This is a genomic window from Lactobacillus sp. X-49 (assembly GCF_057063645.1).
The window spans coordinates 1-230686 of the sequence record NZ_JBXSQM010000001.1 but is presented as its reverse complement, the minus strand read 5'-3'; the positions used below and the strand labels follow the sequence as shown (position 1 = coordinate 230686).

The 230686-nt window shown below is 34.4% G+C and carries 216 protein-coding genes, 2 tRNA genes, 1 other RNA gene, 1 pseudogene and 1 riboswitch (1 of these 221 cut by a window edge); of the genes and pseudogenes, 51 read left to right on the top strand and 169 right to left on the bottom strand.

All coding sequences use genetic code 11. From position 1 onward, the window contains the following. Positions 1–1326 carry the 3' portion of an RsmB/NOP family class I SAM-dependent RNA methyltransferase gene (locus ACYIAQ_RS01100; protein WP_483562241.1) on the top strand. It extends 51 nt beyond the left edge of the window, so 1326 of the gene's 1377 nt are visible here — the last part of the coding sequence; the start codon falls outside the window, past its left edge; it ends in the stop codon at positions 1324–1326. A 16-nt stretch (positions 1327–1342) separates the two neighbouring features. Next, positions 1343–2131, top strand: a complete 789-nt coding sequence (locus ACYIAQ_RS01095) for a Cof-type HAD-IIB family hydrolase (RefSeq protein WP_483562240.1) — start codon at positions 1343–1345, stop codon at positions 2129–2131. Positions 2132–2188: 57 nt separating this feature from the next. Here the strand turns inward: ACYIAQ_RS01095 and fni are convergent, their stop codons facing one another. From fni to mvk, 4 genes are read right to left on the bottom strand one after another with little or no spacing between them, the layout of a single operon-like run. Continuing rightward, entirely contained in the window at positions 2189–3202 is a 1014-nt protein-coding gene (gene fni, locus ACYIAQ_RS01090; RefSeq protein ID WP_483562239.1) for a type 2 isopentenyl-diphosphate Delta-isomerase, read from the bottom strand. Positions 3203–3231: 29 nt separating this feature from the next. Further along, the gene (locus ACYIAQ_RS01085; RefSeq protein ID WP_122018218.1) at positions 3232–4311 is read right to left on the bottom strand and encodes a phosphomevalonate kinase; all 1080 of its coding nucleotides are present in this window, start codon (positions 4309–4311) and stop codon (positions 3232–3234) included. A 44-nt stretch (positions 4312–4355) separates the two neighbouring features. Next, entirely contained in the window at positions 4356–5315 is a 960-nt protein-coding gene (gene mvaD / locus ACYIAQ_RS01080; protein ID WP_483562238.1) for a diphosphomevalonate decarboxylase, read from the bottom strand. Next, positions 5315–6223 carry a mevalonate kinase gene (gene mvk / locus ACYIAQ_RS01075; protein WP_483562237.1) on the bottom strand — a complete coding sequence of 303 codons (909 nt, stop codon included), beginning with the start codon at positions 6221–6223 and terminating at the stop codon, positions 5315–5317. Before mvk ends, mvaD begins: the two co-directional genes overlap by 1 nt. A 77-nt stretch (positions 6224–6300) precedes the next feature. On the opposite strand from mvk, the gene ACYIAQ_RS01070 reads away from it, so the two are divergent. The 7 genes from ACYIAQ_RS01070 (at position 6301) to nth (ending at position 19368) form a co-directional block, all read left to right on the top strand. Continuing rightward, positions 6301–9795 carry a PD-(D/E)XK nuclease family protein gene (locus ACYIAQ_RS01070; protein WP_483562236.1) on the top strand — a complete coding sequence of 1165 codons (3495 nt, stop codon included), beginning with the start codon at positions 6301–6303 and terminating at the stop codon, positions 9793–9795. Next, positions 9788–13381 carry a helicase-exonuclease AddAB subunit AddA gene (addA, locus tag ACYIAQ_RS01065; RefSeq protein ID WP_483562235.1) on the top strand — a complete coding sequence of 1198 codons (3594 nt, stop codon included), beginning with the start codon at positions 9788–9790 and terminating at the stop codon, positions 13379–13381. The genes ACYIAQ_RS01070 and addA overlap by 8 nt, the downstream gene beginning before the upstream one ends. A gap of 17 nt (positions 13382–13398) precedes the next feature. After that, positions 13399–16191 carry a helicase C-terminal domain-containing protein gene (locus tag ACYIAQ_RS01060; RefSeq protein ID WP_483562234.1) on the top strand — a complete coding sequence of 931 codons (2793 nt, stop codon included), beginning with the start codon at positions 13399–13401 and terminating at the stop codon, positions 16189–16191. Further along, the gene (locus ACYIAQ_RS01055) at positions 16178–16660 is read left to right on the top strand and encodes a hypothetical protein (protein WP_483562233.1); all 483 of its coding nucleotides are present in this window, start codon (positions 16178–16180) and stop codon (positions 16658–16660) included. Before ACYIAQ_RS01060 ends, ACYIAQ_RS01055 begins: the two co-directional genes overlap by 14 nt. A gap of 65 nt (positions 16661–16725) precedes the next feature. Further along, entirely contained in the window at positions 16726–18024 is a 1299-nt protein-coding gene (gene asnS / locus ACYIAQ_RS01050; protein WP_483562232.1) for an asparagine--tRNA ligase, read from the top strand. Between the two features lie 82 nt (positions 18025–18106). Then, a complete protein-coding gene (locus ACYIAQ_RS01045; RefSeq protein ID WP_483562231.1) occupies positions 18107–18742 on the top strand; it encodes a DnaD domain-containing protein in 636 nt (211 codons plus the stop codon). Beyond that, a complete protein-coding gene (gene nth / locus ACYIAQ_RS01040; protein ID WP_483562230.1) occupies positions 18742–19368 on the top strand; it encodes an endonuclease III in 627 nt (208 codons plus the stop codon). Before ACYIAQ_RS01045 ends, nth begins: the two co-directional genes overlap by 1 nt. A 54-nt stretch (positions 19369–19422) precedes the next feature. On the opposite strand, the gene ACYIAQ_RS01035 is transcribed toward nth, so the two are convergent. After that, complete coding sequence (locus tag ACYIAQ_RS01035) at positions 19423–21744, bottom strand: transglycosylase domain-containing protein (RefSeq protein ID WP_483562229.1); 2322 nt, start codon at positions 21742–21744, stop codon at positions 19423–19425. Beyond that, positions 21734–22366, bottom strand: a complete 633-nt coding sequence (gene recU / locus ACYIAQ_RS01030; protein WP_122018207.1) for a Holliday junction resolvase RecU — start codon at positions 22364–22366, stop codon at positions 21734–21736. Before recU ends, ACYIAQ_RS01035 begins: the two co-directional genes overlap by 11 nt. A 69-nt stretch (positions 22367–22435) precedes the next feature. Between recU and ACYIAQ_RS01025 the strand changes: the two genes are divergently transcribed. The 10 genes from ACYIAQ_RS01025 to ACYIAQ_RS00980 all read left to right on the top strand — a co-directional run bounded on the left by ACYIAQ_RS01025 (position 22436) and on the right by ACYIAQ_RS00980 (position 34120). Further along, entirely contained in the window at positions 22436–23005 is a 570-nt protein-coding gene (locus ACYIAQ_RS01025; protein ID WP_483562228.1) for an SLOG family protein, read from the top strand. Between the two features lie 92 nt (positions 23006–23097). Continuing rightward, a complete protein-coding gene (locus ACYIAQ_RS01020; protein WP_122022946.1) occupies positions 23098–23541 on the top strand; it encodes a DivIVA domain-containing protein in 444 nt (147 codons plus the stop codon). Between the two features lie 29 nt (positions 23542–23570). Next, an RNA gene (gene rnpB, locus ACYIAQ_RS01015) (RNase P RNA component class B) lies at positions 23571–23937 on the top strand. 66 nt (positions 23938–24003) lie between these two features. After that, entirely contained in the window at positions 24004–25137 is a 1134-nt protein-coding gene (locus ACYIAQ_RS01010; RefSeq protein ID WP_483562226.1) for a THUMP domain-containing class I SAM-dependent RNA methyltransferase, read from the top strand. Then, positions 25124–26344: a metallophosphoesterase family protein gene (locus ACYIAQ_RS01005; protein WP_483562280.1), complete on the top strand. Its 1221-nt coding sequence runs from the start codon at positions 25124–25126 to the stop codon at positions 26342–26344. Before ACYIAQ_RS01010 ends, ACYIAQ_RS01005 begins: the two co-directional genes overlap by 14 nt. Before the next feature lie 491 nt (positions 26345–26835). Next, positions 26836–28512: a formate--tetrahydrofolate ligase gene (locus ACYIAQ_RS01000; protein WP_483562225.1), complete on the top strand. Its 1677-nt coding sequence runs from the start codon at positions 26836–26838 to the stop codon at positions 28510–28512. Positions 28513–28518: 6 nt separating this feature from the next. Then, entirely contained in the window at positions 28519–28986 is a 468-nt protein-coding gene (lspA, locus tag ACYIAQ_RS00995) for a signal peptidase II (RefSeq protein WP_483562224.1), read from the top strand. Continuing rightward, a complete protein-coding gene (locus ACYIAQ_RS00990) occupies positions 28976–29884 on the top strand; it encodes an RluA family pseudouridine synthase (protein ID WP_483562223.1) in 909 nt (302 codons plus the stop codon). Before lspA ends, ACYIAQ_RS00990 begins: the two co-directional genes overlap by 11 nt. Positions 29885–29888: 4 nt before the next feature. Further along, the gene (locus ACYIAQ_RS00985; RefSeq protein ID WP_483562222.1) at positions 29889–30941 is read left to right on the top strand and encodes a carbamoyl phosphate synthase small subunit; all 1053 of its coding nucleotides are present in this window, start codon (positions 29889–29891) and stop codon (positions 30939–30941) included. Positions 30942–30943: 2 nt separating this feature from the next. Further along, a complete protein-coding gene (locus tag ACYIAQ_RS00980; RefSeq protein WP_483562221.1) occupies positions 30944–34120 on the top strand; it encodes a carbamoyl phosphate synthase large subunit in 3177 nt (1058 codons plus the stop codon). A 66-nt stretch (positions 34121–34186) separates the two neighbouring features. Here ACYIAQ_RS00980 and ACYIAQ_RS00975 read toward each other — a convergent pair whose 3' ends face one another. After that, positions 34187–35872 (bottom strand): Rqc2 family fibronectin-binding protein, encoded by a 1686-nt coding sequence (locus tag ACYIAQ_RS00975; RefSeq protein WP_483562220.1) that lies wholly within the window; start codon positions 35870–35872, stop codon positions 34187–34189. A gap of 318 nt (positions 35873–36190) precedes the next feature. On the opposite strand from ACYIAQ_RS00975, the gene ACYIAQ_RS00970 reads away from it, so the two are divergent. The 3 genes from ACYIAQ_RS00970 to ACYIAQ_RS00960 all read left to right on the top strand — a co-directional run bounded on the left by ACYIAQ_RS00970 (position 36191) and on the right by ACYIAQ_RS00960 (position 38230). Continuing rightward, positions 36191–36604: a MarR family winged helix-turn-helix transcriptional regulator gene (locus ACYIAQ_RS00970; RefSeq protein WP_483562219.1), complete on the top strand. Its 414-nt coding sequence runs from the start codon at positions 36191–36193 to the stop codon at positions 36602–36604. A gap of 72 nt (positions 36605–36676) precedes the next feature. Then, the gene (locus tag ACYIAQ_RS00965) at positions 36677–37555 is read left to right on the top strand and encodes a DegV family protein (RefSeq protein WP_483562218.1); all 879 of its coding nucleotides are present in this window, start codon (positions 36677–36679) and stop codon (positions 37553–37555) included. A 39-nt stretch (positions 37556–37594) separates the two neighbouring features. Beyond that, complete coding sequence (locus ACYIAQ_RS00960; protein ID WP_483562217.1) at positions 37595–38230, top strand: NUDIX hydrolase; 636 nt, start codon at positions 37595–37597, stop codon at positions 38228–38230. Positions 38231–38265: 35 nt separating this feature from the next. Here the strand turns inward: ACYIAQ_RS00960 and xerS are convergent, their stop codons facing one another. Continuing rightward, positions 38266–39345: a tyrosine recombinase XerS gene (xerS, locus tag ACYIAQ_RS00955; RefSeq protein ID WP_122018190.1), complete on the bottom strand. Its 1080-nt coding sequence runs from the start codon at positions 39343–39345 to the stop codon at positions 38266–38268. Positions 39346–40610: 1265 nt separating this feature from the next. On the opposite strand from xerS, the gene ACYIAQ_RS00950 reads away from it, so the two are divergent. Then, entirely contained in the window at positions 40611–40970 is a 360-nt protein-coding gene (locus tag ACYIAQ_RS00950) for a helix-turn-helix domain-containing protein (protein WP_122018189.1), read from the top strand. 156 nt (positions 40971–41126) lie between these two features. On the opposite strand, the gene ACYIAQ_RS00945 is transcribed toward ACYIAQ_RS00950, so the two are convergent. From ACYIAQ_RS00945 to parE, 4 genes are all read right to left on the bottom strand, one after another. Beyond that, positions 41127–42056, bottom strand: a complete 930-nt coding sequence (locus ACYIAQ_RS00945; RefSeq protein ID WP_483562216.1) for a manganese-dependent inorganic pyrophosphatase — start codon at positions 42054–42056, stop codon at positions 41127–41129. Positions 42057–42084: 28 nt separating this feature from the next. Beyond that, complete coding sequence (locus tag ACYIAQ_RS00940) at positions 42085–43020, bottom strand: LysR family transcriptional regulator (protein WP_483562215.1); 936 nt, start codon at positions 43018–43020, stop codon at positions 42085–42087. Positions 43021–43190: 170 nt separating this feature from the next. Beyond that, positions 43191–45638: a DNA topoisomerase IV subunit A gene (parC, locus tag ACYIAQ_RS00935; RefSeq protein ID WP_483562214.1), complete on the bottom strand. Its 2448-nt coding sequence runs from the start codon at positions 45636–45638 to the stop codon at positions 43191–43193. 15 nt (positions 45639–45653) lie between these two features. After that, positions 45654–47612, bottom strand: a complete 1959-nt coding sequence (parE, locus tag ACYIAQ_RS00930; protein WP_483562213.1) for a DNA topoisomerase IV subunit B — start codon at positions 47610–47612, stop codon at positions 45654–45656. A gap of 94 nt (positions 47613–47706) precedes the next feature. On the opposite strand from parE, the gene plsY reads away from it, so the two are divergent. Next, positions 47707–48342: a glycerol-3-phosphate 1-O-acyltransferase PlsY gene (plsY, locus tag ACYIAQ_RS00925; protein ID WP_483562212.1), complete on the top strand. Its 636-nt coding sequence runs from the start codon at positions 47707–47709 to the stop codon at positions 48340–48342. Positions 48343–48505: 163 nt separating this feature from the next. On the opposite strand, the gene ACYIAQ_RS00920 is transcribed toward plsY, so the two are convergent. The 11 genes from ACYIAQ_RS00920 to ACYIAQ_RS00870 form a co-directional block, all read right to left on the bottom strand. Beyond that, the gene (locus ACYIAQ_RS00920) at positions 48506–49393 is read right to left on the bottom strand and encodes an aldose 1-epimerase family protein (RefSeq protein ID WP_122018184.1); all 888 of its coding nucleotides are present in this window, start codon (positions 49391–49393) and stop codon (positions 48506–48508) included. Positions 49394–49411: 18 nt separating this feature from the next. After that, entirely contained in the window at positions 49412–50809 is a 1398-nt protein-coding gene (gene hslU, locus ACYIAQ_RS00915) for an ATP-dependent protease ATPase subunit HslU (protein WP_483562211.1), read from the bottom strand. 14 nt (positions 50810–50823) lie between these two features. After that, positions 50824–51348, bottom strand: coding sequence for an ATP-dependent protease subunit HslV (hslV, locus tag ACYIAQ_RS00910; protein WP_483562210.1), 525 nt, complete (start codon positions 51346–51348; stop codon positions 50824–50826). Next, on the bottom strand, positions 51345–52274 hold the full coding sequence (gene xerA, locus ACYIAQ_RS00905) for a site-specific tyrosine recombinase/integron integrase (protein WP_483562209.1): 930 nt from the start codon (positions 52272–52274) through the stop codon (positions 51345–51347). The genes hslV and xerA overlap by 4 nt, the downstream gene beginning before the upstream one ends. A 1-nt stretch (position 52275) precedes the next feature. Then, positions 52276–53592: a methylenetetrahydrofolate--tRNA-(uracil(54)-C(5))-methyltransferase (FADH(2)-oxidizing) TrmFO gene (trmFO, locus tag ACYIAQ_RS00900; RefSeq protein ID WP_483562208.1), complete on the bottom strand. Its 1317-nt coding sequence runs from the start codon at positions 53590–53592 to the stop codon at positions 52276–52278. 95 nt (positions 53593–53687) lie between these two features. Further along, positions 53688–55781 (bottom strand): type I DNA topoisomerase, encoded by a 2094-nt coding sequence (topA, locus tag ACYIAQ_RS00895; protein WP_483562207.1) that lies wholly within the window; start codon positions 55779–55781, stop codon positions 53688–53690. Positions 55782–55859: 78 nt separating this feature from the next. Further along, on the bottom strand, positions 55860–56711 hold the full coding sequence (gene dprA / locus ACYIAQ_RS00890; RefSeq protein WP_483562206.1) for a DNA-processing protein DprA: 852 nt from the start codon (positions 56709–56711) through the stop codon (positions 55860–55862). Between the two features lie 53 nt (positions 56712–56764). Further along, on the bottom strand, positions 56765–57520 hold the full coding sequence (locus tag ACYIAQ_RS00885; RefSeq protein ID WP_483562205.1) for a ribonuclease HII: 756 nt from the start codon (positions 57518–57520) through the stop codon (positions 56765–56767). Next, the gene (ylqF, locus tag ACYIAQ_RS00880) at positions 57517–58356 is read right to left on the bottom strand and encodes a ribosome biogenesis GTPase YlqF (protein ID WP_483562204.1); all 840 of its coding nucleotides are present in this window, start codon (positions 58354–58356) and stop codon (positions 57517–57519) included. Before ylqF ends, ACYIAQ_RS00885 begins: the two co-directional genes overlap by 4 nt. Before the next feature lie 45 nt (positions 58357–58401). Then, complete coding sequence (locus ACYIAQ_RS00875; protein ID WP_483562203.1) at positions 58402–58632, bottom strand: YozE family protein; 231 nt, start codon at positions 58630–58632, stop codon at positions 58402–58404. Positions 58633–58636: 4 nt separating this feature from the next. Beyond that, positions 58637–59497: a DegV family protein gene (locus tag ACYIAQ_RS00870; protein WP_483562202.1), complete on the bottom strand. Its 861-nt coding sequence runs from the start codon at positions 59495–59497 to the stop codon at positions 58637–58639. 120 nt (positions 59498–59617) lie between these two features. Here ACYIAQ_RS00870 and trhA point away from each other — a divergent pair, with 120 nt between their 5' ends. Next, a complete protein-coding gene (gene trhA / locus ACYIAQ_RS00865) occupies positions 59618–60283 on the top strand; it encodes a PAQR family membrane homeostasis protein TrhA (RefSeq protein WP_483562201.1) in 666 nt (221 codons plus the stop codon). On the opposite strand, the gene ACYIAQ_RS00860 is transcribed toward trhA, so the two are convergent. The 17 genes from ACYIAQ_RS00860 to ACYIAQ_RS00780 form a co-directional block, all read right to left on the bottom strand. Next, entirely contained in the window at positions 60280–61479 is a 1200-nt protein-coding gene (locus tag ACYIAQ_RS00860) for a CCA tRNA nucleotidyltransferase (protein WP_483562200.1), read from the bottom strand. The genes trhA and ACYIAQ_RS00860 overlap by 4 nt on opposite strands. Before the next feature lie 1258 nt (positions 61480–62737). Next, positions 62738–63994 carry a tetratricopeptide repeat protein gene (locus ACYIAQ_RS00855; RefSeq protein ID WP_483562199.1) on the bottom strand — a complete coding sequence of 419 codons (1257 nt, stop codon included), beginning with the start codon at positions 63992–63994 and terminating at the stop codon, positions 62738–62740. Between the two features lie 79 nt (positions 63995–64073). Beyond that, positions 64074–64349 carry an HU family DNA-binding protein gene (locus ACYIAQ_RS00850; protein WP_122022919.1) on the bottom strand — a complete coding sequence of 92 codons (276 nt, stop codon included), beginning with the start codon at positions 64347–64349 and terminating at the stop codon, positions 64074–64076. Between the two features lie 184 nt (positions 64350–64533). Then, on the bottom strand, positions 64534–65844 hold the full coding sequence (gene der, locus ACYIAQ_RS00845; RefSeq protein WP_483562198.1) for a ribosome biogenesis GTPase Der: 1311 nt from the start codon (positions 65842–65844) through the stop codon (positions 64534–64536). Between the two features lie 67 nt (positions 65845–65911). Continuing rightward, positions 65912–67117 carry a 30S ribosomal protein S1 gene (rpsA, locus tag ACYIAQ_RS00840; RefSeq protein WP_122018152.1) on the bottom strand — a complete coding sequence of 402 codons (1206 nt, stop codon included), beginning with the start codon at positions 67115–67117 and terminating at the stop codon, positions 65912–65914. Between the two features lie 52 nt (positions 67118–67169). Next, complete coding sequence (cmk, locus tag ACYIAQ_RS00835; RefSeq protein ID WP_483562197.1) at positions 67170–67853, bottom strand: (d)CMP kinase; 684 nt, start codon at positions 67851–67853, stop codon at positions 67170–67172. A gap of 44 nt (positions 67854–67897) precedes the next feature. Beyond that, positions 67898–68374 (bottom strand): LysM peptidoglycan-binding domain-containing protein, encoded by a 477-nt coding sequence (locus ACYIAQ_RS00830; protein ID WP_483562196.1) that lies wholly within the window; start codon positions 68372–68374, stop codon positions 67898–67900. Between the two features lie 99 nt (positions 68375–68473). Beyond that, a complete protein-coding gene (locus tag ACYIAQ_RS00825) occupies positions 68474–69160 on the bottom strand; it encodes an ECF transporter S component (protein WP_199688555.1) in 687 nt (228 codons plus the stop codon). Between the two features lie 92 nt (positions 69161–69252). Beyond that, positions 69253–69368, bottom strand: a riboswitch (FMN riboswitch). Positions 69369–69396: 28 nt separating this feature from the next. Further along, positions 69397–70116: a pseudouridine synthase gene (locus tag ACYIAQ_RS00820; RefSeq protein ID WP_483562195.1), complete on the bottom strand. Its 720-nt coding sequence runs from the start codon at positions 70114–70116 to the stop codon at positions 69397–69399. Beyond that, the gene (scpB, locus tag ACYIAQ_RS00815; RefSeq protein WP_483562194.1) at positions 70116–70727 is read right to left on the bottom strand and encodes an SMC-Scp complex subunit ScpB; all 612 of its coding nucleotides are present in this window, start codon (positions 70725–70727) and stop codon (positions 70116–70118) included. The genes ACYIAQ_RS00820 and scpB overlap by 1 nt, the downstream gene beginning before the upstream one ends. Position 70728: 1 nt before the next feature. Then, positions 70729–71454 carry a segregation and condensation protein A gene (locus ACYIAQ_RS00810; RefSeq protein WP_483562193.1) on the bottom strand — a complete coding sequence of 242 codons (726 nt, stop codon included), beginning with the start codon at positions 71452–71454 and terminating at the stop codon, positions 70729–70731. Positions 71455–71460: 6 nt separating this feature from the next. Continuing rightward, a complete protein-coding gene (locus tag ACYIAQ_RS00805; protein ID WP_483562192.1) occupies positions 71461–71808 on the bottom strand; it encodes a reductase in 348 nt (115 codons plus the stop codon). Between the two features lie 10 nt (positions 71809–71818). Next, positions 71819–72718 (bottom strand): site-specific tyrosine recombinase XerD, encoded by a 900-nt coding sequence (xerD, locus tag ACYIAQ_RS00800; protein WP_483562191.1) that lies wholly within the window; start codon positions 72716–72718, stop codon positions 71819–71821. After that, positions 72711–73598 (bottom strand): CvfB family protein, encoded by an 888-nt coding sequence (locus ACYIAQ_RS00795; RefSeq protein WP_122018144.1) that lies wholly within the window; start codon positions 73596–73598, stop codon positions 72711–72713. Before ACYIAQ_RS00795 ends, xerD begins: the two co-directional genes overlap by 8 nt. Before the next feature lie 169 nt (positions 73599–73767). Continuing rightward, complete coding sequence (pyk, locus tag ACYIAQ_RS00790; protein WP_483562190.1) at positions 73768–75537, bottom strand: pyruvate kinase; 1770 nt, start codon at positions 75535–75537, stop codon at positions 73768–73770. Between the two features lie 24 nt (positions 75538–75561). Further along, entirely contained in the window at positions 75562–76521 is a 960-nt protein-coding gene (pfkA, locus tag ACYIAQ_RS00785) for a 6-phosphofructokinase (RefSeq protein WP_483562189.1), read from the bottom strand. 145 nt (positions 76522–76666) lie between these two features. Beyond that, the gene (locus ACYIAQ_RS00780; RefSeq protein WP_483562188.1) at positions 76667–79792 is read right to left on the bottom strand and encodes a DNA polymerase III subunit alpha; all 3126 of its coding nucleotides are present in this window, start codon (positions 79790–79792) and stop codon (positions 76667–76669) included. Between the two features lie 104 nt (positions 79793–79896). On the opposite strand from ACYIAQ_RS00780, the gene ACYIAQ_RS00775 reads away from it, so the two are divergent. Continuing rightward, on the top strand, positions 79897–80103 hold the full coding sequence (locus ACYIAQ_RS00775; RefSeq protein WP_122018140.1) for a DUF2929 family protein: 207 nt from the start codon (positions 79897–79899) through the stop codon (positions 80101–80103). An 88-nt stretch (positions 80104–80191) separates the two neighbouring features. On the opposite strand, the gene ACYIAQ_RS00770 is transcribed toward ACYIAQ_RS00775, so the two are convergent. The 8 genes from ACYIAQ_RS00770 to uvrC form a co-directional block, all read right to left on the bottom strand. Next, positions 80192–81739: a bifunctional metallophosphatase/5'-nucleotidase gene (locus ACYIAQ_RS00770; protein ID WP_483562187.1), complete on the bottom strand. Its 1548-nt coding sequence runs from the start codon at positions 81737–81739 to the stop codon at positions 80192–80194. 61 nt (positions 81740–81800) lie between these two features. Further along, positions 81801–81992 carry a 50S ribosomal protein L32 gene (gene rpmF, locus ACYIAQ_RS00765; protein ID WP_483562186.1) on the bottom strand — a complete coding sequence of 64 codons (192 nt, stop codon included), beginning with the start codon at positions 81990–81992 and terminating at the stop codon, positions 81801–81803. A gap of 110 nt (positions 81993–82102) precedes the next feature. Then, entirely contained in the window at positions 82103–82324 is a 222-nt protein-coding gene (locus tag ACYIAQ_RS00760; RefSeq protein WP_122022909.1) for a lipopolysaccharide assembly protein LapA domain-containing protein, read from the bottom strand. Positions 82325–82333: 9 nt separating this feature from the next. After that, a complete protein-coding gene (locus tag ACYIAQ_RS00755; protein ID WP_122018136.1) occupies positions 82334–83128 on the bottom strand; it encodes an SDR family NAD(P)-dependent oxidoreductase in 795 nt (264 codons plus the stop codon). Continuing rightward, positions 83121–84062, bottom strand: coding sequence for a ribonuclease Z (rnz, locus tag ACYIAQ_RS00750; protein WP_122018135.1), 942 nt, complete (start codon positions 84060–84062; stop codon positions 83121–83123). The genes ACYIAQ_RS00755 and rnz overlap by 8 nt, the downstream gene beginning before the upstream one ends. Before the next feature lie 12 nt (positions 84063–84074). Further along, entirely contained in the window at positions 84075–85994 is a 1920-nt protein-coding gene (locus ACYIAQ_RS00745) for an acyltransferase family protein (protein ID WP_483562185.1), read from the bottom strand. Between the two features lie 24 nt (positions 85995–86018). After that, positions 86019–87326 carry a GTPase ObgE gene (gene obgE, locus ACYIAQ_RS00740; RefSeq protein ID WP_483562184.1) on the bottom strand — a complete coding sequence of 436 codons (1308 nt, stop codon included), beginning with the start codon at positions 87324–87326 and terminating at the stop codon, positions 86019–86021. A 78-nt stretch (positions 87327–87404) separates the two neighbouring features. Beyond that, positions 87405–89207, bottom strand: coding sequence for an excinuclease ABC subunit UvrC (gene uvrC / locus ACYIAQ_RS00735; protein ID WP_483562183.1), 1803 nt, complete (start codon positions 89205–89207; stop codon positions 87405–87407). Between the two features lie 175 nt (positions 89208–89382). Here uvrC and ACYIAQ_RS00730 point away from each other — a divergent pair, with 175 nt between their 5' ends. Beyond that, positions 89383–89502: an SPJ_0845 family protein gene (locus ACYIAQ_RS00730; RefSeq protein ID WP_483562182.1), complete on the top strand. Its 120-nt coding sequence runs from the start codon at positions 89383–89385 to the stop codon at positions 89500–89502. A gap of 95 nt (positions 89503–89597) precedes the next feature. On the opposite strand, the gene yihA is transcribed toward ACYIAQ_RS00730, so the two are convergent. From yihA to rpsO, 7 genes are all read right to left on the bottom strand, one after another. Beyond that, the gene (gene yihA / locus ACYIAQ_RS00725; protein WP_483562181.1) at positions 89598–90182 is read right to left on the bottom strand and encodes a ribosome biogenesis GTP-binding protein YihA/YsxC; all 585 of its coding nucleotides are present in this window, start codon (positions 90180–90182) and stop codon (positions 89598–89600) included. Further along, positions 90172–91452 carry an ATP-dependent Clp protease ATP-binding subunit ClpX gene (clpX, locus tag ACYIAQ_RS00720; protein ID WP_122018130.1) on the bottom strand — a complete coding sequence of 427 codons (1281 nt, stop codon included), beginning with the start codon at positions 91450–91452 and terminating at the stop codon, positions 90172–90174. The genes yihA and clpX overlap by 11 nt, the downstream gene beginning before the upstream one ends. A 125-nt stretch (positions 91453–91577) precedes the next feature. Further along, positions 91578–92897: a trigger factor gene (tig, locus tag ACYIAQ_RS00715; protein ID WP_483562180.1), complete on the bottom strand. Its 1320-nt coding sequence runs from the start codon at positions 92895–92897 to the stop codon at positions 91578–91580. Positions 92898–93042: 145 nt separating this feature from the next. Then, on the bottom strand, positions 93043–94233 hold the full coding sequence (gene tuf / locus ACYIAQ_RS00710) for an elongation factor Tu (RefSeq protein WP_122018128.1): 1191 nt from the start codon (positions 94231–94233) through the stop codon (positions 93043–93045). Between the two features lie 183 nt (positions 94234–94416). Then, entirely contained in the window at positions 94417–95250 is an 834-nt protein-coding gene (locus tag ACYIAQ_RS00705) for a tetratricopeptide repeat protein (protein ID WP_483562179.1), read from the bottom strand. A gap of 2 nt (positions 95251–95252) precedes the next feature. Beyond that, positions 95253–97034 (bottom strand): ribonuclease J, encoded by a 1782-nt coding sequence (locus ACYIAQ_RS00700; RefSeq protein ID WP_483562279.1) that lies wholly within the window; start codon positions 97032–97034, stop codon positions 95253–95255. 169 nt (positions 97035–97203) lie between these two features. Beyond that, positions 97204–97473 (bottom strand): 30S ribosomal protein S15, encoded by a 270-nt coding sequence (rpsO, locus tag ACYIAQ_RS00695; RefSeq protein ID WP_122018125.1) that lies wholly within the window; start codon positions 97471–97473, stop codon positions 97204–97206. Between the two features lie 201 nt (positions 97474–97674). Between rpsO and rpsT the strand changes: the two genes are divergently transcribed. After that, on the top strand, positions 97675–97926 hold the full coding sequence (rpsT, locus tag ACYIAQ_RS00690; RefSeq protein WP_122018124.1) for a 30S ribosomal protein S20: 252 nt from the start codon (positions 97675–97677) through the stop codon (positions 97924–97926). A gap of 52 nt (positions 97927–97978) precedes the next feature. Here the strand turns inward: rpsT and holA are convergent, their stop codons facing one another. The 9 genes from holA to typA all read right to left on the bottom strand — a co-directional run bounded on the left by holA (position 97979) and on the right by typA (position 107719). Beyond that, positions 97979–98965 (bottom strand): DNA polymerase III subunit delta, encoded by a 987-nt coding sequence (gene holA, locus ACYIAQ_RS00685; RefSeq protein WP_483562178.1) that lies wholly within the window; start codon positions 98963–98965, stop codon positions 97979–97981. Positions 98966–99173: 208 nt separating this feature from the next. After that, positions 99174–101465, bottom strand: a complete 2292-nt coding sequence (locus ACYIAQ_RS00680) for a DNA internalization-related competence protein ComEC/Rec2 (protein WP_483562177.1) — start codon at positions 101463–101465, stop codon at positions 99174–99176. Then, on the bottom strand, positions 101434–102129 hold the full coding sequence (locus ACYIAQ_RS00675; protein ID WP_483562176.1) for a helix-hairpin-helix domain-containing protein: 696 nt from the start codon (positions 102127–102129) through the stop codon (positions 101434–101436). Before ACYIAQ_RS00675 ends, ACYIAQ_RS00680 begins: the two co-directional genes overlap by 32 nt. Positions 102130–102189: 60 nt before the next feature. Then, on the bottom strand, positions 102190–103233 hold the full coding sequence (locus ACYIAQ_RS00670) for a SepM family pheromone-processing serine protease (protein ID WP_483562278.1): 1044 nt from the start codon (positions 103231–103233) through the stop codon (positions 102190–102192). Further along, on the bottom strand, positions 103223–103717 hold the full coding sequence (gene coaD / locus ACYIAQ_RS00665) for a pantetheine-phosphate adenylyltransferase (protein ID WP_483562175.1): 495 nt from the start codon (positions 103715–103717) through the stop codon (positions 103223–103225). Before coaD ends, ACYIAQ_RS00670 begins: the two co-directional genes overlap by 11 nt. Beyond that, positions 103717–104268 carry a 16S rRNA (guanine(966)-N(2))-methyltransferase RsmD gene (gene rsmD / locus ACYIAQ_RS00660; protein ID WP_483562174.1) on the bottom strand — a complete coding sequence of 184 codons (552 nt, stop codon included), beginning with the start codon at positions 104266–104268 and terminating at the stop codon, positions 103717–103719. Before rsmD ends, coaD begins: the two co-directional genes overlap by 1 nt. Beyond that, complete coding sequence (locus tag ACYIAQ_RS00655) at positions 104265–104609, bottom strand: DUF2129 domain-containing protein (protein ID WP_483562173.1); 345 nt, start codon at positions 104607–104609, stop codon at positions 104265–104267. Before ACYIAQ_RS00655 ends, rsmD begins: the two co-directional genes overlap by 4 nt. Next, entirely contained in the window at positions 104606–105784 is a 1179-nt protein-coding gene (locus ACYIAQ_RS00650) for an FtsW/RodA/SpoVE family cell cycle protein (RefSeq protein ID WP_483562172.1), read from the bottom strand. The genes ACYIAQ_RS00655 and ACYIAQ_RS00650 overlap by 4 nt, the downstream gene beginning before the upstream one ends. A 93-nt stretch (positions 105785–105877) precedes the next feature. Continuing rightward, positions 105878–107719: a translational GTPase TypA gene (typA, locus tag ACYIAQ_RS00645; RefSeq protein ID WP_122018116.1), complete on the bottom strand. Its 1842-nt coding sequence runs from the start codon at positions 107717–107719 to the stop codon at positions 105878–105880. A 255-nt stretch (positions 107720–107974) separates the two neighbouring features. Here typA and def point away from each other — a divergent pair, with 255 nt between their 5' ends. From def to ACYIAQ_RS00620, 5 genes are all read left to right on the top strand, one after another. Next, a complete protein-coding gene (def, locus tag ACYIAQ_RS00640) occupies positions 107975–108529 on the top strand; it encodes a peptide deformylase (RefSeq protein ID WP_122018115.1) in 555 nt (184 codons plus the stop codon). A 170-nt stretch (positions 108530–108699) separates the two neighbouring features. After that, a complete protein-coding gene (locus ACYIAQ_RS00635) occupies positions 108700–108924 on the top strand; it encodes a DNA-dependent RNA polymerase subunit epsilon (RefSeq protein WP_122018114.1) in 225 nt (74 codons plus the stop codon). A gap of 5 nt (positions 108925–108929) precedes the next feature. Further along, a complete protein-coding gene (gene rnjA / locus ACYIAQ_RS00630) occupies positions 108930–110609 on the top strand; it encodes a ribonuclease J1 (protein ID WP_483562171.1) in 1680 nt (559 codons plus the stop codon). Positions 110610–110648: 39 nt separating this feature from the next. Next, positions 110649–111596 (top strand): diacylglycerol/lipid kinase family protein, encoded by a 948-nt coding sequence (locus ACYIAQ_RS00625; protein ID WP_483562170.1) that lies wholly within the window; start codon positions 110649–110651, stop codon positions 111594–111596. 205 nt (positions 111597–111801) lie between these two features. Further along, entirely contained in the window at positions 111802–112719 is a 918-nt protein-coding gene (locus ACYIAQ_RS00620) for an MFS transporter (protein WP_483562169.1), read from the top strand. A 211-nt stretch (positions 112720–112930) separates the two neighbouring features. Here ACYIAQ_RS00620 and ACYIAQ_RS00615 read toward each other — a convergent pair whose 3' ends face one another. The 29 genes from ACYIAQ_RS00615 to ACYIAQ_RS00475 all read right to left on the bottom strand — a co-directional run bounded on the left by ACYIAQ_RS00615 (position 112931) and on the right by ACYIAQ_RS00475 (position 140969). Further along, positions 112931–113398 carry a GNAT family N-acetyltransferase gene (locus ACYIAQ_RS00615; RefSeq protein WP_483562168.1) on the bottom strand — a complete coding sequence of 156 codons (468 nt, stop codon included), beginning with the start codon at positions 113396–113398 and terminating at the stop codon, positions 112931–112933. A gap of 292 nt (positions 113399–113690) precedes the next feature. Next, positions 113691–114914, bottom strand: a complete 1224-nt coding sequence (locus ACYIAQ_RS00610; RefSeq protein WP_483562167.1) for an MFS transporter — start codon at positions 114912–114914, stop codon at positions 113691–113693. A 286-nt stretch (positions 114915–115200) separates the two neighbouring features. Beyond that, the gene (locus ACYIAQ_RS00605) at positions 115201–115590 is read right to left on the bottom strand and encodes a DUF1828 domain-containing protein (protein WP_483562166.1); all 390 of its coding nucleotides are present in this window, start codon (positions 115588–115590) and stop codon (positions 115201–115203) included. A 13-nt stretch (positions 115591–115603) separates the two neighbouring features. Next, positions 115604–117955 (bottom strand): SF1B family DNA helicase RecD2, encoded by a 2352-nt coding sequence (gene recD2 / locus ACYIAQ_RS00600; RefSeq protein WP_483562165.1) that lies wholly within the window; start codon positions 117953–117955, stop codon positions 115604–115606. Next, positions 117948–118598 carry a tetratricopeptide repeat protein gene (locus ACYIAQ_RS00595; protein ID WP_122018106.1) on the bottom strand — a complete coding sequence of 217 codons (651 nt, stop codon included), beginning with the start codon at positions 118596–118598 and terminating at the stop codon, positions 117948–117950. The genes recD2 and ACYIAQ_RS00595 overlap by 8 nt, the downstream gene beginning before the upstream one ends. After that, positions 118595–119254, bottom strand: a complete 660-nt coding sequence (locus tag ACYIAQ_RS00590; protein WP_483562164.1) for a histidine phosphatase family protein — start codon at positions 119252–119254, stop codon at positions 118595–118597. The genes ACYIAQ_RS00595 and ACYIAQ_RS00590 overlap by 4 nt, the downstream gene beginning before the upstream one ends. Before the next feature lie 171 nt (positions 119255–119425). Next, positions 119426–120553 (bottom strand): tRNA 2-thiouridine(34) synthase MnmA, encoded by a 1128-nt coding sequence (gene mnmA / locus ACYIAQ_RS00585; protein WP_483562163.1) that lies wholly within the window; start codon positions 120551–120553, stop codon positions 119426–119428. Next, positions 120554–120895 carry a DUF1831 domain-containing protein gene (locus ACYIAQ_RS00580; RefSeq protein WP_122018103.1) on the bottom strand — a complete coding sequence of 114 codons (342 nt, stop codon included), beginning with the start codon at positions 120893–120895 and terminating at the stop codon, positions 120554–120556. Positions 120896–120944: 49 nt separating this feature from the next. Continuing rightward, on the bottom strand, positions 120945–122102 hold the full coding sequence (locus ACYIAQ_RS00575) for a cysteine desulfurase family protein (protein WP_483562162.1): 1158 nt from the start codon (positions 122100–122102) through the stop codon (positions 120945–120947). Positions 122103–122105: 3 nt separating this feature from the next. After that, a complete protein-coding gene (locus tag ACYIAQ_RS00570; protein WP_483562161.1) occupies positions 122106–122801 on the bottom strand; it encodes a 5'-methylthioadenosine/adenosylhomocysteine nucleosidase in 696 nt (231 codons plus the stop codon). A 16-nt stretch (positions 122802–122817) separates the two neighbouring features. Further along, on the bottom strand, positions 122818–123129 hold the full coding sequence (locus ACYIAQ_RS00565; RefSeq protein ID WP_122018100.1) for a hypothetical protein: 312 nt from the start codon (positions 123127–123129) through the stop codon (positions 122818–122820). Between the two features lies 1 nt (position 123130). Continuing rightward, a complete protein-coding gene (locus ACYIAQ_RS00560; RefSeq protein WP_122018099.1) occupies positions 123131–123694 on the bottom strand; it encodes an NUDIX hydrolase in 564 nt (187 codons plus the stop codon). Between the two features lie 12 nt (positions 123695–123706). After that, positions 123707–123916 carry a cold-shock protein gene (locus ACYIAQ_RS00555; RefSeq protein ID WP_483562160.1) on the bottom strand — a complete coding sequence of 70 codons (210 nt, stop codon included), beginning with the start codon at positions 123914–123916 and terminating at the stop codon, positions 123707–123709. Continuing rightward, positions 123916–126705 (bottom strand): isoleucine--tRNA ligase, encoded by a 2790-nt coding sequence (gene ileS / locus ACYIAQ_RS00550; protein ID WP_483562159.1) that lies wholly within the window; start codon positions 126703–126705, stop codon positions 123916–123918. The genes ACYIAQ_RS00555 and ileS overlap by 1 nt, the downstream gene beginning before the upstream one ends. 216 nt (positions 126706–126921) lie before the next feature. Further along, positions 126922–127698 carry a DivIVA domain-containing protein gene (locus tag ACYIAQ_RS00545; protein ID WP_483562158.1) on the bottom strand — a complete coding sequence of 259 codons (777 nt, stop codon included), beginning with the start codon at positions 127696–127698 and terminating at the stop codon, positions 126922–126924. Then, on the bottom strand, positions 127668–128360 hold the full coding sequence (locus ACYIAQ_RS00540) for a YlmH/Sll1252 family protein (protein WP_483562157.1): 693 nt from the start codon (positions 128358–128360) through the stop codon (positions 127668–127670). The genes ACYIAQ_RS00545 and ACYIAQ_RS00540 overlap by 31 nt, the downstream gene beginning before the upstream one ends. 282 nt (positions 128361–128642) lie before the next feature. Next, positions 128643–128945 (bottom strand): YggT family protein, encoded by a 303-nt coding sequence (locus ACYIAQ_RS00535; protein WP_122018094.1) that lies wholly within the window; start codon positions 128943–128945, stop codon positions 128643–128645. Further along, complete coding sequence (locus ACYIAQ_RS00530; protein WP_483562156.1) at positions 128945–129382, bottom strand: cell division protein SepF; 438 nt, start codon at positions 129380–129382, stop codon at positions 128945–128947. Before ACYIAQ_RS00530 ends, ACYIAQ_RS00535 begins: the two co-directional genes overlap by 1 nt. A gap of 14 nt (positions 129383–129396) precedes the next feature. Further along, positions 129397–130713 carry a cell division protein FtsZ gene (gene ftsZ / locus ACYIAQ_RS00525; RefSeq protein ID WP_483562155.1) on the bottom strand — a complete coding sequence of 439 codons (1317 nt, stop codon included), beginning with the start codon at positions 130711–130713 and terminating at the stop codon, positions 129397–129399. A gap of 15 nt (positions 130714–130728) precedes the next feature. Beyond that, a complete protein-coding gene (gene ftsA / locus ACYIAQ_RS00520; protein WP_483562154.1) occupies positions 130729–132087 on the bottom strand; it encodes a cell division protein FtsA in 1359 nt (452 codons plus the stop codon). A gap of 62 nt (positions 132088–132149) precedes the next feature. Then, positions 132150–133001 carry a cell division protein FtsQ/DivIB gene (locus ACYIAQ_RS00515; RefSeq protein ID WP_483562153.1) on the bottom strand — a complete coding sequence of 284 codons (852 nt, stop codon included), beginning with the start codon at positions 132999–133001 and terminating at the stop codon, positions 132150–132152. Between the two features lie 22 nt (positions 133002–133023). Beyond that, positions 133024–134124: an undecaprenyldiphospho-muramoylpentapeptide beta-N-acetylglucosaminyltransferase gene (gene murG, locus ACYIAQ_RS00510; RefSeq protein WP_483562152.1), complete on the bottom strand. Its 1101-nt coding sequence runs from the start codon at positions 134122–134124 to the stop codon at positions 133024–133026. Position 134125: 1 nt separating this feature from the next. Beyond that, positions 134126–135505, bottom strand: coding sequence for a UDP-N-acetylmuramoyl-L-alanine--D-glutamate ligase (gene murD / locus ACYIAQ_RS00505; RefSeq protein WP_483562151.1), 1380 nt, complete (start codon positions 135503–135505; stop codon positions 134126–134128). Positions 135506–135510: 5 nt separating this feature from the next. Next, positions 135511–136470 (bottom strand): phospho-N-acetylmuramoyl-pentapeptide-transferase, encoded by a 960-nt coding sequence (gene mraY, locus ACYIAQ_RS00500; protein ID WP_122018087.1) that lies wholly within the window; start codon positions 136468–136470, stop codon positions 135511–135513. 6 nt (positions 136471–136476) lie between these two features. Continuing rightward, on the bottom strand, positions 136477–138642 hold the full coding sequence (locus ACYIAQ_RS00495) for a penicillin-binding transpeptidase domain-containing protein (RefSeq protein WP_483562150.1): 2166 nt from the start codon (positions 138640–138642) through the stop codon (positions 136477–136479). Then, positions 138642–139004 (bottom strand): cell division protein FtsL, encoded by a 363-nt coding sequence (gene ftsL / locus ACYIAQ_RS00490; protein WP_122018085.1) that lies wholly within the window; start codon positions 139002–139004, stop codon positions 138642–138644. The genes ACYIAQ_RS00495 and ftsL overlap by 1 nt, the downstream gene beginning before the upstream one ends. 13 nt (positions 139005–139017) lie before the next feature. Continuing rightward, positions 139018–139965, bottom strand: a complete 948-nt coding sequence (gene rsmH / locus ACYIAQ_RS00485; RefSeq protein WP_122018084.1) for a 16S rRNA (cytosine(1402)-N(4))-methyltransferase RsmH — start codon at positions 139963–139965, stop codon at positions 139018–139020. A gap of 3 nt (positions 139966–139968) precedes the next feature. Further along, positions 139969–140400 (bottom strand): division/cell wall cluster transcriptional repressor MraZ, encoded by a 432-nt coding sequence (gene mraZ / locus ACYIAQ_RS00480; RefSeq protein WP_122018083.1) that lies wholly within the window; start codon positions 140398–140400, stop codon positions 139969–139971. Between the two features lie 242 nt (positions 140401–140642). Further along, positions 140643–140969: a DUF3397 domain-containing protein gene (locus ACYIAQ_RS00475; protein WP_122018082.1), complete on the bottom strand. Its 327-nt coding sequence runs from the start codon at positions 140967–140969 to the stop codon at positions 140643–140645. Positions 140970–141068: 99 nt separating this feature from the next. Here ACYIAQ_RS00475 and ACYIAQ_RS00470 point away from each other — a divergent pair, with 99 nt between their 5' ends. Then, positions 141069–141209: a DUF4044 domain-containing protein gene (locus ACYIAQ_RS00470; RefSeq protein ID WP_122018081.1), complete on the top strand. Its 141-nt coding sequence runs from the start codon at positions 141069–141071 to the stop codon at positions 141207–141209. Positions 141210–141236: 27 nt separating this feature from the next. Here ACYIAQ_RS00470 and mreD read toward each other — a convergent pair whose 3' ends face one another. From mreD to ezrA, 10 genes are all read right to left on the bottom strand, one after another. Next, a complete protein-coding gene (gene mreD / locus ACYIAQ_RS00465; protein WP_483562149.1) occupies positions 141237–141770 on the bottom strand; it encodes a rod shape-determining protein MreD in 534 nt (177 codons plus the stop codon). Continuing rightward, on the bottom strand, positions 141770–142621 hold the full coding sequence (mreC, locus tag ACYIAQ_RS00460; protein ID WP_122018079.1) for a rod shape-determining protein MreC: 852 nt from the start codon (positions 142619–142621) through the stop codon (positions 141770–141772). The genes mreD and mreC overlap by 1 nt, the downstream gene beginning before the upstream one ends. Positions 142622–142671: 50 nt before the next feature. Beyond that, complete coding sequence (locus tag ACYIAQ_RS00455) at positions 142672–143676, bottom strand: rod shape-determining protein (RefSeq protein ID WP_122018078.1); 1005 nt, start codon at positions 143674–143676, stop codon at positions 142672–142674. A 97-nt stretch (positions 143677–143773) separates the two neighbouring features. Next, the gene (locus tag ACYIAQ_RS00450) at positions 143774–144397 is read right to left on the bottom strand and encodes a JAB domain-containing protein (RefSeq protein ID WP_483562148.1); all 624 of its coding nucleotides are present in this window, start codon (positions 144395–144397) and stop codon (positions 143774–143776) included. A gap of 38 nt (positions 144398–144435) precedes the next feature. Further along, the gene (locus tag ACYIAQ_RS00445; RefSeq protein WP_483562147.1) at positions 144436–145113 is read right to left on the bottom strand and encodes an HAD family hydrolase; all 678 of its coding nucleotides are present in this window, start codon (positions 145111–145113) and stop codon (positions 144436–144438) included. Continuing rightward, entirely contained in the window at positions 145094–146371 is a 1278-nt protein-coding gene (locus ACYIAQ_RS00440) for a bifunctional folylpolyglutamate synthase/dihydrofolate synthase (protein ID WP_483562146.1), read from the bottom strand. The genes ACYIAQ_RS00445 and ACYIAQ_RS00440 overlap by 20 nt, the downstream gene beginning before the upstream one ends. A 1-nt stretch (position 146372) precedes the next feature. Continuing rightward, the gene (locus tag ACYIAQ_RS00435) at positions 146373–149012 is read right to left on the bottom strand and encodes a valine--tRNA ligase (RefSeq protein WP_483562145.1); all 2640 of its coding nucleotides are present in this window, start codon (positions 149010–149012) and stop codon (positions 146373–146375) included. Positions 149013–149283: 271 nt separating this feature from the next. Continuing rightward, positions 149284–150501, bottom strand: a complete 1218-nt coding sequence (gene thiI, locus ACYIAQ_RS00430; protein ID WP_483562144.1) for a tRNA uracil 4-sulfurtransferase ThiI — start codon at positions 150499–150501, stop codon at positions 149284–149286. Positions 150502–150507: 6 nt separating this feature from the next. Next, on the bottom strand, positions 150508–151665 hold the full coding sequence (locus ACYIAQ_RS00425; protein WP_483562143.1) for a cysteine desulfurase family protein: 1158 nt from the start codon (positions 151663–151665) through the stop codon (positions 150508–150510). An 829-nt stretch (positions 151666–152494) separates the two neighbouring features. Beyond that, a complete protein-coding gene (gene ezrA / locus ACYIAQ_RS00420; RefSeq protein WP_483562142.1) occupies positions 152495–154210 on the bottom strand; it encodes a septation ring formation regulator EzrA in 1716 nt (571 codons plus the stop codon). Positions 154211–154633: 423 nt separating this feature from the next. Between ezrA and rpsD the strand changes: the two genes are divergently transcribed. From rpsD to ACYIAQ_RS00405, 3 genes are all read left to right on the top strand, one after another. Then, positions 154634–155245: a 30S ribosomal protein S4 gene (rpsD, locus tag ACYIAQ_RS00415; RefSeq protein WP_122018070.1), complete on the top strand. Its 612-nt coding sequence runs from the start codon at positions 154634–154636 to the stop codon at positions 155243–155245. Between the two features lie 64 nt (positions 155246–155309). Continuing rightward, entirely contained in the window at positions 155310–155780 is a 471-nt protein-coding gene (locus ACYIAQ_RS00410; protein ID WP_483562141.1) for a DUF1694 domain-containing protein, read from the top strand. Beyond that, on the top strand, positions 155777–157087 hold the full coding sequence (locus ACYIAQ_RS00405) for a replication-associated recombination protein A (RefSeq protein WP_483562140.1): 1311 nt from the start codon (positions 155777–155779) through the stop codon (positions 157085–157087). Before ACYIAQ_RS00410 ends, ACYIAQ_RS00405 begins: the two co-directional genes overlap by 4 nt. A 619-nt stretch (positions 157088–157706) precedes the next feature. On the opposite strand, the gene ACYIAQ_RS00400 is transcribed toward ACYIAQ_RS00405, so the two are convergent. The 4 genes from ACYIAQ_RS00400 to ACYIAQ_RS00385 form a co-directional block, all read right to left on the bottom strand. Further along, positions 157707–161654 (bottom strand): SLAP domain-containing protein, encoded by a 3948-nt coding sequence (locus tag ACYIAQ_RS00400; RefSeq protein ID WP_483564030.1) that lies wholly within the window; start codon positions 161652–161654, stop codon positions 157707–157709. Positions 161655–162235: 581 nt separating this feature from the next. Continuing rightward, complete coding sequence (gene scrK, locus ACYIAQ_RS00395) at positions 162236–163114, bottom strand: fructokinase ScrK (protein WP_483563080.1); 879 nt, start codon at positions 163112–163114, stop codon at positions 162236–162238. A 294-nt stretch (positions 163115–163408) separates the two neighbouring features. Continuing rightward, the gene (locus ACYIAQ_RS00390; protein WP_483563079.1) at positions 163409–164692 is read right to left on the bottom strand and encodes a glycosyltransferase family 2 protein; all 1284 of its coding nucleotides are present in this window, start codon (positions 164690–164692) and stop codon (positions 163409–163411) included. Between the two features lie 2 nt (positions 164693–164694). Next, positions 164695–165180: a cell division protein gene (locus tag ACYIAQ_RS00385; RefSeq protein ID WP_483563078.1), complete on the bottom strand. Its 486-nt coding sequence runs from the start codon at positions 165178–165180 to the stop codon at positions 164695–164697. 181 nt (positions 165181–165361) lie between these two features. Between ACYIAQ_RS00385 and ACYIAQ_RS00380 the strand changes: the two genes are divergently transcribed. Further along, a complete protein-coding gene (locus ACYIAQ_RS00380) occupies positions 165362–166435 on the top strand; it encodes a S66 family peptidase (RefSeq protein WP_483563077.1) in 1074 nt (357 codons plus the stop codon). Between the two features lie 52 nt (positions 166436–166487). On the opposite strand, the gene ACYIAQ_RS00375 is transcribed toward ACYIAQ_RS00380, so the two are convergent. Further along, positions 166488–166805 carry a PadR family transcriptional regulator gene (locus ACYIAQ_RS00375; protein WP_483563076.1) on the bottom strand — a complete coding sequence of 106 codons (318 nt, stop codon included), beginning with the start codon at positions 166803–166805 and terminating at the stop codon, positions 166488–166490. 271 nt (positions 166806–167076) lie between these two features. Here ACYIAQ_RS00375 and ACYIAQ_RS00370 point away from each other — a divergent pair, with 271 nt between their 5' ends. Next, positions 167077–167757: an ABC transporter ATP-binding protein gene (locus ACYIAQ_RS00370; RefSeq protein ID WP_483563075.1), complete on the top strand. Its 681-nt coding sequence runs from the start codon at positions 167077–167079 to the stop codon at positions 167755–167757. Beyond that, positions 167757–169025: an ABC transporter permease gene (locus tag ACYIAQ_RS00365; RefSeq protein WP_122018778.1), complete on the top strand. Its 1269-nt coding sequence runs from the start codon at positions 167757–167759 to the stop codon at positions 169023–169025. The genes ACYIAQ_RS00370 and ACYIAQ_RS00365 overlap by 1 nt, the downstream gene beginning before the upstream one ends. A gap of 44 nt (positions 169026–169069) precedes the next feature. On the opposite strand, the gene ACYIAQ_RS00360 is transcribed toward ACYIAQ_RS00365, so the two are convergent. From ACYIAQ_RS00360 to rpsL, 39 genes are all read right to left on the bottom strand, one after another. Next, the gene (locus tag ACYIAQ_RS00360) at positions 169070–169432 is read right to left on the bottom strand and encodes a DUF6176 family protein (protein ID WP_483563074.1); all 363 of its coding nucleotides are present in this window, start codon (positions 169430–169432) and stop codon (positions 169070–169072) included. Positions 169433–169812: 380 nt separating this feature from the next. Next, positions 169813–170208, bottom strand: a complete 396-nt coding sequence (rpsI, locus tag ACYIAQ_RS00355) for a 30S ribosomal protein S9 (RefSeq protein WP_122018782.1) — start codon at positions 170206–170208, stop codon at positions 169813–169815. A gap of 12 nt (positions 170209–170220) precedes the next feature. Continuing rightward, complete coding sequence (gene rplM / locus ACYIAQ_RS00350) at positions 170221–170664, bottom strand: 50S ribosomal protein L13 (RefSeq protein WP_122018784.1); 444 nt, start codon at positions 170662–170664, stop codon at positions 170221–170223. 100 nt (positions 170665–170764) lie between these two features. Then, complete coding sequence (gene truA / locus ACYIAQ_RS00345; protein WP_483563073.1) at positions 170765–171556, bottom strand: tRNA pseudouridine(38-40) synthase TruA; 792 nt, start codon at positions 171554–171556, stop codon at positions 170765–170767. Beyond that, positions 171556–172353: an energy-coupling factor transporter transmembrane component T family protein gene (locus ACYIAQ_RS00340; RefSeq protein WP_483563072.1), complete on the bottom strand. Its 798-nt coding sequence runs from the start codon at positions 172351–172353 to the stop codon at positions 171556–171558. Before ACYIAQ_RS00340 ends, truA begins: the two co-directional genes overlap by 1 nt. Positions 172354–172356: 3 nt before the next feature. Continuing rightward, positions 172357–173202: an energy-coupling factor transporter ATPase gene (locus ACYIAQ_RS00335; RefSeq protein WP_483563071.1), complete on the bottom strand. Its 846-nt coding sequence runs from the start codon at positions 173200–173202 to the stop codon at positions 172357–172359. Continuing rightward, positions 173178–174029, bottom strand: coding sequence for an energy-coupling factor ABC transporter ATP-binding protein (locus tag ACYIAQ_RS00330; RefSeq protein ID WP_483563070.1), 852 nt, complete (start codon positions 174027–174029; stop codon positions 173178–173180). The genes ACYIAQ_RS00335 and ACYIAQ_RS00330 overlap by 25 nt, the downstream gene beginning before the upstream one ends. 176 nt (positions 174030–174205) lie before the next feature. Beyond that, positions 174206–174589 carry a 50S ribosomal protein L17 gene (rplQ, locus tag ACYIAQ_RS00325; protein WP_483563069.1) on the bottom strand — a complete coding sequence of 128 codons (384 nt, stop codon included), beginning with the start codon at positions 174587–174589 and terminating at the stop codon, positions 174206–174208. A 25-nt stretch (positions 174590–174614) separates the two neighbouring features. Beyond that, complete coding sequence (locus tag ACYIAQ_RS00320) at positions 174615–175553, bottom strand: DNA-directed RNA polymerase subunit alpha (RefSeq protein ID WP_483563068.1); 939 nt, start codon at positions 175551–175553, stop codon at positions 174615–174617. Between the two features lie 45 nt (positions 175554–175598). Continuing rightward, a complete protein-coding gene (gene rpsK, locus ACYIAQ_RS00315) occupies positions 175599–175982 on the bottom strand; it encodes a 30S ribosomal protein S11 (protein ID WP_483563067.1) in 384 nt (127 codons plus the stop codon). A gap of 21 nt (positions 175983–176003) precedes the next feature. Beyond that, positions 176004–176354: a 30S ribosomal protein S13 gene (gene rpsM, locus ACYIAQ_RS00310; protein ID WP_090092288.1), complete on the bottom strand. Its 351-nt coding sequence runs from the start codon at positions 176352–176354 to the stop codon at positions 176004–176006. 22 nt (positions 176355–176376) lie between these two features. Then, positions 176377–176493, bottom strand: a complete 117-nt coding sequence (gene rpmJ / locus ACYIAQ_RS00305; protein WP_046307548.1) for a 50S ribosomal protein L36 — start codon at positions 176491–176493, stop codon at positions 176377–176379. A gap of 14 nt (positions 176494–176507) precedes the next feature. After that, complete coding sequence (gene infA, locus ACYIAQ_RS00300; RefSeq protein WP_090092290.1) at positions 176508–176729, bottom strand: translation initiation factor IF-1; 222 nt, start codon at positions 176727–176729, stop codon at positions 176508–176510. A 65-nt stretch (positions 176730–176794) separates the two neighbouring features. After that, positions 176795–177451: an adenylate kinase gene (locus ACYIAQ_RS00295; protein ID WP_483563066.1), complete on the bottom strand. Its 657-nt coding sequence runs from the start codon at positions 177449–177451 to the stop codon at positions 176795–176797. 10 nt (positions 177452–177461) lie between these two features. Then, the gene (gene secY, locus ACYIAQ_RS00290; RefSeq protein WP_483563065.1) at positions 177462–178757 is read right to left on the bottom strand and encodes a preprotein translocase subunit SecY; all 1296 of its coding nucleotides are present in this window, start codon (positions 178755–178757) and stop codon (positions 177462–177464) included. Then, the gene (gene rplO, locus ACYIAQ_RS00285; protein WP_483563064.1) at positions 178757–179197 is read right to left on the bottom strand and encodes a 50S ribosomal protein L15; all 441 of its coding nucleotides are present in this window, start codon (positions 179195–179197) and stop codon (positions 178757–178759) included. Before rplO ends, secY begins: the two co-directional genes overlap by 1 nt. A gap of 23 nt (positions 179198–179220) precedes the next feature. After that, a complete protein-coding gene (gene rpmD / locus ACYIAQ_RS00280) occupies positions 179221–179406 on the bottom strand; it encodes a 50S ribosomal protein L30 (protein ID WP_483563063.1) in 186 nt (61 codons plus the stop codon). A gap of 13 nt (positions 179407–179419) precedes the next feature. Continuing rightward, positions 179420–179926 (bottom strand): 30S ribosomal protein S5, encoded by a 507-nt coding sequence (gene rpsE / locus ACYIAQ_RS00275; protein ID WP_122018809.1) that lies wholly within the window; start codon positions 179924–179926, stop codon positions 179420–179422. Positions 179927–179942: 16 nt separating this feature from the next. Next, positions 179943–180302: a 50S ribosomal protein L18 gene (rplR, locus tag ACYIAQ_RS00270; protein ID WP_122018811.1), complete on the bottom strand. Its 360-nt coding sequence runs from the start codon at positions 180300–180302 to the stop codon at positions 179943–179945. A 23-nt stretch (positions 180303–180325) separates the two neighbouring features. Continuing rightward, positions 180326–180856: a 50S ribosomal protein L6 gene (rplF, locus tag ACYIAQ_RS00265; RefSeq protein ID WP_483563062.1), complete on the bottom strand. Its 531-nt coding sequence runs from the start codon at positions 180854–180856 to the stop codon at positions 180326–180328. 24 nt (positions 180857–180880) lie between these two features. Then, the gene (gene rpsH / locus ACYIAQ_RS00260) at positions 180881–181279 is read right to left on the bottom strand and encodes a 30S ribosomal protein S8 (RefSeq protein WP_122018815.1); all 399 of its coding nucleotides are present in this window, start codon (positions 181277–181279) and stop codon (positions 180881–180883) included. Positions 181280–181299: 20 nt separating this feature from the next. After that, entirely contained in the window at positions 181300–181485 is a 186-nt protein-coding gene (locus ACYIAQ_RS00255; protein ID WP_046307561.1) for a type Z 30S ribosomal protein S14, read from the bottom strand. A gap of 12 nt (positions 181486–181497) precedes the next feature. Next, positions 181498–182040: a 50S ribosomal protein L5 gene (gene rplE / locus ACYIAQ_RS00250; protein ID WP_122018817.1), complete on the bottom strand. Its 543-nt coding sequence runs from the start codon at positions 182038–182040 to the stop codon at positions 181498–181500. Positions 182041–182054: 14 nt separating this feature from the next. Continuing rightward, positions 182055–182306, bottom strand: coding sequence for a 50S ribosomal protein L24 (gene rplX / locus ACYIAQ_RS00245; protein ID WP_122018819.1), 252 nt, complete (start codon positions 182304–182306; stop codon positions 182055–182057). A 17-nt stretch (positions 182307–182323) separates the two neighbouring features. Beyond that, entirely contained in the window at positions 182324–182692 is a 369-nt protein-coding gene (gene rplN / locus ACYIAQ_RS00240) for a 50S ribosomal protein L14 (protein WP_090092306.1), read from the bottom strand. Between the two features lie 31 nt (positions 182693–182723). Continuing rightward, positions 182724–182990 (bottom strand): 30S ribosomal protein S17, encoded by a 267-nt coding sequence (gene rpsQ / locus ACYIAQ_RS00235; RefSeq protein WP_122018822.1) that lies wholly within the window; start codon positions 182988–182990, stop codon positions 182724–182726. Between the two features lie 18 nt (positions 182991–183008). Next, positions 183009–183206, bottom strand: a complete 198-nt coding sequence (gene rpmC / locus ACYIAQ_RS00230; protein WP_122018825.1) for a 50S ribosomal protein L29 — start codon at positions 183204–183206, stop codon at positions 183009–183011. Beyond that, positions 183196–183636 carry a 50S ribosomal protein L16 gene (gene rplP, locus ACYIAQ_RS00225; RefSeq protein WP_122018827.1) on the bottom strand — a complete coding sequence of 147 codons (441 nt, stop codon included), beginning with the start codon at positions 183634–183636 and terminating at the stop codon, positions 183196–183198. The genes rpmC and rplP overlap by 11 nt, the downstream gene beginning before the upstream one ends. Next, the gene (gene rpsC, locus ACYIAQ_RS00220; RefSeq protein ID WP_122018829.1) at positions 183636–184307 is read right to left on the bottom strand and encodes a 30S ribosomal protein S3; all 672 of its coding nucleotides are present in this window, start codon (positions 184305–184307) and stop codon (positions 183636–183638) included. The genes rplP and rpsC overlap by 1 nt, the downstream gene beginning before the upstream one ends. A gap of 13 nt (positions 184308–184320) precedes the next feature. Further along, entirely contained in the window at positions 184321–184674 is a 354-nt protein-coding gene (rplV, locus tag ACYIAQ_RS00215) for a 50S ribosomal protein L22 (RefSeq protein ID WP_122018831.1), read from the bottom strand. Positions 184675–184692: 18 nt separating this feature from the next. Then, on the bottom strand, positions 184693–184971 hold the full coding sequence (gene rpsS, locus ACYIAQ_RS00210; RefSeq protein WP_122018832.1) for a 30S ribosomal protein S19: 279 nt from the start codon (positions 184969–184971) through the stop codon (positions 184693–184695). 18 nt (positions 184972–184989) lie between these two features. Continuing rightward, positions 184990–185826 carry a 50S ribosomal protein L2 gene (rplB, locus tag ACYIAQ_RS00205; protein ID WP_122023269.1) on the bottom strand — a complete coding sequence of 279 codons (837 nt, stop codon included), beginning with the start codon at positions 185824–185826 and terminating at the stop codon, positions 184990–184992. A 15-nt stretch (positions 185827–185841) separates the two neighbouring features. Further along, positions 185842–186147: a 50S ribosomal protein L23 gene (gene rplW / locus ACYIAQ_RS00200; RefSeq protein WP_122018838.1), complete on the bottom strand. Its 306-nt coding sequence runs from the start codon at positions 186145–186147 to the stop codon at positions 185842–185844. After that, positions 186144–186776: a 50S ribosomal protein L4 gene (gene rplD / locus ACYIAQ_RS00195; protein ID WP_122023270.1), complete on the bottom strand. Its 633-nt coding sequence runs from the start codon at positions 186774–186776 to the stop codon at positions 186144–186146. Before rplD ends, rplW begins: the two co-directional genes overlap by 4 nt. A gap of 14 nt (positions 186777–186790) precedes the next feature. Beyond that, a complete protein-coding gene (gene rplC / locus ACYIAQ_RS00190; RefSeq protein ID WP_122018842.1) occupies positions 186791–187420 on the bottom strand; it encodes a 50S ribosomal protein L3 in 630 nt (209 codons plus the stop codon). A gap of 24 nt (positions 187421–187444) precedes the next feature. Continuing rightward, positions 187445–187753 (bottom strand): 30S ribosomal protein S10, encoded by a 309-nt coding sequence (gene rpsJ, locus ACYIAQ_RS00185; protein WP_046327486.1) that lies wholly within the window; start codon positions 187751–187753, stop codon positions 187445–187447. A gap of 339 nt (positions 187754–188092) precedes the next feature. Then, positions 188093–190186 carry an elongation factor G gene (gene fusA, locus ACYIAQ_RS00180; RefSeq protein ID WP_483563061.1) on the bottom strand — a complete coding sequence of 698 codons (2094 nt, stop codon included), beginning with the start codon at positions 190184–190186 and terminating at the stop codon, positions 188093–188095. A gap of 21 nt (positions 190187–190207) precedes the next feature. Next, complete coding sequence (gene rpsG, locus ACYIAQ_RS00175; protein ID WP_122018846.1) at positions 190208–190678, bottom strand: 30S ribosomal protein S7; 471 nt, start codon at positions 190676–190678, stop codon at positions 190208–190210. Between the two features lie 14 nt (positions 190679–190692). Next, entirely contained in the window at positions 190693–191100 is a 408-nt protein-coding gene (rpsL, locus tag ACYIAQ_RS00170) for a 30S ribosomal protein S12 (RefSeq protein ID WP_046325359.1), read from the bottom strand. A 175-nt stretch (positions 191101–191275) separates the two neighbouring features. On the opposite strand from rpsL, the gene ACYIAQ_RS00165 reads away from it, so the two are divergent. After that, positions 191276–191968 (top strand): prepilin peptidase, encoded by a 693-nt coding sequence (locus ACYIAQ_RS00165; protein ID WP_483563060.1) that lies wholly within the window; start codon positions 191276–191278, stop codon positions 191966–191968. Positions 191969–192019: 51 nt separating this feature from the next. Here ACYIAQ_RS00165 and rpoC read toward each other — a convergent pair whose 3' ends face one another. The 6 genes from rpoC to ACYIAQ_RS00135 all read right to left on the bottom strand — a co-directional run bounded on the left by rpoC (position 192020) and on the right by ACYIAQ_RS00135 (position 206575). Next, a complete protein-coding gene (rpoC, locus tag ACYIAQ_RS00160; RefSeq protein WP_483563059.1) occupies positions 192020–195685 on the bottom strand; it encodes a DNA-directed RNA polymerase subunit beta' in 3666 nt (1221 codons plus the stop codon). A 16-nt stretch (positions 195686–195701) separates the two neighbouring features. After that, positions 195702–199343, bottom strand: coding sequence for a DNA-directed RNA polymerase subunit beta (gene rpoB / locus ACYIAQ_RS00155; protein ID WP_122018852.1), 3642 nt, complete (start codon positions 199341–199343; stop codon positions 195702–195704). Between the two features lie 209 nt (positions 199344–199552). Continuing rightward, the gene (locus tag ACYIAQ_RS00150; RefSeq protein WP_483563083.1) at positions 199553–202048 is read right to left on the bottom strand and encodes an ATP-dependent Clp protease ATP-binding subunit; all 2496 of its coding nucleotides are present in this window, start codon (positions 202046–202048) and stop codon (positions 199553–199555) included. Between the two features lie 374 nt (positions 202049–202422). Continuing rightward, positions 202423–202701, bottom strand: a complete 279-nt coding sequence (locus tag ACYIAQ_RS00145; RefSeq protein WP_483563058.1) for a tyrosine-type recombinase/integrase — start codon at positions 202699–202701, stop codon at positions 202423–202425. Between the two features lie 1183 nt (positions 202702–203884). After that, positions 203885–205036 (bottom strand): tyrosine-type recombinase/integrase, encoded by a 1152-nt coding sequence (locus ACYIAQ_RS00140; protein ID WP_483563057.1) that lies wholly within the window; start codon positions 205034–205036, stop codon positions 203885–203887. A 474-nt stretch (positions 205037–205510) separates the two neighbouring features. Then, the gene (locus tag ACYIAQ_RS00135; protein WP_483563056.1) at positions 205511–206575 is read right to left on the bottom strand and encodes a helix-turn-helix domain-containing protein; all 1065 of its coding nucleotides are present in this window, start codon (positions 206573–206575) and stop codon (positions 205511–205513) included. Between the two features lie 135 nt (positions 206576–206710). Between ACYIAQ_RS00135 and ACYIAQ_RS00130 the strand changes: the two genes are divergently transcribed. The 8 genes from ACYIAQ_RS00130 to ACYIAQ_RS00095 all read left to right on the top strand — a co-directional run bounded on the left by ACYIAQ_RS00130 (position 206711) and on the right by ACYIAQ_RS00095 (position 211473). Continuing rightward, positions 206711–206914, top strand: coding sequence for a helix-turn-helix domain-containing protein (locus ACYIAQ_RS00130; RefSeq protein WP_483563055.1), 204 nt, complete (start codon positions 206711–206713; stop codon positions 206912–206914). 12 nt (positions 206915–206926) lie between these two features. Then, on the top strand, positions 206927–207628 hold the full coding sequence (locus ACYIAQ_RS00125; RefSeq protein ID WP_483563054.1) for a phage antirepressor KilAC domain-containing protein: 702 nt from the start codon (positions 206927–206929) through the stop codon (positions 207626–207628). Beyond that, entirely contained in the window at positions 207625–207846 is a 222-nt protein-coding gene (locus tag ACYIAQ_RS00120; protein WP_483563053.1) for a hypothetical protein, read from the top strand. Before ACYIAQ_RS00125 ends, ACYIAQ_RS00120 begins: the two co-directional genes overlap by 4 nt. After that, positions 207836–208105, top strand: a complete 270-nt coding sequence (locus tag ACYIAQ_RS00115; protein WP_483563082.1) for a DNA-binding protein — start codon at positions 207836–207838, stop codon at positions 208103–208105. The genes ACYIAQ_RS00120 and ACYIAQ_RS00115 overlap by 11 nt, the downstream gene beginning before the upstream one ends. A 160-nt stretch (positions 208106–208265) precedes the next feature. Next, positions 208266–209057 (top strand): bifunctional DNA primase/polymerase, encoded by a 792-nt coding sequence (locus ACYIAQ_RS00110; protein WP_483563052.1) that lies wholly within the window; start codon positions 208266–208268, stop codon positions 209055–209057. Then, positions 209050–210489 carry a DNA primase family protein gene (locus tag ACYIAQ_RS00105; RefSeq protein ID WP_483563051.1) on the top strand — a complete coding sequence of 480 codons (1440 nt, stop codon included), beginning with the start codon at positions 209050–209052 and terminating at the stop codon, positions 210487–210489. Before ACYIAQ_RS00110 ends, ACYIAQ_RS00105 begins: the two co-directional genes overlap by 8 nt. 467 nt (positions 210490–210956) lie before the next feature. Continuing rightward, entirely contained in the window at positions 210957–211097 is a 141-nt protein-coding gene (locus ACYIAQ_RS00100) for a hypothetical protein (RefSeq protein ID WP_483563050.1), read from the top strand. Between the two features lie 79 nt (positions 211098–211176). Then, positions 211177–211473, top strand: a complete 297-nt coding sequence (locus tag ACYIAQ_RS00095) for a hypothetical protein (RefSeq protein WP_483563049.1) — start codon at positions 211177–211179, stop codon at positions 211471–211473. An 857-nt stretch (positions 211474–212330) separates the two neighbouring features. Here the strand turns inward: ACYIAQ_RS00095 and ACYIAQ_RS00090 are convergent. The 16 genes and pseudogenes from ACYIAQ_RS00090 to pth form a co-directional block, all read right to left on the bottom strand. Beyond that, positions 212331–212720: a hypothetical protein gene (locus ACYIAQ_RS00090; RefSeq protein WP_483563048.1), complete on the bottom strand. Its 390-nt coding sequence runs from the start codon at positions 212718–212720 to the stop codon at positions 212331–212333. 421 nt (positions 212721–213141) lie between these two features. Further along, positions 213142–213215 (bottom strand) — tRNA-Pro (locus tag ACYIAQ_RS00085). A 41-nt stretch (positions 213216–213256) separates the two neighbouring features. Beyond that, positions 213257–213328 (bottom strand) — tRNA-Gly (locus ACYIAQ_RS00080). Positions 213329–214305: 977 nt separating this feature from the next. Next, positions 214306–214535, bottom strand: a pseudogene (locus tag ACYIAQ_RS00075) (IS3 family transposase); the annotation flags it as partial. Between the two features lie 258 nt (positions 214536–214793). Beyond that, complete coding sequence (locus ACYIAQ_RS00070; protein ID WP_483563047.1) at positions 214794–215930, bottom strand: SLAP domain-containing protein; 1137 nt, start codon at positions 215928–215930, stop codon at positions 214794–214796. Positions 215931–216077: 147 nt separating this feature from the next. Continuing rightward, complete coding sequence (gene lysS / locus ACYIAQ_RS00065) at positions 216078–217619, bottom strand: lysine--tRNA ligase (RefSeq protein WP_483563046.1); 1542 nt, start codon at positions 217617–217619, stop codon at positions 216078–216080. Continuing rightward, positions 217620–218651 carry a tRNA dihydrouridine synthase DusB gene (gene dusB, locus ACYIAQ_RS00060; protein WP_199713345.1) on the bottom strand — a complete coding sequence of 344 codons (1032 nt, stop codon included), beginning with the start codon at positions 218649–218651 and terminating at the stop codon, positions 217620–217622. Between the two features lie 101 nt (positions 218652–218752). Beyond that, positions 218753–219382, bottom strand: coding sequence for a histidine phosphatase family protein (locus ACYIAQ_RS00055; RefSeq protein WP_483563045.1), 630 nt, complete (start codon positions 219380–219382; stop codon positions 218753–218755). Positions 219383–219522: 140 nt separating this feature from the next. Further along, complete coding sequence (gene hslO / locus ACYIAQ_RS00050) at positions 219523–220398, bottom strand: Hsp33 family molecular chaperone HslO (RefSeq protein WP_483563044.1); 876 nt, start codon at positions 220396–220398, stop codon at positions 219523–219525. 42 nt (positions 220399–220440) lie between these two features. Next, complete coding sequence (gene ftsH / locus ACYIAQ_RS00045) at positions 220441–222618, bottom strand: ATP-dependent zinc metalloprotease FtsH (RefSeq protein ID WP_122023280.1); 2178 nt, start codon at positions 222616–222618, stop codon at positions 220441–220443. Positions 222619–222704: 86 nt separating this feature from the next. Then, entirely contained in the window at positions 222705–223961 is a 1257-nt protein-coding gene (gene tilS / locus ACYIAQ_RS00040; RefSeq protein WP_483563043.1) for a tRNA lysidine(34) synthetase TilS, read from the bottom strand. Further along, positions 223951–224316 (bottom strand): S1 RNA-binding domain-containing protein, encoded by a 366-nt coding sequence (locus ACYIAQ_RS00035; RefSeq protein ID WP_483563042.1) that lies wholly within the window; start codon positions 224314–224316, stop codon positions 223951–223953. Before ACYIAQ_RS00035 ends, tilS begins: the two co-directional genes overlap by 11 nt. After that, positions 224313–224693 carry an FtsB family cell division protein gene (locus ACYIAQ_RS00030; protein WP_122023281.1) on the bottom strand — a complete coding sequence of 127 codons (381 nt, stop codon included), beginning with the start codon at positions 224691–224693 and terminating at the stop codon, positions 224313–224315. The genes ACYIAQ_RS00035 and ACYIAQ_RS00030 overlap by 4 nt, the downstream gene beginning before the upstream one ends. Before the next feature lie 78 nt (positions 224694–224771). Then, the gene (locus tag ACYIAQ_RS00025) at positions 224772–225014 is read right to left on the bottom strand and encodes an RNA-binding S4 domain-containing protein (RefSeq protein ID WP_122018876.1); all 243 of its coding nucleotides are present in this window, start codon (positions 225012–225014) and stop codon (positions 224772–224774) included. 11 nt (positions 225015–225025) lie between these two features. After that, positions 225026–228517 carry a transcription-repair coupling factor gene (gene mfd, locus ACYIAQ_RS00020; protein ID WP_483563041.1) on the bottom strand — a complete coding sequence of 1164 codons (3492 nt, stop codon included), beginning with the start codon at positions 228515–228517 and terminating at the stop codon, positions 225026–225028. Between the two features lie 2 nt (positions 228518–228519). After that, a complete protein-coding gene (pth, locus tag ACYIAQ_RS00015; RefSeq protein ID WP_483563040.1) occupies positions 228520–229086 on the bottom strand; it encodes an aminoacyl-tRNA hydrolase in 567 nt (188 codons plus the stop codon). A gap of 224 nt (positions 229087–229310) precedes the next feature. Between pth and cbpA the strand changes: the two genes are divergently transcribed. Together cbpA and ACYIAQ_RS00005 are read left to right on the top strand one after the other, a co-directional pair. Next, entirely contained in the window at positions 229311–230015 is a 705-nt protein-coding gene (gene cbpA, locus ACYIAQ_RS00010) for a cyclic di-AMP binding protein CbpA (protein ID WP_122018881.1), read from the top strand. A gap of 217 nt (positions 230016–230232) precedes the next feature. Beyond that, the coding region (locus tag ACYIAQ_RS00005; protein WP_483562690.1) for a helix-turn-helix domain-containing protein at positions 230233–230686 on the top strand (454 nt) is incomplete at its 3' end.

Genomic DNA, 230686 nt, shown 5'->3' with positions numbered 1-230686 from the left:
AAAACCAAAGCTAATAAACTATTTGATGCGTTAGACAATGATCCAAAAAAGGCTTATCGTATTAATTCGCTTAACAAACAGTATAAATTTAATAATCACCAAGCTTCTTCTGTTCCAGACATTCCACAAGCTTATTACGGTCAATTTAATAGTCAAAGTCCTGAATGGGTAAGTGGTATTATTTATTCACAAGACCCGGCAGCTATGTTTCCAGCATTAATTACAAATGCTAAGCCTGGTCAACGTATATTAGATCTTTGTGCAGCTCCAGGTGGAAAAAGCACGGCTTTAGGGGAACAACTTCGAGGAAAAGGTCTTCTGGTAGCAAATGAAATATCCACTTCTCGCGCTAAAATTTTACGAGAAAATATTGAACGTTGGGGGATTACTAATGCACTTGTCACAAATGAAAGTCCGCAAAAATTAGCTCCGCAATTTCCTGCTTTTTTTGATAAAATTATTGTTGATGCCCCATGTAGTGGTGAGGGGATGTTTCGTAAAAATAAAGACGCGATTACGTATTGGTCACAAGATTACATACAACTTTGTCAAAATCGTCAAAAAGAAATTTTAACAGAAGCGGTTAAAATGCTGGCGCCAGGTGGAGAATTGATTTATTCTACCTGTACCTTTGCACCAGAAGAAGATGAGCAAATTGTTTCGTGGTTAGTAGAACAGTATAATTTTAAAATATCACCAATTAATCTTAAAGAAGCCAATGTAGATCATGGTCAACCAGAGTGGGGAAACGGCAACTCTAGTTTGAGAAATACACTCCGTTTTTGGCCTTTTGACAATTTGGGAGAGGGACAATTCATTGCAAAACTCCAAAGTTCTATTCACGAAAATAGTATTAATAAGCATAAAAAAAAGCATTCCAATAGAGATGCTACGAACAGATTAACCCAAGAAGAAAAGCTTTGGATTTCTAAAGTGATGGAACCGTTTAAACTACCGACATCTTTAATTAATTGGTCCAAAACCAGCCGTGTTAGCAACGGACATGTCTTTATCCCCGCTATTGAAGATAAATTATCACTGAAAATTCTTAATAATGGGGTAGAATTGGGGATAATAAAGAAAAATCGGTTTGAACCTGGTCACCAGTTAGCTATGGTGCTTGGACAAATACAACAAGATTGTGTAATCAATCTCTCCGAAAATGATTATATAAAGTTTCTTCATGGCGAAGCTTTGCCTACTACTAGTGAATTACGGGGCTTTGTTTTAGTTAGTTATCGCGAGGAGATTTTTAGCTTTGGAAAAATAACTGGTAATGCAGTCTTAAAAAACTTTTATCCTAAGGGACTTCGCACTAAACAATAAGGAGGAAATTAAATTAATGATTAAATTAGTTGCAACTGACATGGATGGTACTTGGTTAACTGATGCCAAAACCTATGATGAAGAATTATTTTTGCGTGAATTTGCAATTATGCAACAACGCAATATTAAATTTGTAATTGCAAGTGGAAATCAGTTTGAAAATTTATATTCACGCTTTCCTAACGTAGCTGATCAACTTTATTTCGTTGCAGAAAATGGTGCACTAGTAGCAAAAGGACGGCAAGTATTACATGTTAACAGTTTGTCAGATTCCGATTGGCAAACTGTTTTGGAAATAATTAACAAGTATAACGAGCGAGTTACAGTTTCTGGACTGGCCAGTGCTTATGTTTTAACTCAGGAGGGGAAAGCATATAGCAATGAACTAAGAAAATATTATGAAAAATTAACTCTGGTTAATAGTTTTGAAAATTTAGACGACCAAATTTTCAAAGCGACATTTGATGTCCCCAAAAATAAAATGCCTCAATTACTTGAGCAATTAGTGCAGAATTACCCACAACTTGATTTTGTCTCTGGGTCTTCAACCTCAATTGACATGTCGACCAAGGGAATGAATAAAGCACAGGGTCTAAAGTATCTTAGTACCAAATTTAACATAAATCCTCGTGAAATGGTGGCTTTTGGCGATAGTGGTAACGATGTAGGAATGCTGAAATATGTCGGTCGTAGTTTTGCCACTGCAACAGCCTTACCAATTGCCAAGAAAGCTGCCGGTCGCATTATTGGATCAAGCAATGATAGTGCTGTACAAAAAGAAATTTGGAATTTATTAAATGATTAAGTAATAAAAAACTTGTAACTCAATCCAGTAGAGGATTAACTTACAAGTTTTTTATTATTATAATTGTTGCAACCAATTTTGTAATTGCAAATCATAATATTTAGGAATTGAAGAAACAGTCTGTAAATCAGTTTGCCCGTATATAGCTAGCAATCCCGCTAATTCTTTTTGCCAATTCAAAATCATCTGTAACAAAATATCTGCATCATTTTTAATTAAAACCTGCAAAAATGTATTGGCAATTCCAACGTATTTTCCGCCTAAACACAAAGCTTTTAAAACATCAAGAGGATTGCGTATACCACCTGAAACGATAAAGTCAACTTTTTCTTTTTTAGCCATTATAGCTGAAATGACCGTTGGTAATCCAACAGTTTCTAAATAGGAAAGGTCACTTTGATTGCGCGCGTTTTCAATTTGAGCAAAGTTAGTGCCTCCGCTACCAGCTATGTCAAACAAGGAAAAACCTTCATTTTTCAATAAATGAATGGTAGCACGATCTAGCCCAAAGCCAACTTCTTTTATTACCAACGGAACCGTAATTTGCTGGCGCAACTTTCTTAAATTATCCAACCAATAAAACTTTCGTTCACCTTCAGGCATTGCAATTTCTTGAACAGCATTCAGATGTATTTGTAAGGCATCAGCTTTTAATTCTGAAACAATTTTTTGAGCATCGTTTGCAGAAGTTGCTGCGTTAACATTAGCAATTATAACGCCTTCGGGATTTTCTTCACGAGCAACAATAAAGCTATCAAGTTGATTATGCTCTTTGACAAGAATACTTGCAGAACCTAATGCAAGGGCAATTTGAGTTTTCGAAGCAATTTTACCTAAGGATTGGTTAATGGCGTAAGCCTTTTGTGAACCTCCAGTCATAGCATTAATAAAAAAAGGTGCTGCTAAATTTTTACCAAACATTTTAGTTCTAAGAATTGTTTTAGAAACACTAGCTTCTGGGAGAGCTGGCCGTATTATGTGCATCTCATCAAAACTGTTTATTTTTTTCTGAGAGTAAAATTTTTCTGCTAATTTAAGATGTTCATCTTTACGCTTAGATCTGATTGACATATCTTACCTCATTATTATTGGATTTTCATTTAAATAAAATTAACTTGATGAACGCGAAAATCTAATGGCATAATACCATTTTGCTGCCATTTTGTTTTTAATCCCGTAAAATCTGTCTTAGAATCAGTGATCACAATCCCACAATCTCCGTTTCCGGCTCCAGATGTTTTAGCAGCTCCACCGAATGATTCAGCAATATTGATTAACTTAGATAAGCGCGGAATTTCAATAGCAATTTGGTTAATTTTTGCAAAATGTTGTAATAATTTGCGATTTTCCCTAATTTTATGTTGAATTAACTGAATGTCGTTTTGTTCAAATCCTGCAATCATTTCTAAGACACATTTTCGTGAAGATTTTAAAAAGCACTTGTATTCTCCATTTAAAGCTGCTTTATTGGCATTGGTTTCGTCAACAAGTAGAGAAGTTGATGCCGGCTTATGGCTCCAACCAATTAATAATTGCATGCCTTGAGGAGGAGTCAACAACTGGATCTTCAATCCCGGCCATGCTTCATTTAAAATTGTCGTTAATGATTTATGAATTAGTTCTTTTTTTAACCAATTCTTATTAAAAGTTTGATAAGCAATCCATCCCCCATAGACGCTAGCGGCAATATCTCCAGCAGAACCATTGCCTTGGACAGAATAATGCGAAATTGCCGAAAGTTTATATACTAGTTCATTACTAAAAGGGACATCATAAAAACGCAAAATTGCTTTCACTGTTGCAACAGTAACTGCTGCACTTGACCCAAGTCCATATTTTTTACCATCAGCAGAATCAAGATCTGAATTAATGTGTAAATCATATACCTTCATTTTTATACCTTGCTCGATACAAAATCGCTCAGTATAAGAAATTGCGGATAAAATATATTCAAATGGATTATCACGGTTATCAATAACCATTCGTGCACCATGTCTAACCCAGTGAATTGAACTTTGAGAATACTGTTTCGAATGAATTAAACCGGTTGTTGAATTTGATTCCATAATTGAAACACGGATAAATTGATTTATAGCTACTAAAATTGCGGGACAATCCTGTTCTAGAACTGCATATTCACCAGCAATATATAACTTTCCGGGAGCTTGCTCTGTTATCAAGGGAATTTAATCTCCTAACTAATTAACTCATCTAAAATTAGAAATTAGTCCAAATATGAAAGGCCCGGACCAAAACCTGCATTTATTATCTTAACATTGTCAAATTCCGATACAAACCGATTAATAATATCTTTTACATTTTTTAACTGACTCAAAATTTTTATGTTAGGTCCTGCATCAATTGTGTAATAACATTCAATTCCTTTACTTCGTAAATCATGGACAACATCTATTGCCTTAATTGTTTCTGGCTCTAAATAGGAAAAACCTGGTTGTGCAGTAAAATTAATGGCATGCATTTCACTAGCATTTAACTCTGCTATTTGACCCAAAGTGGAGAAATCTTCCTCTTTAATTGCATTTATCATAGCGGCTAATTCCTGATCATTACGCTTTAGCCATGGTTGAAAGAATGGGGAAGACTGAGCATGTTTCATTCCAGCAGTTGAAGTTATTTTTTTGGGATGAGGATCTAATTCTATTACTAGTAGTTGCAAATCTATCTGTGGCACTTCATCTAAAGGATATGCATATGAAGAATTATCATCAGTCCCTTTTTTCCAGATTGCAAACCCCCCATAAACAGATCTGCTAGCAGAACCTGATCCATATCTTGCTAAACGCGATAATTCTTGTCGATCAAGTTGAAGATCATAGTAGGCAGCAAATGCGCCAGCTAAAGCCGCAAAAGCAGAACTAGAAGATGCTAATCCTGCCGCCGTTGGGACATGATTATAAGATTCTACTAACAAATTACCGGTAACATTAAACTTGTTTTGCAAAAATTTCAAATAAGAAAACACTCGTCGGTAGCTTTGACCTGTTTGCATAATACCGTTAAGTCGAAAACAATTGCTAGTGCTTGCACAAATTCGTGTATCCGTATAAAACTGATTCAAAGTCATTGATAAACTAGACATTAGTGGTAGACGCTTATGCTCATCAGCTTTTCCCCAATACTTTATGAGCGCAATGTTTGTATGTGCTCGAACAGTTTTATTCATTAAATCTCCTCAATCCAACTATTTTCAACTAATTTATTTGCCTTTTGAGCAATTTTTTCAGCTGTCTGATGATCAGAACACAGGACAATTACAATTCCTCCTAATCCACTACCAGAGAGTTTGCAACCAAGAGCGTTATTAGACAAAGCAAGATCTTGTAGTTGGTCTATTTTGGCTGTAGATAAATTAAAAGAATGCAGTAACGACTGTGCCTGATTAAAAATTTGACCTATTGTTATTTTATCATGATTAAGCCAAGCATCTTTTGTTTCATCAGCAAGCTTTCCCAATCTTTTCAAATTAGTTTCTGCTTGTCTAGAACGCTGTATTAACTCATGTACCTGGTTAACTGCTTGTTTTGTATTACCCAATTCACCTGTATCCATGATTAGCAGTGACGCATGTAACCTAGACTTTATTTCTTGTGGACCTTCTTGAGAATTAAAGAAAATCGGATAACTAGACTTTACAGTTGCAGCATCTAAACCAGATGCTTTACCATGATTAATCATTTCTGCATGATTAGTTATTGCCATAATATCATCATCAGAAAGGTTCAAATTAAAGTATGCATCTAACACCTTGGTTGTTGCTAAAGCCACAGTTGCACTTGAACCTAACCCACGTTCTGGTGGGATTTCTCCTGTATAAGTAATTTTAATTTGTTCAGTGCTTGCAGCTTTTGCTTGCATTGTTTTAAGTACATATTTAAGACCATTATATGAAGAAGGAGCCATAAAAAAAGGACCCTGATAGTGTGTAGTATTCATCAACAGTTCCGAGCTAGGCTCAACTGTGACTTTGATATGCAGAGCCATAATCGGTATTGATAACGCATTATAGCCATAAACTACCGAATGCTCACCAATTAGAATTACTTTTCCATGTGCGAGATAACTACATTTCATTTTATTTAAGTTCCTTTAATGTTTGTGAAAAAATTTATGCTCCTATGCTAAAATAATAGCAAAGGAGAAGAGAACAAATGATCAAAATTTTAGTCGGTAGGCAAACAGATTTTTTACAAGAAGAAATCTTGCAACAGGCAGTAGAGAACTACCAGCACTTTCCAGAGCATGAAACTTTTATCATTGTCCCTAACCATATTAAGTTTACCACAGAAGTTCGGGCAATAAATAAACTGGCAGTTTCACAAAATCAAGTAGAACAATCGGTTGAAAAGTTGCGTGTTTTATCATTTTCTCGTTTAGCTTGGTTCTTCTTAAAAAATGAAGAAAAGGGACTACCCGTTCAACTTGATGATGCTGCCGCAGCCATGCTATTAGCTAAAATAATCGAGCAAAATCGTGCTCATTTGCATCTTTTCCAAAAAGCCAATATTAATCCCGGATTAATTAAGCAGTTATATGATACTATTTTGCAAGTCCGTTCTGGAAACCTTGACTTAGATGACATTGATGAGAATCAATTAAATCTTGAAACAAAGGAAAAAATTTCTGATTTAAAGATTATCTATCATGCTTTTATTGAGGGAATTAGCGAGAAGTTTTCAACTGCTAATGAAATTCAACTTCAGTTAAATGAATATTTGGCAAGCAACTCAGACTTATCAAAGACTGACTTTTATTTTAGTGATTTTTCACATTTTTCATTACAAGAATGTATTACAATTAAATTATTAATGCAAAAGGCTCACAGTGTAACGCTTGCCTTTAAAACAAAAAATGGTACTATTATCCCCAATTGTGTTCCCGGAGAATATGATTATGTTATTCAAAAAACAATCAATCAATTAGTTGGGTATTTAAAACAGCAATGTCTTAAATATACTATTGAACAAACGCCTGTTGCAATTAATCCTACCAGTCGTGAAATGCTAAACGAATTTTGGACAGGAGTAGTAGATAACATTGGGGATCTTAAATCTCTTCAATTGATTAAAGCCGATAATCGCTATGCCGAAGCATATTTTGTGGCGCGCACCATTTATCAGCAAGTAGCTTTAAATAAATACCGTTACCGAGATTTTTTGGTTTTAGCACCAAATTTACACGAATATGAAACTTACTTAATTCCAATCTTGCGCCAAAATAATATTCCCTTTTTTGATGACTTGCAACAAGAAATGAAATTTCACCCGCTAGTCGTTTTAATTGAAAATATAGCTCAACTTTTTAATCGTCCACTATCAACAACTAACATGTTGGCAATCATGAAAACAAGACTTATAGTTCCTGAGTGGTATCAAGAAGACGCTAATTATCTACACGATGTAGACGAACTTGAAAATTTCGTTCTTGCTCATGGAATCAACCACAATTTATGGCAGCGTAATTTTACTGATTATGTTGCTGCTAGTGTTATTCGATTAGATCAAGTTCCAGATGAAGTAGCAAAGATAAATAAATTAAAGGATTTCTTTGTTAAAGAAATCTCTATTCTATTAGCTAGATTGCAAAAGGAAAAAGACACCCGTAAGGCGATTACCGTTTTTTTTGATTTTTTAACAAGAAATGGTGTTACAAAAGTTTTAGAAAATTGGCGAGCAACCGCTCAAGAAAGTGGTGATTTACAGCAAGCAAGGCAATCGGAACAAGTTTGGGACTTATTGAATACATTGCTCCAAGATTATTTACTGATTAATCCAGATGAATTTTCTGTAACTAGCTTTTTTAATGTCTTGGTAAATGGGTTTAAAGAGGCAAATTTTGCGCAAATTCCATCAACAATGGATGCTGTTAACCTTTCAGAAACAGGAATTGTCCAAGTTAGCGGTTATAAGCAGGTCTTTATTTTAGGTGCTACCAATAATAATTTGCCCAAGATCAATAAAACCCCTGGATTTTTAAGCAGTGAAAACTTAGAAAATATGAGTCAAACTTTTGGTGAAGATTCTTATCTAGAAGATCAACAAAAGTTAAGTAATTTAGACCAAAATTATCAATTCGGTCTCTGTTTGTCTTTAGCACAGGATCGAGTTTATTTATCATATCCTGTAACAAATACCGAGAACGAATCCATTGAGCCATCAATTTATTATCAGCGATTCAAACATGCCGGTATTTCTGAATTTTCACAACATAATTTACCAGCAAGCCAGCAAGAGATATTATCCTTTATAACTAATCCTAAGGCGAGCCTAGGTTATTTAACTTATCTTAAACAAACTCAATCTGAATTTGACGTCGATTATTTATTAAAGCTAACTCAGAAGAGATTACCTAATCAAACAAAATTGGTTCTTGAATCATGTCAATTTATTAATAAACCTGTCAATTTGGAACCCGAACTTGCTCAAAAGTTATATGGTGAAAATCTTAGCTCATCAGTTTCACAGTTAGAAACTTATTTTGAAAACTCTTATGAGTTTTTCTTACGGTATGGCCTGCGTTTGCATAAACGATTTGAAAATGAATTAGACGTCATTCAAGCTGGTAACTATTGTCATGAAACACTTGATCGACTAGTTAAGGAACTAAATAAGCATTCACTTGATTTAGCTGAAGTTGATGATGACGCTCTTAGTCAATTACTTGAATTGGTACATAATAAAATGAAGGATGAGGCCAAATATCAGCAATTATTCAATGATCCCTTTAATCAATTCTTATTTGATTGTCTTGATCAAACTACCACAAAAGTGGTCAACTACTGGCATCGTGCAGTCCAAAAGACCCCATTAAGGGCAAAATATTCGGAACTTAGTTTTGGATCAGGCGAGCCTGTCGCGGGTCTTAACTTGAAAATTCCTAATTTAAATGGTCAGCATTATGTCAATCTTCGTGGAAAAATTGACCGAGTGGATCTTGCAACAATTCCAGAAAAAAATGAAATATTAGCTCAAATAATTGATTATAAATCTTCTTCGAAAAGTTTTAATATGGGGTACTTTTATGAGGGAATTTCATTACAAATGATCTCTTATTTGGATGTCCTAGCGCACAATCAGCAGTTTTTTGCTGGTAAACAACCCTTGGCGCTTTTAGGTGCATTTTATGAAACATTTACTCGCCAGCTTGATAGATTAAATGGTAAAAATAGTTTTAAATCTGATTTGCAGCCAAAACAAGCTAGCTTTTATGGCAAAAAGAAGTTGAAATATAGTGGTTTGATTAACCTCGATCAAATGTCTTTATTTGTAGCAGACCCAGAACTTAGTATTCCTAGTACAGCTTCTAAATTGTATGATAATGCTAAAACTAAGGCGGATGGAACTCTATCTTCAAGAAATGATTCTCCAGTTTTTACTGAAGATGAACTTGAACAATTACTAAAATATGATGAGGAATTAATCAAAGAGGCTTCAAGCCAAATTTTATCTGGTCAAGTTAAACTTAACCCATATCGCTACGGGAAATCTGTTAATGCTCTAACTTATTCAGATTATCGTGACATCTTCTTCTTTGATGCTATGCTCAAAGAAAATAAATATCACCAAATTGATAATTTAACAAGACAAGAACTAATCACTAAAATTCAAAAAAAGTTAAGCATAGGAGACAAGGAGAAAAATGACTAATTTTACTAAACAGCAGCAAGAAGCTATTGATACTCAAGGCAAAGATATCCTTGTTTCTGCCTCGGCTGGTAGTGGTAAAACAACCGTTTTAGTGCAACGTTTGATGAAAGAAATTCTATCTGGTACTAGTGTAGATCAACTGTTAGTTGTTACCTTTACTAAAGCTGCTGCTCAGGAAATGAAGACTCGAATTAAGGCTGTTTTACAAAAAAGCAGTGAAGAAGATAACGCCAATCAAAATTATCTACGTAAGCAGCTTAATCTAGTTGATACTGCAAACATTTCTACTATTGACGCTTTTTGTTTGGATGTCATTCATCGATTTTATTATATAATTGATATTGATCCTAGTTTTAGTATCTTAACTGATGAAACTCAAGCAGAATTAATGCGAGAGCATGCTTTACACGATATTGAAGATAAGATGTTGTTAGAAAAAGATGCGGAGTTTCTTGCTTTTTATAATAATTTTGCAGGTGATCGGGATGCTGAAACAGCTCGAAATTTATTATTAGATCTATACGACTATGCAATGGCTAAACCTGATTATCAATCTTGGCTGAAACAACTAAATAATAAATATCAAATTGGTGAAAAAGTTGTTACTTCTGATTTATGGCAGCAGCAAATTAAGCCTTATCTTTTAAGTGCTTTTTCTCCTTTAGTGCAAAAACTTAACCAATTATCAGTGACAGATTTCAGTGAGACAAAATATATTAAATTCGGAAAAAACTTCACTTCATTTGCTAAACGTATAGCAAATTATTATAATGCTCTCAAAAATGATCAAAATTATGATCAGCAACGTGAACTTTTACAAAGTTGTGTGTTTGAAGGAAGAGTTCCTAGCAATAAAAAATTACAAGAAGTTGATTTAGAAGAACTTGGCGAAGTAAAAAAAGAAGCGGCTAATTTAGTATTTGATACTTTTACTTCATTTTATGCAACTGATGAAGCAAATCAACTTGATATAATGCAGCAAGGCAACCACATCATGACAGCAATCACTAAAGCGGAATTAGCCTTGATTAATCGCTTCAATCAGTTAAAACGAGAAGAAAATTTGATTGATTACAGTGATATGGAACAATTAGCTTATCAAATTCTTAGTCAAGATACATCCAGCTCTCAAATGGCACGTGAATTTTATCAAAATAAATTTAAGGAAATTTTGGTTGACGAGTATCAGGATATCAATGTCTTGCAGGAAAAAATTCTGCAATTAATAAAGAAAAAAAATCAGAATTATTTATTCATGGTAGGGGATGTCAAGCAATCAATTTATGGTTTTCGTCAGGCAGAACCTAGTCTATTTCTACATAAATACCATGCTGCCGCTCAAGAAAGCAATCATGATCAAAAAAGAATTTTGCTTTCTGATAATTTTCGTTCTACTGATCCTGTAGTTAAACTTGTTAATCATATTTTTAACAATATATTAACGCCTGATTTTGGTGGTATTGATTATGCTCAAGAAGGACAGTTGAAATTTGGTGCAAAATACTATCCTAAACTATTACCACAGGCAGCCGAATTTATTTATCCCCAAAAAAATGATAAAAACAGTGAAGATGAAAAAAGCTCAGCAGCAGGAACTGATACAATTGAAATTAAATTGGTAATTGAAAGAATCAAGCAATTTAGGAAGGAAAATTTACAAGTTTTTGATACTCATAGTGGAGAAAAACGACCTTTTAAATATAGCGATATTGTAATACTAACTAGGAGCCGCAGCGATAATTTGACAATTATGCAGGAGTTTTCCAAACAAAATTTGCCACTTTTAGTCACGGATGCCAAAAATTATTTTCAAACACTTGAACTGACAGTTATTATGAATTATTTGCGCATCATTGATAATCCAGATCAAGATATTCCGTTAGTAGCTGTTTTACGTTCACCACTATTTAATTTCAAAGAACCTGATTTAGCTAAGATTAGAGTTCATAGTAAAAAAACTGGTTTCTATGATGCATTGATCGCATATGTTTCAGTAAATGACAAATTAGGTAAACAAGTTAAAAATTTCTTAAACCAGTTAGATGAATTGAGATTGTTTGCTGTTAATCACCGAATTTCTGAGTTGATTTGGAGTATTTATGAAAAAACTAACTTATTAGAAATTATGACGGCGTTAAAGAATGGGAAACAGCGTAGAATAAACTTAGAATCACTATATGAACGAGCAACTTCTTATGAGAGTGCAGGATTCAAGGGACTCTATCAATTTATTAACTTCATTGAAAGAATGAGACGTAATCAAAAAGATCTAGCACAGCCGTTAGTTGCCAGAGAAGCAGATGATGCTGTCAGATTAATGACTGTTCATAGTTCAAAAGGACTTGAATTTCCAATTGTTTTTTATATTGGTATGCAACATAAATTTCAAAAGCGTGATTTAAGTGGAAATTATATTATTACTTCGAACAATGTGGGGCTAACAATTCGGCAACCGAAATATCGGATTGATTCGCTTGTTAAATCGATTGATAATGTCTTAAAACAGCGACAGTTATTGGAAGAAGAGGCTAGAATTTTATATGTTGGAATGACTAGGGCAAAACAAAAACTGATTTTAGTATCTAATTTTTTTAATTCATCTAACTACGAAAATGAGTTGAGTCAAACTTCTTTATATAATAAGTTACATGCACAAACGCCATTTGACTTAATTGCTAATGTCTTAAAGCTTGAACAACATTCAGAGCAAAAAATATGTGAAATTAGTTCAGCCCTTGACAATGATGAAAAACTAATAATTTCATATTATTGTGGTAATTTTAATGATACTGAATCGATCGTAAGTCATGAAACAACTTCTAAAAAATTTAATAATTTAGAGTTACTTAATAAAACAACCCAGCAGTTGTATGATTTTAATTATCCCTTTAAAGATGCTAGTCAAACAACAGCCTATCAATCGGTTTCTGAAATTAAAAAGGCATTTAATGATCCTTTAGATGAAGAATTAGAAAATGCCCAACTATTATCATCAGCTAATCGGTATCTGGAACCAATTGATACTAAGCCCAATTTTTTGTTTCAAACCAAATTTACGGGTAGTGAAATTGGTACTGCCATGCACCTTATTTTACAGTATTACGATTATGAAGGTAAGGGAGACATTGAACAACTCAATATGGAAATTCAGAACCTTATTAAACAAAATAAGTTACAAGCTGAAATTGTTCCCAGTTTGCATAAAGAACAAATTGATTGGTTTGTCCATAGTGGCTTTGCACAACAGTTTTGGCAAAAGCCAAAACAATTAAAACGAGAAGTTGATTTTTCTAGTTTGTTAGCAGCCAGAACCCTATTTCCAGATTTTAGTGATCCAAATGCTAAAATCTTAATTCATGGAACAATTGATGGCTATTTTATAGGAAATGACGGTATAATACTGTTTGATTATAAGACCGACCATATTGATATTAAGCATTGGGACAAGTCAATTGCCAATATTAAGAAGAAATATACAGGTCAATTGCGTTTGTATGAACAAGCCCTAAATTCCTTTTCTCAAGAAAAAGTGAGCCATAAATACTTAGTCTTACTCGATGTTAAGATAATTGTTGAAATTGACTAAAGGATAGGAGATAATACATGGCTTCATTTTTAAATAAAACCTTTGCGGTAGTTGATTTAGAAACAACTGGTACCCAACATGAAGATAATAATCATATTATTCAGTTTGGTTGCGCGATTATTAAAAATTTGAAAGTAGTTAAAACCTATTCATTCATGATTAATCCTCATTGTGATATTCCACTTGCTGTTCAAAATTTAACACATATACATAATGAAGATGTCAAAAAAGAAAAGGATTTTACCTATTATGCCCCTAAAATTATTAAAATTTTAAAGGGAACAATCTTCGTTGCTCATAACGTTAATTTCGATTTGCCTTTTTTAAATTATGAACTTGTGCAGCATGGGTTCGAAGCATTAACTAACAAAGCTATCGACACAGTTGAACTAGCGAAGATTGCATTTCCAACGCTTCCATCTTATAAATTAAGCGATCTAACTACCCAACTTGAAATAAAACACATAAATCCACATAAAGCTGATTCTGATGCTTATAGTACAGCTATTTTATTAATTAGAATCATTCATAAACTTGAAACTTTGCCTCAAGCAACTCTAAACACTCTTAGTTCATTAGCTCATGGTCTAATTCGTGAAACCTCATGGATTTTTAGTACAATTGCTGATGACTCAAGAAAAAACAAACGTCCTTTGGATAAGCAATATCAACAGGTGCGCAATATTATTTTGCAAAAGCAAACAATACTTGAAACAAACCGACCCCAAACATCTAATGAAACTTTTCCTTTAAGTAATAAGACTAAACGAGAAATGTTTAAAGGAAAAATTTTTTATCGGGCATCGCAAGTAAAGTTGATCAATAGACTTAACAAATTTATCCAAAACCCTCATGAACGAGCTTTACTTGTTGAAGCACCAAATGGTACAGGAAAAACATTTTCATATTTATTTGCATACGCTTACCGACTTTATTCAAATCGAAAATTAATCGTTGCCACACCAACAAAAATTTTACAAAATCAAATTATTAGTCAAGAAATTCCACAATTATTAAATGTTACTAAGCTAGATTTAAAGGCCGAAGTAGTTAAATCAAGTAGTCATTATCTTGATTTAGACGGATTTTATCAAAGCTTGTATCAAAATACACCTAATAAGTTAACATTAGTTATGCAAATGCGCATTCTTGTTTGGTTGACTGAAACGAAAACTGGTGACTTAGACGAATTGCAATTAACCAGCTACCAAGCACCTTTGTTTACACAAATAACTCATCCAGGGGATGCACGTGTTGGTAGTAATTTTGCTGATGTTGATTTTTGGAATTTAGCTCGTCATCGCCAAGAAGAAGCTGATATTTTGATTACTAACCATGCTTATTTAGCTAATCATTATAACGATTCTATTTGGGGGCAAAATCCATATTTGGTTATTGATGAGGCACATCGTTTTGTAGACAATGTTGTCAGTTCACGCAATGATTCATTTCAATTCGAATCATTGTGGGGAGAACTAAATCATTTACGTAATTTGTTATATTATGCTGACGATAGTGTTTTTAATCAGTATGGAAATGATGTACAGTTTAATTTCATACTAGAAAAATTGAATCCACAAATTTTAGAGCTTATTGAAATTATTAATCAGTTACAACGACTATTAACTGCAAAAAGTGAAAAAGCAGTCAATAAAAATATTCTTGCTAATGGAAACCTATTATTAAGTTTTCAAGTTCAAGATTTGTTCATGCAAAACAATAAGTTCAAAACAAAATTAGCTGAATTTCAACGTAAATTAGAAAGTATTCGTCAACAAACCAATCAAGTACTGTTTAAGCTTTATAGTGAAACTGATAATTCAGGAACAGAAAAAGATGCCCTATTAAGTGAATTAAATACCCAGATTGACCTATTGGATAACTATATTTCTCAAAGTTATCAATTATCAGATTTGTTACATAAAGAGAATATTTTACAGCAAGAAGGATTCATTGTAACTTTAACAAATCCCCAAGATCCTCTAAGCGCAAATTTGAGTTGGATTATGCTCGATGCTTCCAATGAATTAAAACAGATTTATAATCGTTTTTCACATATTTGTTTTGTAAGTGCAACTTTGACAAGTGAAAATAATTTTGACTTTTCAGTTAAGCGGTTGGCCTTAAGTGATTTAAGAATTCAAAAATATATTGGCCGTAGTACCTTTGATTTGAAAAAACATCTTGAAGTACTTGCCGTTACAGATATGCCAGAACTAACTAATCCCTTTTACGAAAAGACATTATCCCAAATACTAGAGAATGATTTAAGTAAAAAACAACATGTTTTGGTTTTAATGACAAATCTTGATAAAATCAGTGAAATATACAGTACTATTCTAAATTCACCAAGTTTACGTGATTTTGAAATTTTAGCTCAGGGAATTACTGGCTCAAATAATCGAATCATTAAACGGTTTACAATTGCTCAAAAAGCAATTATCTTAGGTGCAGATAGTTTCTGGGAGGGAATTGACTTTCATGAATGTAGTATTGATTTAGTTATAGTAGCTAAATTACCATTCGAATCTCCTGATCAGCCTAATGTCAAACTGCGACAGAAACTTTTGTATCAACAAGGTATTAACGTTTTTCAAAATGATACGATGCCACGTGCAATTATTCGTTTCAGACAGGGGATGGGACGTCTTATCAGAAATGAAAAAGATAACGGACAGTTTTTGATTCTCGATTCACGAATTTGGCAGAAAGATTATGGCAAAGATTTTTTAAAGACTATACCGGTAAACACTCAAAAAATCCGTTTATCAGAACTACAAAGTAAGTTGGACAACTATGATAAAAGATGACACAAGGCAAACAATTAAATTTATTGAATTATTAATCATTATCCTATTATTAGGATATTTTTCGATAATTGCAATTTTTTATAAGGCAGGAAATTCTGAACGGAGCGAAATGCATGAATTAAATAAAATTGCTTTGCAAAAAACACCAATTACTCACATTGAAAAAAGCTATCATATGAATCGAGGCGTTAATAGTTATGCTCTAGAAGGGGTTACTAAAAGTCGCAAGAGGTATTATTTTATTTACCTTCCAGGCAGGAAAAAGGGATATTTATTGCCTACAAGCAAGGGAATTAATGAAGCCGCAATTAGAAGCAAATTTACAAGTAATGAGTCGCAGGAACAAGTTTTAAAAGTTAACTTAGGATGGTATCATAAACATGCTGTATGGGAAATAACTTCAAAAAACAAAGTAGGAGATTATAATTATTACTTGTATGATTTTAAAAATGGAAATTTAATAGGTTAAGTCGCTAATTTTACAAATCTTTGGTATTATTAAGTTGATATGATACGGAAAGTGGAACAATATTTATGACAAAATTAATTTCAATTAGAGATTGTGCCAAGCATGTTGATGAAGAAGTCAAAATGCATGTTTGGCTGACAGATAAGCGGTCAAGCGGTAAAATTGTATTTTTACAATTACGTGATGGAACTGCATTTTTTCAAGGAGTTATACGAAAGAATGATGTTACTGCTGAAGTTTTTGAGATAGCTAAGTCTTTGCATCAAGAGGCAAGCTTTTATATTACTGGAACGGTATGCCAAGATGAACGCTCACATTTTGGTTATGAAATTCAAATATCTGATTTAGAGGTAGTTACGAATAACGAAGGTTACCCTATCGGAAACAAAGAACACGGGATAGACTTTTTACTAGATCACCGTCATCTTTGGTTGAGAAGTAGGCGTCCATTTGCCATTATGCGCATTAGAAACATAATTTACAAAGCAACAGTTGATTTCTTTGAGCAAGAAGGATTTATTAAATTTGATGCACCAATCTTTATGCACTCAGCTCCTGAAGGAACTACTGAATTATTCCACACTGAATATTTTGGTGGAGACGCATATTTATCACAATCTGGGCAATTATATGGTGAAGTAGGAGCTTCTGCATTTAGTAAAATTTTTACTTTTGGACCAACTTTTAGAGCCGAAGAATCTAAAACGCGTAGGCATTTAACTGAATTTTGGATGATGGAACCAGAAATGGCTTGGATGAATCAAGAAGAGTCACTTGATATTCAAGAACATTTTTTATCTTACGTTGTTAAGCAGGTATTAGAGAATTGTCAATATGAACTAGAATTACTAGATCGTGATCCACAAAAATTGGAGCCAGCAGCACAAGGAAACTATATCCGCTTGTCATATGATGATGCTGTTAAGATGCTTCAAGAAGATGGTCGTGATTTTAAATGGGGAGACGATTTTGGCGCACCAGACGAAGCTTTTATTTCCGAAAAATTTGATCGTCCATTTTTTATAGTTAATTATCCAACAGCAATTAAACCATTTTATATGAAAAAAAATCCTCAAAATCCTAAAGAATATCTATGTGCTGATGTTTTGGCCCCTGAAGGATATGGAGAAATCATGGGGGGGTCTGAACGTGAAAGCGACTATGATATTTTAAGACAACAGATTAAGGAAGCTGGCTTAAATGAAAAAGATTATAGTTGGTATTTAGACTTACGTAAATATGGTAGCGTACCTCATTCTGGTTTTGGGATGGGATTTGAACGGGTAATTGCTTGGATTTGCAAATTAGATCACGTTCGTGAAGCTATTCCATTTCCAAGAATGATTAACCGAATTGAACCGTAGGTTTGCTTTAGTAAAAATTATAGTAATAAAAAGTTGAACTAAGATTATCTTTAGTTCAACTTTTTTAAAAGGGAGAATCGTTTTGCAATATAATCAATATCGCACCGTTGGCTTTACAACTTTAACCAATGGATTACTTGCATATTATTCGCAGTTAAATATTAGCGATGCTGAAATGATTTTAATTATTCAGTTGGAAATGTTTAACCAACAAGGTGAAAAATTTCCATCTAATGAGCAAATTGCTGCCAATACTAATTTTTCAACAACAGATGTTGCTAATTTAATCCAAGCGTTGATCAATAATGAATGCTTAGCAATTGAGCAAATTACAGATGAACAGGGACGAATTGGGAATCAGTACAGTTTAAATTCACTTTATTCAAAATTGGACAAGATTTTAGCAAATGAATTATCTAATTCTACTAAAACTGATAAACCTACTATCAATAATCTTGATAACAGTCCTTTGAATCAATTAATGCGTCAATTTGAAATTGAATTTGGACGATATTTAAGTCCAATTGAACGAGAAGAAATTGCTGCATGGCTTAATGTTGATCACTATGATCCTGAAATAATAAAGATGGCTCTTAGAGAAGCCGTTTTATCGCAAGCGTATAGTCTTAAATATGTAGATCGGATTTTACTTAATTGGCAACGTCACAATTTAAAAACTAGTAGTGAAGTTCAGAAATTTCTTCAAAGGAATCGCTAATGTCAACTGAGAAATTATTAAATACTAAAGAAGCATTAAAAGTGCTTAATATAATTAATGCAATGTATCCTGATGCTAAAAGTGAATTGGTCTGGGATAATAAGTTTCATTTGTTATGCGCTGTTTTAATGAGTGCGCAAACAACTGACAAAATGGTTAATCGAATCATGCCTAAGTTTATAATGGATTATCCAACGCCAACTGATCTTGCACAAGCATCAATTAAACAAATTGAAGAACATATTTCTCAAATAGGTCTTTACCACTCTAAGGCAAAGCATTTACAAGCAATGGCTCAGATTTTGGTGGAGAGATATCATTCAGAAATACCTATAAATAAAAAAGACCTTATAACTTTACCAGGAGTTGGTGAAAAAACTGCAAATGTTGTTCTGGCTGATGGTTTTGGTGTACCTGCGATTGCAGTAGATACTCACGTAGCGCGCATTTCCAAAAGATTTCATATTGTAGCTCAAGATGCAAAACCTCTGCAAATAGAAAAGAGGCTAGAAGAAATATTACCTAAAGATGAATGGATCCATACACACCATGCAATGATTTTATTTGGGCGTTATGCAATGACTGCTCGAGACAAAAATGATCCATATTCATACTTAAAAAAATAATATTATTCCTAAAAAAAAAAACGGTGATTTTTTATAAAAATCACCGTTTTTAAATTAATGATCATGATTATCGTTCAATGTTGCTGTGTGATTATCTTTAGAACTTTTATTTTCAGTATTAATCTGGCCAGACTTTGCAGAACTATCATCGGGCTTTTGGTATTTTCGATCTTTTTCTCCTAATTTATGTTGAAAATTTCTATTTTGAGTAGTGGGTTCGTTTATATTCTTTTGTTCAGTTGCTGGGGGGTTGGACACAACAGTATTCGGAGTTGAATTGTTAGTATCTGTTTGTTCATCTTCGTCATCATACTCACTACTATCATCAATAATTCCAGCTGGAGCATGCCCACGAACAAATAGCTGCCAATCCCCAGTTGAAGAAACTTCTGGTGGATTAGAGTTATGCGCAATCTTTGCACGAATAACTGAATTCGGTTTCTGCCAATCTTCATTTTCTTTGTTTTGCATTAAATAGGACATCATACTTTTATAAAATAGTTGTGCCGATTGTTGCCCGATCCCTGCAATTGTTCCATCTCGTAAATTATCATAACCAGTCCAAACGCCAATTGAATATCTTTGAGTATATCCAACAAACCATGAATCCTTAGGTGTAGCAGCATAGTTTGGATAGCGCGCAAGATCTTCTTCAGAATACTTAACAGAACCAGTTTTTCCGGCATGGTGCAAGCCATCAATTCTAGCATTAGTGCCAGAGCCATGTGTGATTACACCTTTGAGCATATCCGTAATCATATATGCTGTCGATTTACTCATAACTCGTATACCTGCGGAGTCATAATTTCTCGTTAAACCATCTGGCGTTTCAATTTTAGAAACAAATTGAGGCTTATGATAAACACCCATTGATGCAAACGCGCTAAAAGCTCCTGCCATTTGTAAGCTAGATGCTTGTGCACCAATTGCAACAGATAAACCTGAACTTGATGGGACGTTAATCCCCATTTTATCAGCAAACTTTGATGCTCGTGGCACACCAACTTCTTTTAGGGTTTTAACTGCTGGTACATTTCGTGATTGTTCTAATGCATGTCGTATTGTCATCATACCGTCATATTTATTATCCCAATCGTATAATTGAACATTTGTACCTGGATAAATGTATTTGCTATCATCAATCATTTTTGCTGTTGACCAATTCAAGTATTCAATTGCTGGCGCATAGTCTAAAACTGGTTTAATTGAAGATCCGGTTGAACGACTTGTTTGTACTGCTCGGTCAAGTCCTAGTTGAACTGAAGGGGGCAATTTACGTCCACCGATAATTGCAACAACGTGTCCGTTACTTGGATCAATTACTGAAGCACCAATCTGCATCTTATCATCAGTAAATGGTATTTCACCGCTGTTGGCCAACTGATAGAGTTTATTTTGCGCTTTTTGATCAATGTTAACAGTAATCTTTAAATTGTCGCGGTAAGGGTCAAAGCCTTTAGATTTAACCTCTGCAATCGCTTCTTTAATATATGGATCATCGATTTTTCGTAGATTAGATTGATTTCTTTGATTATGATATATTAATCCCTTTTTTATATTTTCATGGCGTGCGTTATCATACTGCTCTTGTGAAATTTTTTTATTATCAAGCATCGCTTTTAACACAATATCACGTCGATACTTTGCATACTTTGGATATACATATGGATTATATGATGTTGGTCTGTTCGGTATACCCGCTAATAAAGCAGTCTGTGCTAAATCTAATTCGCCAATTTTTTTGCCATAATAGTAATTAGCTGCGGTACCAATACCATAATTACCATAATTCATGTAAACCTTATTAATATAAAATTCCAAGATTTGATCATGAGTATATTCACGTTGTATTCTCATGGCAAGCCATGCTTCTTGAGCTTTACGTTTAAATGTTCTTTGTGAGGCATCAGTCGAAAAAACTGTTAATTTAACTAATTGTTGCGTGATAGTGGATCCACCAGCTGAAATACTATTGCTTTTAGCATTAAGTAACATCGAACTAATAATTCTAATTGGATCAATACCAAGCTTATCTCGATAAAAACGTTTATCCTCAACTGAAACAATTGCGTCTTTTAAAAGTTGTAAATCAGAACTATCTTTTACATAAATTCTTTTTTCTGAACCTAAAGATAAGATAAATTTACCATTAGTCGAATATATCCCAGATGACCCGCCACTTTCTAACTGAGATTGACTAATATTTGGAGCATCTTTGGCGTAATAAGCAAATATTCCAACGCCTGAAAGTAGCAACAGAAATACGACTAGAAAGAACCATTTAATTGCTTTTTGCCAAAAAGGTTTAGGCAAATTTTGTCTGTATTTTTTTCGAGATTCACGTTCATTGTTTGAGCCATAATTTTTATCTGCCATTATTTGCTTTCCTATCTGCAATAAATTGATCGACAGCTTTCAAATAAGGTAGGGTAGGTTGAAAGCCACTTTCAATTTCGACTGACCAATCCTTTATTTCTTTTAAAGTTAATGAACTTCTATCTTTCTTCCACCAAGCCTTAACAATCCTATTTGCTGGAGTAGCAAAATAACGATTTAGACTCGTAAAACCAATAATTGTAAAGCAAATCCCTTTTTGCTTCAAGCATTCTGCTAGGTGAACGATTTGATGTTCATGAAAGTTTTTTAATGGGAAATTAGTTTTGTTTTTAGTTTCTTTAGCTTCAAAGTCTAAATAGTAACCATCGTATACCCCATTATAATCTGTTGTAGATTCCTGACGAAAATAGGCTTCTTTAATTACAGCCCTGGACCGCTTAGGGTAGTCAACTTTTACAATTTGAATTGGAGTTGGTTTTTTATGAACAACTGCTATTTCTTTTATCCGATAATATTTATTTGATTCGTTAATCATTTGTTCGAGGTTCATACCGCGATCGGAAAAATCAATATTTTTTCGATGATTATATTTTTTTCTGAGTTCAGATTCGTTTGCTGATTTAAAAAAAACAGCAGAACTACCATTTGGATATTTGACCATCTTTCTCACTCCTGTTAGCATTATAGCAATAAAGGGAAAATTTTTGAACAAGGAGCCATCTCTTTCACAATGCAACGTCTATGGGTTACGGGATATCGAAATTTTGAATTAAATACTTTTGGTGATAAAGATCCCAAAATAGAGGTAATTAAGTTTGCACTTAAAGAACGATTAATCACCTTGCTAGAAAATGATCGGCTTGATTGGCTGATCACAGGAGCAAATCTTGGGGTTGATCAATGGGCGTGTGAAGTAGCTCTTGAATTACGAGAGAAATATCCACTGCAAATTTCAATTATCGTTCCCTATGAAGAATTTGCACATCGATGGAATGAGAATCATCAAAAAGAATTTGAGGAATTACAAAGTAAAGTTGACTTTTTTGCTTCTACTTCAAATAAACCTTATCAAAGTTCGGTACAGTTACGAAATTATCAAAATTTCATGCTAATGCATACAGATGAAGCATTAATGGTATATGATCCTGATCATTTAGGTAAACCTAAATTTGATTATGAGTTAATCAAACAATACCAAGTAAACAAAGATTATCCTTTAGAATTAATAGATTTTTACGATTTACAAGATGCAGCAGAAGAATTTCAATCTAAGCAAAAAGATAATTATTTTGAAAAGTAATTTTAAAGCTTTTCCTAAAGTTGCTTTAGAGGTTTTAAGCAACTAAACTTTTTGCTAAAATAGAGAAGATTAACAAAGGAGTTGTCATGCTTATGGCAGATTTAAATGATATCCAGTTATCAACACAAGATATCTTAAAAAAGCAATTTAGAACTAAGGTTAAGGGTATTGATCCTGACGAAGTTGATGCGTTCCTGGATAAGGTAATTGCTGATTATGATACATTTGAACAAATTATTGAAGATTTATATGGTCAAATTGGTAAACTTCAAGGCGAGTTAATGAACGATCAACGTCAAAAAAAAGAAGAGGTACTTAAAGTTAAACCAGCTAATGATGCCACTCACAGTGACGTTAAGGATACTATACCAACTTATAGTTCACCAAAACAAAATTACTCAGGATTATATAGTCCTCTAATAAACGAAGCACCTCAAACTGAAAGCTCGACAAATATGGCAATAATTCAAAGAATTTCTGCATTGGAACGAAAGGTATATAACCTTGAGCAACGAGTATATGGGTTGCAAAAGTAGGTAGCTTTGGTATAATTTTCGTTGGTGTAAATTTTGAGCAGTCGCGGTTCAGTCTGTTAGATTGAGCTGAGGAAAGTCCACGCACGCACAAGCTGCGATGCTTGTAGTGATCGTATTTAGTCTAACAAACTAAAGGATTTTTATCACGGCGAAAAAAATGCTAAGTTTTTTAAAATATGCATGAATATTCTGAAAAGTGCCACAGTGACGAAGCGGTAATGGAAACGTTATCGGTGGAACGAGGTAAACCCTGCGAGCGTGCAACCCAAACTTGGTGGGGGCGTCTAAACCTAAGAAAATGAACTAAAGGTTAGATTGTTATTTTTAATAGCAAAGATAGATGGCTGCTAAAGGTGATTTTGCCAAAATCATTTGAACAGAACGTGGCTTATAAAAATTTACACTGGCAGCGTTGAGCTTTTAAAAAGGCTCAACGCTTTTTTAAAATGAAAGAGACAATTAATGGAAAAATATCAATTATACGCAACCATGGGCGCGGGCTTTGAGAGCGTGGTGGCCAAAGAATTACAGTCTTTAGGGTATGACACAAGAACTGAAAATGGGCGTGTGTTTTTTAAAGGTAGTCAGAGGGATATCGTTAAAACAAATCTATGGTTACGAACAGCAGACCGAGTTAAAATATTGTTAAAAGAATTTAAAGCAATAGATTTTGAAACACTGTATAACAACGTTTATGAAATTGATTGGGCAGAGTTACTGCCAGTTGATGCTAAATTCCCAGTTCAAGGACGATCCGTCCGTTCAAAGCTTCATTCTGAACCTGGGATTCAATCAATTGTCAAAAAGGCAATCGTCAATAAAATGTCTGATCAATATCATCGTCGTGGCTTTTTACCAGAAAGTGGAAATGTCTACCCACTTGACGTACACCTTTATAAAGATACAGCTCGTATCTCACTTGATACGAGTGGGGAAAGTTTATTTAAGCGCGGTTACCGAATTGAGCATGGCGGTGCACCATTAAAAGAAAACTTTGCTGCCGGATTACTTAAATTAACTCCCTATGATGGTAGCCACCCTCTAATTGATCCTATGACTGGTTCGGGTACCTTAGCAATTGAAGCAGCACTAATTGGAAAAAATATTGCCCCAGGTTCATGGCGACAATTTGCTTTTGATAATTTTGATTGGTTCGATCCTACTTTGCACAAAAATGCCTTAATTGAGGCCGAAGCACAAATCAAACCTTTACAACAACCTATTTGGGCAAGCGATATTGATCAATCAATTTTAGAAATTGCAAAACTAAATGCAAATAATGCTGGTGTTTTGCAAGATATTTACTTTAAACAAATTGCCATTAAGGATTTTACTACTGAAATGACTAATGGAATAATAATTACTAATCCACCATATGGTAAACGATTAAAAGACAAACAGTCTGCGGAAGCATTATTTACGCAAATGGGGGAAGCCTTGCTAAAGTATGATAGTTTTAGTCAATATTATTTGGTGGGCGACCCAGATTTTGAAAAGTTTTTTGGTAAACGTGCAACAAAGAAGCGTAAATTATTTAATGGAAATTTACGAGTTGATTTTTATCAATATTGGTCTAATAGAAATGATTTCAAATGATTTAAATACCGAGTTTTGGGTAATTACAGATACACATCTAATTGCTGATAGTCTTCACGATAATGGCAAAGCTTTCAAATTAATACAGGATACAAGCCAAGGAAAAGACCTAAATTACCAAGAAGTTGCGTTGACAGCTTTTTGCAAAATGGCTAATGAAAAAAAGCCTTCAGCAATTATAGTTACTGGTGATGTAACATTTAATGGCGAACTGTTATCAGCGCTACGCTTTCAAGAAATTTTTAGCAAATTAACTGATACAAAGATATTATTGCTTCCCGGAAACCACGATATTTTTGACGGTTGGGCAAGAAAATTTAAAGATAACCAACAACTTTACGCTAAGCAAATTAGTCCTGATAATTGGCAACAAATTTTTGCTTTGTCCTATGATTGTGCATTGGACAAAGATAATAATTCATTAGCTTACAGTGTGCAACTGAATCCGCAATATTTACTACTTTTGCTAGATTCCAATATCTATGGTTATAAGCCGGCCTCTGGAGCACCTAAAACTGCTGGCAAGATTGGTACTAAGCAACTTTCTTGGCTTAAAAAGCAACTAGAATACGCTCATAGTCACCATTTACGACCGTTGTTGTTCATGCACCATAACTTATATGTTCACAACCCTGCTGTTAACCAAGGATTCGTGCTTGACAATGCACCAGCAATCAGGCAATTGTGTCAGCAGTATAATGTGAAAGTGGTTTTTTCTGGCCATATCCATGCCCAGAATATTGTCGGTCCTCAGAAATTAACACCTACTACTGAAATTGTAACTTCTAGTTTTTGCTCATATGATCAGGCATTTGGTGTCGTGAAAGTTAGTCCAACCTCTGTGCGCTATGACAGAAAAAAATTTAATATGATTCCTTTTTTAACAAAAAAGCAACGTCAAAATTATGTATTAACACATTTTCATGAGTATCTGAAAAAAATTCAATTACGAAATTTGTCTAAAAATTCAGATCAAAAAGATCCATTAGCTGACAGAAAGTTTCAGCCAGTTAACAAGTTGCTGATTGAGATGAATTATAATTATTTCACGGGACATAATCATATTAGTAGAAGTGAACTTAATCACCTTTATTCATCAACTGCATTTCAAACACTTTTACAAGAACGTCCAAGATTCAGTGAGTATTTGAAAACTTTATATGACACAACAGAACACACAAATTTAGTTTCTGAAATAAAATATTAAATTTAGAGGCTGTTAATGAGAAAAAAACACTTTGTGATACTAGGCCGTGTTGGCCTTATATATTTTAGTTGGCTGTTAATCATATTTTTTTTAAGCTGGATTTTTGCTTTTGAAGGAACTAAAGTAATTTGCTACCCAGCAATTATTTGTATGGTAATATTTGTTTTATTAATTATTTATACTTATTTCAATTCGTATTGGAATGCTCAGAGTTTAAAATTGCCGTTTAAATCAAAAATAATTACTGCTAATAAACCTAAGTTGTACTTTCAACATTACTGGTTCAAAATATATAGAATAAGAGTAACTGATATAGAAAAATACTATTTACTACGCATTGAAAAAAAGTAACAATTTAACAAATCTTATTGGTAATAATCAAAATTTGTTATAATAAAGTTTGTCTAAATTAAAGGGGGTTTTTAAATTCTAATCATGAAAAGAGACTTTGAAAAATGATAATTTGATTTTTATAGAAAGAGGCATGCGCAATGAAAACAGATATTCAACTTGCACAAGAATCTCACGCATTACCTATTAATGAAATAGCCGCTAAAGTTGGTTTAAATGAAAACGATCTTGAATTTTATGGTAACGATAAAGCTAAAATAAAATGGCAAGCCATTAAACAAGTTTCTAGCAAGAAGCAATTAGGGAAGTTAATTTTAGTAACATCAATTTCTCCCACACCAGCAGGTGAGGGTAAATCAACGATGACCATTGGGCTAGGTGACGCAATTAATAATCAATTACATCAAAAGACAATGATTACTTTGCGTGAACCATCAATGGGACCAGTTTTTGGTTTAAAAGGTGGAGCAACAGGTGGTGGACATGCTCAAGTTATTCCGATGGAGGATATTAATCTCCATTTCACTGGAGATATGCATGCATTAACTTCAGCTATTGATACTTTGGCAGCCCTTGTTGACAATTACATTTATCAAGGTAACAAAATCGGTCTTGATCCTAACAAAATATTATTAAAACGGGGAATTGATGTCAATGATCGTAGTTTACGCTCAATTACTATTGGACAAGGGTCAAAATTCAATGGTGTTGAACATAAATCCAGCTTTGCAATTACTGTTGCCAATGAATTAATGGCGATTTTGTGTTTAGCAACTGATATTAATGATCTAAAAAAGCGGATTGGTTTAATGCTTATTGGCTACACAAAAGATGATTCTCCTGTATATGTAAAAGATCTAGGATTTGAAGGTGCAATTGCTGCTCTACTTTCTAATGCATTAAAGCCTAATTTAGTCCAAACTATGGAACACACACCAGCATTAGTTCATGGTGGTCCTTTTGCTAATATTGCTCATGGTGCAAACTCTGTTATAGCCACAAACCTGGCGCTTCACTTAAGTGATTATGTATTAACTGAAGCTGGATTTGGTAGTGATCTTGGTGGCCAGAAATTCATGGATTTTGTGAGCGATAATTTAGACAAAAAACCTGATGCATGTGTTGTTGTTGCAACAATTCGAGCACTAAAATACCAAGCTGAACATTCTACTGAACATCTTAATGAAGAAAATCTTACTTCTTTACGCACTGGATTCCAAAATCTTGAACGCCACATGAATAACATGCGTAACTATAATATTCCAGTCATTGTGCTTATTAATCACTTTGCTAGTGATAGTGCTAACGAATTAAAACTATTACAAGACCTAGTCAAAAAACACGGATTACAAGCTTTAGTTGTTAATTATCACGAACAAGGATCAAAAGGTGGAATTGAAGCAGCTAAAGCAGTAGTTGATCTTGCAAATTCAAATCAAGCTCATCTACAACCAACCTATCAAAAAACTGATCCGGTTAAAATCAAAATTCAAAAAGTGGCAGAGCAAATTTATCATGCTAAGAATGTTGAATACAGCGCACAAGCAGAAAAAGATATTTTAGCTTTAGAAAAGCTTGGAAAAGATAAATTGCCAATTATTATTGCTAAAACACAATATTCATTTACAGATGATCAAAAGTTATTAGGTGCGCCCACTAATTTCACCTTACATGTTAAAGGTGCTAGTCTAAAGAATGGAGCAGGGTTTATTGTAATCACTACTGGTCATGTTTTAGATATGCCGGGACTACCAAAACATCCAGCAGCTCTTGATATTGATGTTGATAATGACGGTAAAATTAGTGGGTTATTTTAAACAGCTATGCAATTTTTCTATTTAATCATCACATTCATTGTTGTGGTGGCAGACCAAATTCTTAAGAGTTATATAGCTGCTACTTACCATATTGGAGAAATTCATCAAATAATTCCTGCAATTCTCTCTTTTACATATGTTCAAAACAACGGAGCAGCTTGGAATATTTTAACTGGACAAATGGTCTTCTTTTACATAATTAGTTTTTTTGCAATTATTGTTTGCATTTATTTTCTCTTTAAAAATAAATATAACAGTAAAACTTTTAATTGGGGAATTGCTCTTGTATTAGGGGGAATAATTGGCAACTTAATTGATCGGATCCATCTAAAGTATGTGATTGATATGATTCAAGTAGATTTCATTCAATTTAATATTTTTAATATAGCTGATGCGGCAATTACTATTGGAATTATTCTTGTATTTCTTTATCTTCTATTTATTGATGAAGGTGAACAAAAAAATGTCGGATAAATATACCATCAAAGTTACTGCCTTAAATGGTAGACTTGATAAATATATTACAACTCAAATACCAACGCTTTCACGTTCTCGCGTCAAAGAATTGATTGATGGAAAACAAATTTTGGTAAACGGGAAAAATGAAAAAGCATCATATAAAGTCCGGATCAATGATTATATTTCTATTACTGTTCCCATGCTCAAACCATTAAATATTTCACCAGAGAATATTCCATTAGAAATCATTTATGAAGATGATGACGTGATTGTGGTCAATAAGCCTCAGGGTATGGTAGTTCATCCGTCAGCAGGACATCCCGATCATACTTTAGTTAATGCACTGTTATTTCATACCAAAAGTTTAGCCAAAAGTCCTGAAGGTTTCCGTCCTGGAATTGTTCACCGAATTGACAAAGATACATCAGGATTATTGATGGTAGCCAAAAATGCTGATGCTCGAATAAGTTTGGAATCGCAATTGGCACACAAAACTAATAAACGACAATACCTTGCTATTGTTCATGGTAATTTTAATGAAAAAGTAGGAGTAATCGATGCTCCTATCGGTAGAGATCGTGTTAATCGAAAAAAAATGGCCGTAATTGAAAATGGTAAAAAGGCACGTACCCATTTTGAAATATTAGAACAATTTAATGGGTATAGTTTAATCCGTTGCCAGTTAGAGACCGGACGAACACATCAAATTAGAGTTCACTTGGCATACATTGGGCATCCTGTAGCTGGTGATCCGTTATATGGACCTCACCACACATTAAAAGGTCATGGTCAATTTTTGCATGCTGCCCGTTTGGGTTTTAATCAACCACACACTAACCAGTGGCTTGAGTTCGAAGTAGAACCTCCACTAATTTTTAACAAAACCATATCTCAATTAAGAGAAACAAAGTGATGAAATGAAACGATATTTGATTCTTGAAGATGGTTGCTTTTTTCCTGGTGAAAGTTTAGGCTCTTCAATTATTTCTACAGGTGAATTAGCAATTCAAACCAGTAATTTTGGTTATCAGGAGGCTTTAACAGACCCTACAAACGCTGGAAAGATTTTAATCTTTACTGCGCCTATGATTGGTGGTAACGGAATCAACGCAATCGATTACGAAAGCATTAACCCATCAGTTAAGGGAATTATTGCAAACGATATTGCACTTAATATTTCTGATAGTGAAAATTTTCAAGATCTTGATTCTTTTTTAAAAGAAAAAAATATTCCTGTAATTTATAATGTTGATACGCGAGCATTAGTTCATCGATTAACTAAAGAAAAGACAATTAAAGCCTCGATTATGGATACAAATGACGAACACGCTTTTGACCAGATTAAAGCATTAGTTTTGCCAAAAAATAGATCGGCAACTGTTTCGACAAAAAATGCTTATGCTGTTCCAAATGTTGGTAAGACAGTAGCTATTATAGATTTAGGACTTAAACATTCAATGTTGCGTGAATTATCGCTAAGAAAAATCAATGCTACAGTTTTTCCTTATAATACATTAGTTCCGGACATCAAAAATTTACGTCCTGATGGAATTATAATTTCTGGTGGGCCGGGTAAAGTAGAGGAAGTTAGAGAAGATCTTAAGCCCATTTTTGATACTTTTTATACTAAAAAGCCAATTTGGGCAATCGGATTAGGTTTTTTAGCATTAAGCGATTATTTAAAACTTCAATTAGTTAAATTACCTGAGCCATATAATGGAACTAATTATCCCGTAATTGATCAAAATACTAATCATATCTTGCAAGTGGCAATGAATATCAATCAACTTGTTCTATCTAATAGCATTCAATTACCTATGGTACATGAATATTATGACCTTCATAGCGAATTACTGGCTGGATTCAGTACTAAGAACAAGGTAATTGCGACAGCTTTCAATGCAGAAGGAGCCCCAGGTAGTTTAGATGCAATTGAAATTTTTGATAATTTTGTAAAAATGATGGTGTAAACATGCCTTTAGAAAATGATTTAGACAAAGTTTTAATTATTGGTTCTGGACCAACATTGATTGGTAAAGTCTCAGAGACAGACGTTTTGATTTCAGATGCAATTACAGCACTCCTAGAAGAAGATATTCGCGTTATTCTTGTTAATCCTAATCCCGCGACGATATCAACCGATAAGAAAGCAGGAGTAACTGTTTATCTAGAACCAATGACTCTTGACTTTCTTAAAAGAATTATTCGTATGGAAGAACCTAGCGCTATTATTCCAGTTTACGGGTCAACAATTGGATTAAAAGTAACTCGCGAATTAATCAAAGATGGCATTTTAAAACAAATGGGTATTCGGTTATTAGGTGTAAATGATTCAACTCTCATGATTAATAGTCATCAAAAAATGACCACATTTCTTGAGCAAAACGATATATCTGTTAATCGATATTGGAATTTATCCGATTTCACTTATAATAATTTAGAGCAAGAATTAAATTCAAAGGTAACTTTTCCAGTTTTATTAATTAAAGAACAACAATACATTCAAAATAAACGGATTATTTTTTATAGTGCAAAAGAAGTTAGTGGTTATTTAAAAAAGGAACGTCAACGACATGATTTTTCAATTAAACATTATCGCCTAACAGAAGATCTATCTTCTTGGAATGAAGTTTTACTTAATGTGATCCGGGACAATGCTGGTAATATTATTTTCACCGGAATAGCCGATACTATTGAGCCTGTAGCAATTAATTCTGGAGATTCGACAGCAGTAATGCCCGCGTTAACTCTCAATAATGATCAAGTGCAAACAATTCGTCAAATTGCTAAAAAAATTGCGAACAGTTTAAAAATTGTTGGCGTATTAAATATGCATTTTGCAGTTAAGCACAAAGGGACTTCGTTTACAGTAAAAATTTTATCAATCAAACCAAGATTAACGCGCAGTGCAATTTGGTCGCAAAAAGCCTCTTTGTATGATATGGGATACATTGTTTGCAAAATTGCAATTGGCTATCATCTAAATGAAATAACTGACCCATTATCTGGCCTTAATGCTGCAATTGAACCTGCATTAGACAAAGTAGCAATTAGAATGCCTTTTTGGTCGCTAACACAGTCTGGAAGTAATCACTACAATTTGGGTCGAAAAATGAAAGCTAGTGGTGAAGCAATCGGTATTGGCCGAAATTTTGAAACAGCCTTTTTAAAAGGATTAGCTTCAACTGTCAATATTAAGATGGCTCTAGAAATTTACCAGAAAGAAAAAACCAAGCCACGTAATGAAATTATCCAAGATTTGCGACATCCAGATGAACACCATTTGATTAAGCTATTAGCAGCAATTTGCCAAGGCTTTACTTATCAAGAAGTGCAACCACTAACTCATATTCATCCTGTTTATTATCAAAAACTCGAATATTTAGTTCAAATTGGTCAACAGTTACGGACAGAAAAAATAGATGATCATTTACTTTTAAAGGCTAAAATACGTGGCTTTAACAATTCGTTAATTTCTGCTTTATCAAACGTCAATATCTCTGATTTAAATAAACGTCTTGAAAATTTACACCTTGAACCTTCTTATATTCAAATTGATGGCTCTTCTGGAATTTATCAACCTAATGCTCATCAATATTACAATGCCTTTGGGGTTCAAAATGAATCTAAACCACTGAAGGCCAATAAAAAGGTGCTTGTCATTGGAATGCTCCCATCACAAGTCTCAGTTACGAGTGAATTTGATTACATGATTACCCATGCTTTAATGACTTTACATAATAATGATTATGCCACAGTTCTGTTATCTAATAATGATGAATCAGTTGCCACAAATTATCAAAAGGCAGATAAAGTTTACTTTGAACCAATTACAATTGAAAATATTCTTCAAATTACTAAAAAAGAAAATATTAAGGATGTTTTATTGCAATTTTCTGGTAAGCAGATCAATGCATTAGCTAAAAAACTAATTAACAGAGGACTTAACATTTTTGGAAATCAAAATATTAATGTCAAAGACAGAATTGAACAAGTATTATCATCACCATTAAAATTTTTAAAAGAGAATCCGTTGATTACTACAACTGATCAAAAGAAAGCTAACGATTTTATTCATGAACATGGTTTTCCAATTTTAATTGGTGGTTTTAATAGTAAAGGTATTAAACAAAAATCTGCAGTTGTTTACGATCTGCCCGCTTTACAAGAATATTTGGAAGAAAATCAGTTGGCCAAAATTTCTTTATCTCACTTTATTGAGGGAAATAAATATGAAATTACGGCAATTTCAGACGGAAAAGATGTAACAATTCCCGGAATCATTGAACATTTAGAACAAACAGGCTCACATGCATCGGATTCAATTGCAATTTTTAAACCACGCAATCTTTCTAAAAATGGGGAAAAATTGCTAACAACATACACAACTAGGTTGGTTCAAAAGATAAAGATGAAAGGTATTTTTACCTTACACTTTTTAATTGTTGATAAAAATATTTACCTTTTGCAAATTAAGCCTTATGCGGGGCATAACATTGCTTTTCTATCCCAAGCATTGGGAAAAGATATTACCGAATGTGCAACTTCTGTTTTAGCGGGTTACAGCCTTGCCCGCTTAGGTTATAAAACTGGATTATGGCCTTCTACAAACTTTATCCATGTAAAAATGCCTGTATTTTCGTATATTAACTATACGAGCATTAATACTTTTGATTCAAAGATGAAATCTTCTGGTTCAGTCATGGGACGCGATACCGAACTAGCGAAAGCCTTATATAAAGGATATGAAGCTAGTGGACTTAAAATTCCAAGTTTTGGTACCATTTTTATCTCTGTTCGTGATGAAGATAAGAAACGTATGACGGACTTAGCACAACGCTTTTACCGCCTTGGCTTTAAAATAGTTGCAACAGAAGGAACTGCAAATAACTTAGCAGAAGCTGGAATTACTACTAGCGTACTTACCAAAATACATAATGGTTCTAATAGTCTCTTAGCAAAGATTCGCCAACATAAGATCGTAATGGTTATCAATATCACTAATTTATCAGATAGTGCAAGCGAAGATGCAATTATGATTAGAGATGCCGCACTTAATATTCATATACCAGTTTTTTCAAGTATCGAAACTACTGAACTAATCTTAACGGTGCTTGAATCTTTGTCGTTAACAACTCAACCGCTTTAACCATTCTTTTAAAGCAAAAGTAAATCCGAGAATGAAAATTCATTCTCGGATTTTTAATTTAATCTTTTATAACTTTTTACGTTGAACATTATCCTTGTTTGGTGTAACTTCGATTGAATTTTGGCCTGTATAAATTACAAAACCTGGTTTAGCACCATTAGGCTTTTTAACTCGTTTGTCTTCAACATAATCAACCTGAACATGCGCAGAATCTTTTGCCTTAGAATAATAGGCAGCAATCTCTGCCGTTTCAGCAATATCTCTATCACTAGGTTGATTGTCTTGCAAAATCACATGTGAACCTGGCATATTCTTTACATGGAACCAAATATCATGTTTATTTGCTTTTTTAAAAGTTAACCAATCATTTTGATAATTATTCTTGCCAACAAATACGGTTTTACCAGAAGATAAACGAAATCGATTTAAGTTGTGTTCAGTAATTTTTTTGACTTTTTTTTGTTTTTGTTGACGTTTAATGTATCCTTGAGCAGTTAGTTCATCTATAATTTGATCAACATCCTGCGGATCGGCATTATTAATCGCTGTTTGGACAGAATCAAAATATTCAAGTGTCTGTCGAGAAATTTTAACCTGCTCCTTAACATGCTTTATTGAATTACGAAGTTTCTTATATCGAGTAAAATATTTCTGAGCATTGCGAACAGGGGAGAGAGCTGTATTTAACTTGATCTCAATTGGTCGATTATTTTCATAATAATTAGGTAAACTAATTTTAGTCATTCCTGAGTGAACTTGTTTCAAATTTGCATTTAAAATTTCCCCACGGATTCGATATCCTTCAGAATTCTCAGCAAGATCCAATTGAGTCTGTAGCTTAGTAATCTTCTTTGTTAATTTTTTCTGTTCATTTTTAATAACTCGTTCAATTTGACTAGATCTTTGCTTAACCCAGTCACGGTTAGACTGATAAAGATAAAATTCATCTAAAGCCTGGTTGAGATCAGAATTAATGCTTTCCTTAGTTAAATCAAGATGGTAAGGAAGATAGGGAAAAATTTTTCGCTTATTATCAGACGTTTTAAGAGTAAAAGCACCTTTTTTATCAAACTGAGACATAAATGTCTTAAAAGAAGTGTATGAAAAATCATCTTCTAAATAGCCCGTTAATTCATTACGATCATCACGATCAAGACCATTAACTTTTTGAACAAAAGATTGGACAGTCGTTGTTCGGGTCATACTTTTAAACTCATCTTTAGTTATCTTAAACCCATTAATTCCAGGAATAAGCGGGGGAAGCTCATACTTTGCTTTAGGTAAAAGTAAACGAACACGATTTCCCTCTGGATTAATTCGTTTAAGTAAGTCAATAATACGATTACTCTTTTTATCATATAAAATCACATTACTATGACGTCCCATTAATTCAATTGATAAAACTAGTTGTATTTGGTCTCCTAACTCATTACGATTACTAAAATAAAAATTAACGATTCGATCAACACCAACTTGTTGAATATCTTGCAATACGGAGCCCTCAAGATACTTTCTAAGCACCATTACAAAAGTAGGTGCCTTATCTGGATTAACAATTGTTTGCTCGGTAATGTAAAATCTAGGATATTGTGCATTAACAGAAATTAAAACTTGCAAATTCTTTCGATTTTTTCTAAATGTTAAGATTAGATCTTGATCAAATGGCTGATAAATTTTGGAAAGCCGACTTCCAATCAGCGTGTGTTTAATATTATTTATTAGACTATGTATGAATAAGCCATCGAATGCCATAAATATCACCTCAAAATTACGTTTTCTATTATAGCAATTATTTGATAGAAAGTGTAACCCCAAGTCTAATTTCAATGTGAAAATAGGGTACTTTAAATTATATATGCACAGATTTAAGTTTTTTGAGCAAAATTTTACCAAAGCTGGTATACTATTATTATAAATTAATGTTTATTTAAACTTAAAATGTGTGTTATAAATAATTTCTTAGTATTTACAATGCTTTATATTATATATAAAGCAATGTTTCACAACATAATTTATAAAATAAACTTATAAAATAAACTTATTATTCAAAATGGATGGAAGGAGAATAAATTGGATATCTTAGCCTTTAGCATAGTTGCAGGGAATATTAAAAAGGAAATACGTAATAGGTGTGGGTTAAACTTTTCACAAACTCGCATTCTGCTTTATTTTGCTAAAAATAATAATCAGGCTTTAAAAATGGGAGATTTAGCTAATAATTTAAAAATCTCTCTTTCCACTTTAAGCCGTCAACTGCAACAAGTGAAAACAATGCAACTAATTACAATTACTCGTTCCGAAAATGACTCAAGCAAGACAGTTATTCTCAGTGAAAAAGGGTTGAATAAGTTGAAAGAATTAAAAAGATCCATGAATGATATTGAAGAAAGTCTATTACAAGATCTTTCACAGCAAGAAGTTAATTGTCTTAGTCAAACTTTTGATAAATTAATCAAAAAAGAAAGACTGATTTTAAGTAAGTAGTCGAATAGCTTGAACTTTTATGCTATAATTTCCTTTAGTCGTACATATAAAAGCGAAAGGTTAGTTAATTAGATGAAAATTGCATTAGTTACTGATAGTACCAGCGTTATAACTAAACAAGAAGCGGATATAAATAATATTATTGTTCTACCGATTCCAATTATTATTGGAAATAAAGAATATTTAGAAGATGTAGATATTACATCAGAACAACTTTTTGAAATGCAGAGACAGGGAGCTGATTTTCCCAAAACTTCACAACCAAGTATGGGGGATTTAATTCATCTTTTTAACAAATTGCATGGTGAAGGGTATGAAGCAATCATTGCAATTACATTATCAAGTGGAATCTCTGGCTTCTATCAGACCCTATGTAATATTGCAAAAACAAATCCAGAATATAATTTGCATCCAATCGACACAAAAATGACCGTAAGATTGCAAGGCAATCTTGTTTTAGCCGCTGCGCGTCTAATAAAAAATGGCGTAGATTTAGATACAATTTTAGAAAGGCTGGAGCAAATTAGGTCAACAATTGATGAAATTTTTGTTCCAAATGATTTACAAAACCTACGTCGTGGCGGTCGTTTAAGCAATGCAGAAGCATTTATTGGATCAATGCTTAATATCAAACCACTGTTAACTTTTAAAGATGGTAAAATTGTTGCTTTTGACAAAATTAGATCAATGAAACGAGCTTTTGCAAAAATCAAAAAGTTAACAGTTAGTGAGATAGATAAACTTCCCTATAAAGATAAAATAAAATTATTTATTATCGATTCAAATGATAGCAGCCAAGTAGAAGAGGCTAAAGTGTTTTTACGTGATACATTTCCTAATCAAAATATATCTGTAACTAAATTTAGTCCTGGAATTGCAACACACTTAGGAGAAAAGTCATTTGCTATTGGTTGGATGATTGATATTGATAAGATTGATCTAACCAAGTAAAATGTTTTTACACTATGCACTTCAAGGATAGATTTGATTATGGAAAAAAGAGATCAGTTTACAGATTGGGCGATAGAGTTACAAAGTATCGCCCAAAATGGTTTAGAATTTGGACGCGATCGGTTTGATTTAGAGCGTTATACTAGATTGAGAGAAATTGCAACCGAAATGATGACTTCCAAAACGGGACTACCTAAAAAGCAGATTAAATTTATGTTTAGCAGTGAGGATGGCTACCAAACCCCAAAATTAGCTACACGTGCTGCTGTTTTTAAAAACAACCAAATACTTTTAGTCAAGGAAACAACCGACAACCTTTGGTCTATGCCAGGTGGATGGTGTGAACCTAATCTTTCGGTTAGAGATAATTGTATTAAAGAAGTGAAAGAAGAAGCTGGACGAGATATTACGGTTAACAGGGTGATAGCAATTAAGAATAGTCAAACTAATATTCATGGTAAAAATCGTATTGAGAGAGCCATCAATGTATGCAATATTATTTTTTTATGTCACGAAATAGGTGGCCAGTTTATTCCAAATACCGAAACGAGTTCTTGCTCTTACTTTTCTCTTGATAAATTGCCACCACTATCGCTTAAACGCAATAACCAAGAGGAGATAGCAATGTTTTTTGCCGCTTTAAATGAAGCTGATTGGCAAACATGGTTCAATTAAAAAATCTAGTAGGTGATTTTTACCTACTAGATTTTTTAATTCCCTTGTTTTGGATCATCATTTGCTGAAATATCATTTAATGCTTGTCGTTGCTTTGTTTGATCAACATGAGTATATAAATCCGTTGCTGTCGTTCCTTTTTGACCAAGTTGTTGTGCAACTAAAACTTGATCTTTGGTAACACCATATAATTCAGAAGCAAGAGTATGCCTTAATTTATGTGGTGTTAAAGGATGACCAAATGCCGCCGAATATTTGTTAACCATCTTCTCAATTGCATTTGAAGTAATTCTCTTTGTTTGTTGATGCCAATTAGTTAAGAATAGGGCGGATTCTCTTTTGGTAACATTATACCGTTGCTTGCGAACTTTTTTATAATCTATCAGATAATCAAGCGTCCATTCAGCAATAGGAACACTATCTCGTTGACCACCTTTTCTCGTTACATCTAAAGTTGCTTTACGTAAATTTAAATCAGCAACATTAATTCCAGCACATTCAGAAACACGAATACCGGTGCCTAATATTAAAGCAATAATCGCTATATCACGTTGCTTATTAACTTTAAAGGAGGGAAGGGCTTGTTTATTACAACGCTGTTCATACTCGTTTTCAATAAAATCTAAAAACTGGTATTTCAAGTTACCGATATACATATGAGATTCAAGAACATGAGCTCGATAATTAAGAGTTTTTGTATCATTAAGTGAATCAATCTTAAGCATTACATTTCGTTCGAAATACGGTTGACCATCATTGTTATCTGCTGTTATCGTCAAAAACTTAAAAAGAGAGCGCAATGCATTAATTGAACGATTTATTGTAGTCGGTGAATTTAAATGGCCTTGCTGATTCTTTGTATGTCCTAAATAATTAATGTATAGCATAATATCATTTCGATGTAAGTTAGCTAGTGTTTCAACGGTAACTTGCTTATTATTGTTCACTCTTGATATTCCTTCAGTTCGCAACCAGTCAAAAAAACGTCTAATTTCAGTTAAATACTGATATGACGTTGCCAAAGAATGATTGGTTCCAAAGTTATATTCCTTAATATAATCGGGCATATTTTGTAATTCAGTTTGAATTAAATTTAAGTACTTATTTGTCTCCAAAAGTTAGTTCTCCTAGCATAATAATCTTTATTTAATTATAAAACAGGAATATATGTTTGTCTTTAAAAAAGTCAAAGCCCAGATAGCTTTTAAAGAGAAGATTAGTAGAATAGCAAGAAAAATTAATTGAGCAATATTTGTTATGTTTTATAGAGCATAAAATATTTTTTAAAAAATTATATTATTATAAATACCTGTTAATCAAAGCTTTTACCTATCATTAAAACTATAATTTTAATGATAGGTAAGCCGATTTAATAAGATACATTATGGCATCATTAATCAAACTTTCTTTACTAAAAACCAATTCAGTTATTAGAGCAATTTTGAATTGGTTTTATATATCACTGTTTAATAAATAAATTGACCAAATTTTTGATCTCAACAAATAGGAGATTATTTATCGATAAATATTATCAAATTTACATATGCTCATTTTAAACTCCAGGTTTAATTTACAGTGGTTTTAAATTTATTCAAACAGAATTTAAAGATATTCTATCTAACCAATTTTTGACTTTATTATAAATAAAGCGATAACGTCCCTCGATTTATATTAAAATCTCGTTTTAACTTTACATAATATATATTATACGAAGTTAATTATTGCTTGCCTGCTCTCCATTAATTTAAACTTTTTAAGCGGTATCAATAATTGTATTTAAATCTCAATGAACAACACCTATTTAAATTTAGAGTTTAAATAAGATTTTTTATAATGCTTATTTAAGCAAACAGTTTATAATTAAAGCGGTATCAAATTTGCTTGGTAATTTTGATATTTCTATCATGGATTTTAACAAGTATTTTTTCTAAATTTTGTTATTTCATATCAAAATTTAACTAGCTTTCGATCATAAAACAATTTTATTTTTGCTTATTAGAACAAAAATTGTAATAAAGCGCTTTTTATTTTAGAATTTATATATTATAAATAAATAATCTGGTAAGAAAGCCAGGTTATTTATTTTAGCTTAGATTATCAAGCAATTGGTAATTATACAAAAATATTTTTGATTTTTAGATTTTTGATTTTAAGTTTATTTTTTTAGTGCAATTTTATTTAAATTTTTACCAATTTGTCTTATAATACTTTTTAGAGTATGATTTAAAACTTTTTACTTCGATAAATTTGCTGTTATGTTTTAAGATTTTATTGAATTTGAATGTTTTAGTTATTATTTTTTGTTTTTTTGTTTATTTCTATAATTAATCTGTTATTATGGAATATGGAATTATATTTTTGAAAGGGTTGAATTTATTCCATGAGTATAAATTTAGGAAAAGAAATATGCCGTCGACGACGTGAACAGAAGTTGACACAAGAGGACCTTGCAGAGTTGAGTGATTTGTCCGTAAACTTTATTTCTCGTCTTGAAAGAACTAAGAATCAAAATATTAGTATTCAGAAGCTCGATTCTATTGCCCGAGCTTTAAATACTACAACACCTGATATTATTATGAATGCTTACCGTTTTAAAGAAGTTAAGGCAGAAAATCATCAAGATAATACTCCAGTGTTCATTAAAAAAGTTCTTAATGAATTAAGAAAAATGGCTCCTGAAAAAGCTGAAAGAGTTTGCAAGTCTTTCATTATCTTAGCAAAAGAAATCAATAAAGATTAGTTTTATTTAGAAAAAAAGAAATAGGAAATTTTCCTATTTCTTTTTTTCTTTTTATATATAATGCTTTAAATAAGAAAAATGTTTATAAGCTACTACCCTTTTTACCTTATCTATATAGTGCAAAATAGTGCAAACATCATAATTATAAATTAACTTCTAATTAAAGGCTTCTGTAAGTTGAGGTACTACTTGTTTTTTCCGCGAAACAATCCCTGGAAGACTAATTTGTGAATCATGAACTTCACCAAAAGCATGTTCAAAAACTTTTTTGGCCTCATTTGATCCACAAATCAAAGCAACTGAGTCAGAATCAAGAACATTTGTTATCAAAAGCATAAATAAATCATAATGATCAGTTGATGATGTTGTTTCCATTGCTTTCAATAAGGCTGATTTACGAGTTAATGCTTCTGACAAATCAACTACATTAATTTGGGCTACTCGAATAGTTTTACCATTTAAATCAAAACTCTTAGCATCAAGATTAATAAGATCTTCTTCTGACTTGCTTTTAATATTAGTACCCGCTTTTAATTCTTCTAAACCGTATTCAGCATAATCAACCCCTGCAATGCTTGCTAAAGCTTCTACTGCTTGTCTATCATCAGAAGTAGTTGTCGGAGACTTTAACAACAAGGTATCAGAAATTATTGCTGAAAGCATGATACCAGCAATATTCTGTGGAATTTGAACATTAAAATGTTTATATAATTTCCACAAAATTGTACTAGTACATCCAACAGGCTCAGCTATATAAAACAAAGGTGAACTAGTATCAAAATTCATGATTCGATGATGATCAATAACATGTGTTACAGAGACCTTTTCAATATCAGAAACACTTTGCTGTGGCTCATTATGATCAACTAGCATTACTTTATTTACTTCATTTGCTGCAGTCTTAATTACTCTAGGTGCTTTAAATCCAAATTTTTTTAAAGCAAATGCAGTTTCATCATTAGGATTTCCAAGAGCTACAGCCTCAGTGTTGTAGCCCAATTTGTTTTGTAGATATGAATATGCAATTGCCGTACCGATTGCATCAGTGTCAGGATTCTGGTGTCCAAAAATTAATTCTTTTTCCATTTCATTTATACCTATTGCCTTTCCGTGTTTAATCATCTATCGATTTTTTTAATTCAGTTAAAATATTTTTAATTCGCGGTATATCCTTTTTACCTTTACGATAAACAATTGAAACCAAGAATTTTTGATCATCTAATAAATGTACTGGCGTCAATCTAATTTCATTACGATGAGTTTGATAATATGTGTAACTGATGAATGTATCATAATTAGTTGCCTCAGCAATTTTTATCAACTGTCCAGTCGAAGAAAAACTCATTGGAACTTTCATCTGATTCTTCGTACTTATTGTACTATTAAATTTTTCTTTCATCAATTGCCTTAAATAGAAACTATCTGGATAAGCAACCCAATTTGTTTTAACAAATTCAGAAATTGGATATGATTTCCCCGCTTTCATTCCATCATTATGCGTTAAAATTGTTATGCTATCTTGGCTAATAGTCATACTTTCATATTGATTATGCAAATTTGCCTGACTCTTCTTAAGCTCACACGGAATATATATAATTGCCAAGTCAATCAAATTATTATCGAGATTGTACCACAAGTCTTTTCTATTAAAGCTAACAAAAGTAGTTATAATTTGGGGATTTTTTTTATTAAAATCAATCCAAAAACGCTGTAGTATATCCTGATCAATGCCTTCTAATATACCAACTGTTATTGTCCCTTTATCTGCCTGGTTAAATTCCTGAAGATCTCTAACAACTGAATTAACCGTTCCAAGTAATTTGATTGCACCAACTTGCAACTGTTTACCTGCTTCAGTTAAATAGAGCTTTTTCCCATTTTGACCAAAAAGCGGAGTTCCGATTGCATGTTCTATCTTTTTAATCTGTTGCGATAAAGCTGGCTGAGTGATTCCTAAAATCTGAGCTGCTTGAGTATAATTCATTGTATCAATCAATTGTAAGAAATAGTGTAAAGACTTTGGTGATAGTATTATATCTGTTTTAGGCATATAAATTATTCCTTCTAATAACAATCCATTTTCAATAATAATATGATTTTATTTATATAATATTATCAATCAAAAGCAGTTATATGTCAAAATATAATTTGATTATTATTTAATAATTTTTGAATAATTTTAATTATATATGAATAGTTATATTAGCTACAAGTAATAGTTCAGTTTCTAGGGCTATCAAGTTGAATACTTACAGGTATACCATCGCTTGTTGTATCAACAACAAATGAACCATTGGAATAACGGTCACTTAAAGGAAAGTCATTCGAACTCAACTTAATTATTCTCTTACTGCTTGTTGTGATTTTTAAGTTATGGTTTTGACCATAAGCAACTATAGCAGCAATTCTATGTGAATTCTTCTTGAGCTCACGCAAAGTTAAAACTCCTCTTTTAGCACGTGATACTTTGCCAATTAAGTTAACTTTAAGCTGTTTAAAAGCTCCACGTTGAGTAATGATTCCAACACACAGTAAATCAATATATTTTGGATTAAACAAAACATACGAAACAACGTAATCTTCATCTTTAAGATTGACTGATTTGACACCACTGGCCTTTGCACCCAGTTCAGGAATTTCACTAATATCATATCTGACCGCATAAGCTCTCTGCGTGAATAAAACTATCTCATCTTTAGTGTTCGGCTTAATAAGGTCAACCCTAACAACAAAACTGCTAGCTTTTTTCATCTTCATTGCTGTCATTGCACGTGAACGATATGTCCTCGTTGGCTTTAAGTTTGAAAGTTTTACTTGCTTTATATAACCGTCATTACTTGCTAAAAGGAAATTAACGTTTTCATCAAGATAATTTAGTGTAAAAACGCGAATAATTCTCTCTTCACTATTTAATCCGATTTCTTGAGATAAATGTTGTCCTGTCTCCTTCCATTTTGCTTCAACTAATTCATTTACAGGCCGAAAAATGACGTTCCCGCGATTAGTAAAAAGATATAAATTATCAAGTGTTGATACTGTCTTTTCGTAAACCACCTGATCACCATCTGGTAATCCATTGTCCGTATCATCACTTGATTGCCATGAACGTAATGAAGACCTCTTCAAGTAGCCATCCCTACTAATTAAGATCCTAACCTGTTCATCGGCTACTAATGCTTTCTCATCAATTTTAATTTGTGCAGTTTCTGTAGAAATTTCTGTTCGTCGCGGATTATCAAAATCTTTTTTAACTTTGGTGAGTTCTTTAACGATTTCTTTTTCCAAAATTTTATTATCAGATAATAGATCTCGATATTGCGCTATTTTTGTGCTTAAATCGGTCTTTTCTGCTACCAGAGCATCTACATCAGTATTAGTTAAACGATACAATTGTAATGAAACAATTGCTTCAGCTTGTCTTGGAGTAAAAGCAAATTCTCTAGATAAGTTTTTCTTTGCTGCGGACTTATTTCTAGAAGCACGAATGGTTTTAATTACTTGATCTAGAATATCCATAGCATGAATAAGACCCTGAATAATTTCTAATCTAGTTTCAGCTTTATTTAGGTCAAATTTGGTCCTTTTTGTAACAATATCTTTTTCATGCTCTAAGTAAGATGAAAGGATATGCTTCAAACCTACTTGTACTGGCGTCATGTTATCAATTGCAACCATGTTGAAGTTATACGAAACTTGTAATTCCGTATTTTTAAATAAGTAGTTTAGAATGTTTTTCGAATCAGCACCCTTTTTCAATTCGATCACAATTGATAAACCATGACGGTCCGTTTCATCACGAACTTCAGCAATACCATCAATTTCCTTATTTAAGCGAATTTCATCCATTTTCTTGACTAATAACGCTTTGTTGACAGCAAATGGAATCTCCGTAATTATGATTTCTTCACGATGTCCACGAATTTCTTGAATTACAGACTTGGCACGCACTTGAATACGACCTCGTCCAGTTCTGTAAGCTTCACGAAGACCATTTTGCCCCATAACTATTGCCCCAGTAGGGAAATCAGGACCTTTTACAAACTGCATTAGATCATCTAAGTCGGCATCGGGATGTTTTAGTAAATAAATCGTAGCATCAATGACTTCGCCTAAATTATGTGGCGGAATTTCTGTTGCATAACCAGAAGAAATTCCAGTTGAACCATTAACTAGTAGATTAGGAAATCTGACTGGTAAAACAGTTGGCTCATATTCAGTATCATCGAAATTAAGCACCATATTAACTGTTTCCTTGTCAATATCCTGCAAAAGCATATTAGAAATTTTACTTAAACGCGATTCTGTGTAACGCATGGCAGCCGGTCCATCCCCATCCATTGAACCATTATTACCATGCATTTCTACTAGCGTTTCACGCATTTTCCAATTTTGGGAGAGATGAACAAGAGCACCATATATAGAACTATCACCATGTGGATGGAAATTACCCATGATGTTACCAACAGCCTTTGCTGCCTTTTTAAACGGTTTATCATAGGTATTGTTATCCCGATACATTGCATAAAGAATTCTTCTCTGAACTGGTTTTAAGCCATCACGAATGTCTGGTAAAGCACGTTCTTGAATAATATATTTTGAATATCGTCCAAAACGTTCACCCATGACTTGCTCAAGCGGCATTTCACGAATTCGTTCTTTTGTAGCCATTAATTAAAACCCTCTTTACTCATTTTCTTCTTCTAAAATTGAAGCATTCTCACCCATTCGAAACTTAACGTTTTCTTCAATCCATTTACGTCTAGCATCGACTTTGTCACCCATTAAAGTTGTAACACGATGCTCAGCTAAAGCAGCATCATCAATTTTAACGCGAATTAGCATTCTGGATTCTGGATTCATTGTGGTCTGCCATAACTGTTCAGCATTCATTTCTCCTAAACCTTTAAAACGCTGGAGTGTATAACCTCGCCCCATTTTGTTTTCATCAATAGTTAACTCCTCGTCAGTCCAAGAGTATTTAACCTGAGACTTTTTACCATGTCCTTTTTGTAGACGATATAATGGTGGTAAAGCAATATAAACTTTGCCATGCTCAATCATTGGTCGCATATAACGATAAAAGAAAGTTAATAGCAAAATTTGAATATGCGCACCATCATCATCGGCATCGGTCATAATGATGACTTTATCATAATTAGAATCATCCACTTTAAACTCGGCACCAACACCAGCACCAATAGTATAAATCATAGTATTGATTTCTTCGTTTTTGAAAATATCTTGTAGCTTTGCTTTTTGTGTATTTAATACTTTACCACGCAACGGCAAGATAGCTTGAAAGCGGCGATCGCGTCCTTGCTTGGCTGATCCGCCAGCTGAATCACCCTCTACTAAAAACAATTCGTTTTTCTTGGGATTGCGTGACTGTGCCGGCGTTAATTTTCCAGATAAGACTTCTTTTCTTCGGCGCTTTTTTCCATTGCGGCTCTCATTCCGAGCCTTTTTAGCAGCTTCACGTGCATCCCTTGCGCGTTGAGCTTTCTTAACTAGTTCCTGTGCTAATTCACCATTCTCCAATAAGTAATATGACATTTTTTCATAAACGATTGCATCTACTACTGATCTTGCTTGAGGTGTCCCTAATTTTCCTTTAGTTTGACCTTCAAATTCTAACAGTTCTTCTGGAATTTTAACTGAAAGCACTGCGCTTAAACCTTCACGATAATCAGAACCATCAATATTTTTATCCTTTTTACCTAAAAGTCCTTGTTTTTTAGCATAATCATTGAAAGCACGAGTAAACCCACTTCGCGCACCAACTTCGTGTGTTCCTCCGTCTGCTGTACGGACATTATTAACAAAAGAAACAAGACTTTCAGAATAACTATCACTATACTGACCACTAAACTCAACTTCAATTTCATCTTGCTTACCATCAAAATAAAAAACATCACTTAAGGTATCTTTACCTTCGTTGAGATAAGCTACAAAAGATTCAATTCCGTTATCATATTTAAAATCATCATGATGTTCGGGAACACGCTCATCGGTTAAAACAAAACGAACACCTTTTAATAGGAAGGCAGATTCTCTAATTCGCTCCTGAATTGTTTCATATTTATACTTAGTCGTTGAAAAAATCGTTTCATCTGGTTTAAATGTAATAGTTGTTCCCGTTTTTTCTTTAGTCTTACCAATACGCTTTAATGTACCAATCGGATGGCCACCATTTTCAAATTCTTCTTCATAGATAACACCATCCCGAACGACTTTCACATCCATATAACTAGATAGAGCATTAACAACCGAAGAACCAACACCATGGAGTCCCCCAGAGGTTTTGTAATTTTGCTCTGTAAACTTACCACCAGCGTGCAAAACCGTTAAAATGACTTCAATCGTCGGTTTACCAGACTTATGCATTCCTGTTGGCATTCCGCGACCAAAATCACGAACCGTTACACTATTATCTTGATGAATTGTAACATCAATTTCTTGGCCAAAACCAGCCATTGCTTCGTCAACTGAATTATCAACGATTTCATAAACTAATTGATTTAAGCCATGTATATCAGTAGAGCCGATATACATTCCCGGACGTTTACGCACAGCTTCAAGTCCGTGCAGTATCTGGATAGATGCATCATCGTAAGAATTTGTTTTTTTATTTGTTTCAGCCAAATAAATTCCTCCAGTTTAAAATCATATATTTTAATTCTCACACTAACTAATCTTTGATAAAATAAGTTCTAGTAAGTAAGAGAGTAGGAAATAAATGATAAATTTTAAATTAACACTGGTTTTTATTCTAGCATACTTGATAGGATCCTTCCCCACTGGGATGGTGATTGGTAAAATATTTTTTTCTGAAGATATTCGACAATATGGTTCAGGAAATATTGGAACGACAAACTCTTTTCGCGTTTTTGGGCCGTTTGCAGGTAGCTTTGTTTTAATCGCTGATGTTTTGAAAGGAACATTAGCAACAAGCTTACCGCGTATTTTTCAAATATCGGGGCCTAAATACTTGCTCCTAATTTCTGGTGGTTTGGCTATTTTAGGACACACCTTCCCAATTTATCTTAAATTTAAAGGCGGAAAAGCCGTTGCTACCAGTGCAGGTCTTTTTTTGGGATATAATTTGAAGTTTTTTGGCATCTGCGCGTTGATTTTCTTGCCGCTTGTCTTTATTACTTCCTATGTCAGTTTGTCTAGTCTAATTGCCGTAGTATTAATTTTTATTACAACGTTTTTCTTTCATGATATTTTTCTTGAAATAATTGTCGGTTGTATTATGGTTGTCCTATTTGTTAGACACCGTAGTAATATTAGCCGCTTAGTTCATCATCAAGAAAATATCATTCCTTTCGGTTTATGGTATTGGTATAAAAAGGAGCATCATAAACTTTAATTATGCTAGTGAATAAGTCACTGGCTTTTATATTATAGCTTTCAGAACATTTGTTCGCAAGATGGACCGAAAGCCGACTTCCTTTTATAAATTAAGGGCTTAACATCAAGTGATATTAAGCCCTTAAAATTTAAAATATTAGATGTTTTTACACTTACTGATCTTAATCTTGATCATGAAAAGCCATACTAAATCCAGCAGTAAACGTTTCTCCATCTTCAAGATGATTCATGCCATATTTTTCTTCAAGTTTACCGTTAAAATCAAGTCGATCGGCAACTCCCCACCATGGCTCAATACATACATAATCACCAAAATTTGGATATTGTGACCAAACTCCTACAAAAGGTGCATCTCTTAGCCAAACATTTATATGATAATCACTAGTTTCGGTTCTAAGAGAAATGCGATTGTCGTGTCCCTTTAATTGAAAAACTAATGCATCGTTTTTAAACAAATGGTCACTAAGAGTTATCAAACTATTAGTCGAAGCAAGTGAACGGTTATCCCAGTCAAGTAATCCATCACTTATAGGTATTTGAATTCTTGCAAGTGAAGGTCTAGTACTAAAATAAAAATCTTCTTTAGAAACCAGATCACTCGTCGGTATATTGAAACCAGGATGACCACCTATACCAAAAATCATCTGTCCATTGGATTTGTTGATTACACTAAAATTTTCCTCAAGTAAATTATTAAGCAGATTATAATTTACTCGCAACTCAAAGCTAAAAGGATAAATTTTTCTAGTTTCATTTGTATCTGTTAGTAAAAAAGTAATACTCTCACTAGTTTGATGCTCAACAGCAAATTCCATATCACGGGCAAAACCGTGTTGTCCCATATGATAAGTCTTCCCTTGGTAAGTATACTGATCATTTTTTAATTTACCTACAAATGGAAATAAAATTGGTGCATGCCGACGCCAGACTTTGGGATCGGCTTGCCAAATATATTCGAATCCACTATGTTGACTTTTAATACTCTGAACTTCAGCCCCCATACTAGATATAATAACCTGTAGGATACTGTTTTTAATAGTGTAATCCATGCTTATTCATCGCCTCTATTAAAGAATAAACTTAGTTAAGTCCTTATTAGTTATTATATCACTAAGTTTTTCATTAACGTATGCTTCTGTGATTGTTATTTCACCCATTTCCATATCTGGGCCTTCATATAAAACATCCTCAAGCAATTTTTCAAGGATTGTTGCTAATCTTCTAGCACCAATATTGTCAGTACCTTGATTTACATCGTACGCAATCTTTGCAATTTGCTCCACTGCTTCTTGAGTAAAAACCAACTTTATACCATCAGCCTTCATTAAGGCAACATACTGCTCTAAAAGAGAATCTGCGGGATCTTTCAAAATTTTAACAAAATCTTCCTTAGTCAATGGATTAAGTTCAACTCTAATTGGAAAGCGACCTTGTAACTCAGGAATCAAATCGCTTGGTTTAGCTTCAGAAAAAGCACCCGCTGCGATAAACAAAATGTGATCTGTTTCAACCGGACCATACTTTGTTTGCACAGTTGAACCTTCAACAATTGGTAAAATATCTCTTTGGACTCCTTCACGCGAAACTTCACCTGACGTTTTCTTATTACCAGCAGCAATTTTATCAATTTCATCTATAAAAATAATGCCATTGTTTGCTGTTCGTTCAATCGCCTTTTGATAAATCGAATCATAATCAACCATTTTGTGTGATTGCTCCTGTATTAGAATTTCGCGTGCATCTCTAACAGGTAGCGTTCTTTTAACTTGCTTTTTAGGAGCCAACCCATTTAACATGGAACTAACGTCGAAACCAACTTGTCCCATCATATCGCTCATCGGATTAACTTTAGGAGTTTGTTGCACATTAATTGTAACATCTCGATCTTCTAACAGCCCTTTACTTAATTGTTCCGAAACAGACAAGCGTTCATTACGAATCTCATCTGTAACTTCTTCTTCAGAACTATTGCTGGGGTAATCGGAGTCAACTGAGGTCATCATATTTTGCCATTGTTGCAATATGTTTTGTTGTTTCTTATGTTTAATACCTGGTACAAGTAATCTTACTAATACCTTGTTAGCTTCTCTAGTTGCCTGGTCCCTAACTCGTTCAAACTGATCTTTTTCCTCCATTCTAACGGCTTCATTTACTAAATCACGAACCATTGATTCAACATCACGACCTACATATCCAACTTCAGTAAATTTAGTAGCTTCAACTTTTATAAATGGTGCTTGAACAATTGCGGCTAACCTTCTTGCAATTTCCGTTTTTCCAACACCAGTGGGACCTGCCATCAATAAATTTTTAGGAGTAATATCTTCTTGCATTTTATGTGAAAGCTGCATTCTTCGATATCGATTATATAGTGCAACAGCCACTGCTTTCTTGGCTTCATCCTGTCCTATAATATATTTATTTAATAAATTCACAATTTGCTTTGGAGTTTTAGGTTCCATCAAAATTACACCTACTTTTATAATTCATCCGTATTAATTTGATCATCCGTAAAAATATCAATTCCAGAAGCGATTTCAACCGCCTCACGTGCTATTTGGCTAGCAGTCATCCCTGATGAATGTTTAATCATGGCAATTGCTGCTGCTTGAGCAAAATTACCGCCAGAACCAATTGCTACAACGTTCTCATCAGGTTCAAGGACTTCACCATTTCCTGAAATAAGTAGTAAATCTTGATCATTAAATGCAATAATCATTGCTTCTAATTTTTGTAGTGTTGCGTCTTTACGCCAATCTTGGGCCATTTCTACGGCTGCCCGTTTTAGGTCCCCTCCAAAGGCTTCCAGTTTATTTTCTAGCATTTCTTGTAAACTAACTGCATCTGCAACTCCACCAGCAAATCCAATGACTACACGATCATGATAAATGCGTCTAATTTTTTTAGCAGTTGCTTTTGCAATCACTTTTTCTCCTAAGGTTACTTGTCCATCACCAGCAATAGCAGTTTTGCCATTATATTTTACAGAACATATTGTTGTCATTTTTTTGCCTCATCTTTCTCATTATTTCGTGGAAAATATTTTTGATAATTATTTTGTAAATGCTTCATCGTAACATGCGTATAAATTTGAGTTGTTGATAAATTTACATGTCCAAGAAGTTCTTGGACGCTACGCAAATCCGCCCCATTATTAAGCATTGCCGTTGCAAAAGAATGTCGCAATTCATGAGGATGAACTTTGCCGCTAATTCCAGCTCCATTAAAAACTCTTTGCATAATGTACTCAATACCGCGTGGAGTCAAGTTCTTTCCTTGCTTATTTAAAAAAACATAATTATGATCATCCTGATTTGCTAGCAACTTTTTTCGGGATTCATTTAAATATCCTGTCAATGCTACTTTGGTTTCATCATCAAAAGCCACATAACGATCGGTATTTCCTTTGCCATGTACTAAAATAATTTTTAAATTTAAATCGATTTGATCAATTTTTAATCCACTCACTTCACTAACACGCATTCCGGTTGTATAAAACAGTTCAAACATAGCAAGATTACGCCTTGTTAGTGGATCACTACCCTTAAGTGACGCAAATACTTGCTTAATTTCAGGAGCATAAAAGAATTGCGGCAACTTATGATTTTTTGTACGCAAAACTGTTGTTTGAGTTGGATTATAATTAACTAATTTTCTTTTAGTCAAAAAACGATAAAAAGATCTTAAACTAGACATTTTGCGAGCTTGAGTTGTCCGAGCTAATTTTTTTTGCGCAAGATTTTGTAAAAAAATCTCAACGTCTCGTCGATCAACATCTTGCCAACCTTTAAAGCCACCATTATCTTGCCAAAACCGTTTTGCTTCAAGTAAATCAGTTCTATACGACTTTAAGGTCATCTTGCTATAATGGCGTTCATTTTGCAAATATGCCATAAAACTTTGTAAAAGATCATCTTCATTGTTTACCATTTTATTTTAACACTGTCTGTTTAAATTCTGTTAGCGTTGTGAGACTACGTTCGCTTATTTTCTGATGCCGTTCACGCTTATTCCTAATTTTCTTATCCTCAAGTCCAGGAATTAATGCAAAACTAGCATTCATTGGTTGAAAGTGCTTGACACTTGCTGTCGTAACATATCTTGCCATTGACCCTAGTGCTGTTAATTTAGGAAAGGTTACGGTTTCTTTACCAATTGCTTTTCTTGCCGCATTAATTCCAGCAACCAAGCCACTTCCAGCACTTTCAACATAACCTTCAACACCTGTCATTTGTCCAGCAAAAAATAAACCTGGCTGTTTTTTTGATTCATAACTAGCAGTCAAAACTTCTGGTGAGGCCATGTAAGTGTTGCGATGCATTTTACCATAGCGGACAAAGCGTGCATTCTTCAAACCTGGAATCATTGAAAAAACTCGCTTTTGCTCACCATATTTAAGGTGTGTTTGAAAGCCAACAATGTTATACATTGAAGCAGCGGCATTATCTTGTCTTAATTGAACAACTGCATATGGAAGTTGCCCGGTATGTGGATTTTCAAGACCAACAGGTTTAAGTGGACCAAAGAGCATCGTTTTTTTACCTCGCCCAGCCATTACTTCAATAGGCATACATCCTTCAAAGACATCACTTTTTTCAAAACTATGCATTTCGGCTGTTTCCGCCTTTACTAATTCATGTGCAAAATTTTCATATTCTTCTTGAGTCATCGGACAGTTTAAATAAGCAGCTTCCCCTTTATCATAACGTGACTTTTTATAAACGATATCCATATCAATTGAATCTGCAGCGATAATTGGTGCTGCAGCATCAAAGAAATGTAGACTTTGCGTACCAGAAAACTTTTGAATTTGCGTTGCAAGAATATCACTAGTAAGTGGGCCTGTTGCAATAATTGTTAATCCAGTTTTTGGTATCTGTTTTACTTCTTCATCATGAAAAGTAACATTTGGCAAAGCTATCAATTTTTTGGTCACATAAGAACTAAATTCTTTGCGGTCAACTGCTAAGGCACCACCTGCGGGAACATGTGCTGCATCAGCAGCTGTCATAATAAGCGAATCCAATTGACGCATTTCTTCTTTTAACAAGCCAACTGCATTTGTTAACTGATTAGATCGCATTGAATTAGTGCATACTAATTCAGCTAATTGGCCAGTTTTATGAGCTGGCGTCAATTTTTTAGGACGCATCTCATATAAATCTACTTTAATACCACGTTGGGCTAATTGCCATGCAGCTTCGCTACCAGCTAGACCGCCTCCAACAACATTTACACTTTGAGGCATACAAAATATCCTTTACTAAAACAATGTCTTCTATATCGAAGAATATCATCAAATTAGTAAAATTTGATGATATTAACATAAAGTTAACTTAAATTTTATTCGGTTATGGTGTCTTCTTTGTAATCACCATTTGGACAAAGAACGACTAGTCCCTTTTTACTACGCTTTTCGACTAAAAAATGGCCGTCATTAGGACAATTGCGATTAAGTGGCTTATCCCATGAAACAAAATCACATTCAGGATATCTTGAACAACCATAAAACTTACGGTTTCGTTTTGATTTCTTTTCCACTACATCCCCTTTGCCACATTTAGGGCAAATCACACCAACTTTCTTAACAATTGGCTTAGTGTTACGGCAATTGGGGAAACGAGAACATGCATTAAATTTACCATATCGTCCCATCTTGATTACCATTGGAGCTCCACAAATGTCACAATTAAAGCCTGCTGGTTCATCTTTAATTTGGATTTTTTCAATCCCAGCATCTGCCTTATCCAATTCCTTTTTAAATGGGTGATAATACTCATCAATTACTCTAACCCAATTCTTCTTTCCTTCCTCAATACTATCAAGATCAGTTTCTAATTGAGCAGTAAAATCAATATTAACAATATCGGGGAAAAACTTTTCAATTAAATCATCAACGATTTCACCTAATTCTGTTGGAACAATTGACTTAGCTTCTAATTTGACATAGTAACGTCTTTGTAAGGTATCAATAGTAGGCGCATAAGTTGAGGGACGACCAACTCCATTTTCTTCAAGAGTATGAACCAGACTAGCTTCGGTATATCTGGCAGGTGGCAAAGTAAAATGCTGCTTATTATCAGATTTCGTCATTTTGACACTATCGCCATTATCTAGTTCAGGAAGCTCAACATTTTTCTCTTGTTGGCTATCATAAACCTTTGTGAAACCAGCAAACTTCATTTTAGAACCAGTAGTCCTAAAAATTATCCCATTTTGTTCAATATCAGCTCGAACAGTGTCATAAACAGCGGGAGTCATTTCACTTGCTAGAAATCGGGACCATATCAATTTATACAAGCGGTATTGTTCCGTCGTCAGAACCGATTTAAGTGACTCTGGAGTTCGATAAACACCAGTTGGTCGAATAGCTTCGTGAGCATCTTGCGCATCTTCTTGATTTTTAAAATGTCTGGTTTCTTTAGCAGCAAATTCCTGACCATATTTTTCTGTCAAAAATTTAGAAGCCTCTGCCTGAGCAATCGGGGATGTACGTTTAGAATCAGTTCTCATATATGTAATTAAACCCACTGTACCTTGCTTACCCAGACTGATTCCCTCATATAATTGTTGAGCAATACTCATCGTTCTCCGTGTACGATAATTTAAACGCTTATTCGCTTCCTGTTGCATTGTTGATGTAGTAAATGGTGCAGCAGCTTGCCTTCGACGTTCACGTTTAACCACATTATTAACTTCAAATGACTTCTTCTTATCAATTTGAGCTAAAACATCCTGTACAGCTTCATTATTATGTAATTCCCTTTTCTTACCATTAATCCCCCAAAATTGTGATTTAAACGACGATTTATTTTTTTGAAATTCCGCATCAATTGTCCAATACTCTTTGGGTTTAAAATCATTAATTTCTTTTTCACGATCAATAACAAGCTTAAGTGCAACAGATTGAACTCGACCTGCACTTAGGCCTTTTTTTACCTTACTCCACAAAATTGGAGATAGTGAATAACCAACAATTCGATCTAAAATCCTTCGAGCTTGCTGGGCATTAACAGTATCCATATCTATTGTTCGGGGATGCTTAAAACTATTTTTAACAGCATCTTTAGTTACTTCGTTAAAAGTTACGCGATTTTTAGCTGTATCATCAAGATTTAATACATGGGCCACATGCCAAGCAATAGCTTCACCTTCACGATCGGGGTCAGAGGCCAAATAGACCTCTTTTGCTTTCTTAGCTTCCGCCTTCAATTCTTTAATTGTGTCACCTTTACCACGAATTGAAATATATTTAGGTTGATAATTATTATCAAAATTAATTCCCATTTGCGACTTAGGTAAATCTCGAATATGCCCTTTAGAGGCAATTACGCGATAGTTGCGCCCTAAATATTTTTCTATCGTTTTAGCTTTTGCTGGTGACTCAACAATCACCAATGTTTTTTTTCTTTTTTTTGGCTTTGACTTAGTAGGCATCAAAAGCCTCCTCATTAAAATTCTATTTTTAAAATACTAAACTGAGAATAGAATATTTAACGGTCAATTGTCAAATCTTTAATTACTAAAATTGTCAAATTTTATTTGAAAATCAGTAATTGGAGTAGCTCCAGCCGCAATCAACTGGTTTGGTCCTACTGATAATTCACTATTAATTGGTCCTGGGACTGCATAAATATCCCGATTTTCCTGTAAAGCCAGATTTGCTGTAATTAATGAACCGGATTTTCTCTTGGCTTCAGTAACAATTACACTTTGAGCTAATCCTGCTAAAATTCGATTACGCTCAGGGAAACGAAAAGGTCGTGGTGGTGTATCAGGCAAATACTCACTCAATAATAAACCTTGTTCAATAATTTGATTTTGAACATGACAATTAGATACTGGATAAAAATGATTGAGGCCATTACCAACAACTGCAATTGTTTTACCCTTATTAGATAAAGTAGCTTTATGTGCCATAACATCAACCCCCTTAGCTAAACCGCTGGCAATTACCCATCTATTCTTTACTAAATTAGGAACAATATTATCCAGAACAAGTTGACTGTATGAAGTAGCATTGCGTGACCCAACAACAGTTATTATTTTCTGCTTTAATAATTCTAAATCTCCCTGAGCAAATAATATTAGTGGTGGACGATAGATTTGACGAAGATTTTCTGGATATTCCTTGTCAAAAAAGCTAATAATCTGACATTGCTTTTTTATCCGCTCAACAAATTTTCCTTTTTCATGATCATTGAAAGCTTGAAAACAGGCATGCATTAATTCATCAGATAAATTCATTCTTTTAAAAGAATTAATACTTACTTCAGAATCATCTAATTGTTCTGCAATTTGTAATAGCTTTACATAGCCAATTCCTTTTTGCAATTTCAGGCGTAATAGAAAATCTTTTATTTCCATAAAAAAATCCTCCTAATTATAAATACTCAAAAAAGAAGGAATTTTTTATCTTATTATTTAAAAAAGTTATTCACGGGGGCAAAAGTTTTACGATGGATTGGTGTCGGTCCATATTTTTTTAGAGCAGCTATATGTTCCTTGGTACCATACCCCACGTTAAGTTCAAAATGATATTCGGGATAAATTAAGGCATAATCAGCCATTATCCTATCCCGAAAAACCTTAGCAATGATTGAAGCTGCAGCAATGGAATTAGACTTTGCATCTCCTTTTATTAATCGCTTTTGTGGTATATCAATTGGTACCGTCATTGCATCAACAAGAAGAGCATCTGGTTTACAATTAAGACCAGCCACTGCATCAGCCATTGCTAATCGATCTGCCTCATAAATATTGATTTGATCAATTACTTGAGAATCTCTAATCCCAATTGCTACACTAATCGCCTTTTGTAAAATTTTAGGGTAAAGCAGTTCACGTTTTTGTACACTCAATTTTTTAGAGTCATTAACATCAATTAAATCAAAATTAGCATCAATTACTACTGCTGCAGTTACAACAGGACCAGCAAGTGGACCGCGACCAACTTCATCAACCCCTGCAACAGTTTGAGTTTTAGCCCAAAATTCTCGTTCATACATAAATCGATTGGCGAAAGCTGCTCGCTTTTCTGCTAATCGTCTTTGACGATTTTGGTAACTTACAACAAGTTTTTGGACGCCAACTCTAGGATCAGATACTAATTTTGCTAAAGTAGCATCACTAACTTTTTTAGAGGCTAGCAATTGTTTGATTTCATTAATGGTCATATTCGATCCAATGTTATCCTTCCTACTTTACCTTTTCGCAATCTTTGAAGAAGATAAAGAGAAAAGCGATCATAATCATCACGCATCCCATATTGGGTTGTAAGCGCTAATAGTAAATCGGTATCATTAATCTTTTCTACTTCTTCTTTAGATGATCGAGCAAACTTAACTAAGCAATTAAAATAATAATCACGTAAAGATCCTAGTAAAAAGAGAGCAACATCATCAGCATTAAAAATACTATCTTTAATTGCACCAAAAGCTGCTAGTTTGTAACCAACCTCTTGATCTTCAAATTTGGGCCATAAAATGCCTGGAGTATCTAAAATTTGAATATTTGCTTGCGCTTTAAGCCATGTCTGTCCCTTAGTTACTCCAGGCTTATCACCGACAACAGCAACATTATGACCAACCAAGCGATTAATAATTGTAGATTTACCGCAATTAGGAATCCCCGCTAACGCAATTCTAACTACAGGATTATACGCACCTTTTGCCTCAAGCTTAGTGATTTTTGATTGTGCTGCCTTTTTGATCATTCGAATTAATGCCTGCATATTATTGCTATGAAGTGCATCCATTGCCATAACAACTTTGCCTTTACCAGAAAGCTTTTTCTGCCATAATTTAGTCATTACTGGATCAGCCAAATCTGCTTTATTTAGAATAATTAGATGTGGTTTATTACCCACTAATTCCTCAATCATCGGATTTCTAGAAGACTGAGGAATCCGTGAATCCAAAACTTCTACTATGACATCAATTAAGTCCATCTTGTCTTCAAGCTGATTGCGCGCTTTATTCATATGACCCGGATACCATTGGATTTTAGTCATTTTTCCTCTTCTTTATACTATAAAAAGGCTCGAAAGAGCTCTTGATTAATACGACATTTTATTACGATACATCTGATAGGCATCATCAAAGATACTCATACTCGATAGATATCCCGCATTTAACTCAAGATAATTAGACAATTTTTCATAATCTTGCTCTTGTTTAGGAAAAGTTTGATCATTTTGGGCATTATTTGCAAACTGTGCAATCTCGCTACTTGAATTATTATTTCGTTGTGTCATCAAATAACGATAAAAACTTTCTCGATATACCACTTAGTTACTCCGTATAATATAAAATTGCATAAGCATCCATTCCTGCATGTGTAGCAATAATTGGACTGGTTTCCCGAACCAAGACATCAATCTGGGAATTAATATCTTTAATTTTTTGAGCAAAGTCAAGTAACTTTTGGGGCACACCATCAATTGAAACATAAGATATGCCAACCTCTTTGATTTTATCCTTGTTTGCCTCAATATCATCTAAAACTCGTTGATCAAATGCCATAGTAAATTTCTTACCACGCCCTTTTTTAGCGACCTTCAGTTGACCATTAGGCATTTGTAGCTCAATTCTAATATTAAGCAAATTAGCAATTTTACCAGAAATCGGTCCCAGACGTCCACCTTTAATAACATTTTCTAAATTAACAATCATCATTCGCAAACGTTGTGTCTTCTTTATTTTTTCAAGATGCTCTAAAATTTGGTCAACTGATTTTCCCGTTTCAGCATCACGTGCTGCTACCAATGCTTGAAAACCTTCTGCACGATCTGTTAATTCTGAATCCACAATATGAACCATCGCCGTTTTCTTAGCAATTTCAGCTGCTTGTCTGGCGACATCAACTGTCCCACTTAAGACTTTGGCTAAGAAAATACCAATAACCTCACTACCATCAGCCGTTAAGTCGTTAATTGCATCTACCAGTCGGCCAATGGATGGTTGACTGGTTTTAGGAAGTTCTTCAGCTTCATTCATCTTATCAACAAATTGTTGCCTTGTGATTTCAACTCCATCAAGATATGTTTTTCCCCCAACTGTCACTGACAACGGCACAATAGTAATATGATATTTTTCAATTTCTTCTGGTGTTAGCTGCGCAGAAGAATCCGTCAAAATTTTAATTTTCGACAACGTCCTCGCCCTCAATTCTGAATGCTGCTTACATTTATGATAAAATATTATCTGTATCAATTATAAGTTATTATAGCAAAAAAACTAGCAAAAAAAAGAAAGCGAACAAACTGATTCAAAATGAAATTAAAAGAAATTTGGCAAGAACCAAAAGAAAGAGCGAAACGTTACTACATTTTAGATAACATCCTTAGCGCAGTCACACACGGAATTGGTTTTTGTTTAGCGCTTGCTGGCTTTGATTTATTAATTATTAAAGCAGTCTCTACACATAGCACATTGAGAATTGTAACTTTTAGCATTTTTGGTATCTGCTTACTTTTGTTATATTTATTTTCTACTCTTTTCCATAGTTTGATTTTTACTAAAGCCCGTAACATTTTTCAAATCTTTGATCATTCTTCGATTTTTCTATTGATTGCTGGAACATATACACCTTATTCACTCGTTGCAATTGGTGGGCTTCGAGGTTGGTTAATGTTTAGTTTTGTTTGGTTATTAGCAATTTTTGGAATTCTTTACTATATTTTTAATCGTGGCAGACATGTAATTCTAGACACAATTGTATACGTAGGTATGGGATGGCTGGTCATTTCTGTTGCACATCCATTATATATACGCCTAAGTTCTACTGGATTTTGGTTGCTAGTTAGTGGGGGAATTGCTTATACCGTTGGGGCCTTATTTTACACAATGAAACAAATTCCATACATTCATGTTATTTGGCATCTTTTCGTTATTTTGGGTTCAACTCTAATGTATATTTCAATACTATTCTATGTCTAATTTAAACTCGTCAGATAAGTTCTAACCGCTTCTTCGGAATTTTCTAAATTACCGTCAATTACCTTATGTTTAATTTCATTTAATACTTCCCCTAGTCTAGGACCAGGCTTAAAACCTTCTTTAATTAAGAACCTACCATCGACTGCTAACTCAGATGAAGATTTAATAGGTAATGCCATATAGCGATCCACTAAGGCCTCAGAATTTATTGGCTGACCCAAAATGTGAGCAACATCAATTGTATTAAGTAAAACATCTTTTCCCGCTTCAAATAATTCAAAATCTGTGGGTGAGTGTTCAGAAATCAGGTCAAATAAAGAAACAATTTTTTCAACTTTAATTGTCATTGCATTAGAATTTTTCCAATTATGCATAAATTTAGATATTTGGTCATTTTGAATTTTTAGTAAAATGATAATAACTCCCCAAAAACTTGTTTCCAAAGTTGGATTAAACTTTAAATTAGGATAAATTGCTAATAAATTTCCTTTTTGCGTCAAGTCGGGAATCGCTTCGTTTAATTCCGTCTCAATAAAGCTTCGAAAAGCTTCTCGAGAATTTGGCCCTAGGCCCATTTTGACAAATTCATCTCGCACTCTTTCTATCGAAATTTTGCTTAAAAGATGATGCAAATCTTTTATTGCTTCTTCTGTACAACTTTCCAAATTGAAATTCAGTTGACTCATAAAACGAACTGCACGCATCATTCTTAAGGCATCTTCATGGAACCTTTCTAACGGATCGCCAACCGCTTTAATTATATGTTTTTGCAAATCGCCTAAGCCATCAAAAAGATCGATAATTTGACCATGAGAATCCATCGCTAATGCATTAATAGTAAAATCACGTCGTTTAAGATCTTCACTCAAATTTTTAACAAATGTTACATGGTCAGGTCTTCGAAAGTCTTGATACCCTGACTCTGTTCTAAAGGTGGTAATTTCATAACCAATGCCATGATAAAGAACAGTAACGGTTCCATGCTGAATACCAGTGTCAATTGTTTTGGAAAAAAGATTTTTTACTTCTTCTGGATAAGCACTGGTTGCAATATCAATATCATGAATGTGTCTTTTGAGTAATAAATCTCTAATTGCTCCTCCCACAAAATATGCTTCAAAACCAGCTGCTTCTAATTTTTCCAGTATTGGTAATGCAGCAATAAATATTGATGGTAAATTATCTATTTTTATCATTTTAATCAACTCATTTGTTTTATAATCACGTTATTTTTGTTATGTTTAAATTGTTAAATTTTTAAAGAAAGACCTAAAATTATGCCAAAAATATACTAAAACAACTATTCTTAAACTAGTTATTAATTCTAATAGGGTGCATATTTATGGCTTTAGTTTAGACATAATCTCCGATCCTAGTAAGTCTTGCTGTTAGCGTAAATTCGCTTTTGCTTAGACATTTTTGGGGAGCTAACTTGGTATTCTCTTTCTTATATTAAAATATTCCACTAATTATATTAGGCTGTTGGTATATGGATAAAATATCTTTTGCTTATACAGTCTAGGGAATTATGTGACTCCTTTTTTCTCTGATTTTAGCACTCAGTACCTATTATATCTCAATTAAACTTAGAACACGACCATTTTCTTAACGCCCTACTAGCCTGGAACGTTGTGGACTTAGACTTATTTTTCCGTAGACGTTATATACTGATCTTATTGCGCGCGTTTTTTAAATGAATTTTGACTTTTCTTTTGGAAAAGTATTGTTATTCTTTCTGTAATGTCATAATTATATTATGTTCGCTATCATATTTAGATATTAAATACATTATGTACATCATTTTTCTCACTTAAGTAATGGATACTGTCCAACAGGAAACCTATTTCGCTAGAGGAATGGTCATTATTTCTGAAAAACATCAGGAAATAGCTAATAAGATTGATTTAAAACTTGATCGTGATTTTACTTACCTAAATGTACGCAGCGACTATAGTTTAAAAAATACCTGTCAATTATTTCGTAAATAACAACTTAACAAAAATAACTGTGCACGTCAAAGACTAGCACAGCTTATTTTTTACTTCTATATTTTAGAGAACTATTCAAAGATAAATTGAAAACAATTAAGATTATCTATCAACAATCTTTTGCTCGATATCTGGTTATTCAATTAAAAAATCCCTAAGTAGAGTCCTTTATCAACCTAATTAAAGGAGATTTTTAGCATATTTATTCTTACTCAAAAATCATCATATAAATTTTAAATATATCCATGACATATAAGTAAGTAAATATGTTATATTACCCCAAGATTATACTATTAGCCGCAACACAATTTTTTGATATTTTTTTATTTATACTCAACGATAAAGCCAAATTAGATCTATAGTAGTAATAACTTTATTCGCTACGAATTAAACATTTCCATTAAAGCTATCACCATTATTTTGATTAGATACCTGCCCGAAAATTAGTTTCTTTTATTAATTATCTTCAATTTTGCAAGTTATCGTACATATCTTGCAGTTCGGAATCTTCTGGTTCTAATTTTAAATACTTTTCTAGTAACTGCTTAACTATGTCATCAGAATGAGCTTCTGTATTAAAAAATCGTATCATTTGCTTTAAGAAGATTGCATTATCTGAAAATTCTGGATACGCTAACCAAAATTCACTTTTCGCCTTTTGCTCTTGCTCTAACCTTTGATAAGATATTGCAAGATTCCAACGAATCTGAGGTTCAATTTCATCTTCATCGAATTTACTGAACAAAGCTAAATTATCCTGATCTTTATTTTCGCGAAGATATAAATTAGATAGTTGTAGCCGTAAATCAATATTATCTGGTAAAAAATTCACACCTTTTATCAATAAATCTTCTGCTGTTTTTAAATCATTGAGTCTAATTGCAGCTAGTGCACCTTTTTCATACAAAACGGCATCCAATTCATTATAAGCGATACCAGCTTGTGCCGAACGTAAAACTTGCTCCATATCATTTTTATGCTCATAAGCCGAGACTAACAAACGGTATGCATTAGCATAATCTGGACTTTGATCAAGAACTTCATCTAAGTATTTTATTGCCTGATCATCATTTTTAACAGCTAACATCACCAATGCAGCCTGATATCTACTATCAATATCTAAAATATCACCACCATTTTTTCTAATTACTGTAGCAGCTTCTTCATAACGTCCTAATTTTGCTAAAGTTTGGAATAAACGATCACTTAAATTAACTTCACTAAAATTTTTTTGTCGTTTTAATAAATCTTGATATAATTCAAGTGCTTCTTCATATTTTCCATTAAAATAATCGAGTTCTGCAAGACCAAATTTAACAACATCTTCATCAGGTGCCAATTTTAAGGCTTTTTTTAATTTCTGATATGCAGTTTCAAATAGACCATTAGTTTGATAATAGTCTGCCTGAACTAATAAACTATCCAGATATACAGATGAATCTTCAGAAATATTATATAAAAGCGTTAGACCATCATCATCTTTACCATCATTCAATAAAATTTCAGCTAAATAAATTTTAAATAAATCTTCCTTAGGGAAGCGAGCAATTAAACTACGATAAACTTCTTTAGCAGAATCAGTAAACCCTAATCCAGTTAAATTTTCCGCCAATGAAGCTAAAACCTCTGGATCATCATTATCTAATGCTTTTTTTAGTAAGATTTTTTCTTGAGAAAAATCCTGATTTTCAAGTGAATCAAGCATCTGTTTCGAATAAGTCATTTTAAACCTTCATTTAATAAAACAATAGTTTGGTCAAAAAAATGGTGGCCATTATTTTTTGCCACCATTTTTTATAAAACTACTTAACAGCGTCTTTAAGTGCTTTCCCCGGTCTAAACGCAGGAACTACACTAGCTGGGATCGCTATTTCATCACCAGTTTGTGGATTTCGACCCTTACGAGCTGCCCGTTTTCTTACTTCAAAAGTACCAAAACCAATTAATTGAACTTTTTCATTTTTAGCAAGATCCTTTTGGATTGAACTGAAAATTGCGTCTACAGTTGCAGCAACCTTTTTCTTAGTTAAACCAGTTTTTGAAGCAATTTCAGTAACTAATACCGCCTTGTTTGCCATCTGGAATTCACCTCCCAAAATAATTTCAAATAAAATATGAAATTATTAATTTATTTCTCAAATAAGAAACAAGGAATAAATGATTATGACCAACCAATATTCCTTGTTTCAAAATATCATAAAAAGCCTAGTACAACAAGCAATTTGACCAAAAAATTATTTTTTCACATTTGCTAAATACAAACTATTTTCTCTTACGCAGAATAATTTTAAGTGGTGTTCCTATAAAATTAAAATTTTCTCGTAATTGATTAATCAAAAAACGTTGATAAGAAAAATGTAACAATTCAGGGTCATTAACAAAAACAACAAATGTTGGTGGATTAACAGATACTTGTGTCATATAATACAAACGTAATCGCTTGCCCTTAATCATTGGAGTTGGGGCTAACTTACTTGCCTCAAGAAGAAGATCATTTAACACACTCGACTGAATACGCTGAGTTTGATTTTGATAAACTTCTTTAACAAGTTGTGGGATTTGCTCAAGATTTTGTCCTGTCTTTGCGGAAACAAATAAAATTGGAGCATAATCCAGGTACTGAAATTCTTCACGAATTGTTTGAATAAATTCCTTGCCGCTATTACTATCTTTTTTCGGTAGATCCCACTTATTGACAATAATGATAATGCCGCGTCCTGCTTCATGTGCGTATCCAGCTACATGCTTATCCTGTTCACGAATACCTGTACTTGCATCTAAAACCAGACAAACTACATTTGAATGCTCTATAGCACTTTCTGCACGCATTACCGAATATTTTTCGGTTTTTTCGTAAACTTTACCACGTTTTCTGATACCAGCAGTATCAACGATTCGAAATTTAGTTCCATCTTCACCAACAAAAGGAGTATCGACAGCATCACGTGTTGTCCCCTCTTCATTATTAACAATTACTCGCTTTTCTCCAAGTAATCGATTCACAATTGAGGATTTACCGACATTTGGACGTCCAATCACACTAAAGGAAATTTGTTCTTCATTTTTTTTATCTAAACTAGTCGGTAATTCACTAACAATACGATCCAGCAAATCGCCAATACCCGTGCCGTGAACACTAGAAACAGGTATTGGTGTACCTAATCCCAAGCTGTAAAAGTCGTAAATATCCATTCTTTGCTCAGGATTATCAGCCTTATTAACAGCCAAAATCACTGGCTTTTTAGTTTGATATAGCATATGTGCAATTCTTTCATCTAAATCAGTCAGGTGATTAGTTACACTGGTCAAAATTATAATTACATCAGCTTCTTCAATTGCAATTTCTGCTTGAGCCCGTATCTCATCCTCAATTCGTCCATCTTCCCAGGTGATGCCACCTGTATCAATCAAATCAAATTTATGTCCAAGCCATTCTGCCTGAGCATAATTTCGATCACGAGTAACCCCCGGTTTATCCTCAACAATTGCTAGACGTTCATTGATAATCCGGTTGAAAAGTGTTGATTTACCAACGTTCGGTTGTCCTACAATTGCAACTACAGGTAAAACCATAAATTTTCAGCCTCCCTAAAATATAAAAAAAGCTGACTTATTGGTCAAGCCAGCCTTTTTATTACAATTAATGACGATCTTTTAATTGGTCACCGATAATATCACCTAAAGCAAAGCCACTATCATCGTTGTTCATGTACTTATTGTTCATTGAACCTCTGTTATATGAACTATGCGATTGGGAACCTTCATTATCAGAGCTCTTAGGATCAGCCGCTTTCATTGAAAGTGAAATTCGACGCTCACCTGGATCAATACTCAAAACTTTAACTTTAACAGTTTGACCAACTTTCAATACATCACTTGGTTTGTCAACGTGTTTGTATGAAATTTCAGAAACATGAACTAGGCCTTGAATGCCATCCGCCACTTCAACAAAAGCTCCGAAGTTAGTTAAAGATTTAACTTCGCCCTCAAAGATGTCACCTTCATGAAGTTCTGCTGTTGCTTGTTCAAATGGGGAAGGTTCAGTTTGCTTAATTGAAAGGGAGATGCGATGTCTATCATCATCAATACCAATTACTTTTACCTTAACATCTTGACCAGATTTTAATACATCACTAGGTTTATCAACGTGCTTATATGAAATTTCAGAAATGTGAACCAAACCGTCAACACCACCTACATCAACAAAAGCACCAAAGTTAGTTAAACGAGAAACCTTACCTTCAACTACGTCACCAACAACTAATTGTGAAGCAACATTTTCAAAGGCTTCTTCGCGCTCTTCTTCGATTAAGTCCTTGTGTGATAAAATTAAGCGATTTTTACTTGGATCAATTTCAGTAATCTTAAGCTTCATTGTTTTACCAATATATGGCTTAAGATCTGAAACATATCGATTTGAAATAAGTGATGCAGGTAAGAAACCTCTCGTTCCTACATCAACTAATAATCCACCACGTACTGATGATGTAATAGTGCCTTCGATTGGAGTACCAGCTTCAAAGTCCTTTTGTAATTCATCGTAGGCTTCTCTTTCCTTTAAACGAGTTACAGAGAAGAAGAATTCACCATTTTCCTTATCGCCGCCAGCTTTTCTTAAAACTAAAGCCTTGAAATTATCACCAGGCTTAACAGCGTCACGAAGGTCGACGTTGCGATCTGAAGTAAATTCACGACGTGGAATAACTCCCTCGACACCAGCATTTACAACACCAACATCGATTTGACCTTCTTCAACGTCTAAAACTTCAACATCTACAATATCTCCGACCTCAACTCCTTGCATTTGCTTTAATGCATCTAAAAATTGATTACTATTTTCTGACATTATTTACCTCCCGATATCATAACCTCATTTTAAATGAAAGTTAGATATTTTTCTACTGTTTTAACACCTTTTTTTGACTTTTTTTAATTTCTGCCAAAATAGAATTAACAACTTGATTAATTGTCATCTTAGTTGTATCGATTTCGACGGCTTCAGAAGCCTTTTTCAAGGGTGACACTTCTCGGTGAGAATCTTTGTAATCTCGTGCGACTATATCAGACTCAATTTCTTTTAGTGTTTTTTCACTTTTTATTCCACGTTGTTTTAAATCGAGCATCCTTCTTTGTGCACGAGACCGAGCAGTTGCTACAAGAAATATCTTAACTTGTGCATTAGGAAGAACAGTAGTAGCAATATCCCTTCCATCCATTACAACATCCATTTTTCCGGCCATTTGGCGCTGTAAATCCACCATTTTACTTCGAACACCAGCTAAAGCAGACACTTGAGAAACATTTTTCGAAATTTCAGGAGTCCGAATTTTGCGCGAAACATCCTGACCGCCAACATAAACTTTTTGCTCACCACCAACAGATTTAAGTTCAATTCCACACCGATCAATTGCAACTAAAATTTGATGCTCATCAGCATAATCAATTCCCTCTTCTTGTGCGATCACAGTACAAGCACGATACATCGCACCTGTATCAATGTATATATATCCTAATTTCTGCGCAACAATTTTTGCTACAGTACTTTTACCAGCTGATGCTGGTCCATCAATTGCTATCTGCATTCCAATTAAAAAGGGGCAACATTGTCCCTATCCTTTCTATACCATTACTTTAATATCAAGGTTTGCCCTGCTTCAATTTGTCTATTTTCATCAAGATTATTAAGTGCGACTATATCGCTAACAGTCAAATTAAATTTTTTAGCAATACTAGTCAGCGAATCACCATTTGCTACAATATATTGCTTAGGAACCCTTTCTTGAAATTCATTCTTAGCTGGTTCTTTAGTTTTTGGTTTATTTTGCACCTTAGCGTGCAACTTTACCTTAGATTTAGACTTTGGGATAATCGGTGACTTTTTTACTCTTATTTGCTTTTTACTAGATTTCTTTACTTCAACTGCCTGGTTATCTGTCTTGTTTGCTGAAGCCAAATGATAAACAATAGGTACAAGAGCAACAAGTATGATCATTAAAAATGACATTATTGCTCTCCAGATTTTAGACACAGACTTGTGTGTATTAACTCTAGATTCTGCTGGACGTAAATAATGTCGATATGGTTCTACTGGTTTTTGGTTCATTTTAAAACCCCCTTGCTTAACTTGTATAATTTTAGCATATTTAATATGAAATTTGGATAAAAAAAACGACCGGATCTGGTCGTTTTATAAAATTAAATTTTATTGATTATTTTTTTTGAAGTATTTACGAACAAAAGGTTTAATAGTCTTCAAAATTGTTTCAAATAGTAAGAAAACAACTACACCATTAATTAATCCTTTTAGTAAGTTAAAAGGTACAATTATGCCAAAAATATAGGCACTCATAGATGGAATATGAAGCAACTGTCCCAAGTAAATCTTCTCGGTAAAATTTAACAAACCGCTGTAACCGTTTATTGCTGGCAATTTAGGTACAGCTGTCACTGCATAAAGTGGAGTCAAAACTAGTGCATTAAGTATTGATAAAACGACCGTCATTGCTAAAATTCCTAAAACAATTCCAAGAATCGGCTTAAAATGACGCTTAAAAATATTCGTTTCATCAGCATTAAGATTTTTTGTTGAATAATAAAATGGTAAAGCAAACGAAATAGTCGCTAATAAGGCAGCAATTTGACCGACAATGCTTGGGAGTGCAAATCCTTTATAAATTAGATTAATAATCATTCGAATACACGCAATGAAAATTCCTGGACCTGCACCAAATAGAAAAGTTCCAATTGTAATAATTACATCAGAAAAATCGAATTTCAAAAAACTAGCAACTGGCAATGGAAATGCAATTTCCATTACGACAAACGCTATTGCTCCTAGCAATGCATAGGCAATAATATTAGCTAAATTACTTGAATTTTTTCGTTTCAAAAAACTTACCTCCAAAAGTAATAATAAGTCTGTTGCTTCTAGCAACAGACTTATTTAAAAGTAAGCATAAGATTATCCAAGCTTTTAAGTTAGTCTGCCTTCTTTCATCTAGACTTTAACTATCGGTATTCTTAAAGAATTCCACCACTTACGTGGGTCGTGGACTCACACCACCGGTCGGGATTTACACCCTGCCATGAAGACAACAAACTGATATATTTGATTACAATTACATACTAGTCTAAGCGCTTTAATCTGTCAACCTCAGCATGTGTCAATTCACGATATTTTCCTGAAATAAGCGAGTCTAAGGTTAAAAAAGAGTATTTTTCACGCGCAAGTTTTTTAACTTGATGATTCACTGCTTTAAACATTTTTTTAACTTGATGATAGTGTCCCTCATGAATTGTTAATTGAACAAGTTGAAAATTTTTTTTCCTATCACTGCGAATAATTTTAACTTTTGCCGGTGCAGATTTTTTATGATCAAAAATGACACCGTGAGTTAGTCTGGCTATTTCTTCTGGTAACAATTGTCCGTTAATTTTTGCCAAATAGACTTTGGACACTTGGTTGCGGGGATGCATCAGTAAATTAGCTAGTTCTCCATCATTAGTCATAAGCAACAGACCAGAAGTATCATAATCCAGGCGCCCAACTGGATACAATCGATATGGTAGTTCAGAAAAATAGTCAGCTACGGTTTTTCTTCCCTTATCATCACTAACCGTAGAAACTACACCACGAGGTTTATAAAAAAGAAATGTATGCAAGCTTTCACGCTCAATAGGCTCACCATCAACAGAAATATTACTAAATGTTTCAACTTTTGTCCCCAATTTAGTAATTACTTTACCGTCAACTGTTACCCTACCCTCTTTAATCATTATTTCTGCTTTGCGACGAGAAGCAATCCCTGCCTCCGCAATTACTTTTTGTAAGCGTTGTAAAACCATTATTTTTCTCCTTCGCGTTGATATTTGAGTAAATTCTTATCTACCTGCCCTTTCGCTGATAACAGATCTATTTCCCCCTCAACATTAATGATGTCATCTTCAAAATCCTCAATTAAAGGCAAATCTGCCAAGCTTTGATAACCGAAATATTGTAAAAAATATTCACTAGTAATATATAAATTTGGATGTCCTGGGACATCTTTTTTACCTTCAATTTTTATCAAACCGCGCCAAATTAATGTCTGTAGTGCGCCAGAAGAGTTAACTCCTCTTATTGTATCAATCTCAACTCGCGTTATTGGCTGCTTATAAGCAATAATTGAAAGTATCTCCAAAGCTGATTGGCTCAGTGTTTTGGTAAGATTTTTTTGAAAAAAGCCGGTCACAATTTCACTAACTTCTGGACGAGTTGTTAATTTATAGCTATGATCAAGATGAACCACTTGCAAACCCGTATCTGCATTTTGCTTAAGTTTTTTCTTTAATTTTTTGCTAAGCTCCCTTAAGGCAGAAGAATCAATTTGTAATAATTCACACAAATTATTACTTTCTAATCCACTATCACCAGCAAGATACAGTAACGCTTCTAACTGCGCCATTTTACTCACCATTTTAACCAATTCTTTCTATTTCCAAATCTCCAAATGCACGTGATTGTCGAACCTTGATTTGTTGCTTTTTACATAGCTCTAATAAAGCCAAAAAAAGACCAATAACATCTGATAAACTGTTCAGTTGGTCACTACACGAAAAAAAGCTAATTGTTTTTTCAGTAGCAAGCTTACACTCTAAAAAATCAGTCATTTCAGTAATTGATGTTTCATTAGATGCAATAGAAACATTATCTAAATGGCTAATTTTTAAACGTTGTAAAACCACAATAAATGTATTGACCAATTGCGAAGAGGTAATTTTGCCCAGCGGCAATGGATCTATCTTTTTAGTTTGTGGCACACTTTCTTCTTTTGCCGCCGTAATTGGAACTTCTTCATTTCTCTTTTTAAAATACAACGAAACTTTTTTGAAAACAGAATATTGCACCAATTGTTGAACTAATTCATCACGTGGATCTTCTTCAAGTTCTTGATTATCAGTAAAATCATTCTTTGGTAATAGGGATTGTGACTTAATCCTTAGTAGCATTGAAGACATTACAAAATATTCACCAGCAACTTTTAAATTCAAGCGCTGCATCTCATGCAAATAAGCTAAGTATTGACTAGTGATTTGCGCAATAGGAATATCATAAATATCAATTTTCTGAGATTTAATTAAGTGAAGAAGTAAATCAAGTGGTCCTTCGAAATTAGGCAATTCTAAAGTTAAATTATTAGTCATATTCTTTCATTTTGTCAAATATTTAATTAAATAAATCCATTCAGGCACAGCTGTAATTTTTTTATTAGGATTACTACTAGCTAACTCTTGAATAGCCCGAGATTCATATTTAGATTGACGATAATCTGGCGCAAGTGAGATATAGCGAATTATAATAAAATGATCATCATTTTGAATACCGATTACGCCGATAAAATTAGCTTCTTTTTCTCGATATAAATATAGTTGAAACTCTGAGCTAGCCTTGTTCAGTTTAATTTCTTCTTTTAAGTTATCAAGATTTTTAAATTCAGGCAAATAGGATAATAATCCCATTGCAACTTTTTCTTGATCTTTTTTACATTCAATTAACAAAATAAATCACCTATGTTCGCGGATGCGTTCTAGTATAAACTTCTAAGATATGCTTTTGAGTTAAGTTTGTATATATTTGCGTCGTGCTAATATCCGTATGCCCAAGAATTTCTTGCACTACACGTAAATCTGCACCATTTTCAAGTAGATGAGTCGCAAATGTATGGCGCAGTGTATGAGGTGTAACATTTTTAGAAATGCCAGCCAATTGACAATAACGTTTGATAATTTGCCAAACCGCCTGTCTTGTTAGTTGTCCGCCACGATTATTAAGAAAAATATAATCACTATTTTTCCCAACTTTCAGAAGTAATGTATCTCGTACTTTTTGCTGATAGTTTTCAATCCATGAAATTGCTACCGAACTAATTGGAATGAGCCGCTCCTTATTTCCCTTTCCAAATACTTTTAATAATCTCAAATCAGCATGTAAATCATCAAATTTAAGATTAATCAATTCACTTACTCTAATTCCAGTTGCGTACAGTGTCTCAAGTAACGCTCGGTCACGTAATCCCAATTTTGTTTTAATATTGGGTTGAGCCAAAAGATCATTTACTTCTTTAACACTTAAAGCTACAGGTAAAACATGCCGTTTCTTAGGTGAATCAATTTCTTGCATCGGATTAAGTTTCTGAATATTCTGACGTACAAGCCATTGATAAAACTTTCGCAAACTTGAAATCATTCTACTAATTGAAGTGGTCGCTTTTTTTTGATCTTGTAATTCAGCCAAAAAAGCATCAATATCAACAGTTTTAGTTGGCCATGACGTAATATTTTCTTTTTTCAAAAAGGCTAAAAAACTAATTAAATCTTGTCGATATGCCACAATGGTGTTATCACTTAAACCACGTTCAATTTGACTATAACGTAAATAATCCTCAACTTCTTCTAGTAAATCATTCATTTTCTTTAACTTCAGGATCATTAATCAATGTAATTGACCCGGCATCCTTATCTTCAGTAATATATTTTGCCTTTAGCAAACGACCTATAGCTCGCTTAAACGAGGATTTAGAAATACCAAAATAATTTTTAATTTCTTGCGCATCGGATTTATCATAAAAGGGCAAAGTTTTTGTATTCTTACGGCGTAAACTCATTAAGATCATTTGAGCATCATCATCAATCTCTTCAAAAGCTCGTGGCAAACTACTTAAATTCAAGCGACCATACTGACTAATACCAATTACTCGACCCTTAAACTGCTCGCCTAAACGGAGTGGTCGTACCATTTGAGATGCATGGACAAAACCAAGATAATACTCACTAGTAATGACAAATGCTCCAATTTCACGACTAGCATAAACCGTACCAAAAATATCCTTATTTTTCATTTTATCAGGAAAATGGGCTGCCAATTGTTCAAAAATACTTTCATCTGCCAATTTTGCCCAGATACGATCTTTGCTGTCAGTTTCAAGATGAACCAAAAGTTGGTCATCAATTCTCGGCCAGCGCTCTTTATCAAATGGTAGATCATCAACTGAAACAACAACTTCTTTATCAGGTAGTCCAATATCCACAAAAACACCCAAATCATACTTAATATCAGTTACTTTGCTCCAACCATATTGATCAGCTTGAGCAAAAGGTAAAAATTGTGTCATTTCACGATGATGTTGCTTATCATCATATAAAAAACCTTGTACTTGGCTACCTAAACGTGGAGTTTCCTCCTGAGTAATCTCCTTACATTTCAATTCGTAAGTAACTCCATCTACTTGAACATAAAATGCATCATCATTTTGATCAATTATTTTCCCTGTTGCAATTGTGCCAAGCATAGTTTCAATCTCCTAAATCAAATAAATTTTCTTTTAACAAGTATAACATTTTAACTAATTAAATTAACATAAGTCAACTAAATTTCATCTTTGATGTACTTTTATGAATAAATACTGAGCAAAATAAATAGCCAGTTTGAAAACTGGCTATTTATTAATTTGCTAATTGTTATAAATTAGAAACTTCACCTTGGTAAATTGCACCACGCCGAGCATCAATCGTAATAGTCGATTCATTAGCAATTTTATCAGTTGCATCTGTAACACCAACTACAACTGGAATACCTAGTGATAATCCTACTACAGCTGCATGTGAAGTTAAACCTGAAGACTCAACAACTAAACCTGAAGCCTTTTTAATTGCAGGTAAGTAATCAGGATCGGTAGTTTTTGCAACTAAAATATCACCCTCTTGAACCTTACTGTTTGCTTCATCGGCGCTTCTAACAACCACAGTTTTACCAACAACAGAACCGTTACCAACGCCTAAGCCCTGAGCCAACTTGTTACCAATGATTTGTAACTTCATCAAGTTGGTTGTACCAGAGTCACCAACTGGTACTCCAGCAACAATAATTACTAAATCACCATCTTTGACATAGCCCTGTTCTTTAGCAACTTTAGCTGCTACTTCAAACATATCATCAGTTGATGCAGGCTTTTCAGTAATCATGGGTTGAACGCCCCAAGTAATTCCAAGTGAATGTTGAATATTTTCATCAAATGTTAAAGCCAAAATATTGGCATTTGGACGATACTTAGAAATCATTCTTGCAGTATAACCAGAGTTAGTAGCAGTAATGATAGTTTTTACACCTAATTCTTGAGCAGTACGAACAACTGATTCACCAATTGCTTCAGTAACATTTGAACCCTTGTATTCTTCAAATCTTTGAAGAGCCAAAGTATTACGTTTAAGCATTTCATCTTCGGTTCTTTCATCAATTTCTGCCATGGCTTTTACCGCATTAATTGGATAAAGACCATTAGCTGATTCTCCAGATAGCATTGTTGCATCAGTTCCATCCAATACAGCATTCGCAACATCAGATACTTCAGCACGAGTTGGGCGAGGATTTTCCTGCATTGAATCCAGCATTTGAGTAGCAGTGATTACTGGCTTACCTAGGGCATTAGCTTTCTTAATTAAATCCTTTTGAACAAATGGGACATCGATAAATGGAATTTCAACTCCCATGTCACCACGTGCAACCATTAATCCATCAGAAACTTGTAAAATTTCATCAGCGTTATCAATACCCTCTTGAGATTCTATTTTGGGATAAATCTTAACATAATCGCACCCAGCGTCTTCGCACAACTTACGAATATCTAAAATATCTTGGGCTTTGCGAGCAAATGAAGCAAAAATAAAGTTAATTCCATGTTCTAAACCAAATCTGATATCACTGGTATCCTTTTCAGTAATTCCTGGAAGACGAATTTCAACACCAGGTGCATTAACACCTTTCTTTGATCCAATAACACCTGTATTTTGAGCCTCACAAATTAACTCTTTGTGTTCGTCGTCTTTTTCTTTAATTAATAAATCAACTAAACCATCATCAATTAAAACGTGACCACCAACATGGGTATCATCATAAAGACCAGCATAGGTAACGTGAATTTTTTCCTTGTTACCAGTTTCAGAATCATCCATAGAAACTCTTATTACATCACCTGTATTAAGAGTGAATTTACCACCCTCCTGATCAGTAGTTCTAATTTCCGCACCCTTAGTATCAAGAGCTATTCCCAGAACCAAACCGGTCTCCTTTTCAACTTGACGAACCATATTCATCCGTGAAAGATGTTCTGCATGGTCGCCATGTGAAAAATTAAAACGAAATACATTTGCACCAGCTTTGGCTAAAGCCGTAATAGTTTCAATATCATTTGAAGCTGGTCCTAATGTACTAACAAGTTTAGTTTTCTTCATTTATAACAATCTCCTCAAAATTGACTATTTAGTCATTTCATCATTTATATCTACTAACGTTTCATCGCTGTGATGCTTTTCATCAAACAAATCCAGAATATCATGTGTTTCTAGTTGACCATTCTCCATACCGACAGCTAAACCGCCTTTACCATCAAGAAGCAACTTAACAGCATAATTTCCCATCTTTGTAGCATTGATTCTATCTAAAACAGTTGGTGATCCACCACGTTGCATATGTCCCAAGACATTAGCTCTAGCATCAAAATCACCATATTTCAGAAGCTCCGTTCTGAAATCTTCAGCATTCATTACACCTTCAGCTAATACTATAATTCCGTTATCCTTACCATTTGCAAAACCACGCTTCAAAGTTTCAGCAATCTCTTTAACGTCATATGACCGCTCAGGAACTACAATAGCATCCGCACCACTTGCTAAACCAACTCGCATAGCAATGTCGCCACAACCACGACCCATTACATTAACAATAAATACACGGTGATGACTACTAGCTGTATCGCGAATCTTATCAATTGCTTGTAATGCCGTATTGCAAGCAGTATCCAGTCCAATTGTATATTCAGTATACGGAATATCATTATCAATTGTACCTGGAAGACCGATAGAATTAATTCCCATCCGAGTTAAAGCAAGAGCACCATGATAAGAACCATCACCACCAATTACAATAACAGTATCAATATCGTGCTTCTTTAATTGCTCAACACCTTTTTCTTGCACCTCTTTTTGTGCAAATTCAGGGTATCGGGCACTATAAAGAAAAGTTCCACCTAGATTAACCATGTGATCAACATTTTCAGCAGTCAAAGTAATAAAGTCTCCTGCCACTAACCCGGCAAAGCCATAACGAATACCAACAACGCCAAGTCCATTATGAATTGCAGTCTTCGTAACGGCTCTAATAGCTGCATTCATACCAGGAGCGTCGCCACCGCTCGTTAAAATACCAATTCGTTTCATGAATTCACCTCATCAACTTTTTATTGTGTAATTTCTCACATCCTCTAAATTCTAACATTTTTTCAAGAAAAAATCTCATAAAAAATAATATATTTGCTTATTTTAGCAGCTTTTAATTATGATAGCGTTAACAAATGCTTACAGTTTAATTTTTAAAGTTAATCAGCCTAAGATTATTTAAAACATATTGCTTTTGACTATTATCAAAGCGATCATTTTGCACTTTAACACTAAGTAAGTAGATATTTCCCACCTTTAAAATCGCTTGTATTTTTTCATAAACATTTGGAAAGATCACAATATCCTGCCTACTAGTTAAATCAACAAACTCAGTAAAAGCCATCATTTTGCTCGCTTTAGTTTTAATCAGTTTTAAGGAAGTTAATTTCCCCACTGCAATCCCTCTATCATTAATATCAAATTGATTTAGTGATTTAGCTTTAAACTTAGTTGCGTATCTTTGAACAGCCACTAAAGGTGAAGTCATAGTAGAAAAGCCCATAACTTCTTCTTCCATCGCAGCTTTTTCCTGATTAGTCGGAGGTGAAACATGTTTAATTGGCACCCCACCTAAACTTTCAGAAAGTGCTAAATTATGGCCTGTCAATTCGATATTTTCAATAATTTCTTGACTATTTTCTAATAATTCATTGCGATTAGGATTGATACTATCAAAACATCCCGCCTTAATCAGTAATCTGATTACTTTGGGCTGAATATATTTTGAATCAACTTGTCGTAAAAAATCTCCAAGTGAAACAAACTTTTTTTGTTGCCGGATAAAAACTATCTGTTCCAGAAAATCAGACCGAATATTTTTAATTGTCCGTAAACCGACTAAAATTTGTCCATCAACTACCCTATATTCTAAGTCACTTTTATTGATATCAGGTGGAAGAATTTTTACCCCTACATTTTGAGCACGCATAATTAAATCATTAGTCTTGTGACGATTGGCACTATTTGAGTTAAGCAATGCAGCAAAAAATTGGGCTGGGTAGTGAACCTGTAGATAGGCCAACCAAAATGCAATTTTAGTATATGCAACTGCATGTGATCGATTAAAGCCGTAATTAGCAAATTGTTCAATATAATCATAAACTCGCTCGGCCTTTTCTTTTGATCTTCCCTTTTTTACTGCTCCGGCAATAAATTTAAATCTTTGCTTTTCAATGACAGTTTGATTCTTTTTAGACATTGCACGACGAAGAATATCAGCTTCACCTAACGTAAAACCAGCCATGGTTCTTGCTGTCTGCATAACCTGTTCTTGATAAACCAATATACCATAAGTTGGAGCTAAAATTTCTTTTAAGCTTGGATCGGGATAAGTCACTTTGACTTTGCCTTGCTTACGTGCAATAAACGTTTGAATATTTTTCATTGGACCTGGTCGATATAATGCGTTGACAGCTATCAAATCTTCAAAGTTATCAGGTACTAATTGTCGTAATACAGACCTAATTCCACTTGATTCAAATTGAAAAATTAAATCAGTATTACCAGATTGAAACAGCTTTATTGTTTCCGAATCATCAAGAGGAATTTGCCTGACATCAAAATTTTTATTCTGATAACGAATCATGTTTTCAGTATCGCCTAAAATTGTTAGGTTGCGTAATCCTAAGAAATCAATTTTTAATAGTCCTAAAGATTCAACATATTTTTTTGTTTGTTGGGTAACAGGAATGCCAAATTGACCAGCTTGTAGTCCAGATATTGAAGCAATCGAATTATCACTTAACACCAATCCAGCAGCATGAATTGAATAATGCCGTGGTAACCCTTCTAATTCTTTAGCAGTTTGAAATAACAGTTTATTTTTACTACTGGCGTTAACTAGCAACTGCATTTCGGTTGAAATTTTATATGATTCACTTAAAGTGATTTTTCCCTTTGAAAAAGGTACACTTTTTGACCATTTATTCATTTCAATTTCGCTCAGACCAAAAACGCGACCGGTGTCTCGAAGTACCTGCTTAGCTGCTAAGGTTCCAAAAGTTAAAATTTGAGCAGCATGATCCATGCCATATTTTTCAAACATATATTGAATTACTTGATCGCGTCGATTGTCGGGAATATCTAAGTCAATATCAGGCATTTCATGACGAGCAGGATTCAAAAAACGTTCAAATAACAAATTATATTTAAGTGGATCAACTTCAGTGATTTGTAATACATACGAAACAAGTGAGCCACAAGCAGATCCTCGCCCAGGGCCCGTTGTAATTTTAATTCGGTGACAATAATTAATCACATCCCAAACAATCAAGAAATAATCATTAAATCCCATTTGATCAATAATGGTTAGCTCATAATCTAATCGCTTTTGGTATTCGATAGGAATCCGCTGCTTGAATCGATAATGCAATCCTTTTTGTGATAAGTAAACAAGATATTCCTTTGAACTTGGAAATTTATTTTGTTTAAATTTAGGCAAAACTGGCGTTTGAAACTTAATCTTAGCATTACATTTTTCAGCAATTTTCCAAGTATTGTTCAGTGCTTCATCAAGATCCATTTCATGATAGCGGTTATGTAGCTCTTCTACATTAGGTAAATAATGTGATCCATTTTGTTCAGATAATTGTTCCACATTTTGAAGAAGATTTCCTTTTTTTATTGCTTGTAATGTGTGCTGTAAGAACTGATCTTGAGGCTTTAAATAGCGTGTATCTTCCACACTGACCAAAGGTAAGTCAAATTGTTTAGCCAATGTTTGAACATAAGCCAGATAATTTTCTTGTCTCTTTGCTGCATAAACACCTAAATAAAGCGAACTCGATTTTGGAATCAAAGACTGCAATTGACGAATAAAATCATGCCCTAATTGCTCATTTTGTTTTTGCAAATTTAGCAGTTCACTTTTTGTATTTGCAGGCACAATTAAAATTAAATTATCAAGATATTTTGTCAATTTAATTAAGGTCAATATTCGGTTATTATTTCCATTTTCAGTCAACAAGTTAATTTTACTCGACAAGCGTAAAAGATTACGATAGCCATCATCGTTTTTAGCCAAAACAACTAAATCATAGAGGTTTGTATTATCAATCAAACCATTCAGTCTAACTTGCATACCTAATATCGGTTTAATCCCTACTTCTTGAGCTATTTCATAAAAGTTCACCAATCCATAGGTAACATTGATATCCGTAAGACTAACAGCTTCGTATCCCTGAGCTTTAGCTGCTAAAAGTAACTCTTTAATTTTAATTGGACTTTCTAAAAGTGTAAAAGCACTAATATTTTGCAATGAAGCAATTTTCATCTTGAAGCCGCCTTTCTATATAATTAGTATAACAAAAGATTGGTTTTAAATTTGAAAACCTGATTAATCTCTGTTAAAATTCATTTATGAAAGAGGGAACTACTATGGGTCGTTATATCATTACTATCGGCTGGAGTGTTGTCTATATGTTGATTGTGGGGTTCATTGCCGCACCTTTGACTCAAACTGTCTTTAATCTTAACGATGCTTTAATTGTTGGCTTGATTTTTGGATTGGTATTTGCAGCAATCATACCAACCATCACTGCACATTCAAGTAAAGACAAGAGCAAGTACTCAAAGCTGAAATAGTTCAACTTAAGAAATATTTTATTAATAAAAAAGGTCGACAAACTAATTGTTATCTAAACATTAGTTTGTCGACCTTTTTGTTTGGTTTTTATTTAAATAGATAATTAATAGTATTATCTACTTGTATATCACCTTTAGTTAAAAAAGTTTTAAACATTTGCACATAATCTTGATCAAGAGTTAATTCAATCTCATCCATATGATATGCAGGATAGAAACCACCTCCCATAGCTCGGTAATTGTTTACAGCTAAACGATAAACTTGTTCATCCTCAATCGCTTTTCCATTAAGTTCAAACTTAATTAATCTATTACCTACAGCTCGATCAATTTTTGCTACATATTTAACAGGATAAAAAACATCAAAATTAAATAGCTGATCCTGCCATTTAGGTGCAAAACCAACTTTTCCTTGCTCATCTTTCATTAAGAAAGATAAACTATACTCAACAATCTGGCGTAATTGTTTTCCTGTCAGTCTAACTCGACATAGCTGATTGGCATAGGGATAATTAAGCAAAATGTCTCGCATAGTCACTTCCTGCCCAAAACCTTTAGCTGTTTCACTCATGACAGCTGTCGCCGATATATCTGCACTAGTGAAAAAAAGCTGCATTTGTTGTAATAAATTAATAAATGGTGCACCCTTAAGCCTTGCTTGATTAGAATCACCAATTAGAGCCGGTTGTTTTAAATGTGCTAACGGCTGATCGAGCCACAATTGAGCTTTTTGATTAAGTTCAGACGCTAAGTCATTTATTTTAGTATCAGGTAGAAAATCTTTAGTATCAATTAATTTTGCAGATAAATCCAGAATTTCTTTAGTGGCATCATCAATTTCTAAAATTACTTCACCGATTGCTTCACCACGATAACCTGGCTGAACAATTGCAGTATTATTCATTACCAAATTAATTTTTCGATGCTGATGTCCCGTTAAAAAGACATCAATTTCAGGAATTTCGTTTAAAATTCGATATCCTTCATTTTCCCCAGTAGCTGGCTCAGTTTTCTTACCAGTCAGAGGATTAGCTTCAAAGCCACCATGATAAATCACTGCCAAGACATCAACTTGCGGACGTAAAATTTGTGCATATCTTTTAACTTGCTCAAAAGCAGAAACAAACTTTAGCCCTGTTACATTCTGTGCTGGTTCCCAAGTTGGGATACGCTGCGTAGTAACACCAATTAGCCCGATTCGAACACCAGCTTTATTTATAATACAGTAATTTTTACCCAAAGCTGGCTGATCATCTTTTATGTTTAAAACATTTGCATTTAAAAATGGAGCATGGTTTGCAGCAATATAATTACTAAGGTAGTTCAAACCGTAATTAAAATCATGGTTACCTAAGCAACGTGCGTCATAGCCAATTTGATTTGTCAGTTCTGTATATGTCTTTAGTGCAGTATATGTTTTATCAAGATGAATATAAGAAGCTAAAGGTGACCCTTGTAAATAGTCACCAGTATCAGTGACCACAACATGATCTTCTCCATACTTCTGTCTTTCATAATTAATAACACTGCTAACTCTGCTCAAACCGAACGGAGCTTCATAGAAAGATTGATTTTGGTAATCAGTTGGTAAAATATAGCCATGGATATCACTTGAATTTAAAAATACAATTTTCATTATTTATCTTTCTTCTGGGAAATTTTTTTGAATAAAAAAAACACCACAACTGGTGTCTTTTTTATTGGTTGTCACTGCTGCTAGTTTCGTTTACAACTTGACGCCCCTTATAATAACCTTTGGGTGAAACGCGGTGGCTCAAACGGTATTCACCAGTAGTTGCATCATAATGCATTGCCGGAACAGCTAACTTAATATGACCACGACGTGAACGTTTCTTTTGCTTAGAAGTATGTCTCTTAGGAACTGCCATTTAATTGATCTCCTTTATTGTAGAATTACGTTTTTAAAGTATTATCAAGATACTTAAAACGCCTCACGATTGTTAATGATACTATTGTATCTCAAATAAATCAAGTTATATTAGTTATTCTTATCTTGTTTGTGTCCACTTGAGCCACCAATCCAGCCGATCACGATCCCAATAATAATCATTACAACCAAAATAATGATTAATGGCAGTTTTAATTTGAATAAGCCAAAATTGATAGCCACATTATCAGTATTCATTACAACAAATATAACCGCTAATAAAATGAGAATTAAACTGAGTACTAATTTGATTTGTTTAGCTTTACTTTTCATTATTCTGTACTACTTTCTTGACGCATACTTAAGAGAAAGCTTATCGCCGATTACTGGAAAAATATTATATAGCTTGGACAAAAAAGCTAAACTAATTGGTAAATTTAATTCACGCTTAGCACTTCCAAAATAGTGAACTACCTGCCACGCAACATCATCTGGATCTAACATGTATTTTTCAACATTTTTTACGTAGTTTCCACTTTCATCAGCAATATTAAAAAAGTTAGTATATACGGGGCCTGGGTTAACAGTCATCACTTTGACACCGAATGGTTTTAATTCTAAGCGTAATACATTAGAAAATTGGATAACAGCTGCTTTTGTTGCACTATATGCAGCTGACTTTACCGTCGGAATTTTGCCAGCAATTGAACCAAAGTTAATAATTTGACCAGTTTTTTGATCAATCATGAGTCTACCAATCAAACGCGTAAAGTACATTAACCCTAATACATTAACCTGAAACATTGCAGTTACTTCATGTCGATCCATTTCGACAAAATTGCCAAACTTACCAAATCCTGCACAATTAACTAAATAATCGACATGCTTTGTTATCTTAATAATTTTTTTGAATGTTGCATCAATTTCTTCGCTCACGCCCATATCGGTTACAAAAGTGTGGGCAATTACTCCTGAAAGTTCATGTGCTTCAGCAGCAAGTTTATCAAGCTTATCCTTACGTCTTGCAATTAAAATAACAGTTGCCCCCCGGCCAGCACTTTCAAGAGCAATTGAATGCCCAATACCGCTTGAAGCTCCTGTTATAACAACAACCTTGTTTCTCAATGAATCACTCATTTTTTTCACCTTTCATTGGAATTGATACCCGATCAAAATCATTTGCTAATTTTGTATTGGGAAAAACTTTTTCTGCTTGCTTCACTAACTTTTTGGCTTTTACGCCTAAATATCTGGCTGAAATGTGATCCAAATATAAGCGCTTAACACCATTAGCGCGAGCAATCTTAGCAGCTTCCACAGCTGTGGAGTGATAATATGAATGAGCCAAATCTGCTTCGTTACCAGCAAAAGTGGACTCATGAACCAGAATATCAGCATTTTGAGCCAACTTAGCAATTACTGGTGTCGCACGTGTATCGTAAATAATGGTAACGATTCTTCCTTCTTTATTTGGTCCCAAAAAGTCTTTACCATTTAAAGTAGTACCATCAGCTAAATCAATTGTCTCTCCATTCTTTAGTTTACCAAGTAATGGACCATTAGGTATATTATATTGCATTAATTTATCCATTAAAAGTTCACCTTGACGTGGATTTTCAACTATTCGATAGCCAAAACTTGGAACACGGTGAACTAATTTTTCAGCATAAACTTTAAATCCCTGACCTTCGTATATTAGTCCACCTTCATCTAATACAACAAACTTAATTGGATATGAAACTTTTGTTCGGGAAACTTTCAAGGCTGTTCGCACAAATTGTTCTAATCCCGCTGGTCCATAAATTGTTATTGGACCAACATCACCTTGAAAAGACCTTGTGGCAAGTAATCCGGGTAATCCAAAAATATGATCACCATGATTATGTGAAATGAAGATTTTGGTCACCTTTCGAAGTCTGATATTTGTCCGTAAAATTTGATGTTGCGTTGCTTCACCAACATCAAATAACCATATTTCATTAATTTCATCTAACATTTTTAAGGCAATACTTGAGACATTGCGCTGTTTAGAAGGTTGCCCAGCTCCTGTACCTAAAAATTGTAATTCCATAATTTTCCTATTCTAGAATTTAGCGTGCCTGACAATTGTTTTAACTATAAAAGCACTGTAATATTTTGAACCAATTGGTGTCGGATGTGTATTATCATCATAAAACCAATTGGGATGATTTTTGGAGTAATTGTACCAATCAATGATAGTAAGATTATGATACCGTTTAGCAGCTTCAATTAACAATTGATTAACCTGATTTTGCCATGGCTTATCTGGAACATGCGTATTTATCCAAAAGACATGACGATTCGAACCAACAAGTTTCATCAATTGATCTAAATCAGATATTGGAAATGAACCATTAGTTCCTAAACCAATTAACACGTTATCTTCTAAGGCATTTTGAGCTTTATAATGATTTAACAAATCCAAAGCAACGTTAGCCTGACGAGAAACAGCTGCATCAATCACTGCCTTTGGCATTAACCGCGTTAAATTATTACTTGAACCAGCCATAACAGAATCACCCACTGCCGTCAATTCAATTTTTTGGGCAAGTTGGATGTCAATTTGTGAAATATAATATTTCATGTAAGATTTGTTAACAACATGCTTGATAGCGTTTTGTTTCGCTTCATCTATTATTTTAGCTTTTTTACGTGTTTTTTTCTTAGCTTTTTTCAATTTCGCAATTAAAACTTGATTATCTTTTTCTTGTTGTTGCCGATTGCTTTTGATTCTTAAAGCAAGTTGTGACTTGGTAAAATCTTCTGCCTTAACAATTGGTGAAATGGTAATCGCAAAGCTCCCTAAAATTAGAATTAGACTTGCAATTATAGCTTGACTTTTAATTAGATAATTGCTTGTTTGCATATTGAAAACTTGTTGTAAGTAAATTTTAGTCTTTTCCCAATTGATTTTTCCAAATGGTTTTTCAATCAAGCGATAAGCAATTTCACTAAAAAGCAAAATCAAAATAATTTCGATAACATGATATAAAAGGACATGATCAGCCATATCTGAAATTTTATCTTCAAAAAATATCATTACTGGAAATTGGTAAAGATATATTTCGTAACTACGTGATCCTAACCAGTTAAATATTGGATTAGTTAGCAATTGATTCCAATGACTACCAGGATGTGCTATAACGGCTACCATCAGGACAACCAAAATAGTAAAAAACAGCATCCCCCCATAATAAGGAACGGATCTTTGAGGATTCATTAACGGATTAAAAAAAAGAATTACTATTCCAATTAATGCTATTAAACCTACGCTATCTAACAAATAAACATCACTTGGTCTAATTATTTCTTTTAACTTGTCAATTGGCCATACTACTGCTAAAGAAGCACCTAAACCTAATGCAAAAAAACGCGTATCTGTTCCATAATAAATTCGATTAATATCTATCCCAAGATAGTGCATTATGGCCATTTCTATAGCCGAAGCCAACGAAAATGTGAACAAAAGCCAAAACATCTTTTTTCTTTTTTTGCCATATTTTACTAATAAGAAAATTACTAATGGCCACAACAAATAAAATTGACCGTTTATTGACATTGTCCATAAATGAACAAACGGAGATTCATTAGCCGCAAATCTTTCAAAATAACTTTGACCATTTAAGATTTGCCAAAAATTATAAACATTTAATAAATTAGTAAATACTATTTCACTCAGTTTAGCAAGTAAATTTCGTTGAAACAGAAGAATATATGTCGCCGAAAGCCATAGAACAGTAATCAATGGCGGATACAATTTTTTTAGTCGGCTTAAATAAAAGCCCTGATTATCAAAAGTTCCGTTTTCATCATATGCTTTGAGCATTTGACAAGTTACAAGATACCCAGATAACACAAAAAAAATCGGTACCCCAAGATAACCACCAACAAAAGTATCAGGTGCGAGATGATATAAAATCACTCCAACAACTGCTAATGCTCTAAGTCCAGAATATCCTGTAATAAACCGATTTTTTGTCATATTTTCAAACTTTTCTATTTATTTTTATTGAACAAACTCAAAATTGAATGTTCCAATGACTACATCATCACCATCAACAGCTCCTTTTGCACGAAGAGCATCATCGATTCCCATATTTTTTAACTGACGAGCTAGACGAACTACACCATCATGATAATCTAAATTAGTTCGCTTAACTAGACGTTCTAACCGCTCACCTTTAATCTCAAAGACATGATCTTCAAGTTTAATAATTGTAAATTTTTCATTAACAGAATCCTCTTGATACTTATACTCTTTAATTCTGGGTTTATCTTCAAGTTTAAGTAACGCCTGTTCCTTTTCAGTTTGTTCCACTAAAGAAGCAGTATCTTGCATTAACTGCTCTACTCCTTGGTGCGTAACACTTGAAATTGCATAGATCATAGAATTAATTCCCATTGTTTTTAACTCTTGCTTAAATTCAGTTAATTTTTCTTCGGCTCCTGGAATATCAAGTTGAGTTGCAACAATTATTTCATGGCGCTTTTCTAAATCTTTATCATAAAGTAATAATTCTTTACGAATTTTTTGATAATCTTCAATTGCCCGGCGACCGTTAGCAGGATCCATTGATACTAAATGTAAAATTACTTTTGTTCTTTCAATATGACGTAAAAACTGGATCCCTAGACCTACACCTTGACTTGCACCTTCAATTAAACCCGGTAAATCAGCCATTGAAAAATCACGTCCATCAGGAAGAATAACCATTCCCAAATTAGGTGTTAACGTAGTAAATGAATAAGCAGCTATCTTAGGTTTTGCTTTAGTTACAACTGATAAAAGCGTTGATTTACCTACCGAAGGAAACCCAACCAAACCAACATCAGCTAATACTTTAAGCTCCAATCGCAATACTCGATCTTCACCAGGCTCCCCATTTTCAGCAATTTCGGGGGCGGTATTGACACTGTTAGCAAAATGAATATTACCACGACCCCCACGACCGCCATGAGCGACAATTAACTCTTGCTTATTTTGGGTTAAATCACCCAACTCTTCATTGGTTTCAAAATCATATACAGTTGTTCCCACAGGTACTCGTAAATAGAGGTTTTTAGCACCACGACCGTATTGGGATTTAATTCTGCCATTTTCGCCACTCTCAGCCTTAAATTTACGACGATAGCGAAAGTCCATCAGAGTTCTCAAACCGCTATCGGCTACAAAAATAATACTACCTCCACGACCGCCATCTCCACCAGCTGGTCCACCGTTAGGAACATATTTTTCATGGCGGAAAGCAACGATGCCATCTCCACCCTTACCGGCTTGAACTTCAATCTTAGTTTGATCGACAAATGTAGGCATTTATATTCTCCTTCCGTCTGCTTTAACCTTAAATACTATACCACAAAAATCCAACCCGAACGTGATAAAATTTTCTGGTTATAACATTAACTTAATTGTTTGTGCTTGAGGCAAAGTCAGTCCCACAGCACGTAAATCATTAATTGATGCCTCTTTTATTTTTTTTAATGAACCAAACTGACGTAATAGTTTATTTCTACTTTTAGGTCCTATCCCTTTAATGGAATCAAGTTTACTTGACAATGCATTTTTAGCATGGGTTTTTCGATGAAATGTAATGGCAAAGCGATGAACTTCATCTTGAATTCTTGTCATTAAATAAAAGCCCTGTGATTTTGGATCAAGTGGTATTAATTTCATCGCTACCCCATTTATGGGATCTCCATAAAGCAAGTGATTTGTTCGGTGTTTATTATCTTTAACCATACCTGCTACTGGAATAGATAAATTTAACTCATTGCGCAAAATATCTTCACAAGCATCTATTTGAATTTGTCCCCCATCCATTAAAATTAAATCAGGCATGGGTTTATGTTCCCGCAACAAACGACTATATCGTCTGCGGACAACTTCTCGAGTATTACGCACCTCATCGCCACCATTTTGATGTTCAACCTCTCCTTTTAACTTATATTTACGGTAAGCATTTTTATCTGGTTTGCCATCTTTGAAAACAACAAGTGCGGAAACAGGATCTGCTCCTTGAATATGAGAATGATCAAAACTTTCAATAATATGGCCATATGGTAATCCTAATGAAGCAAAAATTTCAGCCTGCGCTCCCTTAGTTTTTCGATTATCTAGTTCAAGCAAGCGAAATTTATCATCTAATTTCAATTGGGCATTTTCTTTAGCCATTTTTAACAGCGATAATTTTTGGCCTCTTTTAGGTGTTCTTACCGAAACACTGAGCACCTCACTTAAAGCTTCATTATCAATACCATTAGGAACCAAAACTTCTTTTGGCAAAACACGATTTTTCTGACCATAAAATTGTACTATAAATGAGGTAAATGTATCTTCTGGATCATCTGTATCTGTTAATGGATACATTCTAGTCTCTCGCCGGAGCAACTTTGCCTGTCGAAAAAAGAAAATTTGAACAGAAATCCAAGATTTATCGACATAAAAATTAAAAATATCACGTTGTGTACTATCGTTTGAAATTATTTTCTGCTTTTCAACTGTTTCTTGAATATACTTTAATTGATCTCGAATTTCTGCCGCTCTTTCAAATTCCAAATTTTCTGATGCTTTAATCATCTTGTTAGTTAAATCTTGCTTAACAGCTGTGATATCACCATTTAAAAAACTTTTGATTTTTTTGATTTGAAATTTATACTGCTCTTCAGGCACTTTTTTAAAACATGCACCTAAACATTGACCCATGTGATAGTATAGACACGGCCGTCCTTGTTTACCATTACAACGCCGTAACGGAAATACTTTTTGAATAAAACGAAGAGTAGCTTGCGCAGCATATACATTTGGATAGGGACCAAAATAATACCCACTATCCTTACGAACAATACTCGTTAATTTGGTTTGCGGATCACGCTCATTTGTAATTTCAATGTAAGGGTAGCCAGTTCCTTGTTTAAGTTGAACATTATAATATGGTTGGTATTTTTTAATCAAAGTAACTTCAAGTAAAAAAGCTTCCTTATCTGTGGAAACCGTAATGATATCATAATCAACAATTTCTTGAACTAATTCTGCGCGCCGCCCAATCTGCCTACTTTTGAAATATGAACGTACTCGATTTTTAAGATTCTTTGATTTGCCAACGTAGATTACTTTTCCATTAATATCTTTCATTAAGTAACAACCTGGTTTATCAGGCAACAATTTCAACTTATTTTCAATCAATCTAGTTGCCAAAAAATCACTCCCTCTTAAAATTTGCTTTATCAATTTTAACATATGCTACATCTATTTATTTAATTGGCGCTTATTTATATTGAAACAGCTTTTATTTACTTTACATAATTTTTATTATTTCTGCTAGCCTCTTGCTATTTTTTTGATTATAATATTTAAAACGAAAGGAAGATGAATGATGGGTTTAACTTTTAAAAAACAAGATGACTTAGAAAAATTATTTGACAAATTTGCTACTGTTCCTGAAAAAAGAAAAAAGAACCTAGAAAAAGAAAAGGATAAAAAGACCAAATAAAATAACATATCTTTTAAAGATATACCATCTAAAATATTATTTAGAAATAAAAACCTGAAACTTCATATTTCAGGTTTTTATTTACATGTTTTATTTTATAAATTTTGTTCAATCCAAGACCAAACTTCATTAACATTCCGTTTTTGAATTGCACTATAGGTAAGAACACTAACTTTATCGTAAGATAAGTCTAACTTCTTTTTTAAATTAACTAAAACTTTATTCTCTTGGCTCTTTTTAACCTTATCTATTTTAGTACATACAATTAAAATTGGTAAATCAAGAGTTAGTGCATATTCATACATTAACACATCATTTTGAGCTGGATCATGTCGGGAATCAATCAAAATGATTAAACCTTTTAAATTTTCACGAGTTTCAAGGTATTCTTGAATCATCTCACCAAACTTTTGGCGTTGTGTTTGAGATACTTTCGCATAACCATAACCAGGAACATCAACCAGATAGAAATTTTGATTAATAATATAGAAATTTAATGTTTGTGTTTTCCCAGGTCGTGATGAAGTACGAGCTAAATTTTTACGACTAAGTAATGAATTAATTAAACTAGATTTTCCCACATTAGACCGTCCAGCTAAAGCAATTTCCGGTAAGCGATCCTGAGGATATTGTTTTTCATTAACTGCACTAATTGCATAATCGCTACTTTTAATTATCATTTGCTACCTTTATCTCTTCATTACTTGACTTGTCATCATGAGGATTCTTCCTAGTGACCACCGGTTCCTTTTGCTTGATTATCACATCTTTAGTAACTTTAACTTTTTCAATAGTGGAATCACTAGGTGTTTTATACATGATACTCATCATTGAATTTTCAATAATTGTTCTGAGACCACGAGCACCCATATTACGTTCAATTGCTAAATCTGCAATTGCATCTAAAGCATCCTTAGAAAATTCAAGCTCAACTTGATCAAGTGATAACAACTTTTTATATTGTTTTACCAAAGCATTTTTAGGTTCAGTCAATATTCTAACCAAATCTTCATTTCGCAGTTTATCAAGTGTTGCAACAATTGGAATACGACCAATAAATTCCGGAATCAATCCAAATTTGACTAAATCACCAGTAGTTAAATGTTTCGTCCAAGAATCATCTTGAACCCTACTTAATTCGTTCTCAGCACTAAATCCGATAACTTTTTTGCCCAAACGATTTTTAACAATTTGCTCGATACCATCAAAAGCACCACCAACAATAAACAAAATATTAGTCGTATCAATCTGAATTAATTCTTGTTGTGGATGTTTTCTACCACCCTGTGGCGGAACAGAAGCAATTGTACCTTCTAGGATCTTTAATAGCGACTGCTGTACACCTTCTCCAGATACATCTCGAGTAATTGAAACATTTTCCGACTTTTTAGAAATTTTATCAATCTCATCAATATAAACAATTCCTTTTTCAGCACGCTCTATATCGTAATCAGCATTCTGCAAAAGCTTAAGTAAAATATTTTCAACATCTTCACCAACATATCCAGCCTCTGTTAAAGTGGTGGCATCTGCTATTGCAAATGGAACATTAAGAATTCGAGCTAAAGTTTGAGCCAAATAAGTTTTACCTGATCCCGTAGGCCCAATTAAAGCAATATTTGATTTTTGTAATTCAGTTGAGGAATCAATATCCATTTGACTAATTCGTTTGTAATGGTTATAAACAGCAACCGATAATACTTTTTTTGCGCTATCTTGACCAATTACATATTGATCAAGTTTTTGCTTTATTTCCATTGGCTTAGGCAAGTCTTTGGCTTTTTTTAATGAATCGGATCGCAATTCATCATCAATGATTTTTTTTGATAAGTCAACACATTCATTACAAATATAAACCCCATTACCAGCGATCATTTTTTTGACCTGATCTTGTGTCTTATCACAAAACGAGCATTTAATTTCTTCTTGATTAGTAAACTGTGATGCCATTCTTTTCCTCCTCATATCTACCAGTCTAAGAATATCATAACTTAAGAGTTGTAATTGAATTATTTGCTTAAAAAAAGTAAAAAGGTAGTTATACAACCACCTTTTTACTTTTTTCTAAATCTTATTTATTTAGACTTCTTGTCTTCATCTTTAATTTTTGATTTAGCAACTTGTTTTGCATTATCAGCTACAAGATCAATGGCCTTACGAACATTAATATCATGTGAAATCATTTCATTAGTTAAAGTATTACGAACTGTTTTTTCATCCATGTTATAGTCATTGGCAAGGTTCTTAATTTCTTGGTTTATTTCTTCTTCAGAAGACTTAATACCCTCTTTTTTGACAATTGCTTCAAGAACCAAATTAGTTTTAACTCTTTCAGCAGCATCCTTAGAAAATTGCGCACGCAATTGATCTTCAGTAGTATTTGTTAGCTTGTAATAAACATCTGGACTAATCCCTTGACGCTGTATATTACCAAGATATTGATTCATTTGGGTATTAACATCCTCTTGAATCATTGCATCTGGAATTTCATCAATCTTTGCATTAGCAACAGCACCTTCAATGGCAGCCTGTTCAATAGCAGCTTGGCTTTCTTCTTCTTTTTTAGCTTTCAGATCTTTTTTAATCTTTTCCTTTAAGTCATCCAAAGTTTCAACAGAATCATCAACATCTTTGGCAAAATCATCATCTAATTCAGGTAATTGCTTTGACTTAACTTCATGAAGCTTAGTTGCAAAATGAGCTTCCTTACCAGCTAATTCTTTGGCACCATAATCTTCAGGGAAAGTAACAACTACATCAACGTCATCTCCGGCCTTGTGACCAATTAATTGATCTTCAAAACCAGGAATAAACGTATTTGAACCTAATTCAAGAGCATAATCATCAGCTGTGCCACCCTCAAATGTCTTATCATCAATAGTTCCTTTGTAGTCGATTGTTACTGTATCACCCTTTTCAGCTGTATCTTCCTTAAGAACAAGTTCAGCATTCTTTTGCCTGTCTTTTTCAAGTTCAGCATCAACATCTTTAGCATAAACGCGTGTGTTTTGCTTTGGAACTTCAATTCCTTTGTAGTCTCCTAATTCAACTTCAGGTTGAATGCTTACTACGGCCTTCATTGTCCAAACCTTACCCTTATCCATTGATACAGGTACAATTTGAGGTTGACCAACAGCCTTAATATCAGCTTCCTTAACAGCATCAGAATATGCTGCAGGTAGTGCAATGTTTAAAGCATCCTCATATAAAGCTTCTTCACCATAATACTGATCAAAAATAACTCGCGAAACATGTCCCTTTCTAAAACCAGGTACACGTAAATTCTTCTTCACTCTTTTAAAAGCTTGATCTAATCCACGTTTAACCTCTTCTTGGGAAATATCAAAAGTTAATTCACCGGTAGTTTTACCAGTTTTATTCCATGTTACAGACATTAATTAAATACCTCCAATGTCAAGTTTATCTACATCGTTGCATACTAAATTATCTTACATTAAACGCTCGTAAAAAACAAATTTAGGCAAAAAAAGATGTACTTCTATGAAAAAGTACATCTTTTTTAAACTGTCTTTTTACGAACTAGTCAAGAATTTCAGTAACTTGACCAGCACCAACAGTACGACCACCTTCACGGATAGTGAATTTAGTACCCTTTTCAATGGCAGCTGGCTTAATTAAGTTAACAGTAAATTCTGTATTATCGCCAGGCATAACCATTTCGGTACCTTCTGGCAACTCAATTTCGCCAGTGATATCAGTAGTGTGGAAATAGAATTGTGGACGGTAGTCTGAGAAGAATGGAGTATGACGTCCGCCTTCTTCTTTCTTCAAGACATAAACTTGACCCTTGAATTCATTATGAGTTTGAATTGATCCAGGTGCGGCCAAAACTTGTCCACGAACAACTTGATCACGGTCAATACCACGAAGCAATACACCAACGTTATCGCCGGCTTCACCTAGGTCTAAAGTTTTATGGAACATTTCCAAACCAGTAACAACTGACTTGATAACCTTTTCTACTAAACCAACGATCTCAACTTCATCACCAATCTTAACAGTACCACGATCAATACGACCTGAAGCAACAGTACCACGACCAGTAATAGTGAAGACATCTTCAACAGGCATTAAGAATGGCTTATCAGTTTGACGTTCTGGAGTTGGAATATATTCGTCGACAGTGTCCATCAACTTCATGATAACTTCTTCTTGTTCCTTGTCACCTTGTAATGCTTTTAAAGCTGAACCACGGATAACTGGAATATCATCACCTGGGTAATCATACTCAGATAACAAGTCACGAACTTCCATTTCAACTAAGTCAATTAATTCTGGATCGTCAACTAAGTCAGTCTTGTTCAAGAAGACGACAATGTAGTTAACACCAACTTGACGAGCAAGTAAAATGTGTTCACGAGTTTGTGGCATAGGACCATCAGTTGCAGCAACAACTAAGATAGCTCCATCCATTTGAGCAGCACCAGTGATCATGTTTTTGATGTAGTCAGCGTGTCCTGGGGCGTCCATGTGAGCATAGTGACGTTTTTCAGTTTCATACTCTACGTGAGCGGTATTAATAGTAATACCACGTTCTTTTTCTTCTGGAGCAGCATCAATTTCTGAATAATCCTCAGCTTTTGCTAAACCCTTTTCTGATAAAACTTTAGTAATAGCCGCTGTCAAAGTGGTCTTACCATGGTCAACGTGACCGATAGTACCAATGTTTACGTGTGGCTTCGTTCTAACGTAATGTTCTTTTTCTGCCATTAAAATGACCCTCCTGTAAATTTGCAAGAAGTCCGTTGAGTAAGTAACGGATAGTTCTCTGTTGAATATTGTACTACTTTCATTGGCAAATGCCTAGTATTTTAATGCATAGAGCCATGCCTAATGAAAACGTCCTTTGCTATTATACTAAATGCCTTAAAAAAGTAAAGCCTTTTGCTTAAATTATTTTGGCAAATTAAGTTCAATAGCTTCAAACAGCTTTTGACGGCTTCTTCCATCATGATTCTCAATGTATGACACAAGATCACTGGTAAAGCTATCAGGATCGTCTACGTACATATTTATCATAGGGTAAAGATTGCCTAAAATCAAGTTAACTTCGGCTAAAATTGTAGGTAATTGATCGGGACGATGGTAATATCGTGAGCCTATTCCTGATACAACTTCACGATAAATTGGATCCTTTTCTAATAGACTTACACTTCTGGGAACAAATTCTTCGATTTTTCCTAAAACTAATACTCTAAAGTGGTCATCAAGTCCTAGACGGATTAAATCTTCACATATAGAAATACGTACTGCAAAATTTAAACTTGGATCAATAAGCAAACTTTGAGAAAACTGTTTAAAATTGTTTAAGTCAAGCTTGAATAACTGTTGATAATCATTCAATGTAGGTTGTCTCTTCTCTTTAAAATCAACCATAATCCTTTGTTGTTTGCTTTGTTTGACAGGTTCGACCAATATCTTTATTTCATTTTTACTAAGATTACTAATCTCAAGTGCTTCAATTACATAATGAGTAGTTTGTAAAATTTTACTATATTCTGCAAAGATTTCCTGGTTAGAAAAAAGATCAGATTCTTCTTTAATTAATGAATAAGCAAAATCAGCCTGTCCATTTTTTAGATATAGTTCACAAAGCTGAAGAGTTGCGGCTTTGCTGGAACCAATTCTTAGAGCTTCCTCAGCATTTTCAATTGCTTGCGATAAATTTCCCGTTTTCTCATTTTTTCGTGCTAATTCAAGTAAATTTTTTTGGCTTAATGACATCATAATTAATCTTTCTTGACAATTCTTTGCCCCGTCTTTTGGACATCAACTGGTCGATGCGTATTACCATTATCCGTCTCATTTTTGTTGTTGCGTTTTTGCATTGCACGGTGTCGATTTTGGTTAACCTCCATTACCACAGGTAAAACTACTGGTCTTCGATTTGTCTTTTTATACAAAAACTTTTCAAGATCATTTCTAACATCTTGCTTAATTTCAGTCCAATCAAATTTTTTGTGTTCAAAGTTGTTATTAATTGTCTCTTTAATTAGTTCAATACTATCATGCATCAGCTGCCGATTAGCCTTGATATAAACAAATCCACGACTAGTAACTTGAGGTTGCGCAATAATTTTCTTTTTTCTTCGATCAATGGTTACAACAGCAATAAAAATCCCATCATCAGATAGAACTTCGCGATCCCGCAAAACAATATTGCCAACATCACCAATTCCAGACCCATCAATCATTGTATCTTCACCGGGAACTGGATCAGTTAGATAAAAATGATTTTGATTGAAATCATAATTAAAACAATCACCATTTTTAGAAATAAAGATATTTCCTTTCTTCATTCCCACTTGAATTGCTAAATCACGATGAACTTCAAGCAAACGATATTCACCAATTACTGGAAATAAAAACTTAGGCTTTAATATCCCAAGAAGTAGTTGTAAATCCGGACCAGTTGCATGACCGCTTGTATGCTTAGCTCGACCAAGTTCAATAACTGTTCCACCGGCATGATAAACCATATCGCTAGTTTGAGCCAATATCGTCTCAACTGCATGCGATGGTGTAGTAGCAATAAACACAAGATCACCTTCATGAATAGTAATCATACTATGCTTCTTCTTAGCCATCTTTTGCAAAGAATTTAATGGTTCACCCATTTGCCCCGTTTCAAGAATGACAGTTTGCTTATCAGGTGTGCTTTTTAAATCTTTCACACGCATTAATAATCCCTTAGGTACTTTTAAATACCCGAGTCCCATCGCTGTACGAACTATTTTAGCAACATCACGCCCAGTCAATAAAACACGCTTACCAGTTTTATGAGCTGCATTTAAAACTTCTTGAATACGAATTAGATTAGATGCCTTGGCAGCAACAATGACACGTCCTTTGGCATTACGAAAAACATTTGTTACATAGTCACCAATTTCTTGTTCAGAAACATTTGAAAATGATGCTTCAGCATTAGATGAATCACTTAAAAGTGCCAAAACATTTTTTTGGGAAATTTCGGCTAATCTATCTAAATTGGTTCGATATTTAGGCGATGCCGTGGGATCAAATTTGAAATCACCAGTATAAACGATTTCACCTGCTGACGTGTGCACATCAACTCCTAGCGAATCCGGAATTGAATGGGTTGTTTGAAAAAACGAAATATTAGAATTTTTAAACTCAATTTCTGTATCAGCATCAATAACATGAAACAGACTATTCTTAATTCGCTTATTTTCACGCTTGACCTTTATTTTGGCTAGTTCAATTGTTAATTGTGATCCAAAAACAGGGATATCATACTGACGTAAAATATACGGCAGTGCACCAATTGAATCAGCGTGTCCATGTGTTAAAAAGATGCCAACTACTTGGTCGCCATATTGCTCAAAAAAATCAAGATCTGGAATGACCACATCGATTCCAAATAAGGTGCTATCGGGATACTTAAGTCCAGCATCTAAAACATAAATTTCATCATTAACCTGAATGGCGAACATATCCTTGCCTTGCTCACGAACACCACTCAAAATCATTATTTTAATTTGTTCAGTCATCATATTTCCTTTTCTATTACATGTAAAAAGCCATTATTTTTATTCAGTTGTCATTTATGGATCGCTTTGATCACAACGTAAAAGATATCTTTTTTATTTTAGCATAAAAAAGTAGATGACAAAAACAAAAAGCCAGCCCACATGGGACTGACTTTTAAATATTTTGCAACTAGCGACGCAAACCTAATTTCTTAATTAACTCGCGATAACGATTAATGTCGTTTTCTTGCAAGTAACGAAGCAAGTTACGCCGATGACCAATTTTCTTTAACAAACCAACATATGAATGGTGATCGTGTGAATGATTACGCATATGCTCAGTTAGATTGTTAATATCTGTAGTTAATATTGCAACTTGCACTTCTGTTGAACCAGTATCTCCTTCATGAGTTGCAAATTTTTTGATAATTTCATCTTTTTCTGCTTTTGAAATTGCCATAAATATTTTTCACCTTTCACTAAATAATTGCCGTTAACAACGTTAACCGTCAGGTGTGAGCGTGCAAACAGCGTTAACGGTTCACAACAATAGTATAATACAGATTATTTTTTTAAAATGCAAGTATAAATTAGCTTGCATCTAGAATTATTCTTCAGTATAATTTACTAAGTGAATTTACTAGTAATGGAGGTGAATTTTATGCCACAAATCAAATCAGCTATTAAGCGTGTCAAAACACAAGGTGATGCGAGAAAGCGCAACGCCGCTCAAATGAATCAGTTGAGAACTGCTATTAAGAAGTTTAAGACTGCTCAAGCAGCAGATGCCGAAAACGCCTCCGAATTACATATTGCTGCTGCCCGTGCTTTGGACAAAGCCGCATCAAAGGGGCTTATTCATAAGAACAAGGCTAGTCGTGATAAGAGTCGTTTAGCTAAATTAGCAAAATAAATTTTTATTGACAATAGTAAAAAAGCAAGAATGAATATTCATTCTTGCTTTTTTATACACTTAAAATAAACAGTTTTAGAAAATCACTTTCTCGATAACGACCGTTTTTATAATTAAAGTCTAATTCAATTGCTCTTTTTAGTAAGATTTCCAATTTAGAAATAGTCAATTGATTCCTCAAGGCTACTTTAACTCTATAAGGGTGAATACCTAATAATTTAGCTATTTCAGATTCACTTCTGCCACGCTTCTGTAAAATTTTAACTACTAAAATTAATTCTAGTTGATTCTCAAAAACCGCAAGCAACTGAATGGGATTGCTTCCCTCACGTAACTGGTTCTCTAATCGCTCAATTGCTTCTCGGTAATCATGATTTAATGCTGTTTCCATAATAGAAAAAACATTTTGTGTTAATGACAAATCAATATTTTTTTCAATTTCTTCTATAGTAATTTTGCCATCATTTGCAAGTGTTTTCAATTTGTTAAAATTACTTAAAGTAGTATCTAAAACTTGATCACTTCGTTCTAGCAATAAATGTAACGCTAGGGTGGAAATTTGGTAGCCTTCCGATTTGATCATTGCCTGAATTGTTTTACTAACTTCGTAATTTTTAATTTTGGTATCAACTACGTTAAAATTATTTAAAATGGTTTTCGTTAATTTTTTACGCCGATCAAGCTTGTCATACGAAGCAACTAGTACAACAATATCGTCAAGTTGATCAATATTAGCAAAAATTTGCTGCAACTGTTCTAACTGTCTTTTAAATTTTTGAGGAACTTTTGCCGTTAAAAAGAAAGGATTTTTTACTGTAATTATTTTTTTTTGACTGAACAAGCTTGATTCCGTTAACTCAGCTATAAGTTCATCCAGACTGTCTATTTCACAATCAATCGTTAGCTTATCAAAGCTAGAAAAAATCTCCTCATGCGTAAAAAAGCGCGCTAAATAATCGTTTAAAAAATTATCATCACCTGTAATTAAAGTTTGTTGCTTATTTTTGTTTGAATTTTTAAATATAGAAAGTAAAGACATTAATACTCACCATTAATAAGAACCCTATAATTGTTACAAATCTAGCTAATCATACCACATTCTACCATCAAAGCCTATGACTATTCCCAGCTGAATATAGCTAAAGATTATTTGCCTTTCTACTATATACTTTATGCAATTGATAGTAGCATTTCATTGTTTTAATAATTCGCGCAGAACCTTAATCAACAACTAGTATAACAAAGTTTTACTTTTCTTTTTCTGCTTTTAAGAAGAAAATAAACCTTGATTTAGTAAATTTTCCATAATTCCACGTAATCATTCCACAATCTTGTGTTGACACCCATGGAATTCCTTGTCTTTTAAGAGTAGTCAAAGTTTCTGAGTGAGGATGATTAAAGCGGTTATTTCGTCCAGCCGAAATAAAAACAACTTCTGGCGCTAATTTGTGCAAAAATTCAGGGTTAGATGATGTCCTGCTTCCATGATGTCCTAGTTTAAAATAATTTGCCTGCAAGTTATATTTAGCCATTATTTCTTGTTCGCCTTCTTGACCCAAGTCTCCCGTAAACAACCAGCTCTTATTAGCCAATTTAAAAGTCAATGATAAACAATCTTTATTCTCTCCTATACCTGGTTTAAAAGGATAAACAACATTAAATTTAATTTGTGGTTCATTAATTCGCTGACCTGCCAGCAATTGTACTATTTGTCTCTGCTCTACTCGACCAGCAATTCGTCTGCAAAAGAAAGGATTATTAAGAATTCCTTGTGCTACATATAATTTTTGCACAGGAATTTGACTAAGAAGTGGACCAAGATCACCAACATGATCAGCATCTTGATGTGTAACAAAAATCCCATTAAGATGGGTAATTCCTTGAGCTTTCAATAATGGAATTGTAATCTTGTTAACCTGTGGTATTACTTTTCGACCACTAAAATTTAGTTTACCACCAGTATCAATTAAATAAACACGTCTAGGAAAGGGTGTAGTAATCAAAATACTGTCACCTTGTCCAACATCAATGAATGTCACTTGTCCTGTTAATGGAAAATGAATCGAAATAAACAATGCAAAATAAAGCCATCCAATCGTTTTAAATAATTTTTTTTGATTAATTTTTTTAAGCCACGGTTCATTTAAATCTGCTATTAAAACTGTCGTTAAAATGAGCAAAAGTAAACATTGCCACCAATTAATTTTCCCAAAGGTTAGCAAACCTAATTTCGTAGATGAGATGGTACTAATTACTCTTTCCCCTGATTCTAGAATCATTTCCAAAAAACTACTTAAAGCTGGATCAATTTTGTATATAACCAAATTAAAAAATGTCAATGGCATAATAACCAAATTAAAATAAGGTACAATTAAAAGGTTAAAAATAACAGTTAATAAATTAAACTGAAAAAAGAAGCATAGCAAAAGGGGAGCTAACAAAATATTTAACGCTACAGATTGTTTAAAATTAGATAATTTACCAGTAACTACTAATCCCAAACTAAGTACGTAGCTTAGTAAAGCACCTACTTTCATCATTAATCTCGGATCAATTAATAAATGCAATAAACAGGTTAGACCTAATAAGTCAAACTGACTAATTGGTATCCGTTTAAATTTAAAAAGTTTACTTAAAATAAATGTTAAACTAGCACGAACAAACCCAGCTTGACCGTTACTAAGAAAAACTCCAATCGCTAATATTATCAAGCAACACGAGAAAGCTTCGTCTTCTGTTAACTTAAAGATGTAGCAAAGAGTACTAATTATCATCGTATAGATGCCCACATGTAATCCCGATATGCTTAGAATATGAATAACTCCTAAATCACGATAATTATCTAAAATTTCTTGATTATCAGAATTGGGATTTTCTCCCAAAATTAACTCACTACTAAAAAAGTTTAATATTTGGGGCATTTCTTTAAAATAAGACTGTAGTTCAAAGCGAAAATGATGTAAACAATCTTCTAATCCACCCTTTTCTACTACAAAATGGCAGCTCTTTAACTTGACTTGCTGTGTAATATTTTTGCTCAAATAATATTTTTTTAAATCAAATTGACCATAATTAGTAGCCGATTCAATTGGTTTTACCTCACCATCTAATCTTGATAAAACAACCCGATGTCCCCATTTTAATTGCTTTTTTTCATTATCTGAAATCGTTGCCGTAACAAGAACGTGACCACCTTTTATTTGGCCAGTTCCAGAGAGCCAATTATCATTGATTTTAATCTGATCGGGATACAGTTTAATTTCTGAATTATCATTAATTGAAAAATTAGTTTGCTTTTTGTTTAATCCTATACATAAAATAGCTAAGATCAAAAAGATTTCAAGTATTCCAATTAATGTTGGATATTTTTTTAAAAGCAAATAAATTAAGTATAATCCAATTAAGCAACAAACTACCTTTTGCGTTATTTGCGAACATTGATATATTAAAAAACTTAAATCAATAAAAAGTAAGGAAGTAATAAATAGGAACCCAGGAATTAAAATATCAGACTTCCAATTGGTTTTTAAGAGCCGCAAAAGTCTTATCTCCAATTCCTGACACTTTTTTTAAATCCTCAATTCTTTTAAATTGACCGTTTTTTTGGCGATAAGCAATTATTTGAGCTGCTTTTTTTTCGCCAATTCCATTTAATTTTTGTAAGTCCTGAGCGCCTGCAGTATTTATATTCACTTTACTATTTTTTTCACCACTATCAGTATCAACTGATTCTGTAGTTTGTGCGCCATCTTGTCCCCCAACAGAAGTAACAATTTCACCCTGCTTAATTTTTTCACCAGTATAAGGAATATGAATTTTATCTTGGTCTTTTAGAATTAAAGCACGATTTACATTATTTAATTGAGTCCGTTTAGTTGTTCCACCTGCTACTTCAATTAAGTCTTCTAATCGTGCTCCTTTTTTTAACGTGTATACTCCTTGATGCCGAATAGCACCAGAAATATCGCAGGTTACTTCCTGGGATTTTGCTGTTGCTTGTGACTCGGTAGAAGTTTTGGTATTTGCCTTTTCTAATTTGGCGTTCTGCTCAGCTCTTTTCGTTTGGCCGATTAAATCAGACTGATTATTATTTTGTATACTGATATCATGCTGATGCCATAAAAAAAATCCAAGCACAATAATACCAACAAATACATACATCTTGTACTCAATTAAAAGGTTTTCGATTTTTTTCCAATCCATTATCCTATCCTCCATAAATTAAGTACGAAAAAAAGCTCAGATATTTTCTGAACTTTTTTATCAATAATGTTTTTTTAAATAATTTAAAGCATCGTCAACTGTTCTAATTGGAACAATCTTCATTTTAGTACCGATTTTTTGCGCTGTTTTTTTTGCTACAACATAATTACTCTCTGATTTTTTAACTATAGAAGTGTCAGTCGGGGCAAAAAAGACTTCTGCACCAGCTTTATCAGCTGCAACCACTTTTTTATCAACGCCACCAATGACTCCAACCTTTCCACTTGGGCTTACGGTTCCAGTTCCGGCAATTTTATGTCTTGTAGCTAGTTTCTTTTGAGTAAAAACCTCATAACTAGTCAAAGTGAACATTAATCCAGCTGAAGGTCCTCCAATTGCCCCAGCATTTATATTCAGCTTAGGTTTAGTACTAACTTTAACATGTTCTACCAGTTGAATACCAATTCCTGGTTTATTCGTTCCAGCAACTTTGACAATTTTTCCACTAATATTATATGGCTTGTGTTCACGCAAAATCATAACATTAACGTTTGAACCTATTTTTTGCTTTTTAAAATAAGCCAACATTTCCTCAGTCGACCGAAACTTATGACCATTAGCACCAAGAACTGTATCACCAATCTGCAATTTCCCCTTAAAGCTGGAATTTTTTTGAACCTCCATTACATAAACGCCTTCATACTGCAGTTTAGGCTTTAATCCTGCCTTTTTAGCGGCACAATAAATAGCATTTTGTTGGCTTGTTTCCATATACCACTTTTGTAATTCCTGATATTGACTGCTAGTTGTGTCACCCAGCACTTCAGCTTTTGGAACGCGACTTGCAAACTTTTGTGTATAGCTCAAAAGGTATTCTAAAACGGTGGCGGGATCACTCGTTTCACTAATAGTTACTAAATAAAAATTATTTGGTACCGGCTTTTTGCTTTTAACAAATTGACTAATTTGAATAGCTTTTCCTGGCATTTGAATATAGTAGTTAGTTGGCCAACTTAAGCCAATTATTGCAATAACTATGATTAAAATCGTTAGTAACCAATTACGAATCCGATGTTTTTTTGGCTTTTTGTAGTTATAATTCATCAATATTTTTCATCTTTTCCTTGAGTGCTTTAGCAGCCTTATTGGGTAAAAAAGCAGTAACATCTCCACCAAATCTTGCTACTTCCTTAATAATGCTGGAAGCCACGAAACTTTCCTGAGGTTTAGTAAACAGTAAAATTGTTTCAATATTAGGTGCTAACATTTTATTCATTGCCGCAATTTGCTGTTCATACAAAAAATCAGTACTATTTCTAACGCCTCGAACAATTACCGTGGCATTTAATTCTTGTGCTGCATTAATCGTTAACTCATCTGGTTTTTTTAAAATTCTAACATTCGCAATTGTTCCTACGGCATCCTGAACAAATTCCATTCGTTCATCAACAGAAAATAGATAGTGCTTAGTTGAATTGGTCATTATCAAAACAGCAACTCTATCAAATAAATTAGAAGCTTGCTTAATAATATCAACGTGACCATTAGTAATCGGGTCAAAACTACCCGGTAAAAGAGCCGTTTTCATTAGTTCTCCTTCCGATAAAACCGCACAAATGTCTTCCCTAAATGGTGTTCTTTTAGTAAAGCAAATTCCGAAATAGGTTCTAACAATGTTGCATCATCGGTTTCTGCAACAATAAGTGCATTGTCATTTAACAACTGCAATTTAAGTATTTTTTTCATGTCAGCAATAATGTGTTGCTTTGCATAGGGGGGATCCAAAAAAACCAAATCAAACTTTAGTTGATCATGAGCAAATTTTTTTAGTGCTGCTTGACTTGACATTTTATAAACAGAAAACCTATCTTCTTCTTTAGTTAATGTGATATTTTTTCGAATAATCTCAACAGCCTGATAATTAATATCAACAATTTGAGCGTGATCCATACCGCGTGAAACAGCTTCGATCGCTAGTGCCCCGCTCCCAGCGTAAAGATCTAACACTTGTCCTCCATTAAAAAATTGGCCTAGAGTATTAAAAAGGGATTCTTTAACCTTGTCACTTGTTGGTCTAGTTTTTTGGCTTTTTAAAGTAAATAAATTACGTTTGGCATATTTGCCCGAAATAATTCTCATAATAATTGATCCAAACTTTTCTTTTCTTTTGCTTGTAACTTTTCCTCAGCCTCATGTGCCAAGTCAACGATTTGCTGCTCAATATGTGGGGTGTCCAAATTAACACTATCACTCAAAGTTTTTTCAACTCGTTTAACAAAATCAAGATTTACTAATGTAGCAATAACTTCATCACACTCTTTTTGATTAACGTATAAAATACAGTAACCCATTTGAGAAGAAAAATAAGCAATATCTCCATACCGTCTCAGTTTATATTGCTTGTTTGCAGAATTAAAATAAACTATCAACCCTTGTCTTTGAGCTATAGAAGTATTACTTAAATCCTTGCATATACTCATCTAATCGCCTCCTCTTGCTTAATCTTCTCGTTAGCCGAGATATTAAGTACTAATCCAATTGCAACAGATAAAACAATTAATGACGAACCACCATAGGAAATAAATGGTAATGTTACTCCAGTAATTGGCAACAACCCCAAAACAGCTCCAACATTAAATAAAGTTTCAGTAAAGATAATTGTAGCAATCCCAAAACAAATTAAAGAATTAAATTGAGAACTGGAATGAATTCCAACTTCCATAATTCGCCACATTAAATAAAAAAGTAATCCTAAAACAACCAGTGCGCCTACTACCCCAAGTTCTTCAGCAATAATAGATAATATGAAGTCAGTATACGGCTCGGGTAAATAACCTCTTTTTTGCATGCTATTGCCTAACCCTACACCGAACAATCCTCCATTATGAATAGCATAATATGAATTAACTAACTGAGCTCCACCTTTTTGTTCTAATTCAAACGGATGCAAAAATGACATTAGTCTTTGATATTGATAATTTGCTTGTAGAAATTTGGGATTCCACATAATAATTAAATACACAAGTATGAAAACCGTGATACCAATAATGATTAACCAGAATATTACTTTTTTAGCTGAAATTCCAGATAGTGAAAACATCACTATCACAATCATTGCTAAGATAGCGGTACCACCAAGATCGGGTTCAATTAAAACCAAAAACATCATCACAGCAGCTAAAATTGCTGGTCTAGATAATGTATTCATAATATTTCCTTGGTTAAAAGTTCCATCATGACGATCTAAAAAATATGCCAAATAAATAACCAAAGCTAATTTAGCAATTTCTAATGGCTGAATTTTAATAATCTTCAAATCAATCCAACCAACAGCACCATTAACTGCTACTGCTGATCCTTTAAAAATTTTTAATAAAATTAGATAAAGCAACATCACAATGCCAAGTGCTACGAACCAAATAACAAACCTCTGGCTTTTAAAAATATCTAACCGTAAAGCAAAAGTTGCATTTGCAAAAATGAAAATTGCAAAAAATGCATAGTACATTTGGCGAATTCCGTAAGTTGACGGCTTAAAACCATTTACAAGCAAAATATCAGAGCTTGAAGAGTAAACCATAATTATTCCAAAAGCGACTAACAATAAATATGGTAGCAAAATTTGATAATCTATATGAAGTAATTTTTTTCGCACAAGTTGCTCTCCCTTTATAATAAAAACTTGTCCTTATTATAAAACAAAAAAAGCATCACTTCATCAGTGATTACTTTTTTGGAATAAATTAAATTATTTACGATTGCGTTTTTTATCAGCTTTTTGACGCTCCGATGTATTCAAAATTTTCTTTCGTAAGCGAATTGATTCAGGTGTTACCTCACAATACTCATCATCATTTAAGAATTCTATTGCTTCTTCCAAAGTTAACGTTTTTGGTGTTCTAATTGCTGCGGCATGATCTTTACCAGCTGCACGAGTGTTCGTTAAATTTTTACCCTTGATTACATTTACTGCAATATCCCGATCACGAGAAGATTGACCAACTATCATTCCCTCATAAACTTCAACACCAGCACCAATAAAGAGTTCTCCACGTTGTTCTACTGTTTGCAAAGAATAGGTTGTCGATTTACCTTGACTAATTGATACCAAAGCACCATTTTGTCGACCAGGTTCCCAATTTTTAACAACGGGTTTATAAGAATCAAAACTGTGGTTTAAAATTCCATATCCACCAGTTTGCGACATAAATTCATTGTTATACCCAATTAGGCCACGTGAAGGAACTAAAAAGTCTAAGCGAGTTTGATTATTACCTGTTGACTCCATATTCTTCATTTCACCTTTTCTTTGTGAAAGAGAATCGATAACGGAACCAACATATTCGTCAGGAGTATCAACTTGAACAGCTTCAAACGGCTCAGACATAACACCATCAATTTCACGGTAAATTACTTTTGGACGAGACAATTGTAATTCAAAGCCCTCACGACGTAATTCTTCAACCAAAATTGATAAGTGTAATTCACCACGGCCTGAAACAGTCCAAGCATTGATTTGATCTGTTGGCTCAACTTTGAGTGAAACATCAGTTCTAGTTTGCCTAATCAAGCGGTCTTCTAACTTTTTAGGTGTAACCTTATCACCTTCGCGACCAGCAAATGGAGAATCACTAGCCACGAAATCCATTTGTAAAGTTGGTGGATCTATTTTTAGAAGTGGCAATGCCTCTGGTTCTTCAGCAGAAGCAATAGTTTCGCCTACAAAAATATCGTTAATTCCACTAATAGCAATAATATCGCCAGCAGTAGCTTCTTTGATTTCGTTTCGTTTTAAGCCAAAGAACCCAAATAGTTTAGTCACACGGAAATTTTGTGTTGAACCATCCCGCTTCATAACGGTAATATTATCACCGACTTTAACACGCCCACGGTAAACACGACCAACGCCTATCCGGCCAACATAATCATCCCAATCAAGCATAGTAATTTGAAATTGTAATGGTTCATCTGCATTATCAAGTGGTGCTGGAATCGATTTTATGATAGTTTCAAAAATGGGATCCATAGTTTCTTTTTGTGTTGCAAGATCCTCATCATATGAAGAAGTTCCATTTAATGCAGAAGCATAAACAACAGGAAAATCAAGTTGTTCATCATTTGCACCTAATTCGATAAATAATTCAAGGACTTCATCAAGAACTTCCTTAGGACGAGCACCTGGACGATCAATTTTATTAATGACAACAACTGGCTTAACTCCAGCTTCAAGAGCCTTTTTAAGAACGAAACGAGTTTGCGGCATCGTACCTTCGTATGCGTCAACCAAAAGCAAAGCTCCATCAACCATGTGCATAATCCGTTCAACTTCACCGCCAAAGTCAGCGTGTCCTGGAGTATCTAAAATATTAATGGTCGTATCACCAAACTTAACCGCAGTATTTTTTGACAAAATAGTAATACCACGCTCACGCTCAATATCATTTGAATCCATTGCACGATCTTCCAGAGCCATATGTTCAGGGAGAGTGTCGGATTGTTTTAATAGTTGATTAACTAACGTTGTTTTACCATGGTCAACGTGAGCTATAATTGCTATATTTCTAATATCGTTTCTTCTTTTTTCTGACAAAAGTATTCCTCCTCCACTCCTCAATAAAAAAACTGTGACGCTGTCACAGTTTCGGTGGCACGTCAAAAACATGCTTATCGAAGTGTTTCATATCTGTATAGTTACGCTCATTGATTTTAACACCTAACTGTAATACTGGTCAACGATTATCCCCTCTTTTTCAAAGTAAAAATTTAGTATAGAATAAAAAGCAGACAAATTAATCTAAATTATGTTAAAAATATATGTATAAATTTTATGAAAGAGTGACGACAATTGATTTTAATGAAAAATATTACCCGAGATGGTAATCCAGTACTGCGCAAAGTGGCACAACCACTAACATTTCCATTAAACGAGCATTATCGCAAATTAGCAGATGACATGATGGAGTATTTAATTAATTCTCAAGATCCAAAAATTGCCGAAAAACATCAACTACGTGCAGGTGTTGGTCTTGCAGCACCACAAGTTGGTGAAAGTGTACAAATGGCTTCATTACTTGTACCAAATGACAAAGGTGAAATTGTATTTAAAGAAACTTTTGTCAATCCAGAAATTCTGTCGGAATCGGTTAGACAAGCTTGTTTGAGTGAAGGTGAAGGTTGTCTGAGTGTCGACCGTGTAATTGATGGTTATGTACTTCGCCCAGATAAGCTTAAAATTCGTTATTATACGGTTGATGGAGAAGAAAAAACAATTCGTTTAAAAGATTACCCTGCTATTGTTGCTTCTCATGAAATTGAACATCTACGCGGTCATTTATTTTATGATCGAATTAATAAAAAGCAACCATTTAAACTAGATGATGATACTGTTGTAATTTATTGATAAATTAACCGTCGCCAATTAGTTGGCGACTTTTTAGTTAAAGGACAACAACTTATTTCTATACTTGAAATAACAATTATGTTAAAATTTTTATTAACTATTGGGTTTTTAGTTTCTTACTACATGCCCAAATATGAACATTTTAACAATTTAATAAGGAGAATACAAATATGATCTACAAAGTTTTGTATCAAAAAGACAAGGTTGTCAATCCAAGAAGAGAAACAACCAAGACTCTTTACTTAGAGGCTGAAAATATGGTCAACGCTAGAACTTTAGTTGAAGATAATACCCCCTACAATATCGAATTAATCCAAGAACTAGCTGGAAACTCATTAAAATACGAAAAAGAGCACGCTGATTTTAAATTAACGTCCTTTGAAAGTAAGAAGTAATCTAATTGCGTATAAAAAATAATGAAGTTGCCATTGTTGCAATCGGGGGGTTGCATGAAATTGGCAAGAATATGTATTGTGTTCAGTATCAAGATGAAATTATTATCATGGATTGCGGAATTAAATTCCCAGAAGATGATTTACTTGGTATTAACTATGTTATTTCTGATTATTCTTATTTAGTAAAAAATCGAAAGAAAATCAAAGCATTGGTTGTCAGTCACGGCCATGAAGACCATATTGGTGGAATACCTTTCTTACTTGAAAAAATACCAGAAATTCCCGTTTATGCTACGCCATTTGCGCTTGCTTTAATTAAGGGCAAACTTGAAGAACATGGTATTTTAAGAACTACCGAATTACATGAAGAACATGAAGATACAGTTCTAAAATTCAAAAAACTCAGTGTTACTTTTTTTAGGACTACTCACTCAATTCCAGATACATTAGGAATTGCTGTCCATACTCCATTAGGGGCTGTTGTTTTTACAGGTGACTTTAAGTTTGATTTAACTCCCGTCATGAATCAACCAGCTCCAGATTTTCAAACAATGGCTAAACTCGGTAACGAAGGAGTTTTAACACTCTTGTCAGATTCTACAAATGCTGAAGTTTCACAGTTCACAAAATCAGAACGATTTGTTGCTAAATCATTGCATGATATCATTACTGGTATCCATGGACGAATAATTTTTGCTACATTTGCCTCAAATTTATATCGAGTTTCAACAGCAATTCAAGCTGCAATCGATACTGGAAGAAAAGTTGCGATTTTTGGTCGCAGTATGGAAAATGGTGTACAAAATGGAATTGATCTTGGTTACCTCAACGTTCCAGAAGGATTAATTGTTGATGCAAATGAAATTAATCACACTCCTGCTGATGAAGTTATGATTCTGTGTACTGGTTCTCAAGGCGAACCACTCGCTGCTCTGTCTCGAATTGCTAATGGTACTCACCGGCAGATCAGCCTTCAACCTGGTGATACGGTTATTTTTTCGTCCAATCCTATTCCTGGAAACACTTTAAGTGTCAACCACTTGATCAATAAATTAATGGAGGGTGGAGCAAATGTCGTTCATGGCCGCATTAACAATGTTCACACTTCTGGACATGGCGGACAAGAAGAGTTAAAGATGATGGTTCGTTTAACAAAACCTAAATATATGATCCCAGTTCATGGTGAATATCGTATGCAAGTTATTCATACTGAACTAGCACAAGCAGCAGGTGTACCTGCTGAAAATACCTTTGTCTTGGAAAATGGCGAAGTAATTTGCTTTGGTCCTGAAGGATCTCGAATTGCTGGTCATGTTCCTGCTGGAGATGTTTATGTTGATACATCCGGAACTGCCGATGTCGGCAACGTTGTGGTTCACGATCGACAAGTTTTATCAGAAGATGGTATTGTGATCGTAGTAGCAACTGTTGATTATAAACATAAACGTGTTTTAGCTGGTCCAGACGTTTTAAGTCGTGGTTTTGTTTACATGCGTGAATCAACCGAGTTAATTAATCAAGCTCAAAAGCATATTTACCACATATTAAAAACTGAAATGGATAAAACTGATAATCCAAAAGATAGTATCATTCGTAAGGCAATTGTTGAAAATCTTTCTGATTTTTTATATTCAAAGACTAAAAGAAGACCAATGATTTTGCCAATGTTAGTTGAAAAGAAATAAAAAAGCCCTAAGGGGCTTTTTATTTAAAGAACAAAATTGATGAATAATAAATTAAAAATACATCTCTTAGTGAATGAAACAGCCGGTAACGGTCATGCCAAAAAAATAATGGATCAAGTTGTCTTGCTCTTCGTTAACGAAAATATACATTTTGATATAAAAAAAAGCACTTATGCTGGTGAGTTAATCAAACTTGCTCAAGTTTATGGTGAACATAAACACCAAAAAAATGAAGTTTTGTTAATAATTGGCGGCGATGGGTCGCTTAATGAAGCACTTAATGGCATTAAACGATCAAATAATCCTCAAACACCTTTTGCATATTTGCCTGCTGGTACAGGAAATGACTTTGGACGTGCAGCCAATTTAACGTCTAATCCCAAAAAACTACTTAAGCATTTCAAAAACGGTTTAACAGCTGATCGTATTGACTGTGGTTCATTTAAATTATCTCCTTCTAGTCACCAAAATTATTATTTTGCTAATAGTTTTGGTATTGGTTTCGATGCTTGTGTAAATCATTTTAGCAATATTTCTGAGTTCAAAAAGATTTTAAATCGAATTAATGAAGGCAAGCTAATTTACAGTCTTAATATTTTATCTAGTTTGCGTAAGCAGGACACATTTAGTGTTGAAGTCGTAGGCGATGGTAAGAAACGATATTATAATAAAGCCTTTTTAGTAACTACAACAAATCATCCATATTTGGGTGGTGGTATTTCTCTTTTGCCCTCTGCAAGAATTGACAGCCACAAACTCGATACAGTTGTAATTGAAAAGTTCACAATACGTAAATTAGCTAAGTTGTTTATCAAACTTTTAAAGGATGGTTCACATGTGCATGACCCACAATTTCATTACATTGAAGCTGACAAAATAACAGTAAAAACCAATAAAAAAGAATTTGCTCAGCTTGATGGTGAGGAAATACAATTGAGTTCTTTTGAACTAGAATTTGCAATTGATCACTTTAATTTATTACGATAAATAATGCGCTGAAACAGTTTAATAATTATGAACCCTAAGATAAATTAATCTTGGGGTATTTTTGTTTACCGAAACATTTAAACAGTGATTTTTACATAAAAATTTTTTATGAATTCAAAAATTAAATTATATTTTTAAGGAAGCGATTACATGATATTATTAAACATAAATACCAATATTTTTAAAATTATTCAGGAGACTTTTTATGAATTCAAAGAATCATAATTATATAACTACTGCAATTGCTGTCTACGTTTCTTTTTTGCTTTGTGGTGTCGATATGTCCATTACTTCACAATTTAAACTACAATTGGCTCAAGCATGGGGACAAGGAAACAATATTTCAGCAGTATTAACTGTTAATTCTGCTGTAGGAATTGGTGGAATTGTCGCCAGTTTTTTTACTGGAATTATTTCAGATCATTTTGGTAGAAAGCTTTGCGCTTTTATGTCTTCATTTCTGTGGGCAATTTTTGCCTTTGGCATGCTTTATGCACCAAATGCCGAAGTTGCATATTTGATTGGTATTATTGGAGGTATCGCTAATTCATTTACAAGTGCCGCTTGGATTCCATCAATGATGGACGCATACCCTTCCAAACGTTCCTTACTCACGCTACTAACTAAATTTTTTATCAGTCTTGGACAATTTATTTTACCCTTTCTGATTGTTATATTATCAGCACTTCATCTTCCATTTTCTGTTACTTTTAATTGTTTGGGAACTATATATGGAAGTATTGCCCTTGTTTCTTTAGTTCTACCCTTCCCTAAAACCAAAAATGAGCAGCAAAATAATGAAAAGAAGAATAAAATTTTAAAAGGTAAATTAAAAGTTACATCTGAAAGCCTAGCATTGGCCTTAATGGGCTTTAGTTCAACCGCAGTATTTATGATTTGGACACAGACTAATCAAGAATTAGGAAAATTATATGGCTTAACTGATCCTGCTCTGCTTCAATCTATTTATGCTGTAACTTCTTTAATTTCGGTATTAGTTACTTCGTGGCTAGTTAATAAAGGAGTGCGAGAATCAAGTATTCTAATTGTTTATCCCATTATCTCAGCTATGCTTTACTTTTCGCATATTTTATTCACAGCGGACAATTCTTATTTGTTGTAGCTGCACTTATAGGGTGGTTTGCTGCAGGCGAATTAATGCAATTAGCTACTTCACTTCTTTCCAATTTATATCCATCATATAAAGCCACAGCTACTTCCGCTATTGTAAACAAAGTTTACACGCATTAATCAAAATTTTCTATGACTTGTATTTTTATTCTTTTATTTCTAACTTCAAAATCTTAAAATTATTTGTCATCTTTTACTTGAGTTTATTCAATTTTAAATTTATATAAATTAAACCCCATATAATTCAATAGTTGACTAAGTGCATTTTTATCAAAATTTCCATCACTAGTCAAAATAGTAAACCTGCCACCATCATCTTTTAGCGTTCTCCGTGTAACACTAAATCCATTTCTCTCATAGAAATGCAGTCGCATAACACGCTGCTCATAATTAGGTGCAGTTTTGATCACAGGTTCAATATCTAAAATTATTTGTTTACCTATAAATCGCTTACGTAATATTTGCAAAACCTGTGAACCATAGCCATGTCCATGTTGATTGGATGTGATCGCCAAAAATCCCAAATACACAGCTATTTTACCTTCAACTACAAAAATCAAACCTATGAATTGATCATCATTATAAATTGCTTGAAAGTAAATGTTTTCTCTCAATGATTTGATAACTAATTGAATTGTCGGAATACGTTCCTCTTTAGGAAAAGCTGACACATACAATTCTTCAGCTTGGAAATAATCTTTACTTCCCCATTTGATATTCTTAAAATGTAAAATAATATCCTAGCTTTCTTTTTAATATTTAACTTTACTACGCTATTAGTATAGCAGAGATTAGTTGAACAGTAACAAATAATTTAATAAATCATTCATTGCAATTAATATGGTATATATTAAAAGTTACAATGAGTTGTATAAAGGTTTAAATGAAAATTAATTATAAAAGTCCCTAATCGCTTGACGCTAAAAATGCGATTTGGGAACTTTTTATATTTTTTATGCTTTATCACCGTGATAACCTCTTTAATCCTGGCAAGTTGATCATCACTATAAAACTAATAATATACAAGGCTGATAGAAAACCCATTACAACTGCTAAATTATAATGATCCATCAAAATACCAATTACAACAGATGAAAATCCACCGATTGCTCGCCCAATGTTAACAATAATATTATTGGCACTGGATCTAACTTCAGTTGGATAGAGTCGACTAATTACAGCACCATAGCCACCAAACATCCCATTAGAGAAGAAGCCAACTACTGCACCAATTAGCAGTAAAGTGATCATATTAGTAGCTAAGCTAAGGGTATAAACCATAACTGCAGAGCCAATTAAGAAAATGCCAAAAGCCCTTCTAGGTCCAAAATAATCAAAAATTGAACCAAATGTCATCATCCCAATACTCATCCCAACAATTGTAGCAATCATCCATAAACTAGAATTAGCAACATTTAAATGTAATTGCTTTTGCACAATGGTTGGCAACCAGTTCATTAATCCAAAATAGCCAGCAATCTGCACTGTCATCATCAACATTAAACCTAAACTTTGAAAAGTTAACTGTGTTGTAGCAAACATTTCTTTAAAAACGTTCGACAATAAAGAACCTTTTCTCTCAGTTTTTGCTGATAAAAACTGTTCGCTTTCATGAAGATGTTTCCTAATAAAAATTGTTAAAATTACTGGTACAATACCAATTAAAAAGAGCATATGCCAACCGACTGCCGGTATAATCACAGCTGCAATTAATGCAGCTAAAATCGCTCCTATTTGTCCTCCAATTGCCGCAACGGAAGTCATTTTCCCTATTTGTGATTTTGGAAAATTTTCAGCAATCAGCGCAATGCCAACTCCATATTCACCCCCAGCTCCAATTCCAGCCAAGAAACGCAAAGCATAGATCAAATATAAATTATTGGCAAATGCCATACAAGCTGTTGCAACAGCAAATATAATAACTGTATGGCTGAAAGTTTTCACTCGCCCTATTTTATCGCCCAAAATTCCGAATACAATTCCACCAACTAGCATACCCAAATTAGTGATTGAGGAAATCAATCCTGCTGCCCCACCGGATAAATGTAGATCAACAATCATCGAACTCATTGCAAAAGATAAAAAAAGCACATCCATATTTTCTAAAGCAAATCCTGAAGAGGTCGATGCAATCGTCCACTTTTGATTTTTAGTTAGACCATGACTGTGCTGTTTTGATAAATCCATATTTAATTCCTCCAAAACGAACGCTCTCTGTCGTTCAATTATTTCTTTAAAAGACAATTTTACTCTTTTTTTAACTTTTTACAAATTTAATTAATAAAATGACACATAATTTTAAAATAGAAGAAAAAAGATACATTTATTTTCTAATTGTACTAACGTCAATTTTACTAAACTTGCTTAAATAATTTAGCCATAATAATAATTTATCTTTATATTTTTTAGTTATCTTTTTCCTAAAATCACAATATATATAGTTATAACAATTTTTGAGTTTTTAAAGTAAAAGTTACACTAAATATGAAATAGCTGCCTGTATATATGCCAATCTCATGATTGTTTCAATCAGATTCTTCTCGTCTGTCAAAGTACTAATTATCCAATTATCAATATTTATCTTAAATTTTGCATTTGCTACAACTTCTGCTGCTTCTTCAAACAGTTCACTATCGCTTGCACTTGGATCTAACTTAAAAAGGCATCTTCCATCATCGCTAACCTGATAGCCTTTTGTTTTTTTGGTAACAAAACAATAAATGTCATCTTTTAATGCGTCCTTTACAGGTGTCATAATTTCTATAGTTTCATCATCGAACTGAATAACTTGCGTGTTAGCCGCCAGCCAGTCAACCAACTTTGTTTTTAAATTATCATATCCTAAAAATATTTTTGCTGCCATTTTTCTCCTCTGCTTACGAATTTGATTGCAACGTAATTTTTTGCATCCCAATCATTGGATCAATCTGTCCTGAATAAATCATTTCTGCTGTTAGAATATATTCATTTTTCTCCTGTTTTAGAATTGTTTGCTCAGATACAGAATTGGTTTGTAATTCTTTTTTTGAGATATTTGCACCAAGAAATTCCCGTAACTTTATACTTAGTCCTGTTTGCCTATCATTACCTGATGTTTGTAATGCCAGAGTATACGCACGCGGGTCACCAATTAAAACCAAATTTTTTTCAGCCCGAGTGACAGCTGTATATAATAAGTTCCGCTTAAGCATGACGTAATTTTGCATTGTTAAACTTAAAATCACTAGTGGAAATTCTGATCCCTGCGCTTTATGTATGGTAATTGCATATGCACGGGTTACATCAAGCAAATCCTTTTTACTAAAAATAATCTCACGTCCGTCAAAATCAGCAGTCATACATTTTTTTGAATTTTTATCATCAATTGATAGTATTTTACCAATTTGCCCATTATAAATATCTTTTTCAGGATTATTTTGTAACTGCAAAATACGATCGCCAATGCGAAAAGTTTCATCATGTATATCAAGAGTTTTACTATTTGGCTTAGCAGGATTCATTATTTCCTGAATCACATTATTTAAATTGATAACACCACCATCACCTTGATACATTGCGCCTAGTATTTGCACATCATCTTGCTTAAAACCGCGCGCAAGTGCACGTTCAACTATTTGACTAACCACATGTTCAACCTCATGTGGAGGACAAGAAATAAATGAATAATTTTGAGTTTTGGTAAATAAAACTTGTTGATCTTGTCCTTCATTAATTGCATGTGCCAAAGTAATAATACTTGAATCATCACCTTGACGATGAATTTGTTTCAAAACAGTTGTTGGAAAGAGATCAGCCTTAATTAGATCACCAAAAACGTTTCCCGGTCCTACCGAAGGTAATTGGTCTTTATCTCCCACAAATACCACATGCTTAGTTCCGTTAATACTTGATACTAATTGCTTAAACAAAAACATATCAACCATTGACATTTCATCAATAATTAAAATTTCACCATTTAACTCATTTAACTCCATAGCTTCGTTTTCACCGATTCCTAGCCCCAGCAAGCGATGAATTGTTTTGGCAGTAATCCCGGTAATTTCCTCCATGCGCTTTGCAGCTCTTCCCGTTGGTGCTGCTAATAAAAATGGTGGATCATCACTATAAAGTGTTGAGGCAGGAATTTCTGCCAAATTTCGTAATGCCAACAATATTCCATTAATAATTGTTGTTTTACCAGTTCCTGGTCCCCCTGTTAAAATTGAAATTGGATTAGTTAAAGCGTTAATAATCGCAACTCGTTGTATATCATCATAATGAATATTAAGTTGCTTTTCAGCTTTTTTGATTGCTTTTTGAACATCTTTTACAGAATAATTATCTCTTTTTTGTTTTTCAAGTAAATTTTTCATTGTTAAGGCAATGTCATTTTCTGTTTGAAAAATATTTTGTAATGCTGCATTTTCACCTGCGACAACAATTTTACCTTCATGCTGCAGATCATTGACACATGTTGCAATTACATCATAGTTATCAAATGATAATAATTTACCAGCATTTGTCAAAAGAAATTTTAGTTTAATAAATGTATTACCAGCTTGACTTAATTCATCAGTTAAAATCTGAAAAAGAGCACCCTTAATTCTACGAGGATCATCATTTGCTAGACCTAATTCCATACCCATTCGATCAGCACTTTTAAAACCGTATCCAGTCACTTCCGCTATCAAAGCATATGGGTCTTTTTGAAGCTTACTCAAAGTTTCACCATGGTAAATCTGATATATCTTATTTGAAACCTTTCTATTTAAGCCAAATTGAGCCAATTTCAGAATAATTTCAGAATAGGAGTCCATTGCATTGATACCATTTAACAAGCTATCCTTTTGCTTTTTAGTCAGAGATAATGTAGCAATCTTAGTGGGATTATCCTTTAAAATACTTAAAGCATTAATTCCTAATGAAGCAACAATTTTATTTGCGGCTTTTTTGCCAATACCTGGAAATTGTTTAGAACTCAAATAATTAACCAAACTGCCCTTTTCGTGTGGTAAAGCTTGCTTATAACTTTCACACTTAAATTGTTGTCCAAACTTATTATGAATAATTAAACTACCGTGAAATCGATAAGTGCCACCAATTTGAATATCACCAAAATTACCCGTTACCTTGATTTCTTCACGATCATAACCATCTATTGAATCAATAATTGTTACATCAAGAATTTTGTACAAATCCTGATCATTTTCAAAGATGGTACGATTTATTTTTCCAGTGAACTCAACCATTAAACTTGTCCTTATCCCCGATTATTTTTAAAAGTGCATCATACTTTTTTTGAGCTTGCTCAAAATATTTAATATCTTGCTTTTGAGAGATGGTAAAATATTTTTCTGCTAAATCACGATTTTTAGTTAAAATCGTGATTCCTAACATAAAGTTAACCTTAGCACTGCGCTGGTCCTGCGAAATTGTTGTATAACTCTTTTCCGCCTGGTCAAATTCTCCCAAACCAAGCCAAATATCTCCTAGTAATTCTAGGACGCGATCATCAGTTTCACTAATTGTCAAAGCATAGGCAAGAGCCTTTTGCAGTTGTCCCATTTTCATTAAAACTAATGATTTTTGGTATAAAACCAGATCATCATTTGGAATATGATCGAGTAGCTTCAGTGCTTGATCATATTTTCCCTGCATGTAATAACACACTGCCAAATCATAATCTAAATCTTGTGGATTCTTAACTGCATTTTTAGCTTGCTCAAGCAGCTGCGTAGCTTGGTCAAAGCTACCTTCTTCGATCAAAATTGTTGCTAATTTTAAATAATTTTCTGATTCCTGTGGATGGTTATCAATTTCACTAATTAAATTATCTATCCGTTTTTTGATCATTTTATTGTCATCTTTTTTTGGAAATTTATTACTTTTCATAATGAATCTGAATCCACCAATTTTCTTTCTAAAAAACTAGTTTTATTCCATACAATTAAGTGAAAGTTTTTTCCTTTGTCTATTGTTTCCAGGATTGTTAAACTAGTATTACTCAGCCCACCATGTTGACGAAGATTATTTAGAGAATATCCTAACAACCCGCCTAAAATTGCCGCAAGTGCAGCTCCATGACTAATTACCAAAACTTTCTGATCTTTTTTAGGATATTTTTGGACAATTTCTTGGGTGAAATTTTTGCCTCGCTTGATTACATCACTATAATTTTCTCCACCAATACTTTTGCCATCATAATTTTGAGGGTGATGCCATAAATTATTTACTTGTTCAGGGTATTTAGCCAACGCGTTTGAAAAATGTAACCCTTCAAGTTGGCCTAAATCAAATTCTCGTAAACGCTCATCAGTTTTTATAATCAAATTTGTTTCCAATTCTTGTTGAAGTCCCTTTGCTGTTGTAACTGCTCGTTTTAAAGGACTAGTATAAATTGCAGAAAAGTCTGTTCCTTTTAAGTAATTTCCTAATTTTTTTATATCAATTAAACTTTGAAGCAATAATGAAGAATCACCGTGTGCTCCTTGAAATATCTGTGCTTGGTTCCATTGTGTTTTCCCGTGACGAACAAAATAAATCTGCATTTAAAACTATCTCTCCTGTATTAGTTACTGTTTTAGTTTATCATTTTATCAAATTAAATTAAAAAGACTTAATTAATTAAAGAAAAAAGAGCAGTACTCTTAAGAAATTTCAAAAGTTAAAAAACATTTTGAAACCCCATTTAGACACACTACTCTTTTTATTCATTTAAATTAAACTAATTGAAGCTTACACCCATTTTGATAGGCACAATCAATGTTGCCACCGCCTAAACATTCTTCGCCATCATATAGTACCAAGGCTTGTCCGGGAGTAACCGCCCGTGCAGGCTCATCAAAATAGACAGTTATTGTATTAGTCTTAGCGTGATAATGAACATTTACACTGACATCAGGCTGACGATAACGAAATTTTGCAGTACAGCGCATCTTAAAGTCGCGGTTTGGTTGACCTGTAAAAAATGACATTTGACTTGCTTCAAGCTGAGTCGCATATAACAGCTCACTGTCATAGCCCTGCTCAACAATCAGTTCATTGTTTTTCAAGTCTTTACCAACAACAAACCAAGGAGCTGTTGATTCTTTAGTTGAACCAAGACCTAAACCCGAACGCTGACCGATTGTATAGTACATTAAACCTGCATGTTCTCCGACAATTTTGCCTTCAGGAGTAATCATCTTACCAGATTGTGCTGGTAAAAATTCACTCAAAAATTTACGGAAATTCCTTTCACCAATAAAGCAAATTCCAGTAGAATCTTTTTTCTTAGCTGTAGCTAACCCACTCTTGATTGCAATCTCACGAACTTGAGGTTTAGTTAAATTAGCTAAAGGAAAAATCACCCGACTAATTTGTTGTTGACTGAGTTGACTCAAAAAATATGTTTGATCTTTGTTGCCATCTTTAGGTCTCATCATATGGGTAATACCGTTTTGATCTGTTGCCGTTTTGGCATAGTGCCCCATTGCAATGTAGTCAGCATCCAAGTTCATAGCAAATTCTAAAAAAGACTTAAACTTGATTTGGCTATTACACATTATATCTGGATTGGGAGTTCTTCCATGCTTATATTCCTCTAAAAAATACTCGAATACACGTTGCCAGTACTCTTTTTCAAAGTTAATTGAATAGTAGGGAATGCCAATTTGGTCCGCTACTTTTTTAACATCTTCATAATCTTCTGTTACTGTACATACTCCAGCATCATCGGTATCATCCCAATTTTTCATAAAGACTCCGATAACATCATACCCCTGCTCTTTAAGGAGCAAAGCTGAAACGGAAGAATCCACTCCGCCACTCATTCCGACAACTACTCTGGCTTTTTTTGCCACTTTCAATCAATCCTTTACTGGAATAATAATTTTGCGTTCTTCCAAATCTTTAAGAATATAATTCAACAGTTCAACTGTAGGCGCTAATTGTTTATTCTTAAAAATATTAACTTTCTTTAAACCATTACGATCAGTCACAACCATTGTTAAATGCATCATGTCTTTATCAATCGTCATTTTCAACTTAGTGGGCGCATTGTATGGAGAATCATTGTATAACGGGTGCTCATAATTGAAATTACCCCGTTTAGTCTTCACAAATCCTACATCAATCAACGCATAAAGTTTTAAATCAGGACTAAGTGTAAACTTACGATTATCACCATTAATTATCGCTATATTTGCCATAATTTATCTCCCTTTTACAAATAATAAGTGATTTTAAAAAATAAAGCAATCATTTTTCTCTTGTTTGTAACTTGCAAGCAATTTTTGCTAACTGAAGTGCAAAAGACTTAATCTCTTTCACAGTATTATATCGTCCAAATGATATTCGAATTGATTCATCTATTCGTGGTGAGTTTGAACCAAACATAGCTTGCAAAACATGTGATGGCTCAAGTGAGCCAGCAGTACAAGCAGAACCTCCCGAAATTGCAAAACCAGCTAAATCAAGACTAGTCAGAAGTAAAATTGTAGAAACTCCATTAATGTGCAAATTCAGAATATGATGTGAGCAATATTCTTTAACGCCACCGTTAATTTCATAACTAACTCCAGCTTGGTCAAGCTCAAACAAAACCAATTTTTGAAAATATCGGTACTTAGCCTGTAATTCAGCCTTATCAATTGTTGTAATTTCTTCGACTGCTTCGCCAAATCCAGCAATCCCTGGAACATTTTCGGTACCGGCTCGCCTCTTAGTTTCCTGTTCACCACCAAGAATTAAAGAAGGTAATTCAACTTGCGAATTTTCATATAAAAATCCTAAAAACTTCGGACCATTAATCTTATGAGCTGATGTTGACAATAAATCTATCTTCATCTGTTTAACATCAATCTCTATATTTCCGAGTCCTTGTACAGCGTCAACGTGGAAGTACGCATTGCTTTTAGCTACGATAGAACCAATTTTAATAAGTGGATTAATTGTTCCGACTTCATTATTAACTGCCATCACAGAAACCAAAATTGTTTCAGGTGTTAACGCTGTTTGCAATTGATCAAGTGAAATACGCCCATCAGAATCAACGTCCAAATAAATAACGTCATATCCTTCTTTTTCAAGTTGTTTCATTGGTTCTAAAACAGAAGGATGCTCAATTTTAGTAGTAATAATTCGGCTCCCATTGTTTTTTTTGCTGTGTGCAATACCTAATATGGCAGTATTATTGCTTTCTGACCCCCCTGATGTAAACACAATTTCATTATCTGCAGCATTAATTGAAGCCGCAATTTTTGATCGTGCCTGATCAATTGTATGTCTCGCCTTACGACCTATTTCATAGGTACTAGAAGCATTACCAAAATTATTCTTCATTTCAGTAGTGATTTTCTCAATTACTTTGGGAGACATTGGTGTCGTTGCGGCATTATCTAAATAGATTTCTTTCATGAACTATTTCATCTTCTCCAGGTATTTACAAATTATCTTGGCTGCCTTGGCGGCAGATTTTTGGGCAAATAAATCAAAATCATCATTTGCACCATCATCACCATTATCTGAGATTGCCCGAATAGCAATGAGCGGTTTCTTGAAATGATGACAGACTTGGGCAGAGGCTGCACCCTCCATTTCTACACCTAAAGCATTTGGAAATTTACTTTTAATTTGATCTTTTTGCTCTTGAGAACCAATAAATGAATCACCTGTTACAATTAGCCCCTCTTGATAGGATAAATTTTGTTCATGGATAAACTGAATAAAATTATTTCGTTCACGTGAATCTAGATCAAAAACAGCTGGCTCTCCAGGAATTTGACCTTCAATATAATCTCCAGCAAGTGTATTATGCGCGTCATGATAAGAAAAAGTTTTAGCAATAACCAAATCTCCTTGATGAACTTCTTGCTGCAATGACCCAGCGGTTCCGGTCATTAATATTAAATCTATATTTACTTGGCTCAGTAAGCAAGTTAAATTGATAGCAGCTTGAACCTTACCAATACCACTAAGTCCCAGATAAATATCATTCTGATTAACATAAAAATGCTCGAATACTGTCGATCCGAACATTTTCCTGCTACCAGAGTGAAAATATTTACGATAATATTCTGCCTCAATTTCCATTGGGACAATTATTGCTATTTTCATTTTCCCCTCGCATCTATTATAAGTGAAATAACGCAAATAATACCAAAATTATCAGAGTCAACACAATTAAAATTGCATGATTTAATTTTCGCTTAAGTCGTAATCCTTTTTCTTCAGAAAGTTGATTAATATCCTGAGTCCTACTGTATTGCTGACTTTCGCGTCGTCCCACAGATTCGCTTACTGAAGAGTCTTTTTCTGTTTCTCTTGTAAATGCAGGATTAACATCAACTTCATTATCCTCAAATGCGGTCTTAATTGAATTTAAAAATTGTTTATTTTTCTTGTGTTTGATTTTTTTACGGTAATCAGAACGCTTTTCAGTCATCTTATTCCTTTGTGTTAGCACCAGTTAACAGCATGTTTTCCCATACACTCATTGCATATAAGGTTTTAGCATCAACAATCTTTCCTTGAGAGATTAACCGCTTTAATTCTTCTAAATTATACCAATGTCCTGTTAAAAACTCATCATCGTCAAGAGGTAATTTGTCAGTTACTTTTGTCAATGTATCACAATAAAATAGATATAACTTTTCATCAGTAAATCCAGGTGAAGAATAAAATTCGGTGATTGGCTCCCAATAGTCTGCATGATAGCCTCCCTCTTCATTTAATTCCCGTTTCATTGCATCCAAAGGACTTGCATCCTTTTTATCAATTAAGCCTGCTGGAATTTCTAAAGTTAATTCCTTTATCGGTTCTCGCCATTGCTCAACTAGAAGCATTTCCTGCTTGTTATTAACTGCAATAGCCGCTGCTGCTGGCTGATGTTTTACCACTTCTCTAGTAGCAGTCTCACCATTAGGTAATCTAATTGTCTTAACTGAAAGGTCAACAATTCGACCCGAAAAAATTTGTTTTGTAGAAATTTCGGTTTCTGTTAAATCCATTTATTCTCTTTCCTAAACATCGGCTAAATATACATTAACACATTGTAATCCGTTTTTACCTTGCGCAAGTTGGTATTTGACCTTTTGTCCCACTTGAAGCTTGCGATAACCCTCTTCTTTAATCGCAGTATAAAAAACAAAATAGGATTTATGATTCTGTTCGTCTTCAATAAAACCAAAACTGCTATTTTGATCAAACTGTTTGACTATTCCTAAACGCATTATTCTTCTAATCCTTCTTGAACTGCTTCTGGAAACTCAGACTTAACAATTGCAGCACACCGACCACAAATCATTGACAAATCGTTATCTTTACCGATATCTGTTCTAATCATTCGACAACGTGGACATACTTCTCCATCAGCACGTTTAACAATTATTGAGGCACTTGAAAATTGTTCTGCTTCTGTAGGTGCATTATCCTGAGCAATTATTAATTTAGAGACAATTAATATCTGTCTAAAATCTGCATCTAATTGTTTTAGGGTATTCATAACTTTTTCAGTTGGATAAATTGTTACAGCAGCTTCAAATGACTTTCCAATCAATTTTTTATTACGCGCTTCTTCAAGCGCTTTGAGAACATCATCGCGCAAGTCCATAAAAATATTCCAATTTGATAATAGTTTATCACGATTATCATATTGTTCAACAACTGGCATTTCAGAAAGTTGAATGTAGTCTTCTTTTTCTTTTAAAAATGTCCAAATTTCTTCCATAGTATGTGGCAAAATTGGAGTTAAAATTTTTGCTAATTTAACTGCTGCATCATAAATTACAGTTTGCATTGAACGTCTAGCATGACTATTTTTACCTTCAATGTATAAGACGTCCTTAGCAAAATCTAAATAAAAAGCCGATAAATCGTTCGAAATAAATGCAAAGACACGTTTATATACCATATTAAAATCGTATAATTCATAACTATTTAAACAACTCTCAACTAAATCATTTAATCTAACCTCTAGATATTGATCAATTGAATTTAATTCTTGATAATCAACTCGGTCTTTTATAGGATCAAAATCATTTGTATTTGCAAGTAAATAGCGAAAGGTATTTCTAATTTTACGATAACTTTCAGAAGTTTGACTCAAAATATCTTGTGAAACGGCTACGTCAGAGGTAGCATCAACTGAAGCAACCCAGAGCCTGATAATTTCTGCGCCCATTTTTTTAATGATATCACTAGGCGCAATAACATTGCCTAAAGACTTAGACATTTTATGTCCCTTGTCATCTAGTACGAATCCTTGAGACAAAATTGAATGATACGGAGCTTTCCCAGTTGTTGCAACCGAAGTAATTAAACTTGAATTAAACCAACCACGGTATTGATCACTACCTTCAAGATATAGATCCGCTGGAAAGTGCAAATCTGGTCTTTTAGCCATCACTGCTTGATGAGATGACCCTGAATCAAACCAAACGTCAAGGATATCAGTTTCCTTTCTAAATTCTCCATGGGGAGAATGTTCAGATGTGAAGCCGTCTGGTAACAAGTCTTTAGCACTATGTTTGTACCAGGCATTCGATCCCTCTTTTTCAAAGATTTGTGCAATATGTTCAATCGTTTGAGGTGTAACAATTGGTGTATCATCCTCTGCATAAAATATAGGTAGTGGTACTCCCCATGCACGTTGCCTAGAAATTACCCAGTCACCACGATCCTTAATCATATTATGCAAACGTAATTTACCCCATGAAGGCTTAAAATCAACTTGATTAATTTGACTGAGAATTTGTTCACGACATTTATCAATTGAAGCAAACCATTGTGTTGTTGCTCGATAAATCACTGGCTTTTTTGTCCGCCAATCATGTGGATAAGAGTGAGTAAAGTAACTTAATTTTAATAAATTACCAGATTTTTTTAGCTTTTCACTAACAATTTTATTAGCATCAGCATAAAAAATACCAACTAAATCAGGATCAGGAATCTCATCAGTAAAGCATCCTTTATTGTCCATCGGACTAAATACCGGTAACCCATATTTTTGGGCAACATTATAATCATCTTCACCAAACCCAGATGCTGTATGGACTAATCCTGTTCCATCATCTGCAGTTACATGCATAGCATTCATTAGTAACACATCTTGACCATAAAGAGGATGTGTTGCTAACATTCGATCCATATCGCTTCCCTTCAGATGTTGAACAATTTGGTAATCTTTCCAACCAAGTATTTCAGCAACGGTACTTAGCCGTTGAGTACCAATGACATATTTTTTATTGTCAACCTTAACAACTGAATAATCAAAAGCTGGATTAACAGTAATACCTTGATTAGAAGGGATAGTCCATGGAGTCGTCGTCCAAATTACAAAATAAGTATCTTTTTCGCTTAGAATTCCTTTACCATCTTTGACAGGAAATGAAATATAAATCGAGGGAGACTCGATGTCATGATATTCGACTTCTGCTTCAGCCAAGGTAGATTCACTCGATGGTGACCAATAAACTGGCTTTTTACCTTTATAAATAAAGCCTTTTTCATACATTTTACCAAATAGGCGAATTTCTGTTGCTTCATATTCTGGTTGTAAAGTAATATATGGATGATCCCAATCAGCCATGACTCCTAAACGCTTAAAGTCAGCCATTTGCTTTTTAATTTCCTTATTTGCGTAGTCTTGACACAATTGGCGATACTTTAAACGACTCATTTTTTCACGTTTTATGCCCTGTTTTGCCAATTGTTGTTCAATTGGTAGACCATGAGTATCCCATCCTGGCACAAACGGAGCATAATGTCCACTCATGTTTTTGAAACGAACGATAATATCTTTGGAAACTTTATTTAGAGCGTGTCCCATATGAATATTGCCATTAGCAAATGGTGGGCCATCATGCAAGTCAAATCTTGGCTTGCCCGCATTTAGTTTTAATCGTTGCTCGTATAACCTGTTTTCGTCCCAACTCTTTTGCCACTCTACTTCACGAACCGGAAGATTTCCCCGCATCTTAAATTTGGTTTTACCTAAATTTAATGTATCTTTTACTTTCATTTGGATTCCTTTCTATATAAAAAACTCACCCTAAAAATTAGGGCGAGCTTTTAATCGTGGTACCACCTAAATTGAGCTTATTAAGCTCCACTTATAATTGCATATCGTGCAATGACGCAATAAACCAATAAGACAGCTGATCAATCTATGGTATCTTTGACTAGCCTCCCACCATCGCTAATTCGCTGAGTCTACCTCAATTTTACTATCGGTCTATTAATTGTGATTCTTATAATCATCAGGAAAAATAAATGAATTTGCTCCTGAATCATTATCGTGCACATCGATCGTTGTATTATTAGAACTATCGCCCTCCATTGGGCGCAGCTCATCATTATCAATGTCTTCACCAAAGTTTACTTCATTTGGGTTATCATTGTCAACCTCATCATCTTCGTCATCAACATCTTCCTCAGCAGAAGTTAAAGTTAACGGTTCCCCACCATCTTGTGGATAGAAGCGCTCAGTTCCAAAATATTTATCAAGTGCTTTTTGCCACTGTTCATCGTTTAAATTATCAATTGCTTGCTGCAATAACTTTTGAATGTAGCTTCGATAACTTGCCGCTTCTTCTTTAACATGTTCATAATCGGCCTTAATTGTTTGAAGTTGCTGTTTTTGATAATCAGTGTCGACCTTAGCTTGAGCAATTTGATCGTTAGCATTTTGCGTAGCTTCATCAACAATTTGTCGCGCTCTTACCTGTGCCTGGGCAATTGTTTCTTGTGCAGCTCGTTGAACTCTTTGGTAGTCTGCTACTTGTTTATTCAAACTATCAATTTGTTGCTGTGCCTCACTTTGATTTTGTTTCAATTGCAATATTTCATTTTTTAAATCTACAGTTTGATCAAGAGTATCACCATAATCATCAACAATTTGATCTAGAAACTGATCAACATCATGTCTATCATAACCACTTAATCCTCTTTTTTTAAATTCCACATCATGAATATCCATTGGAGTTAATTTCTTCTGTGTTTCTTTGTTTGCCAAAGTTTCAGCACCACCTTGTATTTACCTTTTCGGGTTATTAAAATATCTAAAATTTGACTTCTACCAAAAAATCTCAAACTTAGAATATCATCTTTTTTTACTATTATATTAGAATCAATCACATGATGCCAATTTAATTTAATTAAATTATTTGCAAAAGCATCCTTCATTTGTCTTCGACTATGACCACTAATTCCAGAAAGAACTGCATCAATCCTAAGAGAAGATGTGATAATTACTACTTCCTTACTATTATCTTTTGGCAATAACACTTGAGAAAGTTTAACTGACTTAATTTCCACTTTGGTTTGGCCAATTCTATTAATTTCCTTCTCAAAAAAAGGCAATAGCTCTTTTTTAACCATAAATTGCCAATTTCCGTTACCATCCGTGATTATATCACCAAAAGTATCAGTTTCAACACCGGCATTGGCTAGAGTCCCTAATATCATGCTATGATTTAATCGAGCAAAGTTTGATGGATAATTAATTTGACAAATCGCAATTTGAAAATCGAAAATTGATCGTTTAGACTTTTTTGGAGTTAAATAGAGCCTCCTTTTTTCGGCTCTATTGTAACCACCATATTCTTGAACATAAATTTCAGTCCCTGCTATTGCTTTTAGCATTGCAATTTGCCCAGGATCAAGAAAATCAGTCAAAATGATTTCATTCCTAAACGCAACATTATTAAAAAAACTAATTATCTTGTTATTAAACTTGTGATCAGACTGTTCATATTGACTTAAAATATTTTTAGCATACTGTTGCTGTCTCTTTAATTTTTCTAAATTCGTTCTAATTCACCAACTTTAATTCAATCTTTGAACTTTTATTTGTCAACAATCTACCTGAATTTAAAATTCTTTTTATAAAAAAAAGTCACCCCAGTAACAACTGAAAAGACTTCTTTAACTTTATTAAGTTTATAAAATAGTATGTTCCTAATTAACTAGTCTTAGTAAAATATTGGCTATCCAAATGATAACATGATCTTGTACAAAATAAAGTAGTAATAGTCCTAATATGAAAGATAAATCTAACCCAGTTGAGCTAGATAAGCTTTCAATTGGTCCTTTACGAAAAATACTCAAATATGGTTCAATCAAACGATCAATTAACCGACCTACAGTTGAATTCCTCATAGCTGGAACCCAACTCATAATCGCATCAATTACCATTATAATACTATATATCCAGATTAGTTGCCGAATTAGGGTTATTACACTATAAATTACTGTTGTCATTAACTTAGGTTATCTTTCTTGTCAACTAAATCGCTAATTTTACCATTAGTCACAAATTTAGGTGGTGTAGCTAAAAAAATCTTATCTCCAATTCGTTGAATTTCACCACTAAGAGCATAAACAGTACCAGTAATAAAATCAACAATTCTTCGCGCTGAAGCATCTTCCATGCGACTAAAGTTAATAATCACAGCCTTATCATTCAATAAATTTTGAGCAACATCTTTTGCATCAGAATACACACGCGGTTCATAAAGAACAATCTTACTTTTAGTAGAACTTATCCCAGATTTAATTGAGACAACTTTATCATGATCAACTCCGTTAGTAATAGCCGTATTCTCTTCATCAACAGATTGATCTTCAAGATAATCTTCGTCATTAATCATCTCATCATCAGAAACGCCAAAAAATTTACCTATTTTACTAAAAGCCATTCTTCTGCCTCCTATTAATTTTCACCACGGTGTTTAAAAAAAGGTATATCATCTGTATCATCATCCATCGCACTTGTTTCAATTTGTGAGATACTACTTTGATCATCTACATCAAAAGGACTTTGATTTTCATCTTGATCAAGATTTAATGGGGTTGTTCTTCTGCTTTCCTGATCCTCACTGTTTAACCCCCATACGCTTGTAGGATCAACCATTGACTTATGCTTAGGTGCAGTCTTGACTTGCTCTGAAGGTGGCATTGTAGTTGGTTGTGGGACTGTTGAAACATTATCATCTGAACTTTTTGTTTGTTCAGCTTGCACTTTAATTTGATGACTCCGTCCAGGTAACTGTTTGGATGCTTCTTCTTCCGCTTGAGAACTAATTCCAGTTGCAATTACAGTAACAACTACCTCATCACCTAGGTTAGGATTAATAGATGTTCCGAAAATGATGTTAACATCGTCACCAGCAGCTTTAGAAACTATTTCCGAAGCATCTTGAGCTTCAAACAAAGTCAAATCAGGACCACCTGTAATATTAAGTAACACTTGCTTAGCACCGTCAATTGAAACTTCTAATAAAGGTGAGGAAATAGCTAACTTAGTAGCTTCTACCGTTCTATTTTCACCACTAGCACGACCAATCCCCATCAAAGCAGCACCTTGGTTAGCCATAACTGTCTTTACATCTGCGAAGTCCAAGTTAACATAATCAGTTGAAGTAATCAAATCTGAAATACCTTGAACACCTTGTTTTAAAACATTGTCTGCTTCTTTAAAGGCATCCATCATCGGAGTTTTCTTGTCAACCATTTCAAGTAATCGGTTATTTGCAATAATAACTAATGTATCAACATATTGTTTTAATTGTGAAATTCCTTCAGCAGCGTTCTTTGAACGTTTAGGGCCTTCGAAAGTAAAAGGACGTGTCACAACACCAACGGTTAACGCTCCGGTTTCACGTGCAATTTTAGCAACAACTGGCGCTGCACCTGTACCAGTTCCACCACCCATTCCAGCTGTAATAAAAATCATATCTGCACCCTTTAGTGCATCTTCAATTGTTTGTTCACTTTCTTCAGCTGCCTTTTGACCAACTTCTGGATGCGAACCAGCTCCCAAACCTCTCGTTAATTTTGGCCCTAATTGAATTTTGGTTTCAGCTTTATTACTATTAAGAGCTTGTACATCAGTATTGGCAGCCACAAAGGATACCCCTTGAACACCATCATCAATCATTCGATTGACTGCATTACCACCTGCGCCGCCAACACCAATGACTTTGATGACAGCATTTTTATTGTCGTCTGAGTCAAATGTAAAATCCATCTATATTAACCACCTTTAATCAAAGAACTTCTTGAAGAAACTCTTAATGCCTTTTTCCTTATTATCTGTATTACTTTTTTTCTTGCTTTGCGACTTGTGTTCTCGCTTCAGCAACTCACGTCTATTATATTCTTCTTTTACTTTTGTTTCATCTGTAGTATTCACTCTTTTTAAATTTTTAGTCAGTCGTGAATCGGATTCAGTAACTTGTCCTAGAGAGTTTTTACCGTAAATTGCATCAATAACTAAAAAATCAATATCAGACATTTTATAAGCATAGTTGACAATACCATATGCTGCTGAATAAACAGGATTACGCATTCCAATTTGATCTGGCTGATAAATACGCGTTTTTACATTAAGAGTATCGGAAATTATTTTATCTGTTCCCTGTAGTAAACTATTACCGCCAGTAATTACAATTCCTCCAGGTAACTTCAATGCATCATGCTTGACCAAACCTTTTTTGATTCTATCAACTATTTGAATAATCCTAGCATTAATAATTTTACTTAAATAAACTTCGTCAACCATTTGTTGCCCATTAGTGCCAACACTATTAACAGCAAACTTATTCTTAACAGAGGCAAGATTGGGATCAGCATAACCATAATCTAACTTTAATTGATCAGCATCTTTTTTCGAAGTACTTAAAACAGTAGAAATATCATTACTAATATCACCACCGCCCTCAAAGTCAATATTTGCATACTTGATCTGACCATTGTGTATGACAGTAGCTGTGGTTACACCTCCACCTAATTCAAGGATAATCGATCCAAAAGTACGCTCACTTTCGTCAAGAGCTACACTAGAAATAGCAAGAGGGGTTGGTATAAAGAAATTGTTTTGATAACCCGCACGTTCAATTGCCTTTTTTATATTATGCAAAGGGCTAGCCGGTGCAGTTAGCATAATACCTTGAACTGATAGTGAATGAGCAATCATTTTACGCGGATCATCAACTTCTGTTTTGCCATCAATCAAGAAACGACTTGGTAAAAAAGCAATTGGTTCCCGTTCATTCTTAACGGCGGATCGAATTGATGCACGAATAACACGCCTAACATCATTATTGCCAACTTCTTGGCCATTATCACTAACGTTAATCAAATCACTTGCTGCTTCTAACTGTAACATTCCTACTGGAATACCAGTTACAACACGATAAATATTTGCATTAGTTTTTTTGGCGATTTCTTTTAAAGCTTTACTAATTGCACTTGCAGTTTCATCGATGTCAACAATGTTTCCATGTCGCATACCTTTATTTGGTACCGCTACTGCACCAATCACTTTTCCTGACTCAGCAACTACAGCCTTCACACTTGTAGTTCCTAAATCTAAGCCCACCAAAAGATTTGTATTGTCCAAAAATTAACCCCCCGTCGATAATCTTTTCAAAAATTTTACCATAAAATAAACATATTTTCAGCCTACAAAATACCGTAAACTCTCTTTTCATTTGCAGTTAGGGGACGACTATATGCCCCTACTTCTAAATCGATTAAACTTTCTTTTCCAGCTTTATCTTTTATATCATTATAATACTTTAGTTTGCTTTTGAGTGTGTCAATATTACCAATAACAACATTGTTATCTTTCATGACGAAAATAACTTGTGACTTTCTTCTGGTCTTTCCACTTAAAAGTTTAATCTGATCACGAAATTCTTTTGGTAAACTATTAAATAAATGTAGATTGTTTTTCAAAGACACTTCGTGATTATAACCAATAAAAATCGGCTGATTTCGGCTGATTTTATTCCAAGGCAATAACTGCGATCCTAAGTTTCCATTAATTAAAATTTTACGATATCCCATCTCTTTTTTTATGTAGCCTATTGTTTGGTATTCGTTAATTCTTAAAGTTAACTGGTTAAAATTACTAATATTTATCTGTATACTCTTAATCTCAGGATAATGGTGCATCAATTTATATTTGATATTGCTTTGATGTAAAAGATAATCAATTACCTTATCACTTGCTTTGATTTCTGATGTCTGTACTACATCTTTTACAGGAAGATCAGTTTCACCAGTAATTTTCACACTATTAACATTTGCCAGAGGCGAAATATAGTAACCAAGCATAATTAGTGCAATAAATGAAACAACAAAAATCAACCCCAATTTTCTGACCAAAGCTGTCTTACGTTCATTGCGCAATTTAGAAAGCGAGGCAGAAACCTTGGTTCTTTGTTTATTCTTAGTTTGATTAGACTGATAGTTTAAATAGCGTGATAATTTTTCTTGAGGGTCAATTTTTGTTACACGTTTTTTTTTCAACTACCTCACCTTCTTATTCCAGTTATTTAGAGATTTCCTTCATAACTTTAATTACTTGATCTGAAGCATCTGGGACGCCCAATTTTTTAGAAGCATCACTCATTGCATTAGCATATTTGCCGTCAAGTAAAATATGATCAATTGAAGAAATAAAATTATTAGGATTCAAGTCATTTTCAGCAATGACAATGGCAGCTCCAGCTTTTTCTAAATCCAGTGCATTTTGCATCTGATGGTTATGTGTTACATTAGGACTTGGTATGAGAATTGCAGGCACTCCGAGAGCAGTAAATTCAGCAATACTCGTTGCTCCAGACCGTGAAACAACGCACGTCATCTTGGGTAATAATGCAGGCATATCATTGACGTACGGTAAGATTTTTATATTATCTCCATAATCAATGCCGGTCAATTTTGCTTTAACTTTATCATAATAAAGCATCCCAGTTACCCAGATAGTTTGATATGGCTTATGTTTTAACTTTATTATGGACTTTAGCATTATTTTATTAATAGCCAAGGCTCCTCGTGAACCTCCAAAAATCAACACCGTTGGTCTTGGAGAATTTAGTGACGAGCGAATATTATAATCTTCAGAAAATAAACTTAGTACCTGTTGAGAGCGCGGATTCCCAGTTTTCACCAACTTTTTCTTTTCAGTGAATTGTTTAGCAGCATCATCAAAAGTGTAGCAAATTTTATCAACATAATGGCCCAAAAATTTGTTAGCAATACCAACCACTGAATTTGATTCATGAATCATTGTTGGGATATTCATTTTTGCAGCTGCAAAGACAAGCGCGCTACTGACATAGCCACCGGTCCCCATAACAACATCTGGTTTAAATTCACTAATGATTTTTTTGGCAGTTTTAGTTGCCCTAACAAACATTTTAAGTGTTGAAAAGTTAGTCATTATATGTTTGCGACTGAACCCTTGAATTTCAATTGTACTAAAATTAACACCAGCATCTGGAACAATCTTAGCTTCTAAACCGTTTTTTGTTCCAACAAACAAAATTTCATCATTTGTTGCTAATTTACGCTCCTTTAACCTTTCAATAATCGCCATAATCGGATAAATGTGGCCACCAGTTCCACCACCTGTAAAAATAACTCTCATTTTATTTAGTCTTCAGTTCCTTAATAAATTTTATAAAATAATCGCCGCGTTCTTCGAATGTTCTAAATTGATCCCAAGAGGCACAAGCTGGGGAAAATAACAGAACATCACCAGATTCACTAACCTGATATGCTTCAGGTACTGCTTCTTGTAAAGTATCTTTAATAATAATTTGTTCAACGCCAGCTTTACGGGCAGCATCTGCCAATAAATATCGAGTTTCACCATACAAAACAGCAACTCTAACATGTTTTTTTATAAGTGGAACAAGTTCATCAAAACTAAAACCTCTATCTAACCCTCCAGCTATCCAAACTTCTGGTTCATTAAAAGAAGGAATTGCTACTGATGCAGCTTCGATATTGGTTGATTTAGAATCATTATAAACCTGGCGTCCTTCAAGTGTCATCACATATTGTAAGCGATGTTTAGCACCAGCAAAAGATGCTAATATAGTACGTATATCATCAAGGTTAGCACCCATTATCAAAGAAATTGCACTAGCAACTAAAGCATTCTGCTGATTATGAAGTCCTGGTAACTTCATATCACTCGTCTTCATAATTTTTTCTTTTTTGCTTTGCAAATAATCATCTGCAATAAAAAAATCAGCTGCATTTTCTTTTTCTGAAAAAGTCAAAATATGTGCTTTAGAAGCATTTTTTTCCTGAATCAAAATATCTTTTTGATCATAATTTGCCAAAAAATATTGCTCAGAAGTTTGAGTTCTGGTGATATTTAACTTAGCGTTCACGTAGTTGCTAAATGATTTATGATAATCAAGATGTACATTATTATAAATATCAACAATTGCCGCCACTTGGGGTCTAATATCACTTACACCTAATAGTTGAAAACTAGATAATTCAACTACTAGAACATCATCTTTAGTTGAATAAAGAACAACTTCAGAAATTGGGACACCAATATTTCCAACGGCATATGCATGGTGCCCGTACTTTTTCAAGTGATGGTCGAGGATTTGCTGTGTAAGCATTACAGTCGTTGTTTTACCATTGGACCCCGTCACTCCGACATACGGCGTATCGCTTACATTTAAAGCAATCTGTGGTTCTGTAATAATTGGTATCGCAACTTCTTGCGCCTTTTTTACCATCGGATTATCATACGAAATTCCAGGGTTTTTAACCAAAAAATCAAATTGCTCATGGTCAAACAAATTAACAGGATGAGTTCCGCTAATAATGCGAACCCCAAGATCACGTAATTTTTTTGCATGTTCGTTATTTGTCAGATCCGCTTGATCATTTAATGTTAATTTAGCCCCAAGTTTAAGGAGTAGTTTACTAACTGCAAAACCACTTTTTCCTAATCCAAGAACCAGAATATTTTTATTTTCATAAGTTTTGATTTGCTTCATTTTGTTTACCCCCAAATCATAAGATACAAGATACTTCCTAGTAATCCAACTATCCAGAAAATAAAATCAACTTTCCATTCTGAATATCCCAGCATTTCAAAATGATGATGAATTGGAGTCATTTTGAAGATTCGTTTTCCAGTAGTTTGAAAAGAAATGACTTGCAAAATTACACTTGCAGTTTCACAAACAAAGACAATTCCTATTAGTAACAATGACCATGGGCGATGTAAGAATATGCTGACAGCAGCTAGTCCTCCACCAAGAGCTAATGAACCAACATCTCCCATAAAAATCTTGGCTGGCTTATGATTGAAAACGAAAAATGCTAGTAGGCCGCCTAATACGCTCATACAAAATATTAAAACTGCTAAATTTTGTTGTTTAAACGCTAAAACTGCATAAGTTCCATAAGCAATTACTGACAATCCGGTGGCTAATCCATCTAATCCGTCTGATAAGTTCACTGCATTTGAAAAACCAACCAACCAAAAGACAATAAACACAATAAATAAAAAAATATTGCTGACAACACCAAAAAATGGCAAATAAAGACTAAATTTGAAATGATCAGCAGTCGCAAGTACAACTATCAGTAATGCAATTAAAATCTGAAGAGTAAATTTTTGCCAAGCTTTTAATCCTAAATTACGCTTATAAACAAGCTTTATACCATCATCAAGAAATCCAATTAAGCCATAACCTAATAAACTTAACACCAATATTAAAATCAATTTACTAAATTCATGCTGCCATAATACAACCCATAACGTTGAAACGACAGAAGCAAGTACAAAAACAATACCACCCATTGTTGGTGTTCCTGATTTTTTCTGATGCCACTTAGGACCTTCATCACGTATTTCCTGTCCTTCATGGTGTGATCGCATCAAAATGATCATCCATGGTAAAAGAAGACTTGTAATTACTAATGAACTGACTAATGCTATGATGCTAATAAGCATAAGGTGCTACTCCTTTAATTTTATCTTTATTTTATCTTTTGACTTAATCGGTAATTTTGGCAAAATACTCTGATCTTGAACCCTGCCTGACCCACTAATAATTAGATTTAGATCAGTTAATTCAGAAAATTGATGAAGATCATCAAGTGTCCAACCTTTCATATTTGGACAAATCATTTGCCCTGAAGTTTTAACAAATAGCCGTGACCCAGGCAATTCTTTTTTACCAGGAAGATAAGCCTGTGCCGTTATTTTATCACCCTTACCAATTTTTTCTAGTTCAAGGCCAACCTGATTCGCTTTTTTTACAGCATCAGAATAATTCAGCCCTTTAAAATTGGGTACCTTAACATATAGTGAACTATTCAGTCCACTTTGCGACATTAAAATAATTCTCTTCATTAGGGGCTTGAAAATAGATGCCAAAATCACTTCAGCGGGTTTACTCATTCTGCGTGGTTGTTTCATTGTAATATAGATACAATAACGCGGATTTTTGGCTGGCGTAACACCAACCACCGAAAAAATATAATTACTATCACCTTTTAAATAGCCTCCGCCTTTAAGATTGGCGATCTGAGCTGTACCAGTTTTAGCTGCAATACTTTCATGATCAATTCTATAAATTGATCCAGTACCAATGCGCTTATTCAAAACCTGCTTCATGTTAGACAAGACTACTTGCGCAGTTTCAGGAGAAAATACAGGCTGGCCAACTTTTTTAATTTGATAATTAGTGATTGTTTTCCCTGTTGGATCGCATGTTTTATCAACAAATTGCGGTTTAACCATTTGTCCATTATTTGCCAAACTACTGAATGCCTGCATCATTTGCATTACATTAACATTTACACCTTGACCAAAACTAGTTACTGCCTGATCAATTGGTGAATTAAAAGTCAAAAAACCTGGTTGCTCGCCCGGCAAAGTTACTCCTGTTTTTTGACCAATACGGAATTTTTTCAAATAGCTATGCCAAGTCTTGGCCCCCATTTGTTGTTCAATATGAACAAATCCTGTATTGCTAGATCGCGCAAATGCTTGTGAAAATGGTATACTTCCCCAGCCATGCGCCTGCCAGTCATGAATAGCTGAACCTTTAACTACCACAGAGCCAGAATTGTAATATTGATTAGGATGATAATTACCACTATTAGTAGCGGCTGCTAGTGTTAAAACCTTAAATACTGATCCAGGTTCAAAAGTGTCCTGAATCAAGATATCACGATATGAGTGACTTAAATTTTTTTTCGTTTGCGGATTGAATGTTGGTCTTTGTGATGCAGCTAATACTTTACCAGTTTTTAAATCTTCCACTACTGCTGTCATTGATACAGGGTCGTAGTTTTTTTGAACATAAGTTAACCTACTTTCCAGATAAGTTTGTAGCTGTGAGTCAATAGTTAAGTAAATATTATTTCCATCAACTGGTGCTTTGTATGTTTGAACACTGTTTGGCGCTTGATAATTTGCAGCATCAACCGATGAAATTTGATAACCATCCCTACCAGACAAAGTATTATCATACCATGCCTCAAGTCCCATAGTTCCTACCAAATTTTCTTTTTTGGTCTTCTTATTATATTCTGGAGTTGCTAATCCAATCACATGAGAAGCAAAATTACCATTTAAATAGAGTCGAGACTGTGTCTCAAAAAATTTGATTCCTGGCAATTTCATCTTTTCAATTTTATCCTTTTGTTTCTTATTTAAACCAATACCAGCATTACCAAATTGTACTTGAAAAGCTGGATGTATTGGAGACAAATAATGTAAAATTTGATTTTTGGATAAAGGCAGAACTTGAGCTAATTTTTCAGCTGTTATTTCTTTATTTACAACATATTCCGGTTTGTTTTTGTAATTAATTGACGACTTATCCAAAATGGCATAAACAGTATACAATTGAGAATCTTGCGCAACTGCTAATCCATTGCGATCATAAATCGTTCCACGATTTGCTTTTAATACTTGATTGCGCATATACAACTGTTCAGTTTTCTGATTTAAATTTTGACCATTAACAGTTTTAGATATTCCAATATATAAAAATCTACCCATAAATACAAGAAAAACCAAAGCTACAGTTACCTGAAAATATCTTCCAACTGTAAAACGGTATCTGTGAGCTTTGGATTTTTGTGATTCTAAATTTATAACGCGTTTTTTCATTAGCGAATAGTCCTAATATTTTTATCGATTAAAGTCAACCCATTGTTACGAGCAATCCTGTTCATTCTACTAGTCGAAGTTAACTCTCCCATTTCCTGACGTAAATCGCTAACTTGACTCTGCTTTTTTTCAACTAAACGCTGTACACTGGTAAGTTCATGCTGGGCTGATGTTGCAGAAATACTAGAAGAAACTAAAATAGCCATTAAAACAACTGTAATAATTGCTCCCACAGTCAATAAAGTCTTCTCAAAAACAGACCAAGAAACTTGATGATAATCAAGAACTTGCCGCTGCCTATTTTGTGGTTTTGGCTTTTCATTAGGATTAAATTCTATTTTTCTTGCTAAACTATCAGCCATTGCTTTTCCCTCTTCACAATTTTTCTGCTACCCGCAACTTGGCACTGTGTGAGCGGTTATTATTTTTTAATTCTTCATCTGAAGCAACAATTGGTTTTCGATTAACCAAACGCATTCTTGCTTTTAAAGTATCTGGTATCATTGGCATTCCCCTTGGAACTTCAACTTCAGAATACTTTTTAAAAATACTTTTGACGATTCGATCTTCGTCGGATTGGAAAGTAATTACACTAATTCTGCCACCCGGCTTTAGTAAATCAATTGCCTCTTCAAGTGATTCATTTAATACTTCGAGTTCATGATTTACAGCTACACGTAAGGCTTGAAAAGTTTTCTTTGCAGGATGTCCACCGCTACGACGAACATACGCCGGAATAGCTTCTTTAATTATTTCCACTAGCTCAAAAGTTGTTTCAATCGGCTTTTTTTGTCTGCTTTCAATGATTTTGTGAGCAATTTGACGTGAAAATTTCTCATTACCATATTTATATAAAATATTTGCTAAGTCTTTTTGACTTGTTTCATTTACCAGTTGATATGCATCGAGGCTTTGCCTCTGATCCATTCGCATATCCAGTCTGGCATCAAAGCGATACGAAAATCCACGTTCAGCTTGATCAAATTGTGGAGAAGAAACTCCTAAGTCATAATAGATACCATCAATACCATCTTGATAACCTAGCTTAACCAGATTCACATTCAGATGGCTAAAATTATCGTGTACCAATTTTAATTGCGGACCAGTTTTCGAAGCTAATAAATTAGCAAAGTTTAACTTTGCTGAATCTATTGCATATTGATCTTGATCAAAACCGATTAACGTTCCTCTATCAAGTTTACTTAACAAGTACTTTGCATGTCCGCCTCCACCAAAGGTTGCATCCACATAAAGCCCATCATTTTTTGGTTTTAATTCATTAATTGTTTCGTGTAAGAGTACACTGGTGTGTTTGAATTTCATAATTTATAGTTCAATATTATCAAAATCTTCAGCAATGTCATCATAATCTTCGTTAGCCTGTATGCTAAAATCTTCCCAACGATTTTTTGACCAAATTTCTATTCGATCTGAAACGCCAACAATGACACATTCTTTAACCAAGGAAGCGTGATTCTTTAATGTTGTGGTCAGATTGACACGCCCTTGTTTATCGAATTCACACTCCATCGCACCAGAATAAAACAAACGTGTAAAACTACGTGCATTTCTCTTAGTCAAAGGAAGTTGTGCTAATTTGGCTTCAATTTTCTCCCATGCCTCAGTGGTATAGCCGAATATACAGCCCTCCATTCCACGCGTAAAAATCATCTTGTCACCAATCTGACTTCGTAAACGAGCAGGTATAATTAAGCGTCCTTTACTGTCAAGATTGTGATGATATTCACCCATGAACATGGCTTAGCCTCCTTCCTAAGAATAATTTACCACAATTCACCACTTCCTACCACTTTTTTAGTAATAAAAGATGAATTATTTAATTTTTTATTTTGAAATAAGTAAATTACCTTTATTTTTCAACTTTTTTATTTAAGAAAAATGTGGGGGTCTCATTGTTTCTAAATAAAAAACTGCTAAACTAATACTTTTAAAAAGCAAAATTTAGCAGTTTTTTTATTTTATGTTCGAATTACTTAGAGTTAGATCATCATAAATAACAAGCCAAGATACCAAAATATTGTATTGACAGTAAGATAATCCCAAATTTGACGGATTAATTTAATTAAAGAAATATTTTTATTTTTAATTGCTTCAACAGCAGCTAAAATCACAATCAGAATAAAAAAAGTGAAAAAGCCATAAGGCAAGAATTCTGGCTTATCTTGCTGAACCGAAATTAAGTGACATGCCATAATAAAAAATAAAGGTAAAACATCATATCCTCTAAATTTTGCTTTTGGAAAAAAATGAGCTAGTCCAAAAGCAATAATTAATCCAATTAGCGGTAGTAAAAAAATATAAAGCATATTGCACCTCGATAATTTAATTATGCCTCTTATTGCTTTTCCTAATTGAAAAAAATAATCAAGTAGAATAAAATATTGTTCAAATAGGAGGACGAATTTATGGCACGTAGACATAAAAAGAAAAGATCAAAATTTCAAAGACTAACAATTGTAATGGCTTGGTTAATGGCACTCATTACCTTGGTAGGCATTATTATGCAGGCAGTTAGTTCATTAGCTAGCATGGGAATGCTAGGATAAAAACGTGAAGGCAGTGGCTTCACGTTTTTATTGTTTGTAATTATCAAGATTAACCATAAAGGGATAATTACTAGCCAAAACGTCCCAAAGTTTGTAAGTAATTATTGTAAATAAAAGCGACCAACAAAGAGTAGGTATGATGCTTGTAAGTAGTTTGGTAACCGAAATACTACTAATGCCGACCAAATTTATAATCATCCAAGTATAAGAATCAAGCAAAATTACAGTTAACAAAACAACCAGAATCCTAACCCAAAAAACTTCTGGCAAAAAACGAGCTATCCGTTGTAATCCCCAGCAAATAATTGGTAAAGAAATAGTATAAATGCCAATGATTCCAAAATAATACAAATCAGCAATAATTCCACTACATAGGGAGAGCCAAATTTCATTTTTATTTGTATCATCAAATAATGCAATCAGCATAATACCAATTGGCATCAACAAATTAGAACCACCTGTATTGGCAAAAAATTGATGCAAGAAAAAAGAGAGACTCGCATTAATAACTAAGGCAACATATAAAGCAAATGCCAAGGTGAATTTCTTGAAGACATGCATTACTCTGCTACCTTTCTTTTTATCACAGTAACAATAGACGGATCATTTAATTCACCAGCTGGATTAATTTTTATCAAATTAGACAAACCAAAAGTATCATGTGTTGTAGTAGCAATTGAACCAATTAACAATCCTTTTGGTGAATTCCCCCCCATACCACTTGTATATACTTTGATTCCAGCTTTAAGCTTATGAGCGTCAATTGCTTGAGTAAAGGCTAAAGTATTAGATCCAATTACAGTGATAACTCCATGAACTTTTTTTCCATTAGTCGCTTCCGCTTCAACCGCAAAACGATTTGCTGATTTATCACTAGTTGTAATTAATTCAACTTTAGCAGAAGCAGCATTAGTTTCAACAATTCGTCCAATCACACCACCACCTGACATGACTGCCATGTTTTTTTGTAAACCTGAAGTAGTACCTTTATTGATCACCAGCAAATCAAGCCAGCTATCTGGTGAACGTGAGATAACTGAAGCCTGTACCGTGTCATAGTCGGTCATTGTTTGTTTTACTTTTAATGCTGCCTTTAATTGTTGGTTCTCCGCTTCAAGCGCTTGATTGCGGGTTTTAGTCTGTTGTAATTCAGTTACACGACTCTTTAAATAATTGTTTTCATCTTGCGTTTTTAATAAATCATAAACACTGTTTAAATTACCTGAAACTATGCTAATCGGAAAATTAACTATTCTGGTACCAACTGCTACAATATCATTTCCAAAGCTTTGTATAAGTAATGGTGTATTTCGATTATTACGTAAACTTACGCTACCACCTATGATGGAAAAAGCAATAATAATAACTATACAGACTGATAATAATTTTTTATTTTGTAAAAACTTCTTCATATGGAATTTATCCCTAAAGAAAAGTCGGCAAAAATAGCCGACTTTCAAGATTATCTGCGACTTTTGCGCATTAGTTCAATGTTTTTAAGAGATTTGCCAGTCCCTAACGCAACACAATCAAGTGGATCCTGAGCAATAAAAACTGGGACTTTAGTTGCTTCTGAAATAACATCTGGTAAATTCTTCAGCAATGCTCCACCACCGGTTAAAACAATCCCATGGTCAATAACATCTGCCGCAATTTCTGGAGATGTTTGTTCAAGTGTCTCTTTAATTGCCACAATGATATCCTGAACAACATCTTGAATAGCATTAGCAACATCAACAGCTTTTACATCAACAGATTTTGGCAAACCACTAACTAAATCACGACCACGAATATTAATCGATTCAATATTCGTGGCTTTTTCAACTGAAGCCGAACCAATTTGAATCTTAATATCTTCAGCAGTACGCTCTCCAATTAACAAATTAAAATTAGAGTGCACATAGTTTATAATTGCAGAATTAAACTTATCTCCAGCCTGCCGAATTGATGTAGAGGAAACAATGCCACCAAGTGAAATTGTGGCAACATCTGTTGTACCTCCACCAATATCAACAACCATGGATCCAGTAGGATCCATGACTGGAAGCCCAGCACCAATAGCAGCAGCAAAGGGCTCTTCAATTACAAAAGCTTCACGAGCACCAGCAACCCTCGCAGCGTCAATGACAGCACGCTTTTCTACCTCGGTTACACCCGATGGCACACAAATCATTGCTGAAGGCTTAGCATTTCCCACTGTTTTCTCAATAAAGTATTTTAACATGGCAGCCGTAGTATCGTAATCTGCAATCACTCCATCTTTCATTGGTCGAATGGCAGCAATATTAGCTGGCGTTCTGCCGATCATTTCACGAGCTTCTGAACCAACTGCGATCACTTTATCAGTTTGAGTGTTTTTTGCCACAACAGAAGGTTCTCTAAGAACAATTCCTTTTCCTTCCATATAAACAAGAGTATTGGCTGTACCCAAATCGATACCAATATTTTTAGCTCCTAATCCAAACACGAAAATCTCTCCTTAATAACTGCAGTCTCTAAATCTTGAATAATTATAGCATAAAGTACGGTTTAAAATAGATTTCCGAGTTAAGTTTTAGATGATTTTAAAATAATTGTTTCTCTTTCAAGCTGAGATATTTGCCTTTACCGACAATAAAATGATCTAAAAAATCAATGTGCATTACTTGAGAAATTGATATTAAGCTCTTAGTTAATTCAATATCACTCTTAGATGGTGACAAATTACCACTAGGATGATTATGAACAACAAAAATTCCTGCACAAGCATATATCACGGCCCAACGAAAAATTTCCCGTGGATGCGCAATTGACTTATCTAAGGTTCCACGAAATAGGCACTTTTCTGCAATAATATGATTACTGTTATCAATATACAGAACCCATAATTCCTCCTGTTGATGACCTGCCAACTTATCCATTAAATACATCCCTACTTCATTGCTGGAGGTCAAAATAGCCTCACGATCAGGCACAGCTAATCTCAATCTTTCAAGCAAATCTTCACAAATAATTGCAAGATCATCATCACAATTAGCGCCAGAAAGATAAGCAAACAGATCACTAAAACTATTCACTTGAATTTCTGTAAGTTTTTTAATTAACTCATCAAATCGACTAATTCCATTATCATTCAGTCGATTAAATAAGTTACACAACAATTCCATATCTGTGTCTACGCAAAAGTGACTGGATTTGATATACTTCATTAAATCATTCCTTTCACTAATTAGATACGTAGAAAAGACTAAATTTTTTCTAAAAACTCATCAAAACTTGAACAAACAACTACTGCACTATCCTTATCTTGATTATTTGCAGGCAATAAATTAGGAATCATTACACACTTTATTCCAGCACTAGTAGCAGATTTCACTCCAGAAGAAGAATCTTCAAAAGCAAGTAAATTACGTTTGGGTAATCCCATTCTTTCGGCAGCTAAAAGATAAATATCTGGTTCTGGTTTTGGCTTGATATGATTTCTATAAATGTCAGCAGAATTCAAATGAAAATCAAAGTAATTTCGAATACCAGTTACCCACAAATTATGTTCAACTACTTCCTCTGTATTACTTGTCACGATTGCCATCGAAAGTGCAAGATGCTGAAAGCAATCCAAAGCTCGCTGAACTCCGGGAAGTAACTTTAATTTACCCTCATCAGTCCATTGCCAAACCAATTCATTTGTACGTTTAATAAAACGATTCCGTTGCTCATAGCTACTAAAATAGCGATGATAAAAATGATTCATTTCATCTTCTGATGACCCAACAAGTTTTAAATAAAGATCATCTGGAACATTAATATGAGCTTCTTTAGCAGCCACTATATTAGCTTGCCAATACAGCTTTTCAGAGTTCATCAATAATCCATCCATATCGAACAGAATTCCCCTAACACGCTCGTTAATCCCTTGAACTTTCATTTGATTCCTCCAGCTGCAAAATATTACCAACTAGGTAAAATGATCCCGTAACTACTAGTATATCATTTGATTTACTCTCATGTTTTAAGGAAGCATATGCAACTTTCCAATCTAGCCAATAAGGATATTTATTTTTGATTTTTTTCGGAAAATCTTCCAATTTAGCGGCACGTGGATAATCAATCGTTGTTATATTTACCCGATCCGTTTCTTTGAACAAAGAAAAAATAGGATCCAGATCTTTATCCCGCATTATCATAATTAAAATTCTCACTGTAGCTTTACGCAAATTTTGCTGTTGATGAACAAAATTCAGCAAATTTTTCATTGCTTGCTGATTATGCGCCCCATCTAAGATAATTAAAGGTTGGGCCTGTAATATTTGATAACGTCCTGGAATTACAGTTTGATCAATCGTATCTATAATTTGCCTATCTGATAGTTGTAGCTGCAATAAAAAAAAGGCCTTAAGTGCAACAGCAATATCATAACTTTCTACCTTAGGTCGTGGTAAAAAACTAAGATGATGCTCATTATCTTGATAGATCAACTTTTTATTAAGAAAAATTTTAAAATTTTGCCCCAATTTATAGCATGCAGCATGTTGTTTAACCGCCCTTTTATTAATTATAGGCATAACTTCTCGTGGAATATTCCCCACAACTAACGGGCGATTTTTTTTAATTATGCCACTTTTTTCATAAGCAATATCTTGAATAGTCGGACCGATAATTTTCTCATGATCCAATCCAATTGTAGTAATAATGCTGACCTCTGGAATAATTACATTCGTTTTGTCATGTTGACCACCAATGCCAACTTCAATGACCGCAAAATCACATTTTTCCTTGGCAAAGTATACAAAGCCCATAACAACTTCATATTCAAAGGTTACTAATGAAAAATCCGGGTCAAGTTTTCTTATTTTATATAGAGCATTTTCAATTTGATTAGCTGTTTTAAGCATGGCAGAATCTGTCATGTTTTTACCATCAATTTGCATTCGTTCACCAAACTCAAACACATAAGGTGAAACAAAAAGGCCAGTCTTTTGACCGGCCTTTTCTAGCAAATGGCTTAAATAATACGATGTCGACCCTTTACCATTAGTCCCTGTTACGTGAATTGTTTTAACCTGGTCTTGTGGATCACCGAGGACATGTAAAATTTTTTGAATGTAACTTAAATTGGATTTAGAGTGTTTTTTAGGTAGAGCATATAAATATGACAAAAAGGTTTTCGTATTATTAAAAATCACTTTATTCACTCTTCTTCAATTCTTTAATTCTTTGCCGTACACTATCAAGTTGACTTTCATAATCGGACAACTTTTCTTTTTCCTTGTCGATAACAGCTGCTGGTGCATGTACCACAAAGCCCTGATTACTCAACTTCTTTGTAGCCCGTTCCACCTCAGCTTCAAGATCTGTTTCTTCTTTTCTCATCTTCTTAATTTCATCTTCAACATTAACTAAATCAGCTAAGGGTATAAAAATTTGCGCTCCCGAAACAACGGCGGTTTTAGCCAATTTAGGCGCTGAAATTTTAGTTGCAATAGTTAATTCTTTTGGATGCAAAAAGTTTTTAACATAGTCAGAATTATCTGTTAAAATGTGTTCATTTTTTGCATCTTCTAATTGAATCATGATATCAATAGAAGATGATAACGGTGCATTAACTTCCATTCTAATATTACGAACAGCCTTAATAATTTCAATTAAGAAAGCCATATCATGCTGAGCAGTATCATTAACAAATTCATTATGTTGTTCAGGGTACTTAGCAACCATAATTGACTTACCATCGTGTGGCATTGACAACCATAATTTTTCAGTTACAAACGGCATGATTGGATGAAGTAAACGTAAAATCTGATCAAGAATCCAAATTAAATTATCTTGCTTTCTAGCCTTTAATTCCGCATTATCTCCATTTAATGCAACTTTGGAAATCTCAATGTACCAGTCACAAAAATCATTCCAAATAAAGTTATACAATTCTCGGCCAGCTTCACCAAACTTGTATTCATCAAATAGCCGAATGACTTCACTAACAGTGTGATTCAATCGATCAAAAATCCAACTATCCGATAAATCAAACTGCTTAGTATCAGGTAAATGTGCCGGCTGCGAATCTTCTGGTAAATTCATGATTACAAATCGAGCAGCATTCCAAATTTTATTTATGAAGTTCCAAGCAGCAGATAATTTTTTTGGATTATAACGTGTATCTTGGCCTGGTGCTGTTCCATTAAGTAAAAACCAGCGTAAAGCATCGGCACCGTACTCATCAACCACATCCATTGGATCAACACCATTACCCAGAGATTTACTCATCTTTCTACCTTGTTCATCACGAATTAAACCATGTAAAACAACATCCTTAAATGGGCGCTCATGGGTAAAGTGCAAGCTTTGAAAAATCATTCGTGATACCCAGAAGAAAATAATATCATAACCAGTAACCAAGGCATTAGTTGGAAAATAGCGTTTAAAATCGGCAGCATCTTCATCTGGCCAACCCATTGTCGAAAATGGCCACAAAGCGCTTGAGAACCATGTATCTAAAACATCAGAATCCTGATTCCAGTTTTCTTCATCCTTTGGTGCTTCCTCACCAACATACATTTCACCAGTCTTTTTATTGTACCAAGCAGGAATTCGGTGACCCCACCATAGCTGACGAGAAATTACCCAATCATGAACATCTTCCATCCAATGCTCAAGTGTTTGCTCAAAGCGTTCAGGAACAAAATTGACCTTATTTTCAGTTTTTTGATTTTCTAGAACTTTCTCAGCCAACGGCTTCATCTTTACAAACCATTGTGTTGATAAACGTGGTTCAACTTGAACACCAGAACGTTCAGAATGACCAACGGAGTGAACAATTGGTTTAACTTTAATCAAATAGCCTTGATCCTTTAATTCATTAACCAGGGCCTCACGGCAGTCAAAACGATCCATTCCTGCAAATTTTCCAGCATTTTCATTCATCGTACCATCATCATTCATTACGTTAATGCGTTCTAAATGATGACGATTTCCTACTGCAAAATCATTTGGATCATGTGCTGGGGTAATTTTAACTAGTCCAGTCCCAAATTCAGGATCAACGTGTTGATCTTCAATAATCGGAATTTTACGACCTACTAGTGGCAATACCAATTCTTTACCAACAATATTTTTGTAACGTTCATCACCATGTGCAACAGCAACTGCTGTATCTCCAAACATAGTTTCTGGCCTAGTTGTCGCAATTTCTACAAAGCCCGAACCATCAGCGAATGGATATTTAATATGATAAAAAGCTCCTTTATCATCCTGATGAATAACCTCAATATCACTCAAAGCCGTTTGCAGTTGTGGATCCCAATTAATAATATATTCACCGCGATAAATTAAACCTTCATTATATAACTGTACAAAGACCCGTTTTACAGCTTTCGATAGTCCCTCATCTAAAGTAAAGCGTTCACGCGAATAATCAAGGGATAGCCCCATCTTGGCCCACTGGCCTTTAATAATATTTGCGTATTCATCCTTCCAGTCCCAAACTTGTTTTACAAAGGCTTCACGGCCCATTTGGTGACGATCTTTTCCTTGCTTACGCAATTTTGCTTCAACTTTAGCTTGTGTCGCAATTCCAGCATGATCCATGCCTGGTAAATATAAGGTATCATAGCCCTGCATCCGTTTTAAGCGGATTAATGTATCTTGAATTGCGGTATCCCAGGCATGTCCCAAATGAAGTTTTCCTGTAACATTTGGCGGTGGAATAACAATTGAATATGGATGTGCTTTTTTATTACCCGATGGTTTAAAAAGATCCTGATCAAGCCATTCTTGATACCGACCTTCTTCAACTTCATGGGGATCATATTTAGGTGCTAGATCTGTCATAATTTTTCTCCCAATAAAAAAATCCTAGACAAATTGTCTAGGACGATTTAATTTAACCGCGGTACCACCTAAGGTTAAGCAGGTTAAAACCTACTTCTCTTAACAGTGATAACGGTTAACCTACCGAATCAGCTTACTATTAGTTCAGCCAATCAGCTTAATCAAGCTACTGATTAACCTTCATTCGGCTTTTCACCAACAATGAGCCTTTCTCTATTTATAAAGTTAATACCCTCTTGATTATTGCTTTGAATGTATTATAGCATGTTTTTTATAGCAATGCAGTATCTTCCTTAGCTTTATTAGCTAAGAATTTATCGCCAGGATAAATAGTAGTTATTTTCATACCATCGAGAGCTCGGTTGACCAATGCTGCAATGTCAAGGCGAGATTCATATTCACGAGCCTTATCAATTCTTGGCTTGGTCTTTGGACGAGGTGGCGCAAAAATTGTGCAACAATCCTCAAACGGCTGGATCGATAAATCAAACGTTCCGATCTGTTCAGCTAAACGAATAATTTCAGTTTTATCCATCGTTGCCACTGGGCGCACAACAGGAGTAGTTGTTATATCATTAATTGCTGCCATCGATTCCAATGTCTGAGATGCAACTTGCCCGATAGATTCACCATTAAAAATCGCTAGACCTCTTCTTTTTGCACGGATTTGATCGGCTAAGCGCAACATAAATCTGCGTTGAACCGTCATTAGATAACCTTCTGGTAATTTTTCTTTAATAGTTTCTTGAATTTCAGCAAATGGTACAGCAATAAAATTAATTCGCCCAGAATAATTGGCTAAAATTCCAGTCAATTCCTTAGCTTTATTTAGTGCTTTTTCAGTAGTGTATGGTGGACTATAAAAATGGATCATATCAATGTCTACACCACGTTTTAAAGCAAGATATGATGCAACTGGCGAATCAATTCCCCCGGATAGCATCATAACTGCGTGACCGCCAGTGCCTACAGGCATGCCACCGGCACCATGAAGCAACTGGTTAGAAATATATACCGCATCTTGGCGCACCTCAATACGTAATACCAAATCTGGATGCTTCATTTCTACTTTCAAGCCAGTCATATTTTTAAATAAATAATCACCAATCATTAGGTTTAATTCATTAGTGTCATAAGTAAAATGATGATCACTTCTACGGGTATTAACTTTAAAACTCATGCCAGCTTTAAAAGTTTCTTTCATTAATGCAAGTGAAGTTTCCCTAATGGCATCTAGCGTCTTTTCTACTTTAATAGTTGGTGAATACGTTTGAATTCCAAAAACTCTTTTTAGCCGTTGATCTATTTCAGTAAAAGGTGCGTCATTTAATACAATATGCATTCTATCGTGACGTGGATGAATTTCAACTTGCGGAAAGTCACGTAGAACTTTAGTTACATTTCCAGCAAGCCGTCCGATAAAATCCTTCCTATTTTTTCCTTTTGTTGAAAGCTCACCATAGCGAACCATAATTTCAGTATATTTCATTACTTTTTATTCTCCTAAATGATTAATTGGGGCGAAATGTTGGTAAATTTTATCAAAAACTTTAATAAATTCATCAGCTTCTTCAATAGTGTTTGTCTCATCAAAACTCAACCTAATTGCACCTGTAGCATCCTTATCATCGACATGCATAGCAACTAATGTACTAGCTTCTTCACTTTTGGTAGAAGCACAAGCTGAAGTAGTAGAAGTATAGATATCATGCTCTTCTAATGTATGAACTAAAGTTTCACCGCGAATACCTTCAAGCGCAAAACAAAGAATATGTGGAGCAAAGTCAACTGAACTCTGTGAAAAAATCTTAATCCCAGGTTTGTTTTGTAGATAATCAACTATTCTTTGTTTGATTGTTACCTCGAGGTTGGCCTTCTGTACCTCATTTTCTAAAAGTAACCGTATAGACTTAGCCATACCAGCGATTGCAGGCAAGTTTTCAGTTCCTGAACGTAAACCCTTTTCTTGTCCACCACCATCATGTAGTGGAAAAATCATCTTACCACGTTTTTTATAAAGAATTCCTGTTCCACGAGGGGCATGAAACTTATGCCCTGACAAGCTAAATAAATCTACGCGTGGTGTAAAAACTCGCGACCAAATATTTTTACCAAGAGCCTGAACATTGTCAACATGAAAGCTAATAGTCGGGTAATTATCTAACAAGTCACTAATTTCTGCAATTGGTTGAATCGTTCCAATTTCATTATTAACTCCCATGACTGACACTAGCGTAGTATTTGAATCAATAGCGTTACGAAGATCCGTAACACTAACGCAACCTCGTTTATCAACTGGCAAACGCGTAACCTGAAAGCCAAGACTTTCTAAAGTTGTAAACGTATTGGCCACTGAAGCATGTTCAACACTTGACGTAATGATATGTTTACCAAATTCGCGTTTTTGCAATGCGGTTCCTTTAATTGCCCAGTTATTTGATTCCGTCCCGCCAGAAGTAAAGAAAATTTCATCGGGTTTAGTTCCTAAAAGATTAGCAATTTGGTTACGCGAACTTTCCAACAATTGAAATGCACGGTCTCCAAGTTTATGTAAGCTAGACGGATTGCCCCAAATAGTTTGTACTACCTGCTCATAAGTTTCTAAAACCTTTGAATCAATCTTAGTTGTTGCGCTATTATCAAAATATATCATGTAATAAAATCATCCCTATGTATTTCTGTATTTTTCGCTCAACAGCGATGTTTTGCAACATAATTAGCTTCGTATAAATTCACTTTAATTCGAGAAAAATCGATATTTTTGTCCCTTTTGTGTTCCCAAAATTATCTGCATCAGTATAATTAACATTTGGGGTCATCATGTGCATAGTGGCTTATTTATTTGTTGAAACTTGAAAAAAGATATCATGTAATATTACCTATCTCCATCAGCAACACTAATTACCCTAATGTAACAAGTTTTGTGGCCATTTTTATTGCACTTTGACTAAATAAAACTTATTTTCTAAAATGACACGTTTAAAATTGTAGCACAAGTTTAGTATATCGTAACCATTGAACATCCCTAAAAGCAAGCAAATAACAAATAAACCTTTTTTAGCATAAATTTTATATCTTAATAACAACTTATTTATTAATGCTTTACACAATTTTATTTTTTAAATTTCATCTAGCTTTTTAAGAAAAATAATTGGTCTTTGCTTAAAAATATTAACTATTTTTACACCTTGAAAAGATAAATGTTTTATAGCTTTGCAAAGACTATTAAAACTATACTGAGTAGTAATAAATTATCAACAATATATATCTTACTATAATAAAAAAATAAAAACCAAATTAAAAGGACTGATCACACAGAATATCGAAAATCAGTCCCTAATTAAAATTTGTTAAACTTTCCTATTAGAGCACACTACAAGCTGCCTAATTGATGCTTTTTCTATTACTATTTTAAATCATGATAATTTTATTACTTTTAAAAGGGTTACTAATCTAAATAAAAAATTCTCAACATCTTAGAATTAATTATTTTTCTTTTCAGAATAATAAAGGTTTTCAAGTCGTTGATATGAGCCGGGCTCCGCTTTTTCAATTGCAGTAGCAATCGTATCAAGAGCTTCCTTGTAGTTATATTCTTGACTATATAATTTCATTGTCTTTTGTTGAGCGCTTTTAACTATAGCGTTAGTCGAATACTTATTAGCATACTGCAGAGTTAATTCAACTAGATCTGCAGAGTTAATTATGTCATCTGCTTCACGTTTTAATCGTTCAACATCATCTGAAATTTGAATTAGTTCATTTGAAATTTTTTCCATATTAAGTCTAACTTGACTTAATTCTTTAGCAACATGACCAATTTCATTAACAACTAACGTATACATCTGGATAAAAGAATCTGGATTACCCGGTAATTTTTTTCGTTCTAAACGCCGATAAACCAATGACACTTCCTGTTTAAAGCGATTAATCGAATCATTGGCAACATTCTCAGAATCAAACAGGCCATCAACATCTTTCGACATCGTTTGTTGTTCCGCAGAAATTTCACGCAATCTTTCAATAACGCTTAACCATGATGCTTTAATACTAGAATAAACACCTTTACCATCAGCCAAGTTTTGTGTATCCACTGTATATTGACGATTCATATCATTAACTTCTTGCTCGAGTTTGCGACTAGTTGCTAGTTCACCATGTGTCAACTCATAACTTTCATCAATATGGCGCAACTTTTCAACTAGTTTTTTAGACTCAACCTGTTCATGTGCTAAGAGCCGTTGAATTTTATCTTGATTTTCTTCAACAAAAGGACGAGCCTTATATTCTTTAGTCAAAATATCATATAAGTTAGATATTCGCGATTTGATTTGTAAAACTTGCTGATTTAATTCATCAATTTTTAAATTCGCCAAAAGTTTGTCTGCAGCATCGACTTGTTTACGAATTTGCTTAACTTCATCTAACACATCAATTTCAGTAATATAATATTTAGATGATACCATTTTTTTATATGAGTCAGCTAATTCACTTAGTTGATCTTGAAAAACAGTATCCAACAAATGACGATTAGATCTTATTTTAGGTAACAGCGAATTAATTGAGCTTAAACTCATCTTGATCTTAGACAGAACACGTTTTGCCTCAACTTGATCTCCTTGAGCAGTTAAACTCTTAGCTTCAGAAAAATCATTTTCTAAATTTGTTAGCTCATTTTCAAGTTGATCAAGAGCTACGCCATATTCAAACGAATCTGCCAAAACAAGTTTCCGGATCTCTTGATAATTTTTGATCAGATCATCATATTGCATCTTATTTTCGCGATTAGATTCAAGTAGCTCTGTAAAAACTTCTTTTGTATTTTTGGCATCATCATATGTAGGCTGCATAATCTCCTGTGCCTGCTTAATTTGTTTGTGAGCTTTTATTAAATGATAATGCGCATTTTGCTCTGCAGACTGTTCCACCAATTTTTGAACATGTGGAATTTTGTTATTAGCTGCTTGCTGATAATTTTTACGCCATGTTGTTAATGTCGTCAGGCTCTCACCTGCTAGATCCATTTTATCAAGGTTGATGATATCGGTTTCTAAATGCATTTCGGCAATTCTGTTAATCAGCTCATCAAGCTCAATAATTTCGTGTAGTTGCCTACGATTAACAATAAGCATAAATGCTATAATGACAATAATGATTAAAATTGCAATTATTACAACTATCGATTGGGTTGGTGACATAATCTTCCTCCAAAACTATCCCAATTATACCAAATTTATCTAATAGTGTGGTATACAGTTTTGTAAAAAGATTAAGATTAAGTTAGACCTTTAAAATAATACCGGTAATCAAAATTATAGCACTTATTCTTTGCTTAATACTAACACTTTATAATTGTAGCTATGAAACAACCGATTAACTAATGCTCTATTTCAATAAAAATCGGTATATTTCCTTGCTTTACAAAGATTCAATCGTTATAATTGATAACGTGTAAAATATTTGCAGCCATAAGTGACAAGAACGTCAACATCTTAATACGTTTTAGTGAACGAGTAACCGACGCTGCAACAGGCGAAAATTAAAATTAAGATGCACGAATGTTGAACTTATATGTGATATTTTACTCCAAAAATTGTTAATAGATTTTATTGGAGGATTTTATGTCAAGATATACAGGCCCAAGCTGGAAACGTTCAAGAAGATTGGGGATTTCACTTTCAGGTACTGGTAAAGAGCTTAGTCGTCGTAACTATGCGCCAGGTCAACATGGACCTAACTCACGTGGTCGCCTATCAGAATATGGTGAACAATTACACGAAAAGCAAAAGTTACGTTGGATGTACGGTTTAAACGAGCGCCAATTTAGAACTTTGTTTACACGTGCAGGTAAGATTCGTCAAGGTGAACATGGTACTAACTTCATGATTTTGCTTGAATCTCGTTTAGATAGTATTGTTTACCGTTTGGGTTTAGCTACTACTAGAGAACAAGCTAGACAATTAGTTAACCACGGTCACATCACTGTCGATGGTAATCGTGTTGATATCCCTTCATACGAGGTTAAAGTTGGTCAAACCATTGGTTTGAGAGAGAAAGCAAAAGGTATGCAACAAGTTAAAGATGCTCTTGAAGCTGTCGTAAATCGCCCATCATTTGTTTCATTTGATGACAATAAGATGGAAGGTTCACTTGTACGTTTACCAGAACGTGACGAGCTAGAACCAGAAATCAACGAAGCCCTTGTTGTTGAATACTATAACAAATTACTTTAATTTCTTATTTAAAAGCCCTTTCCTTTTGGAAGGGGTTTTTTACTATTTAAAAGGTGGTTTATCAATGGCTGAAGATTTAAATAAAAGAGTTAGTAACGCGGCTCAAGGAATTACCCCTCAGACAAAACCCGACGAGCGGAGACGATTTTTGGGATCACTTCGAGAACGTGTGTTTGTCAGAATGTCTAATTCTGAAGTCCAGAATCCTAAGTTAAGAAAATTATTCTTGGATAATTTCAGTAATTATCTTAATTACGAAGTTTTAATTAATGGAAATATTGATGATGCTTTTTTAAATCAAATTGAAGCAAGTTGTGGCAAATATGATATCGCATTTACCTTGATAAATAATGAAACTGCAAGAACTGGCCTTGATGAGACTGCCGTTGTCGTGGTTAGTAAAACGGCCATTAACCGCCTGCGCATTGAAATTAGTCAAGTTTACCCACCTGAAATAAGCAAAGAGGCACTTCCAGGAACAAAAACGGCTAAAGGTGGCTTTTGGCATCGACTCTTTCATAGGTATAGGCAATGAAACCATTAGCATACAGAATGCGTCCCCAGACACTCGACGAAGTTGTCGGACAAACTCATTTAATTGGTCCTGGTAAAATAATTCGCCGGATGGTAGAAGCCAAGTTATTAGCTTCCATGATTCTTTATGGCCCACCAGGCATTGGCAAAACTAGTATTGCCAGCGCTATTGCTGGTTCCACCCAATACGCCTTTCGTCAATTAAATGCCGCTACCGATACTAAAAGGCAATTGGAACAAGTAGCAGCAGAGGGAAAAATGAGTGGTACTGTTGTTTTATTACTAGATGAAATTCATCGTTTAGATAAAGCTAAACAAGATTTCTTGTTACCATTACTTGAATCAGGACAAATTATTTTAATTGGTGCTACAACTGAAAATCCTTATATTTCAATCTCACCTGCAATTCGTTCTCGTTGCCAAATCTTTGAATTAAAACAATTAACTGAAACTGATATTAGTAAAGCAATTGACCGAGCTCTTACTGATAAAACAAACGGTTTAGGCAAATTTAGAGTTAAGCTGACTTCTGCTGCTCGAAAATTATTGGTTGAAAAAGGTAATGGAGATTTAAGATCAACCTTAAATGGACTAGAGCTTGCTGTTATTTCTACTCAGCAAGAATTAATTTCAGCGGGTAAAAAAACTGAAGATGGCTTTACAATTGACCAACAAGAAATGGCAAATTCAATTCAAATGCGAACGCAAAATTTTGATGCAAAAGGCGATGGTCACTATGATCTTATTTCCGCCTTTCAAAAATCAATTCGTGGTTCTGATACGGACGCTGCATTACATTATTTAGCCCGTTTAATTGAATCAGGAGATTTAATTGGAATTTGCCGACGATTAAGCGTAATCGCATATGAAGATATTGGACTTGCTAATCCAGCTGCTTGTCAACACACAATTCAGGCTATCACTGCTGCTCAAAATTTAGGGTTTCCAGAAGCCAGGATCCCCTTAGCAAATGCCGTAATTGAATTATCTCTATCACCTAAAAGTAACAGTGCAATTTGTGCAATTGATTCTGCTTTAGCCGATATACATAATAAAAATTATGGAAATATACCCAATAATTTAAAAGATACACACTACCGTGGTGCCAAAAATCTAGGACATGGAACTGGATACATTTATCCCCACTCATATTCAGGAGATTGGATACCGCAACAATATATGCCTGATTTGTTATTAGGAAAGCAATATTTTTCTCCTAAAGGAAATTCTAAAATAGAAAAAGCTTTTAAACAGCAATATCAAATATTACATGAAATGCAAAATAAAGGTCTACACCAAAAATATTAAATCTATAAATTGCATCTGTCTCTAAAGTAAGCTAAGTCAATTTTAGAGGTTTTTTATAAAAGCTTTGCAAGAAACGACTAAAAAATCAAGAGATCGCTTTAGTATTTATAGTCTTTTTGGTTAAAACAAGAAATTTTCAAATATCTTTCTAATAATTAATATACTAGCATTTAAAACTAACTATATTTAACATCATTCAAAATTAAAATACGCCACAACTGTCTGTTGTGACGTTTTTAATATTGTAAACTAATCATTTAAAATTAACTCTCTTAATATATTTACCTGTTCTGTCAATGTAATGCTTCGTTTGATTAATCCTAACATGGGCTACAATATGTTCTAATTAACTTACGCTTTCTCAGATTATCATGTTGACTATATAAGTTTGCTTGATGCGCGGCATTGTGGGACCCCTTTACCTGAGCTTACGGCGCCACTTACTCCAGACGCATCTGCCACTTGATCTATCTTGGAATTCATCACTTTATTTTTAATTTAACTGCGTTAATAAAATTCAATTATCTTTAACCAATCTTGAGTTTTATTAAACAAAAAAGAAGCTCCCCATTGCTATGAGAGCTTCTTTTCTTATCGCAAATTAATTAAACTATCCTCCTTAAAAACTTCTCTTTTTAATATATTGGTTATGTCCAATTATGTAGTATGCTTTACCATGAATTTTGACTGCATTGCCATAGGTTCTAATCGTCTTATGCTTCTTTAATTGCTTACCAGCCAAACGTTTACCATCTTTGTTATAAATATGACTAGCTACTTTTAACCGCCGTTTTGTACCAATAACGTTGCCACTTGCCACATACTGGTTAGGAGCAATTTCTAGCAATTCATGACCGCTCACTACTTTTCTTTGTCCAATGGTAAATCTAGAACCTATCTTAAGAATAACTTGATTACTCCGTTTGCCTTCATCATTGTACACATAAGAATTATGCTTAATCACTGCATCGGCCGTTACACCATCTGCTACTTCTCTACTTGGTCTAGTAATAGATGGGGCAAAGTTAGCGACTTTGATATAGTGATTATTAATTGTCAGGTAATATGCTTTACCATGAATCTTGACAGGATCTCCATAAGTAATAACTGCTGTATTCTTCCTAAGCAATTTAGGACTAATTCGCTTGCCGTAGTGGTTATAAACAAAAGCATTATGAACCAGATTCCGCTTTTGTCCGACAACGTTGTAAATATCAACATATAAGCCATTATCAGTCAAGTAGAAATCATGACCATTAATCTTTTCTGTGCCATAAGTGGCAATGATTGACCCCTTCTTAGCAATTAACAGATTAGCTCGTTTGCCTTCTTTATTATAGAAGTAAGCATTGTGTTTTAAAGTCTTCTCTACGGCATTCGGAGTAGGTTTAGGACTAGGTTCGGGCATTTTACTATCAATTGGATTTGAGTTTGAACTTGAGTTGCCATTTCCAGCATTAGGGAGAGGAATATTATTTGAATTACCATTAATATCCTTGCCTTCAGCTATCTTATTGATATCCGCAATACCTTGATTCTTACTGCTATTAATTATTGCTTGATCCTGGGCATTGTCGATCTTATCCTTAGCATCTTGGGCAATTTTATCAATCTGATCCTTAGCCTTTTGCTTATCCGTTATATCTTTATTGCTATCTACCTTGTCTTTGGCATCCTTAGCTGCCTGATCTATCTCAGCTTTAGCTTGGCTCTGTTGCTCTGCTACACCGGTGCCTGCTTGATGCGCCTGATCAATGGCATCTTTACCAGCCTTTACGGCTTTATTGACTTCATCCGCATTTGTCGCCTGATCGATCTTGGCATTGGCGTCTTTGACGGCGTTGTCAACTTGACCTTGTTGCGCTGTCTTGGTGTCCTTATCTAGGGTCGGATCGTTTGCTATGTCTTCCTTGATCTTGGCGGCTTCTTGGGCTATCTCAGCTTTAGCTTGGCTCTGTTGCTCTGCTACACCGGTGCCTGCTTGATGCGCCTGATCAATGGCATCTTTACCAGCCTTTACGGCTTTATTGACTTCATCCGCATTTGTCGCCTGATCGATCTTGGCATTGGCGTCTTTGACGGCGTTGTCAACTTGACCTTGTTGCGCTGTCTTGGTGTCCTTATCTAGGGTCGGATCGTTTGCTATGTCTTCCTTGATCTTGGCGGCTTCTTGGGCTATCTCAGCTTTAGCTTGCTGCGCGGCGTCTACGCCAGCATAATAAAAATACACATCAGTATTAGTATCAGTAAAAATAACATTCTGAGAATTCTTGCTATCGGTAGTTAAAAAATATTTTTGACCATTGTTGTCAGTTATCTCTTGTTTTGGACTAAATTCCCCACCAAGCAATCCGCTGCATGTTTCTTTTTCGATCTCTTTATTACTACTATCTAGGTAATGAACAGTTACCGAGCCTAAACGAACATAAGTATCCGCTGAAGCTATAAGACTATCAAAGCGAGTACCTGACTGCCCAGTTTTTTCTTCAGGATTAATTAAAGTACCTGAACCTACTCTATGCCAGCTTCCGCTAAGGCCTAAAGTATTATTTTTTCTATTAAAGTTAGAGCCTAACTTTAAGGTATTCAATGCAGTGCAATCACTAAACATGGTGGACATGTCAGTTACTTTTGACGTATCAAAGTGGCTTAAATCTAATGAGGTTAAACTAGAGCAATAATTAAACATGCTGCCCATATTAGTCACGTTTGACGTATCAAACTTGCTTAAATCTAATGAGGTTAAACTAAAGCAAAAATTAAACATGCCGCCCATATTAGTCACGTTTGACGTATCAAACTTGCTTAAATCTAATGAGGTTAAACTAGAGCAATAATTAAACATGCCGCCCATGCTAGTTACTTTTGACGTATCAAAGTGGCTTAAATCTAATGAGGTTAAACTAGAGCAATAATTAAACATGTTTTTCATGTTAGTCACACCTGAAGTATTTAATTTCTCTAACCCTTCAATTTGAGTTAAAGCTCCAAAGCCACTAAATAAATATGAAGCATTCCCTGTAATCGTTAAATTACCGGTTATTTTTATTTTTTTAAGTTTCGTACTAGGTTCAATGCTACCGATTTGAGTACAAGCAGTTAATAAATACATAGGATCGGTAATAGTACCACCAGAAATATCTAACTCTTGATTATCGTCAGTTAGCGTCAAAGTTACATTACTGGCTTTTCCATCTGTACTTTCCCAATTCGGCAAGTCAGCTACCGTTTTGATGGTCTGTTTTGGCTGCGCTGGTTGGTTATCATTAACAGGAGGTTGAACTTTTTCATTTGTTTCATTACCGGTCTGATTTGATAAATTATCATCAGCACCATTAGTTGTATTTGCAATTTGATTTAATTTTGCAGTATTAGCCGATTGATCAGCGTTGATCTTGGCGGCTTCCTCCTCGAACGCTGGATATACGTCTATGCTTGGTTTATACGCCTGATCGATGGCAGTTTTAGTTGCGCGTACGATTTGATTTATTTCATCCGCACTTATCGCCTGGTCTATCTGCACTCTAGCGTTCATGTAGACATCTTCAAGAACGCGCAGTTGCTGGTAGCGTTCAGACGCTATCAAGTACCTATCACCGTCGAGTTTACCCATGATCTTATCGCGTTCGTCCTTGAGAGCTTGCAACGCTTGGTTCTTTGCTTGGTCTAGTTTGGTGCCTGCACTTTTGGCCTCTGGCTCTACTTGATCTACGTTGTCCTTTTGCTTTGGCTTTCCGGTTACGTCATCAATGGCTCGTTTGCCAGTGTCCTGATCATCTGCTAATGCATGATAAACATATTTAACTTTTGTTTTAGTATTAATAGTAATTTTTGCATCGTTAACTACTTCTTGACCATCTATTTCCACATGGTCAAATGTATAATCTGGAATTTTTGGAGCTTTAGGAATGGCTACTTCTTCACCGATAGTACCAGTAATCTTTATTGCTTCACTCGGTTCAAGTTTATTGCCGCTTTTATCCTCATATGTTGACGTAATTGTTGTTTGGGTATCGCTGTTACCAATTGAAATATCTTTATCTACACGCTTGTTGAGGGAAACAGCTGATTCTCTGCTTCTAACATTTACTGTATCTGTAACAGCTTTATAACACGAATCAATCTTTAAAATTTTATTGGCAGTAATTGTTTTAATATCTACTAAGGTAGTTGCAGTCTCAACTTTATCTTTAGCTTGGTTGAGCATCGTATCTACGGCAGCAAGCTGTTCTTGCTTTTTAAGATTGTTTAGCTGTTTATCAGTACGAATTTTATCCCTAATCTTCGCAGCTTCTACTTCTAAACTACTAATAGCATTTTTCTTAACCTCACTTATTTCTTGATCATCAGCCATCTGATGGCTATCGTGGGCAGAATTGTCCTGGCTTTGGTTAATCGGCGATTGGATTTCTGCAGCCTTTACATTCTGTACAAGTGAGGTGTTACTATAAAACAATCCTCCCAGCATCAAAGTTAATAAAGAATAACTAATTACCCATCCTTTTTTACTTTTATGCATTTTATAATTTGTGTTTTTAACATCTGCGATTAATCTATGCTTGTTCATAATATAATCTCACTTTCTGTTATAACATGTTTCGTATTTATTCTTGATTTTCTCACAATTTACAGTTAATTTCTATAGATATTTTGTGATTAATTATTATTAAAACACAAATAAAAGTGGTAGCAAATCAATATAAACATATTACGTGTTATTAGTTATTTATTGTGCTTGAAGCTTTTTTAAATAACGTATATATTAAAAAAGCCAAAATTCACTTATTCTACTTTTTATAGATTGTTATAGCAAGGAATATTTAATAACCTTTATATAAAATTTTTGATTTATTAAATCTGCATTTACTATTAATAATTTTATAATTAATTTATCTGTTATATTATATTATCAAAATATTGTAATAAAAATTCTGATAGTGATCAAAAGCGTTATTTTAATTATTTATCACATAAAGTAAAAAAAACTAGAATTTAAATCATTAATTTAGCTAAAATATAAAAAAGATATGCTGAACGCATACCCTTTCTTCATACTAAAAGTCCGATTCTTGTAAAGATTCAATCATATTATTAAAAATGATACATATTTTATAATTTAGCTCTTTAATATAATTAAATGCCAGTTTCTTAATTCAACTCCTTTAATATTCTCTTAGCTAAAGCAAAGTTCCCAACCGTGGCCGAGCCGTTATCAGCAATTGCTGGCATGGATATATACTTGCTCAAGTCCGGCACAGCGATATAACCATTAAGCATTTTATTAAAGTCTTTTCGAACTTTTTCTAAAAACTTTTCACTCGTTACACCGCCACCAAAAATAATTTTATCTGGTCTTAAAATCAGTGTAGTTTGTAATGCAGCTTGAGCTGCATAATAACTCATAATGTCCCAAACATGATCGGATAAAGGAACATCTATCCCCTTTTTACCCGTCCGTGCTTCAAAGGTAGGTCCTGAAATTAATCCTTCCAAACAGTCACTATGAAACGGACAGATTCCGTCAAATTCTAAATCATCAGGATGGCGCTTAACTAAAACATGACCCATTTCAGGATGCCCCAAACTACCGATTAGTTTACCGTTAACTATGGCACCACCACCGACTCCAGTGCCAATCGTGTAATAAACAAGTGAATTAATATCCTCGTTTGATAGAAGCGACATTATGTATTCCCCGTATGCTGAACCATTAACATCAGTAGTAAAAAAGATAGGGACATTGATTTCTTGTTTAAGCATCCCAACTATGTCGGTGTTTTGCCACCCCTTTTTAGGTGTTTTAGTGATATAGCCATAATTTGGTGCTGTTTTCCTAATCTCTATCGGACCAAACGATGCAATACTAATAGCATCAATCTGAAATTGTTTAAAATAAGAAACAACTTGCTTCATAGTTTCAGTTGGTGTAGTTGTTGGTATAGTAGTTTTATCTTGTATTTGATAATTTTCATTGCCAACCGCACAAACAAACTTTGTGCCACCTGCTTCTACTGATCCAAATAACATTTTAATCCTCCTTAATCACTAGTTTTAATCAACACGTTAATTGCATTTTAACTTCTTAAGCAGAAGAACTCTTATTAATTATTTTCCTAAAGGTTACAATAAAATCAAATAAATTTTGAATACTGTGATAATCTTTTCTTGAAATAGCTAGCAATAAATCATATTTCATTTTGTCTATCCCACTTAATAGCCTCAAATGAAACCTTTAAATTCTTTGTAGCATAGCCTCATGAAGGCGTAAGCGCAATTTTGGGAAAAATTTAATAATAAAATCTCACTATACAAAATGTTGGTTTATCGCGTCGGACTAACCCATGTACCTGAACCATGACCCAAAATAGTTTTTATGGCTGGAATAAATGTGGTAATGATTGTTATGGTATTAATTACCCATAAACACAGTAAATAAATGGGGGCAAATAAAATATATCTCAACTTATTTCCTCGCGTATCAATTAATAAAGCTGTTGTTAGTTGTAAAGTACCAGCAATCATTTCAAAGCAAATTAACATTAAAGTTGAGAATAGCAAATAAAACAACTGTGGCCAATTTTGCAATGTAATATAATTAATCACTAAAAAAACAAAAATTATTGATGAAATGGCAAAGAAAAATGACCAAAAAATACTAAATGTTTGATCAAAAAGTAACAGAGACTCACCCAAATTTTTAATCGGATGTTGCAAAACTTTTAATAAGTTAGTAAGCCAAACTTCCGTGCCGCCCTTAGCCCAACGCTTACGTTGATGATATAAATCCTTTAGCGTTTCTGGAACCAGTGTGTAAGAAATAATATCAGGTGCAAACACTGATAACCAATTATTTAATTGATGATCCCATGCAATACTAATATCTTCAGTGGCACGGTCTTGACGAAATAAGCCCACATCCATTAAGGCGCTTTTACGATACATCGTATTCGCACCACTGTAAGCAAAAATACTACCAAAAACGCCCATTTCAGCTCTCTTTATAATACCAACAATACTAGAAAATTCGACAGTGATTGACTTCGTAATAAGCTTAGTCCGATTACGAACCTCGACATTAGAAGTCACCGCCGCTATATTTTGTCCTTCTGGACTATTGAAATAATTAACATAGCGTTTTAGCGCATCAGGTTCAGGAATTGTATCCGCATCATTACTAAGGACAAATTCTCCTTTAGTAAAAGCCAAGCCAACATTAAAGGCATGCGCTTTACCCTTATTTTTTTCAATATGAATGATCCGTAAGTTTAAATACTGTTTTTGTAAATCTTGTAGGATCTGCAGGGTACGATCTGTTGAACAATCATCAATTACCAAAACCTCATAATTAGTATAATTTAGCTTTGTAAGTAAATAAATGATAGTTTCTTCTAAAGTGGCTTCTTCATTATGTGCAGGAATCATAATCGTAATAAATGGTTCGTCACTTTCAGAAATATCAACAAAGTATTTTTTCTTATTTCTAAATACGAACCTGTAACATAAGCCACCGATGAACCAACCAAGACCACCGAGGATGGGATATGAAATTAAAATCAAAAACAATATATTTAATAAAGGCTTAATAGTTGACCAAGTTAAACTCATTATTAACCTCGCTTCTTAAATAAACGCTGCGCAAAATCTGTTTCAAGATTTTGTTCGGGTTTAACACTATAAAAATTTTGCTGTTGGCGCTTATCTAAGTCACCAAACTTTTGTTTCCAGCCTTCTTCGATTAATTTTTCGTGTTGCTCTCTGCGTTCTTGATTGACTACCCTTTTTTTAGTCCAAACGGAGATAAAATGACGATTATTGCGAAACGTCAAAAACAAATAAATTATTGCAATAAGTATGAATATAACTGCAAAAAATCTAATTAAAAATCCAATTGGTGTCACTATATCCGAATAATATTTAATATGAGCTATTTTTGCAATTTTAGGTGATTTTAACGTTATATATACACAAACAAATGGTAAACAGACACCTATCCACCCAATTATTGCTATCGTTGTTTGTCTAGCCTTTAAATGCCAATTTTTTGAAGTAAAATAATCATCATCGGCTAGAGCAGAAAAATGTTTCAAACTCAAATTAATTTTCCCCCTTAACTTATTACATTCATGAATACCTAATACTTTTATATTTACTTTATTATTATTACTATTTTAGGTCAAGAAAACAAAAATTATTAAATTGCTTTTAATTTTTCACATATTTAACCTATGATATACTGATATTTAATCATTTTATAATAAAAGGGAAGGCTAAATTATGTTAGTAAAACCACATCAATTACAAAAAGGGGATCACGTAGCACTAATTAGTTTGTCTAGTGGTATCTTAGGCGAAAAGTCTGTTCTTCATGAACGAAAATTAGGGGAAAAGCGCTTAAAGGAACTAGGTCTTAAATTTATTTATATGCCTAATTCCTTAAAAGGAACTACTTATCTAAAAAAACATCCCAATGAAAGGGCTGATGACTTAAAAGAAGCTTTTATGAATCCTGAAATTAAAGCAATTATTGCTGCCATTGGTGGTGATGATACTTATCGCTTGTTACCATATTTAATGGAAGATACAGATTTTATTAAAACAGTACAGACACGACCCAAACTTTTTACAGGTTTTTCTGACACGACAAATAATCACCTAATGTTTTATCGATTAGGGATGCAGAGCTTTTATGGACCTAATTTTTTAAATGATCTCGCAGAATTAGATGTTAGTATGCTGGAATACACCCTAAATACTTGGAATCATTTCTTTATTAACCCACCTACAACTAATATTCCTGCAAGTCAAACTTGGTACGAAGAACGAACAGATTTTTCGCCTAAAGCAATCAATCATCCTCGAATTAGCCATCTTGATACTGGTTATCAAGTGCTTCGAGGAAATGGAGTTATTCAAGGTCGACTTTGGGGTGGTTGCTTAGACAGTCTCTATGATGACTTGACCCAAAATCGTTATCCTGATCAAGCCGAAATTATTCGACATTACCGATTAATTTTATCTCCCCAAGAAGCTCAAAACATCATTTTATTCATTGAAACTAGTGAAGAATGTCCCTCTCCTGCTTTATATGCCCAAATGCTTGATCAACTCGATCAAGCAGGTCTTTTAAAATCTGTTCAAGGAATCTTAATGGGAAAGCCACAGAACAATTGCTATGTTAACGAATATCAGACCAAGCTTTTAGCAGCCACTGCAAAGTATCAAACACCCATTTTGGCAAACGTTAACATTGGTCATGCATACCCACACACCGCGCTTCCTTATGGAGCTCTTGCGCAAATTAACCTTGATCAGTCTTCTTTAAAAATTTTAGAACCATATTTTTTTTAACTTAAAAGCGTTATTCAAAACATTGAATAGCGCTTTTTAAAATTACTATCTTTTAATAATTAACCTTTCTTCTATATACCTGATCGACCTTAGTTTTAAACTCATTCCATTCATCTTTAATAACTTGTAGTTCCACTTTACCTGCCTTTGTTATTTTATAATAACGTCGATTCCGTCCCTGAAATGGTTCATCATATGTTACCAAGTATTTTTCTTTTTTCAATCGCCGCAAAACAGGATAAATAGTTGATTCAGAAATATTAAATACAGCTTGAACCTGTTGTGTCAGTACATAGCCATAAAGATCTTCTTGATTAATAAAAGCTAAGACAGTACCTTCCAGTAACCGAGTTTGAATTTGAATTGCCATTTTCATACCCCTTATATTACATTTCTTATAATATGGTATAGTTAGTTAAATTTCAAGTTAAAAAGCAAAAGTGAATGGTTTGATTCTACCACTAACTTGATAGTTCAATTAATAAAAAGTAGTTAATTAGAATTTTTTAAACTAGCAAATAATATGGATAAAGTAAAACGTTCTATCATTTGGCATATATTTTTTATATTTATTTAATAAAAAGCTTGAATTTAACTGACTTTGGTGTATTATGTATATATCACACTAAAGGAGAGAAAAAATGAGCTTATTAGAAACTCGTAATGTGGTCAGAACTTATGGTAAAGGTACAACCAAGTTTGATGCATTACGCGGAGTTAGTTTACAAATAAATAAAGGTGAATCAGTTGCTATTATTGGTAAAAGTGGATCTGGAAAATCAACTTTAATGCATATTATGGCGCTTCTTGACCAACCAACTTCAGGCAATATTTTATTAGACGGCAAACCAACAAGCAAAATTAAAGGACGTGCGCTAAATAAATTGCGCAATCAAACTTTTGGTTTTGTTTTTCAACAATTTTTCTTAAATGCCCAAGATACTGTTCTTGAAAATGTAATGTTACCATTAAAAATTGCCGGTGTAACTGGAAAAAGGCGCCGTGAATTGGCTTTAGCTGCAATCAAAGCAGTTGATCTTGAAAGTAAAGCTCAAAATAAAGCAAATAACCTTTCTGGTGGTCAAAAGCAGCGCGTCTGTATCGCCCGTGCACTAGTTAATGATCCGCAAATTATTTTTGCCGATGAACCAACTGGTAATTTAGATTCAACTACTGGAGAAATGGTAGAAAACATTTTGTTTAAATTACATCGTGAAAAGGGAATTACCTTAATTATTGTTACTCACGACCCTGATCTTGCACAAAAATGTCAAAGACAAATCCAAATTAAAGATGGTTTAGTAGTTGAAGGAGGAGAATAATGAAGTTTCGCGATATTTTAAACTCGGCTGCAAGTAATTTATGGCACAATAAAGGTCGAACGTTTTTAACAATTATAGCCGTGCTAATCGGTTCCTTAACCCTGAGCATTACGATGGGGATTAATTCTGGTGTTAATAATTATTTAACTAAGCAAATCGGAAATGTTGGTAATACCGAGCAAATGATAATTTCTCCCGATTTTTCTAGTGGAAATAGTAACTCCGCACCAGAAAAATACAATGCTAATAAAAGCAGCAATAATGCGGACGGGATGTTAACTAAAAACGACCTCAAAAAAATCAAAACAGTCAAAGGAATAAAAGACATTAAGGCATTAAAGGATAGTAATGTTACGTATGTGCAAGGACTTAATAAAGTCAAATATGTCATCGATGCTCAACCAACCTTGGGAATCGCTTATGACTTAAAAGCAGGTCGCCAAGTTGCAACTTCAGGTAATTCCTCAGAAATTCTTTTAACTAAGCAAATGGTGAAAGCTTTTGGATATCATAATGCTCATCAAGCCTTAGGAAAATCAATCACACTTGTGACTAACTCCCCTGTTACTAAAAAGAAGCAGAAGATCTCAGCGACAATTGTAGGTGTTCGTAACGATAGTATGGTCAGTAGCGGACAAAACGTCTACAGTCATGGTTTAAGTCAAAAAATAATTAAGGCCAATCAAGATGGTATGCCAAAGGCACTTCAGGATCGTTATGTTGAAATTGTAGCAACACCAACCAGTAAAAATCCTGACAAAATTTTAACGATTGAAAAGAAATTAGCCAAAAAAGGTTATACAGCTCAAACTTTAAAAGATGCGGTTAAACAACTCTTTCAAACTTTCAATATTGCAACTGGTGTGTTAATTATTTTTGGAGCAATCGCTCTTGTAGCCGCCAGCTTTGGGGTTGTTAATACTCTTTACATGTCAGTTCGTGATCGGACACGTGAAATTGGTCTGATGAAGGCTTTAGGATTAGGTCAAGGTAAAGTCTTTTCAATTTTTAGTTGTGAAGCGATTCTAATCGGTTTATTCGGTTCACTTCTTGGATTGCTTGGTGCCATAGGACTAGGACAGGTATTAAACTCAGTTGCCAGAAAAACTTTCTTAAAAGGCATTGATGGCTTTATCTTAATTCAATTTAATTGGACTAGCAGTTTGCTAATCATTGGAATTATTTGTTTAATTACATTTTTAGCCGGAACACTACCAGCTAGACGAGCAGCCAAGCTTGATCCAATTACTGCTTTAAGATACGAATAATTATTAAAAAAGACTCACTTAAAATGAGTCTTTTTTTGTGCTTATTAACCTTTATTTCTCTTAATAACTTGCTCAATTATAGGCGATAATAAGTTTTGCTCTATTTCTAAATTATCCGGATGATAGTTTCTATCTATACATTCATCCCAGTATTCTAAATGTTTTTTATCAATGTAGTTTTCAGAATCTTCAACAGCTTTACCACCCTCATCTTGAATCGAGTACCAGTAAAAATAAGTATAACCATCTAAACTTTCTTCCTTAAAAACTGTCTCAACATACATCTTTTCATCTTCCATAGTTGCCACCGTTGCTTCATGATGCTGATTAAGAAAATCCATCCAAGCTTGTGCCAATTTTTCTTTTCCTTTTTTGATTCTGAATCGTGTTAATTCCACTTTAACCATTTAAACCCCTCCTTTTATACAATTAAACAAAAGATTCCTATTTAATTATAGTTTTATGTTCCACTAATTAGTTCTTTTTCAAATTTATTAAGCTTTTAGTTACTAATAAAATCAGCAGATTATAATTATTTAGTTAATAAGGACTTCTATTTTTTGTGTCCTCAATTAACATACACACTTACAAGTTAAAATTTGCTACAGATCATTTCTATTAGATTAAAAGTAACCCAGTGTAATAATTATACAAAAACACTAAGCTCTAGGATAGTTTAGTGCAGTCTAGTTTTTTTATTATCAGTATTTACAAAAGAAGTTAAAAAAGCATCAGCTTTATTACTGATGCTTTTGACGCTACTAGTCGATTTTAAAAACTGACAAATTTAACGCTTACTAAATTGTGAAGCTTTACGAGCCTTCTTCAAGCCTGGCTTCTTTCTTTCAACCATTCTTGGATCACGTGTTAAGAACCCAGCCTTCTTCAGTGGACCACGAAAGTCTGGATCTACTTCTAGTAAAGCACGAGCAATTCCAAGACGAATCGCACCGGCTTGACCTGAAAATCCTCCACCATTAACATTGACATTAACGTCGTATTGACCATCAGTTTCAGTCAAAGTCAGTGGTTGTTTTAAATCCTTAACTAAGTTAGGAAATGGGATATATTGATTAATATCTTTATTATTTGCAGTAATTTTTCCATTGCCTGGTACTAAACGTACACGCGCAACTGAATTCTTACGGCGACCAGTACCTGCATATGCAACTTGTTGTGCCATTTATGTAACCTCCTAGATTAATTTGTTAATATCTAACGTTTCCGGTTTTTGAGCTTCATGCTTGTGATTAGCATCAGCATAAACATGCATCTTCATAAATTCTTGGTGTCCAAGAGTATTCTTCGGAAGCATTCCCTTAACCGACAATTCAACTAATCTAACTGGATTCTTTGCAAGCATTTCTCCAGCAGGAATGGCTTTGATACCACCACGAAAACCAGAGTGATGGTAATAAATCTTGTCAGTAGCTTTCTTCCCTGTCAACTTAACCTTAGATGCGTTAATAATAATAACGTTATCTCCAGTGTCAACATTTGGTGTATATTGAGGCTTGTTTTTACCCCTTAAAATAGTTGCTACTGCAGTAGACAGACGTCCTAAAGACACATCTGTTGCGTCAACAACATACCACTTATGTTCAATTTCATTAGGTTTAGCTAATTGTGTAGTACGCAATTTAAATTCCTCCGTTTATACGTTGTTTGAAAACAATAAGATTCCGGGGCCTATCGTGGACAAACATACCTTAATAGAATACGTCCTTTTGCTTTAATTGTCAATATAAATTCTCATCTTGACGATATTTTAAGGGAATATCCTCATAAAACACATGAAATAAAAAAAGTCCGTTTGCCTGTGCTGTTTCTCTTACCTGTTCGCGATCCTTAGCTAATATTACCCGGGGAATATCATTAATAGGACGTTTACCGTTTCCAATTTCAAGAAGTGTCGCAACTAATATTCGAACCATATTATATAGAAAACCTGAACAAATAAAATCAAAAATTATTTCATTTTCAATGTCATCTTTTCGTATATTAATATAATACATTGTTCTAACTTTATTTTTGATTTGTCCCCCACTTGCAGCAAAACTTGTAAAATCATGCGTACCAATCAGATCTCTGGCTGCCTGTTGCATTTTTTTGACATTTATATGATAGGGATAATGTCCAGTATAAAATCTTTTAAAAGGATTAACAAAGCGATCCAAGCTAAGTCTGTATCGATACCATTTTCCTTTAGCACTATATCTGACATGAAAGTCTTCATTAACAATTTCACAATCATTAAAAACTATATCCAAAGGCATCATTGAATTGAGTGCACAAAGCATTCTTTGAGGTGGAATTTTGTTTCCAGGATAATCAAAGTGAATTACTTGACCTAAAGCATGAACACCAGCATCAGTTCTACCAGAACCTTCAATTCTTACTTGCTGACCTTTTGTCATTTTTTCAAGTGCAGATTCAATTGTCTCCTGTACTGTCCTTTGTTTGGGCTGTGCTTGAAAGCCATGAAATAGATGACCATCATAGGAAAGCGTCATTTTATATCTTGTTTTCATTAATGTGTCCTAAAAATAACTAACAATGCTGTCAATATCAGAAAGTAGCCGAGATTACACAAGTCGAACTTAGACCAATGTAAAACACGAAATCGTGTTCTTCCTTCATCGCCACGATAACCACGAGATTCCATTGCTGTTGAAAGATCAATCGCTGTTGAAAGAGAATTTATAAACAAAGGAATAAGTAATGGAGTAATAGCTTTTGCACGTGCAACCAATCCACCATTATTAAAGTCGGCCCCCCGAGATCTCTGTGCATTCATAATTTTAAATGTTTCATCAAATAGGGTCGGCACGAAACGTAATGCAATCGACATTACTAAAGCAATTTTATCGACCGGAACCTTAACTAATTTAAGCGGAATTAACAGCCATTCAATTGCATCAGCGATTTCTAATGGAGTGGTCGTTACTGTCATAACCGTCGAAATTAAAACAATGACTGTAAAGCGAATAAAAATAAAAATAGCATTACTAATTCCATAACTGGTCAAAGCAAAAATACCCCAATGCCAGTAAACTGTTCCCCCTACTGTGAAGAAAAGTTGTAACAGGGAAGTAAACAAAATTAACCAAATTACAGGTTTAATGCCCTCCCAAAAGATTTTCCATTTTAGTTTGGTTGCCGCTACTGCAACCAAACTAAAAAAAGTTATAATTACATAAGTAATTGGATTATTAGCTAGAAAAATTATAAAAATAAAAAGTACAGTGGCTAGTAACTTTCCACGTGGATCCATCTTATAAATTAATGAATCGCCAGGAAGATACCGTCCAATCAAAATTTTACTCATGAGTTACCCCTTTAAATTTTGCTTAATTCCTGAGATCAAATCCGGTAACCTTAAAGGCGGAGCAGGAAAATCATAATTTTTCAATTGGGCAGCAAAAACGGAAGACTTTGGCTCATCAAGATGATGCTCTTTCAACCAGGAACGATTTTTAAATACTTCGGTTGGCTGAGAATGTTTAATCAGTTTTCCGTGCTCCATTATTAAAACATCATCAGCATAATTGGCAACGTCATCCATATTATGGGTAACTAAAATAACCGTATGACCAGCGTTACGATAATCTGAAAAAAGCTCCATCATTTGCTTACGCGATCTAGGATCTAGCCCAGCTGCTGGTTCGTCTAAACAAAGAATATCAGGTTCATAAGCCAAAACTCCGGCAATTGCTACTCTTCTCATTTGACCACCAGAAAGTTCAAATGGTGATCTTGAACCAATTTCTACAGGTAAGCCTACTTTCTTCAACCATTTTTGTGCGCTTTGCTTTGCCTTGTCATCGTCATAGCCAAAATTTTTAGGTCCAAACGCAATATCATCTAAAACAGTACTTTCAAACAACTGTGATTCTGGAAACTGAAACACCAAACTTACATGACGACGTAAATTTTTTAAATGCTTATTATTAGTATCAGATTTTATTTTTATACCAGCAATTTCAACTTGGCCACTAGTCGGTTTCAATAGAGCATTAAAATGTTGCATTAAGGTTGATTTACCACTTCCTGTATGCCCAATAATAGCAGTAAATGAACCATCATTTAATTCAAAACTGATATTCTCTAAGCCCTTTTTTTCAAGTGGTGAACCAGGCGAATAAACATAACTTACATTTTCGAATTTAATTGACATAAATATTGGACCAACTCTTTTTCTGAACTAATCTCATCAGGAATATTGATTTTATTATTGCATAATTCATTTTTAATTTGTTGAAAAAATGGAACATCTAATCCCAGCTTTTTAAGAAGATTAACTTGAGCAAAAACTTCTTTGGGACTGCCTTGCGTTATTAATTTCCCATCATCCATAACTAATACTTGATCTGAACTATTCGCTTCATCGATATCATGTGTAATTGCAATTACGGTGAGATTATATTTTTCTTTAATTTCACGAACTATTTTTAAAATCTGATTTCTACCTTCTGGGTCTAACATTGAGGTTGCTTCATCTAGAATAATAATTTCTGGCTTAATCGCAATAATTCCTGCAATTGCAACTCGCTGTTTTTGGCCGCCAGACAAAGTCGAGGGTTCGGAATTTGCATAATCACTCATTCCTACTGCTTCAATTGCTTTAGGGACAATTTTAATCATATCTTCACGCGAAACGCCACGATTTTCAAGACCAAATGCAACATCATCAGTTACTGTAGCACCAACAAACTGATTATCCGGATTTTGAAATACAATCCCCACTTTATCTCTTATTTGCCAAACAGTATCTTCTGTTAAAATTGTGTCACTGATCTTAATTCGTGAACTATCAGGATTGTCAGGAACTAGCAACCCATTCATTAGTCTGATAATCGTAGATTTACCACTTCCATTATGACCAATAATAGAAGTCCAAGATCCCTTTTCAATATTCAAACTAATATTGTCAATTGCTGGGGTACTTGATTCAGGATACGTGAAACTTAAGTTTTTTATATTAACAATGCTTTCTTTTGTCATGTTATCACCATCCTTAGAAGTCTGATTCAATTGTACCAAAAAAAGACAAAAAAAATCACCCATGAAGAGGGATAATATGCATTATCTAAGCTAGACTAAACTTTCGTCATCATCTTAACGCTTATTCTCACTTTCATGGATAATTCTTAATAGCTATTAAGTTGGGCTATTCCTAATTAAACTAATTCAAGAATAACCATTGGAGCGCCATCACCCTTACGAGCTGTAGCTAACTTCATAATTCTAGTATAACCACCATTACGGTCTTTGTAACGTGGTGCTATATCACTAAACAATTTTTGTAATGCTGATTTAACAACAACTACATCTTTTTCTTCATGGATATCAGCAACTTCATTTCGAACAAAAGCAGCTGCTTTTCTTCTGGCAGCTAAGTCACCACGTTTACCTAAAGTGATCATCTTTTCCGCTGTCTTGCGTACTTCTTTAGCACGAGTTTCAGTTGTAACAATGCGTTCGTTCATGATTAATTGAGTAGTCATTTCTCTTAGCATTGCTTTTCTGTGGGCACTATCCCAGCCTAATTTTCGGTATGCCATTAATTTACCTCCTTTTATTTTTCAGTTAATCCTCTTGACGAAGTGAAAGTCCCAAGTCAGTTAATTTATTTTTGACTTCCTCCAATGATTTACGTCCCAAGTTACGAACACGCATCATATCTGCCTCTGACTTATCAGTCAGTTCTTGCAGTGTATTAATGCCAGCTCTTTTAAGACAATTATAAGAACGAACAGATAGATCAAGCTCTTCAATCGTCATCTCAAGCTTTTTCTCTGCTGTATCATCCTCTTTTTCAACCATAACATCGCTAAATTTAGTACTTGCATCAGCATTTTCAAACACTTTGAAATGTTCTACCAAAATTTTAGCAGCAAAACTAAGGGCATCATTAGGTTTAATTGAACCATCAGTCCAAATCTCTAAAGTGAGCTTATCAAAATCATCTCTTTTACCAACACGAGTTGACTCAACTTGATAATTAACTTTTTCAATTGGGGAAAAGAGAGAATCAACAGGAATGACCCCAATTGGCATGTCATCACTCTTATTATCACTTGCTGCAACATAACCTCGACCATTTTTAACAGCGGCTTGCATATGCAAGTGGCCACCATCAGCAATGGTACAAATATATTGATCAGGATTAAGTATTTGAACATCTGCATCAACTTTAAAGTCATCGGCAGTAACAGTAGCCGGACCTTCAACGTCAATTTCAATTATCTTTTGTTCGTCTGAAAAAGACTTTAATTCTAGCTTTTTCAAATTTAAAATCATTTTTGCAACGTCTTCCTTAACACCTGGAACGGTAGAGAATTCGTGCAAAACATCATCGATTTGAACATACACAAGGCCCGTACCTGGAATAGAAGTGAGTAATACTCTACGTAATGAATTACCTAAAGTAGTACCAAAGCCTCGTTCAAGTGGTTCAATAACAAATTTACCATAAGACTTTTCTTGGTCCACAACGGTAATATTTGGTTTTTCAAATTCAATCATTACTAGACCCCTTTCAAAACGCAACGTCTTTCAATAAGAACAAAATTAAACACGACGACGTTTTGGTGGTCTAGAACCATTGTGAGGAACAGGAGTAACGTCACGAATAGCAGTAATTTCCAAACCAGTAGCTTGTAGTGATCTTATAGCAGATTCACGACCAGCGCCAGGCCCCTTAACAAAAACTTCTACATGTTTCATGCCTTGATCCATTGCACTTTTAGCAGCAGCTTCAGCTGCCATTTGTGCTGCAAATGGTGTAGATTTCCGGCTACCTTTAAAGCCCAATGCACCTGCTGATGACCAAGCAATAGCGTTACCTTGAGTGTCAGTAATCATGACTAAAGTATTATTAAACGTAGAATGAATATGAGCAACGCCTCTTTCAACGTGCTTCTTCACACGACGCTTACGTGCTGTTTTAGGCATCAATAAACCTCCTTATAATTTTTATTTATTCTTTTTGCTACCCTTACGTGTACGGGCATTATTTTTGGTATTTTGTCCACGAACTGGAAGTCCACGGCGATGACGCATACCACGGTATGAACCGATATCAATTAACCGCTTGATGTTCATGCTAACTTCTCTTCGTAAGTCACCTTCAACGCGGTATTTATCTACTTCTGCGCGAAGCTTTTCTTGATCATCTGGAGTCAAATCTTTTGAACGTATGTCTTCAGAAACACCAGCATCCGCACAAATTTTCTGAGCAGTTGGTTCACCAATACCATAAATATAAGTTAATGCAACAACTATTCTTTTATCTCTTGGTAAATCAACACCAGCAATACGTGCCATAAATTGCACCTCCTATTTTATTTTAACCTTGACGTTGCTTGTGCTTTGGATTTGCAGGACAAATAACCATTACACGACCATGTCTCTTAATAATCTTACAATGCTCACACATTGGTTTAACAGATGGTCTAACCTTCATGTTTCCCTCCGTTATTACTTTATAAACCGATAAGTAATTCTACCTTTTGTTAAATCGTAAGGAGAAAGTTCAACAGTAACACGGTCCCCAGGTAAAATCCGAATATAATGCATTCTAATTTTACCGGATACATGTGCTAATATTTCAGCTCCATTTTCCAATTCAACTTTAAACATAGCATTAGGCAAGGTATCAACTACTTTACCCTTTACTTCAATGACATCATCTTTTGCCAAAGCTGTTCCTCCGCATTTAAACAGTCATACTTTGAAATTATAACACGGAAATGTAAATATACAAATTATTGTTTATTACCCAAAACCGCATCAACGTTTTCAAAAACTTTTTCTGGAGTTTGCTCACCATTTACACTAGTTAACAAACCATTTGCTTGATAATAGTCCTTCAAAGGAGTATTCATCTTTTCATTTACTTCTAAACGATTCTTTACCACTTCTGGTTTGTCATCTTCACGTTGATAAAAGTCATGACTACCACAACGATCACAGGTATCCTTTAACTTAGGCATTTTTGTAATCTTATTGTAAGTTGCGCCACACTGTTTACACATGAACCGTGCTGATAAACGGTTGATTAAAATTTTTTCATTAACTTCTAAAGAAATTACTTTAGTTAATGGTTTATTCAATCGTTTAGTAATAGTTTCCAAAGCTTCTGCTTGAACAATTGTTCTAGGAAAACCATCTAAGATATATCCTTCTTTAATATCAGGTTGGCTTAAACGTTCTTCAACCAATTTTGCAGTAACTTCGTCTGGTACCAAATCACCTTTATCAATATAACTTTTAGCTTCAAGACCAACTTTAGTCTCGTTAGCCATTGCTTCTCTAAACATATCCCCAGTTGAAATATGAGTTAGATGATATTTATCAACAATTTGTTCTGATACTGTACCTTTGCCAGCACCTGGCAGTCCCAAAAGAAATAAGTTAATCATTTATTCGTTCCTATCTGATGAATCCAACATATTCTCGTTTCATTAACAGTCCGTTAATCTGACGAGATAATTCTAAGACAACTCCGATAACAATTAAAAGACTCGTTCCACCAAGCCCAATTGAGCTTGGAAGATTCCAAAAATTAGTAGCAAGTTGTGGTAATAAAGCTACCAGTCCCAAAAATACTGATCCAACTGTTGATAACCTAATTAACAGCTTTGAAACAAAATCTTGGGTATCTTTACCCGGCCATACGCTTGGAATATACGCACCCTGCTTTTGTAGATTCTTCGAAAGCTTCTCAGGATTAACCTGAACAAAAGCATAGAAGAAAGTAAACAAAATAATTAAAACAGTGTAAATTATAACTCCAGGCGTTGTTTGCATACTAAATATATTAGTCATTATCTTATACCATTGCTGATCGCCTTGAGATCTTTGAAAAGCCATTAAAATCGTTGCTGGTGTAATAATAAACGAACTCGCAAAAATTACCGGAATAACACCAGAAACATTAACTTTCAACGGTAAAAAGCTTTCAGAGCCACTAATAGTTGCTCGTTTAGTATATTGTATTGGAATCCGGCGATCTGCTTGCTCAACCCAGGTAACAATTTGTGTTATAAGGATTATCGCAATAATAATCGCAATGAAGAACATAATACCCTTCCAACGATCAGTCGCACTGTTATTGATAATTTCTTCTTTATATAGCTCCCATAATCCGCGTGGAAGCCGAGCAATAATTCCTGCAAAAATGATTACTGAAACACCATTACCTAAACCTTTATCAGTGATTTCATCACCTAACCAAGTAAGTAACATTGTTCCTGCTGTCATAATAATTGCAATTTCGATGTAAGTTTGTGGAGTCTGAGTTTTAACCAACCCCATCTGAGTCAAGGCATTAAAACCTAAAGTAATCCCAATACTTTGAACGAATGCAACAAATAATGAAAGCCATCTTGTAGCCTGATTGGTTTTACGCCGTCCGACTTCACCTTGCTTGCCCCATTCAACTAAAACTGGAACTATATCCATTTGAAGTAGTTGAATAACGATTTGAGCAGTAATGTATGGAGAAACTCCAAGCGAAAAAATCGAATAATTATCTAATCCACCACCAGAAACGGTGTCTAGCATCGGAACTAAACCAGTTTGTGCAACTTGAGTAATCGCTTTTGCATTAACGCCGGGAACAGTAATATTAGACCCGATGCGATATAGCAAAAGGATAAAGAGTGTAAAATAAATTTTATTTCTGATTTCTTTATCCTTAAAGGCGTTCTTCAAAGTCGAAAACATTAGATCACCTCAACAGATCCGCCAGCTGCTTCAACTGCTTCTTTTGCAGCAGCGGAAACTTTATTAACCTTAACGTTTAGCTTAACTTTCAACTCACCTTTGGCAAGTAATTTTATACCTGATAATTCTTTCTTTACCAAGCCTTTTTCTTTAAGAACAGCAACTGTTACATCACTATTGTTTTCAAACTTGTTTAAATCGTCTAAATTAATAATTGCATATTCTTTACGGTTAACATTCTTAAAACCGCGCTTAGGCATAGTTCTAAAGAGTGGCATTTGTCCACCTTCAAAACCTAAACGAGTGTGTCCTCCTTGACGAGCCAATTGACCCTTTTGTCCGCGACCAGAAGTTTTTCCGTGACCGCTTGAAGTACCACGTCCAACACGTTTTCTATCAGTACGTGAACCCTCAGTAGCATGTAATTCATGAAGCTTCATTAATTCGGCACCTCCTTAATTAATTATTTACTTGTCTCTTCTACAGAGATTAAATGGGCAATTTTTAGTAGTGCACCACGAGTAGCAGCGTTGTCTGGTAGAGTAACTGTACTATTAATTCTACCTAAGCCAAGAGCTTTAACAACTTTTCTTTGTTCAGGCAGACGGTGCGCAGCACTTCTAATTAAAGTAACTTTTAATTCAGTCATTTACTCAGTCTCCCTAATCTAATTCTGCGTGACGAAGCTTGTCAACTTCTTCGCTAGTTCTAAGTTTCCTTAATCCATCAATTGTTGCACGTACAACGTTGATTGGAGTATTTGAACCAAGTGATTTTGAAGTAACATCAGCAATACCAGCCATATCCATAACGATACGAACGGCACCACCAGCTGCAACACCTGAACCAGCTGGAGCTGGTTTAATCAAAATGTTACCTGAACCAAAGTGACCATTTACCTCATGAGGAATAGTAGTACCCACTCTTGGAACAGTTATCATGTTCTTCTTACCAGCCTCAACAGCCTTACGGATTGCTTCTGGAACTTCTTGAGCCTTACCAGTACCAAAGCCTACACGACCTTTTTTGTCACCAACGATTACCAGGGCAGCAAATCTCATTCGTTGTCCACCCTTGACAACCTTGGTAACACGATTAATTGCTACTAACTGATCTTCGATGTCGTCTTTATTTCTGCGATTATTACGAGAATCGTTGCGGTTTGCCATGTATTTTTCTCCTTCCCTAGAAATCTAATCCGTTTTCACGAGCGGCATCTGCCAAAGCTGAAATACGGCCGTGGTATAGATAACCACTTCTATCAAACACAACATTTGAAATGTTTTTACTTTTAGCTGCTTCAGCAATTGCCTTACCAACAGCTTGAGCTTGTTCTAACTTAGTTGAATCCTTAGAAACGGAAGCATCTAAAGTTGAGGCACTTGCTAGCGTGACACCCGCTACGTCATCAATTAATTGAGCGTAGATGTTTTTGTTTGAACGAAAAACGCTTAAGCGTGGGCGCTCAGCAGTACCAGAAATCTTGCTACGAATACGTTTATGACGCTTTAAGCGCAATTTATTCTTATCTGGTTTTGAAATCACAATTTCACCTCAAAAATTATCTATTATTTACCTGTTTTACCTTCTTTACGACGTACGTATTCATCAACATAACGAATACCCTTACCTTTATAAGGTTCAGGTGGACGTACACCGCGAATTTCAGCAGCAAATTGACCTACATTTTGCTTTGAAATTCCTTCTACTTCAATTTCAGTAGCCGAAGTTGCTTTTACAGAAACACCTTCTGGAGCTGTCATTTCAACTGGGTGTGAATAGCCAACGTTTAAAGTTAACTTACTACCCTGAGTAGTTGCTCTATAACCAACACCGATCAATTTTAAGGTTTTCTTGTAACCACTAACTACACCTTCTACCATTGATGCCAAGTTAGCTCTTTCTGTTCCATGAAGTGCTTTGTCATTTTCACTTGAGCGTGAGAAATTGATTTTTCCATCTTCTTGTTTAAAAGTAATCTTTGGATCAAAATATCGAGTTAATTCACCCTTGGGGCCCTTAACAGTGATGTTGTCACCATCCTTGGTAACAGTGACACTATCTGGGACTTCAATTGTTTTTAAACCTATACGGCTCATTGATTGTTCTCCTTTCTGTCAGAATTACCAAATGTAGGCAATAACTTCGCCACCAACATTTTTTTGTCTTGCTTCTTTATCGGTAATCACACCTGCAGAAGTAGAAACGATGGCAATACCTAATCCATTAAGAACTTTAGGTAAATTTTCTGCGCTAACATAATTTCTAAGACCTGGTTTAGAAATTCGCTTTAAGCCTGAAATAACACGTTCCCCATCCGGACCATACTTCAAGAAGATTTTAATAACTCCTTGCTTGTTGTCATCAGTAACTTCGTAATCACGGATAAAGCCTTCGCGTTTTAAGATTTCTGAAATAGATTTTTTTATGTTTGATGCAGGAATTTCAACAGAACTGTGTTTTGCCATGTTGGCATTTCTAATTCTAGTCAAATAATCTGCAATCGGATCTGTCATGACCATTTATGCTATCCTCCTCCGTATTACCAACTAGCCTTTTTAAGGCCAGGTATTTGACCCTTGTGAGCTAAATCTTTCAGACAAATACGGCATAAGCCAAATTTACGATAAACGGAGTGTGGACGACCACATCTCTCGCAACGAGTATATTCACGTGAAGAGAATTTAGCAGGACGATGATTTCTAATTTTTTGTGACGTTTTAGCCATTAGTGTCCTCCATTATTTTGCAAACGGCATGCCAAATTGAGTCAAAAGCTCACGCGCTTCTTCATCAGTATTGGCTGTAGTAACGATAACAACATCTAAGCCTCTTGTCCGATTAACTTTATCAAAGTCAATTTCTGGGAAAATCAATTGTTCTTTAATTCCCAAGGTATAGTTGCCCCGACCGTCAAATGAACGACTTGAAACACCACGGAAGTCACGAACACGAGGAAGTGAAACGCTAATTAATTTGTATAAAAAATCGTACATTCTATCACCTCTAAGAGTAACCTTAGCACCGATAGACATGCCTTCACGTAAGCGGAAGTTTGCAATTGATTTCTTAGCCTTAGTAACTAATGGCTTTTGACCAGAAATCAAAGTTAATTCATCAACAGCCTCGTCCAAGTTCTTAGCATTTGATACAGCATCACCAACACCCATGTTTAAAACGATTTTTTCAATCTTGGGTACTTGCATAACCGAGCTATATTCAAATTTGTCTTGCAACGCAGGGATAATTTTTTCCTTATATTCTTGAGCTAAATAATTTGCCATTTGTATCCTCCCTTCTACTTGTTAGTTTCTTCTTTTTTGCTTTCAGACTTAGCAATAACCTTAACATTTGAAGCATGAATTGAACCCTCTGATTCAACCACTCCACCATTTGCGTTGGTTTGTGAAGGTTTTTGATGTTTTTTAACTGTATTAACGCCTTTAACAACCACACGGTTCTTCTTAACGTTAACAGCCAAAACAGTACCTTCTTTACCTTTGTCTTTTCCGGCAATTACTTTTACTTTATCACCAGTTTTAACAAACATCAGTGCACCTCACTTAATTATAAGACTTCAGGAGCAAGAGAGACGATCTTCATAAAGTCGTGCTCACGCAACTCACGTGCAACAGGCCCAAAGATACGAGTTCCACGTGGGCTTTTATCTGCATTAATAACTACGCCGGCATTTTCATCAAACTTAATGTATGAACCATCTTCGCGACGTGCGCCTGATTTTGTTCTAACAATAACAGCTTTAACAACGTCACCTTTTTTGACAACGCCACCTGGTGTTGCTTGTTTAACAGTTGCTACTACGATGTCACCAATGTTACCAGTCTTACGCTTGGATCCACCTAAGACTCTAATAACCAAAAGTTCTCTGGCACCTGAGTTATCAGCAACCTTCAAACGGGATTCATTTTGAATCACTGTATAATCCTCCCCTCACTAAATCCGCAAGTTAAACAGATTTCTTGACAATTTCTACTAAACGAAAGCGTTTTGTACGAGATAATGGACGAGTTTCCATGATACGAACAGTATCGCCAACTTTAGCTTCATTATTTTCGTCTTGTGCGTAATATTTCTTTGAGTATCTAATACGCTTATTGTAAACAGGGTGATTCTTATAAGTATCAACAACTACTGTAATAGTTTTATCATTCTTATCAGAAATTACTCGACCTTGATATACGTGACGACTATTTCTTTCGATTGATTCGCTCAAGTTAATAACTCCCTTCCACTAATCGTTTTTTAAAGCTTTTTCACTAAGAATTGTTTTAATTCTAGCGATATTTTTGCGGACTTTGTTTAGGCGAGCGGTATTTTCTAATTGACCCGTTGCTTGTTGGAAACGCAAGTTAAAGAGTTCTTCTTTATATTGCTTTTCTTTATCTAACATTTGATCATTGGTTAGTGCTCTGATTTCCTTAGCCTTCATTAGAATTGCCACCTACTTCCGAACTTTTAGTCACAAACTTACATTTAATTGGCAATTTAGTAGATGCAAGTCTTAATGCTTCACGAGCAGTTGCCTCACTAACTCCACCAATTTCAAACATAATTTTTTCTCTCTTAACTACAGCTACCCAGCCGGCTGGTGCACCTTTACCAGATCCCATACGTACACCTACACCCTTAGCAGTGTATGACTTTTGAGGGAAAATTCTAATCCAAACTTTACCACCACGTTTCATATAACGAGTCATAGCAACACGGGCAGCTTCAATTTGTTGATTAGAAATCCAGTGAGATTCAAGAGCTTGCAAACCATATTCACCAAAAGCAATGGTTTTTCCACCCTTTGCAGCGCCACGCATCTTACCACGAAATTCACGACGGTGTTTTACTCGCTTTGGTACTAGAGGCATTATTTGTTTCCTCCCTTCACAGCTTTTTCTGGTTTCTTACCTTTTGAAGGCAAAATTTCACCACGATTAATCCATACTTGAACCCCAATTTCACCATAAGTGGTGAATGCATTTACCCAAGCATAATCAATATCAGCTCTCAAAGTCTGTAATGGAACACGACCTTCAGTATGCCATTCTCTTCTTGCCATGTCGGCACCATTTAACCGACCAGAAGTTTGTACTCTGATTCCAGTAGCACCAGCGCGCATAGTTCTTTGAGTAGCTTGACGAATTGCACGTCTAAAAGCAATACGAGCTTCAAGTTGGCTAGCAATGCTTTCGGCTACCAACTTAGCATCAAGATCTGGCTTTTTAATTTCAATAATATTTACTTGAACTTGTTTTTTAGTCAAAGCGTTTAATTCTTTTCTCAAAGCTTCAACTTCAGAACCACCTTTACCAATAACCATACCTGGCTTAGCAGTATTGATTGAAACGTTAATTCTGTTTGCTGCACGTTCGATTTCAATAGTAGAAACAGAGGCATCTTTTAATTTCTTAGAAATGAATTTTCTGATGCGCAGGTCTTCATTTAAGGTTTCTTTGTATCCTCTGTCAGCATACCATTTTGATTCCCAGTCGCGAATTACGCCGAGACGAAAACCATTTGGGTTAATCTTTTGACCCATTAATATACCTCCCTTAATCGTTCTTTTCTGAAACTACTACAACTACGTGACTTGTTCTCTTGTTAATTGGAGAAGCCATACCTTTTGCACGTGGTCTGAATCTCTTTAGTGTTGCACCTTCATTAACGTAAGCTTCTGATACGTATAGATTGGCACTTTCGAGATCGTAATTATGTTCCGCATTAGCAATTGCTGAGCGTAAAACTTTTTCAACGATTGGGGAAGCAGCTCTAGGCGTAAATTGCAAGATTGCCAATGCTTCGGCAACATCTTTGCCACGAATTAAGTCGACAACTAAACGCGCTTTTCTTGCAGCAATACGAACAGTTCTTGCTTCAGCCCTAGCTGAGCTAATTTGTTCTGCCATTTAAGTGTTTCTCCTCTCTTATCTTGTAGCCTTATCGTCAGATGTTTTATGTCCATGGAAAGTTCTCGTTGGAACAAATTCACCTAATTTATGGCCAACCATGTCCTCAGTAATATATACAGGAACATGCTTTCTGCCATCGTAAACAGCTATAGTCAATCCAACAAAGGAAGGGAAAATAGTTGAACGACGTGACCAAGTCTTAATAACCTGCTTTTTTTCTGTATCTGCTTGTGCATCAACCTTTTTTAGTAATGATGCATCAGCAAAAGGCCCTTTTTTAATACTACGGCTCATTAATTAACCCTCCTTCTACTACTTGCTACCCTTACGGTGACGAATAATTAACTTCTCACTAGCTCTCTTACTATTTCTAGTCTTAATGCCGCGAGCTTTCTTACCCCAAGGAGTCATAGGTTGTGGACGACCAACTGGAGCCTTACCTTCACCACCACCATGTGGGTGATCATTAGGGTTCATTACAGATCCACGAGATTGTGGACGTCTGCCTAACCAGCGACTACGACCGGCTTTACCTAATTGAATTAATGAATGTTGTTCATTTCCGACAACTCCAATAGTTGCACGACAAGCTGATAAGATCTTGCGAACTTCCCCACTTTGTAGTTTAACCAAAGTGTATTTTCCATCATTACCCAAAACTTGAGCACTGGTACCTGCACTTCTTACAAGTTGTCCGCCTTTTCCAGGTCTTAATTCAATATTATGAATTGAAGTGCCTGTCGGTATGTCTTTTAATGGTAAGGCGTTGCCTGGCTTGATATCTGCACTAGAACCAGATTCAACAACATCTCCAACTTTTAAACCTTTGGGTGCTAGAATATAAGCTTTAATACCGTCAGTGTAATGAAGAAGAGCAATATTTGCTGTCCGGTTTGGATCATATTCGATTGCCTTAACTACAGCTTTTGCATTATCTTTATTCCGCTTAAAATCAATGATACGATACTTTTGCTTGTGACCACCACCACGGTGTCTACTTGTAATATGACCATATGAATTACGACCTGCAGTATGTGATTGTGATTCAAGCAAAGTACGTTCTGGTTTGCTTTTAGTAATCTCAGCAAAGTCGGAAGAAGTCATATTACGGCGACCATTTGTGGTTGGCTTATAAATCTTAATAGCCAATTGTCTGACCTCCTATTACTTATTCTCTTCTGTATTTTCGTCTTTAAAAATTTTGATGTCGTTTGAATCTTCAGTCAAAGTCACAATTGCTTTACGCGTACGAGCGGTTTTACCAGTATAACGCCCCACTCGCTTGTCTCTTCCACGAACATTCATGATATTAACTTTTTTGACCTTTACATCAAAAATTTCTTCAACAGCATTACGAACTTGAGTTTTGGTTGCGGTTAAAAGCACGTTGAAAGTGTACTTCTTATCATCCATTAAGTTCGTTGACTTTTCAGTAATGACAGGTCTTAAAATGATATCGTGTGAACTCATTTCTTTGCAGCCCCCTCAACATTCTCTTCAATCTTTTCAACAGCATCCTTAGTCAGGATTAATTTGTTGTAGTTAACAACATCCTCAACATTTAATCCGTTGATTGTGATTACCTTAACGTTTGGTAAGTTCTTAGCTGAAAATTGAACATTTCTATCCTCTGATACAACTAATACCTTACCTTCAACATTCAAACTGTCTAGCATTGCTTTGAATTCTTTAGTCTTAGGAGCTGACATTGTCAACTGATCTAAAACAATCAAATCATTGTCAAGTAGCTTTTGGGAAAGAACTGACTTAATAGCCAAACGGCGCTGTTTTCTTGGCATTGAATAAGCATAAGAACGTGGAGTTGGTCCAAAGACAACACCACCACCACGCCATTGCGGTGATCTGATGGAACCTTGACGAGCACGACCTGTTCCCTTTTGCTTCCATGGCTTTTTACCACCACCACGAACAGCGGATCTATTTTTGACTTTTGAAGTACCTTGACGTTTACCAGCTCTTTGTCTAATAATTGCGTCAAAAACTACACTTTCATTTGGGGTAATGCCAAAGATATTATCGTTTAAAGCAACTTCACCAGCATCTTTACCTTTTTGATCGATAACTTTTAAATTAGCCATTCTAGTCCTCCTTCCTAATCGTTATTCTTAACAGCAGATTTAACAGTAATTAATGAGTTTTTAGCACCAGGAATATTACCCTTAATTAGTAAAACATTCTTATCTGCTACAACCTTTTCAATTACTAAGTTTTCAATGGTAACTTTCTTTACACCCATGTGTCCGGGCAACCGCTTGCCTTTAGGCACACGATTTATGATTGAACCCATTGAACCAGGAATTCTATGATATCTTGATCCATGAGTCTCGGGTCCTCGTGATTGACCCCAGCGCTTAATGTTACCTTGGTATCCATGACCTCTTGTAATTCCAGTAACGTCTACTACGTCGCCTTCCTTAAATGTGTCCACAGTAACTTCTGAGCCGACTTCATAGTCCTTAAGCTCAACTCCGCGGATTTCACGAATGAAGCGCTTAGGCGAAGTCTTTGCTTTTGCAGCATGACCTTTTTCTGGTTTGTTGCTCAAAACTTCACGCTTATCTTGGTAGCCCAATTGAACTGCTTCGTAACCGTCTGATTCAACAGTTTTAACTTGCATAACAACATTAGGAGTTGCTTCAACAACAGTTACGGGAACAAGGATACCATCTTTGGTGAAGATTTGAGTCATACCGACTTTTCTTCCTAAGATTCCTTTGGTCATGATTACACCTCTTTCTCTTTAAAATTATAGTTTGATTTCGATGTCAACACCACTTGGTAGATCAAGCTTCATCAAAGAATCAACAGTCTTAGGTGTTGGATTTAAAATATCAATTAACCGCTTGTGCGTACGCATTTCAAATTGTTCACGTGAATCTTTGTTCTTGTGCGGTGAGCGAAGAACTGTAAACAAAACCCTTTCTGTTGGCAATGGAACTGGGCCTGAAATTTCAGCACCAGTTCTCTTTGCAGTAGCTACAATCTTAGCAGCTGATTCATCGAGAATACCATGTTCGTATGACTTAAGTCTAATACGAATTGATTGACTTGCCATTAAATTACCTCCTTAACGTCTTCTTTAAAAGATGACTAGCTTCCGCAAAAATTCCCGGCATCATCTCTGTGGCAATGCAGCCTGGTGTGCCGCAACCTTTTGCATCAATGCTTTACAACAAATAAGTGTTTTAGGGCATAATATGCCCTAAATACACAAAGACTATTGTAACTAGTTTCAGCTTAAATATCAAGGGTTTTAGCACATTTTTTGTTTTTTAAGCTAGACAAATATACTCTTTACTATTTTCAACTATTATCCTCTAAGTAATTAATATACAAAAAGAGCTATTGGATTTACCAATAGCTCGATTATTTTTACTTTAATTACTACCAAAAACTATTCTGCGTTACCGCCACGTTTTTTAATAATTTCTTCTTGAATTGACTTAGGAGTAGCAGCATAGTGATCAAATACCATTGTGAAAGTACCACGTCCTTGAGTCGATGAACGTAAAGTTGTTGCATACCCAAACATTTCAGCTAATGGGACCATTGAATTCAATACCTTAGCTCCTGAACGGTCTTGCATATTATCCATCGTACCACGACGAGCAGTAATTGATCCCATTACATCACCCAAATATTCCTCAGGCGTAATTACCTGAACCTTCATAATTGGCTCAAGAATTACAGCACCTGCCTTAGGAGCAGCATTCTTCAATGCGATAGACGCAGCAACCTTGAATGCGGCTTCTGAAGAGTCAACTTCATGATAACTACCATCATAAAGTTTAGCTTTGACGTCGATCAATGGGTACCCTGCTAAAATACCATTCTTCATTGATTCTTGTAAACCAGCATCTACTGATGGGATAAACTCACGAGGAACGACACCCCCGACAATGGCATCTTCAAATTCGTAACCTTTGCCTCTTTCATTTGGAGTAAATTCAATCCAAACGTCACCGTATTGACCCTTACCACCTGATTGACGGACAAATTTACCTTGCGCTTGAGCAGCTTTAGTAAAGGTTTCACGATAAGCAACTTGAGGCTCACCAATCTTTGCCTCAACATGGAACTCACGTTTCATACGCTCAACCATGATTTGCAAGTGCAATTCACCCATTCCTGAAATTAAAGTCTGACCAGTTTCAGCATTAGTTTCAGCTCTGAAAGTTGGGTCTTCTTCAGTTAACTTTTGTAATGCAACATCCAATTTGTCACGATCGGCTTTTGACTCTGGCTCAATAGAAACTTGAATAACAGGGTCTGGCACTTCCAAACTTTCCAAAATTAACGGATGATCAGGATCTGTCAACGAATCACCTGTTGTAGTATTCTTCAAGCCAATAGCACCAGCAATATCACCGGAGAATACTTCAGAAATTTCGTTTCTCGAGTTGGCATGCATTTGTAACAAACGACCAACACGTTCACGACCATTTTTGGAAGCATTCAAAACATATGAACCCGATTCTAGTGAACCAGTATAGACACGGATGTAAGTCAAACGACCAACAAATGGGTCAGTAGCAATCTTAAAAGCAAGAGCTGAAAATGGTTTATCATCACCAGCAATTAATTCTACTTCTTCACCAGTCTTAGGATCATGAGCAACATAAGGCTTAACATCTAATGGTGATGGTAGATAATCCACAACACCATCAAGCATCATTTGAACACCCTTGTTCTTAAAAGCCGAACCAGCAAATACTGGGAATGCCTTCAGATCTAAAGTTGCTTTACGAATAGCTGCTTTCAGTTCATCAATAGAAATTTCTTCACCGTTAAGGTATTTTTCCATAATGTCATCATCAACATCAGCAACTTGTTCAATCAATTCAGCACGACGTTTTTCTGCTTCTTCTTTGTATTCGTCAGGAACAGGAATAGTATCCCACTTAGAACCCAGTTTATCTTCATCATAAACATCGGCTACCATGTTAATTAAGTCAATAACACCTTCAAACGATTCTGCAGAGCCAATTGGCATCTGGACAGCTAAGGCATTGGCGTTTAAACGTTCATGTAAAGATGTAACAGATTTATCAAAATCTGCGCCTATCTTGTCCATTTTGTTAATGAAAACAATTCGAGGAACACCGTAAGTTTCAGCTTGGCGCCAAACATTTTCAGTTTGAGGCTCCACACCTGCCTGAGCATCAAGAACAGTTACTGCACCATCAAGTACCCTAAGTGAGCGTTCAACTTCAATAGTGAAGTCGACGTGTCCTGGAGTGTCAATAATGTTAATTCTATAATCATTCCATTGTGCAGTGGTAGCGGCTGAAGTAATGGTAATACCACGTTCTTTTTCTTCATCCATCCAGTCCATCTGTGAGTCACCTTCATGAGTCTCACCAATTTTATGAATTTTACCAGTGTAGTAAAGAATACGCTCTGTAGTGGTAGTCTTACCCGCATCAATGTGGGCCATGATACCAATATTACGTGTTTTTTCTAATGGAAATTCACGTTTATTAGCCATAAATTTTCTCTCCTTAAAAAATTAGAAACGATAATGAGCAAATGCACGGTTCGCTTCAGCCATACGATGAACATCTTCACGCTTCTTAACTGCTGAACCAGTATTATTTGAAGCATCAATAATTTCATTGGCTAAACGTTCATCCATAGTATGTTCATTACGTAAACGAGCATATGATACTAACCATCTTAAACCAAGGGTAGTTCTTCTTTCAGGACGAACTTCTACTGGAATCTGATAGTTTGATCCACCAATACGGCGAGCTCTAACTTCCAACACTGGCATAATGTTATTCATTGCTTCTTCAAAAACATCAAGTGGTTCCTTACCTGTCTTATCTTTGACGATATTGAAAGCATCATAAAGGATTGAAGATGCCTTAGCTCTCTTACCATCAATCATTAAATGGTTGATTAATTTAGTAACAAGCTTTGAGTTGTATACTGGATCCGCTAAAATATCTCTTTTAGTTACATGTCCTTTTCTAGGCATTATTTAACTCCTCCTTAATCTTTCTTAGCGCCGTACTTCGAACGACCTTGTTTTCTACCATCAACACCAGCAGTATCAAGGGCGCCACGAATAATATGATAACGCACACCAGGAAGGTCTTTTACACGACCACCACGAATTAAGACAACCGAGTGCTCTTGTAAATTGTGACCTTCGCCCGGAATATATGCAGTTACTTCAATCAAGTTAGACAGACGAACACGCGCATATTTACGTAAGGCAGAGTTTGGTTTCTTTGGTGTCATTGTACCGACACGGGTTGCAACGCCACGCATTTGTGGAGCAGGATTTGCAACCAATTCCTTTTTCATACTGTTATAGCCATAGCTTAAAGCTGGTGACTTTGATTTAGTCGTCTTAGTATGACGACCTTTTCTTACCAATTGATTAATGGTTGGCATTAAAATTTTCCTCCTAATAAATCGTTTATTTTGTTCACATACCCAGGAGTTTCTTTTTTGTCCTGAACGATTCTTAAAAAATTTACATAAACTATTTTACTCGTTTTTAATAAAAAATCAAACTCTATTAACAAATAATTCTCTTTTTGGAGTATTTAATACTGAGGTGCTTAATATGGAATGGATTTTTAAATTAACTAATTATTTGATTGGAACTTGTTTAGCATCCCACGCAGCACTAATTTGTGATCGTTGGGATGATGGAAATTTTATTTTCACGCGTTCTCGCTGCTCATTTTGTCATACAAAACTCTGTTTACTAGACGAATTACCAATCTTTTCTTATTTCTGGCTACACGGTAAATGCCGATACTGTCATAACTTTATTCCACCTAAACTTGTGGTAATTGAAATCATTGGAGGATTTGCCTTTATTTCTTTTGATTTTAGTAAATTACTTGATATTTTAACAGCAATTTTTGTTTTTTCTCTTTTACTTGCAGCAATTTGTGATTATGACCAAATGGAATTTTATCTTATAATGATTTTGCCGGCAGTCATTCTTGCATTATGGCAAAGCCCCAAAATTTTTTCATATCAATTATTCGATTTCATTCAATTAATTCCGGTTTTAATTACATTAATATATTATAGCTTGACTAAAAAACTAGGTTTTGGTGATTTTCTCATTTATCTCACTTTAGCACTTTATTTCAATCCAGAGTTTGCAAATCATGTTTTTCTTTTTGGAGCATTATTTTCACTTACACATTTTTTATTAGATGAAACGCTTCGTTCTACAACATCTGCAATTGCTTTTGTACCCGATATTTTTTTAGGACTAATCGTTCAATTATTACTAAAGTAACAAAAATAGCGTTCCTATTCTTGATAGTAAAACGCTATTAGTTAAACAGTATTAATTTTGAGGTTCCTTGGCTTTGTCAGCTTCCTTCATTCTCTTCTCAATATCTGCAATTGAGTATACTGATTCTGGTTGCTTAACATCCGCTTCTGGTTCCATATTACGATAAATTGGAAGACCTGTACCCGCAGGAATAATCTTACCAATAATGACGTTTTCCTTTAATCCAAGTAGTGGATCATTCTTACCTCTAATTGATGCATCGGTAAGTACTCGTGTTGTTTCCTGGAATGAGGCAGCAGATAAGAAGCTGTTAGTTTCAAGAGCTGCCTTAGTAATACCAAGAATTACACTCTGAGCAGTTGCAGGAATACCACCAGAAATAATAACTGATGTGTTACGCTCCTTAAACTGACCAATATCCATAATTTCACCTGGTAACAAGTTAGTCTCACCAGGATCAAGTACGCGAACTTTCTGTAACATTTGTCTAGTTAATACTTCGACATGCTTATCTGAAATATCAACCCCTTGCATCCGATATGCTTTTTGAACTTCAACTAAAATGTATTCTTCCGTTGTTAAGGTATCTGTAACTTGAATTAATTCTTTTGGATCAATTGATCCCAGTGTTAATTTGTCACCACGCTTGACTTCATCGCCTTCTGCAATTGCGACTGAAGCAGTGTAAGGCACACTATAACTTCTGGTATCAATTTTACCCTTAACAGTGATTTCTCGTGTATGCTCTGCAGGATTTTCTTGGATAGAATCAATTATACCATCTACTTCCGAGATAACTGCGCGACCTTTCGGATTACGAGCTTCGAATAGTTCTTGAACACGAGGTAAACCTTGAGTAATATCTTCAGCACCAGCAACACCACCATTGTGAAATGTACGTAATGTAAGCTGAGTACCTGGTTCTCCAATTGATTGAGCGGCAACAGTACCTACTGCTTCGCCAACTTCAACTTCTTCACCAGTTGCTAAGTTCATACCATAACATTTACGACAAACACCGTGAGGTGTATCACAAGTTAAAATTGATCGTATTTTAACATCTGTTACTCCAGCATCACAAATCTTATGCGATAAGTCTTCATCCATAATGACATTAGGCCCAACAATTACTTCACCAGTCTTAGGATCTTTAACTGTTTCTGCAGTGAACCGACCAAGCAAACGATCATAAATTGGCTCAATTAATTCGTCACCTTCCATGATTGCATGTACGTCAATTCCACGATCAGTATTACAATCATCTTCACGAATAATAACATCTTGAGCAACATCAACTAACCGTCGAGTTAAATAACCAGACTGTGCAGTCTTTAAAGCGGTATCTGTCATACCCTTACGTGCTCCATGAGTTGACATGAACAATTCCAGAACTGACAAGCCCTCTTTAAAGTTAGAAGTAACGGGAATTTCAAATAATCCTCCATTTGGTGTGGCCATTAAGCCACGCATTCCAGCTAATTGAGTAAAGTTGGAAATATTACCACGAGCCCCCGAGTCTGCCATGATTGTAATTGGATTGCGTGGATCATAAATCTGGGCAATTTCATCCTGAACCTGATCCTTACATTTGTTCCAAATACTAATTACTCGATCATGACGTTCTTGTTCAGTAATTAATCCTCTTCTAAATTGCTTCGAAACAATATCAACTTGCTTATGAGCAACAGCTACTTTTTCATCTTTATCATCAATTTCAGGAACATCAGTCATACCAATTGTAATTCCTGAAGTAGTTGAACTAGTATATCCTAAAGTTTTTAAATCATCTAAATATTCAGAAGTTCTTTGAACTTTATAATACTTGTAAATGGTCGCAATAGAGTCTGACAAAAATGATTTCTTGAACGGTGTTGAAATCAATTCACCGGCTACATTATCAATTTTTTCATGAATATCTTCCCCTGGTTCCAAAAAGTACTTGTTTGCAAGCGGATGATTTAAATTTTCTTCAGTCGGTTCATTAATATAGAAATAATCTTCTGGAAAAATTTGGTTAAAAATCACACGACCATATGTCGTAATAAAAATACCATGTTCCAATCCCTTAGGCCAAGCTTTTCTTGGCATTGAGTCAGCAGACATCCCAATAATAGTATGATAATGAATGTCGCCATTGTTATATGCAACTGTAGCTTCATCGGGTGAATTGAATATCATTCCCTCACCTTCGCGACCTTTTTCAGCTTGTGTTAACCAGTAATTACCCAAAACAATATCCTGTGATGGAGTAACAATTGGCTTACCATCCTTAGGTGCTAAAATATGGTGCGCAGCTAACATTAAAAGTCTTGACTCTGCAACAGCTTCATCTGATAAAGGCACGTGGATAGCCATCTGGTCACCATCAAAGTCAGCATTGTATGCTTCACATGCTAATGGATGTAATCTGATTGATTTACCAGGAACTAAAACAGGTTCGAATGCTTGAATACTCAAACGGTGTAAAGTAGGAGCACGGTTTAATAAAACTGTTCTTTCTTTAATTACATCTTCAAGTACATCCCAGACTTCATCATCTTCACGATCAATCTTTCGCTTAGCACTCTTTATATTTGAAGCTATTTTGCGATTTACTAATTCATGCATGACAAACGGCTTAAAAAGTTCAAGTGCCATAGGTCGCGGAACACCACATTGATAAAATTTCAATTTTGGTGAAACATCAATAACAGAACGACCAGAATAGTCAACACGCTTACCTAGCAAGTTTTGACGAAAACGTCCCTGTTTACCCTTCAACATATGTGAAAGTGATTTAAGTGGACGATTCCCTGGGCCGACAACTGAACGACCACGACGACCATTATCAATTAAAGCATCGACAGCTTCTTGCAGCATTCGTTTTTCATTTTGGACAATAATATTCGGGGCATTTAAATCCAATAAGCGTTTCAACCGATTATTTCGATTAATTACTCGCCGATATAGATCATTTAAATCAGATGTAGCAAATCGACCACCTTCAAGTTGAACCATTGGACGTAAATCCGGTGGGATAACTGGAACAGCATCAATTACCATCCATTCGGGTTTGTTTCCTGAATCTTTAAATGCATCTAAAATATCCAGTCTTCGGATTGCACGCGTTCTCTTTTGACCAGTAGCTGTTTCCAACTCTTTCTTTAAATCGGTTACTTCTTTAGTTAAATCAACTTTACGAAGTAAATCGCGAATTGCTTCTGCACCCATCTTTGCTTCAAAACGATTGCCATATTTTGCTTTTTGTTCACGATACTCAACTTCAGTTAGTAGTTCTTTAAACTCAAGATCAGTGTCACCTGGATCAATTACAATATACGCTGCAAAGTAAATTACTTCCTCAAGTAAACGTGGAGACATATCAAGAATCAATCCCATTCTTGACGGAATCCCTTTAAAATACCAAATATGAGTCACTGGTGCAGCTAATTCAATGTGTCCCATGCGCTCTCTTCTAACTTTAGAAGAAGTAACTTCAACACCACAACGATCACAAACGATACCGCGATATCTTACACCCTTATATTTACCACACGCGCAAGACCAATCTTTAGTTGGTCCAAAAATTCTTTCATCAAATAACCCATCTTTTTCCGGCTTTAGAGTACGATAATTAATCGTTTCTGGCTTTTTGACTTCTCCATAAGACCAACTACGGATTTTATTAGGCGATGCTAGTCCAATTTGCATGCTTTCAAATTTATTAACGTCAATCAAAAGTTTAACCCCCTACTTACTTAGAAATCTTATCGTCATTATTGGATTGAACAACTGGAACATCTGTTTCTTGAGGTTCATTAGTTTCTTCATCCTCAGATTTTGCGGTTTCTTCGGCTAACTTCTTCTTCTGCTGCTCTTCTGCCATCTTAGATAAGGTATCAATATTCAAGTGCTCACTTGAGTCATCATCCATGTCACGTAATTCAACTTCGTTATGATCCATATCAAGTACACGAATGTTCAAGCCCAGCGATTGCAACTCCTTAACAAGAACCCGGAAAGACTCAGGTACACCTGGTTTAGGAATTCTTTCTCCCTTAACAATTGCTTCGTATGCTTTAACACGACCAACAACATCGTCTGATTTATATGTCAAAATTTCTTGGAGAGTATATGCCGCACCATATGCTTCAAGTGCCCAAACTTCCATTTCACCGAAACGCTGACCACCAAACTGTGCCTTACCACCAAGAGGTTGCTGAGTAACTAACGAGTATGGCCCAATTGAACGTGCATGAATTTTATCATCGACCATGTGTGTCAATTTCAAATAGTGCATTATCCCGACAGAAACCCGATTGTGGAACGGCTCACCTGTTCGACCATCATAAAGAACTGTCTTTCCGTCCTTATCGATTCCAGCTTTATGAACTGTATCCCAAACATCATCTTCGCTAGCACCATCAAATACTGGAGTTGCAACATGTATACCCAAACTATTAGCAGCACGACCTAAGTGTAACTCCAATAGCTGACCGATATTCATACGAGAAGGAACACCCATTGGATTCAAACAAATATCTACCGGAGTACCATCTGGCAAGTATGGCATATCCTCTTCAGGAACAACAGCAGCAACGGTACCCTTGTTTCCATGACGTCCAGACATTTTATCTCCAACTTGAATTTTTCTCTTTTGGGCTATATAGACACGAACTAAAGTATTAACACCTGGTGAAAGTTCATCACCATTTTCACGTGTGTACACTTTAACATCACGAACAATACCGCCGCCACCATGGGGAACACGCAAAGAAGTGTCACGAACTTCACGAGCTTTTTCACCAAAAATTGCGTGAAGCAATCTTTCTTCTGCTGAAAGTTCAGTCACACCTTTAGGCGTAACCTTACCGACTAAAATATCACCATCATGTACTTCAGCACCAACGCGAACAATACCATCAGCATCAAGATCTTTAAGAGCATCCTCACCAACATTAGGTAATTCACGTGTAATTTCTTCAGGACCAAGCTTAGTGTCACGAGCTTCTGATTCGTAGTCCTCAATACTGATTGAAGTATAAACATCATCTTTAACTAAACGTTCAGAAAGCATGATGGCATCTTCATAGTTATACATATTCCAAGTCATAAAGGCAATTACCGGATTTTGTCCTAGGGCTAATTCTCCATGATCCATCGTTGGACCATTAACGATAACTTGCCCTTGCTCAACTCTATCGCCTAATTTAACGTTTGGAGTTTGATTATATGATTTGGAATTGTTTGACCGACGATATTTCTCAAGTGTGTATTTATCTAAAGTACTATCATCACGACGAATCCTAATTGTATTTGCATCAACATATTCAACTGTTCCTGGAGCCTTAGCTAGCATAGCCGCACCAGAGTCATGAGCAGCACGATATTCCATCCCAGTACCTACAAGCGAACTATGTGGATTAATCAATGGAGCAGCCTGGCGTTGCTGATTAGCCCCCATCAAGGCACGATTAGAGTCATCGTTTTCCAAAAATGGAATACATGCTGAAGCAACCGAAACAACTTGCTTGGGAATAACGTCCATATAGTCAATTTTATCAGGACTAACTTCGACATTATCTTCCTTATGTCGTGCCAAAATCAGGTCGTCTTTAAATGAACCGTCTGGATTCAGATGGGTGTTAGCACCAGCAATAATATAATCATCTTCAACGTCAGCCGTTAAATAATCAATTTTATCAGTAACTTTATGGGTCTTCCAAGAAACACGCCGATATGGCGTTTCTATAAATCCATATTTATTAATCACTGCATACGTTGCAAGAGAGTTGATTAAACCAATATTAGGACCTTCAGGAGTTTCAATTGGACATAAACGTCCGTATTGAGTGTAGTGTACATCCCGCACTTCATAACCTGCACGGTCACGAGTCAATCCTCCGGGCCCCAATGCAGACATCCGTCGTTTATGTGTCAGTTCTCCCAATGGATTATGTTGATCCATGAACTGTGACAATTGTGAGGAGCCGAAAAATTCTTTTAAGCTGGCTACAATTGGACGAATATTAATTAATTGTTGTGGAGTAACAGTTGATGGATCTTGAATTGACATTCTTTCACGGACAACACGTTCCATTCTTGCTAAACCAATTCTAAATTGGTTTTGTAATAATTCGCCCACACGACGAATTCGACGGTTTCCCAAATGGTCGATATCGTCAGTATTTCCAATCCCATCTTGTAACAATAAGAAGTAATTAATTGAAGCCAATACATCGGCTGGTGTCAGATATTTAACATCTTTGTCGATATGCCCATTAGAAATAATCTTAACTACACGTTCTGGATTAACTTTTGAATAGACTTTAACTTCTTGAACAACAATCGGATCTGGTAAGACTCCTTCACTTGAAGGTTCATAAGTTACCATCTTAAAATCGTCACGATCAAGGTATTTTTCTAATGTTTCCATTACTTCATGAGTGACAATAGTACCTTTTTTAGCAACAATTTCACCAGTATCTGGATCTGCCAAGGTTTCAGCCAAAGTTTGACCATATAAGCGATTCTTTAAGGATAACTTTTTGTTAACCTTGTAACGACCAACAGTTGCTAAATCATAACGACGAGGGTCAAAAAAGCGTGCATAAAGTAGGGAACGAGACGAATCAGTCGTCTTAGGTTCACCAGGACGCAGACGCTCATATACGTCCTTTAATGCTTCGGCAACACGGGAATCTGCCGGATTCTTATGAACATCCTTGTCTAAAGTAAATTGCAAAGTATCACTTTGACCAAAAATATTTAAAATCTCGTCGTCTGAGCCAATTCCCAGTGCACGAATTAAAACAGTCAATGGCAGTTTACGTGTCCGATCTACACGAACATAAGAAACATTTTTCGCATCTGTTTCATATTCTAGCCATGCACCCCGGTTAGGGATTACAGTTGTACCAAAAATTTGCCGACCATTTTTATCATAATCACCTGAATAATAAACACTAGGTGATCTAACAAGTTGCGAAACAATAACTCTTTCAGCACCATTAATGATAAATGAACCTGATTCTGTCATTAATGGTAAGTCACCAAAGAAAACATCTTGGGTTTTAATTTCACCAGTTTTTTGATTAGTTAACTTTAAAGTAACATGCATGGGGGCTGCATAAGTAGCATCATGATCACGCGCTTCATCAACAGTATACTTTGGTTTTTGTAATTTATAACCTAAGTATTCTAAAGAAAGCTTACCTGAAAAGTCACTAATGGGCATAATGTCATCAAAAACTTCTTTAATTCCTTCATCCAAAAACCATTTATATGATTCTGTTTGGACATCAGTCAAGTTAGGCAGTTTCAATACTTCTTTAATGCGTGAAAAACTGCGTCTTGTTCGATGTTTACCAAAATTAACTACGTGTCCATTTAACAAGGAGAAAACATCCTTTCTATCAGAGAAAGCTAGTATTACATTTTAATTACAAATTCAAAAAGCTGGCATTTTAAGCATAAAAAAGACAAAAACAACTGTTGTCATTTTTGTCCTTTATTATTCTACTGGACAATATATCAGTAGAATCCTGAAAATCAGCTATTAAATCAGAGTTAATGATATCAATTTTCTTTATTATTGTCAACAAACTAGTTTGATTTAACCATGTGCTTATCAGCAGCCCTATTAATAGTAAATTTTAATTTATTGTAATTACAACCAATTTTTAACACATCGCCAGCTTTAATTTCACCGTTAATTAACATTTCTGCAATTTTATCCTCAATACTACTTTGAATCTCTCTTCTTAGTGGGCGTGCTCCCATTTCAGGGTTATAACCATCCTTAGCAATTTTATCCATTGCTGCAACCGAAATTTTTAATTGAACACCTTGTTTCTTTAATCGAATAATCAGTTTATGCGTAAGTAATGTTACAACTTGGCGTAATTGTTTTTGATTAAGTTCATCGAAAATAATTGTATCATCAATCCGATTTAAAAATTCTGGTCTAAAAAATTGCTTCAGTGCTTGACGAACACGATCTTGTCTCATTTTGGTTTGACTAGTATTATCCGCATTAAATCCAACAGCCTTTGTCTCAAATAATGACCTTGAACCTAAGTTAGAAGTCATAATAATAATAGTGTTTTTAAAATCAACCTTGCGACCTTTAGCGTCTGTCAAAAAGCCATCATCAAGTACTTGTAACAATAAATTAAAAACATCTGGATGTGCTTTCTCAACTTCATCGAGCAAAATAACTGAGTATGGGTGTCGCCGTACCTTTTCGGATAATTGTCCACCTTCTTCATAGCCAACATATCCAGGAGCAGAACCAATTAGCTTACTGCTAGCAACTTGATCCATGTATTCTGACATATCAATCCGAATCAAGTTACGCTCAGAGCCAAAAATAGCCGCTGCAATTGCTTTAGCAAGTTCTGTTTTCCCGACACCGGTTGGACCTAAGAATAAAAATGAACCAATCGGTCGATTTTCATCTCTAATCCCACTACGACTACGTCGAACTGCTCTACTAATAGCTGAAACAGCTTTTTCTTGTCCAACAATTCGTTGATGTAAGAAATTTTCAAGATTAGCCAAATGTTTAGTTTCATCGCGATTCATTTGTGTTACAGGAACACCAGTCCAATTAGATACCACTTTAGCAATATCTTCTGGTTGAACAACTGCACTTTTTTGCGTAGTTTTATCTAACGTAGTCAACAACTTAGCCTGCTTTGTTTTTAACGCATTTTGCCTTTCTTGAAATTTAGCTGCTTCTACAAAGTTCTGATTAACAGCAGCCTGATTCTTTTGCTCAATCACTTTTTTTATTTGTTCATTAATTTGTAGTAACTGATTATTAGATCCTCTTCCCGATCTAATTTTAACTGCTGCACTGGCTTCATCAATCAAATCAATTGCTTTATCAGGTAAATACCGATTAGTGATATAGCGACTGGACAAGTCAACGGCATTTTTTAATGCTTGATCTTCAATTTTAACATGGTGAAAAGCCTCATATTTTGATTTTAAACCAGTTAAAATTGCATATGATTCTTCCGAAGTAGGTTCATTTAAACGAACAATCTGAAACCGCCGAGCTAATGCTTGATCTTTTTCAATATACTTTTGATATTCATCAAAGGTGGTTGCACCAATCATTTGAATATCACCACGAGCAAGCGAAGGTTTTAAAATATTAGCGGCATCAATTGACCCTTCTGCCCCCCCTGCACCAATCAGTGTGTGCATTTCATCAACAAAAAGTATAATATTACCATCATTAGTAATTTCTTTAATGATTTTCTTTAAGCGATCCTCAAACTCACCACGGTATTTAGTTCCAGCGACCAATCCACCTAGATCAAGCGAAATTACTTGCTTAAAAAGTAAGTCATGTGGAACTTTCTTGGCAATAATTGCGCTTGCAATTGCTTCTGCAACCGCAGTCTTGCCAACACCAGGTTCACCAATCAAAACAGGATTATTTTTATTTCTACGTGATAAAATTTCAATTACTCGAGAAACTTCTTGATCACGTCCGATGACCGGATCAATACGACCATTTTCAGCACGCTCATTTAAATTGACAGAAACTTGATCAAGGGTAGGAGTTGTACTAGAATCATTCGCTCCATTAAAATCAGATTCGTTAATATTAGACCAACCATTATTATCAGCAGAGCTATCTTCAGCATCAGTTTCCTCACCTAGGCTGTGAAAAACATCATCCTTTAAGCCATTTAAATCAATATTTAAATTTTGTAAAATCACTGAGGCTAATACTTGCTTATTTAATATCAATCCCAACAAAATATGACTAGTCGTGATTTGAGATGAATTTCCACGTTCAGCTAACGTACCCGCGTAAGCAAGCACCATACTCAACCTCGGTGACATTTCCATATACGTAGCTTTACCAGCTGAACCATATCCAGTATAACGTTCAATTTCTTCACGAATTGTGGTTGGTGTTGCTCCCCAAGAACGCAAATTTTTACCAGCTTCACCATCTGATTCAATAACCATCGCAAGAAGTACATGCTCAGTACCAATTAATCGATGATGAAAACTTTGAGCTTGTTCACGTGCAATTTCTAAAACTTGATTTGCACTTCTAGTATAAGATTTTTTCATCATAGCACCACCTTTACAAGTAACGTGTATCAACTATAAACTTTTTTGCTGAAATGTAAAATATTCTGTTTCAAGTTAACTTAATTCATGCCAAAAAACATTGCTATTATTATAACAAAGACTCCCTTGAGATGCGAATATCCTACTCAAATCATTTGCTAATTAATACTAATCACTTTGAATATTATTAAGAAATTTACTTACATATTCATTATATGATTTTCACCAACTTTTCTAAAATAACAAAATACCTTTATATCAACTTTAATTGTCGATATAAAGGTATTACGTAACCAGAAAAACAGGTCTTGAACTTTACTACTAAAAATATTGTAATATCAACGTTTATAGTGGAAATTTCGACATATGAAGTCTTAACTTTCCATATATCGTTCAAATTCGGTTACTGTTTCCTGTTCGCTTTGCTTAGTTACATGAGTATAAACATCCATTGTAGTTTTAATTGATGAATGCCCTAGCCTTTTTTGAACCTCTTTCATTGATGCCCCAGAATCAAATAATAGGGATGCATGTGTATGCCTGAAACCGTGGGAAGTGATATGCCGTAAGTTACCATACTTACATATCTTATTATTCCAATCGGTTGTTTTAGTGGGCTGATATGGCTTATTCTGGTAAGTTGCAAAGACCAAATTATCCGTACTTAAAAAATTATATCCTAATTTTTAAAACTTTTTTGATAGGGAGGTAATAAAATATTGATCTAACCTCAGATAATATTTAAAAATTCAGTCTTAATTTAATAATGCAGTAATCCTACTAGGGATGTTTAAAAAATTAAGCCTACCATTTTATTTTTATAAAGAGGTGGTTAGCATCCCTCAAATACCATTTACCTGCTATAAAGCAGATTTACCTGCTTACTCCCTTAAAATGTTGGGCTATTTCTTAAAATGGTCATACAGCCATGAAGAAATTAAGTTAGCTAGTATCCCTGATACTAGACCCAAGATAAATGAACCCATTTGAGGTTTACACCTTCTAGAATTACTATAATTGAGAGTGATTAAGTCTCTAGTAATTCCATTAGTCATTTTATCAGAATTTTATACGTTGACAATGACTTAAAATATTGTAGAATGATATTGAATGAATCTTATTTGAGGCAAACCTCAAAAGTCCTAGAGCCGATTACTTTAGGCAGTCATTAAAACGATCCTCTGTTAACGCAGAGGATTTTTTATACCGTCAAATAGCCTGTAAACAATTTAACACCCTAGAGTGATGTACTAAACGTTGTAACTTAAGTATGTAATTCCCCAAAAATGTAGAAAAAAAAACGACTTAGTATTAAAGTCGAAACTAAGATAAATCATAAATACTAGAAATTAAATCCACAGTGATTTATACAGAGAGGCGGTTAACTTACCACTTCTTTTTTGTTGACTTATATAAAGCCAAAATTGGCGGTAAGCATACTTTTAAAACAATAGTTTTTTTTATAGACTCAACAAACTCCACGCATCATAAAATTATTGCTAGTTAATTCTGTATCTTTAAAAAAATATGAAGTCGTTTTTTGTACTTCTTGGTGGTCAAACTATTTATTAGATTATTATAAAAGCCCTATAAATCAATCTTTAGCTAAATATCTAAGATTAGTACTCTTAAAAATATGAAGTCTTTTAGCCTAATTTCAGGTAATTTCAAAAAATCAGAAAAAATAAAAATGCCTTAGTATCAACGTTTAAAGCTAATTGAAACTAAGACAAATCTTCATTATCGGGAAAACAGGTCTTGAACTTTACTACTAAAAACATTGTAATATCAACGTTTATAGTGGAAGTTTCGACATATGAAGCCTCATATGAAGTCTTAACTTTCCATATATCGTTCAAATTCGGTTACTGTTTCCTGTTCGCTTTGCTTAGTTACATGAGTATAAACATCCATTGTAGTTTTAATTGATGAATGCCCTAGCCTTTTTTGAACCTCTTTCATTGATGCTCCAGAATCAAATAGTAGGGATGCATGTGTATGCCTGAAACCGTGTGAAGTAATATGCCGTAAGTTACCATGCTTACATATCTTATTATTCCAATCGGTTGTTTTAGTGGGCTGATATGGCTTATTCTGGTAAGTTGCAAAGACCAAATTATCCGTACTTAAAAAATTATATCCTAACTTAAGCATCTCTTTTTGTTGCCTTGTTCGCCATTCTTTTAGAATGTTCATTGTTTGTTTATCTAAATGAATGGTTCTTATACTCGTCCGTGTCTTTGGTGTAGAAATGTATAAACGATTTTCTAGTCCTCTACTAACTGATTTATCTATTCTAACCGTCTTATGCAAAAAATCTATTCTATTCCATTTTAAAGCTAACGCTTCACCTTTACGCATCCCTGAATAGGCTAATAACCTAAAGAATACATAATATTGAAACTTAACCTGTTTAGCGCAGTCTAGGTACTCTTTTAATTCATCTTTAGAATAAAAGTTATCAAATTCTTTTGGCTGCTCAATATACTTAGGCCTAACCACTTTTTTCATGGGGTTCTTATCAATTAATTCAAGATCAACCGCATAATCTAGCATACGGGATGCATAGCGGATATATCTTTTATATGCCTTAGGCGCAATTTCAAACCACTTATTTACCGCACTTTGGCACTGAAAAATGGTAAGCTTATCTATATAAAAATTACCTAATTCTTTAAGAATGTGGTTATTAAAAATTAGTAATGCTGTAGCATATGTACTCTCTTTAACCGTTGTCTTATAAGTTTTAGACCATAATTTAAATAAGTCCTTCATTGTATACCGTTTATGAGTAAGGGGTTCATATTCGCCATTAAGGACTTTTATTTTGTACTCATAGTATGCCTTTTCAGCTGCATCCCTACTCTTAAACCCCTGCTTTTTTACTTGAATAGTATGCCCTGTTGCTTCGTCTTTACCTACATAAATATTAAATCCGTATCTACTTTGACCACTAGGCGTGGTGTACTCTTTAATTTCATTATTCATGTTAATTATATCCTTTGTATGTTCAACGCGTGCAAGTGAACTAATCTTAGATATTTAACATTTATTTATGTGGTATCGTTTCATGACAGCATTAGTTATAGGTATTAAACTTTAAGCAATGTAAGCAGATAGTAAAGATCGTTCCGAACTAGAGCATCTCTAAACCACATATTTATTATTTCAGACAGTTTAAACCGGCGTTCATTGATTGGCTTGTACCCTTTCCCAAGCTGTAATTTTAGATACTCCTCACGGGCTTTCTTTAGGCTTTTAAAGCCTTTTTTCTTACCATGAGTGTTCTCCTGTACTGGTATCTTTACCAGCATACAGGCTGAATTTATATCGTTTCTTACCTGTTTTTGTTTCGTATTCAATTATGTTCATAGCTTAGTTACCTCTTTTGTTCTGTAATGCAAAGGTAGACTAATCAAAGTATCCTAATCTATTCAAACTTATCAAATTATGCAACATCTATTACTTGTTTTGATCGTATTTAGCTTCAAGACGCTTATTAAGATTATCAATTTTTGAAGTATCCTCGTTATGATTAACTTTGTATTTTCTGTAATCATCAAGAAAATCATAATGAAATTTACCTTTATTTTCTGAATGTTTAATTATGTAATCTCTTAAATCTTTATTACCACTTTCCACTCTTTGTTTTGCTTCTTGAACTATTTCATTGCTTTCCGCAAATATATCTGAAAAATCTATTTTATCAAATTTTGTATGAAAATTTTCATCAACAAACTGTTTATTAATAATGTTTTCAAAATACTTATTTAAATACTCTTCATTATCATTAATGGAATTTACTCTATCTCTCAAATTGTTTATAACTTCAGCATATTGATTAATTGCTTTTCTGGCGACTGGTAAATCATAATATTCTATCTTATTTATAGCTTCACTATGAAGTTTATTCTCATTTGCAAAATTCATTCGATAAAATGCGCCTAAGTTCGTTATTGGCATAACTTTCTTTATATCATCTAACGCATCCTTAACAAACCAGCTAAATTTCTCAAAAATAAATACTTTTTCCAAATAACTATCAGCACGTTCAGAAAGTAGTCCGCTTTTGTGTTGACTTTTATGTATATTTTTAAATTGTTCATTTTCAAAAATTTCACTAAAATGGCTTAACCAATACTTCTCCATTCTTTGAGTTAAAGGATGCTTTTGAGAACTTGTTTTATAAAATTCTGAAGGAATTTTATCGTGACTTGTAATACTTACATATGAATCAATCAATTTAACATCATCATATAATTTTGAATTTTTACTCCCATCCGCATTAATTAAAAAATAAAGGTTATGAATAATTTCAATTAACTCATGAGTAGAGTAATATTTATTTTTAATATAGTCTAAAGAAACACTAAAAAAGTCTGCTAGTCTTTGCCAAACCTTATCGTTAGGATTTCTTTTCTCATTTTCATATTGACTGAGTGTACTATCTAACATATCAACTTTTTTGCCTAATTCTTTTAGAGTTAGGTTATTTTTTTGCCTTAATTCTTTCAATCTATTCGACATATTTACACCTCTTTTAAAATATAATACCACTTTTCTCACGATAGATGTGAATTTTTCTTGACACTCACGCATATCGTGAATTATAATTCTTTTAATCACTCACGTAATCTGTGAGTTAGAAAGAAGATGATATAAATGGAATTATCAGAACAACAGGTTTTGGCACTTAAACGTAAACGAGGTGAACTTGATTATTCAACTACCGACCTCGAAAAGATAACAGGTGTTAACAGGTGGACACTTAACGACATAATCAAGCATGGCCACCGTAACGTTAACAAGAAAACATTTAAATGTATTAACGATTGGCTAATTGACCAATACACAACTATCAAATAGAAAGGAACAACAATGCAGGAATTGATTAAAGTACAGGTAAAAGGCGATCAGCAATTAGTTAGCGGTCGTGAATTATACAAATTTTTAGAAATTGAAACACAATACACAAAATGGTTTAGCAGAATGTGTGAGTATGGTTTCTCTAAAAATATTGATTATGTAGCTGTTAGTCAAAAAAGACTAACAGCTCAAGGTAATCAAACGACTTTTATAGACCATGATTTAACCGTCAATATGGCTGAACAAATCTCAATGCTTCAACGGAACAACAAAGGCAGACAGGCGCGTGAGTATTTCATTCAAGTTGAACAGAAATGGAATAATCCAGCTGAGATAATCAGACGTGGTTATGCCCTAGCTCAGGAACAAGCTAAGAAATTGACGCTTGAGAATGCCAATTTAGCTATTGAGAACCGTTTAATGAAACCTAAGGCAGATTACTTTGATGATTTAGTAAAACGTAAAACATTGGTTAATTTATCTAAAACAGCAAAAATGTTAAAAATTAAACGCAAAGATTTTATTAATTGGCTGTTAGATAACAAATATCTCTATCGGGATGCACACAATGACTTAATGCCCTATGAGAAATATTCAAATAATTATTTTGAAGTAAAAGACAGTCGGCAAGGTTTTCCACAAACATTAATAACGCCTAAAGGGCGAGAAGAGTTTAATTTACTGATTAATCACGAAAAGGAGTTACAAGCATGAAAAATATAGACATGAACAAACTAGACGACAAATTTATTCAAATGGCAAGAGAAAGTAATAACTTATATAAAGGTTTATGTATACTTTTCGATAAAATTAGAGAAATTGAAAGCCCTGAAGATTTAACGTTAGATCAATTAAATCAAATTTCGTCCCTTACAGAGATTATTAAGAGCTATGCCAAAAGTCATAATGATTTTATTGATAATGCATATTAATTCAATTAGAAAAAGGCTAATAATCATGCAAGAAGCAGAAATTAAAACAACTATTGTTAATACGATCAAAGATACTCTTAACCACCCTAGACCCTATTTAAACCGTGTAGAGATTGCTAAATACTTTGGTGTTGCTCCCTCTACTATCAGCTATTGGGCTACTTTAGGGATGCCTGTTGCGGATATTGACGGACGTAAACTTTACGGCAAGCAATCAATTACAGATTGGCTTAAGAGCAAAGAAAAAACCGTTTCTTAAACCACCACGAAAAAGAAACGGAATTAACATCTAATAGCGTGCAAGTGAATTAATCTTAGATGTTTAACATAGTATAAAAACAAGGAGAATAATATCATGCACTATAACAAGAATATAGAATTATTGATCTTAATTCAACAACAAAGCAAGGGGATTAGCAATGAATAACTTAGATTGGGCTATTAAATATGCTGAACACGGGTTTTCAGTAATCCCTACCAATGTTAATTTAAAGAGCCCTGCAATTCCTCATTCCAATAAACCAAGTCTCACAGACAAAGAAATAACTCAATTATGGACAGATAACCCTAATTTGGGTATTGCATGGAAAATGACTAATATATTTAGTGTTGACATTGACACCCCTAAGCATAGTGGGAAAACAAAAATAGACGGTTTTAAATCAATTAGAGAAAGCATCCCTATTGATTGGCTACCTGATACCTTAACTGCCCTAACCCCTAATGATGGTTTACATCTATATTATTTAAAAAAGGACGGTCAACCTAATAAGACCAAAGCGGGGTTCTTACCAGGGGTAGATATTCAAGCCGAACAAGGCAATATTTCTTTAGTACCTCCTACCGTGATTAATGGTGTTAGTTATGAGTGGGTTAATCCTGATCAGCCTGTTGTTGAAGCACCTACAGAACTAATTGAATTCATTCAACAGAAAACTCAAAAAGGTATTAAGGCCAAAAAACATTATTATGGCCGTAAAACATGGACAGGCTGCTTACTAGATGAATTATTTTATCCGCAGATAGTAGGTAAGCGAAATGACTACCTTACCCATATTATTGGCAAACTATTTAAAACAGGCGCAAGAGCAGAAACTATTTACCAATTGGCAATTATCGCTAATAACCAGTTTCAAGAACCTTTGCCTAAAAACGAGGTAACTCGTACTTTTAATAGCATTTTAGAACGAGAGGTTAACAATATTGCCTGAAAACAAACCAGAATTAGTTAAAACAGACCCTAAAAAGTTAGAACTGTATAATAAATCAGTCAAATCTACCCCTGATTGGATAGTCCTTGACGATGACGGCAAGCCTAAAGTTAATATCGCAATCCTTGGTAAAACTGTTCTTGCAAAACATAACTGTATTATTGTTGAGAATGGTGATAAAGAAGACTATTACGAATATAACTATAACGAGGGACATTGGGAGCTTAGAAATATTAAGAGCATCAAGAGTGCTATTACAAAGCTTTTAAACAAGCAGCACATGTGGACTGATCGAGCGGCTAGGGATGCATTTCACTTTGTTAGCGACAGCATTAAGCGCGTTAAATGGACTAATACCTTTGGTAAGAAACCAGGGCGTTACTTCAACTTTAAAAATGGTGTTTGGGATTGGGATGCATTCAAACTACAAGAGCATGATCCTAAATATTATTTTACTTCCTGTGTTGATTATGACCTGGTGGTTAATGATAAATACCCAGACGCACAAGCTGTTATTAATAGTTGGAAAAACAAAGCCAACTGGTTAGAAACAGAAAATTGGTTAGCTCTTTCGGTAGGCGAAAATATGCAATCATTGATGGAATTTATTGGTTACATCTTCTACCCCAGTTACGAACCTATTCAATTATTTATTATCTTATTAAGCCCAGGTGGTGACGGTAAGACAACTTTTATGAACTATCTTACTACTCTAGTTGGACATGAAAACACTTCTTTTGTCTCATTAATTGATCTAGCAGATAAAAAGCCCAACAATTTTAGTCATTCAGAATTATACAATAAGTATTTAAATGAATATGACGATATATCTAATGCATACATCCCTGATACTACTGTTTTACAGAAATTAACTGGTGGTAGTTCAATTACTGCACCAGTTAAAAATCGACCAGGGATAGCATTATTTAATTATGCCAAATTATTATTTGCAGCCAATGACTTACCTAGTTTCAGTAATACCACTAATGCCTTTTACCGCCGAATCAATGTGATCAAATTCTATAAGATAAATAACTTTGAACAGACCATAGATATGAAAAAGGTCAAAAAAGAACGAGGCGAATTTGTTTACAAGTGCATTGTCTTAGCAAGGGATGCAATGAAAAGAAAAGAAATTAAACAAACCCAATCAATTATTGAGCAGAGAGGCAATTGGCTAGAGGATAACGACCCTATAAAGCAATTTCTTAATGAGAATTGTATCTTGGTTACAACGGAAGAAACTAACGAAAACGATTTGTACAATGCTTATAATACCTGGTGTTTTAAATATAATTTTAAACCAGTTAGTAAAATAAAATTCAAAAAAGAGCTTGAAAACAAAGGTATCTTTAGAAGCGTCGAAAATAAACGGATTGCTGGAAACAGGCGTAAAAGACGGTACTTTTATAAAGGTATCAGCTTAAATTAAAGATTGGTACAAAATACGGATTTCAATAAACCATTATTAGAGGAAGTACGGTACAAGTGGAACTTTCAAAGGTACAAACAAAAACATACACCCAACCCGTTACGAGAGTATGTACGGTACAAGAGGTACATTCTTTTTTTAATAAATAGAATTATATATAAAGGCTATACAGTAGACACCCTACTACTACATACCCTCTATATATTCTCCCGTAATTCAAAAAAATAGTGTACATTTTGTACTAAGCTTACAGCCTGTAAGCTAGAGGGCAATTTTATAATTTGTACCCAAAATACCAATTGGCTTTAATCCTTGATACCAAAGGCTTTATAAATTTAAATGTTTGTACCATATTTCTGTACCAAATTAGAACGACATAACAGGAATAGATTCAGTAGCTAATAACTAAAGGAATGATTAACATGACGAATATATATTTAACAAACGGATTTCTTAGAAGAACGAGAATGGATATAGAAGATGTTCATAATTTGATTAACCGTACAAAGGATGATTACATTCAAATTGATAACAATCTTTCAAGTAAAACCTGCAAAGTATTAATTAATAAGAACACTATATCTACTATTGAAGATATGGGACATTAACAAAGATTCACATAATTAGTTAGTGGTTAATTGACATACCACCTAATTCAGAATATTAAACTTAAGCAAAGGAAAAATTATGTATTACTCAATTAACAATGCTGCAGATTATGACATGATGCAATTAGTTAAAAAAATAGAAAAAGGTTCTGGTAAGCAAGCAGCTGTGCATTTCTGTAATTGTATGATGTTAATTTGCAATAAAGCAGAACATAGCAATTACTTAAATGAATTAAATAGTAGATTATGGTTTACTAGAATTGCTGTAGAACATGACGGCACACCTATTCTGATAACAAGTTCAACTACAAGTGATGGTCTATATATCTACACTATTTTAGATAACCATGTTAAACGTGAATTTAAACAAATATAAACCAGAATACCGTCGCAATTCGTGACGGTATTTTTTATGCTAACAAATGCTAACAGCTAAGCAACGTACCTAAAACAGGGACGGAACTTTTAGAGGATATTTCAAATTTTAAAATTTATTCCTAACATTTTTAACAGGCGGGGGCTACTCTCTTTATTGAAGAGAGCACTCACACAAAGCGTCCCTAAATTTTATGCGAACAGTAATTAAACGTTTGGGTAAAATCGTGAGTAATTAAAAAAGACCGTGTGCATCCCCCGCCCCTATTCTTCATCTAGAGGAGCCGCAACAAGTGGTGTTCGCTTTCGTGACACCACTATTTTTTAAAACTTTTTGATAGGGGGGTATCTATGGCAAAAGATGATTTATCAAGGCTAAAATTCCCTAAAATAAAATTACAGGTTTTCTGAGGTAGTTAGCTTATCAGGGATGCATAATTTAGTTCTCCCCAAAATTGGGTAAATCTATTAACTTAACAAATATACTTACAGATTATATTTTAACCAAACCATTTTTGGATTGGTTGCATACTTGTGCTTCAAAAAGGGTGCACATCATTTAAAAAGTGTGCATTGATGAAACAGGCTATAGATCAACACTTTATCCTGTTTTTTGTTTAATAAATACCCTAGTAAATGCTAGTATTTGTTAAGATACAACCGTACCTGCAGGTACACTTGTAAAATTCGAGGTCCTTTTGAAAGACCTGTATTTATTAGCGTATATCCTTATTAACAACTGTACTTACAGATACACTTGTTATAAACCTAAACCGTTATTTTCACAGCTTAGCCTTTGTCTAAAACCTGAAAAAACCTGAAAATTTTTTAAAGGGTGTCGTAAAACACGACCTCCTTTTATTTAACCAACTTAAAAGCTGGTTCTAGTCCTATTTTCTTCTGGTATTTAGCAAAGTTTTCCATGAATTCAGTTAAAGCTATTTGTTTTAATTCATAATATCGTGTTGAACCATAGCCCATTTCTACCATAGTTTTTTTATCTAGCTGCCTTTTTAAATAAGCTTCTGTTAGTATCTTTCTTGATTTAACAGAACAAACTTGAATAGCTTTACCAGCAGCCCACGTTATCTTACCCGCATAAGCAATATCTTCATCAGTACGCTCTTCAGTTAATACAGGGAGCTGATCTACATTATCCGCTAGTAAATCTCTTCTATGGCGATTACATAGTGCTAATAAATGGTCTAAATCATGTTTAAATAAGTCCTTTACTTCATCAGTTTCCATACTTGCATCTCCATATTTTGCGCTCTTAGCGTTTTATTTTTAACCTAAGCAAAAGTATACCTAAAAGGCAAAAGCAAAGAAATAGAATGCTTTTTTTGCATTCTCTCGAAAGTATCAGACTGATATCGAAAGCCCTTTTTATGGCGCCCCATTTTAGTTAATTCTGTATCTTTTAAAAAATATGAAGTCGTTTTTTGTACTTCTTGGTGGTCAAACTATTTATTAGATTATTATAAAAGCCCTATAAATCAATCTTTAGCTAAATATCTAAGATTAGCCCACCTGCACGTACTCTTAAAAATATGAAGTCTAATATGAAGTCTTTTAGCCTAATTTCAGGTAATTTCAAAAAATCAGAAAAAATAAAAATGCCTTAGTATCAACGTTTGAAGCTAATTGAAACTAAGACAAATCTTCATTATCGGGAAAACAGGATTCGAACCTGCGACCTCTACGTCCCGAACGTAGCGCTCTACCAAGCTGAGCTATTTCCCGTTAAATAAAAAATCCCATCGTAGTAGACGGGATTTATCTGAAGCGGAAGACGGGATTCGAACCCGCGACCCCCACCATGGCAAGGTGATGTTCTACCACTGAACTACTTCCGCAAGACATCTATTATTATAGCAGACAGATATAGTTTTTCAACCTTTTTTTAAAAAAATCTAAATAGCTAGTTATTTTATAAGACAAAAGATTATTACATTAACAAAAATTCGGTATATTTGTACAAATAATAATAAAAAGAAAAGATCTATGCAAAATGAACCAGAAAATTTATTGCACTTATTCAAAAATCAACTATCCTTTACTGATCAACATGTATGTATACTCTTAAACAATCTTGGAAGTATTGATCCACATTTTTGCGATAAACTTAGTTATAGTCTTTTAGCACGTTGCTTTCAGGAAAATTCTTTTAGTAAAAGCAACTTAGAGTGATTATCAATTTTTTTATTAATAAAAAGACCCTGTTTTATCAAATTACTGAACCTGAGAATAATGCTGCTTTTTTGCAATCATTTACTGCCCTATTGGGGAAGCACTAATTTTGAAAATGGATAGTGACCGGACTATTATAACCACCGATTAACGTCAAATAATGTTCAATTGGAGTATTGCCTACTTAGAATTAAAAAGGAATTATCGCAGTTTTTAAAAAATAAAGGTTGGTCACATAGTATCGCACATGGTAGTGACTTTTTAGCTGCAACATCCCCAATTTATCATTCAAGACCAAATAGATCTTTTAAATTTAATCCGTACGATTTTTAACAATATGCAAACTTTCTTTGTTGATAAAGAAGAAAAGTGATTGGCTTATGCTTTTTTCAAGGGCTTAAAACTCAGAAATTTTCTACTTCCACTTTTATTGAATTCATTAATGAACGAATTTATCCAATGATAATTTACTCGGGTGACATCAACTGAGTGCCTGGTTAGCAATGCTTCAAGGTTGGTATTTTTTCCTAAAAAGGCCTGAGTTACAAGTGCCAATTGCTAATTTAATTAATAATAAACGTTGATATATAAAAAACAGGTAGCTGATGATATGAATCCCAAAATTAGGACACTCTATTAACTGCTAACTGAGGACTAACTGCCGATATTCACCTTTTAGTTTGATTTTAATTCTTTTCTGGTTGTAATACTCATGTAGTCCCTGATTGCGTCTTTTAGTTCATTGAGATTTTTAAATTGCTTTTCAAACCCGTAAAACATTTCCCGCTTGAGTATGCCAAAGAAGCCTTCCAAGCCATCATTAAGTAAATTCCCTTTGCGTGGCCAATCGTGCAACATGCCATAACTTTTCAAACCCAAATCTAGTGCTACTTGATAGCCAGGCCGTGACGTGCAATCAATGCAAGCAAATAATCAATATTAGACCTTCTAACCTAGTAACGCCAACTTAATTTAGTAGAACTAATTTGTTAATCATGCCAAAGATGATAGCTTGTAATTTTATCTTGTTTAGATAATTTAGACATAAAAATACGACCTCTGAAATTATCTTAATTTCGGGGGCCATATCATTCATTTGAATGAAGTCTTTTTTCTAAAGTTATTTTTACGTTATTTCAAATCAGCTACAAGTGAGCCCAAATCATCGGTACCATTTGCAAAATAAACACCAACACCTATAGAAGTCCAACTAGAATTTAAAAGATTCTTTTTGTGAGCCCATCCTTGATCTGCATCATTTACCATAAATTGATTATATGCAAATTTAGCTAGATCTTTTGGAGTATCGTCAGAATAAACCATAATTCCTGTTTCAACTTCACCACCAGCATCATTTGGCAATAAAGAATTACCATTTGCATCTTGGTGATCATCTTCGTCACCAGTGTTAATTAAAGTAGTTCCATCATGAATAGCACGTTGCTGAGATTCAGAGCTAAAGCTTGAATCAAGAATTAAAGGATTTGCACCATTCTCTTGACGGGCTTGGTTGATAAGCTGAACAAAGTCTCTTATTACTTGTTGACGTTGCGATTCAGTCAAATTACCCACGATAGTATTCTTATCTTTATTAGTATTTACATGACGACCATTGGTTGAAGAACCACTGTGGCTACCTGAGTTATTCAAACTACCGTTGCCGCTGTTGTTGTTTGAACTGTTAGTGCTTTGTACTATTGAATCAGTATCATCTTTGTTGACCCATTGATCTTTGCCAATTTCGTACATGTCATTTTCTTCTGCATATACATTGTACGTACCATGTAGAGGTATTGAAGTAATCCAATTGCCATGTGCAGTAGCATGAGAAGCACTGTATATATCGATATTATTGTTATCAATTTTTATTTGAAATTTTGGAGTACCCATACCATTGGTATTAATTTTTGTAGTAGTTAGCGAAGTAGTATTTGAACCTTTTTTTACTTTGTATGAGTGCAGTTTGGCAACATTTGAAGCCTTAACGTAACGATTCTTACCTACACGGTAATACTTTTTACCATGAATATATTTTACTGAGTAGTATCTGTAAGAATGATGTCTGTATAACTTATGTCTGCCAATTCTGTGTCCTATGTAGTTATAGAGATATGCGTTGTGTTTTAAAGTAATTTTCTTAGCTGCGGCTTCTACAATAGCAGTTTGCCCAAATGGAACAATATTTGTGTTGCTTGCAATTAATGGAGTAGCAAGACCGACAGAAACAACTGTAGTTAAAATAACTTTCTTAAATGTAGTATTTTTCATTTTGTTTTCTCCTTTTCAAATCAAATCTTTTTAATCATCTAATTAAATGCTACAAAATTTTGAAATCCAAAAATGAAAACTTGATATGACCCCCGAAATTATCTTAATTTCGGGGGTCATATCGTGTCATACTTGCTTTTTGATAAGTTATTTATTTTTCTTCGCTAAGTCTTCTTCAACTTCACGTTCAATATCTTCAATTTTTTCTGGACGCATTGTTGGGAAGAGTAACACATCCCTAATTGCTGGGGCGTCAGTTAAGAGCATTACCAAACGGTCAATCCCGATTCCCAAACCACCTGTAGGCGGCATACCATATTCCATAGCTCGTAAGTAATCTTCATCAATCATGTCGGCTTCATCATTACCGGCTTCACGCTCAGCCATTTGTGCTTCAAAACGTTCTCTTTGATCATCGGGATCATTTAATTCAGAGAAGGCATTACCATACTCCTCGCCCATGATGTAGATTTCAAAACGGTCAGTGAAGCGAGGATTATCAGCATTTTTCTTTGCTAGTGGTGAAATTTCTACCGGATGTCCATAAACAAAGGTTGGATCGATAATGGTTTCTTCACAATACTTTTCAAAGAAAGCATTGATGATGTGGCCGACTTTCCAGAAACTTTCGACTTGAATATCATGTTCTTTAGCAATCTTGGTTGCTTCTTCAATACTCATTTCTTGCCAGAAATTAACACCAGTCTTCTCTTTAATTAAATCAACCATGTGAACACGTCGGAAAGGCTTGCCTAAGTCAATTTCTGTTCCTTGATACGTAACCTTACCGTCATCTGTAACCACATCAGCAGCCGCACGAATAATACCCTCTGCTTCATCCATCACATCATGAAAATCCCAATATGCAGCATACGTTTCTAGTTCGGTAAATTCTGGATTATGATGAGTATCTAGACCTTCATTTCTGAAAACACGGCCAATCTCGTATACGCGTTCCATATCACCAACAATTAATCGCTTTAAAGGTAATTCAAGCGCAATTCTCATATATAAATCAATGTCTAGTGCATTATGATGAGATATGAATGGACGTGCTTCAGCACCACCTGGAATATTATGCAAAACTGGTGTTTCCACTTCTAAGAAATCTTTTTTGTTTAGAAAATCCCTAATTGCCTGAATAATCTTAGTCCGGTTAACAAATCGCTCATAACTTTGGCGATTTGAAATAAGATCAAGATAACGTTGGCGATAAATCTGCTCTACATCCTTTAATCCATGATACTTATCAGGTAGTGGCCGTAAAGACTTAGACAAAAAAGTAACGTGTGTTGCACGAATAGTCAATTCTCCTGTATCTGTCTTCATGACCTCACCATCAATTCCTAAAAAGTCACCAATGTCCGACTTTTTGAAAATTTGATAATTTTCTTCACCAACAATATCTTTTCTTACGTAAATTTGAACTTTACCAGTACGATCATACAAGTCAGCAAAACCAACTTTACCCTTACCTCTTTTTGCCAGCATTCTACCCGCAATTTTCGTCTTAGGCAATTCTTGATTCAGTTCGTCTTTGTCCTCATCTACATACTTTTCATTTAATGTTTGAGCCAAATCTTGACGCTCAAATTTTCTCATACCAAACGGTTCAATTCCATTCTCTCGCAATTCTTCCATTTTTTGGCGACGAACAATTAATTGGTCGTTCATATCATTTTTTGCCAATTATTTTTCCTCCATAAATTTTTCTTTTCTAGTAGCTTTTTGGGTTTGCCATTTGTTGTAATCTTCAACAAAATTATCTAATAAGTTGTAAACTTCTTGCGCCGTCCAAACTTCATTTATTTTAGCACGAGTTCTTGCCGAACGAGGAATTCCTTTCAAGTAATATGCAGCCTGCTGTCGAAATTCTGGTACGGCAATTTTTTCACCTTTTAATTCAACTAACCCAGCTAACTGATGTTTAGCAGTGGCAACTCGTTCAGCAACACTTTGTGGCGGTAATTTTTCCCCTGTTTCTAAATAGTGAACCATATCTTTTAAAATCCAGGGATTACCTAATGCAGCACGACCAACCATGACAGCAGTACAGCCAATTTCATCAAGCGCTTTTTTAGCTAATTCAGGGGTAGCAATGTCACCATTAGCTACAAATGGAATATCCAAAACCTGTGCTACTTCATGAAGAGTTTCCCAATCAGCTTTGCCAGCATACATCTGCTTACGAGTTCTACCGTGCATTGCAATCATACTTGCACCAGCTTCTTGCGCAGCTAACGCATTTTCTAGAGCAAAAATATGCTTACGATCCCATCCAATTCTCATTTTAACAGAAACTGGTTTAGAAACGTTTTGCACAACTTTATGCACCATTTGATAAATCTTATTTGCATCAAGTAACCACTTCGAGCCAGCATCAGTTTTAGTCACTTTGGGTACTGGGCATCCCATATTGATATCGATTATATCCGCATCTGTATGCTGATCGATATATTGGGCTCCTTCAAGAAGTGTGTCTTCTGTACCACCAAAAATTTGGATGCTCATTGGATGCTCTCGCGGATCAACCTGCATCATTGACATTGTTTTCTGATTACGATAAATGATTCCATGATCAGAAATCATTTCACAAACAACCATTCCTGCACCAAATTTTTTACAAGTCATCCTAAAAGCAGAATTTGACACCCCAGCCATCGGTGCTACTACTACTCGATTAGGTATAGTTATATCTCGAATTTTCCAGCTATTATCCACCAAATCATCCTTTCAATACTTTAATATCATAACAAAAAGGATCGTTTAAAGAAAATCCACGATACCAAAACATTAAAAATGTTATGCCTTAGATCTTTTGCTTAATTAACTGTGTCAAAAAAATTACCAGGTGCTACCCGATTGTAATAACGTAAAAACGCTTTTTTACTTTGATCATCAACCGAGACTTTTGAAACGCTTGCATTTTGCGCTTCTCCTATTTTGGTTATGTCTGGGCTCTGCAAAACATTTTGAATCATTGAACGTGACGCTGTACCGTGAAAAACAATTAGAATCGATTTATTCATATATTTATCCACTAAATCATGCCAAAAATTCATCAACCGCGCTGCCAAATGTTCATAACTCTCGCCGTCACAATATTCTGCATATTTTTCATTAAAATAACCCAATTCATCAAACACTTGTGGATAGCGTGATCGAATTTCAGCTGCAGATTGACCATCCCAGTCACCATAATTCATTTCTTTTAGGCGATTATCATAGATAATATCGTGCTGCCCTTGATTCAAAATTTCAGCGGTCTGCTTAGCCCTTCTTAATGGACTAGCATAAACATAGTCAATATTTTTAATATTAAAATTATCGCGTAAAGTTTCAACCTGCTTAACACCAGTCTCATTTAATGGCAAATTAGTTCCTGATCCGTTAATAGCCAAGGTCTTATTAGTATCTGTTTGACCATGACGCACAATATAAACATTTAGCATTAGCTACACTCCTTTACTTGTTTAATATAACTAACTCATTATAATCAAAATTATAATTCTCCGCATCTTTATTTTTGTAATAGAATTTTTCTAAACACGAGAAGTAGAAATATAAAACTAGGCTATATATTAGCCTTTTATTATTGTTTCTTAACTAAAATTGCTTTCAACTCATTTTCTGTAAACTGATACTTATTACCACAAAAATTACATGTTAATTCAGCCCCATGATCTTCTTTAATCATTTTTTGTAATTGGCTATTTTTTAATGTAGCTAAAATATTGGTGTACTTTTTCTTTGAACAATCACATTTATAAGCGACATCATCTTTAGATAAAATTTTACAGTCGCTTCCTAAAATTAACTTAGCTAATTCTTCTGGCTTCATACCGTCTAAAAAGGCACTTGAAAGTGCTGGTAAATTATTAATTCTCTCAATTGTTGAACTAACTAGTTTGTCACTTGCTCCTGGCAAGGCTTGTAACATAAAGCCACTTGCTTCACCGATGGAATTATTAGGATTAACAAAAATTGATAAGCCGACTGCAGATGGTATCTGTTCAGATTTGGTCAAATAATATGCAACATCTTCAGCTATTTCACCGGAAACAATTGGAACTTGCCCTGTGTATGGTTTTTTTAATCCCAAATCTTTGGTTACTTCTAGCCACCCTTGTCCAACAGCTGTTTTAACATCAATATGTCCATTTTCCTTTGGCGGAAGTGCAATATGAGAATTTTTGACATACCCTTTAACCGTCAAATCTGACTTTGCAGTTACAACGGTTGGCCCCACAGGCCCATCACCAAGCAAGCGAACGGTTAATTCTTCTTTTTCAGTTAACTCAGCCCCAGCAAGAAGCACACCGGCAATTAACGTCCTTCCTAAAACGGCGGACGAGGCAGACCATGTATCATGCCGCAAGTGGGCTTCTTGAACCAAGTTTTTTGCTGTAATTGTTAATAAACGTAAATTTTTGGTTTTGTCAATTGCTTTAACTAAATAATCGGTCATTATATTCTCCTAAAAAAATAGAGCCTCATTAGGCCCTATTGATTATTTGGCTTGCGGATCATCATCCGAAGCCGATTTGTTTTTATCTGAATCAGTATTAGTAGACTTGGAAACTTGTTGATCATTTTCACTAAATTTAGAAAAATCATTTTTTTCAGGGTTTTCAGGATTCTTCGCTTCAATTTCCTTATTCTTTTCTTCGGGTGACTCAACATGATCATCAGAAGTTAATTTATGATTTTCTTTCTTTTCAGCTGCTGCTTTGGCTTCCTCATAAGTTAGTGCTTGCGACTCACTCGGATATTCTTGCTCACTTTTTTCTGGCATTTTACCTGTCGTATAAAGCGACATTATTTGCTTTTCATCTAGTGTTTCATATTTAAGCAGTGCCTCTGCAATAATGCGGTGCTTTTCACGGTTGTTCTTCACGATTTCAACCGCTTCTTGATGAGCTTCATCAAGTAATCCTTTAACTGCTTCATCGATCTTAGCGGAGGTTGCTTCACTATATGGCTTCAAACCGTAAGCGTTAGTTTCTCCTTCTTTTTCAAGTTCAACCATTCCTAATGAGTCAGTCATACCATAATTGACAACCATGCTATGGGCTATTTGAGTTGCTTGTTCAAAATCATTGGATGCACCAGTTGATTGATCTCCAACAACAACCTCTTCACCAGCTCGACCACCCATTAAGCCAACAATTTGTTCCATTAACTGTTTCTTAGTTAATAAAAACTGATCATCTTTTGGCATCATTAAATTATAACCGCCCGTACGACCATGCGGAACAATGGTAACTTTACGAACTGTTCGCGAATCACTTAAAACTAATCCACAAATTGAGTGACCAGCTTCATGGAAAGCAACTCTTTGTCTTTCCTTTTGTGAAATCATACTATTTCTCTTTGCAGGACCAGCAATAACTCGATCTTCTGCTTCATCTAAATCCAAAGCAGTAATTTCATTACCATTACGTCTTGCAGCCAATAGAGCAGCTTCATTTAATAAGTTAGCCAAATCAGCACCAACAAATCCCGGAGTTTGTCGAGCAATTTCCTTGAGATCAACATCATCTGCAAGCGGCATGTTCTTAGCATGAACACGCAAAATTGCTTCACGACCACGAACATCTGGAGAGCCGACTAAAATCTTACGATCAAAACGACCTGGCCTCAATAAAGCAGGATCCAAAACATCTGAACGGTTTGTAGCTGCGATTACAATAACTCCTTCGTTGCCTTCAAAGCCATCCATTTCTACTAATAACTGGTTTAATGTCTGCTCACGTTCATCATTTCCGCCACCATTTGCATTTCCACCACGACGTCGGCCTATTGCATCGATCTCATCAATGAAAATGATACTTGGTGCATTCTTTTTAGCGTTTGTAAACAAGTCACGTACACGGCTAGCACCGACCCCAACAAACATCTCAACAAAATCCGATCCGGAAATTGAAAAGAATGGGACATTAGCCTCACCCGCAACAGCACGTGCTAATAATGTTTTACCAGTTCCTGGAGGACCTTCTAATAAAACACCCGATGGTATTTTGGCACCAAGTTTAGTAAATTTAGCTGGATTTTTCAAAAATTCAACTACTTCAACTAATTCCTGTTTTTCTTCTTCTTCACCAGCAACATCAGAAAATCGAACTTTATTTTTCTTTGGATCTTCCGGCTTAACATGCGAGCGTCCAAAGTTCATTATTCCGCCGTTGCCACCACGACCACCGCCACTTTGACTGATCATCATCCAGAGCATAACAATAAACAAAATTGTCGGAACAAGCATAACAATTGTCGAGATCCAGTTCCCAGACTGTGATTCGCCCTGTGTTGTTACTTTGGTGCCATTTCTCTGTGCTAGACTCTGAACATTTTCTACGCTCGAATCATTTTGGAGCATAGTCGTAGAAAAGCGGGTTACATTTGACCCTGAATTCCCATTAAAGAAATCAAAGTTTTTTGACTGTGATTTGCTGCTTTTTGCTGTTTTATAGCTTCCTGAAACGTTATATACACCGTTTGCAGGCTGAACGTTAAAGCTTTTAACTTTGCCTTGACGTAAATCGTTAACAAATTCCGAATAGCTAATGTTCTCACTACTACCGGAATTATCCGATCCGCCAAGCGCCCAGTTGATTCCTCCTAGTAGTAAAAGGAAAACAACAATATAGAACAAGCCGTTTGAAAACAGCCGATTCCGGTTATTCTTCATAAAAAACCTCCGCAAAGTTTCTAGAGATATACGAATAAAAGTTTATCACAAATTTCATTAATGCTCTAATATTTTAAAATTTCTTATCAATTATTGAGATAGACATAATATTTTTGTGAATCTGCTGAAACATATTGATTAGAATACGTTTGCTCAATAAAAATTGGTCTGCCTTCACCATATACTGTCAAACAGTACTGCCTTAACGCACTTGGAATTCCACTTTGAGCAAACTTTTTCTTACTTTTAACGTGTTGTCCACTTTTTAATAATAATTTTGTTCCATTAGTAAGCGAGCCAGCGCTTAAGACAATATTTTTAGCCGCATAAAATTCTCCTATTAGTGGATTTCTATGCCAACTTGTACTTATGAAAAAGCTACGCTTTCCAAAAGAAAAACTCTGATCAAGTTGAATCAGCTTTGCCTTACTAAAAAAAGATACTTCACTTTTGAGTAAGTAAAAATAATCTTGATAGGTTATCAATTCAAAATTGGCCAAATTTTCATTTACACGAATATGCCAATTATGCCAAATAAAGGATTGCCAATAAAAAATTTTCTCTTGAGCAGATAAGCTACATAAAGAATCACGTGTTATCCGATATGCTACACCTAAAAACTTCTCTGGTTTATTTAATTGAGTAAAATGCTTTTCTATCAAGCTTGTCATTAAATTCAGCTGCTGACTAAAACGCAAAGCATTTTTACCAACCGCAGAGTTTTCTCTTTTTAAAAGTGGGACAACATTATGCCTTAACCGATTGCGCAACACATCATCTTGATTATTTGTCTTATCAATAATAAACACAATGTTTTTTTGATGATCATATTCTAGTAATTCAGTCTTTTCGATAGTCAATAATGGTCTGAGTAATAAGACATCATGAAAATCACTCACGGCTTGTAAACTGTTCATTTCACGAGGATTACCCGAACGGATCAATTTAAGCAAGATGTTTTCTAATAAATCATCACAATGATGAGCAGTTAAAAGATAATCGCACATATTATCGCGGGCGACTTGCAATAAAAAAGTATAACGGTACTCTCGAGCAGCTTCCTCTATACCAGACTCAGGATGCAACTTTGTAGGCCACTTTTGCTTTACTAATTTAATTTTTTTTTGATGACAATACTTACTAATTATCTCAGTTTCGTGGAAAGAATCCGAGCGTAGTTGATGGTCTAAATGAGCAGCAACTAATTTGAATTGATATTTTTTTTTGATGTCATTTAACATATCAAGAAGTGCCATCGAATCTGGACCACCACTAACTGCAACTACAAGGGTTTTACCACTCAATGGCAAAGACATTTTTTTAAAAAAAGTATCAATTTGCATAATCAACCAATTCTTGCTGTAATTTTTTGATCTTTTTTTCCCCATTCGCCACAGTTTGGGTTAAAACTTGCAAAAAGTTTTCCTCCTTAGTAGTGGAAAATTTATTCGTGCGATCAATTAGATCGGGATCATTGAGCCTCATCTTAGATAAATCAATTTTCCCTTTATAATTGTGTAAAATGACTACCCTAAGCGGTTCTCCAACTTTATATCGGGTCCTTTCACGAAACCAGTTATCACCAAAATCACTATGGTGAACCAGCCCTGAAATATTTGGGGGTAAAGTAACAAAAATACCCAAATCAGTAATTTTATTAATCACACCGGTTACGCGCTGTCCAACTTGATATCTCATTGACCTTGATCTGTTCCTTCCGGTAAATTATAAATTGTTTCATTAGGCTTAGAATATAAAAACTTCGAACGAATAAGTTTAGTTACATATTCTGGATCTTTCAAATCATCCCGCTTAACTGTTAAACTACGTTTTTCTTCATTAATTTGATTAAGGGACTTTTTAGAGGTCTGTACTTGCTGTTTTATTTGCTTGGTTTGAGCACAAGTTTGCACAATCTGAAAGCTTAAAATCGTAAATAAAATTACAAAAACAGCAACGATTCGATTACGCCGAACACGATGTATTTCTTTTTCTCTTTTTATCTGCTTTTGTTTTAAACGTGCCACCTGTTCTTCAGAACTAAGCGAGTTATAAATACGTGGTCCCTTCATGATTTTAATCCTCTATTACTAAAACAATACCTTTTTTATTATAACAATGCTAATAATAAAAGTCATTAAAGAATCCCATTTTTAATCGATTAGTTCGTATAGTTCACTAGCTTCTGCCTTTTTTGTCGTTTCTCTAATATTGCATACCTTTGCCTTAACTTCTCTTGAACCGTACCCAACAATTATTTCATCGCCAATTTTAACGTCATAACTTGACTTAACCACTCGATCATTAACTTTAATTCTGCCCTGATCTGCCATTTCTTTTGCAATTGGGCGTCTTTTAACTAGGCGTGAAATTTTTAAAAACTTATCAATTCTCATTTTTACTTCCCCTATCTTTGAATAATATTTCTAGCAGCCTTCATAAAAATAGTAAGCTCATTAACTAATTGCCGCTGATATATTTTTTCTGATACTGTTAATAAAACAACTAGCCTTTTTTGAGGTGTTAAATTAATCCGTGCTTTTAACGAAACATGCTCGAGTGCTTTAAAAATATTCGGCCCCTCAAGTTCTTTACTTGCGGATTTTTGAAATTCGACTTTTACCTGTTGCCCTTGTTTGATAATCCGTGCAACTTGGGCTAAATCTGCTTCAAGTTTTAAATTTGAAATTGCTAGCAAATTTTCAACAGGCTGTGGATAATCACCAAAACGGTCAATCAATTCATCTTTAATTTGTTCAATTCGATCTAGATCGGCCTCTTTTATTTTTTTATAAAATTCAATTTTTTCTTCTTGATCACTAATATAATCATTTGGAATATATGCCTCTAAACCCAAATCAATCTCCGCATTACTTTTTTGGATTTTCTTTTTGCCCTTTCGCACCTGAATTGCATCTGCCAACATTTGTGAATAAAGATCGTATCCTACACTATCAATAAAGCCGTGTTGTTGGGCTCCCAGCATGTTTCCAGCACCCCGAATTGATAAATCACGCATCGCTATTTTAAAGCCTGAACCCAGTTCAGTAAAATCACGTATTGCATCTAATCTTTTTTCACCAATTTCTGTTAAAGCCTTATTAGGTTGATATAAAAAGTAGGCATAAGCTAATCTTGCACTTCGTCCAATTCGTCCACGGAGCTGATAAAGTTGACTCAAGCCATAATGGTCCGCATCTTCAATAATCATTGTATTAACATTAGGCATATCTATTCCAGTTTCAATAATCGTCGTTGTAACAAGTACATCAAATTCTCGGTTTAAAAAACGATAGAGAATATCTTCCATTTGATTTTTACTCATTCGACCATGAACACTCGCAATCTTAGCTTTCGGTAAAAGTTGCTGTAACTTTATAACAACTTCATCAATATCGTTAATTCGATTATGCAGGTAAAAGACTTGTCCATCACGTTGCATTTCACGCAAACAAGCATCCTTAACAACGCTTGGCAATTCTTCCATTACATAAGTTTGAATTGGAAAGCGATTTGATGGTGGCGTTTCCATTACTGACAAATCCCTTACTCCTACCATTGACATGTGCAAAGTTCGCGGAATAGGGGTCGCAGTAAGTGTTAAAACATCAATATTAGCCTTTAATTCTTTTATCCTTTCTTTATGTTTTACCCCAAAACGTTGTTCTTCATCTACTATTAAAAGCCCTAGATCCTTAAAGTGAACATCTTCTGATAATAATCGATGTGTACCAACAACCAAATCTATTTTGCCTTGTTCAAGATCAGATGTGATTTTTTTTGCTTCAGCAAGTGTTTGAAAGCGTGATAAAACTGCATAATTAACCGGAAAATTCTTAAATCGATCTTGAATAGTTTCAAAATGTTGTTCAGCCAAAATTGTAGTCGGCACCAGAAATGCCACTTGCTTATTACTTTCAATTGCCTTAAAGGCTGCTCGCAGTGCAACCTCCGTTTTACCAAATCCAACATCCCCTACAAGAAGGCGGTCCATCGGTTTAGCTTTTTCCATGTCTTGCTTAATTTCTTTAATTGAACGTAATTGATCTGCCGTTTCCACATATGGAAAAGCATCTTCAAATTGAAGCTGTAAATCATCATCTTTAGGGTAAGCAAAGCCTTTTTCTGATTCTCGTTTAGCGTATAATTCAATTAAATCATCTGCAATATCTTCAACTTTAGATTGGACCTTGCGCTTAGTCTTAGCCCATTCACTACCGCCTAATTTATTAATATGTGGCTTCTTACCCTCAGAGGCCACATATTTTTGCACTAACTTCAATTGATCAGCTGGCACAAAAAGTTGATCGCCATGCTGGTAAGTGATCGTTATGTAATCTCTCTTCGTACCGTTATTTTCAAGAGTCTTAATTCCTTCAAACCGACCAACCCCGTGATTAACGTGGACAACATAGTCACCCGGTTTCAATTCTGTATAGTTACGTAGTCGCTGAGCGTTTTCTAATGTCTTAATTCGCCGCTGTTGATGGATAGGCTTATTAAAAAGCTCGCGTTCAGTTAAATAGACCAAATTATTGTTAGGTAAGCTAAATCCATTAGCAAAATAATTAACTACAATTTGACTTTGGTTCTCAATCAAGTTATTACTGTCAACTACCGGAATATCCATACCAAATTCTGCTAAAGTTTGACTAATTTCACGTGCGCGTTGCGAATTATCAGCTTGTAGAATTACAGTTTGACCTTTCTTTTGATAGGTCTCAATCTCTGATTTAATAAGTGGCATCTGACTAAAAAACTGTTCAGGTTGCCTTGTCGGCCAATCAAAAAGTTGTCCCAGTTGTATATGACCAATACCCCTTTGAAAAAGTGAAAAGTAAAGATGATGATGCTTATCCTTTAACCAATTTTGGTGAAAATCTGTGCGCAACTCCTGTCCTGGCAACATTGCACCTACTTTTAACTCATCATCAATGAAAGCTGCATTTTGCTCGTCCACCGTCTTAAGCGACTGGTCAATTAATGCCCAATCATCAAGAACAATCACACCATCTGAACGTAAATATTCCAGTAAATTGCTTGGATGTTCAATTAAAAAATCCACTAGAAACGAATAATTTTGAGGTAGACTTTGTTTTAACAAATCATCCAATACTGGTTCAAAGTGATTCTTGACAATTTCTTGTGGCGCCGGTGCATCAGACATCGCTAATTCGATTTTACTTGCTGCATTCTCAAGAGCGGCTTGAGTAAAAACTCGATCCTGTGCTGGACTAATAGTTACACGTTCAATAATATCTTGGCTTCGCTGACTAGCCAAATCAAGATTTTTAATTGTATCAATTTCGTCACCAAAAAATTCCATTCGCAAAGGAAGTTCACGATCCAAAGGATAAATATCTAAAATATCGCCACGTAAAGCGAATTCTCCTGGTTTAGCCACTAAATTTTCGCGCTGATAACCAGCATTGCCTAGCCAACTCGTTAACGAAGTTAATTCAAATTCCTTGCCTGCTTGAAATTGACGCTTAGCAGCTGCATAATCGCTAGGATCTGACAACTTATATTGTAATCCTTGCGGTGTAGTAACCACTATTCCTTTTTTACGACTAAGCAAAAAATTTAAAGCCTGAATTCTACTACTTAATTCATCAGGCGAACTAATAGCAGATTGTGTTGCAATTGTAGCATCAAGCGAAAAAATTTGAACACTATTATCTGGCATAATTCTGCTTAATTCATTAAATATTTTTTGGGCTTTGTTTTCATTTTCTTCTATTAAAATTAATGGTTTATCAAGGTATGCTACAATCTGACATAAAAGCAGATTAAAAGCACCGGCATTAGCACCCGTGATTAAAGAGTTTTTTACTTTAGAAATTTTGATAATAAAATCTGTTAGCGATTGATCTTTCTCAATTAAATTGGTTAAATGCATAGTTAATTATATTTATTCATTAAAAACTGGCTGCTTTTTCCCATAATAAAATCTGTAATTACATCACAGCTAGAGGCAAAAGCAATATCCATAATCTTTCTTTGCTCCGCATTAAACGGTGATAATACCCAAGAAATAACACTTGCTTGCGTTGCATTATCGGGATGCTTAATTCCAATTTTTAGGCGATTAAAATTAGTCGTCCCTAAATCTTGTATAATGCTCTTAATACCATTATGCCCCCCAGACTTTCCATTTGCACGAATACGGATTTTACCAAGTGGCATATCCATATCATCATGAATAATTAAAATATTTTTTGGCTCAATCTTGAAAAAACGAGCGAATTGTGCAATTGAGCGACCTGAATCATTCATAAAAGTTTGTGGTTCTAGTAAAATTACATCTTCACCATTAATTACCAGTTTGGTATATTTACCTTCAAATTTCTGTCGATCAAGAATCAGAGAATGCTGGCTTAAATAATAATCAATAGCCATAAAACCGGTATTATGCTTGGTACCATCATATTTTCTACCTGGATTGCCCAGACCTGCAATTATTTTCATTAGATATCCCCTTATTTTTAGTCGTAGTTAATAATAGCACATCCTAGTCTATTCAAATTCACTAACTATTTGCACTTTAATATTACTAAGTAAAAAACACTTTTTTATTTGACTGGCAAGTGATAAACTTTATTTATCAACTTTTTAATTTTAATGTTTATTTAATCCTGACTTATTATGATATACTAATTGGGATTATTCAATACTACTATGGAGGCAGTCTAATGCTTATCAAATCTTTAGTTATCAAAAAAGATTATCTGACAACGGTTAATGAACATGCTACGCTAGAAGAGGCACTAAAAATTTTGGAAGATTCTGGCTACCGCTGTGTTCCAATTTTAGATGATACTGGCACTATTTTCCGTGGCAATATTTATAAAATGCATATTTATCGCCACAAGTCACAAGGCAAAGATATGAATTTGCCAGTAACTTATTTACTTAAAAATGCAACTAAGACTATTAAGGTTAACTCACCATTTTTTAAAGTTTTTTTTACAATTAAAGATTTGCCTTATATTTCAGTTTTGGATGAAAGTGATAAATTTTATGGCATTCTAACTCACTCACGTTTACTTGATATGTTATCAGATGCTTGGAATATCAAAACTGGTTCATATGTTTTTACAGTATTAACCGATAATTCCCATGGTAATCTGGTCAAAATAGCGAAAATAATTGGTAAATATTCTAACATTGCTGGGACAATGAGTCTTGATGCTTCAGCTGCAGAAAAAAACAAAAACTTTGTACGTCGAATTTTATTTACTCTGCCAGCTGGAATAACAGAGGAAACTATGCGCACAATTGTTAAAAAATTAGAGCATAAAGGGTTTGTTGTAGCAGAAATTGAAGATTTACAAGCTGGCATGACCATTATGAGCGATGAAAATCCAGGAGTTTACATTAATGGAGCCGAAAATTAATTGATGTTGGTTATTTTATTAAAATAACCAACATCATAATTATTTGCTTTACATTTTTTGAATTTTTACAGCTATAAATATAGCTTGTCTAATTTCTTCAAGCAAGCGGGACACAGTAATGTACTTAGAAACTATACTAATTAAAACAAGATAAAAAACGTTGAGATTGAAGTTAACCCCCGGAATTGGACAAAGATTCCAATTCGGGGGTTTTCTTATGTCTAAATATTTACTAAAAACAAAATTAGAAGCAGTAGATTTGTATCAAAGAGGATTTAGTACAAAAGAAATTCAAGAGAAATTACATATCACATCACGTAGATCTATTGATGGTTGGATCAATAATTATCAACAGTATGGTAACAGAGGCCTGGAAAAAAGCTTTTCTAAGACAAGATATAGTGGTCAATTTAAATTAGAAGTCTTAAACTGGAGAAAAGAACATAGTGCCAGCTATCAAATTACTGCCAATCATTTTAATATTAAACAACATTCCACTATTGCGAATTGGCAAAGAAAATTAAATGAAGGCGGTGTTGATGCTTTATTTATTAAGCAAGGACGACCATTAATGCATAAAAAGAAAATTAAAGCAAAGAAGCATAAATATACTTCTCAAGAGTTAACTGAACTTGAACGTCTACGTTTAGAGAATCGTGCATTACATGTAG

Excerpts from the sequence above, each read along its gene's own strand:
- rpsS (WP_122018832.1), bottom strand. The coding sequence starts at position 184,971 with ATGAGCCGTAGTATTAAAAAAGGGCCTTTTGCTGATGCATCATTACTA.
- ACYIAQ_RS01020 (WP_122022946.1), top strand. The coding sequence starts at position 23,098 with ATGGCAGATTTAAATGATATCCAGTTATCAACACAAGATATCTTAAAA.
- ACYIAQ_RS00620 (WP_483562169.1), top strand. The coding sequence starts at position 111,802 with ATGAATTCAAAGAATCATAATTATATAACTACTGCAATTGCTGTCTAC.
- recD2 (WP_483562165.1), bottom strand. The coding sequence starts at position 117,955 with ATGGTTGAGTTCACTGGAAAAATAAATCGTACCATCTTTGAAAATGAT.
- rplO (WP_483563064.1), bottom strand. The coding sequence starts at position 179,197 with ATGAAGCTTCATGAATTACATGCTACTGAGGGTTCACGTACTGATAGA.
- ACYIAQ_RS00885 (WP_483562205.1), bottom strand. The coding sequence starts at position 57,520 with ATGACCATTAATGAAATCAAACAATTGCTAGCCTCTAAAAAAGTTAGT.
- ACYIAQ_RS00375 (WP_483563076.1), bottom strand. The coding sequence starts at position 166,805 with ATGGCAATTCAAATTCAAACTCGGTTACTGGAAGGTACTGTCTTAGCT.
- ACYIAQ_RS00435 (WP_483562145.1), bottom strand. The coding sequence starts at position 149,012 with ATGACAGATCTAGCACCTAAATATGATCCCCATGAAGTTGAAGAAGGT.
- rsmD (WP_483562174.1), bottom strand. The coding sequence starts at position 104,268 with ATGAGAATTATTTCGGGCAAATATGCCAAACGTAATTTATTTACTTTA.
- ACYIAQ_RS00820 (WP_483562195.1), bottom strand. The coding sequence starts at position 70,116 with ATGGTTTTACAACGCTTACAAAAAGTAATTGCGGAGGCAGGGATTGCT.
- ACYIAQ_RS00560 (WP_122018099.1), bottom strand. The coding sequence starts at position 123,694 with ATGGATTTAACAGAAACCGAAATTTCTACAAAACAAATTTTTTCGGGT.
- rplX (WP_122018819.1), bottom strand. The coding sequence starts at position 182,306 with ATGTTTGTTAAAACTGGTGATAAAGTAAAAGTAATTGCCGGAAAAGAC.
- ACYIAQ_RS00400 (WP_483564030.1), bottom strand. The coding sequence starts at position 161,654 with ATGAACAAGCATAGATTAATCGCAGATGTTAAAAACACAAATTATAAA.
- mvaD (WP_483562238.1), bottom strand. The coding sequence starts at position 5,315 with ATGAATAAAACTGTTCGAGCACATACAAACATTGCGCTCATAAAGTAT.
- ACYIAQ_RS00335 (WP_483563071.1), bottom strand. The coding sequence starts at position 173,202 with ATGTCAATTAAATTCGAAAATGTAAGTTATGTTTATTCGCCTGGTTCA.
- rplQ (WP_483563069.1), bottom strand. The coding sequence starts at position 174,589 with ATGGCATACCGAAAATTAGGCTGGGATAGTGCCCACAGAAAAGCAATG.
- der (WP_483562198.1), bottom strand. The coding sequence starts at position 65,844 with ATGGTTTTACCTGTAGTTGCAATTGTAGGACAACCGAACGTTGGTAAA.
- addA (WP_483562235.1), top strand. The coding sequence starts at position 9,788 with ATGACTAATTTTACTAAACAGCAGCAAGAAGCTATTGATACTCAAGGC.
- pyk (WP_483562190.1), bottom strand. The coding sequence starts at position 75,537 with ATGAAGAAAACTAAACTTGTTAGTACATTAGGACCAGCTTCAAATGAT.
- ACYIAQ_RS01025 (WP_483562228.1), top strand. The coding sequence starts at position 22,436 with ATGCAACGTCTATGGGTTACGGGATATCGAAATTTTGAATTAAATACT.
- ACYIAQ_RS01060 (WP_483562234.1), top strand. The coding sequence starts at position 13,399 with ATGGCTTCATTTTTAAATAAAACCTTTGCGGTAGTTGATTTAGAAACA.
- rpsM (WP_090092288.1), bottom strand. The coding sequence starts at position 176,354 with ATGGCACGTATTGCTGGTGTTGATTTACCAAGAGATAAAAGAATAGTT.
- ACYIAQ_RS00855 (WP_483562199.1), bottom strand. The coding sequence starts at position 63,994 with ATGACTTATTCGAAACAGATGCTTGATTCACTTGAAAATCAGGATTTT.
- obgE (WP_483562184.1), bottom strand. The coding sequence starts at position 87,326 with ATGCCTACATTTGTCGATCAAACTAAGATTGAAGTTCAAGCCGGTAAG.
- ACYIAQ_RS00590 (WP_483562164.1), bottom strand. The coding sequence starts at position 119,254 with ATGCAGATTTATTTTGTTCGTCACGGGAAAACACAATGGAACCAAGCA.
- plsY (WP_483562212.1), top strand. The coding sequence starts at position 47,707 with ATGATAAATTTTAAATTAACACTGGTTTTTATTCTAGCATACTTGATA.
- mvk (WP_483562237.1), bottom strand. The coding sequence starts at position 6,223 with ATGAAATGTAGTTATCTCGCACATGGAAAAGTAATTCTAATTGGTGAG.
- ACYIAQ_RS00530 (WP_483562156.1), bottom strand. The coding sequence starts at position 129,382 with ATGGCTTTTAGTAAAATAGGTAAATTTTTTGGCGTTTCTGATGATGAG.
- ftsL (WP_122018085.1), bottom strand. The coding sequence starts at position 139,004 with ATGGCTGATAGTTTAGCAAGAAAAATAGAATTTAATCCTAATGAAAAG.
- ACYIAQ_RS00450 (WP_483562148.1), bottom strand. The coding sequence starts at position 144,397 with ATGAAGTATATCAAATCCAGTCACTTTTGCGTAGACACAGATATGGAA.
- ACYIAQ_RS00940 (WP_483562215.1), bottom strand. The coding sequence starts at position 43,020 with ATGCCTAAAACAGATATAATACTATCACCAAAGTCTTTACACTATTTC.
- ACYIAQ_RS00985 (WP_483562222.1), top strand. The coding sequence starts at position 29,889 with ATGAAACGATATTTGATTCTTGAAGATGGTTGCTTTTTTCCTGGTGAA.
- topA (WP_483562207.1), bottom strand. The coding sequence starts at position 55,781 with ATGCCTACTAAGTCAAAGCCAAAAAAAAGAAAAAAAACATTGGTGATT.
- ACYIAQ_RS01035 (WP_483562229.1), bottom strand. The coding sequence starts at position 21,744 with ATGGCAGATAAAAATTATGGCTCAAACAATGAACGTGAATCTCGAAAA.
- tuf (WP_122018128.1), bottom strand. The coding sequence starts at position 94,233 with ATGGCAGAAAAAGAACATTACGTTAGAACGAAGCCACACGTAAACATT.
- ftsH (WP_122023280.1), bottom strand. The coding sequence starts at position 222,618 with ATGAAGAATAACCGGAATCGGCTGTTTTCAAACGGCTTGTTCTATATT.
- ACYIAQ_RS00410 (WP_483562141.1), top strand. The coding sequence starts at position 155,310 with ATGGCTGAAGATTTAAATAAAAGAGTTAGTAACGCGGCTCAAGGAATT.
- rplD (WP_122023270.1), bottom strand. The coding sequence starts at position 186,776 with ATGGCTAATTTAAAAGTTATCGATCAAAAAGGTAAAGATGCTGGTGAA.
- ACYIAQ_RS00830 (WP_483562196.1), bottom strand. The coding sequence starts at position 68,374 with ATGAACCAAAAACCAGTAGAACCATATCGACATTATTTACGTCCAGCA.
- ACYIAQ_RS00575 (WP_483562162.1), bottom strand. The coding sequence starts at position 122,102 with ATGAAAGAAATCTATTTAGATAATGCCGCAACGACACCAATGTCTCCC.
- recU (WP_122018207.1), bottom strand. The coding sequence starts at position 22,366 with ATGGTCAAATATCCAAATGGTAGTTCTGCTGTTTTTTTTAAATCAGCA.
- ACYIAQ_RS01095 (WP_483562240.1), top strand. The coding sequence starts at position 1,343 with ATGATTAAATTAGTTGCAACTGACATGGATGGTACTTGGTTAACTGAT.
- ACYIAQ_RS00555 (WP_483562160.1), bottom strand. The coding sequence starts at position 123,916 with ATGCGTTTAGGAATAGTCAAACAGTTTGATCAAAATAGCAGTTTTGGT.
- murG (WP_483562152.1), bottom strand. The coding sequence starts at position 134,124 with ATGAGAGTTATTTTTACAGGTGGTGGAACTGGTGGCCACATTTATCCG.
- rplP (WP_122018827.1), bottom strand. The coding sequence starts at position 183,636 with ATGCCTCTAGTACCAAAGCGAGTAAAACACCGTCGTGAATTTCGTGGT.
- ACYIAQ_RS00115 (WP_483563082.1), top strand. The coding sequence starts at position 207,836 with ATGCATATTAATTCAATTAGAAAAAGGCTAATAATCATGCAAGAAGCA.
- ACYIAQ_RS00330 (WP_483563070.1), bottom strand. The coding sequence starts at position 174,029 with ATGACAAAAGAAAGCATTGTTAATATAAAAAACTTAAGTTTCACGTAT.
- ACYIAQ_RS00950 (WP_122018189.1), top strand. The coding sequence starts at position 40,611 with ATGAGTATAAATTTAGGAAAAGAAATATGCCGTCGACGACGTGAACAG.
- ACYIAQ_RS00565 (WP_122018100.1), bottom strand. The coding sequence starts at position 123,129 with ATGACTGAAAAGCGTTCTGATTACCGTAAAAAAATCAAACACAAGAAA.
- ACYIAQ_RS00390 (WP_483563079.1), bottom strand. The coding sequence starts at position 164,692 with ATGAGTTTAACTTGGTCAACTATTAAGCCTTTATTAAATATATTGTTT.
- cbpA (WP_122018881.1), top strand. The coding sequence starts at position 229,311 with ATGCTTATCAAATCTTTAGTTATCAAAAAAGATTATCTGACAACGGTT.
- hslV (WP_483562210.1), bottom strand. The coding sequence starts at position 51,348 with ATGACAACAATATGTTCTGTAAAATATAATGGCAAAACTGCTATTGCT.
- ACYIAQ_RS00120 (WP_483563053.1), top strand. The coding sequence starts at position 207,625 with ATGAAAAATATAGACATGAACAAACTAGACGACAAATTTATTCAAATG.
- ACYIAQ_RS00795 (WP_122018144.1), bottom strand. The coding sequence starts at position 73,598 with ATGCTTGGCACAATTGCAACAGGGAAAATAATTGATCAAAATGATGAT.
- ACYIAQ_RS00425 (WP_483562143.1), bottom strand. The coding sequence starts at position 151,665 with ATGATATATTTTGATAATAGCGCAACAACTAAGATTGATTCAAAGGTT.
- yihA (WP_483562181.1), bottom strand. The coding sequence starts at position 90,182 with ATGATAATTAAAAGTAGCGATTATGCAATTAGTGCAGTTAATGAAAAA.
- secY (WP_483563065.1), bottom strand. The coding sequence starts at position 178,757 with ATGTTTTCGACTTTGAAGAACGCCTTTAAGGATAAAGAAATCAGAAAT.
- ACYIAQ_RS00165 (WP_483563060.1), top strand. The coding sequence starts at position 191,276 with ATGGAATGGATTTTTAAATTAACTAATTATTTGATTGGAACTTGTTTA.
- dprA (WP_483562206.1), bottom strand. The coding sequence starts at position 56,711 with ATGGAAATAAAAGATTTTCTATTACGCCTGAAATTGCAAAAAGGAATT.
- ftsZ (WP_483562155.1), bottom strand. The coding sequence starts at position 130,713 with ATGGATTTTACATTTGACTCAGACGACAATAAAAATGCTGTCATCAAA.
- ACYIAQ_RS00055 (WP_483563045.1), bottom strand. The coding sequence starts at position 219,382 with ATGCTAAATGTTTATATTGTGCGTCATGGTCAAACAGATACTAATAAG.
- ACYIAQ_RS00860 (WP_483562200.1), bottom strand. The coding sequence starts at position 61,479 with ATGATAAAAATAGATAATTTACCATCAATATTTATTGCTGCATTACCA.
- rnz (WP_122018135.1), bottom strand. The coding sequence starts at position 84,062 with ATGGAATTACAATTTTTAGGTACAGGAGCTGGGCAACCTTCTAAACAG.
- rpsD (WP_122018070.1), top strand. The coding sequence starts at position 154,634 with ATGTCAAGATATACAGGCCCAAGCTGGAAACGTTCAAGAAGATTGGGG.
- ACYIAQ_RS00960 (WP_483562217.1), top strand. The coding sequence starts at position 37,595 with ATGGAAAAAAGAGATCAGTTTACAGATTGGGCGATAGAGTTACAAAGT.
- rplV (WP_122018831.1), bottom strand. The coding sequence starts at position 184,674 with ATGGCAGAACAAATTAGCTCAGCTAGGGCTGAAGCAAGAACTGTTCGT.
- fni (WP_483562239.1), bottom strand. The coding sequence starts at position 3,202 with ATGTCAATCAGATCTAAGCGTAAAGATGAACATCTTAAATTAGCAGAA.
- ACYIAQ_RS00755 (WP_122018136.1), bottom strand. The coding sequence starts at position 83,128 with ATGAGTGATTCATTGAGAAACAAGGTTGTTGTTATAACAGGAGCTTCA.
- ACYIAQ_RS00140 (WP_483563057.1), bottom strand. The coding sequence starts at position 205,036 with ATGAATAATGAAATTAAAGAGTACACCACGCCTAGTGGTCAAAGTAGA.
- ACYIAQ_RS00655 (WP_483562173.1), bottom strand. The coding sequence starts at position 104,609 with ATGAGTATATGCAAGGATTTAAGTAATACTTCTATAGCTCAAAGACAA.
- ACYIAQ_RS00470 (WP_122018081.1), top strand. The coding sequence starts at position 141,069 with ATGGCACGTAGACATAAAAAGAAAAGATCAAAATTTCAAAGACTAACA.
- ACYIAQ_RS00255 (WP_046307561.1), bottom strand. The coding sequence starts at position 181,485 with ATGGCTAAAACGTCACAAAAAATTAGAAATCATCGTCCTGCTAAATTC.
- ACYIAQ_RS00380 (WP_483563077.1), top strand. The coding sequence starts at position 165,362 with ATGTTAGTAAAACCACATCAATTACAAAAAGGGGATCACGTAGCACTA.
- fusA (WP_483563061.1), bottom strand. The coding sequence starts at position 190,186 with ATGGCTAATAAACGTGAATTTCCATTAGAAAAAACACGTAATATTGGT.
- ACYIAQ_RS00980 (WP_483562221.1), top strand. The coding sequence starts at position 30,944 with ATGCCTTTAGAAAATGATTTAGACAAAGTTTTAATTATTGGTTCTGGA.
- asnS (WP_483562232.1), top strand. The coding sequence starts at position 16,726 with ATGACAAAATTAATTTCAATTAGAGATTGTGCCAAGCATGTTGATGAA.
- rplC (WP_122018842.1), bottom strand. The coding sequence starts at position 187,420 with ATGACCAAAGGAATCTTAGGAAGAAAAGTCGGTATGACTCAAATCTTC.
- ACYIAQ_RS00975 (WP_483562220.1), bottom strand. The coding sequence starts at position 35,872 with ATGGCATTCGATGGCTTATTCATACATAGTCTAATAAATAATATTAAA.
- ACYIAQ_RS00360 (WP_483563074.1), bottom strand. The coding sequence starts at position 169,432 with ATGGTTAAAGTGGAATTAACACGATTCAGAATCAAAAAAGGAAAAGAA.
- ACYIAQ_RS00320 (WP_483563068.1), bottom strand. The coding sequence starts at position 175,553 with ATGATTGAATTTGAAAAACCAAATATTACCGTTGTGGACCAAGAAAAG.
- ACYIAQ_RS01070 (WP_483562236.1), top strand. The coding sequence starts at position 6,301 with ATGATCAAAATTTTAGTCGGTAGGCAAACAGATTTTTTACAAGAAGAA.
- ACYIAQ_RS00770 (WP_483562187.1), bottom strand. The coding sequence starts at position 81,739 with ATGAAAATTGTATTTTTAAATTCAAGTGATATCCATGGCTATATTTTA.
- lspA (WP_483562224.1), top strand. The coding sequence starts at position 28,519 with ATGCAATTTTTCTATTTAATCATCACATTCATTGTTGTGGTGGCAGAC.
- xerD (WP_483562191.1), bottom strand. The coding sequence starts at position 72,718 with ATGAATGATTTACTAGAAGAAGTTGAGGATTATTTACGTTATAGTCAA.
- rpsH (WP_122018815.1), bottom strand. The coding sequence starts at position 181,279 with ATGGTCATGACAGATCCGATTGCAGATTATTTGACTAGAATTAGAAAT.
- ACYIAQ_RS00070 (WP_483563047.1), bottom strand. The coding sequence starts at position 215,930 with ATGAAAAATACTACATTTAAGAAAGTTATTTTAACTACAGTTGTTTCT.
- ACYIAQ_RS00495 (WP_483562150.1), bottom strand. The coding sequence starts at position 138,642 with ATGAAAAAACGCGTTATAAATTTAGAATCACAAAAATCCAAAGCTCAC.
- rpsE (WP_122018809.1), bottom strand. The coding sequence starts at position 179,926 with ATGGCAAACCGCAACGATTCTCGTAATAATCGCAGAAATAAAGACGAC.
- ACYIAQ_RS00110 (WP_483563052.1), top strand. The coding sequence starts at position 208,266 with ATGAATAACTTAGATTGGGCTATTAAATATGCTGAACACGGGTTTTCA.
- ACYIAQ_RS00850 (WP_122022919.1), bottom strand. The coding sequence starts at position 64,349 with ATGGCAAACAAGGCGGTATTAGTTACTGAAATTGCTTCAAAAACTGGT.
- ACYIAQ_RS00760 (WP_122022909.1), bottom strand. The coding sequence starts at position 82,324 with ATGAAAAGTAAAGCTAAACAAATCAAATTAGTACTCAGTTTAATTCTC.
- mreC (WP_122018079.1), bottom strand. The coding sequence starts at position 142,621 with ATGAAGAAGTTTTTACAAAATAAAAAATTATTATCAGTCTGTATAGTT.
- rpsA (WP_122018152.1), bottom strand. The coding sequence starts at position 67,117 with ATGTCAGAAAATAGTAATCAATTTTTAGATGCATTAAAGCAAATGCAA.
- rsmH (WP_122018084.1), bottom strand. The coding sequence starts at position 139,965 with ATGAAATTCAAACACACCAGTGTACTCTTACACGAAACAATTAATGAA.
- ACYIAQ_RS00135 (WP_483563056.1), bottom strand. The coding sequence starts at position 206,575 with ATGTCGAATAGATTGAAAGAATTAAGGCAAAAAAATAACCTAACTCTA.
- tilS (WP_483563043.1), bottom strand. The coding sequence starts at position 223,961 with ATGCAAATTGATACTTTTTTTAAAAAAATGTCTTTGCCATTGAGTGGT.
- trmFO (WP_483562208.1), bottom strand. The coding sequence starts at position 53,592 with ATGCCTCAAAGTGTAAATGTTGTTGGAGGCGGTCTAGCTGGTAGCGAA.
- ACYIAQ_RS01055 (WP_483562233.1), top strand. The coding sequence starts at position 16,178 with ATGATAAAAGATGACACAAGGCAAACAATTAAATTTATTGAATTATTA.
- ACYIAQ_RS00635 (WP_122018114.1), top strand. The coding sequence starts at position 108,700 with ATGATCTACAAAGTTTTGTATCAAAAAGACAAGGTTGTCAATCCAAGA.
- rplE (WP_122018817.1), bottom strand. The coding sequence starts at position 182,040 with ATGGCAAATTATTTAGCTCAAGAATATAAGGAAAAAATTATCCCTGCG.
- ACYIAQ_RS00340 (WP_483563072.1), bottom strand. The coding sequence starts at position 172,353 with ATGAGTAAAATTTTGATTGGACGGTATCTTCCTGGCGATTCATTAATT.
- ACYIAQ_RS00625 (WP_483562170.1), top strand. The coding sequence starts at position 110,649 with ATGAATAATAAATTAAAAATACATCTCTTAGTGAATGAAACAGCCGGT.
- ACYIAQ_RS00475 (WP_122018082.1), bottom strand. The coding sequence starts at position 140,969 with ATGCTTTATATTTTTTTACTACCGCTAATTGGATTAATTATTGCTTTT.
- nth (WP_483562230.1), top strand. The coding sequence starts at position 18,742 with ATGTCAACTGAGAAATTATTAAATACTAAAGAAGCATTAAAAGTGCTT.
- ACYIAQ_RS01010 (WP_483562226.1), top strand. The coding sequence starts at position 24,004 with ATGGAAAAATATCAATTATACGCAACCATGGGCGCGGGCTTTGAGAGC.
- pfkA (WP_483562189.1), bottom strand. The coding sequence starts at position 76,521 with ATGAAACGAATTGGTATTTTAACGAGCGGTGGCGACGCTCCTGGTATG.
- rpmC (WP_122018825.1), bottom strand. The coding sequence starts at position 183,206 with ATGAAGGCTAAGGAAATCAGAGCACTAACCAATGATCAAATGTTAGAT.
- ylqF (WP_483562204.1), bottom strand. The coding sequence starts at position 58,356 with ATGACTAAAATCCAATGGTATCCGGGTCATATGAATAAAGCGCGCAAT.
- ACYIAQ_RS00405 (WP_483562140.1), top strand. The coding sequence starts at position 155,777 with ATGAAACCATTAGCATACAGAATGCGTCCCCAGACACTCGACGAAGTT.
- murD (WP_483562151.1), bottom strand. The coding sequence starts at position 135,505 with ATGAAGCAAATCAAAACTTATGAAAATAAAAATATTCTGGTTCTTGGA.
- mraZ (WP_122018083.1), bottom strand. The coding sequence starts at position 140,400 with ATGTTCATGGGTGAATATCATCACAATCTTGACAGTAAAGGACGCTTA.
- ACYIAQ_RS00780 (WP_483562188.1), bottom strand. The coding sequence starts at position 79,792 with ATGAAAATTGCTTCATTGCAAAATATTAGTGCTTTTACACTTTTAGAA.
- ezrA (WP_483562142.1), bottom strand. The coding sequence starts at position 154,210 with ATGTCACCAACCCAATCGATAGTTGTAATAATTGCAATTTTAATCATT.
- truA (WP_483563073.1), bottom strand. The coding sequence starts at position 171,556 with ATGAAAACAAGATATAAAATGACGCTTTCCTATGATGGTCATCTATTT.
- rpsJ (WP_046327486.1), bottom strand. The coding sequence starts at position 187,753 with ATGGCAAGTCAATCAATTCGTATTAGACTTAAGTCATACGAACATGGT.
- rpmJ (WP_046307548.1), bottom strand. The coding sequence starts at position 176,493 with ATGAAGGTTAGACCATCTGTTAAACCAATGTGTGAGCATTGTAAGATT.
- ACYIAQ_RS00990 (WP_483562223.1), top strand. The coding sequence starts at position 28,976 with ATGTCGGATAAATATACCATCAAAGTTACTGCCTTAAATGGTAGACTT.
- ACYIAQ_RS00745 (WP_483562185.1), bottom strand. The coding sequence starts at position 85,994 with ATGACAAAAAATCGGTTTATTACAGGATATTCTGGACTTAGAGCATTA.
- rpsO (WP_122018125.1), bottom strand. The coding sequence starts at position 97,473 with ATGGCAATTTCAAAAGCAGAAAAAGATGAAATTATCAAAAAATTTGCA.
- ACYIAQ_RS00295 (WP_483563066.1), bottom strand. The coding sequence starts at position 177,451 with ATGATTAACTTATTTCTTTTGGGACTGCCAGGTGCTGGCAAAGGTACA.
- ACYIAQ_RS00810 (WP_483562193.1), bottom strand. The coding sequence starts at position 71,454 with ATGACTAATAATTTAACTTTAGAATTGCCTAATTTCGAAGGACCACTT.
- ACYIAQ_RS00100 (WP_483563050.1), top strand. The coding sequence starts at position 210,957 with ATGGATATAGAAGATGTTCATAATTTGATTAACCGTACAAAGGATGAT.
- ACYIAQ_RS00035 (WP_483563042.1), bottom strand. The coding sequence starts at position 224,316 with ATGAGATATCAAGTTGGACAGCGCGTAACCGGTGTGATTAATAAAATT.
- ACYIAQ_RS00945 (WP_483562216.1), bottom strand. The coding sequence starts at position 42,056 with ATGGAAAAAGAATTAATTTTTGGACACCAGAATCCTGACACTGATGCA.
- ileS (WP_483562159.1), bottom strand. The coding sequence starts at position 126,705 with ATGAAAGTAAAAGATACATTAAATTTAGGTAAAACCAAATTTAAGATG.
- cmk (WP_483562197.1), bottom strand. The coding sequence starts at position 67,853 with ATGCAGATAGCAATTGATGGACCAGCATCAGCTGGTAAAAGTACTGTA.
- xerA (WP_483562209.1), bottom strand. The coding sequence starts at position 52,274 with ATGGTAAACAATGAAGATGATCTTTTACAAAGTTTTATGGCATATTTG.
- ACYIAQ_RS01005 (WP_483562280.1), top strand. The coding sequence starts at position 25,124 with ATGATTTCAAATGATTTAAATACCGAGTTTTGGGTAATTACAGATACA.
- ACYIAQ_RS00920 (WP_122018184.1), bottom strand. The coding sequence starts at position 49,393 with ATGGATTACACTATTAAAAACAGTATCCTACAGGTTATTATATCTAGT.
- ACYIAQ_RS00095 (WP_483563049.1), top strand. The coding sequence starts at position 211,177 with ATGTATTACTCAATTAACAATGCTGCAGATTATGACATGATGCAATTA.
- holA (WP_483562178.1), bottom strand. The coding sequence starts at position 98,965 with ATGTCTTTACTTTCTATATTTAAAAATTCAAACAAAAATAAGCAACAA.
- ACYIAQ_RS00670 (WP_483562278.1), bottom strand. The coding sequence starts at position 103,233 with ATGAATTATAACTACAAAAAGCCAAAAAAACATCGGATTCGTAATTGG.
- pth (WP_483563040.1), bottom strand. The coding sequence starts at position 229,086 with ATGAAAATAATTGCAGGTCTGGGCAATCCAGGTAGAAAATATGATGGT.
- rpsG (WP_122018846.1), bottom strand. The coding sequence starts at position 190,678 with ATGCCTAGAAAAGGACATGTAACTAAAAGAGATATTTTAGCGGATCCA.
- hslO (WP_483563044.1), bottom strand. The coding sequence starts at position 220,398 with ATGACCGATTATTTAGTTAAAGCAATTGACAAAACCAAAAATTTACGT.
- ACYIAQ_RS00675 (WP_483562176.1), bottom strand. The coding sequence starts at position 102,129 with ATGGATTGGAAAAAAATCGAAAACCTTTTAATTGAGTACAAGATGTAT.
- rpmF (WP_483562186.1), bottom strand. The coding sequence starts at position 81,992 with ATGGCAGTTCCTAAGAGACATACTTCTAAGCAAAAGAAACGTTCACGT.
- rpsC (WP_122018829.1), bottom strand. The coding sequence starts at position 184,307 with ATGGGTCAAAAGATTAACCCAAATGGTTTTCGTCTCGGCGTAATTCGC.
- ACYIAQ_RS00370 (WP_483563075.1), top strand. The coding sequence starts at position 167,077 with ATGAGCTTATTAGAAACTCGTAATGTGGTCAGAACTTATGGTAAAGGT.
- rplF (WP_483563062.1), bottom strand. The coding sequence starts at position 180,856 with ATGAGCCGTATAGGTTTAAAAACAATTGAAGTCCCAGATAGTGTCACT.
- ACYIAQ_RS00705 (WP_483562179.1), bottom strand. The coding sequence starts at position 95,250 with ATGATGTCATTAAGCCAAAAAAATTTACTTGAATTAGCACGAAAAAAT.
- scrK (WP_483563080.1), bottom strand. The coding sequence starts at position 163,114 with ATGTTATTTGGATCAGTAGAAGCAGGTGGCACAAAGTTTGTTTGTGCG.
- ACYIAQ_RS00090 (WP_483563048.1), bottom strand. The coding sequence starts at position 212,720 with ATGGAAACTGATGAAGTAAAGGACTTATTTAAACATGATTTAGACCAT.
- ACYIAQ_RS00595 (WP_122018106.1), bottom strand. The coding sequence starts at position 118,598 with ATGAAAAGTAATAAATTTCCAAAAAAAGATGACAATAAAATGATCAAA.
- rpsK (WP_483563067.1), bottom strand. The coding sequence starts at position 175,982 with ATGCCTAAAACAGCACGTAAGCGTCGTGTGAAGAAGCACGTTGAAAGA.
- ACYIAQ_RS00610 (WP_483562167.1), bottom strand. The coding sequence starts at position 114,914 with ATGGATTTATCAAAACAGCACAGTCATGGTCTAACTAAAAATCAAAAG.
- parC (WP_483562214.1), bottom strand. The coding sequence starts at position 45,638 with ATGGCTACAAAAGAACGAATTCGTGAAATGCCGCTTGAGCAAGTCATG.
- mraY (WP_122018087.1), bottom strand. The coding sequence starts at position 136,470 with ATGCTTATTAGCATCATAGCATTAGTCAGTTCATTAGTAATTACAAGT.
- ACYIAQ_RS00580 (WP_122018103.1), bottom strand. The coding sequence starts at position 120,895 with ATGGCAAATATAGCGATAATTAATGGTGATAATCGTAAGTTTACACTT.
- ACYIAQ_RS00445 (WP_483562147.1), bottom strand. The coding sequence starts at position 145,113 with ATGAAAGTTCAAGGGATTAACGAGCGTGTTAGGGGAATTCTGTTCGAT.
- trhA (WP_483562201.1), top strand. The coding sequence starts at position 59,618 with ATGAAATTAAAAGAAATTTGGCAAGAACCAAAAGAAAGAGCGAAACGT.
- thiI (WP_483562144.1), bottom strand. The coding sequence starts at position 150,501 with ATGAAATATACTGAAATTATGGTTCGCTATGGTGAGCTTTCAACAAAA.
- ACYIAQ_RS00605 (WP_483562166.1), bottom strand. The coding sequence starts at position 115,590 with ATGGCAGCAAAAATATTTTTAGGATATGATAATTTAAAAACAAAGTTG.
- tig (WP_483562180.1), bottom strand. The coding sequence starts at position 92,897 with ATGTCTGTAACATGGAATAAAACTGGTAAAACTACCGGTGAATTAACT.
- rpmD (WP_483563063.1), bottom strand. The coding sequence starts at position 179,406 with ATGACTGAATTAAAAGTTACTTTAATTAGAAGTGCTGCGCACCGTCTG.
- ACYIAQ_RS00700 (WP_483562279.1), bottom strand. The coding sequence starts at position 97,034 with ATGACTGAACAAATTAAAATAATGATTTTGAGTGGTGTTCGTGAGCAA.
- ACYIAQ_RS00025 (WP_122018876.1), bottom strand. The coding sequence starts at position 225,014 with ATGAGAATTGATAAGTTTTTAAAAATTTCACGCCTAGTTAAAAGACGC.
- rplW (WP_122018838.1), bottom strand. The coding sequence starts at position 186,147 with ATGAGTTCACACGATATCATTTTAAGACCTGTCATTACTGAAAAGTCA.
- mfd (WP_483563041.1), bottom strand. The coding sequence starts at position 228,517 with ATGCATTTAACCAATTTAATTGAGAAAGATCAATCGCTAACAGATTTT.
- ACYIAQ_RS00730 (WP_483562182.1), top strand. The coding sequence starts at position 89,383 with ATGATGGGTTTAACTTTTAAAAAACAAGATGACTTAGAAAAATTATTT.
- coaD (WP_483562175.1), bottom strand. The coding sequence starts at position 103,717 with ATGAAAACGGCTCTTTTACCGGGTAGTTTTGACCCGATTACTAATGGT.
- rpsL (WP_046325359.1), bottom strand. The coding sequence starts at position 191,100 with ATGCCAACCATTAATCAATTGGTAAGAAAAGGTCGTCATACTAAGACG.
- ACYIAQ_RS00535 (WP_122018094.1), bottom strand. The coding sequence starts at position 128,945 with ATGACAACAGTAATTTATAGTGTAATAACCCTAATTCGGCAACTAATC.
- ACYIAQ_RS00965 (WP_483562218.1), top strand. The coding sequence starts at position 36,677 with ATGAAAATTGCATTAGTTACTGATAGTACCAGCGTTATAACTAAACAA.
- mreD (WP_483562149.1), bottom strand. The coding sequence starts at position 141,770 with ATGCATGTCTTCAAGAAATTCACCTTGGCATTTGCTTTATATGTTGCC.
- rpsT (WP_122018124.1), top strand. The coding sequence starts at position 97,675 with ATGCCACAAATCAAATCAGCTATTAAGCGTGTCAAAACACAAGGTGAT.
- ACYIAQ_RS00570 (WP_483562161.1), bottom strand. The coding sequence starts at position 122,801 with ATGAAAATAGCAATAATTGTCCCAATGGAAATTGAGGCAGAATATTAT.
- rpsI (WP_122018782.1), bottom strand. The coding sequence starts at position 170,208 with ATGGCACAACAAGTTGCATATGCAGGTACTGGTCGCCGTAAGAATTCA.
- ACYIAQ_RS00150 (WP_483563083.1), bottom strand. The coding sequence starts at position 202,048 with ATGAAAAAATCTTATACTAGAAGTGCAAATCAAGTTTTAGAAATTGCA.
- scpB (WP_483562194.1), bottom strand. The coding sequence starts at position 70,727 with ATGGTGAGTAAAATGGCGCAGTTAGAAGCGTTACTGTATCTTGCTGGT.
- ACYIAQ_RS01000 (WP_483562225.1), top strand. The coding sequence starts at position 26,836 with ATGAAAACAGATATTCAACTTGCACAAGAATCTCACGCATTACCTATT.
- clpX (WP_122018130.1), bottom strand. The coding sequence starts at position 91,452 with ATGGCATCACAGTTTACTAATCAAGAAGAAATTAAATGCTCGTTTTGT.
- ACYIAQ_RS00365 (WP_122018778.1), top strand. The coding sequence starts at position 167,757 with ATGAAGTTTCGCGATATTTTAAACTCGGCTGCAAGTAATTTATGGCAC.
- ACYIAQ_RS00775 (WP_122018140.1), top strand. The coding sequence starts at position 79,897 with ATGGGTCGTTATATCATTACTATCGGCTGGAGTGTTGTCTATATGTTG.
- ACYIAQ_RS00125 (WP_483563054.1), top strand. The coding sequence starts at position 206,927 with ATGCAGGAATTGATTAAAGTACAGGTAAAAGGCGATCAGCAATTAGTT.
- ACYIAQ_RS00130 (WP_483563055.1), top strand. The coding sequence starts at position 206,711 with ATGGAATTATCAGAACAACAGGTTTTGGCACTTAAACGTAAACGAGGT.